Here is a 201,827-nt window from a genome sequence, read left to right as displayed (position 1 = left end):
TCACCCTGCCCACTTGACAGGAAAGGACTACATATCAGAAGTCCATGCCACCCGTCGGGTCGCCACCGGCCGGAGCCGCGACCTTCTCGGGCTTGTCGGCGACGACGGCCTCGGTCGTGAGGAAGAGGCCGGCGATCGACGCGGCGTTCTGCAGGGCCGAGCGCGTGACCTTCGCCGGGTCGATGATGCCCTGCGCGATCAGGTCGCCGTACTCGCCGGTCGCGGCGTTGAGGCCGTGACCCGCGGGCAGCTCCGAGACCTTGTTCGCGACGACGCCCGGCTCGAGGCCCGCGTTGAGGGCGATCTGCTTGAGCGGCGCCTCGATGGCCACCTTGACGATGTTGGCGCCGGTCGCCTCGTCGCCCGTGAGCTCGAGGGTCGCGAACGCCTTCGCGCCGGCCTGGATGAGCGCGACGCCACCACCGGCGACGATGCCCTCCTCGACGGCGGCCTTCGCGTTGCGCACGGCGTCCTCGATGCGGTGCTTGCGCTCCTTGAGCTCGACCTCGGTCGCGGCACCCGCCTTGATGACGGCAACGCCGCCGGCGAGCTTGGCGAGGCGCTCCTGGAGCTTCTCGCGGTCGTAGTCCGAGTCGGTGTTCTCGATCTCGGCGCGGATCTGGGCGACGCGACCGGCGATGGCCTCGGTGTCGCCGGCACCCTCGACGATCGTGGTCTCGTCCTTGGTGATGACGACCTTGCGAGCCTGGCCGAGCAGGTCGAGGGTGACGTTCTCGAGCTTGAGGCCGACCTCCTCGGAGATGACCTGGCCGCCGGTGAGGATCGCGATGTCCTGCAGCTGCGCCTTGCGACGGTCGCCGAAGCCGGGAGCCTTGACGGCGACCGACTTGAAGATGCCGCGGATCTTGTTGACGATGAGCGTCGCGAGCGCCTCGCCGTCGACGTCCTCCGCGATGATGAGGAGCTGCTTGCCCGTCTGGATCACCTTGTCGACGATCGGGAGCAGGTCCTTGATGTTCGAGACCTTGGAGTTGACGATCAGGATGTACGGGTCCTCGAAGACCGCCTCCTGGCGCTCGGGGTCGGTGACGAAGTACGCCGACAGGTAGCCCTTGTCGAAGCGCATGCCCTCGGTGAGCTCGAGCTCGGTGCCGAAGGTGTTCGACTCCTCGACGGTGACGACGCCCTCCTTGCCGACCTTGTCGATCGCCTCGGCGATGATCGCACCGATCTGCTCGTCGGCGGCGGAGATCGAGGCGGTGGCGGCGATCTCCTCCTTGGTCTCGATCTCCTTCGCGGTCGAGAGGAGCTCGGCCGAGACGGCCGCAACGGCCTTCTCGATGCCGCGCTTCAGCGAGATCGGGTCGGCGCCGGCGGCGACGTTGCGCAGGCCCTCGCGCACGAGCGCCTGGGCGAGTACGACCGACGTGGTGGTGCCGTCACCGGCCACGTCGTCGGTCTTCTTCGCGACCTCCTTGACGAGCTCGGCGCCGATCTTCTCATACGGGTCGTCGAGCTCGATCTCCTTGGCGATCGACACGCCGTCGTTCGTGATGGTGGGGGCGCCCCACTTCTTCTCGAGGACGACGTTGCGACCGCGCGGGCCGAGGGTCACCTTCACGGCGTCGGCGAGCTGGTTGAGGCCACGCTCGAGACCGCGACGGGCCTCCTCGTCAAAAGCAATGATCTTTGCCATGTGTGTTTCTCGTCCTTTCCCGGACGTCTTCAAAGATTCGTTGGTTTAGCACTCAAAACGAGTGAGTGCTAAGACGATTCTGGCACTCTCCCGGCACGAGTGCAAGCGAGGGTGGATGCCCCGGGGTCGCCGGAACCCGTCGCTGCGCCCGCCCTCACGGCGTGAAGGAGGCGGACCCTTCGAGCGGCACGAGCTCGACCGACGTGTTGCCGGGCGCGAGCCGCAGCACGCTGCCGTCGTCGGCGGTGAGCGCGATGGGCGAGGCCTCGGCCTCCTTCGACCAGGTGCCATGAGCGGTCTTCCCCGCGACCGAGACCCACGCCTCGCCCGAACCCGTCAGGACGGTGAGCAATGCATCGAAGTCCCACGAGCGCGACCCGCCCTCCGAGAAGGCGAGTTCCACGTGCGACGTCGTGGCGGCCACCAGCGTCGGCGCGGCGAGCGGGTCGTCGCTCCCATAGGCGAACTGCACCGGCGGCGGCAGGTCCGGCCGCGTCGGCTCCGGCGGCAGGGTGAGCTCGATCGGCGCCTCGGCGCACGCGGACAGCAAGAACGCGGATGCCACGACCGCTGCGAGCGGCATCCCCCACGCACGGGCCGATCCGGCCCCGCTCCCCATGACGCCATGCTACGACGACACCCCGGCGCGCACCGTCGGCGCGCCGTCGGGTCATCCCCGGCTCACCGGACGAGGCGGGCCCGCCGGCGTGACGGCGAACGCGCCGCCGGAGCACCGGCGACGCGCGTGCCCGAGAGGTCAGGCGGGGCGCACGGCCTCCGCCTGGGGCCCCTTCGAGCCGGTGCCGACCTCGAAGACGACCTGCTGACCCTCCTCGAGCACCTTGTATCCCGCCATGTCGATGGCGGAGTAGTGGACGAAGACGTCCTGCCCGCCGCCGTCGACGGTGATGAACCCGTAACCCTTTTCAGCGTTGAACCACTTGACGGTTCCGTTCGCCATGCGTTGCTCCCATATTGCCGTTGTGCAAGATCAGCACGTGCCTGTCGCCTGTACCGGGCCCCTTCGGATCGTGCTGACCGGGCACCGCTGGCGGCGCCGGGCGTTCCACACGGGATCGAGCGACCAGACCCAGATAACAACGCCGAGATGCGGCTCCACAAGAGCGCGCACGCACGAATTGGTCGCAGAATGGCAACGATTCGCCGGATTCAGCCGCCGATGGCCGCCGCGTAGTCGGAACCGAGCACGAGTGCGAGTGGGGTGCCGATCTCGGCGAACTGCTCCGACAGTCGCACGTCGGCCTCGGGAAGGGCCTGGGCGACGCCGCGGGCGGCGCCCTCGAGATCGGGCGTCGCGTAGTAGACGACGGTCTCGGTGAGATCGCTCGTGCTCGCGTTCGCCGTGGTGCCGACGGGGATGCCGGCCGCGGCGAGCGCCTCGCCGGCCCGCGCCGCGAGCCCCGTGGTGGTGGTTCCGTTCAGCACCGTGACCGGGATGTCGGGTGCGACCGTCGGCGGTGCGGTGACGACCGGCGTCGGCGTGGGGGTGCTCGCCGCCCCGGTGTCGGCGAAGTCCAGGCGGTCGTTGAGGAGCACCACGCCGACGATGCCCACCACGACGAGAACGACCGTCGCGAGCGCCGCCCAGCCGAACGCCACCCATCGCGCACCCCGGCGCACCGGCGCCCGGTGCGCGCCCACCCGCTCGATGCCATGGGGGATGGAGTCGAATCGATCGCGGGGGAACTTCTGCGCCATAGGTCCAGTCGGGGGTCGGGGCCGTGCTCAGTCGAGCAGACGGCCGATCGAGAGCGAGCGATGCGCGCGCGTCGCCGCGCGCGCCTCGCGCATCCGCTGCAGGCGCTTGACGAGCATGGGATCGTGTCGGAGCGCTGCCGGCGAGTCGATGAGTTCGCCGAGGATCCGATAGTACCGGGCGGCGGAGATGCCGAACTCCTCGCGGATCGCCTCGGCCTTCCGTCCGGGCTCCTGCCAGGCCCTGGCCTCGAACTCCAGCACGTGCATCGAGCGTTCGTCGAGTCGGCCGTCGTCGCCACGGGCGGGCATCGGCTCGGTGCTCATGCATCCTCCGTCCTGCGGCTGGATCTCCGCCTGCAGCACATCCTAGGGACTCCCCGCCATGAGGATGCCGAGGGACGACGGCGTGTGCGACGAGGCGGAACACGCGGCATCCGTCACACGTTGCATGGTGTGGGTGGAGACCTGCGACCATGGTGCAGACACCAGGCGGACGATCGGAAGGAGCGCTCATGGCGTATCGCGTGAACAAGACCGACGAGGAGTGGCGCGCCGAGCTCGGTGAGGAGCGGTACGCGGTGCTCCGGGAGGCGGCGACCGAGCGTCCGTGGACGGGCGAACTCCTCGACGAGGAGCGCGCGGGCGTCTACGCGTGTGCCGCCTGCGGTGCCGAGCTCTTCAAGAGCGGTACCAAGTTCGACTCGGGGTGCGGCTGGCCCAGCTTCTACGAGTCGGTGCGGCCCGAGGCCGTCGAGCTCATCGAGGACACCTCGCTCGGCATGGTGCGCACCGAGGTGCGGTGCGCCGCCTGCGGTTCCCACCTCGGCCACGTCTTCCCCGACGGATTCGGCACGCCCACCGGCGACCGGTACTGCATGAACTCGATCGCCCTCGACTTCACCGCGGAGTCCTGAGGCGTGGCCTCCTCCGCCCTGCAGGCGGCGCTCGCGAGGCGATCGTCGCCGAAGGTGACGGATGCCGCGCCTGACGACACGACCCTCAGGGCGCTGCTCGAGGGTGCGGCGCGCGTCGCCGACCACGCGTCGCTCCGGCCGTGGCGGGTCATCGCGCTCCGCGGCGCCGCTCGCGAGCGACTGGGCCGCGCGCTCGCCCGGGCCGCCGGTGCGGAGGGCGACGCCGCTGCGAAGCTCGCCGCGAAACCGCTTCGCGCCCCGCTCCTCGTCGCGGTCGTCGCGGTGCTGACCCCGGGGCATCCCAAGGTCCCCGAGTGGGAGCAGGAGGCGTCGGCCGCCGGCGTCGCCCACCTGCTCAGCCTCCTGCTCGACGAGGCCGGCTGGGGCGTGATGTGGCGTTCGGGCCCGCACACGCGGCATCCGCTCGTCGCCGAGATGCACGGCCTCGCCCCGAACGAACGCCTGATCGGGTGGCTCTACGTCGGCGGCAGGCCGTCCGGCGGCCGCGTCGAACGGCGACCCGAGCGACTCGCGGCCTCGCGTCTCACGACCCTCGAGTAGGCGCTGGGGCGGCTCGGGAGGCCTGAGCCCGCGGCGTCCACCGAGCCCGCGGCGTCCGCGCCGGAGATGAGGAGAGCCGGCTGCGGGACTCGAACCCGCAACCACCGCTTTACAAGAGCGGTGCGCTACCAATTGCGCCAAGCCGGCCTGAGGTCTGCGCCTCGCGAACATCCTACCGACCGTACGACGGCCCGGCACCTGGCCGGGCCGTCGTCGGCGGTCCCCTCCTGCGCCCTATTGCGCGGGCGTCGGAGTGGGCGTCGGCGTCGGGGTCGACTCGGAGTCGTTGAACGTCGCGCTGGTGGCCTGCAGCACGAACGACTGGAACTCCGCCGGATCCTCGAGGGAGCCGGAGTACTGCTGGCCGTTCACGAGCACCGTGGGGGTTCCGGTGATCGACGGCAGGTCGGAGTTCGGCACGGGCTGGGTGAGGGCGCGGTTCGTGGCATCCTGCACCCAGTCCTTGAACTGCACGTCGTCGATGCACTGCTCGATCGTCGCCGGGCTCGACACGCCCGCCTCGGCGGCGAGTTCCTTGAGCTCGTCGTTCGTGAGGCCCGAGGTGCCCTCTTCGGGCTGATTCGCGAAGAGGATCGCGTTGAAGTCGAAGAACGAGTCGGGCGACGCGTCGGCCACGCAGGCGGCGGCGTTGGCGGCGCGCAGCGAGTACTGGGTGCCCGCCGACTTGTTCGTGAGGATCGAGATCGGGTGCACCTCGAGCGTGGCAGCGCCCTCCTCGACCATCGTGCGGATGTTCTCGGAGTTGGTCGCCTCGAACTGGCCGCAGAAGGGGCACAGGTAGTCGAGGTAGACGACGATGTTCGCCACCGTGCCGCTCTCGTCGGGCACCGTCGGCGTCGGCGTTCCGTCGGCCGCGAGCGCCGGCGTCTCGACGGCCGTGATGGCGCCGTCGTCGCCGGCGGTGAGCAGGATGCCATCGCTCGCCATGTTCCGCGGACCCGGACCCTCGGGCTGGTTGTTCTGCACGATGAGCGTGACGACGATGGCCGCGATCGCCAGTACCGCCACGATCACGCCGCCCTGGATGAGGAACCTGTTGCGGCGCTCCCGCTTCTTCTGCTCCTCGCGGAGGGCGCGGGCCTTCTCCCGGGCGGCCTCCCTGCGTTCATTGCGGGTGGGACGTGGCTGGTTCGAACCGCCGTAGGTCATCGATGGTCACTCCGGTCGCTGTGTGGGCGCGCGCGTATGCACGCGAACGCACCAACGATAGTAGGAACTGTGTCTGTGAATCACCCAAGCAGGCGCCGCATGCTGCGGCCCCGCCGCCGCGTGGCATACTGAGGGGGCGTCGACGCCGATGTCGACGTATTCCATTCACTACGGATCGTCCGGCACGTACCTGCCGGTGAAGGAGAAGCACGATCATGGCATCAGTCACGTTCGACAAGGCCACCCGCCTCTACCCGGGTGGCACCCGTCCCGCCGTCGACAAGCTCGACCTCGAGATCAACGACGGCGAGTTCCTCGTCCTGGTCGGCCCGTCCGGCTGCGGCAAGTCCACGTCGCTCCGCATGCTCGCCGGCCTCGAGGAGGTCAACGAGGGCAACATCTTCATCGGCGACCGCAACGTCACCGACGTGCCCCCGAAGGACCGCGACATCGCCATGGTCTTCCAGAACTACGCGCTCTACCCGCACATGACCGTCGCCGAGAACATGGGCTTCGCGCTCAAGATCGCGGGCGTCGGCAAGGAGGAGCGCGCCGCACGCGTGCTGGAGGCTGCCAAGCTCCTCGACCTCGAGCCCTACCTCAGCCGCAAGCCGAAGGCGCTCTCGGGCGGCCAGCGCCAGCGCGTCGCCATGGGCCGCGCGATCGTGCGCCAGCCGCAGGTGTTCCTCATGGACGAGCCGCTGTCGAACCTCGACGCGAAGCTGCGCGTGCAGACCCGCACCCAGATCGCGTCGCTGCAGCGCCGCCTCGGCGTCACCACGGTCTACGTCACGCACGACCAGACCGAGGCGCTCACCATGGGCGACCGCATCGCCGTGCTGAAGGACGGCGTGCTGCAGCAGGTCGGCACCCCGCGCGACCTGTACGAGAAGCCGAACAACGTGTTCGTCGCCGGCTTCATCGGCTCGCCGGCCATGAACCTCTTCCACGCCGACCTCGTCGAGGGCGGCGTGAAGTTCGGCACCGCGACCGTGCCGGTCGAGCGCGAGATCCTCGCGGACGCGAGCAGCAACATCGCGACGATCGGCGTGCGTCCCGAGGACATCACGGTGTCGCCCCACGAGGGCGAGGGCCTGGCGGTCGACGTCGACCTCGTCGAGGAGCTCGGCGCCGACGGCTACCTCTACGGCCACTCCATCGTCGAAGGCAAGCGCACCGACATCGTCGCCCGCGTCGACGGCCGCCTGCACCCGAACGCCGGCGAGACCGTGTACCTCACGGCCACGCCGAACCACGTGCACCTCTTCGACGCCGAGTCGGGCGAGCGCCTGACCGACAAGGCCGTGGTGAGCTGATCGGCTCGCAATGATCGGATGACGCCGGTCGGGCATCGGCCCGACCGGCGTCGTCGTTTCGCCCGTCCACTCGCACCAGCGCTAGGCTCGAACCTCATGAGCGGGTCCCTTTCGATCACCTCGGCCATGGCCGATCCGGCCCTGCTCGACCTCCCGTGGGACCTGCCACTCGAGTCCTGGCCGAACGAGACCATCGCCGCGCTGCCGAAGGGCATCTCCCGGCACCTGGTGCGCTTCGCCCACCTCGCCGGCCACGTCGTCGCCATCAAGGAGACGACGGCCGAGATGGCGAAGGGCGAGTACGAGATGCTGCGCATGCTGCAGCGCCTCGAGATCCCGTGCGTCGAGCCGGTGGCCGTCATCACCAATCGCTCGGATGCCGAGGACGAGGTGCTGAAGCCCGTGCTCGTCACCCGGCACCTGCGGTTCTCCCTGCCGTACCGGGCGCTCTTCTCGCAGACCCTGAGGCCCGACACCGCCACGCGCCTCGTCGATGCGCTCGCGGTGCTGCTCGTACGGCTGCACATCGTCGGGTTCTTCTGGGGCGACGTGTCGCTCTCGAACACGCTCTTCCGGCGCGACGCGGGCGCGTTCGCGGCGTACCTCGTCGACGCCGAGACCGGCAAGCTCTACGAGGGCGGCCTCTCCAACGGCCAGCGCGAGAACGACCTCGAGATCGCGCGCGTCAACATCGCCGGAGAACTGCTCGACCTCGAGGCGGGCGGGCGGGTGGCCGACGAGCTCGATCCCGTGAACATCTCGAACGGCATCGTGGAGGCGTACCGCAGCCTCTGGGCGGAGCTGACCGGCTCCGAGTCGTTCTCGTCGGCCGAGCGATGGCGGATCAACGAGCGGGTCAATCGCCTCAACGACCTCGGCTTCGACATCGAGGAGCTCGCGATCAGGACGGATGACTCGGGCACGACCGTGCGCATCCAGCCGAAGGTCGTGGACGCCGGTCACCACCAGCGTCGCCTGCTCCGCCTCACCGGCCTCGACGCGGGCGAGAACCAGGCCAGGCGCCTGCTCAACGACCTCGACTCCTACCGCGCCTCCTACGGCAAGGCGGACCTCGACGAGGAGATGGTCGCCCACGAATGGCTCATGCGGGTGTTCGAGCCCGTCGTGCGTGCCATCCCGATCGAGCTGCGCGGCAAGCTCGAACCCGCCGAGGTGTTCCACCAGCTGCTCGAGCACCGATGGTTCATGGCGCAGCAGGCCGGACACGACATCCCGCTCGCCGAGGCCGTCACGTCGTACATCAACAACGTGCTGCGACACCGACGCGACGAGGCGACCGTGATCGGCCCGCAGACCGGCACGATCACGACGGCCATCGACGTCGTCGCGCCCGAGACGTCTGCGATCGCCGTGGTCGATCCCGACGACGAGGACGACTGGCGCCTGAAGGTCTGAGGGCCGCCGCCTCAGGGGCGACGGCTACTCGGCCGCCGCGGCCCGCAGCTTCGAGATCTCGTAGAGGGTGACGGATGCCGCGATCCCCGCGTTGAGGGACTCCGTCGACGCGCTGATCGGAATCGACACGATGGCGTCGCACGTCTCGGCGACGAGTCGCGACAGTCCCTTCCCCTCGCTCCCGACGACGATCACGATCGGACGGTCGGCCCACGAGAGCCCGGGGAGGGACACGTCGCCGCCGCCGTCGAGCCCGAGCACGAACACGCCGCGCTCCTTCAACGACTTGAGGGTCTGCGTGAGGTTCGGCGCCATCGCCACCGGCACCCTCGCCGCCGCGCCCGCCGAGGTCTTCCAGGCGGCGGAGTTCACGCCGACCGACCGACGCTGCGGCACGATCACCGCCTGTCCGCCGAACGCTGCCGTCGAGCGCAGGATGGCGCCGAGGTTGCGCGGGTCGGTGATTCCGTCGAGCGCGACGAACAGGGGCGTCTCGTCGCGAGCGAGCACGCGGTCGAGCACCTCGATGGGGTGGGAGTACTCGTACGGCGGCACCTTGAGCGCGAGGCCCTGGTGCACGCCGCCCTCGCCGGCGAGACGGTCGAGCTCGGGCCGCATCACCTCGAGGATGGGGATGTCGCGGTTCGTGGCGAGCTTCATCGCCTCCTTGACGCGGTCATCCATCTCGACGCGCGCGGCGACGTACAGGGTCGAGGCCGGGATGCGGGCGCGCAGCGCCTCGACCACCGAGTTGCGTCCCGTCACGATCTCCGATTCGTCGCCCGACTTCGCACGGCGGGCCGCGCCGGATGCCCCGCGCGGGGCTCCGGCACGCTGGCCCTGGCCCGCGACCCTGCCCTTGCCGCCCGCGGCGGCGTAGCGCTCCTGCGCGGCCTTGCGCTTCCCTGCCGGATGCCAGGCGCGGTCCTCGGCCTTCGGTGTCGGCCCCTTGCCCTCCAGCGCCTTGCGTCCGTGGCCGCCCGTGCCGACCTGCTTGCCGGCCGCCCCCTTGCCGCCCTTGCGGACGGCTCCGGCGCGCGACTTGCCGCTGCCTGCCTTCATGATCCCAAGCTCCAATGCGTGCCGGTCTGGCTGTCCTCGATGGTGATGCCCGCAGCCGCCAGGTCGGCGCGGATCCGGTCGGCGGCGGCGAAGTCCCTGGCCTCACGGGCGGCTTGCCGTTCCTCGATCAGGCGGGCGACGAGCGCGTCGAGCGCGGCGAACGCCGGTCCGGCTTCGGGCGCGTCCCAGTTCGGATCGCGCGGATCGATGCCGAGCACCTCGACCATCGCCACGACCTGGCCGTGCAGCACGGCCGCCTCGTGCAGGTCTTCCGCGTCGAGCGCCTGGTTGCCCGCACGCACGGTGTCGTGCAGCACGGCGAGCGCCTGCGGCACCCCGAGATCGTCGTCCATCGCCGCCGCGAACGCGTCGGGGATGAGCGGGCTGCCGACGCCCGCGAACCGCGTGCCGGCGATCCGGCGCTCGACCCGGGTGAGGAACGAGCGGATGCGGTCGACCGCGGCCTCGGCCTCGGTGAGCGATGTCGGCGCGTAGTCGAGCGTCGAGCGGTAGTGCGCCGCGCCGAGCAGGTACCGCACGGCGAGCGGCGAGGCGAGCTCGAGGAGTTCGCTCGCGTACACGGAGTTGCCGAGCGACTTCGACATCTTCTGCCCGCCGACGTTCACGAGCCCGTTGTGCACCCAGTACCGCGCGTACCCGTCGCCCGCGGCGGTCGACTGGGCGAGCTCGTTCTCGTGGTGTGGGAAGCGCAGGTCGAGCCCGCCGCCGTGGATGTCGAACTCGGAACCGAGGTAGCGGGTGGCCATGGCAGAGCACTCGATGTGCCAGCCCGGCCGGCCGTCCCCCCACGGCGAGGCCCAGCTCGCCGATGCCGGCTCCGTCTCCTTGTGGCCCTTCCACAGGGCGAAGTCGCGCGGATCGCGCTTGCCGCGCGGGTCGGCGTCGGCCGCCGCCTCCATGTTCTCGCGCGACTGCCGGGTGAGCTCGCCGTAGCCGGGCCAGCTGCCCGTGTCGAAGTACACGTCGCCCGAGGCATCCGGAGCCGGATAGGCGTGGCCGAGCTCGATGAGCCGCGCGATGAGCTGCTGCATCTGCTGGACGCTCGCCGTCGCGCGGGGCTCGTACGTGGGGGCGAGGATGCCGAGCAGGCGGTATGCCGCCGTGAACTCGAGCTCGACGCGGTAGGCGAGCGCCCACCACTCCTCGACCTTGCCGTCGCCGTCGAAGTCCTCGGATGCCGCGAGGATCTTGTCGTCGATGTCGGTGACATTGCGCACGAACGTCACCTCGTTGCCGCGGTAGGCGAACCAGCGACGCATGATGTCGTAGACCAGGGCGCTGCGGAGGTGCCCGATGTGCGGGCTCGACTGCACGGTCGGGCCGCACACGTACATGCCGACGTGCCCCTCGCGGAGGGGCACGAAGTCACGCAGGGCCTGGGCCTTCGAATCGTAGAGTCGCACGGTCACCCCGCAAGCCTACCGGCGGCGCACGGCGCGTGACGGGAGGGCTCAGGCGGGCATCACGAGGGCCGTCGCGATCGCGGCGACGCCCTCGCCGCGGCCGGTGAAGCCGAGTGCGTCGGTCGTGGTGGCCGCCACGCTCACGGGCGCACCGACGACCCCCGAGAGGAACTCCTCGGCCTCGGCGCGGCGGGGCGCGAGCTTCGGGCGGTTGCCGACGACCTGCACGGTGACGTTGCCGATGGCGTAACCGGCCTCGCGCACGAGCCGCACGGTCTCGGCGAGGAACACCTCGCCGTGCGCGCCCTCGAAGCGGGGGTCGCCGGTGCCGAACACGCTGCCGACGTCGCCGAGTCCGGCCGCGGCGAGGAGCGCGTCGCAGATGGCATGGCTCGCGGCGTCGCCGTCGCTGTGCCCGGCGAGTCCCCGTTCCTCGGGCCAGTGCAGCCCGGCGAGCCAGAGCGGGGTGCGAGTGTCGTCGGACAGTGCGTGCACGTCGATGCCGGTGCCGATGCGCGGCGCGCCGGCCGTCCGCGCACCGCCCGCGTGCGAACCCTCCGTCGCGACCCGCTCGGCGACCATGGCTTGCGCCCGCCGCAGGTCGGACGGCAACGTCACCTTGAAGGCGCGCGCGTCACCGGGCACGGCGTCGACGGTGATGCCGGCGGATGCCGCGAGCGCCGCGTCGTCCGTGAACTCGGTCGTCGCGGCGGCATACGCGGAGTCGAGCGCGCGTCGGGGGAAGCCCTGCGGGGTCTGCACGGCCGCGAGTTCGGAGCGGTCGACGGTCTCGAGCACCCGCCCGTGCTCGCCGATGCGCTTGATCGTGTCGACGACGTCGAGCGCCGGCACCACGCCGTGACCCCGTGAGCGCACGGCCGCCACGACCTCGTCGAAGACGATCGAGGGCGTGAGCGGCCGGGCGGCGTCGTGCACGAGCACTGTCGCGACCTCCTGCGGAAGGGCGACGAGTCCGCGTGCCACCGACTCCTGGCGGGTCGCGCCGCCCGCGACGACGTCGAACGACGCGGATGCCGCCGCCGCGACGGGCGCGTACCGGGCGCGCGTCTCGTCGACGCGGTCGGCCGGCACCACGACGACCAGGTGCGGCCTCTCACGCATGCCGAGCACGGCATCGAGTGCGACGCCGAGGATCGTGTCGTCGCCGAGCGGCACGTACGCCTTCGGCTCGGCGTGCCCGAGGCGGGTGCCGCTGCCGGCGGCGACGACGATGACGGCGACGGTTGACGCGCTCATGGGACGAGCGTATCGCGGACGACGGGTCTCGAGACGGCCCTGCGCGCCTCCCTCGACCCGCGATGACGGCTAGGAGGCGAGCACCTCGTCGAGCACCGTGGAGGCCTGCTCCTCGTCGGTCTTCTCGGCGAGCGCGAGCTCGGAGATCAGGATCTGGCGCGCCTTGGCGAGCATGCGCTTCTCGCCGGCGGAGAGGCCGCGGTCCTGGTCGCGGCGCCACAGGTCGCGAACGACCTCGGAGACCTTGATGACATCGCCGGAGGCGAGCTTCTCGAGGTTCGCCTTGTAGCGGCGGGACCAGTTCGTGGGCTCTTCGGTGAACGGGGCACGGAGCACCTCGAAGACCTTGTCGAGACCTTCCTTGCCGATGACGTCACGAACGCCGACGAGGTCGACGTTCTCGGCCGGCACCTCGATGACGAGGTCGCCCTGCGTGACGTTCAGCTTGAGGTAGAGCTTCTCTTCACCCTTGATGATCCGTTTCTTCACTTCGGTGATCGTTGCGGCTCCGTGGTGGGGGTAAACGACGGTTTCGCCAACCTCAAAAAGCATGAATGAATGTCCTTTCGGCAACTTTCAGGATATCACATTCGGGTTCGTGCTAAGGTTCGCCACCCCTACCATGATGCACCGACCCGGTAGGCTACACTCGGATCGATTCCCTTCGCGCGAGCACGCTTCCGTGCGCGCGCACGCTCGCACTTGGAGGTTCTGTGAAGGCGCGTCTCGCGGCATCCGCTGCTCTGGCCCTTGGTCTCGCCCTGGGCGCGAGCGGCTGCTCGATGATCACCTACCAGGCGACCACCGAGAAGTACGAGCCGAGCGACGGCGTCTCCGCCGATCTGGGCGACCTCGACCTTCGCAACATCCTGGTCGTCAGCGAAGACGGCGAAGACGGCACGCTCGTCATGTCCGTGGTGAACCAGGGTGACCGCCGCGCGACGCTCGGCGTGCAGTTCGGCGAGGGAGACGTGGTCGAGGTCGCGGTGCCGGCCGGTCAGACCCTCGTGCTCGGTTCCGACGACGAGGAGCCGGTCGTCCTCGAGGGGATCGACGCCGAGGTCGGCGGGCTCATTCCCCTGTACTTCCAGTACGGCGACGTCGAAGGCGTCGAGAAGATGGTCCCGGTACTCGACGGGCGCCTGCCCGAGTACTCCGACCTCGCGCCGTAGGCCCCGTCAGGCCTCGAAGCGGTATCCGAGCCCGCGCACGGTCACGAGCTGCACGGGCTCGGAGGGCTGCAGTTCGATCTTCGAGCGGATCCGCTTGATGTGCACGTCCAGGGTCTTGGTGTCGCCGAAGTAGTCCGAGCCCCACACGCGGTCGATGAGCTGGCCGCGCGTGAGCACGCGTCCGGGATTGCGCATGAGCAGTTCGAGCAGCTCGAATTCCTTGAGCGGCATGGGCACGGGCTCGCCGTCGACCTCCACCGTGTGCCGGTCGACGTCCATGCGCACCCGCCCGCCCTCGAGGATCGCCTCGTCGAAGTCCTCGACCTCGTTGCGTCGGCGGAGCACGGCGCGGATGCGCGCGAGCAGCTCCCTCGTGGAGTACGGCTTGGTGATGTAGTCGTCGGCGCCGAGCTCGAGTCCCACGACGATGTCGATCTCGGAGTCCTTCGCCGTCAGCATGATGATCGGCACGTTCGAGCGATTGCGGATCTCGCGGCACACCTCGGTGCCGGGCAGGCCGGGCAGCATCAGGTCGAGGAGCACCAGGTCGGCTCCGTGCTGGTCGAACGCCGCGACGGCGGAGGGGCCGTCGGCGGCCACCTCCACGTCGTAACCCTCCCGCTCGAGCAGGAAGCTCAGCGGGTCGCTGAGGGCGATCTCGTCCTCGACGAGCAGGATGCGGGTCACGTGCGATCTCCTCGGTTCGATGCGACGGATCTCGTCGCGAGTGCGGCGGCGGCGACATCCGCCGCCCCGGGCCGGGTGCCGGCGGTGTGCTCGACGGTCTCGTCCGGTACGGCATCGGCCGGCGCCTCCGCGACCGGCAGCCGGATCATGAAGGTGGAGCCGCGACCCGGCTGCGACCACACGCGCACGTCGCCGCCGTGGTTCTGCACGGTGTGCTTCACGATGCTGAGCCCGAGCCCCGACCCGCCGGTGTTGCGCGAGCGAGCCTGGTCGATGCGGTAGAAGCGCTCGAACACCCGCTCGAGCTCCTCGGGATCCATGCCGATACCCTGGTCGGTGACCGCGATCTCGACGGTGTCGCCGACGACCTTCGCCCCCACGCCGACGCGACCGCCCTCATTGGAATACGCGATGGCGTTGGCCACGAGGTTGTGCACCGCGACGATCATGAGGGCACGGTCGCCGTACACCTTCGCCTTCGTCGACGCGCGCATCGCGACGTCGACCTGCTTCGCCGCGGCCACCACCCGGTTCTGGTCGACGGCCGCGGCCACGACATCGTCGATGTCCACGAGCTCGTCGGGACGCAGCGCGTCGCGCGCCTGCAGCCGCGACAGCTCGATGACCTCGCTCGTGATGTGGGCCAGCCGGTTCGCCTCGATCGAGAGCCGCCCCGCGAAGCGACGCACCTGCTCGGGCTCGTCGGCCGCCTGGTCGAGCGCCTCGGCGAGCAGGCTCACCGAGGCGATGGGCGTCTTCAGTTCGTGGCTGATGTTCGCCACGAAGTCGCGACGCACCTCGTCGAGGCGGTGCGCCTCCGTGCGGTCCTCGGCCAGCAGCAGCACGAAGCGCGTGCCCAGCCGGGCCACGAGCACGCGCAGGAGCAGCGTGGACTCGCCGAAGGGGCCTCGCGTCACGCTCAACTCCTCGGCGATCGGCTCGCCGGTCCGTCGAACGGATGCCACGAGGTCGAGCATCTCGGCGTGCACGAGCGACCGCTGTCGCACGAGTCCCATGGCGAGGGCGCCGGGCGAGGCCTTCAAGACGTTGTTGGACGGATCGAGCACGACGCCCGCGGACTCGAGCACCTCGAGCACCTGGTCGATGCCGTCGGGAATGGTCGGGGCGACGACGCGAGCCGCGCTCGATCCCCGCCGCTCCGCCATGTGCAGCACGATCACGAACGCGGCCCCGAGGAAGATGCCGAAGGCCAGTGCCGTGAGCACCACCCACATGGAGTCCATGGCTTCACCCTAACCACTCGTGCTGAGCCCGCCTCGCGCCTCCCCTTGCAGGACGGCGGTAGGTTAGGGAGTGTTCAGCGTCTCGGCACCTGCTGTTCACCTCGCACGGGGAGGATGTCGCGGGGCCGGATCGAACCGGTAGGCCTGCGCGCGCCCTGCGCGGGATCGAGCAGACAAGGATTCGTTCATGCGTGAGGTGTTCCAGCAGGAACTGCGAGAGGTGCAGGACCGACTCGTCGAGACCGCCCAACTCGTCGCCGACTCGATCGAGAAAGCCACCCGCGCCTTCAACAGCTCGGACGTGAGCCTGGCCGAGGAGGTGATCGCCGACGACGACCGCATCGATCAGCTCACGGTGGCGCTCGACGAGTTGGCCATCACCATCCTGGCGCGGCAGCAGCCCGTGGCCCGCGACCTGCGCATCGTCGTGAGCGCGCTCCGGATCAGCGCGTCGCTCGAGCGCATGGGCGACATGTCCACGCACATCTCGCAGCTGGCCCGCTACCGCTTCCCCGACAAGGTCGTGCCGAAGTCGCTCCGGCCGACGTTCGCCGAGATGGGTGCGCTCGATGTCGACATCGCGCGGAAGCTCGTCGAACTGCTTCGCACCGAGGACGTCGTGCTCGCCGAGGAGATCCGCAACGAGGACGACAAGATCGATGCACTGCACCTCTCGGTGTTCGACAAGGTGCTCGGCGAGACGTGGAAGGGCGAGGCCGTCGACACCGTCGACGCGACGCTCGCGAGCCGCTATCACGAGCGCTTCGCCGACCACGCCGTGTCGATCGCGAAGAAGGTGCAGTACCTGGTGACGGGCGACTGGGACCCCGAGAAGTCGGGGCTCTGAGCCGGCGCGGGCGGGCCTGAGCAGGGCCGACGCCGAACGCGCCCGGATGGACGCGAACGGGCGGGGGATGCGACATCCCCCGCCCGTCGTCGTCGCGACGAACCGCTACTTCTTGCCCTGCGCCGCGACCGCGGCCGCGCCGGCCGCCGCCGCCTCGGGGTCGAGGTACTCGCCCGGCTGGATCGGCATGTAGTCGTCGCCGAGTTCGTAGACCAGCGGGATGCCGGTGGGGATGTTCAGCTCGGCGATGTCGGCGTCGCTGATGCCGTCGAGGTGCTTGACGAGTGCGCGCAGCGAGTTGCCGTGCGCCGCGACGAGCACCGTCCTGCCCGCGGCGAGGTCGGGGATGATGCCCTCCTCCCAGTACGGGAGCATGCGTGCGATGACGTCCTTCAGGCACTCCGTGCGCGGCATCTCCTCGTCGGACAGGTTCGCGTAGCGCGGGTCGCCGACCTGCGACCACTCGCTGTCGTCGGCGATGGGCGGCGGCGGCGTGTCGAACGATCGGCGCCACAGCATGAACTGCTCCTGGCCGTACTTCTCGAGCGTCTCGGCCTTGTCGAGGCCCTGCAGGGCGCCGTAGTGGCGTTCGTTCAGCCGCCACGACCTGCGCACGTCGATCCAGAGCCGGTCGGCCGCCTCGAGGGCGATGTCCGCGGTCTGGATGGCGCGCGTGAGCACCGAGGTGTGCAGCACGTCGGGCAATACCCCGCGCTCGACGAGCAACTCGCCCGCGCGCTTGGCCTCGGCGCGGCCGAGATCGCTGAGCCGCACGTCGACCCAGCCGGTGAACAGGTTCTTCTGGTTCCAATCGCTCTGGCCATGGCGCAGCAGCACGAGGGTGTGTGGCATGTCGACCAGCCTAGCCGGGGCGGACGTCCAGCTTCGTGCTGCGAGACTTGGAGACCGTGCCCGTCGGATCCGTCACCCGCGGCACGACCAACACCAATCGGCTCCGGCGCATCGACCGGTGGATCTCGGAGCATCCGGCGTTCCGTCGTGCCCTCGACCCGTTCGTCGTCGACCTCGGCTACGGCGCCAGCGGCGTCACGACGTTCGAGCTCGCGTCCCGACTCGCCCGGGCACGAGCCGACGTCGAGACGCTCGGCCTCGAGATCGACGCCGGCCGCGTGCTCCGGGCCCGGGGCCAGCTCGATCGGCTCGCACGCGGCGAACTGCCGTTCCCGGCCGGCCTCGCCGTGGCGTTCGATCTCGGCGGCTTCGAGGTGCCGACCGGGGGCCGCAGGCCCGCCGTGATCCGCGCGTTCAACGTGCTGCGCCAGTACGACGAGTCCGAGGTCGCCGAGGCGTGGTCGCGCATGACCATGCGGCTCGCTCCCGGCGGCCTCCTCGTCGAGGGCACCTGCGACGAACTCGGACGCATCGCGAGCTGGGTGGGCATCGAGGCATCCGAGAAGGATGCCGCGGCGGCATCCGTTCCCTCGACGTTCACCATCAGCCTGCGCCTCACCGGGCTCGACCGTCCGTCGGTCGTCGCCGAGCGCCTGCCCAAGGTGCTCATCCACCGGAACGTGCCGGGCGAGCGCGTGCACGACCTGCTCGCCGCACTCGACCGCGCCTGGCGGGTGCACGCGCCGCTCTCGGTGTACGGCCCGCAGCAGCGCTGGATCCGGAGCGTCGAGACGCTCCGCGACCGCGGCTGGCCGGTGCGCGGCAACGCGCGTCGATGGCGGCTCGGCGAGCTCACGCTGGACTGGGCGGCGGTCGCACCGCACTGATCGCGAGATTTCGCATCACACGAGCGTGATTTCGCGGGCGACTTGCGAGATTGACCGGCGCCCCGAACCACGGCCCGCGGCTCAGTCGGACGGCAGGAGTGAGCGCGCGTCGTCGAGCGCGAGGCCCGTCGAAGTGAGCAGGTCGATGAGGTAGGGCCGGAGCGCCGTGATGGTGTTGCGATCGCCCACGGAGCCGTCCGGGAGGATCGCCACGGGATCCAGGTGGCGCGTGATCTCGGCGAACGCCTGCCTCGCCACCGGCTGCTGCGAGACGTCGCGGAGGGAATCCGCGAGCAGCCCGACCGCGACGGCGATGCGCGCGTGCACGTCGGCGACCTCGGGCCGAGGGCGACCGTCGCGCAGCACCCACTCGATGCGCCGAGCGATGATCCGGAGGTTCCTCGTCGCGAGGTCGAGGCCGGCGAGCATGACGCGCTGGCGCTCGAGGTCGAAGCGCGAGCCCCGCACGAGCGGTGAGATGCGTGCGACGGCGAGACCGGAGTCGACCGAAGCCGTCCAGTTCTCCACGAGCGGCTGCGTCGCACGCGCCCGAGAGAGCGCCTGGCCCGCAAGCTCCGTGCTGCCCGACCGCAGCGCCTCAGCGAGCTCGCCGAGCACCGCCACGTGCTCGGCGATGAGCCGACGCCCCTCCCGCATCGATGCCCGGCGGGGATCGCGCGGGATGATCGCCGTCGCGGCCAGCGCGAACGCGCCGCCGACGGCCGCGTCGATCGTGCGCACGAAGGGCCCGCCCTCGGGTGCCGGCACGAGCATGACCAGCGTGCACTGCACGGCCGCGGCGATCGCGAACGCTGCGTTCGCGGAGACCAGCCGGGCCACCGCGAGCGTGAGAGCGAGCGCGACGGCGAACTGCGGCACGCCCTGGCCGAACCCGACGAGCAGCACCTCGGCGAGCGCGATGCCGAGCGTCATCGCCACGACGGTCTCGAACACGCGGACGGGCCGCGCGTCGCGCACGAAGCCGAGCGCCGTGATCGCGACGATCGCGGCGATCAGCGGCTCATGGTGACCGACGACGAATCGCGCGAAGGCGTACGCTGCGGCGGCCGTCACCGTGATCCGCAGGATCGCGGGCAGCGAGTCGCGGAGCCGGCTCCACCCCGCAGCGGATCGCGCGGCGAGGCGGCCGGCGACCGTCACTTCCGGACGCCGAGCCGGGGCAGCCGGGGCACGTCGACCGCCGCCCCGGCGCTCGCCGGCACGATCTCGACCTGCGCCGCCGCGACGTCGATGCCGTGGCTCTCGACGATGAGCTCGAGGTCGGGGGGAACCTGGCGCTTGATCACGGCGAGCGCGACCGGTCCGAGTTCGTGGTGCATGGCGCTCGACGTGACCCGCCCGACGACGCGGCGTTCGGGGGCCTCGCCCGGCTCGGGCTCGGGGCGCACCTTCTCGCCGACCACCGGATCGCCCGGTTCCGGGAGCACGGTGTCGCTGCCGTCGAGGTGGAGCAGCACGAGCCGACGCGGCGGTCGGCCGAGGTTCAGCACCTTGGCCACCGTCTCCTGGCCCTTGTAGCAGCCCTTGCCGAGGTCGACGGCGCTGCGCAGCCAGTCGAGCTCGTGCGGGATCGACTTCTCGTCGACCTCGGTGGCGAGCCTCGGCCGCCACGCGGCGATGCGGAGCGCCTCCACCGCGAGCGAACCCGCGACGGCGACGCGGCCTCCGCGCACGGCTTCGGCGGCATCGGCGAGCGCCGCACGCGGCACGATCCGCTCCACCCAGTGCCAGGCGGATGCGGGATGCCCCGCGTCGGGGGCGTACCGGTGCGCCCCCGGTGCCGGCGACGACCACGGGTCGGTCCAGTCCAGCGGGACGCCGTTCGGCGCGAGCGCGGGCGCGGCGGCATCGAGGGCCTCGGTGGACATCGCGCCGAGCACGGCGACCTCGGACGAGCGGTCGGCCACCTCGACCCGCAGCATGAACCGCATGCGGTCGAGCCAGGACGCGAGCGGCGCGGCATCCGCCCCCTCGACGATGAGCCACGTCGAATCGCCGTCATCGACGACGTGCACGACGTGCTCGATACGACCGGATGCATCGAGGAAGAGCGCCTCGGCCGGTTCTCCCGGGGCGAGCCGATCGAGCGCCTGGCTCGCCATGGAGTGCAGCCAGGTGAGCCGGTCGGGACCGGTCACGCTCAGCACGCCCCGGTTCGAGCAGTCGACGATCGCCTCACCGCGTTCGAGCCGGCGCTGCTCGACGATGGGGTTGCCATAGTGGCCGGCGACGCCCTCGTCGACGCCCTCGGCGGCGACGGCACCGTCGAGGGCGAGCAGCGGCGTGCCGGTCATCAGTCGACCTTCGCGAGTCGGGCGGACGCGTGGGTCCGCAGATCCTGGCCGAGGGCCGCGATGTCCCAGGCCCAGAGCAGGTGCCCCTCGACGAGACCGTAGAGCCGCGTCGCGGCCGCGTAGTCCTTGGCGCCGGCGGTGCGCATGACGGCATCGGTCGCGAGGTCGATGCGCGGGCCCTTGACCTGGCCGAGGTACAACTCGGCGACCCCGCCCGGGTGGACGAGCGACACCTCGAGGTCGAAGCCGCCATCGGGATTGCGCAGCGTCTCGACCGATTCGGCGTCCCGGTAGCGCGACTCCCCCACCGCCGGGAGCATCGCCGGACCGGCGTCGCCCTCGCCGAGCCGGCGCTCGAGACGCCAGTAGCCCGTCTCGGTGGTGAGCGGCGTCGGATCACCACTCGGGTCGTCGGGGAACAGCCACGTGTACGAGGTGTAGTTCAGGTGCGGCATCCCGTCGTGGCTGAAGCTCAGGCGCTGCCCGAACTCGTGCGTGATCGACTCATCGCCCACCTTGTAGTCGATGACCCCCGACCCCTCCCAGACCCCGATGAGCCAGGAGAGCGGAACGAGCTCGGCCGGCAGGTCGACGGGCAGCTCGATCATGCGACTAGCGCTGCCCCCTGAACAGCTTGTAGACGACGACGCCGCTGACCCACGCGATGGCCAGGCTCGCGAGTCCGAGCAGGCCGATGAAGAGGAGTTCGAGAGCGAGCAGCTGCGACATGCTCCGAGTCTACCCGTCAGGCCGAGGCGACGGGCACCACGGCGAGGGCCGCGATCGCCACGACGGCCGCCGCTCCCGCGATGCTCGTGCTCGCCCGCGTGACGAAGCCGCTCGGGCGGCGGGTGGCGAGTTGCACGGCCAGCGAGGCGACCACGCTCGTCGCGAAGACCACGCCGAGCGCGCCGTAGACGCCGAGGCGCGTGGAGTCGCCGAACCAGCCAGTCGTGCCCGTGTAGGCGAGGGCGACGACCGTGACGGCGCCGATGACCGAGATCGCCCAGATGATCAGGATGCCCGGCCATCCGCCTCGCGTCTCCGAACCCGCCTGCATCGTCTGACTCCCTGTTTCCCCATCGCGACTGCCGATGTCCGGCGTCACGTAGTATTGACCGCACCTTACTACTGGAGGCCAGTGACTGCGGAGGGAGTACTGCCGTGGCGCAGCTGCTGATCCTGTCGCCGGCGGCCGACGAAGACGTTCTCCCGGCCCTGTCGCTCCTGTCTCATCGAACGCGGGTCATCCCCGCTTCGCCCGAGCAGCTGGTCAGGGCGCCCGAATCCGACCTCGTCCTCCTCGACGCCCGCACGAATCTCGCCGCCGCCAAGGCCCTATGCCAGATCCTCCGCACGACCGGGATCTCGGTGCCGCTCATCCTCATCGTGACCGAGGGCGGGCTCACGGCCGTCACGCCCGACTGGGGCGTCGACGACGTGGTGCTCGAGCACGCCGGACCCGCCGAGGTCGACGCCCGCATCCGGCTGGCGATCGGTCGCGCCCAGACCGCGCAGCCCAGCGAGCGCATCCAGACATCGGGCGTCGTCATCGACGAGGCGAGCTACTCCGCCAAGGTGCGCGGCCGCACGCTCGACCTCACCTACAAGGAGTTCGAGCTGCTGCGCTTCCTCGCAGCCCACCCGTCGCGCGTCTTCACGCGCGAGCAGCTGCTCAGTGAGGTGTGGGGCTACGACTACTTCGGCGGCACGCGCACGGTCGACGTGCACGTGCGCCGGCTGCGGGCGAAGCTCGGCGACCTGGACAACCTCATCGGCACCGTGCGGAACGTCGGCTACCGCTTCAACGTGCACGAGGAAGACGACGAGGGCGCAGCCGTCACCGCACGTTGACAAGGCGTTCACGGCCCCGACCAGCACGAATGGCATGATGAGGGGATGACCGACAGCGTCCTCGACGAAGACCGCACGTCGAGCGACTTCGACGACGACTTCGAGCCCTTCGACATCGAAGGTGCGCCCGAGCTGCTCGCCGAACGCTACCTCGATCGCGAACTCGGCTGGCTCGCGTTCAACCAGCGCGTGCTCGAGCTCGCCGAGGACCCGCGCGTGCCCGTGCTCGAGCGGGCGAACTTCCTCGCGATCTTCGCTTCGAACCTCGACGAGTTCTTCATGGTGCGGGTCGCCGGCCTGAAACGCCGCATCGCCACGGGCCTCGCCGTTCCCACGAACGTGGGGCGCTCCCCGGTGGACGTGCTGACCGACATCTCGAGGAAGGCGGGCGAGCTGCAACTGCGGCACGCGGCCGCCTACCAGGAGCTCGTGAAGCCGGCGCTCGCCGAGGCCGGGATTCGCATCGTCGCCTGGGACGAGCTCGGCCAGGCCGAGGTCGCGCACCTACGCGACTACTTCTCCAGCCAGATCTTCCCCGTTCTCATGCCGCTCGCGGTCGATCCGGCGCATCCGTTCCCGTACATCTCCGGCCTCTCGCTGAACCTCTCCGTGCGCGTGCGGAACAGCCGCACCGGCCGTCAGGAGTTCGCCCGCGTCAAGGTGCCGCAGATGCTGCCGCGGTTCGTGCGCGTCGATCCTGCCGAGACGATCGAGGACGCCCGCTACGTCGCCCTCGAAGAGCTCATCGCCAACCACCTCGGCGACCTCTTCCCCGGCATGGATATCGTCGAGCACCACGTGTTCCGGGTCACCCGCAACGAGGACGTCGAGATCGAGGAGGACGAGACCGAGAACCTCATCCAGGCGCTCGAGAAGGAGCTCCTCCGGCGCAGGTTCGGTCCGCCCATCCGCCTCGAGATCACCGACGACATGGACGACGTGACGCTCGGGCTGCTCTCCCGCGAGCTCGACCTGCCCGACCAGAGCATCGTCCGCCTGCCGGCGCCGCTCGACCTCGGCGGGCTCTTCGACCTCTCGAGGCTCGACCGGCCCGAGCTGCACTACCCGACGCACGTGCCGACGACGAGCATCCAGCTCCAGCCGTCGGAGCCGAACATGCGGCCCGACATCTTCGCGGCGATCGCCCGCAAGGACGTGCTGCTGCACCACCCGTACGAGTCGTTCGCGACGAGCGTGCAGGCGTTCCTCGAGCAGGCCGCCGCCGACCCCGACGTGCTCGCCATCAAGCAGACCCTGTACCGCACGTCGGGCGACAGCCCCATCGTCACGGCGCTCATCGACGCCGCCGAGTCCGGCAAGCAGGTGCTCGCCCTCGTCGAGATCAAGGCCCGGTTCGACGAGGCCGCCAACATCACCTGGGCGCGCAAGCTCGAGAAGGCCGGCGTGCACGTGGTCTACGGCCTCGTCGGGCTGAAGACCCACTGCAAGCTCGCGCTCGTCATCCGCCAGGAGAAGGGCGTGCTCCGGCACTACAGCCACATCGGCACCGGCAACTACAACCCGAAGACGAGCCGCATCTACGAGGACCTGGGACTGCTCACCGCCGACGACCAGGTCGGCAAGGACCTCACCCGGCTCTTCAACGAACTCTCGGGCTACGCCATCGAGAAGAAGTTCAAGCGGCTCCTCGTGGCGCCGCTGCACCTGCGCAAGGGCCTGCTCAAGCTCATCGCCGCCGAGACGCGCAACGCCGAGGCCGGCAAGCCCAGCGGCATCCGGATCAAGGTCAACTCGATCGTCGACGAGGCGATCATCGACGCGCTCTACCGGGCGTCGAACGCCGGCGTGCCCGTCGACGTGTGGGTGCGCGGCATCTGCAGCCTCAGGCCGGGCATCCCCGGCCTGAGCGAGAACATCAGGGTCCGCTCGATCCTCGGGCGATACCTCGAGCACTCCCGGGTGTTCTCGTTCCTGAACGGCGGCGACCCGCAGGTCTACATCGGCTCGGCCGACATGATGCACCGAAACCTCGACCGGCGGGTCGAGGCACTCGTCCGGCTCACCGACCCCGACCACCTCGCCGAGATCGACGCCCTCTTCGACCTCGCCATGGACGAGTCGACGAGCTCGTGGCGGCTCGACGGCGACGGCGAGTGGATCCGCTCCTCCGCCGACGCCGACGGCCGGCCTCTGATCGACATCCAGAATCTCCTCATGCAGCAGATCGGACAACGCACCCGCTCGGGGAAGCGCCGGTGAGCACGGCGGTCTACGCAGCGGGAGCGGTGTGCTGGCGCCTCATCGAGGGCAAGCTCCACGTGCTCGTGATCCACCGCACGGTGTACGGCGACGTCACGATCCCCAAGGGCAAGGTCGACCCCGGCGAATCGCTCCCGCGAACGGCCGTTCGGGAGATCGCCGAGGAGACGGGACTCGAGGTGGCGCTCGGGGTTCCCCTCGGCGTCTCGCGATACGTGCTCGCGAGCGGCCGGGAGAAGATCGTGCACTACTGGGCCGCGGAGGTCAGCGAGCGGGCGGTGCACCGGTCGACGTTCAAGCCCAACGCGGAGGTCGCGGCGCTCGAGTGGGTCACCATCAAGCGCGCCCGCGGCTACCTCAGCTACCCGCCCGACGTGGAGATCCTCGAGAACTTCGCGAAGCTCGTCGAGCAGGGGGTCACCAGCACGTTCGCGCTGCTGCTCGTGCGGCACGGCAAGGCCGTCGGGCGAGGGGGCTGGAAGGGTCCGGATGCCACGAGGCCGCTGGTCGACCGGGGCGTCGCCCAGGCCGCGGCGCTCGTCGACACGCTCACCGCGTGGGCGCCGAAGCGCATCGTGTCGAGCCCCGCGGTGCGGTGCGTGACCACGGTCACCCCGCTCGCGGCGGCGACGGGCATCGACATCAAGCGCGAGGAGGGCATCAGCCAGGACGCGTGGGAGGCCGGCGAGGACGAGGTGCGACGCGTCGTCGGCAAGCGCGTCCGGTCGGGGAAGACCGCCGTGATCTGCGGCCACGGGCCCGTGCTGCCCGAGATCATCCGGGAGATCGCGCTCGCGACCGCCACCCCGCTCGGTTCGTACGTCACGGATGCCGCGGAGCTCGAGACCGGCGCATTCAGCGTCGTGCACCTCTCGGCGACGAACTCCGGGTCGGGCATCATCGCGATCGAGACGCACGCCCCCCGCGCCTGACCCGCCGCCCTGCACGTCAGCCACGTCAGCCATCGCAGGAGTTCAGGCGGTATCCCGCCCCTCAGGGCAGGATGTCGCCCATTCTCCTGCGCAGGGCGGACGGCGCGGTAGCGGGGCGGCATCCGCATTGGTACGCGGTCGTTCACCTTCCGTTTACCGACGTGGCGGAAGCTCGTAAGGCGAGCGACCTAACGTCGCAGGCGAGCCAGCACCGGCTCAACCCCTGCAATTCGAACCCCGGAAGGGAATCACGTGAACCTCAAGCGTTTCGGCGTGCCCGCCGTCATCGCCGTCACCGCGGCGCTCGCGCTCAGCTCCTGTGCCTCGAACGAAGGCGGGGCCGCCCCCGAGGAGTCGGCCTCGACGCTCTCGGGCAACCTCGTCGGCGCAGGCGCCTCGTCGCAGGACGCCGCCCAGCAGGCGTGGATCGCCGGTTTCCAGACCGCGAACCCCGACGTCACCATCGACTACGACCCGTCCGGCTCCGGCGCGGGACGTGAGACCTTCCTCGAAGGCGCCAGCGACTTCGCCGGCTCCGACCGGGCGTTCAAGGACGAGGAGATCGCCGCCGGCGGCTTCGCGAAGTGCGCACCCGACTCGAGCATCATCGAACTGCCGCTCTACGTGTCGCCGATCGCCGTGATCTTCAACCTCGAGGGCGTCGACACGCTGAACCTCGAGCCGGCCACCCTCGCGGGCATCTTCGCGGGCACCATCACCAACTGGAACGACCCGGCCATCGCCGCGACGAACGACGGCGTGACGCTCCCCGACCTCGCCATCACGCCGGTGCACCGCTCCGACGACTCGGGCACCACCGAGAACTTCACGGACTACCTCTACGCCGCGGCGCCCGCGGTGTGGACCTGGGAAGCCGACGGCGTGTGGCCGTTCGAGGGCGGCGAGGCCGCTCAGGGCACCTCGGGTGTCGTCGACGCCGTCACCAACGGCACGGGAACGATCGGCTACGCCGACGCATCGCGCGCCGGTGACCTCGGCACCGTCGCGGTGAAGGTCGGCGACGAGTTCGTGCCGTACTCGCCCGAGGCCGCGGCCTCGATCGTCGACGCCTCGCCCTTCGTCGAGGGTCGCGCCGAGGGCGACCTCGCGATCGAGCTCGACCGCACTTCGAACGAGAGCGGCGTCTACCCGATCGTGCTCGTCAGCTACCTCATCGCATGCCAGGAGTACGCCGAGCCCGACAACGTCGAGCTCGTGAAGGCCTACCTCGGCTACATGGCGAGCGCCGAGGGTCAGGATGTCGCGGCGGAGAACGCCGGCTCCGCCCCCATCACCGACGCACTGCGCGAGCAGGCCATGGCTGCGATCGACTCGATCAAGTAGTAGGTTCGTGCCCGACCCCGAGGTTCCAGAAAACCCGGGGTCGGGCACGACCGCGTCTCCAGATTCCGCACGACAGAACCCGAGGATTCACGCCAGATGAGCTCCGCATCGACCGCCATCAAGGCGAAACAGCGACCTGGCGACCGGGTCTTCTCCGGCTCGGCCGTCTTCGCCGGGTCCATGATCCTGCTCACCCTCGCCGCGGTGGCGATCTTCCTCATCGTCCAGAGCCTCCCCGCCCTGTTCGCCACGAGCGAGGACGCCTCGATCCTCCCCACGAACTTCTGGGCCTACGTCGGGCCGCTCGTCTTCGGCACGATCTGGGCCGCGGCCCTTGCGCTCATCATGGCGCTGCCCGTCTCGATCGGCATCGCGCTGTTCATCTCGCACTACGCGCCGCGCCGACTGGCCTCCCTGCTCGGCTACATCGTCGACCTGCTCGCCGCCGTGCCCTCGGTGGTCTTCGGCCTCTGGGGCATCGGCGTGCTCGCGCCCGCCGTACAGCCCGTGTACTCGTGGCTGGTCGACAACCTCGGGTGGTTCCCGCTCTTCGCCGGCCCGGTCTCGGGTACCGGGCGCACCATCCTCACCGCCGGGATCGTCCTCGCGGTCATGGTCCTGCCGATCATGACCGCCATCAACCGCGAGGTCTTCCTGCAGACGCCCGTGCTGCATGAGGAGGCCGCGCTCGCCCTCGGCGCGACCCGTTGGGAGATGATCCGCACGGCGGTACTGCCGTTCGGCCGCTCCGGCATCGTCTCCGCCTCGGTGCTCGGACTCGGCCGCGCCCTCGGCGAGACCATGGCCGTCGCCATGGTGCTGTCGGCCACCGGCGCCGTGACCTTCGAGCTCCTCACCTCCGTCAACCCGTCGACCATCGCCGCGAACATCGCGCTCAGCTTCCCCGAGGCGTACGGCATGAACGTCAACGTGCTCATCGCCACGGGCCTCATCCTCTTCGTCGTGACCTTCGCGGTCAACGCGTTCGCCCGCTGGATCGTCAGCCGCCGCAAGGAATTCTCGGGAGCCAACTGATGACCACGACGACGAATCCCGAGCCGGCGACGCGGCCAGCCGCCTCGCCGATCGTGAACACGTTCACCGCCGGACGCCTGCCGTCGTACGCGCCCTGGCTCGTCCTCGGCACGGCGATCCTGGTCGCCGCCGCCGTGTTCGGGGTCCTCGCCCTCGCCGCCGGCAGCGGCTATGACTGGGGCGGCGCGATCCTCGTCGGCGCGCTCCTGTACATCCCGTCCATCTGGCTCTTCTCGATGCTCGTGGAGGGCCGGCGTCGTGCGATGGATCGCCTCGTCACCGCGCTCGTGACGGGTGCCTTCGTGCTCGCGATGATCCCGCTGATCTCGCTGACGATCACGGTCGTGACGTTCGGGCTCGCCCGCTTCGACGCGGAGTTCTTCACGTTCTCCATGCGGAATGTCACCGGCGAGGGCGGCGGGGCGCTGCACGCGATCGTCGGAACGCTGCTCATGACCGGCGCCGCCGCCGTGATCTCGATCCCGATCGGCCTGATGACCTCGATCTACCTCGTCGAGTACGGCCGCGGGCGTCTCGCGCGCGGCATCACGTTCCTCGTCGACGTCATGACCGGCATCCCCTCGATCGTCGCCGGCCTGTTCGCCTACGCGGTCTTCTCGATCTTCCTCGGCCCCGGCACCCGAACCGGCATCGCCGGCGCGGTCTCGCTCGCGGTGCTCATGATCCCCGTCGTCGTGCGCTCGAGCGAGGAGATGCTGCGCCTCGTGCCCAACGAGCTACGGGAGGCCGCCTACGCCCTCGGCGTGCCGAAGTGGCTCACGATCGTGAAGGTGGTCCTGCCCACCTCCATCGCCGGCATCACCACCGGCATCATGCTGTCGATCGCCCGCGTCATCGGCGAGACGGCACCGCTGCTCATCGCCGCGGGCTTCACCGCGAGCATGAACTACAACCTCTTCGACGGCCGCATGCAGTCGCTGCCGGTGTTCGTGTACACGCAGTACGCGAACCAGGGCAACCCGCCCGAGGCGTACCTCGACCGCGCATGGGCCGCCGCCCTCACCCTCATCCTCATCGTCATGGCGCTGAACCTCATCGCCCGACTCGTCGCCCGCTTCTTCGCCCCGAAGTTCGGCCGCTGAACCGCCAGTTAGGAAACCCGTGTCCAAGCGCATCGAAGTCCGCGACCTCAACGTCTACTACGGCAAGTTCAAGGCCGTGGAAGGCGTGAGCCTCGAGATCGAGCCCCGCAGCGTCACCGCGTTCATCGGTCCGTCGGGCTGCGGCAAGTCGACGTTCCTCCGCACCCTGAACCGCATGCACGAGGTCATCCCCGGCGCCCGTGTCGAGGGCGAGGTGCTCATCGACGGCAACAACCTCTACGACCCCGACGTCGACCCCGTGCTCGTGCGCCGACAGGTCGGCATGGTGTTCCAGCGTCCGAACCCGTTCCCCACCATGTCGATCAAGGAGAACGTGCTGGCGGGCGTCAAGCTCAACAACCGTCGCATCACGAAGTCCGACGCCGACGAACTCGTGGAGAAGTCGCTGCGCGGCGCCAACCTCTGGAACGAGGTGAAGGACCGGCTCGATCGGCCGGGCTCCGGCCTCTCGGGCGGCCAGCAGCAGCGCCTGTGCATCGCGCGCGCGATCGCGGTCTCCCCCGAGGTGATCCTCATGGACGAGCCGTGCTCGGCGCTCGACCCCATCTCGACGCTCGCGATCGAGGACCTCATCGAGGAGCTCAAGCAGGACTACACGATCGTCATCGTGACCCACAACATGCAGCAGGCGTCGCGTGTCTCGGACAAGACGGCGTTCTTCAACATCGCGGGCACGGGCAAGCCCGGAAAGCTCATCGAGTACGACGACACCACGACGATCTTCTCGAACCCGTCGGTGAAGGCGACCGAGGACTACGTCTCCGGCCGCTTCGGCTGATCGCCGAATCCCTGTTACCATCGAAGCACGGTGTCGACCCACCCCCGTCGGCATCACCCGCGATTCCCACCCTCCAGCGGTGAGCAAGTGGCTGCGCGGCGCGTACGGCGCCGCCCCACGACTCGGCAGTCACCGCATGGTGCGTATCTTCGTTCAGCGGCGACCACCGCCCCACACCCCGCTTCGACGCATCCTGCGTCCGCTGTTCGAAGGATCCGACATGACCGATCGCGCCAGCGACACCAGTCCCATCTCCCTGACCGACGCCGAGATCTTCGCCGCCCATGACGGCGGCAAGCTCGAGATCGCCCTCGCCTCGCCGCTCGACACCACGCGCGACCTCTCCATCGCGTACACGCCGGGCGTCGCCCGCGTGAGCCGCATGATCCACTCCGCCCCCGAGACCGCCGAGCAGTACACCTGGGCGAGCCGGCTCGTCGCGGTCGTGAGCGACGGCACCGCCGTGCTCGGCCTCGGGAACATCGGCGCCGCCGCATCCCTGCCCGTGATGGAGGGCAAGGCCGCCCTCTTCCGTCGCTTCGGCGGCCTGAACTCCATCCCCCTCGTCATCGAGACGACCGATGTCGACGAGATCGTCGAGACGCTCGTGCGGCTCCGCTCGAGCTTCGGCGCGGTCAACCTCGAGGATGTCTCCGCCCCCCGCTGCTTCGAGCTCGAGGCCAAGCTCATCGAGGCGCTCGACATGCCGGTCATGCACGACGACCAGCACGGCACCGCCGTGGTCGTGCTCGCGGCCCTCACGAACGCCGCAAGGCTCGTGGGCCGGGAACTCGAGTCGCTCCGCGTCGTCATCGCCGGTGCGGGCGCGGCCGGCATCGCGGTGGCCGAGATCCTCCTGCAGTCCGGCGTCTCCGACGTCGTGCTCCTCGACTCGCGCGGCATCGTGACGACGGCCCGCGACGACCTCACGGGGGTGAAGGCGGCCTATGCCGCACGCAGCAACCCGCGCGGCCTCGCGGGCGGGATCGCCGAGGCTCTCGACGGCGCCGACGTCTTCATCGGGGTCTCCTCCGGCACGGTGCCCGAGTCCGCGCTCGCGACCATGTCGGACGACGCCATCGTCTTCGCGCTCTCCAACCCCGACCCCGAGGTGCACCCCGAGGTCGCGGCCCGGCACGCCCGCATCGTCGCGACCGGGCGCAGCGACTTCCCGAACCAGATCAACAACGTGCTCGCGTTCCCCGGCATCTTCCGCGGGACGCTCGACGCGCGCGGAACGCGCATCACGACCGAGATGAAGATCGCCGCAGCCCGGGCCATCGCGGCGATCGTCGGCGACGACCTGGCACCCGACCACATCGTGCCGAGCCCGCTCGACGAGCGGGTCGCGCCGGCCGTGGCCGCGGCGGTCATGGCCGCGGTGACCGACCGCCGGCCCCAGCCGTAGGCTCAGTCCCGGGGGCTCAGCAGGTAGGCGTTGAGCTCCCGGGTCTCGTCGGCGTCGTAGGGCAGGTCGCGGTCGTCGAGGTGGGTGACCCCGGCGGCGAGCCGGACGCTCGACACCAGCCACACGGCGTCCGCCGTCTCGAGGTCGTAGACCGGGATGTCGCGGTACTCGGTCTGCCGGCCGGTCGCCTCGAGGTGCTCGAAGAGGCTCTGCTGCGTCGTGCCGTGCAGGATCGCCCCCGACGGCGCAGGCGTCGACCACGCGTCGCCGCGGCGGATGATGACGCTCGACGTCGGACCCTCCATGACGTATCCGTCGCTCGTGAGGAAGATCGCGTCGTCGGCGCCGCGGCGCCGCGCCTCGCGCAGGGCCGCCATGTTCACGGCGTAGCTCAACGTCTTCGCACCGAGGAGCAGCCAGGGAGCCCGCTCCGCCGTGCCGCGGGCGTACCCGCGATCCAGGGTGACGGCACGGATGCCGTGTCGCCGAACTGGGGCGAAGTCTGCCGCCGGCGTGACGTGCAGCCACGCCGTCGGGGCCGGCCCGTGCTCCACCCCACGGCTCAACACGAGCTTCAGCGCGAACTCGCCCTCGGGCGGCAACGCGGCCACGGCGCGGGCGATGGCGGCCTCCCACTGCGGCAGGTTCGGCTCGGGCAGCTCGCAGATGCGCGCGGAGTTGCGCAACCGCTCGAGGTGCGGCCTCGCCTCCTGCGCGTGGCCGTCGACGACGCCGATGGTCTCGAAGATGCCGTCTCCACGCTGCGTCGACAACTCCCCCACCCGCAGGGCGGGCATCGATGCGTCGACCTCATGGAACGTGGCGTCGAGCCGGGTCACGTCGGCGTCGGCGGGCAGCGGTTCGATGAGGAGCGTGATGGTATCGGCCATGCTCCGATGCTACGCGGGCGACGCAGGCGGGACGCGCGGTCGCCCGGGCGATGAAGAACCCGGACGATGAAAGGCCGGGCCGCAGAACGCCTCTCGGCGCGAGGCCGCTCGAAGCGGCGAATATTGGAGCCCGGGGTTACTGCGGCCCGGCCTCGTCAAGTCTAAACGAGGCGGCGAGGTGGTTCATTCCCGCTGCCCTCCCGTCGGCGCCCCGCGATGCCGTGCTCGAAGGCCCAGATCACGACGTGCACGCGATCGGGCAACCCGAGCTTCGCGAGGATCGACGCGATGTGCGTCTTCACCGTGTTTCCGGTCAGGTACAGCCGTTCGGCGATCGTCTCGTTGGTGGCGCCGGTCAGCACTTCGGCCAGGACCTCTCGTTCGCGCGGCGTGAAGCGAGCGAGCAGCGCCTCCGGGTCGGCGGGCTCGGGAATCCGCGCCACGAAGTCGAGGAGGCTCGCCGTCGCCCGCGGTGCCACCACGGCGTCGCCCGCGTGCACGGCTCGGATGGCGCCCGCCAGCTCGTCGCTCGACGCGTCCTTGGTGAGGAATCCGCTCGCACCGGCGCGGATCGCGGCGAACACGTACTCGTCGAGGTCGTACGTGGTCAGGATCAGCACGCGGATGCCCGGGTGGGCGTCGAGCAGCCGTTCGGTGGCCGCGATGCCGTCGAGCCGCGGCATCCGGATGTCCATGAGCACCACGTCGACCCGGTGGGCCCGCGCGGATTCGAGCAGTTCGGCTCCGTCGGCCGCCTCGAACACGAGCTCGAGGTCGTCGTGCACCTCGATGATGGCCCCGACGGCCGACCGGATCAGCTGCTGGTCGTCGGCCATCGCGACCCGGATGCGTGGAGCGACGGGTTGCTCAGGCATCCGGCATCACCTCCGACGCATACGGGAAGACCGCCCGGGTGCGCCAGCCGCCGCCGTCGCGCGGACCGCTCAGGAGCCGCCCGCCGACCCGCTCCACCCGGTCCTGCATGCCCCGGATGCCGCTGCCGGATGCCGTCGGCGACGCCCCGCGCCGCGGCGTGCCGTCGTCGGTGATCTCGAGCACGAGTTCGTCATCGCCCCAGTCGAGTCGCACCTCGCTCGCCGTCGGCGGCACGGTGTGCCGCAGCGTGTTCGTCAGGGACTCCTGCACCACGCGGTAGATGACGAGCGCCGTGCCGGGACTGACCGCTCTCGACACACCGGTCTCGATCAGGGCGGCCGACCGTCCGGGCGCCATGACCTGCTCGACGAGCGCGGTCAGCTCGCCGAGACCGGGGCTCGGATCACGGGGTGCACGTCGCGGCGAGCCGTCCGCGGCGGGCGAGCCGTCCGCCCCCGTCGAGTCGGCGGGCGCGTCGACGAGCACCCCGAGGAGCCCGCGCATGTCGGCCATCGCCGAGCGTCCGGTCGTCACCACCTGTTCGATCGCCGAGCGGGCGCGAGCCTGGTCGCGATCGAGCAGCACACGCGATGCCTCCGCCTGCGTCACCATGACGGCGAGCGAATGCGACACCACGTCGTGCAGTTCCCGACCGATGCGGCGCCGCTCCTCGGCGAGGACGGCACGCTCGGCCTGGAGCCTGATCTCCGCGGCCTGACGCAGGCCGAGGTTCTGGGCGGCGCGGCGTCGACCGGACTCGTGCCGGTATCGTCCGAGCGCCCACGCCGCGCTGATGGCGGCCACCAGGAATCCCACGAACGCGAGCAGAACGGCCGGCTCGGTGTCGTGCCCGCGCATGACCGCGACGGCCGTCATCAGCGCCGCGCCGAGCAAGCCGAGACCGAGCGCCGCAGCCACGGCGACGCGGTCGTCGCTCGCCGCCGCCGAGAACACGAACACCAGGTAGACCGCCGCGCTGGGGAACAGGGAGGCCATGTACGGCAGGCCGGGCAGGGTGGCCACGGTGAGCGCGAGCATGACCGCGGATGCCGCCAGCAGCGTGCCGCGGGGCCACTTCCGCCGCACCACGACCAGCAGGTGCAGCACGACGAACATGCCGAGGATGAACGTGAGCCACGCGGCATCCGGAGGTGTCGGCAGCGTCGCGAGGAGTTCGGTCACCGTCACCGGAAGCAGCGCAGCCGCGAAGGCGGCGGCCCACACCCAGTCGGCGGCAGAGGGCGAGCGCCCGGCCTCGTCCGCCGGGCTTTCGGGGAGGCCCGACGCCGCCTCGCGCCGGACGGCGGACGAGGCGAGCCACGAGCGGTATGAGGCACCCATCCTTCGATCCACGGTACCCGTCAGGACCGAACGCGATCTCGCCCGATCGGGTGAGGCGCAGGCTGGTCGGCGCCTGCGACGCTGACATCGCCCGGCCCCACCGGATGCCGGGCGATCATCGGAAGGGAGACGTGCACCGATCATGAGTGCGACATCATCGACGCAGGCGATCGCGGACGCCACGAGCGGGCGGCGAGGTCGCCTCGCCCGAGCGGCCGCGTTCGGCGCGCTCATCACGTCCTCGGCCATGGCCGGGCTCGGCCTGGTCTGGCTGGTCGCCTCGGGCCTCAACCCGTTCGGCACCGAGCAGATGCAGAGCCTCGTCGGGGGGATGCTCGGCGCTGACGCGGTGGCCGGCGCCACGCTCGCCGTCGGTCTCGCCGGCGTCCTGCTCGCGGCGATCCTCGTGCTCCGGCGACGCGGCGACGATCCCGGCGGCAGCGCCGCACTCGGGGCCGCGGCCCTCGCCGTGGCCCTCTGCCTGGTCGTCGGCAACGTCCACATCATCGCGCTCGCCGGGTACCTGTTCGGTTTCTCGGCGGTGATCGCCGGGCTCGTCACCGTGGCGGTGCTCCTCGTGCGGGCGCCGCGGCTCGGCGTGCCGCTGCTCGTCGGTCTCATCGGCGTCGTCTCGGCTGCCGTGTGGATGGGACTCACCGGCGAGGCCGTCGTCGAGTTCGCCGTCGCGTTCGGGAGGGCGTTGCTGGAGGATGCGCCGAATCTCGCCGTCACGGTCGCGATCGTCGCCGCGATGGCGGCCTGGGCGACGGTCATGGTGATCGGGGTCGGGCGTTCCCCGGCCGGCCGGAGGTTCGAGACGTGGCTTGTGCGCCATCGCCGCGTCCTCACGATCCTCGCGGCCGCGGCTCCGCTCCCCTACGCGGTCGCGCGTGCATCCTGGCTGACCCCGTGGCCCCTGTTCGGCCCGATCGCCGAGGACCTCCCGCCGATCATTCTCACCACGGGCCTCATGCTGGGTACCGGTGCGGTGGCGGCGAGCCTGCTCACGCTCGGGCTCATCCTGCCGTGGGGCCTCACGTTCCCACGGTGGATGCCGCGGATCGGCGGGCGACCCGTCCCGGCCGCGGCCGCCGTCGTGCCCGGATCGATCGCCGCGGGTGCGCTGTGCGTGTCGGCGGGTTCGATGCTCCTGATCAACACCGATGCGCCCGTCGACGTGGTGATCCTGAATCTGGTGCTGCCGCTCTGGTTCTGGGGTCCGTCGCTCGCACTCGCGGTCTGGGGGTACGCGGCGTGGCGGCGCCGTCTGGCCTCGTATCCCGCGTGATCGGATCGCGGCGGTGGCCCGGCCGGCTCAGTCGAGCGAGTCGCGGCGCCAGAGCCTCGCGCAGGCGGCGAACTCGTCGGCCAGTTGCGTGAGCCGGAGCGCGCGCTGCGTGAGGAGGCCCGATCGGTCGGGGTGCGCGGCGTCCGAAGCATCCGCGTCGTCGGCGAGGCTCGCGAAGCCGGCCGCCACGACCCGTGCGAACGCGGCCGCGCGTTCGAGGGCCACGGCGAAGTCCCCACCGAAGAGCCCCCGGAGGATCTGGTCGGCGAGCTCCCGCACCTCGGTGGGGCCTGCCGGGATGGGGGCACCGGCCACGACCTGGTCGATGGTGTGCGACACCTCGGTGCCGCGCTGGAAGGCGAGGCTCACGCCGAGGGGATCCTGCCGGATGAGCGTTCGCAGCAGGTACACGCGCCACAGCGCACCCGGCAGGCTCTTCGGAGAGGCCTGCGACCACAGTTCGGCGATCGCGTCGATGCCGTGCTCGTCGGTGAACGTCACCAGACGCGCGACGACCGCGGGATCGGGATCCGAACGCACGCGCGACAACAGGGCCGCGGCGGTGTCGTGGGCGACGCGGCTGACGTGAGCGGGATCCTCGGCGCCGAGGAAGCCCTCGAACATGCCCGGCGGGAACCGCGTGGGTCGGTGGAAGTCTGAAGCCATCGCCGCAAGGGTACTCCCCGTCGCTGGACAGAGCCGGAGCATGGCGACGGGGATGGTCTCGGCGGTCGTCACCGACCGGTCGTCACCGACCGGTCGTCACCGACCAACGCGATCAGCCGGCGTTGATGCCCGCGCGAAGCACGAGCGCGGACCGCCAGTTCGCCCCCATGCGTTCGTAGGTGACCTTCGCGTGGCAGTTGCGGCAGCGGACATCGCACTTCGCGATCTCCGCCATGACGCGTTGCCACGAATAGGCCGCCTTCGCGAGGCGCATCACCTCCGCATCCTTCTCGGCACCGTCGCGATGGTCGAAGTCGAGCACGCGGATGTCGGTCTCGCCGCAATCGACGCACGGGTGGCCGAGCAGGTACTCGCCGATCCGATCGAGGTGCGCCGCCCGTGTCTTCGCCACTCGAGCCGCGACCGCCCTGCGATGCTTCTCGAGGTTCTCGGCGTAGTACCGCCTCGCCCTCGCCGCATTGCAGGTGCGACAGACCGATTGCAGCCCATCCGGCGAGGCCGTGCGCACATTGAAGTGCGACCGTTCGAGCGTCTGCCTGCACGTGGAGCAGATCTTCACGTTCCTCCTCGGAATCGGTGTGGCAGCAGCGTAGGACCGGCCACGGACACGGAGCCGCGGCGGAGCCGCCGCCGGCCGCGGTCTCGCAGAACTGATGAACGGGAGGCTGTTAGGCTGGCGATGCCCCTATAGCTCAGTTGGTTAGAGCAACGGACTTCAAAACAGAAAAATGGAGCGCCAGCGCCGAAATGCGTTGGATGACCGCCGCTATATGCTGGAACACCCTGAGAGCCCGAGGTACTCGCCCTCCTGGGCAGTGACAATCCGAGGGATTGGGCAATCAGCAGGTAACCGTGAGGGAACCTCAGAGACTACACGCGGCGCACCTGACCGGAGCCGGCTCCGAAGGTGAAGATATAGTCCAGACTGCAAGCCGCTCGACGGTGGCTGGGGAAACCCAGTGCAGCAGGTTAATCCGTGGGTCCAGGGTTCGAGTCCCTGTGGGGGCACTCACCATGTCGCACCGGCGTACGAGCACGCATGCACGCCATCGCCGGTGTTGTCAAGCCCTGTCGCCCGTCCACGGCGCGACGTAGAACGGAACCCATCGGGTCCGCACGGGCCCGACGAGGCGGGCCGGGCCGGCCGACGCAGCGCAGACGACCACGCGCTTCCCAGGACGCGTCGACCGGCGCCGGTCCACCCCCATGCACGGGAGCCACGTCGGCCATCACGCTGCACGACATGCCGACGTCGCGCGCCGAGCACGCATCCGGGCACCGCCCGGCGGGCGTTCGAGCTATTCGTCCGAGATCTCGGACATCACGGCACGATCGTCGCGCGTCATGGGACCGGGCCCGCGCCGACGCCTCGCTGCCGTCTGGAACTCGAACGTGCCCGCCATGGCGGCTCCTCCCCAGGTTCCCCTTCCTGCACCACGTCGTGCAGGTGAGTTCACCGTAACCCCCGAATCCGGCACACGCCAGTGTTCACACCCGTTCTGGGGAGCAGTGGCACCCGTTCTGGGGAGCACGGGTGCGTCGCCGGCGCGGCGGGTGCGTCGCCGGCGCGGCGGCACCCGCAGGCGATCTCAGCCGACGAGCGCCCTGAATCCCGACATGAGGGCGAGCCGCTCCGCCGAGGTGCGGGCGAGCGGGGTCACCGCGAGGGTCGTCACCCCGGCCTCGCGGAAGGCGTGCACGCGCTCGGCCACGTGGGACGCAGGTCCGATGAGGGAGATCGCGCGGACGAGCTCGTCGGGCACCGCCGCGACGGCCTCATCCCTGCGTCCGTCGAGGTAGAGGTCCTGGATCCGGGCCGCCTCGTCCTCGAAGCCGTACCCGGCGACCAGGTCGTTGTAGAAGTTCTTGCCGCGAGCACCCATGCCGCCGATGTAGAGGGCGAGCTGCGGCTTCACCGCGGCGATCGCCGCCGCCGCGGCATCCGCCCGATCCGTGATGGCGAGTGCCGGGCTCGCGAACACGTCGAGCGGCGCGAGTGCGGGGTCGCGCTTCGCGGATCCGGCCGCGAGCGCGGCGCCCCACGTCTCGCCCGCACGCTCGGGGTGGAAGAACATGGGCAGCCAGCCGTCGGCGATCTCGGCGGTCTGCTCCACCGACTTCGGGCCGAGCGACGCGATGGTGACCGGGATGCGGTCGCGCACCGGGTGGTTGATGAGCTTCAGCGGCTTGCCGAGCCCGGTGCCCTCGCCCTCGGGCAGCGGGATGCGGTAGTTGCGCCCATCGTGCACCACGGGCTCTCGCCGCCACACCGAGCGGCAGATCTCGACGATCTCGCGCGTTCGCCCGAGCGGCGCGTCGTAGCGCACGCCGTGGAACCCTTCGATGACCTGCGGGCCGGATGCCCCGATCCCGAGCTCGAACCGGCCGTCGGACACGTAATCGAGGCCGGCGGCGGTCATCGCCGTGAGCGTGGGCGTGCGCGTGTAGAGCTGCAGGATGCCGCTCATGAGCGTCATCTGCGTGGTGCGCGCCGCGAGGAACCCGAGCTGGCTCACGGCGTCGAACGAGTACGCCTCGGGCACGGCGACGAGGTCGACCCCCGCCTGTTCGAGTTCGGCCACCTCGTCGGCCGCCTCGCGGAATCCGCCCGCGTAGTTCAGGAACATGCCGACGCGCATCCGTCACTCCTCGTCGTGTGGTCGTGGCCGACGGCCTGCGCCGGGCCCCTCAGAGGCTAACCGACCGCCGGCGGGGTGCACGCCCCGTTGTACATGATCGACGACGGGTCGCGGGCTCGTGCGGGGTCCCGTCGTGGGTTGCGTGCATCGTGCGCGCCTTCAGCGGTCTCCGAGCCGGATGCCGCAGGCTGGAGTCCCGCGCATTCCGCGCGCTCGACTCCACCGCGACGAACGGAGGCGCCCGATGAGCTGGAGCCTGCTGCTCGACCTCCTCCTGGTCGTCGTCTTCATCGCCTCGGCCGTGATCGGCTATCGGTCCGGGCTGCTCCGCACGGCCGCCGGACTCGTCGGACTCGTGCTCGGCGGCATCGCCGCGTATTTCGCCATGCCCTGGGTGTCGACCCTCGTCCCGCTGCCCCAGTGGCGCGCGCCCGCCGCGATCCTCAGCGCGCTCGTGCTGCTCTCGCTGGGCGCATGGCTCGGCGCCGTCGTGGGTCGGGCGCTCCGGCATGGCGCGCGCGCCGTGAAGCTCGGGATCCTCGATCGGGTGCTCGGCGCGATCGGCAACCTCATCGTCACGGCGTTCGTGGTGGCGCTCGTGGGCTCGGGCATCTCGGCGATGGGCGTGCCGGTGCTCTCCCCCGCGGTCGCGGGCTCACGCGTGCTGTCCACGCTCGACCGGGTCACGCCGGCGCCCGCACGCAGCCTCCTCGCCGAGCTCCGCACGGCCACCTTCGGGGGCGCGATCCCATGGCTCGTGGAGGTGCTGGACCCCCCGGCGCAGGCTCCCCAGCTGCCCACGGGCGGCGTCGGCGACGGCGAGCTCGCGCGTGCCGCGGCATCCGTCGTCCGGATCACGGGCACGGCGTACCAGTGCGGCAGCAACATGTCGGGCAGTGGGTTCGTGGTGGCCGAGGACCGGATCGTGACGAACGCGCATGTCGTCGCCGGCGTCACCGAGCCGATCGTCGAGGCGCCCGGACAGCCCGCCGTCGCTGGTCGGGTCGTGGCCTTCGACCCCGAGAACGATCTCGCGCTCATCGCGGTGAACGGCCTCGCGACACCGCCTCTCGCGATCGCCGAGGCGCCCGCCGGCGCCGACGTGGCCGTGGCCGGGTACCCCTTCGGCGGGCCGCTCGAGTTGCGGCCGGCGCGGATCATGTCGATCGGGCCGATCACGATCCAGGAGTCCGGGCGCACCTCGACGCGCGACATCGTGACCTTGGCGGCCGACGTCGACCACGGCAACTCCGGCGGGCCGGTGCTCACCGGCGACGGCGACGTCGGGGGTGTCGTGTTCGCGAAATCGGACTCGGTCGCGAACGTCGGCTACGCCGTCCCGATCACGGCGCTGGCGCCGCTCGCGGCCGACGCGCCGCAGCTCGACGAGCCCGTGGACTCGGGCTCGTGCGTTCGCTGACGCGGCCGACGCTCAGTCGGCGCTGAACCCCTCGAAGCGGATGCCCCACGAGAGCTGCCACTCCTCGCCCGGCCCGAGCCAGCGCAGGCCGCGTCCGGAGTTGAACGCCTCGGCGGGCGCCGTCATCGGCTCGACGGCGATGGCCACCTCGCCGTCCTCGCCGGGGAAGTCGTGCGTCGTGAACACCTGCACGTAGTCGAACACCTCGTCGGCCCAGATCGAGACGCTGCGACCGTCGGGCGCGGTGAGCGTGTGCACGACCCTGCCGTCGTGGCTCGCGACCTCGCCGAAGGCGTCGTCGAGCGTGACGTCGCCGACCCGGCGGCCCTCGCGGAAGTCCCACTCGGTGCCGTCGACGGGCACCTCGCCGGTCGGCAGCAGCCGATCGTCGACCTCGATGTGGCTCGCCGCGTCGAGGCGCAGGGTGAGGTCGCCGGTCGGGACGCCGCCGACCTTCAGGTACGGGTGGGTGCCGACCGCGACGGGCGCGGCGTCGGCGCCGAGGTTCTCGATGAAGTGCGTGACCTTCAGCCCGTCGGCGACGAGCTCGTAGTGCACGGCCGTGCCGAGCAGGAAGGGGTAGCCGAGCTGCGGGTAGATGGTGGCCTGGAGGGTGACCGAGTCCCGCTCGCGGGCGACGGGGCGATACTCGGTGTAGCGGAGCAGTCCGTGGATGGCGTTGTTGCGGCTCGGCTCGGTGACGGCGAGATGCTCCTCGACGCCGTCGTGGGTCCAGATGCCGTCGCGGATGCGGTTCGGCCACGGCACGAGCACGATCCCGGCGCCCATGGGCTGCGGCTGGTCCTCGGGGTACTCCGGCACGAGTTGGATGCCGTTGATGGTGAGGGTGCGGATCCCGGCGGCCACCGCCGTGATCGTCGCCCGGAGGTCGCCGCTTGCCGTCGATGTCTCGAGGACGAACTGCTCGCCCGTGGGAAGAGTCATGGATCCACTTTAGGGTCTCGCGCGAGGTGCACCGCGAGCCCCGCGACCTCGAGCTCGGCGACGAGCGGGCGCGGCGCCGCGACATCCGTCACCAGTTCGTCGAAGGCGTCGATGGGCGCGATGCGACCGAGGTGCACCTCACCGAGCTTCGAGCCGTCGGCGACCACGATGCTGCGCGCGGCCGCCCGAAGCATGAGGGCCTTGACCGCCGCCTCGGGGAGGTTGGCGTTCGTCACGCCGTGCACCGGGTCGACGCCGTTGCAGCCGATGAACGCGAGGTCGACGTGCACCTCGTCGAGCATGGAGCCCGCGAGCGGATGCACGAGCGAGTGCTGCTTGGGGCGGAGCGTGCCGCCCGTGACGATCACGGTGAATCGCGGGATCTCGTCTTCGAGCTCGAGCGCGAGCGAGAGCCCGTTGGTGAACACCGTCAGGTCGTCGAGGTCGTCGCGGGCGCGCAGCGCCCTGGCGATCTGCAGCGTCGTCGTGCCGACGTCGAGGATGATGCTCTGGCCGCTCCGCACGAGCGACGCCGCATGCTCGCCGATGCGGCGTTTCGGTTCGACGGACGCCGCGAGCGCCTCCTCGAAGGTGGGCTCGCGATCCGGCCGCTCGGCGGCGAGCGTCGACGAGACGGGGACCGCGCCGCCGTGCACGCGCCGGATCTCGCCTCGGCGTTCGAGCGCGTCGAGGTCGGCCCGGGCGGTCACGGTCGTGACGCCGAACGCGGCGCTCAGTTCGGCGACGCGCACGAAGCCCCGCTCGGCCACGAGGGCGAGGGCGAGCTCCCGACGCCGGGGAGCATCGAGCGGCGCGTGCGCCGTGATCGGGGCGTCCGTCGCGGCATCCGTCATGGGGGAATTCTGCGCCGTGCACGCTGACTTTGCAATACGCAACTCGGTTGTTTGCGAAACGAAAGTCGCGTAGGGTGACCGCGTGCAGATCGATTCCCGCATCGCCGTGCGCCCGGCGAAGCTCGCCGACGGCCGCGAGCTCATCTACTTCGACGACGCCGACACGACGCTGCCGCCCGAGCGCGCCCTCGACGAGCGCGAGCTCGATCCGCGCCCCGCCACCGCGCAGATGCGCCAGGACGCCCTCACCGGCGAGTGGATCTCGATCGCCGCCGCCCGGCAGAATCGCGTGTTCCTGCCGCCCGCCGACCTCGACCCGCTGGCGCCGCAGCGACCGGGCAACCCGTCGGAGATCCCGAGCGTCTACGACGTCGCGGTGTTCGAGAACCGCTCGCCGTCGTTCGGTCCGGAGTTGGCGGCGACGGATGCCACGAGCGCCGACGCCCTCGCATCGCTCCGCCGCATCGGGCTCGAGCGCGCGCGGCCCTCGGTGGGCCGATGCGAGGTCGTGTGCTTCAGCCCCGAGCACGAGGGCTCCTTCGGCACGCTGAGCCGCTCGCGCGCGCGCACCGTGATCGAGGCGTGGGCGCAGCGCACCGCCGCCCTCTCCGCCCTGCCCGGCGTCGAGGAGGTGTTCCCGTTCGAGAATCGCGGCCGTGAGATCGGCGTGACGCTGCCGCATCCGCATGGCCAGATCTACGCGTACCCGTACGTCACGCCGCGCACCGAACGACTGCTCGCGGCCGTCGAGGCCTACGGGCCGGCGCTCATGGCCGACCTCCTCGAACGCGAACGCCGCGGTCCGCGCGTGCTGCTCGCGGGCGAGCACTGGACGGCGTTCGTGCCGTTCGCGGCGCGGTGGCCCATCGAGGTGCACCTGCTCCCCCACCGGCACGTGCCCGACTTCGCCGAGACGACCCTCGCCGAACGCGACGAGCTCGCCTCGCTCTACCTTCGTCTGCTGCGCGGCGTCGACCGGCTCTACGACACGCCCACGCCGTACATCGCCGCGTGGCACCAGGCGCCCGTGCACGAGCGCCGCGACGACGTGCGGCTCATGCTGCAGCTGACGAGCCCGCGACGCGCCGCCGACAAGCTCAAGTACCTCGCGGGCTCGGAGGCCGCGATGGGAGCATGGATCGGAGACGTCACCCCCGAGGCGCAGGCCGACGCACTGCGCGCCGCCATCGAAGGAGTCGAGGTATGAGCGAGGTCGCCGGTGCGATGCACGGGTTCGCCGAGCGGTACGGTCGCCGCCCCGCCGGCGTCTGGTCGGCGCCCGGCCGCGTGAACCTCATCGGCGAGCACACCGACTACAACGACGGGTTCGTCTTCCCCTTCGCCATCGACCGCCGCACGACCGTCGCCCTCGGCGATCGCGACGATCGGCTCATCCGGGTCTCCTCGACGTTCTCGCCCGACGCCGTCGAACTGCACCTCGACGAACTCTCGCCCGACGCCGTCCAGGGCTGGGCGGCGTACCCGCTCGGCGTCGCCTGGGCGCTCGGCGAGTTCGGCGCCGACCTCGAACACGTGCGCGGGGTCGACCTGCACCTCGAGTCCGATGTCCCGATCGGCGCCGGCCTCTCCTCGTCGGCCGCGCTCGAGTGCGCCGTCGCGCTCGCACTCGACGAGCACTGGGGCCTCGGGTTCGACCGCCCCACGCTCGCGCGGGTGGGCCGCCTCGCCGAGAACCGCGTCGTCGGTGCGCCGACCGGCATCATGGACCAGTCGGCATCGCTGCTCGGCGAGGCCGATGCGGGCGTGTTCCTCGACTGCCGCAGCCTCGATGCCGAGGTCATCCCGCTGCGATTCGCGGCCGAGGGCCTCTCGCTCCTCGTGATCGACACGCGAGTCGAGCACGCCCACGCCGACGGCGGGTACGCCGCACGGCGAGCGTCCTGCGAGGCGGGCGCACGCGGGCTCGGCGTCGACTCGTTGCGGGATCTCCAGGTGGACGACCTCGATCGGGCGGCCGAGGCGCTCGACGACGAGACCTTCCGCCGCGTGCGACACGTCGTGACCGAGAACCAGCGGGTGCTCGACACCGTGCGCACGCTGCGCGAGCACGGACCGGGCGCCATCGGGCCGTTCCTCGACGCGTCGCACGTGTCGATGCGCGACGACTTCGAGATCTCGGTGCCCGAACTCGATCTCGCGGTCGAGACGGCGCAGGCGAACGGCGCGATCGGCGCCCGCATGACCGGGGGCGGCTTCGGCGGTTCGGCGATCGCGCTCGTCATCGACCCGCTCGTGCCCGTGATCACGCGCGAGGTGACGGCGGCGTTCGCGGAGCGCGGATTCCGAGCGCCCACCATCTTCACGGTTCGCGCCGATCAGGGCGCGCGTCGCGACGCCTGACCCAGTTCTCTCGCCGCGCCGCCGACGGTCAACGTCCGCCTCGAGAGATCCGGTTGCGGCGGCAACACTCGGCGCCGGACGTTCACACTCGGCGAACAGGGTTCAGGTCCACTCCTCGGCGAGGATCCCGTAGGTGAAGCCGTCGATCCAACCGAGCTCGGCGTGCCAGGAGTCGCGCACGCCGTGCTGCTCCCGCCGCATCCCGAGCTTCTCCATGACGCGCCACGAGCCGACGTTGTCGGCGAAGCACCCGGCGGTCACCCGGTGCAGGCCGAGCTCGGTGAAGGCGAGGTCGAGCATGGCCCGGGCGATGTCGGTCGCGTACCCCTTGCCGGCGTGCGCGGGATCGACGAGGTAGCCGAGGTCGCCCTCCGCCCGTCGCCAGGCATCGCCGTCGAACTGGCCGATGCCGTCGCGTACGCTCAGCGATCCGGTGCCGACGACGAGGCCGTCGAGCAGCGCCACCGCGGTGTGCTGGTCGGGGTCGTCGACGCTGTCGAGCCACGCCGTGCGGAACGCCTCGGGGTCGACGGTGGTGCGCAGCAGCCAGCGCGTGACCTCGGGGTGATTGCGCCACACGAGCACCTGGTCGAGGTCGTCGCGCGTCGGCGGCCGGAGCTCGAGCGGGCCCGCGCTGCGCGGCCATGCCACCGTCGCCGACGTCACGGGGACACCGTGCCGCGCGGCTCGACCGCCCGCGGCGTGCCGCCCGTGATGCGCACCAGTTCGTCGAACGTGGTCGCGAACACCGTCTTCGCGTGCCCGGCGGCGGCCCACACCTGGTCGTACCGGGCGAGATCGGTGTCGACGAAGGTGCGCACGGGTGACGGATGCCCCACCGGCGCGACGCCCCCGATGACCTGCCCGGTCGCAGCCTTCACGACGTCCTTCGACGCCCGGCCGATGACTCCGCCGAGCTCGGCGCCGAGCCAGTCGGTGTCGACGCGGTGGGCGCCGGAGGTGAGCACGAGGATCGGCTCGCCGTCGAGCGTGAAGACGAGCGAGTTGGCGATCTGGCCGACCTCGATGCCGAGCGCGTCGGCGGCGAGCTGCGCGGTCGTCACGGCGTCGTCGAACCAGACGATCTCAGGGGTGAGTCCGTGTCGCGCGAGCGCGTCGGCGACGCGATCGACCGCGGGATGCGACGGGGTGGACGTCTGTTCGGGGGGCATGGATCGATCCTATGGCGGCGGTCGGGGCATCCGCTCGCCCCGTCGCCGCACCTCGTTCACCGTTCTGTCGTAGGGTGCGGTCGTGAGCACACCCCCCTCGCCCGCGCACGGCCGCCTCGCCCGACGGCTCGGACTCCGCGATGCCATCGCGATCGGGCTCGCCGCGATGATCGGCGCGGGCGTGTTCGCCGTGTGGGCGCCCGCCGCGCAGGCCGCGGGTTCGTGGCTGCTCGCGGGCCTCGCGATCGCCGCGCTCGTCGCCGTCGCGAACGCCGGGTCGACGGCGCAGCTCGCGGTGCGCCACCCCGAGGCGGGCGGCGCCTACCGCTACGGTCGCGAGCGGCTCGGCCCGTGGCCGGGCTTCCTCGCCGGGTGGGGGTTCGTGATCGGCAAGACCGCGAGCTGCGCGGCGATGGCGATCACCGCTGCGGCGTACCTCGTGCCGCCCGCATGGCAGAAGCCGGTCGCGGTCGCCGCGGTGGTCGTGCTCGTCGGCGTGAACGTGCTCGGCGTCACGCGCACCGCGCGCGTGGCGTCGGTGATCGTGTCGGCGGTGCTCGCGGTGCTCGTCGTGGTGGTCGCGGCGGGCGTGGCAGCGACCGCGGGCGGCGGATGGGGTGCGGGCGATGCGGCGGTCGTCGTCGCTCCTCGGGGGGTGCCGGACGCCCCGGCTGCGGCGATCGCAGGCGCCTACGGCGTGCTGCAGGCCGCCGCCCTGATCTTCTTCGCCTTCGCCGGCTACGCGCGCATCGCGACGCTCGGCGAGGAGGTGCGCGAGCCGACGCGCACGATTCCGCGCGCGATCGGCGTCGCGTTCGCGATCGTGCTCGTCGTGTACGCGGCGGTGGGCACGGCCGCGCTCGGGTCGCTCGGACCCGCCGCGCTCGCGTCCTCCACCGCACCGCTCGTCGACGTCGCCGGCGTCGCCGGGTGGCTCTGGGCCGAGCCCGTCGTGCGCGTCGCGGCGGGCGTCGCCGCGCTCGGGTCGTTGCTCGCGCTCATCGCGGGCGTCGGCCGCACGAGCCTCGCGATGGCGCGCGACGGCGAGCTGCCGCGACCGCTCGCCACGGTGCATCCGCGATTCGGGGTGCCGCACGTCGCCGAGATCACGGTGGGCGCCGCGGTCGTCGTGCTCGTGCTCGTCGCCGACCTGCGCGGTGCCATCGGCTTCTCGTCGTTCGGCGTGCTGCTCTACTACCTCGTCGCGAACGCGTCGGCGCTCACGCAGCCGGCGGGCGAGCGGCTCGTGCCGCGCTGGCTGTCGTGGTTCGGGGCGATCGGATGCGTCGTGCTCGTCGTCACCCTGCCGCTGCCGTCGATCGTGGGTGGTGTCGCCGTCTTCGTCGTCGGCGCGGTCATCCGGCTCATCGCGTCGGCGGTGCGCCGCCGGCGGGGCGCGCGACCCGGATCGGCGACGCAATAGGCTGGCGGCCATGAGTGCAGATCCCTCGGCCCGCATCATCACCCTCGCGGGCATCCCCGCACCGGTCTGCGACGAGCGCGCGTTCGTCGCTGCCGGTGCCGTCATCGTCGGCAACGTGCGCCTCGCCCCGGGTTCGAGCGTCTGGTACAACGCGGTGCTCCGCGCCGAGGCGGAGCCCATCGTGCTCGGCGAGGACTCGAACCTTCAGGACGCGGTCGTCTGCCACGTCGACCGGGGCTTCCCCCTCACGGTCGGGCGCGGCGTCTCGGTGGGGCACGGCGCGGTGCTGCACGGCTGCACGGTCGAGGACGACTGCCTCATCGGCATGGGCGCCAGGGTGCTGAACGGCGCCGTCATCGGCGAGGGCTCGCTGGTCGCGGCGGGGGCGGTCGTGCTCGAGGGCACGGTCGTGCCGCCGGGCTCGCTCGTCGCCGGCGTGCCGGGCAAGGTGCGGCGCGAGCTCTCCGACGAGGAGCGCGACAGCCTCAAGCGCAACGCGGGCCACTACCTGAAGCACGTCGAGGAGCACACGGCGCCCGTCGACTGAGGGTCCGCCGACGGAGTCGTCGCACGCGGCGCACCACGCCGCGCGCCGCGAGCCCAAGGCCCCACGCGGCCGCACCGAGCAGGCTGCGATCGTACGCACCGAGCATGCGCCGTCGTTCATAGGCGGCGCGAAGCGGGCCGCCCGCCAGGTCGTGGCGACGGTCGAGTCGCGGCAGGGGCACGATCTCGCGCGCCTCGGCGAGCGCGTGCAGGCGCCCGATCCAGTCGTCGGCGCCGCGACCGTGGAAGTAGTTGTCGGCCAGCCACGCGGCATCCGCGTGCCGGAACCGGCCCTCGACGAGGTCCTCCGTCGAGCCGAACAGGCCCGACCCCTCGAACACCGTGTTGATCATCGCCGGCGACACGCCGAAGTCGTCGAGGAGGAGTGCCGGGATGCCGAGCGCCACCGCCTCCAACGCGGCCGTCGAGCTCACCGTGACGAGTGCGGACGCGCGCGCGAGCTTCTCGGCCATGGGGCCGTCCTCGACCACCAGGTTCGGCGGAACCCGCTCGGCGAGGTCGCCGAGGAGGTCCGCGTAGTCGTGCTCCTCGGCGTGCGTCTGCGCCTCGCCTCGCCTGGCGCGCACCTTGACCACGACGCGGCGCTCGGGGTGCCGACGCGCGTGCGCGGCGAGCGCCTCGAGCACGCGGACGCGGTCGTCGCGCGCGGCAGGCACCTTCGCCTGCGCGGCGAAGACCACGTCGGAGCGGTCGCCCTCCGAGGGTCGAGGAGAGCCCTCCGAGGGTCGAGGAGAGCCCTCCGAGGGTCGAGGAGGCCGCAGTCCGTCTCGAGACCCGCCCGCGGCATCCGTCGCGAGGAACGGCAGCGTGGCGAGCCCGAACCTGCGATCGACGTCGAGGTCGGCGGCGATGGCTCGGAACTCCCGCACCTCGTGGCGGCTGTGCAGCACCACGAGATCGGTCTGCTCGCGGTAGACGACCGCCTTCGGCACCGCGGGGATCGTGAGCCCCGGAAAGCCGCTCACGAGCGCGGGGCGGCGATCGCGGGCCTCGAGACGGGGCGCCACGACGCGCACGAACGGCCCGCGGAGCGAGAGCAGCACGGCGTGCGGGTCGAGGTCGTCGACGAGCGCGTCGAGCTCATCGAGGTGGATCACTCGCGCGTCGGACGCGGTGAACCGGGTGCCGGCGAGCGCGTCGGCGAGCTGACGACCGCTCGGCATCACCGGCGAGGCGATGATCACGAGCCGGCTCGTCCACGTGGCGGGCAGCGTGGAGGCGAGCGCCGCGCCCCACTTCACGTAGGAGTCGGAGTCGGCGACGACGAGCAGGCGTCGGCTCGCGGCATCCGTCATCGTGGTCGACGGCGGCGTCACGCGGCGACCCGGCGGAGCTTCGCTCGCGGGGCCTCCTCGCCCGGGAACACGCGCTTCACGCCGTCGCCCATCGCGTCGCCGATGATCCGGATGTCGCGCACGAGGTGCGCGAAGCCCTGCGGCTCGAGCGACGCCGCCTGGTCGCTGCCCCACATCGCCCGGTCGAGCGTGATGTGCCGCTCGACCGCGACCGCGCCGAGCGCCACCGCGGCGAGCGAGATCTGCAGGCCGTGCTCGTGGCCCGAGTAGCCGACCGGCACGCCCGGGTACCGCCCGCGCAGCGTGTCGATCATGCGCAGGTTGGCCTCCTCGGCCGGCATCGGGTAGCTCGACGTGGCGTGCATGAGCACGAGGCGCTCGGTGCCGAGCGTCTCGACCGCGCGGTCGATCTCCTCGATCGTCGACATGCCCGTGGAGCAGATGACCGGCTTGCCCGTCTCGGCGAGCGCGCCCAGCAGCTCGAGGTCGGTGAGCGACGCCGACGCGACCTTGTGCGCCACGACGCCGAGCCCCTCGAGGAACTCGACCGACGGCACATCCCACGGCGAGGCGAACCAGTCGATGCCCGCCCGCAGCGAGTACGACGCGATCTCGAGGTACTCGCGCTCGCCGAACTCGACCCGGCGGCGGTAGTCGAGGTAGCTCATCGTGCCCCACGGCGTCTCGCGGGGCACGTCGCGCATGTGCTCGGGCGTCGCGATCTCGGGCGTGCGCTTCTGGAACTTCACGGCCTGCGCGCCCGACTCCGCCGCCACGTCGATCAGGCGCTTCGCGATCTCGACGTCACCGTTGTGGTTCAGGCCGATCTCGCCGATGACGTAGACGGGTGCCTCGGGGCCGATGGTCGATCGGCCGATGCGTACGGACATGCAGTGCTCCCTCACTCTGGGTCGCGCGGGTGCGCGGGGTCGGGGGCGGCACGGCGGACGCCGGGCTCGCTGGCGTGCTCGCGGGCGGCGAGGATCAGGTCGGCGAGCTCGCGCACGGCGCCGTGGCCGCCGGGGCTCTGCAGCACGTGCCGGGCCGCCTCGAGCGCCTCGGGCGCGGCATCCGGCACCGCGACGGGCCAGCCGACGAGGTCGAGCGCGGGCACGTCGCCGCGGTCGTTGCCGAGGTAGGCGATGCGATCGAGTCGGATGCCGCGGGCCGCCGCCCACTCGCGCAGTGCCTCGCCCTTCGCGGCGACGCCCTGCGCGCACTCGACGCCGAGCTTCTCGGCGCGACGCCCGACCACGGGGTTCTCCTCGGCGGAGAGGATGAGCACCGGGAGCCCCGCCGCGCGCAGCCGCGCGACGCCGTGGCCGTCGCTGCGGCTCACGCGTACCGATTCGCGGCCGAGCTGGTCGACCATGACGGTGTCGTCGGTGTGCACGCCGTCGAAGTCGGTGACGAGCGCGTCGACGTCGATCAGCGGATGCCGCGGGCCGAGGTCGCGGTCGATCCGCACGGCGAGCGTGCGCGCCCGCTCGAGGTCCGCGGCGTCGTCGATCTCGATGGCATGGTCGGGGTGCACCGGCTGCACGCCCACGCGCCCGAAGAATCGGTGCCCGGCGTCTCGGAAGCCGTCGGTGGCGAACACGTAGAACGCGCCCGTCTCGGCGAACTCGGGCGCGCGTTCCTGCCGTCGCAGCCGGTGCGACATCTCGTGGTTGACGCCCACCGCGGTCGAGCCGACCTCGCGCCACAGGAACACATGCGTCGGCGCCGCGGCGAACACGACGTCGCGCTCGCCGTTCGCGACGCGTTCGACGGCCGCGTCGAGATCGGCTGGATCGATGAACGGCGACGTCGCCTGGATGAACACGGTGATCGCGGACGCTCCACCCGCATCCAGCGCGTGCAGCAGCGCCGATTCGCTCGACGCCGCGGCGCCGGCGAGCGCGGCCGGGCGTTCGACGATCTCGGCTCCGGCGGCGCGCGCCGCCTCGGCGATGTCCTCGTCGTCGGTCGTGACGACGACGCGTCCGATCCGCCGCGCCGTGAGTGCGGCGCGGACGGCACGCGTGATGAGCGGCACGCCGCCGACGCGGGCGACGTTCTTGCCGGGCAGGCCCTGCGACCCGCCCCGCGCCGGGATGATCGCGGTGGCGACGCCGGTCGCAGCATCCGCCCAGCCGGCTCGCGTGCCCGCATGCTCGACGGCGGCGACGGCGGCCGGCGACTCGGCGAGGTCGATTCGGGCCATGGCGCGAAGCTACGCGCGCCAGGAAGCCGCGCGGTGCACGAACGGTGAACGCGAGCCGACCGGCAGGTCGACGACGGGTGCCGCAGGGCGGCGACCGTCCCGGCCCTCCTCACCCGCGAGGAGGACCGGGACGGATCACGCCGTGAACTCAGTCGCGCCCGATGCCGCCTCCGCTGTGCTTGCAGGCGAAGCTGTCGGCGCTGTCGGGGTCGCCCGACACGTACCGCGCCACCGAGGGATACGGGCAGAGCGGACGGCTGAGGTCGTCGGCCCAGTCGGCGGGAACGTCGGGGTTGGCGGGGTTCACCCAGGCGTCGATCCGATCGGGAGCCGTTCCGTACTCGACCCAGTCGACGAGCGCGGTGAGCCCCGCGTACTGGTCGGTCGCGGGACCGCCGCTCACGTGCCCCATGCCGGGCACCTCGAAGTACCGCACGAACTCATCGGCCTTCTGGCGGTGGTTCGCGTCGAGCTCGTCGTACCAGCTCGCGGTGTCGTCGACCGAGAACACCCCGTCGGATGCGCCGTGCACGACGATCATCTTCCCGCCGCGCTCGCGCAACGTGTCGAGCCTCGCGGGGTCGGGAGGCGTCATGAACTCCATGCCGCTCTCGGTGTAGATGCCGCTCGTGGCGGTGATGCTCTGCGCGATCGCGTCGATGTCGGCGGTGAGCGGCGAGGCGGGGATGCTCGGATCGGGTGGCGTGCCGAAGATGAATCCGATGGCGCCGGGATCCAGGACCCTCGAGGCGAAGAACTTCCAGAACGCCCAGTTGGGCTGGGCGAGCCCCGGATCGAACGGGAACGAGCTGTAGATATCCTCGCCGTCGCTCGTGCGGGCTCCGGCGAAGACGTCGGCGACGACCGACTTCTGCTGCGGGGTGAGACAGGTCCCGTCGCGCTCGGCCTCGCAGGTCGGAACGTCGAGATCGATGGAGAAGGCCTTCTGGCAGCGCTCGCCGTCCTGGACGAGCCCGTCTTCGAGCCGGTCCAGCCCGTCGCATCGGGCGAGGATGGCGTTCGCGATCACCTGCCGTTCGGCAGGGGTCAGGGCGGTGTTCAGGTCGGCCGCGTCGGTGGCGACGGTGGCCCACTGCTGCGCGCCCCACACCTGGGCGACGGCGGCCTGCGGGAGGTTGAACCCGGGCGCCACCGCGAGGAACCCGTCGTACTCGTCGGCGTAGCGCGCCGCACCGACCATGGTGTGCCGTCCGCCGTTGGATCCGCCGGTCATGTACGAGCGATCGGGGCCCGTGCCGTATGCGGCCTCGATCAGCGCCTTGGCCATGGGCGTCAAGGTGCCGACGGCCTGGTATCCGTAGTCCAGGCGTGCCTGCGGGTCGATCCCGAACGTGGGCCCGAGATGGCCGGGGTGGCCGGCATCCGAGCTGATCACGGCGAAGCCGAGCTGCAGTCCGCTCTCGCTTCCCGCACGGCCGAGCGCGGTGACGACGTTGCCGTCGAGCCCGCCGTTGCCCTGGTAGAGGTAGCGCCCGTTCCAGTCGGTGGGCAGGCGCATCTCGAATCCGATGCGATACGTCTGTCCGTCGACGTCGCTGACGCGTTCGTTCATGTGCCCGCGAACGAGGCAGTGCTCGCCGACCTCGACGCCCGACAGCGTGCCGGCGGCGACGAGTTCGGCGCCCGTGATCACGGTGCTGCCGTGCTCGAAGGCGATGAGCGACTCGCACTCCGCGAGGGTGCCCGGCTCGGCGGGCGCGAGCTGCGGGATCGCCGTCGGCGCGGCCGGCACCGCGGCCGCGGCAGCGGTACCGCCGGTGACCATGAGGGCCGCGGCTGCGGTGGCCAGGCCGAGGGTGGCCGCTCGCGTGCCGCGCATCATCGCCGCCTCCCCGCCGAGCGCGTGCAGCTGCGTCGAGCGCAATCGCGTCCGCATGCGCGTTGGACGGATCTGCACGCGCTCGGCGCCGATGGCGACGAGTGCCGGGCTCTGCACTTCCTGATGGATGACATGTCGATCCTCCCCTGGAGCGCAACGCTGCGCCCTCGCGCACAGCGTAGGCCCATCGATTGCAGCCTGCAATGGTTGATGTCCGCATTGAGTTGCACGGCGCGTGCCCGGTCGGCCAGGGCCGGTGCGGTGCTACCGTGGTGCCGTTGGGCAGCCGAAGGGATCCGAGGGTGGCGGACGAGGCCGGGCACGTGCTGCTCGACGACTTGGGCTTCCTCCTCGCCCGGGCGAGCGCCGTCGCCGTCGCGGCGGGGAACGACGCGCTTCGACCGCTCGGCTTGACCGTGCGGGCATTCGCGACGCTGAGCCTCGCGGCCGAGCACGATGGCATCACGCAGCGTGGCATCTCGGAATTCCTCCGGCTCGACCCCAGCCGCGTCGTCGCGATCGTCGACGACCTGGAGGGTCGAGGTCTCGTTTCACGGGTCGTGGCCCGCGACGACCGCAGGATGAAGGCCGTGGTCGCGACGCCGGCGGGCCACGAGCTGTTCCGGCAGGCGGTGGCCGCCACGCGCACGGCTCAGCAGGACGCCTTCCCACTGCCGACCGCATCCGCGCGCACCGAGGCGATCCGGATGCTCCGGCGGCTCGCCTTCCCCGACGAGCGCTGACCGCGCCGCTCGCGACGGCACGAGTTGACCTTGTCCCTGGGGCAAGGCGTGTGCTGGTCGCGGCCCATCCGAGGTGCGGGTGGCGACCGGAAGGAAGAGCACGATGACCACATTCACGGTCGAGCAGAGGCCCGAGCGCCCGTGGGTCGGCGTTCCCATGACGGCCGAGCTCGCTCACTGGGATCGGGTGAACGCGCACGTCCCGCGGATCTACGGGGCGCTGGCTGCTGCGGGAGGCATCCCGTCGGGCGGGCCGATCTACCAGTACCATCGCCTGCGGACCGCCGCGGACCCGATGGACATCACCGTGTCGGTTCCGGTGCCGACGTGCATCGAGATCGGTGACGGGTTCGCGACCGGCATGATCCCGGCCGGCCGCTACCTGATCGCCCGACCCGAGGGCGGTCCGGACGTCCTCGCCCGGATCCACCAGGAGATGTGGGAATGGGCGGGTGTGCAGGGCCTGGACCTCGCGATCGACGAACGTGCCGACGGCATCCACTGGCACGCACGCACGGAGCAGTTCCTCACCGACCCGCAGACCGAGGCGGATCGTCGCAAGTGGGCCGTTGAGGTCGCATACTTGCTGAGGTGAGCGAGACCAGCGCGAGGCTGTCGATCGGCGAGTTCAGTCGCGTCACGTGGCTGTCCGCGAAGGCGCTGCGCCTGTACGAGCGACGGGGGCTGCTGGTGCCCGACGCCGTCGACGAGTACACGGGATACCGCTACTACCGACCGGCGCAGGCGGAGCGTGCTCGCACGATCGCGTTGCTGCGCCGCGTCGGGATGCCGCTGGAACGCATCGGCGCGGTCCTCGACGCCACGCCGGAAGAGCGGCGCGAGCTCCTCGACGGGTACCGGACCCAGACGGTCCGTGCACACGAGCGCGCGGTGGCGCTGCTCGACAGCCTCGCGGGTGGTCTCCACGACGAGCGGCCCTCGCCGATCGACGACGGGCCGACGGTGTCGAGTCGCGAGGTTCCGGCCCAGGCGTTCGTCTCCCGCACGGCTCGCACCACGGCCGCGGACCTGCCCTCTCACATCGAGCGGATCACAGCCGGGCTCGCACAGCGGGCCGGCACGGGGATCGACCGATCGCGCCCCCTCGTCGTCGTCTACCACGGCGAGGTGAGCTGGGAGTCGGACGGGCCGATCGAGGTGCGCGTGCCCGTCCGAAGCGAATCGGACGCCGACGGCGTCGAGCCGGCAGGGTCGGAGCTGTTCGTCGAGGTGGCGTACGGCGACGTGCAGTTCCCCACGATCCTGCGCGCGTTCGATGCGGTCCGCGAGGCCGCCGCGCACGGCGCTCGTCGGCCGTCCGGTTCGCCACGCGAGATCTACCTCGACGGCGAACCGTTCCGATGCCAGGTCGCGCAACGCTACGTCGCGCCCCAGGACTGACGCGGCTCGTCGCACCGAGACCCTGGCCCGGGCTCGGTGCGACGGGGCGACCCGTCGACTACCGGTGCTGCAGGCGCAGTTCCGCCGCCTTCACGACGTTGGCGAGCAGCATCGCGCGGGTCATCGGGCCGACGCCGCCGGGGTTCGGCGAGAGGTGCCCGGCGACCTCGGCCACGGCAGGGTCCACATCGCCCGTCAGCCGGCCCTTGCCCGTCTCCTCGTCCTGCACGCGCGTGATGCCCACGTCGAGCACGGCGGCGCCGGGCCTGATCCAGTCGGCCTTCACGAGGTGCGGCACGCCGACTGCGGCCACGACGATGTCGGCGCGGCGCACCTCCTCGGCGAGGTCCACGGTGCGCGAGTGCGTGAGCGTCACCGTGGCATCCAGGCCCTTGCGGGTGAAGAGCAGGCCGAGCGGTCGGCCCACCGTGAGCCCGCGGCCGATGACGGTCACATGCCGCCCGCGGATGGGCACGTCGTACCGGCGCAGCATCTCGACGATGCCGGCGGGCGTGCACGGCAGCGGCGAGTGCAGCTCGCCCTCGATGCCGAGCACGAGCCTGCCGAGGTTCGTCGGGTGCAGGCCGTCGGCGTCCTTGTCGGGGTCGATGAGCTCGAGCATGGCGTTCTCGTCGTGACCGGCGGGCAGCGGGAGCTGCACGATGTATCCGGTGACCTCGCGGGCGGAGTTGAGGTCGCGGATGGCCGCGCGCACGTCGGCCGTCGACGCCGACGCGGGGAGGTCGACGCGGATGGACTCGATGCCCACCTCGGCGCAGTCGCGGTGCTTGCCGGCGACGTACGAGTGCGACCCCGGATCGTCGCCGACGAGCAGCGTGCCGAGCCCCGGCACGATGCCGTGGGAGCGCAGGGCGGTGATGCGGGAGGCGAGCTCCTGCTTCACGGCGGCGGCCGTCGCGACGCCGTCGAGCGTGATGGCGGTCATGGTCTCCTCCAGGTGCCGAGTCTGATGTTCGGAATTCAGGATCCGGGTGTTCGGAATTCAGGAGCATGGAGCGCGGATGCGCGGTCGCACCGGCGATTCGGTCGGTGCGGCGTGAATCCGGCGGCCGCGCTCCTGAATTCCGACTGCCGCGCTCCTGAATTCCGAACGGTGGTGGGAGGGTGCGCGGCTACTGCTGCAGGCCGGGGTACAGCGGGAACGCCGCCGTGAGGGCCTCGACGCGCGAACGCAGCGTCGGGACATCCGCCTCGCCCTTGAGCGCGAGGGCGATGATGTCGGCGACCTCGGTGAACTCCGCGTCGCCGAAGCCGCGGGTCGCGAGCGCCGGCGTGCCGATGCGCAGGCCCGACGTGACCATCGGCGGGCGCGGGTCGAACGGCACGGCGTTGCGGTTCACCGTGATGAGCGCCTCGTGCAGCAGGTCCTCGGCCTGCTGGCCGTCGATCTTCGAGTTGCGGAGGTCGGCGAGCACGAGGTGCACGTCGGTGCCGCCCGTGAGCACGTCGACGCCCGCGGCGCGCGAGTCGTCGGCGTGCAGGCGCTCGGCGAGGATGCGTGCGCCGCGGAGCGTGCGCTCCTGGCGGTCCTTGAACTCGTCGGATGCCGCGATCTTGAACGCCGTGGCCTTCGCCGCGATGACGTGCATGAGCGGGCCGCCCTGCTGGCCGGGGAACACGTTCGAGTTGAGCTTCTTCGCGAGCTCGGTGTCGCGCGAGAGGATGAAGCCCGAGCGCGGACCACCGATCGTCTTGTGCACGGTCGACGAGACGACGTCGGCGTAGGGCACGGGCGACGGGTGGAGACCTGCGGCCACGAGGCCCGCGAAGTGCGCCATGTCGACCCAGAGCTGTGCGCCCACCTCGTCGGCGATCTCGCGGAACGCGGCGAAGTCGAGGTGGCGCGGGTACGCCGACCAGCCGGCGATGATGACCTGCGGCTTGTGCTCGCGGGCCTTGTCGCGCACGACGTCCATGTCGACGAGGAACGTCTCGGGATCGACGCCGTAGGAGACGGCGTTGTACAGCTTGCCCGAGAAGTTCAGCTTCATGCCGTGCGTGAGGTGGCCGCCGTGCGCGAGCTCGAGGCCGAGGATGGTGTCGCCCGGCGTCGCGATCGCGCTGAGCACGGCGGCGTTCGCGGTGGCGCCCGAGTGCGGCTGCACATTCGCGTACGCGGCGCCGAACAGCGACTTGGCCCGCTCGATCGCGAGGTTCTCGGCGATGTCGACGTACTCGCAGCCGCCGTAGTAGCGCCGCCCGGGGTAGCCCTCGGCGTACTTGTTCGTGAGCACGGAGCCCTGGGACTGCAGCACCGAGACGGGCACGAAGTTCTCGCTCGCGATCATCTCGAGGTAGTCGCGCTGGCGTCCGAGCTCGAGCTCGAGCACCTCGGCGATCTCGGGATCGACCTCGGACAGCGGCTGGTTCATCACCGAGTGCTGGGAAATGACGGTTTCGGCCAAGACTGGCTCCTTCATGACATGCGGACCTGCCCTTCGACAGGCTCAGGGACCTGGGTGCTGCCTGCTGCGACTCGCGCAGAGACATGCGTACCGGCCCAGGCGTACGGTCGGTCCGTGCCAGTCGCTCCCCGATGGTGACCATCTCAACGCCAGTCGCGACGCTCGCAAGCATAGCAATGGATGCCGCGAACTCACCGCGCATGGCAGGATGGACCCCCGACCATGTTCGTGCCCGGCCGCATCGTCCCCGCTCCCGCGGTCGTCGAATCCCACGACGACGCCACGCCGTTCCGCCTCGCCGAGGAATCGCGCATCGTCGCGCGCGGCCCCGGCGCCGCCGCCGTCGCCGAGACGTTCGCCGCGCGCGTTCGAGCGGCCACGGGCTTCGAGCTGCCGGTCGTCGACGGCGAGCCCGCGGCATCCGACCTCGCCTTCGTGGTCGCCGACGGCGAGGCACCGGCCGGCGCGGCCGAGGGATACGCGCTCGAGGCCGGCGACGGCGGCGTGCGGGTCGCCGCCGACACGGCCGAGGGGCTGTTCCGGGGCACGCAGTCGCTGCGGCAGCTTCTGCCCGCCGAGATCGAGCGGGCGGATGCCGCGAGCGCGCCCACGCACGGCTGGACCGTGCCCGCGACATCCATCGCCGACGCTCCGCGCTTCGCCTACCGCGGCGTGATGCTCGACGTGGCGCGGCACGTCTTCCCCGTCGAGGACGTGCTCGACCTCATCGACCGCATCGCACTGCTGAAGCTCAACGTGCTGCACCTGCACCTCACCGACGACCAGGGCTGGCGTCTCGAGATCGAGTCCTGGCCCGCGCTCACCCGGATCGGCGCCTCGACCTCGGTGGGCGGTGCCGGCGGCGGCTTCTACACGAAGGACGACTACCGGCGCATCGTCGCCCACGCCGCCGAGCGGTTCGTCACGATCGTGCCCGAGATCGACCTGCCGGGGCACACCAACGCGGCGCTCAGCGCCTACCCCGAGCTCACCTGCGACGGCGTGGCACCTGCGCCGTACGAGGGTGTCGAGGTCGGATTCTCGTCGCTCTGCGCCTCGCCCGAGCGCGCCGAGGCCACCGACCGGTTCCTCGCCGACGTCACGCGCGAGGTCGCCGAGCTCACGCCCGGACCGTGGCTGCACCTCGGCGGCGACGAATCGCTCGCGACGAGTGCCGAGGACTACCTCGACCTCGTGCGACGCATCGCCGCCGCCGGGGCGGCGACCGGCAAGACGGTCATCGGCTGGCACGAGATGGGCGCCTCGACCGAACTGCCCCCGGGCACCGTCGGCCAGTACTGGAGCTTCGTCGAGCCCGAGGCCGACGCGGCGGCACTGACTCGCTCATTCGTCGAGCAGGGCGGGCGCGTCATCATGTCACCGGCGGATGTCGCGTACCTCGACATGCGCTATGCCGACGACCCCCCGGGGCCGCTCGGCCGCCGACTCGGGCAGGGATGGGCGAAGGGGCCGACGACCCTCGAGGAGGCCTACCTCTGGGATCCCGCCTCGATCGTGCCCGGGGTCGGCGAGCGGGAGGTGCTCGGCGTGGTGGCGCCCGTGTGGACCGAGACGATCACCGCGATGTCGGAGGTGGAGTTCATGCTGTTCCCGCGCGTCGCAGCGATCGCCGAGGTCGGGTGGTCGCCCGCCGGCCCTCGCGACGTCGACGGGTTCGTCGATCGCGTCGCGGCGCTCGGGCGGCACCTCGACGCGCTCGGGGCCGAGGTCCACCGCCTGCGCGGAGTGCCCTGGCGCGCGTGATCGCGGCCTTCGCCGGTGCGCGGCACGTGCGCCGCGGCATCCGCCCGGCCGGGGTTCGCCGGCCGGCGGCGTTATGGTGGCCGGGTGAGCATTCCCGCGACCGTCATCCACTCCGCACGCGTCGTCAGCGGCCGCGACACCGTCACCGATGCGTGGGTGCGCTTCGAGGGCGACGTCGTCGCCGCCCGCGGCATCGGCGACACGTGGCGCGACGGCCTCGCACCGGGCGACGAGACGACGGATGCCGCGGGCCGCCACCTCGTGCCGGGATTCATCGACGTGCACTGCCACGGCGGAGGGGGCGCCGCAGCCGAGGAGGGCGCGGAGGCCATCGCGCGCATCCTCGCGGTGCACAACGCGCACGGCACCACGCGTTCGGTGCTCTCGCTCGTGACGGCGCCCGTGGGGGCGCTCGAGGGTCGGCTCGCGGCGATCGACCGGGTCGCGGCATCCGACCCGCGCCTACTCGGCGCGCACCTGGAGGGGCCGTTCCTCGACCACGAGTTCCGCGGCGCGCACGACCCCGCGCAACTGCGCGACGCCGACGCGGCATCCGTCGAGCGGCTGCTCGAGGCGGCGAACGGATGCCTCCGCCAGATCACCATCGCGCCCGAGCACCCCGGGGCGCTCGACGCGATCACCCGGTTCACCGACGCGGGCGTCGCCGTCGCCGTCGGCCACACGGGCGCCGACTTCGACACGGCACTGGCCGCGTTCGACGCGGGTGCATCGATCCTCACGCACGCGTTCAACGGCATGCGCGGCATCCACCACCGAGCACCTGGGCCGGTCATCGCGGCGATGCACGCCGACCACGTCACGCTCGAGATCATCAACGACGGGGTGCACGTGCACCCCGACGTCGTGAAGCTCGCGTTCTCGGGTGCGCCCGGACGCGTCGCGCTCATCACCGACGCGATGGCGGCGGCGGGCGCCGCCGACGGCGAGTACCTCCTCGGCTCGCTCGAGGTCATCGTCGCCGACGGCGTCGCGCGACTCCTCGAGGGCGGTGCGATCGCGGGCTCCACGCTCACGCTGGACGAGGCGCTGCGCCGGGCCGTCGTCGACAGCGGGATCCCGCTCGCGGAGGCCGTGGGCGCACTCACCGAGACGCCCGCTGCGGCGATCGGGCGCGCGTCGGACCTCGGGCGACTCGAGGTCGGCTACGCCGCCGATGCCGTGCTCCTCGGCGACGACCTCGCCGTCGAGGCGGTGTGGGGCGCGGGCACGCGGCTCGCCTGAGGGGGCCGGATGGAGCGGATCAGCGACAAGCTCCTGAGCTGGGCCTCGGTGCTCGACCCGGCGGCCCGCGACCAGGCGCTGGCGACGGCATCGCTCGAGATCGTGCACCCGTATGTCGCCCTCATGCCCGACGCCCATCCGGGCCTCGGTGCGACCGTCGGGTCCGTCATCCCGACCGTCGGCGCCGTGATCCCGGCGGCGGTCGGGCTCGACATCGGGTGCGGCATGATCGCGGTGCGCACCCGGCTCCGAGCCGAGGACCTGCCCGATGACCGGGCCCGTCTGCGCGAGGCGATCGAGGCCGCCGTCCCGCTCTCGGCGGGGCACTACAACGATGCGCTCACCGCCTCGGCCGAAGCGCGCGTGCACGAACTCGAGGCCATGGCCGCGGACTCGGATTTCGACCCCGCCGATCCGACGCGCAACTGGCGACTCCAGCTCGGTTCGCTCGGCAGCGGCAACCACTTCATCGAGGTGAGCCTCGACGAGCGCGACCGGGTCTGGCTGTTCCTGCACACGGGGTCGCGCGGCGTGGGCAAGAACATCGCGGACCGGCACATCCGGATCGCGAAGGATGCGGCGGCCGCGAGGCGGCTCCGCCTCCCCGACCGCGACCTCGCGTGGCTCGAGGAGGGCAGCGGCGCGTTCGATGCCTACCTCGCGCAGATGCGCTGGGCGCAGCACTTCGCACTGCTCAACCGCGAGGAGATCATGGATCGCGTGGTGGCGCAGGTCGAGCGCTGGGCGGGGACGAGCGTCGACGAGCGCGAGCGCATCAACTGCCATCACAATTTCACGAGGCGGGAGCGGCACTTCGGCGAGGACGTGTGGCTCACGAGGAAGGGCGCGATCGACGCCGCCACCGGCGTGCCGGGCCTCATCCCCGGATCGATGGGCGCCCGCTCGTACGTCGTGGTCGGCAAGGGGAACGCGCTCGCCCTGAACTCCGCGCCGCACGGTGCCGGGCGCGTGTACTCGCGCTCCGCCGCCCGCCGCACGTTCACGGTCGCCCAACTGCGCGAGGCGATGTCCGGCATCGAGTACCGTGACACGGCAGCGTTCCTCGACGAGATCCCCCAGGCGTACAAGCCCATCGACCGGGTCATGGCGGACTCGGCGGATCTCGTCGAGATCCGCCACACGCTGCGGCAGATCGTCAACGTGAAGGGCGACTGACCGCAGCCGAACCCGTCGTCCGTGCGGGGTCCGGAGGGCGTGTTCCCCTTCGCCCCCGGACCTCCGCCCGGTCGACGCCCGCCTCGACCCCCGACGCGCGCGTCCCGCCGGCTGAGCCGGCTCCGCCCCGCTCGGCGTGCGTGCGAGGCGGCGGTTCTCGTGCCTCTGTGGGAGGCCTTCACCTGTAGAGACACCGGCCGGGCGGATCCATGACGCACGTTTCGCGGAAATCTGCTGGAATGTCGGAAGCACCCCCGATGCCGTGCGTCATGATGGCCGCGATTCCGCGTCTCCTTCATGTAGCCCGTACCCGAACCCGGAGGCGACGTGCCACCCCTGCGCACCGATGTGTCCGACGGCGCGCTCATCGAGCGCACCCGTCGAGGCGACCGCGCCGCCTACGCCGAGCTCTGGCGGCGGCACGCGGCATCCGCCCGCACCGTGGCACGCTCGTACAGCTCGCTCGATGCCGACGACCTGGTCGCCGAGTCGTTCACGAAGATCTACGACGCGATCCTGGGCGGCGGCGGGCCGACGAGCGCGTTCCGGCCCTACCTGTTCACGACGCTGCGGAACACCGCCGCGAGCTGGGGGCGTGGTCGGCGCGAGACGACCCTCGAGACGCTCGAGTCGCTCGAGGACCCCGCGTCGAGCGAAGCCGCGACGCTCGACGCCCTCGACCGGTCGACGACCGCCCAGGCGTTCCGCTCGCTGCCGACCAGGTGGCAGGAGGTGCTCTGGTACTCGGAGGTCGAGGGCATGGGGCCGCAGCAGATCGCCCCGCTCGTCGGCATGAGCGCGAACGCCACGGCCGCGCTCGCGTACCGCGCGCGCGAGGGCCTGCGCCAGGCGTGGATTCGCGTGCACCTGCGCACCGCCGAGGGCGAGCCCGCGTGCCGGTGGACGATCGACCGTCTGGGCGGCTACACGCGCGGCAAGCTGCGTGCGCGCGACACCGCCAAGGTCGAGGCGCACCTCGACGACTGCGCGCGATGCACGATCGTCGCGGCCGAGGCACGCGAGGTCGGATCGCGTCTCGCGCTCGTGCTCCTGCCGCTCACGGCGGGAGTCGGCGGCGCGACGGCGTACTCGGCGTGGCTGTCGCAGGGCGCGCCCGCGGTCGACGTCGCCATTGGCGCGGGCGTTCCGGCCGTCCTCGTGGGAGCGCCCGGAGTCGGGAGCTGGGGCGGCACGTCGGCGGCCGGCGGGTCGGCGGGCGGCGCGTCGGGGGCCGGCGGGTCGGCGGGCGGCGCGTCGGCGGCCGGCGGCTCAGGGGCGGGCGGGTCGATCGGCGCGAGCGGGATCGCGGTCGGCGCGGGCGTCGGCACCCTGGTGATCGCCGCCGCCGCGGTGGCGGTGCTCATCGCCGTGCCGAACCTCACCGCCGCGAACGAGGCCCCTCCTGCGGCGATCGCCGGACCGGCGATCGACACGCAGGCCGCGCCGCCGCAGGCACCCCCGCCGTCGGTCGTGCCGCCACCACCCGACGCCCCCGTCGAGGCGGAGGCGCAGGCGCCCGACACGCCGCCGCCGTCCGTGTCATCGCCACCCGCGTCCGACGCACCGCCGACCGCCGCGCCCGTCCCGGCTCCCTCCCCCGGCCCCGAGCCGGATCCCGACCCCGAGCCTGTGGACGACGTCCTGCCTGCCCCGTCGTTCTCGGCCGACACCGCAGGCGGACTCGTCGACCCGCTGCTCACCGGCACGGCGGCGGCCGGCGCGAACGTCGTCGTCACCGCCGACGACGGGCGCTCGTGGGCGACCACCGCCGATGCGACGGGCGCCTGGAGCCTCGTCGCCGACGACCTGCCCGCCGGTACCACGCTGTTGACGGCGGCGCAGGCGGATGCCACGGGCGAGGTCTCGTCCGCGAGCGAACCGATCGCCATCGACCTCTCCGCCCCGGGGCTCGCGGTGCGCCGCAGCGGGCACCTCGTGTGGCATGCGACGTTCGCGGGCGTGCCGGGCGCGAGCGTCGAGATGCTCCTCGGCGACTCGTCGCTCATCATCGTCGAACTCGACGATTCGGGGTCGGCGAAGACCATCGCGCTCGCCGGCGGCGACGAACTCGCCGACGCGACGGTGCGCTACACCGCAGGCGGACGCACCGGGCCCGCGGCCGCCGCCGTGGTCGAGCCCCGCTGACGCGAGGCGCCGAACGCCTCGCGGGCGAGTCCGACCGCCACGAGGGCGAGCAGGGCCGCGTACGCGAACGGCAGCGCGGTGACGCCCAACCGGTCGAAGAGCACCGCGCCGAGGAGCGCGCCGCCGCCGATCCCGACGTTGAATGCGGTCGTGTAGAGCGCGCTCGCGGCATCCCGGTGCCCCGGGGGCGCCGCCTGCAGCAGGCGCGTCTGCAGGAGCGGCGGGATCGCCCCGAACGCGATGCCCCACACCGCGAACGCGACGATCGACGGCCACGTCCCGGGCGCGAGTCCGAGCACCACCAGCGACACCGAGATGAGCGCCATCGCGCCCACCAGGGCCCGAACCGGGTGCACGGCGAGACGGGAGCCGGCGAGCGCCAGCCCCGCCGCACCCGCCACGCCGTAGACGACGAGCAGGGGTCCGACCGCGCCGACATCGAGGCCGACGACCTCGGTGATGAGCGGCGCGACGTAGGTGAACACGGCGTACTGGCCGAGCATCGTCACCGCGGTCACGGCGCTGACCAGCAGCACGGGGCCGAGCGCCACGTCGCCCCGGCGGAAGCGCGCCGCCGTCTCGGCCTGCGCCCCGCGCACGGGCGGCAGGAATCGCCAGACGAGGGCGCCGCCGACGAGCGTGAGCGCGCCGACGATCGCGAACACCGGACGCCAGCCGATCAGCTGGCCGAGCACGGCCGCCGCGGGCACCCCGGCCACGAGGGCGAGCGTGCCGCCGCCGAGCGTGACCGAGATCGCGCGCCCGATCTGCTGCTCGGGCACGAGCCGTGCCGCATACGCGGCGACGAGCGCCCAGAACAGGCCGTGCGCGATGCCGCCGACGACGCGGATCGCCACGAGCATCCAGTACTCGGGCACGAGTGCCGAGGCGAGCGTCGTGAGGCCGAGCACCGCGAGCACGGCGACCAGGAGGCCGTGACGAGGCATCCGGCTCGTGAGGGCCGTGAGCGGCGTCGAGGTGACCACGACCGCGAACGCGAACACCGACATGAGCAGGCCGACGAACGGCTCGGCCACGCCGAGTCCGACGCTCATCTCGGGCAGGAGCCCGGTGGGCAGCATCTCGATGGTGATGGACAGGAAGACCCCGGCGGCCAGCATGATGAGGCCGGGCCAGGGCAGACGGGGTGCGCGCACGCGCACGGATTCGGTGACGGACATTGAGGATGTCTCTCCGACGGCGTTCCCCGCGGCGGGTGCGTTCACCGCGCGGGTCGACTACGCGCTCGTGTGCGCGCCCAGGGCCGTGCGTCGTCCGCCGACCACGGACCAGTCTACCCGACGCACTACTCTGGGCGGATGACCACGGATGCCCCGCCCGCTCATCTGTTCCACTGGGTCGTGACGCTCAGCTGCATCGACGGTCCCGGCATCGTGCACGCCGTGAGCGGCGCCATCGTGGCCGCCCGCGGCAACATCACCGAGAGCCAGCAGTTCGCGAGCCACGACACGGGCCGGTTCTTCATGCGCATCCAGGTCGAGTCGCCCGCCGGCCGCGCCGAGTTCGAGGCGGCGCTCGCCCCGGTCGCACGGCAATGGGACATGACCTGGCACCTCGACGAGGTGGGCCGACCGCTGCGCACCCTCGTGCTCGCCTCCACCGCGGGGCACTGCGTGAACGACCTGCTGTTCCGCCGGCACGCCGGACAGTTGCCGATCGAGATCCCGTTGGTGCTCTCGAACCACGGCACGCTGCGCGACCTCGTCGACTTCTACGGGGTGCCGTTCGAATCGCTCGCGGTGACGGATGCCGCGTCGAAGTCGGCGTTCGAACGGCGCGTGCTCGAGGCGGTCGAGGAGTTCGACATCGAGCTCGTGGTGCTCGCCCGGTACATGCAGATCCTCACGCCCGAGTTGTGCGACGCGCTCGCCGGTCGCTGCATCAACATCCACCACTCGTTCCTGCCGGGCTTCAAGGGTGCGAACCCGTACCGGCAGGCGCACGCACGCGGGGTGAAGCTCATCGGCGCGACCGCGCACTTCGTGACGAGCGACCTCGACGAAGGTCCGATCATCGAGCAGAACGTGGTGCGGGTGGACCACTCGCGCTCGGTCGCCGAACTCGTCGCGATCGGGCAGGACGAGGAGAGCCGAACGCTCTCGCAGGCCGTGAAGTGGTTCGCGGAGCGGCGCGTGCTCCTCGACGGCGCCCGCACGATCATCTTCCGCTGAGGGGCGGCTAGGCTGGGAAGCCGTGAGCAGCACCCAGCGGAACGAAGCCGCGCCGAACGAATCCATGCCGAAGATCGGGCCGAACGACGTCCTCCGGTTCCTCCTCGAGCTGTTCGCCTTCGTGAGTCTCGGCATCTGGGGATTCGCGGCCTTCCCCCTGCCGTGGCCGGGTGTGCTCGTCGGCATCGGCGCGCCGGCCCTGGCGATTCTCCTCTGGGGCCTGTTCGTCTCGCCGAAGGCCGTGTTCCGCATCGACGTGTTCGGCAAGGCGCTCGTGGAGATCGCCGTGTTCTCGGCCGCCGCCATCGGCTGGTGGATGCTCGGACAGCCGGTCGTGGCGGTCGTGTTCGCGGTGGTCGCCGCGGTGAGCGGCATCATCAACGGCCGCAAGCAGCTCGCAGGCTGATCGGCCACCGTCCGAAGCGACCCGACACCCCGCGCCGCCGCCCGGCCGAGCATCTCGTGCACGTTCCTGCGGATATACGATCCGGCGCGCCGGCGGAGCGCTCGCGCGCGCGGCGCGCCGGATCGTATATCCGCCGAGATGGACGGTATGGATGCCGCGGGCGCGACGCAGCGCGCCGACGCCCGACCGGATCGGCCGGACGCCGGCGCGCGGCATCCACTCAGACGGCGACGGGCACGTCGGAACGGATGTCGTCGGCGTGCGCCGCCACCGCGTCGGGCTCGGCGCCGCCCGCGGTGCGGAAGTGGCCGATGAACGCGAGCAGGATGCCGCCGGCGGCCCACGTCGCGAGCACGAGCCACGGGAACGTCGCGTCGGCGCCCGGGAAGTACGACAGGTCGCGCAGCAACGTGGCTGCCGCGCCCGGGGGGAACCACTGGCCGACGGCACCCCACGGCTCGGGCAGGAACTCGACGGGCACCGCCGCCGCGGAGATCGGGTTCGCGACCAGCACGAAGGTGACGGCGCTGATCGCGATGCCCGGTCGGCCCAAGAGGGCTGCGAGGCCCGCGATCGTGGCGGCGATCGCCGCGATCGCGAGCGCGATGGCGCCGGCGTTCAGCCAGTAGTCGCCCTGCAGCGCGCCGTACCAGCCCTGGAGGATGCCGGCCAGCACGAGTCCGGCGACCGAGGAGTAGACGAGGACCGCCACGACCCGGCGCACCGCGCCGATCACGAGGAACGTGAGCGCGATGCCGCCGCTGACACCGCCGAGGATGAGCGGGAAGATCGCGGCCACGAGCCCCGTGCCGCGCGGATCGGAGTCGGCGAGCGGCACGACGTCGGTGACCTCGACGGTGATCTGCGGGATCTCGGGAGCCGCGCCGGGCGAGCCGGCCCCGGGCCCCGTCTGGCCGACGGGCGGTGCCTGGCCCGAAGCGAGCGCCTGGATCGTGGCCGAGGCCTGCTCGAGCGCCGCCTGCACCTGCGCGCCGACCTGCGCATCGATCTGGTCTTGGAGCTGCGCGGCGAGACCCGTGAGCAGCTGGGCCACGGCGGGGCTCGCTGCGGTGGCGACGAGCACCTCGGGGGCATCGGTGGGCGCATCGCCGAGGATGACGGCACCGTACGCCTCGCGACCCTCGATCGCGGCGACCGCCGCATCGCGGTCGTCCACCCGCTCGAGGGAGACGGCACCCTCCGCGCGCTCATCGACGGCGGTCTCGACCTGCTCGACGGCGGCGTCGGCACCGCTGATCGCGACGTGGAGTCCCTTCGGCTCGGAGGTGACCGCGGGCCATGAGAAGGCGAGCACGATGACGGCGACCACCGCCGCCATCAGGATCGCGGCGCCGAGCACGCGCCCGTACGGCGTGTGCGGCGGACGGGCGGTGGCGCGGCCGGATGCGGTGGCGAGGCCGGCGGAGTTGGTCATGATGACTCCCTGGTGGGGTGATTCACAAGAAAAACGAATATTCGTTCTTTATACTCGCGCGGCGACCTATGCTTGTCAAGAACGTCCGTTCTGTTTGGAGGACCGATGCCGAAGGTGACCGAGGCGTACCGTGAGGCACGGCGCGACGAGATCATCGGCGCCGCGCTGCGCTGCTTCTCGACACGGGGGTTCCAGCGCACCTCGATGGCCGACATCATCGCGGAATCCGGCCTGTCGGCCGGCGCGATCTACGGCCACTTCGCCGGCAAGAAGGAGCTCTTCGCAGCCGTCGCCGCTCGAATCCTCGCCTCCCGCCGCAGCGAACTGGAGGCCCGCCGGCAGCAGGGTCCCCCGCTGTCACCCGGGCAGGTGATGGCGACGCTCATCGACGGCATGCGCCGGGAGCCGTTCAGCGGCATGCTCATCCAGGTGTGGGCCGAGGCGGCGATCGACCCCGACATGCGCGAGCCGGTCCACGAGGTCCTGGACATCGTGCGGGCGACGGTGCGCACGGCCTTCGCCGAGTGGGCCGCCGCAGAGCCCGGGCGCGCCGACGGCGACCCCGAGGAGTGGGCCGCCCGGCTCACGCCCGTGGCCCTCGGCCTCATGCCGGGTTTCATGGTGCAGCGCGCCATCGCACCCGACTTCGACGAGGACGCCTACCTCGCCATGCTCCCCGAGGCGCTCCCCCACTGACCCGGTCCGCCCGGCGAGCGGTGCGGGCTCAGATGCCCTGCCAGTTCGGCTTGTTCGCCCACGCGTGCCGGTAGTACGCGAGGTTCTCCAGCTCCGACGCCGCGGCCTCGTCGATGACGACCGTCGTGTGCGGGTGCAACTGGATCGCCGAACCGGGCTGGCTCGCCGTCACCGGCCCCTCGACCGCCGCGGCCACCGCGTGCGCCTTCGCCTCGCCGAACGCGAGCAGCACGAGATGTCGCGCCCGCAGGATCGTGCCGATCCCCTGCGTGATGCAGTGCATCGGCACGTCCTCCGGCGCGTCGAAGAAGCGCGCGTTGTCGGCGCGGGTGGGCTCGGTGAGCGTCTTCACGCGGGTCAGGGACGCGAGCGAGGAGCCCGGCTCGTTGAAGCCGATATGCCCCGTGCGCCCGATGCCGAGGATCTGCAGGTCGACGCCGCCGGCCGCGACGAGGGCCGCTTCGTAATCGGCGCCCGCGTGCTCGATCGATGCGGGGTCGCCGTTCGGCACCCGCACGAGCTCGGGCGTGAGGCCGAGCGGCTCGACCACCTCGCGCGTGATCACGGCGCGATAGCTCTCGGGGTGACCGGCCGGCAGCCCCACGTACTCGTCGAGCGCGAACCCGCGCACACCGCGCACGTCGATCGACTCCTCGGCGATCCGGCTCGCGAGCGACCGGTAGGTCGCGAGCGGCGTCGAGCCGGTCGCGAGCCCGAGGACGGCATCGGGCTTGGAGCGGATGAGGGCGACGATCGCGTCGGCGACGAGCCGGCCGGCGGCCTCCTCATGCTCGACGATCACGACTTCGGCCATGGCGATTCTCCTACGAGGGCGGCACCGACGGCGGCCGCCGGGAATCCGGGAGGGATGACCCGCACCCGCGACGGGAGGTCGAGCGAGGCGAGGAAGGCCGATTCGTCGGCCCACCGATTCAGGATACGGCGCGTGCCGTCGCCGAGCCGGTCGCCGAGCGCGGAGAGCCCGCCGCCGATGACCACCTCGTCGACGTCGGTCGCGAGCACGAGGAGGCGCACGGCGGCGGCGACGCCCGCGAGGAAGCGATCGCGCGCGTCCGTCGCCCGCCCGTCGCCCGCCGCGGCAGCCGCGAACAGCGCTCGCGCGGGCTCCGGGTCGGTCGTCGGCCACATCCGTGCGACCGCCGAACCCGAGGCGACCGTCTCGAGGCATCCGCGCTGGCCGCACGTACAGGTGACGCCCGACGGGTCGACGGGGACGTGCCCGATCTCGCCCGCCGCACCGTGACCGCCTCGCAGCAGCCGACCGCCGATCACGATGCCCGCGGCGAGGCCGGTGCCGAGGTTCAGGTACGCCATGGAGTGCGCGCCGACGCCGTCGGCCATGCCGAGCAGGTGGTGCGCACCGAGTGCGGCGGCCTTCACGTCGTTCTCCACGCGCACCTCGACACCGAGTCGATCCGCGAGCCGCGGTCCGAGGTCGAGCCCCTCGAGGCCGAGGTTCACGGCGTGCGTCACCCGGCCGGTCGCGGCATCCACCGTGCCGGGGATGCCGATGCCGATCGAGGAGATCGCGGATGCCTCGACGCCCTCGATCATGGTCATCCGCTCGACCGTGCGCAGCGCGGTCTCGACCACCGCCTCCGCGCCGAAACCCGTCGGCATGCGCACCTCGCCGCTCAGCGCGCCGTCGTCCCCGATCGCGACGGCGGCCGTCTTGGTGCCGCCGATGTCGATGCCGAGCCTCATGTCGTCTCCGCCGCGGCGAGCGCCGTCGACCGGTCGACGAACGCGATCAGGGCCTCGCCCACGAGTCGGGATGCGCCGAAGGTGGCGACGTCCGCGAGGGCGCGCTCGTCGGAGGGCCAGCCCATGTCGACCGTCACGACGTCGTCGCGCGCCGCGCGCAGTGCCGCCACCGCGGCGACGGCGAACGGATGCCGGTGCAGGTCCTTGCCGACGACGAGCACGGCGCCGTCCAGTGACGCGGGATCGGGAGGCGGCGCCTCGGCGGAGACGGTGACCAGCCGCGCGGCGTCGAGCCAGGTGGCGACCCCGGCCGCCGCGGACGCGGCGAACGGCCCCCACGGGGCGGACCCGACCGCGATGTTCGCCACGGTGTCGACGCGGACGACGGTACCGATCCGTGGCGCCGCTGCGAGGCGGCGGCGCGCGGCATCCGTCACCTCGAACGCCGCGGCGACGCGGTCGAGGTCGACCGCGTCGTGCCGTGGCTCCACGACGGCGGGCGAGGTCGGCACGGCGGGCGCTGTCGCAGCGAGCGCGCGCACCCGGCCCGCGGCCTCGCGCACGCGCCCGACGGCGAGCCGGCCGGCCGCGATCGCACCCTCGACGGCCGTGACGATGCCGTCGAGCTCATCGTCGGTGGTGTCGCTGCCGAGGCACAGCAGGTCGCAGCCGGCGATGAGGGCGCGCACGGCCGCCTCCGGGATGCCGTGCACGCCGCTCGCCCCGTGCATGTCGAGGGCGTCGGTCACGACGACGCCGCCGAAGCCGAGCTCGTCGCGGAGCAGGTCCTGCACGAGGCGCGGCGAGAGGGTGGCGGGCTGCTCCGCGTCGAGCCGGGGCAGCAGGATGTGGCTCGTCATGATCGTGCGCGTGCCCGCGGCGACGGCCGCGCGGAACGGCACGAGCTCGCGCGCCCGCAGCGTCTCCGGCGGCACGTCGACCACCGGCAGCGCCAGGTGCGAGTCGGTGGCGGTGTCGCCGTGGCCCGGGAAGTGCTTCGCGCTCGCGGCGACGCCGGTGCCCTGGAGCCCGCGCACCCACGCCGCGGCATGGCGTGCGGCGAGCTCGGGATCGGCGCCGAAGCTGCGCACGCCGATCACGGGATTGTCGGGATTCGAGTTCACGTCGACGTCGGGTGCGAAGGCGAGGGTGCAGCCCGTCGCCGCGAGCGCCGCGCCCACGGCCCGTGCGACGCGTTCGGTGAGGGCGACTTCGTCGATGCGGCCGAGCAGCGCGTTGCCCGGGTAGGGCGCGGCGACGGCGTGGAAGAGGCGCGTGACGTCGCCGCCCTCCTCGTCGATCGCGACGACGGCCCGCGGGTTCGCCGCCCGCAGCGACGCGTTCAGCGTGCGCAGCTGCTCGGCGTCCGCGATGTTGCGCCCGAACACGCAGACCCCGCCGAGGCCGTCGGCGAGCCGGCGCAGGAGCCACTCGGGCGCCTCGGTGCCCGCGAATCCCGGGAGCAGGGTCGTGAGGATGTCCCGGTGCAGGTCGGCACCCGCACCGGTCGTGGCCGCGTCGCTCATCCCTTGACGGCCCCGCTCACGAGTCCGCTGGTCATCCGGCCCTGCACGACGAGGAAGAACACGATGACGGGAATGGCCATGAGCGTCGATCCCGCCATCAGCCCCGCCCAGTTCGTCGTGCCGTTGGCGACGAGGAAGGTGCGCAGCCACACCGGCAACGTCATCATCTCGGGCCGCGCATTGAGCACGAGCGCCATGATGAACTCGTTCCACGCCTGGATGAACCCGAACACGCCGGTCGCGACGAGGCCGGGGGCGAGCAGCGGGAACGTCACCCGCCAGAAGGCGCCGGCCCTGGAGCATCCGTCGATCATGGCGGCCTCCTCGAGCTCGACCGGCACGCCGTTCACGAAGCCGCGCAGGGTCCAGATCGTGAAGGGCAGCACGGTCGCCACGTACACGAGGGTGAGGCCCGCGATGGTGTTGAGCAGGTGCCAGCCGTCGATCACCCGGAAGACCGAGACGATCATCGCCTCGCCCGGGATCATCTGCACGACGAGGATCGTGATGATGAAGGCGCGGCGGCTCGCGAACCGGAACCGCGTCACGGCGACCGAGGCGAGGAACGCGAACACGAGCGCGATGACCACCGTGAGGACGGTCACGGTGAGCGAGTTGCCCGCCGCGGGGAGGAACGGGGTGCGGCCGGGATCGAACAGCACCGTCTCGTAGTTGCGCAGCGTGAGGTTGTCGGGCCAGAAGTGCAGGTCGGAGCCGCGGATCTCGTTGTTCGGCTGGAGCGACGTGTTCACCATCCAGTAGACGGGGAAGACGAAGAACGCGAAGAGCACGATCGAGACGGCGCTGTACGCGACGGTCGCGAGCCGGGTGCGGGTCACAGTTCCTCCTCCTTGGCGAGATGGCGGATGTAGAAGATCGAGATCGACATGAGCAGGATCGCGGTGATGACGGCGATCGCGCCGCCGTGGCCGAAATCGCCGCCGGCGATGGAGGTCTGGTAGATGTACACGCCGAGGGTGCTGGTGAGGGCGCGGATGCCGCCGATGTCCTGCAGCGCGAAGATCTGCGTGAAGACCCGGAGATCCCAGATGATCTGCAGGATCGTCACGATGAGGAAGATCGGCTTGAGGTACGGGAACACGATGAGCCGGAAGCGCGCGACGCCGCCGGCGCCGTCGAGCTGTGCGGCCTCGAGCACCTCGTCGGGCACCTGGGTGAGTCCCGCGTAGAGCGTGAACGCGACGAACGGCACCGCGCCCCAGACGATGATGAGGCCCGCCACGAGGAAGAAGCTCAGCGGGTCGATCAGCCAGGAGTGCTGGAAGTACTCCGCGAGGCCGAACCAGTTCACGAGCACGTGATTGACGACGCCGTAGGCCGTGTCGAACATCCAGCCCCAGACGACCGTGGCGGTGAGCGCGGGCATCGCCCACGCGAGGAGCATGCCGATCGAGAGCAGCATCCGGAAGAACTTCGTCAGCCGCGTCATCATGAGTGCGACCAGGGTGCCGAACAGCATCGTCGTCACGACGCAGGCGGCGGCGAACGCGAGGCTCCGCACCAGCACCCCGTGGAAGACGGGGTCGGTGAGCACGTCGGCGTAGTTCTCGAACCACACCCAGGCGGGCGGTGCGCCGAACACCTGCGCACGCCCGAACTCCTGGAAGGAGGTGACGACGAGCTGCACGAGCGGCCAGCCGACGATGAGGGCGAGCACGATGAGCGCCGGCGTGAGGAGCGCATACGGCGTGAGCCCGCCCCGGCGGGCGCGACGGGCGCGAGGGTCGCGGGGGCGACCCGCCCGCGTCGGCCGGGGAGGCGCCGGGCGCCGGCCCTCGCCCGCGCTCGGCGCCAGGTCGGGGCCGGTGGTGTCGACCGTGGTCATGGGGGTGCTCCTGAGGATCGTGGATCGAGTGGGAGGGCGGGCGCGGGACTCGGCCCGCCCTCCGCGTCGGTCGGGCAGCTCGGCTAGCTGTTGAGGATCGCCTCGATCTCCTCATCGGCCGCCTCGGCCAGGGCCTGGACGTCGCCGCCCTGTGCGATCTCGACGAAGAGGTCCTGCAGGATGCCGGCGGCCTCGACGTCGGCCCACTTCGGCGACGCCGGGGTGAGCTTCGCGTTGCCCGCGGCGGCGGCGATGGCCTGCGCGACCTCGTCGGCGCCGAGGGTGTCGGCCAGCGAGAGCTTCGCCGGGACGAGTCCGTTCTCACCGTAGATCGTCTGGAACCCGTCGGAGAGGATGATCTTCAGCGCGTCCACCGCGAGCTCGGGGTGCGCCGACTTCGCCGACACGCCGACGTTCGAGCCGCCCGCGAAGACCTGGGCGGCACCGCCGTCGATGCCGGGCAGGGCGTATACGCCGAGGTTCTCCTCCTGGTCGGGGCATCCGGGCGCTTCGGCGTCGGCGGGCGCGAGGATCGACCACTTGACCCAGCTCGGCGCCGACAGCTGCAGCGTCGTGCCGTCGCAGAAGCCGACCTCGGGGCTCGTCTCATTGGCGTCCTTGGGTGCGCGCGACGCCGTCGTCATCACCTGCTGCACCTGCTCGAGTCCGGCGACCGAATCGGGGCTGGAGAGCTGAGCGTCCCACTGGTCGCCGTCGGGAACGGCGACCTCGCCGCCGTTCTCCCAGATGTACGGGAGCGCGTTATACCAGTCCTGGCCCGGCCACCAGATTCCCGACTTCCCGGGGTTCGCGGCCGCGAGCGCCTCGCCGTTCGCGATGTACTCGTCGAGCGTCGTGGGGACCGAGAGGCCGGCCGCCGCGAGCGCGTCCTTCTTGTAGAAGACCAGGCGGGAACCCGAGTAGAGCGGGGCCGCGTAGAACCTGCCGTCGTACGAGCCCGCCTCGACGAACCCGGGCAGGAGGTCGTCGCCGCCGAGCTCGTCGTAGTACTCGGTGAGATCGAGGAATGCGCCGGCCGAGGTGAACGCCGAGGCCTGCGTGTTGCCGACCTCCACGACATCGGGGCTGTCGGAGCCCGACAGGCTCGTCGTCAGCCGGTCGACGAGACCGTCCCAGGACTGCTCCTCGATGACGAGGGTCGAGCCGGGGTGCTCCTCCTCGAAGGTCTCCACCAGGTATTCGCGCGCGGCGTCGGGCGTATCGGTGCCGACCAGCCACACGCGGATCTCGGCGCCCTCCTCGGGGGCGGCCTCGCCGCCGGAGGCACAACCGGCGAGCGTGAGCGCAGCAGCGGCGCCGAGCGCCGCGATGCCGAGTTTCCTCATGTTTCGATTCCTTTCATGTGATGGGGAGGCAGCGGGGGCTCGCTGCACCCGTGGTGCGCGGGGGTCGACCTGGAGCGTGCGGGTGTCCTGCTTCCACGGAGGACACGGTCGACTTATTTGTAAGTAAAGCTTACGAACTAATGCACGACAAGGGCCGGGTGCCTGTTTCGGCCGCGCGTTACCAAGCTGTGACCAATGGGGTGACCGACACCGCGAAGGCCCGCATCCGGGCGGGCCTCTCCCCCGACGTCGAGAAGTCCCGGATGCAGGGTCGCACCCTGCATCCGCGACCGTTCGATTCAGGCGCGCCACCGCCGCTGCGCGCCAGCGCCGCTGCGCGCCACCGCCGCCGTTCTCCTCGCCGAATCGAGAAGTCCCGGATGCACGGTGGCACCGTGCATCCGGGTCCGTTCGATCTCGGGACGGCTGCGTCAGCGCGAGCCGGCGTCAGCGCGAGCCGGACTCAGCGCGCGGCGACGGAGGCCGTCGACGGCGAGGCCGCCGCCGCGGCGGCGTCACGCCGTCCGCCGATGGCGCGCAAGGCCGCGAGGATCGTGGCGAGGTCGACGACCTCCTGCAGGAGCGCACCGGCCGTCGCCGGGATGAGGCCGAACGCGGCGACGATCATGAGACCGACGCTCACGCCGATGCCGAGCCAGATGCTCTGCAGCGCGATGCGCACCGTGTCGCGTCCGATCTCGACGGCCTTGGCCGTCCGCGACACGTCGTCGACGAGGATCACCGCATCGGCCGACTCGCTGGCCGCCGTCGCACCGCGGGCGCCCATCGCGATCCCGACGTCGGCGGCGGCGAGCACTGGGGCGTCGTTGACGCCGTCCCCCACCATGATCACGGGACGCTCGGGCACCTCCGCCACCTCGCGCACCTTGTCGGCGGGCAGGCACTCGGCGCGCACCCGCTCGATGCCGAGCTCGGCGGCGATGTGATCCGCGGTCGCCTGCCCGTCGCCCGTGAGCATCATCGTGTGGGAGACGCCGAGCGCGTCCAGGCGGGCGAGGGTGTCCCGCGCGTTGTCGCGGAGCCGGTCCCGTGCCAGCAGCGCACCCGCGTACGCGCCGTCGACGGCGACGTACACGGCGAGTTCACCCGGCGCGATCTCGGTGCGCCGCGCGTCGGCTGCGTGTTCGAGCACGTACGCGTACTTGCCGACCACGACCTCGCGACCGCCGATGCGCGCGACGACGCCGTTGGTGGCGGCCTCGCGCGCGGTCTCGGCTTCGGTGAGGCGCAGCCCGCGGCCGGTCGCCGCCTCGATCATCGACGCGGCGAGCACGTGCGACGAGTACTGTTCGGCGGACGCCACGAGCGCCAGCAGTCCGTCGGCGTCGAAGCCCGGCTCGGGTCGGATCGCGACGAGCTCGGGCTCGCCGTGCGTGAGCGTGCCCGTCTTGTCGAACACGGCCGTCCGGGCCTTCGCCAACTGCTCGAGCACGCCCCCGCCCTTGACGATGATGCCGTTGCGGGCGGCACGGCTCATGCCGCCGATGAACGCGACGGGCGCGGCGATGAGCAGCGGACACGGCGTCGCGAGCACGAGCACCTCGGCGAAGCGCACCGGGTCGCCCGACAGCCACCAGGCGACGCCGGCCAGCAGCAGCGAGAACGCCGTGAACGGCACGGCGTACCGGTCGGCGAGCCGGACCACGGGCGCCTTGCTCGCGGCCGCCTCCGCGACGAGCGCCACGATCTGCTGGTACTGGCTGTCGGCCGCGGTCGCGGTCGCGGTCATCTCGACGGCGAGGTGTCCGTTGACCGAGCCGCTCAGCAGTTCGTCGCCGGCGTGCTTCTCGACTGGCATGCTCTCGCCGGTGATCGACGACTGGTCCATCGACGTCTCCACCGACCGCAGCGTTCCGTCGACCGGCACGATCTCGCTCGGTCGCACGAGCAGCACGTCGCCTGGTCGCACCTCGTCGATGGCCACGTCGACGAAGTGGTCGTCGACGATGCGGTGCGCATACTGCGGCGCACGCGCGAGGAGCGCGTCGAGCTCGCGCTTCGCCCGGCGGTTCGCGTAGTCCTCCAGCGCCTCGCCGCCCGTGAGCATGAGCACGACGATGAGGGCGGCGATGTACTCTCCCACGAGCACCGTCGCCACGATGGCGGTGACCGCCAGGACGTCGAGGCCCCAGTGACCACGGAGGATGTCGCGAACCATGCCGACGCCCTGCCAGGCGGCGACGGCGAGCGCGTAGGCGCCGAACAGCCACGGAACCGCTGCGCCCGCACCGGTGAGGGCGAGCACCATACCGGCCAGGCCCACCCCCAGCGTGAGCGTGACGACCCAGTACCGCCGGGCGACCCTCACCACACGTGTCATGCGTCCATCCTCCCCCGGATGCGACGTCGTCGTGACCGCCCTGCGGCCGCACGTCGGGAACGACGACGGGGCCGGATGCCGCGGCATCCGGCCCCGTCTCGACCGCGTGGTCGCGCCGGCGACTAGGCCAGGCGTGCCTTGAGGTTGTCGGCGAGCGTCTGCAGGAACTCCTCGGTCGTCTGGTACGGCTGGTCGGGACCGACGAGGAGCGCGAGGTCCTTCGTCATGGCGCCCGACTCGACCGTCTTCACGACGACGTCCTCGAGGGTGTGCGAGAAGTCGATGAGCTCCTGGTTGCCGTCGAGCTTGCCGCGGTGCGCGAGGCCGCGCGTCCAGGCGTAGATCGAGGCGATCGGGTTCGTCGAGGTGGGCTTGCCCTGCTGGTGCTGACGGTAGTGGCGCGTGACGGTGCCGTGCGCCGCCTCGGCCTCGACGACCTTGCCGTCGGGGGTGGCGAGCACGCTCGTCATGAGGCCGAGCGAGCCGAAGCCCTGGGCGATGGTGTCGGACTGCACGTCGCCGTCGTAGTTCTTGCACGCCCAGACGTAGCCGCCCTCCCACTTGAGCGAGGCGGCGACCATGTCGTCGATGAGGCGGTGCTCGTAGGTGAGGCCCGCGGCGTCGAACCTCTCCTTGAACTCGGTGTCGAAGATCTCCTGGAAGATGTCCTTGAACCGGCCGTCGTAGGCCTTGAGGATGGTGTTCTTCGTCGAGAGGTAGACGGGGTAGTTGCGGTCGAGCCCGTAGTTCAGCGAGGCGCGCGCGAAGTCGCGGATCGAGTCGTCGAGGTTGTACATGCCCATCGCGACGCCCGAGCCGGGTGCCTGGAACACCTCGAACGACTGCGGCTCCGAGCCGTCCTTCGGGGTGAAGGTCATGGTGAGCGTGCCCTCGCCCTCGAAGCGGAAGTCGGTGGCGCGGTACTGGTCGCCGAACGCGTGACGGCCGACGATGATCGGCTTGTTCCAGCCGGGCACGAGGCGCGGGATGTTGGAGATGATGATCGGCTCGCGGAAGATCACGCCGCCGAGGATGTTGCGGATGGTGCCGTTCGGCGAGCGCCACATCTTCTTGAGGCCGAACTCCTCGACGCGGGCCTCGTCGGGCGTGATGGTGGCGCACTTGACGCCGACGCCGTGCTTCTGGATGGCGTGCGCCGCGTCGATGGTGATCTGGTCGTCGGTCTCGTCGCGCTTCTGGATGGAGAGGTCGTAGTACTCGAGGTTCACGTCGAGGTACGGGTGGATGAGCTGGTCCTTGATGGCCTGCCAGATGATGCGCGTCATCTCGTCACCGTCGAGCTCGACGACCGTGCCTTCAACCTTGATCTTGGACAAGAGGATGTCTCCTTGGGTTTTCTCGAGGGGAGTTCAGAAGTCTTCGGGGGCGGTGCGACACGCCGCCGTCCAGCTTAGCGCTTCGAGCGAATATCTCGATATCGAGACAAATCGGCGTCAGCGTCGCCGTGCCAGGCTGAGTCCGGTGGCAACGAACACGACGATCCACGCGAGCACCGCCACCCAGAGGAACGCGGCGCCGATCGCTCCCACGATGGGCAGCCGATCGGCGGCACCGAGATGGATGCTCGCGACGGCGTACATGCCGAGCGGGAAGACCATGCTCCAGTACGCCGGGTCGTAGGTGAGGGGAACCCGTCGCGCGACGTGCCGCCACCAGCCGATGAGCAGCAGTGCGGGGATCAGCCAGCTCGCGAACGCCCAGAACAGCACGGATGCCCCGCCGATCAGGCCCTGGGTCACCGACGCCATCGGCGTCCCGGTCATGTCCACGATCAGGGCGCCGGCGAACACCGAGATCGAGGCGGCGCCCATGGCGATCCAGTACGGCGGCCCAAGCTGCTCGGGCTCGATGCCGAACATCAGGAACCGCATCACGACGGCCACGCCGATCACCCCGTAGAGCACCACGCCGATGCCCCAGAAGAGGATGGCGATGATGGAGAGCAGGTGCGCGAACTCGTCGATCCGCACCTCCAGCGTGGCCGCGAGCACCGCGCAGGACTGGCTCGCCACCGGCCAGACGAACCAGGTGCCGTTCACGCCCTCGAGGCTGCGACCGGCTCCGCCCTCGACGACCACCCACCACGGGATCGCATAGCCGAGCACGATCCAGCCGATGAGGCCGACCGCGAGGAAGGCGAGCGCCCACCACGGCCCGACGACATCCACCAGCCGAGTGCCGAGCACGCACGTCGCCGCGACGAACGTGTAGAAGAGGAAGCCGTTGCGCGCCGACATGAAATCCTCGCGCATGCGGTCCCGCCAGACCACGAGCCGCCACCCGGTGAGCACCACGAGCACGACGTAGGCGACCACGGCGATGGCGGTGAGCACTCCGGCGGGTGCGGCGAGCCCCACTGTCTCCAGGCCCGCCCCGACGATGCCGGTGGCCATGACGAGGGCGAAATACCCGGGCGGCAGCGTGCTCACCGCAGAGTCGAGGGCAGCCGTTCGCGCGGCGTTCACGGAGCCACCATAAACCCGGTTCGGCTACCGACGGCGGCTCGCCACGGGCTAGCCTTGGCAGCATGGCTGAGCTGAGACTCGAAGAACTGTCCGCCTCGAACATCGTCGCCGCGAACTCGCTCTCGCTGAAGCCCGGCCAGGAACAGTTCATCGCTCCCGTGACGTACGCCGCCGAGACCGCCGTGGTGGATCCCTCCACCGCGTGGCAGCGGGTCGCGCTCATGGGCGACCAGGTCGTCGGCTTCATCCACGGCAACTTCGACCCCGAGAACGAGCACGAGGAGTTCCGGGCCTGCATCTGGCGCATCAACGTCGACGCCGAGGTGCAGGGCAAGGGCGTCGGGCGCTTCCTGGCCACCGCCCTCGCCGAGGAGGCCAAGCGCCGCGGCGTCGACCGTATCACCGTGCTGTGGGAGCCCGGCGAGGAGGGACCCGAGGCGTTCTTCCACCGCATCGGCTTCGTCGACATCGGCGAGTCGCAGTACGGCGACGTGATCGGCGCGCTCGAGCTCTGACCAGGGGCGACGACGTGCCGGCCCGGTCCGCGGGACGCCCAGAGCCCGTCGAGGGGTTCGTCGCGGCGGTGCTCGCCGTGGTCGCCAACATCCCGGCCGGACGGGTGGCCACCTACGGCGACGTCGCCGCGCTCCTCGGGTCGCGCGGCGCGCGCGCCGTGGGGCAGGTCATGGCCAGGTACGGGTCGGATGTCCCGTGGTGGCGGGTCGTCCGCGCGGGCGGCAGGCCCCCGTCTGGTCACGCGGCGAGCGCCAGGCCGCACTACGAGGCCGAGGGCGTGCCGCTGCGTCCGTCCGACGACGCCGACGGCTACCGCATCGACCTCGCCGCGAGCCGCTGGCGCCCCTGACTCAGTCCTCGATGAGGGGTCCGCCCAGCGGGATGTGCACGGTCAGCGTGGTGCCCGCGCCCGGCGGGCTCTCCAACTCGATCGACCCGTCGACCGCGTCGACGCGGTCGGCGATGCCGAGCATGCCCGTTCCGCCGTCGAGGCTCGCACCGCCCCTGCCGTTGTCGCGGACGACGAGCTCGAGCCGGTCGCCCTCGACGACGTGCGCGCGCACCCAGGCGCGCGTCGCGCCCGAGTGCTTGGCGACGTTCGCGAGCGCCTCGGCGACCACGAAGTACGCGGTCGACTCGATCAGCTCGGGCAGCCGCCCCTCGGCCTGCACGTCGACGACGACGGGCACCGGGCAGCGCCCGGCGAGCTCGGGCACGGCGAGCGCGAGGCCGCCGGAGGAGAGCAGGCTCGGGTGGATGCCGTGCGCGAGCTCGCGGAGTTCCTTGAGCGCCCGGTTCAGCGTGACGATGGTGTCCTCGAGCTCGGAGGCGAGCCGATCCTCCCCCGCGTCCCGCGCCGAGTTCGCGGCGAGCCGCAGCCGCATGCCGAGCGACACGAGGTGCTGTTGCGCGCCGTCGTGCAGGTCGCGTTCGATGCGACGCCGGGCCTCGTCGCCCGCCTCGACGATGCGCTGGCGGGACTGGCGCACCTGCTCGAGCGTGCGCTCGATCTCCGAGCGCAGGCGCCCGTTGTCGACCGAGAGCCGGAGCGCGCTCGAGACCCCGTCGAGGAGTCGCATGTTGTCGGTGAGCACCCGGTCGTGGCGGATGAGGGCGATGGGCGTGCCGAGCGGGGAGGCGACCGGCAGGATGCTGTGACTGCCACGCGGATCGGCGTGCGCCTCGTCGATGGGCGTCCCCGCGGCATCCGCATACCGTCCGCGTTCCTCGTCCCACCAGTAGACGCGCACCGAGGCGTCGCGGAGCGTGCGCGCCAGCGACTCGGCCCAGAGGCCGCGGTCGGCGCCCTCGCGGGTGATGCGCATGAGGTCGGCGACGCGCGCTCGCATGTTCTGGGCGTGCGAGACGCCCGCGTCGAAGCTCACGGGAATGGAGGCCATGGCGATGAGCGACACGGTGTTCAGCACGGCGTTCGCCGTCGACGCGGCCGCGTAGCTCACGGCCTGGGCCGCGAGCGTGGTCGCCCAGGCGAAGAGCGCCAGTGGCATGAGGAACGCCACCGTGCGGGCGGGAACGCTCGCGCGGACCCAGCGCACGAGCAGGCGGCCCGCGATCGCGAGCGCCAGGGCGCCGCCCACGATGCGGTAGCCGATGTCGATGACCGCGAACAGGGCGGCGGCGTCCGCGATCCGGTAGGGGTTCGGGTCGACGCACTCGCAGGTGACGTCCTGCGGCGACGCCAGCAGGATCACCGCGAGGAGGTTCACGATCGACGCGACGACGGCGACGCCCGTGATCCACCGATCGAAGCGGTCGCTGAGGTACCCCTTCGGATAGACCATCACGAGGATCCCGGCGATCACCGCCCAGCCGAGGTCGACGCGCCGCACGATCGGCCACAGCCAGTCGACGCCGCCGATCACGTGGTAGATCGACTGCGGGATCCAGAGCACCACGAACGCCACCATGAGGCGCGCCGGCACGGGTGTCGGGCTGATCCGCCAGGCCACGCCCGCGCTGGCGGCGAAGACGAGCGGCACGATCGCGTGCAGGGTGGTGTACGACACCTCGGGGCGCTCGGACTCGGGCGTGGCCAGGAAGCCCGCGATCTCCATCCACAGGCTGAGCGCGACGACGGCGGTGATGACGGCGGTGCGTCTGGCGATCCGGCCTCTGCGGCCCGGCGCCATCACCGCTCGCCGAGGAGCGTGAGCACGGCGAGCACGCGCCGGTGGTGCTCGGGCGACTCCTCGAGGTCGAGCTTCTGCAGGATGCTGCGCACGTGGGTCTCGACGGTCTTCAGGCCGAGGAACAGGGACTGGGCGATGCCGCCGTTGGAGTAGCCCTGCGCCATCAGCTCGAGCACCGAACGCTCGCGCTCGGTCAGGCGGGACAACGGGTCGTCGGCACGCGTGCGCTTGACGAGCTGCTCGACGACCTCGGGATCGACGACCGAGCCGCCCGCCGCGAGCGTCTCGACGGCGCGCACCAGGGTCTGCGGCTCCGACACCCGCTCCTTCAGCAGGTAACCCGTGCCGCTGCCCGCGCCCATCACGCGGAGGGCGTACTCGGGTGTCGCATACATCGACAGGAGCAGCACGCCGATGGTCGATCCGCCGGCCCGGATGGACTCGAGCGCCGCGATGCCCTCGTCGCGATAGCTCGGCGGCATGCGGATGTCGAGGACGGCGGCGTCGACGCCGCCGGCACGCACGACCTCGAGGAGTTCGTCTCCGGTGCCGACCGAGGCGACGACCTCGATGCCGCCGCCCTCGAGCACCTTGGCGATGCCCTCGCGCAGCAGCAGCGCGTCATCGGCGATCGCGACGCGCAGTGGCCGGGCGTCGTTCATCGCACCTCCGTCCGCGGGCAGGGGTGACTTCGGGAGTGTCCACCCGCCTGTGCCGACTGTATCGCGTACGCACCCCGGCCGTGCGACCCAATTCTGGGGACAACCGTGCACACGGAACGCCCGGATCGTGCCACGCTTGGGGTACCGCGCACCCTCCCCCGCCGCGCGGCATCCGAGGCGCCGGTCGACCCGCGCCACCGAACCAGGAGCACGATGGTCACCAGCGACGCGCCCGAATCCGCAACCGCACGCATCACCGGGTCGACACGCAACGTCCGCGTCATCGTCGTCCGCCCCGACGAGCGCGTCGAGCAGGTCGCGGCTCGACACCGTGGGGCGATGCCGTCCTTCAACCGCACCCTGCGCGTCGCGCTGGCGATGCGGGGCGGCGTGAGCCTCGCCGTGTGGATCGGCGGCGCCGTCGCCGAGCTCGACCTGCTCCGCCGCATCCGCCTGTACGACGCCGGCTCCGAGACCATCGCGTTCGTCCCCGAGACGCCGTCCGCCCCGCTCACCGCCCCGGTGATCGCGCGCCTGCGGGCGTACGCCGAGATGCTCGACGCCGCCGGGTACGACCGGGTCGAGTTCGACCTGCTCGCGGGCGCGAGCGCCGGCGGGCTGAACGCCGTCGTGTACGCCGTCGCCCAGCGCGCGGGCACCGGTCTCGAGCGCCTGCTCGACACGTGGAGCCGAGTGGGCGGCTTCTGGGGCCTCCTGCACCCGCCCGGGGCGCGGCGGATCCTCGCGCTCATGCAGGGCGAGGACTACTTCCGCGCCCGCACCTTCGAGGCGCTCCGCGATATCTACGAGACCGACGACCGTCATCCCGACCTCGTCGCCGAGTACACGAGCGTCGACCTCTCCGCGACCGTCATCGACGCGAACGACGAGTTCGAGGAGGACGCCAACGAGGGTCGCGGGCACTTCCGCTTCGTCGGCAGCGACGAGCACCGCTTCGACAACCGCATCCCGACCCGCGCCGACGACCTCGACGAGGCGGAGCGGCTCGACGACCTCGCGAACCTCTCCCGGCTCGCGCTCGCCGCACGGTCGACCTCGTCGCTGCCCGGCGGGTTCGAGCCGGCCCACGTCGACTCGTTCGGGGGCGAGGCCGGCGAGCCCGAGATCCCCGAGGAACGGGGCATGCGGTTCGCGTTCGCAGCGCATCGGGAGGAGCCCGGCACGCCCTACCGCATCGTCGACGGCGCGGTCTTCGACAACGTCCCGATCGACCGGGCGTTGCGGGCCGCGCGTTCGCGGGCGTCCGACCGCCGGGCCGACCGGGTCATGCTCTTCCTCGACCCCGAGCCCGACGCGCCCGTCGGCGGCGCCGTCGCATGGGACGAGCACGCGTCGCGCTTCTTCCGTGCGATCGGCGCCATGCTCTCGCGGCAGCTGCGACGGGAGTCGGTCGCGCGCGAGGTGTCCGAGCTCGCGCGCTTCAACGCCGAGCGGCTGGTCGCGGCCGCCCGGTTCGACAGCGCGGCGCCGTTGATCGCGTCGGCGCCCTGGTCGCACCCCGCCATCACCGAACGGCAGGAGGCCTACGTCCGCGCGCTCGGCTCGAACCTCGCCGATCACCTCGCCGACGCCCTGTCGGCGCCGAGCATGTGGCAGTTGCAGTCGACGCTGCCGACGCGCCGGCGCTACCGGCCCATCGAGCGCATCGACCTGGCGGGGCTCGGCGCCGTCTGCACACGGCGATTCGCCGAGCTGTCGTCGTCGGATTCCCTCGCGATGGCCCGCTCGCCGCTCGCCCTCGCCGACGCCGCCAACTGCGTGCTCGGCTGGACGCGCGCGCTCGAGTCGCTGCCCGAAGACGAGGGATCCCGCCGTGGCATGGCCTTCCCCGAGGTGCGACGCACCGCGTACGACGCGCTCTCGGCGGCGCTCAGGTGGCGCGACGAGCTGACCGCCTCGGTGCTGCGGAACTCCGACCGCGTGGCCCGATCGGGCATCGCACCCACCGTCGCGGACTTCGAGGAGTGGATCGACGAGTGGCTCCGTGCCTCGGCGCGCATCCGCACGTCTGCGCACTGGCGCGACCTCGACATGGCGGTCGCGCGCCTGCGCATCTCCAGCTCCGGGGCCGAGCGCGACGCCCGCGCCTCGCGCCGCTCGCTGCCGGTCGGATGGACCACCTCGGGGTGGCGTCCGCTCGCGAGCGCGCCCGGATCGCTCTCCGCCACCGACCTCGCGCCGCTGTACCACGCGAGCGGCATCCCGGCCGCCCTCTCCCACGTGCGGTACTGGGCCATCGGCGTCGACGAGGAACCCGACGATCCGGCCAGCTTCCGCACGCTCGCGGCCGACCGCTGGTACACGGCGCTGGGGCGCGCGATGCGGCGGCCGCGGGCCACGGCCGACGACATCGCCGCCAGCGTCAACGCGGCATCCGATCGGGTGGTGCTCGACCGCCAGTCGAAACTCGCCGGCTACGGGTTCGGCAATTTCCTCGGGTTCCTTGCACGCGACTGGCGCGTGAACGACTGGTGGTGGGGCCGCCTCGACGCCGCGGCCGGACTCGCCCGGTTCTTCACCTCCCTCGCGCCCGACGCCGTGCGCACCCGTCCGGCGATCCGGCTGCTGCAAGACGCCGTGCTCGAGGAGGCCGACGGCACCGCCGTGGCGGACCGGGGAGTCTCCCCGCTCGAGCCGGCGCCGACGTCGGCCGATCCGACGACGCAGCGGGCGGCGCGGCGCGTCCGCCTCCGCGCCGGCACCGACACGATCGCGAACCTCTCCCCCTCGTATCGGTTCGCGATCGCGTCCCGCACCGTGCGGCTCCTCGACCGGGTGGTCGTGCAACCGGTGAATCGGGGCCTCGGTGCCCTCGCGGGCACGGCGCTCGCGCTCCTCCGGCCCGTGCTGGTCGCCCTCCCGACCGTGGCGGACCCGCCTCGCCTCGGCCTCGTCGCCGGCCTCGTCGCGGCCGTGGCGTGGCTCCTCACGTGGTCGCCGATCACGCCGCCGAGCGGCGGGTGGATCGCGGCCACGGCGATCATCACCGGGGGCCTCGCGCTGATGATCGTCATGGGCGTCTGGGCGACCCGACGGCGCTGGGCGGACGTGGCGCAGGCGCTCGACGTGCCGCTCGACGAGTTCGCCCGCACCGCCGCCGACCGCGCATGGAAGCCCACCCTCCGCCTCACGATCCTGACGCTGGCGAGCCTCATCCCGCTCGTCGTGGCGCTGCTGCAGACGAACGTGCTGCTCGTGCTGCTCTGCCTCGGGGTGACGGGCGTGCTCGTGGCCGTCACCCTGCGAGTCGCGTCGTCGGCGCAGCGCACCAGGATCCCGGGCCGCGACCTGCGCTCGGGGTTGATGATCGGCGTCTTCGGCGTGTTCGGCGGGTTGCTGCCGCTCGTGCAGTTCGTCTTCGCGGCTCGGACCGACTGGCTCGCGCCGCCCGAGTCCTGGAACCCGTGGGTGCTGGCGGCCGGTGCCGGGGCGGTCACGATCGTCCTCACCGCCGACTGGCTGCGGATCGGCCGCACGCCGCGGGCGATCGCGCTCACGCGCGGCGTCAACTGGATCACGGTGACGCTCCTCTCGGTGGCCGCCGGGCTCGCCGGATACGTGGTCGCCTGGGTGCTCACGGCGGGCGTCGTCCCCCTGGTCGCCGAGAACCTCCGAGCGGCGGCGTTCGTCCTGGCGTGGGCGAACGCGCTCTGGTGGCTGCCCGAACTCGCCAAGGCGACGCCCGACGTCGAGGACCGCGTGGAGCGGGCACGGCTCACCGCCGCCGACCTGTCGGCCGCCGAGCCCGCCGAGGTCGGGGTCGGGGTCGGGGTCGCCGAGCGCGCCGACGACTGACCGGTCGCGACATCCGCCCGGCGACGGATGCCGCGGCCGACGTCACACGAGCGAGTCGCGCCAGGCCGCGTGCAGCGCCGCGAACCGACCCGAGCCGCCGATGAGCTCAGCGGGCGAGCCGTCCTCGACGATGCGCCCGTGCTCCATGACGAGCACGCGGTCGGCGATCGCGACCGTCGAGAGTCGGTGCGCGATGATGACCGCCGTGCGGTCGGCGAGCAGGGACTGCAGCCCCTCCTGCACGAGGCGCTCGCTCGGGATGTCGAGCGAGCTCGTCGCCTCGTCGAGGATGAGCACGGCCGGGTTCGCGAGGAAGGCACGCGCGAACGAGATGAGCTGTCGCTGACCCGCGCTCACGCGACCGCCGCGCTTGTTCACGTCGGTGTCGTAGCCGTTCGGCAGGCCCTCGATGAACTCGTGCGCACCGACGGCCTTCGCGGCCGCGACCACCTCGTCGAACGACGCGTCGGGCTTGCCGAGCGCGATGTTGTCGGCGACCGACCCCGAGAAGAGGTACGCCTCCTGCGTGACCATGACGATGGCGCGGCGCAGGTCCTTCGGATGGAGCCGCCGCAGGTCGACGCCGTCCAGCTCGACGACGCCGTCACTCGGGTCGTAGAAGCGCGCGATGAGCTTCGCGAGCGTCGACTTGCCCGCCCCGGTCGATCCCACGAGCGCGATCGTCTGTCCTGCCGGCACGTCGAGGTCGAAACGCGGCAGCACCACCCGCTCGGGCGTGTACGCGAACTCGACGCCCTCGAACCGCACCCGACCATGGGCCTTCCAGAGGTCGACGGGGTGGGTGGGGTCGGGCACGCTCGGCTCCTCCTCGAGCACCCCCGAGATCTTCTCGAGCGCGGATGCCGCCGACTGGTACCCGTTGTAGAACATCGCCATGTCCTCCATCGGGTCGAAGAACCGCTTCGTGTAGAGCAGTGCCGCGAGCAGCACGCCGATGGCGAGCTGGCCGTCGACGACCCGGAAGCCGCCGACCACGAGCACCGCGGCGACGCACGCGTTGCCGATGAGCAGCAGTCCTGGGTCGTAGATGCCGAAGAGCTGGATGACCCGGGCGTTGACGTCGCGGTAGTCCTCGACGAGGTCGCCGAACTCCCGCTCGTTGCGCTTCTCGGTGCGGAACGCCTGCACCGCACGGATGCCCGTCATGGTCTCCACGAAGTGCACGATGAGCTTCGCGGATGCCACGCGCGAACGTCGGAACAGGCGTTGCGACCGGGTCTGGAACCAGCGCGTGAGCACCGCGAGCGGCACGAGCGCCACGACCAGCACGAGCGCCGACATCCAGTCGAGCAGGGCCAGCGCGACCCCCGTGAACGCCATGTAGAGCACGCCGCGCACGAGCTGGTTGATGCCCTCGTCGAGGAGCTCCCGGATCGCGTCGAGATCGCTCGTCTGCCGCGAGATGATGCGGCCCGACGTGTACGACTCGTGGAACTCGAGCGACAGCTTCTGCGTATGCAGGAATACCCGGGTTCGCAGGTCGAGCAGCACCGCCTGGCTGATCCTCGCCGAGAGGCGGATGTACCAGGCGATGAGGAACGCGCCCACGGCTCCGGTGAGCAGGTACGCGGCGCCGGCGGCCCCCACGGGCAGCCAGTCGCCGTCGATGAGGGCCGGCAGGCCCCGGTCGATCCCGTACGCGATGAGCGCGGGCCCGGCGACCTGCGCGCCCGTGGACACGACGATGATCGCCATCGTGAGCCAGAGCCGGGCCCTGACGGGTCGCAGCAGCGATCCGAGCAATCGCAGCGAACGCTGCCGGATGTGCCGGGACTCGGCCCTCGTGAAGTCGTGGCGTTCCTCGCCCTCGACACCCGTCACGGTGCTCATCGGGTCGCCTCCTCTCGTGCGATCTGTTCGATGTCGGATGCCTCGGCCTGCTCGCGCCGTTCCTCGTCCTCGAGGCTCGAGATGACGAAGCGGTAGTGCTCGGACTCGCGCAGGAGCTCGGAGTGCGTGCCGACGGCCGTGATGCGACCCTCCTCGAGCAGCGCCACCCGGTCGGCGAGCATGACGGTCGACGGACGGTGCGCCACGATGAGCGCGGTCGTCGACGCGAGCACGTCGCGCAGCTCCGCCTCGACCCTCGCCTCGGTCGCGACGTCGAGCGCCGAGAGCGGGTCGTCGAGCACGAGCACCGACGGGGATGCGGCGACGGCGCGCGCCAGCGCGAGACGTTGGCGCTGCCCGCCCGACAGGCTCATGCCCTCCTCGCCGACGGTCGTGTCGACGCCGTCGGGAAGGTCGTAGGCGAAGCTCGCCTGGGCGATGCGGAGCGCCTCGTCGAGCACCCGATCGGCCTCGGCACGGGTCTTCGGATCGTCGCCCGCCAGGTCGGGTCGGCCGAGCAGCACGTTCTCGCGCACCGAGGCGCTGAACAGGGTCGCGTCCTCGAACGCCATGGCGATGTGCGTGCGGAGCTCCTCGCGCGTGAGCGCGCGGATGTCGACGCCGTCGAGCGTGATCGAGCCGCCCGTCACGTCGTAGAGGCGGGTCGTGAGCGCCGTGAGGGTGGTCTTGCCGCTGCCGGTGAGCCCGACCAGCGCCATCGTCTCGCCCGGCTCGAGCGCGAGGTCGACGCCGTCGAGGAGGTCGCCGAACCGATCGGGCGAGTCCTGGTAGCGGAACCGCACGCCGGTGAAGACGAGCTCGCCGCGCGGGCGCTCGATCGAGGCGGGGCGCGCCGGGTCGGTCACCTGGTTCTCGCTGTCGAGGATGTCGAAGAACCGATCGGTGGCCGTGCGCGCATCCACCGAGAAGGCGAGCAGGAACCCGATCGACTCGATGGGCCAGGCGAGCACGGTGGCCGTCGCGAAGAAGGCGACGAGCTGGCCGACGGTCAGGATGCCCTGCGACGCGAGCCACACCCCGAGCACGAGGCAGACCGCGAGCGCCGCGGTCGGCGCCGCGAGGAGCCACGCCCAGATGCTCGCGTCGAGCCGCGCCTTCTCGATCTCGGTCGAACGCAGCGACTCGGCCTGCGCGCGGAAGCTCGAGAGCGCATGCTTGCCGCGGCCGAACGCCTTCAGCACGCGGATCCCGTGCACCGACTCCTCCACGGCCGTGGCGAGGTCGCCCGCCTGGTCCTGGCTGCGCCGGGACACCTCGGAGTACCGACCCTCGAAGCGGTAGCCGACGACCCAGAGCGGGATCGAGCTGACGAGGAACACGACGCCCAGCAGCCAGTTCATCGACACGAGGATGGCCAGCCCGACGACGATCACGATGAGGTTGACGACGAGGAGCACGAGGCCGAATGACAGCCAGCGGCGGATCAGGCCGAGGTCGCTCACGGCACGCGAGAGCAGCTGCCCGCTCGGCCAACGGTCGTGGAAGCTCACGGGCAGGTCCTGCAACCGGGCGTACAGCGCGTTGCGCATGCGGGCCTCGACGCGCGTGCCGGGGGTGAGCACGAACCAGCGCCGGAGCGCGATCATGCCCGCCTCGAGGGCTCCGAGTCCCAGCACGAGTCCGGCGAGGGGCCAGATCGCACGGGCGTCGCGGTCGGCGAGCGGACCGTCGACGATCGACTGCAGCACCTGCGGGATCGCGAGCGCGATGAGCTGGGCGATGAGGGCCGCGACCATGCCGGCGATGATGAACGGCAGGGCCGGGCCCGCGTACTCGCGCAGCCGGAACAGGGCGCGCACGGTGCCCGTGCGCGCCGGGATGGGGTCGTGGTGGTGCGGGGTGGCGGACAAGCCGGTTCCCTTTCGAGGAGAAGGGCGCCGAGGCGTCGTCGACGGACGTCCAAGTCGGCGAGATGAGGTGAGCGGGCGCGAATGGGACGGCGCCGGGGATGCGGATCGACCGCGGAAACGGGGCAGGCGGTGCCTGCCGGGCGGGGGCGGGAGCTACCCGGCGTACGCCTCGACCGGGGACGCCGGACGGGCAGCGCCGCGGGCCGTGGCCTGGCTTGCGATGCTGTCTGTCTGCATGGTGTCCTCCTGGGGATCGTCTGCGTACCTCTCGGCCCCGGATCGCGGCGGCCAGCCCTTCAGATTAGGGGGAAACCGTCGTCGCGTGCAAGAGCACCGGCAGCGATAGGCTGTGCGAATTCGTCGTCGCGCGGGGGCGGGGCCACCGGCCCCACGGCCCGCCGCCGCGCGCCCCCCGGACCGACGAACGAGGAGACCGAGTGGGAGCGACACGGACCGTGCTCGCACGTGCGAACGCGCGCGCCGGCGTGCTCGGCTCCATCGCCGCGGTGATCCTGCTCCTCACCGGGTTCGGCACGGCGGTCGTCGACTCGCTCACGGGCGCCGCGCTCTCAGGGCTCCGCGACGGCATCACGACGTCGTCGGGCGTCGACGGCGCGGTGCGCTGGCAGATCCGGATCGCCGGCGACGGCTCGGCGCAGGCAGAGGCGGCGGCCTCCGTGCTCGACCGCATGATCGTGCCGAGCGGCGCCGACTGGGGCCGTTCGGTGCAGACCGCGCCCGTCGACGCCTCCTCCGGCGGCGGAGCCTTCGGCGCCGTCCTGCTCGCCGACCACGACCTGCCCGCCCGCGCCTCGCTCTCGTCCGGGGCCTGGCCCGACGATGTCGCGGCCGCGTCGGCCGCCGCCGCGGTCGACGCCGTCCCGGCGGCGCTGCACGCCGCCGCAGCCGACGCGCTCGACCTCACCGAGGGCGACGTCGTCGACCTGCACGGCGGCGACGCGACCCGCCGGCTCCTCGTCGTCGGCACCTGGCTCCCCGACGACCCGGGCGCCACGGCGTGGTTCGGCGACCCCATCGTCGCGACCGGCACCGTCGAGGGCGGTGCGGGCCCGTTCCTGGTCGGCGATGATGCCGTCGTCGGCCTGCCTGCGACGACGGTCGTGCGGTGGACGGCCACGGCGGATGCCGCGTCCATGACCCCCGAGCGCGCCGCCGCCCTGCGTACCGCCATCCCGAACGTCGAGCCCGCGCTGCGCGCCGAGCCCGCGATGGGCGACGACGGGCTCTCGACGCTCGGCGGGTTGCCGGCGACGCTCGAACGGCTGCTCGCCGGCCTCGGTGCGGTGCGTGCCATCGCGCCGCTGCCCGTGCTGCTCCTCGCCCTCGCCGGGCTCGCCGCGATCGACCGGCTGGCGGCGCTGCTCGCGGCGTCGCGGCGCGGCGAGACCGTGCTGCTCCGCGCGCGCGGAGCCTCGGCGTGGCGACTCGCGCGCGACACCGCCCTCGAAGTGCTCGCCGTCGGGCTGCCGTCCGCGGTCCTCGGCGTCGCCGCGGCCGAGGCGCTCCTCGCCGTCGTGCGCCCCGACGACGCGCGCGGTTGGGCGAACGGGGCGGTCGCGGCATCCGTCACCCTCGCGGGCGCCGTGCTGCTCGTCGCCGGCCGGGCCTGGCGTGACGCCACCAGGCCGGTCGTCCGAACCTCCGGCGACGAGGTGGGCCGGATGCCCCGCGCCGCCGCGGCGGGCGGCGTCGTCGTCGTGGCGGTGGCGGCCGTCATCTCGCTGTGGCAGTTCCGGCTCTACGGCTCCCCGCTCGTGGCGCGGGCGTCCGGCGCCCTCGAGGTGGACGCGCTCGCCGTGCTCGCCCCGGTGCTCGTACCGGTCGCGCTCTCGCTCCTCGCCCTCGGGGCCTCGCGGCCGTTCGGGGTCCTGCTCGAGCGATCCGCCGCGCGTCGGCCCGGCCTCGTGCCCGCGCTGCCCATGCGCCAACTCGCGCGACGTGCCGGACTCTACGGTTCGGCGTCGCTCGTGACCATGATCGCGGTCGCCGGCCTCACGCTCGCCGCCGCGTTCGCCGGCAGCTGGCAGGCGTTCGACCGTGCCGCCGCCGCCGTGTCCACGGGCGGTGACGTCCGCGTCGTCCTCGTGGGCCGCGACGTCGTCCGGGGCACCGACCCGTTCGCCCTCGCCGACCCGTTCGCCGCGGTGCCGGGCGTCGCCGCGAGCGGCGCGATCGCCCGTGGCGAGGTGCGCATCGGCTCGGATCCCGCCACGCTCGTGGCCCTCCCGACCCCGCGCCTCGCCGAGATCGCGCCGGGCACCGACCTCCGCGGCGCCGGCCTCGACGCGCTCGCCTCATCGGGTGAGGCCGCCGGGCCGCGGCTGCCCGTCGGGGCCGCCGAGGTGGCGGCCGACGTGCGACTCGACGCCCCGCCCGGAACCCCCGGCACGGTCACGGTCTTCGCGTGGGTGCTCGGGTCCGACGGCACCACGAGCCGCCTGCCGGCCGGATCGTTCGACGTGGCCGGCGGCGGTGGCACGGCGACCGCGACGCTCCCCGACGGATCCGGGCTGCGCCTGCTCGGATTCGAGGCGACGCTCGCGGGCTCGCAGGGCGCCGCCGACGTGACCGTCGCCGTCGGGGCGGTCACGGTCGACGGCGCGACCTCCGCTCCCGTCGGGGCGACGGGAGCGGCGACGCTCTCGGCGACCCGTCCGAGCGGCCGCGTGCCCACGACGGCCGACGACGCACCCGTTCCCGTGCTCCTCGGGGCGACGCTCGCCGCCCGCATCCGGGCGGAGCCGGGCGACGCCCTCGCGTTCCGCGTGCTCACGGGCGGTGCCGAGGTGCGCGCACTCGTCGCCGGGATCGTGCCCGCCGTGCCCGGTGCCGGAGACGCGGGTCTCATGGCCGACCTCGGGGCGCTCTCGCGCGCGGCGTTCGTCGACGGCGCGGGCGTGCCCGCCGCCGCCGAGCGATGGCTCGCGACATCCGACCCCGACGCCGTGGCCGACGCCCTCGAACGGGGTCGCACCACCGCCCTCGTCGTGTCCACGCGCGCCGATGCGTCGTCGGCATCCCTCGTCGGGCCGGCCGCCGCGGCGCTGTGGGCGGGTGCCGGCGGGGCCCTGGTGTTCGCCCTCATCGCGGTCGTCGCACTCGCGGCAGCACTGGGCCGGGCCCGGTTCGGCGAGGTCGTGGTGCTCCGTGTCGTCGGCGTGCCGCCACGGCTCCAGGCCCGCGCACGATTCGCGGAGCTCGCGGCGGCCGTCACGACCTCGGCGGCCATCGGCATCGTCGTCGGCGTGATCGCGTCGCTGGCCACCGTGCCCGAGTTGGCGCGCGCCGCGGTGGCCGGCGCTCCCGCGGCGCTGCCGGTCGACCTCCACGCCGACTGGGTCCCGTGGCTCGTCGGGTTCACGGCGTTCCTCGCCCTCACGGCCGCCATCGCCGCGGGCGCCGCGGCGAGCGTGCGCCGAACGGCCTCGCGGCCCGGCATCCGGGAGGAGGAGCGATGAGCACACGCCACCACTCCCGCCTCTCGACACCGGGACTGCTGCTGCGACAGTTCGCCTCGGGGCCGGGCGCGTCGATCGCGCTGGCGCTGCTCGTGGTCGCGGGCGCGTTCCTCGCGACCGCGGTACCGCGCGCCGTCGCGGCGCTGCACACCGCGGCGCTCGCCGAGCAGACCGCCGCCATGCCCGGCGCGGAGCTCGACCTCACGGCCGCCGCCATCGCGCGCCCGGCCATCGGGCCCTCGGTCGGCGGCACGACGCTCGACGCCGAGGTCGACGCGGTCTGGGGCGCGCAGGAGGAAATCCTCCGCGACATCCGCGCCGGCATGCCCGAACCGCTTCGGGGCGTCGCCGGCGACCCGCTCGTCGCGCTCACGATGGGACCCGCACGCGCCGTGGTGCCCGGAGCTTCGCCGGGCTCGCCCGTGTACCGCGTGCTGCCGGGCTTCGACCCGCGGCTGCGGGAGCACGTCCGGCTCACCTCGGGCGACTGGCCGGCGCCGGTCGAGGGCCAGGTCCCCGGTGCGCCCGTCGAGATCGTGCTCGCCGAGCCGGTCGCCGAGCGCATGGCATGGGCGCTCGGCGAGGATCGATTCGTCGACCTCCGCGGCGTCGACCAGGCCGTGCGCCTCGCGGGCACGTTCGCCCCCATCGACGCAGCCGACGGGTTCTGGACGCACGTGACGACCGCGCTCCGGCCCGGGGTCGTCGACAACGGCCTCGCCCCACCCGAGATCACGGCGGTCGCGTTCGTGGATCCCGCCTCGTGGTCGGCGTTCCGCGACGTGAACCTTCCCGTCATGATGCAGGCGTGGTTCCCCACCCGCACCGAGCACCTCACCGCCGACCGGGTCGAGGTGCTCCGGGCCCAGCTCGGAGAGTTCTCGAGCACCGTGCAGCGGCTCGGCTCCGGCGAACGCGACGGGTACATCGACGAGGTGGGCGAGGTCGCCTTCATCAGCGGCCTCGGCGCCGTGCTCGGCGAGGCATCCCTCGCCGCGGCGGCGAGCGACGCCGTGATCGCGACCGTCGCCTCGGGGCCGATCGGCGTCATGATCGCCGTGCTCGTGCTCGGCGCCCGGGTCGTCTTCGAACGCCGGCGCACGGGGCTCGAGCTCGCGGCCGCGCGGGGTGCCTCGCCGGGCCAGCTGCGCGGCATCCTCGCGCTCGAGGGTGCGGCCATCGGCCTCCCCGCCGCGGTCGCCGGCGGGATCGTCGGCACCGCGGCGGTCCCGGCCGACGCGGGACCCGGCGGCTGGCTGCTCGCGGCGGCGTTCGCGGTGACACCGGCGCTCCTCCTCGTGAGTTCCGCGCCCGCCCTGAGCCCGCTGCGCCGGGCGCGCGCCGACCTCGGCGCCGGGAGCGGCATCCGGTTCCGCTGGATCGCCGAACTGCTCGTCGCGCTCGTCGCCGCCGCCGCCGTGGTGCTGCTCCTCCAGCGCGGCCTCGCGACCTCGGCGGCACGGACGGGCGTCGACCCGCTGCTCGCGGCGGTCCCGCTGCTCCTGTCCCTCGTCGCGTGCGTGATCGTGCTGCGCCTGTATCCGGTCCCGCTCGCGAGCCTCGTACGCAAGATGTCCGCCCGGCCCGGCCTCGTGCCCTTCCTCGGCTCCGCCAGGGCCCTCCGAGACCCGTCGGCCGGGCTCGTGCCCGTGCTCGCCGTCGTGGTCGGCGTGTCGGTCGCGGTGTTCTCGTCGGTCCTCCTCGGGACCGTGCGCGCGGGCATCGAGACGAGCGCCGCCGCCCGCGTCGGCGCCGACGCCGCGATCTCGGGCGCGCCGCTCACGCGTGCCCAGCTCGACGAGTTCCGCGCCGTGCCCGGGGTCGCGGCGATCGCCCCCGTGTACTCGACCCGCCCCTCCCAGGTGTCGATCGACGGGCGGCAGCGTTCGACGACGCTGATCGTCGTCGACGTCGACGAGATGCGGCTCGTGCAGTCCGGCCGCGCCGACGCGACGCCGCTGCCCGAGACGCTCGGCGAGCCGATCGGGGAGGACGGCGTGCCCGTGCTGCTCTCGGGCCACGTCGATGCGCTCATCGGCGACGCGAGCTCGGTGGAGCTCGCCGGCGAGGCCGTTCGCATCGAGGGCGTCGTCGACGGGACCACGGCCTACTCCCCTCGCTCGAACTGGGTGCTGCTCGACGTCGCCAACGCCGAGCCGTTCACCGACACGCTCGTGCCGCGCACCGTGCTCGTGCGGTTCGAGCCGGGCGCGGATGCCGCCGCCGTCACCGGCGATCTCGCGAGCATCGCGGGCGACGGCACCACCGTCGTGACGCCGGCCGACCTCACCGCCGAACTCGCCGGCCGCCCCACCGCACAGGGTCTCGTGGTCGCGCTCATCGCGGCGATCGGGCTCACGAGCCTGCTCACGGCGCTCGCGATCGTGCTGACGCTCGTCGTCGGCCGGCCCGCGCGCGATCGGCTGCTTCCCCTGCTGTCGACGCTCGGACTCGCGCGGCGCGGCGAGCGTGCGCTCGTGGCCTGGGAGATCGGGCCGGTCGCGACCGTCGCCGTGGTCGTCGGAGCGGCGCTGGGCGCCGGGCTGCCGTTCGTCGTGCTCCAGGGCATCGACCTCGGCGCCTTCACGGGCGGCGACCAACCCGCGGTCGCGTACGACCCGTGGCTCATCGCGGCCGTGCTCGCGGGCGCGGTGCTCGTGACGGCCGCCGCGGCGGGGGTCGCCTCCCGCGTCGGCGATCGGGCGAATGCGGCGCGCGCGATGCGCGCGGAAGAGGAAGGATGATCGACGTGACCCTCACCGACGCGGACCCGCACATCCTGTGCACCGACCTCGTGCGGATCTTCTCCGCCGACGGCATCGAGGTGCAGGCCCTGCAGGGACTCAACCTCCGGGTCGACGCCGGCGAGATGGTCGCCGTGGTCGGCGCCTCGGGCTCGGGCAAGTCGACGCTGCTCACCATCCTCTCGGGCCTCGACACCGCCACGGCCGGTGTCGCGCGGGTCGCCGGGCACGACCTGCTCACCATGCGCTCGCGCGAGCGCGTGGCCTACCAGCGTCACACGGTGGGATTCGTGTGGCAGCAGACCTCGCGCAACCTCCTGCCGTACCTGACGGCCGCCGAGAACGTCGCACTGGCGATGAACGTGGCGGGCACCCGCCGCGGCGCGGCCCGCGAGCAGCGCGTCGACGAACTGCTCGACCTCCTCGAGGTGGGCGACCGGCGCGACCGGCGCCCCGGCGAGCTCTCCGGCGGCCAGCAGCAGCGCGTCGCCATCGCCGTCGCGCTCGCGAACGCGCCGCTCGTGCTCCTCGCCGACGAGCCCACCGGCGAACTCGACGAGGAGACCTCGGCGGCCGTGCTCGAGGCGATGCGCGGCGTCAACGAGGAACTCGGGGTGACGACGCTCATCGTGACCCACGACCCGACGGTCTCGGGACATGTGCGCCGAACCGTGCAGATCCGCGACGGTCGCACCTCGACCGAGGTGCTCCGCTCCACGCGGGTCGACGAGCACGGCGCCGAGGAGCACGTCGCCGAGGAGTTCGCCGTGCTCGACCGCGTCGGCCGCCTGCAGCTCCCCCACGAGTTCGTGCAGACCCTCGCGCTGCGCGACCGGGTGCGCCTCGCCCTCGAGGCCGACCATGTCGGCGTCTGGCCCGGACACGAGGGGGCGGATGCCCCGCCGCGACGCGACGACGAGGCATCCATCGCACCCCGACGCGGCGACGAGGCATCCGCCGCCCGCGCCACCACCGAGGAGGACCCGCGATGACGACCCTTCGAGCCGAGGCCGTGAGCCGCCTCTTCGAGTCGAGCGGCGGCGCCGTGCACGCCGTCGCGGAGGTCACGCTCGAGGTGCGACCGGGCGAACTGCTCGTCGTGACCGGGCCCTCGGGCGCCGGCAAGACGACGCTCCTCAACCTCTTGGGCGGGCTCGACCGTCCCACCTCGGGGCGCGTCGTGCTGGGCGACGACGAGCTGTCGTCACTCGGCGAGGACGCCCTCGCGGCCGTGCGCCGCGACCGGCTCGGCTACGTGTTCCAGTCGTTCGGACTCATCCCCGTGCTCTCCGCGGCCGAGAACGTCGAGGTGCCGCTCAGGCTGCAGCGGATGCCGCGTGCCGAGCGCGAGGCACGCGTCGCCGAGTCGCTCGATCTCGTGGGGTTGGCGACGCACGCCGCGCAGCGCCCGTACGAGCTCTCGGGCGGCCAGCAGCAGCGCGTCGGAATCGCCCGCGCGCTCGCCGCCCGTCCGCAGGTGCTGCTGGCCGACGAGCCGACGGGTCAGCTCGACAGCGGCACCGCGGCCACCGTGATGGACCTCATCGGCGAGCTCGTGCACGCACGCGGCGTCGCGGCCGTCGTGACGACCCACGACCCGGCGCTCGTCACGCGCGCCGACCGCGTGCTCGAACTGCACGACGGCCGGGCGAAACGCCTCAGCGCACCCGCACCGACAGGCACGTGACGCATCCCTCGAGCTTCTCGAACTCGCCGATGTCGACGGTGACCACGCGGTAGCCGAGGCTCGACAGCATCGACGCCGTCTCGGGGGCGGACGACGACATCAGCAGCGATTCCGAGGAGAGTTCGACCACGGCGACGCCTTCGGGCTCGGGCACGGGCAGGAACCGCGGGAACAGGCTCGGCACGTCGACCCGGGCCGGATCGCCGATGACGGTGCCGTCGGGCAGTGCCGTCACGGTGCTCTTCAGGTGCAGCGCCTTCGTCACGGGCACCGCGACGACCGAGTAGCCGTGCGGCGTGAGCAGGGCCCGCAGCTGCCGGATGCCCTCGGCGTCGGTGCGACTCGACGCGCCGACGTACACCGTGGAACCGACCTTCAACACGTCGCCGCCGTCGAGCGTGCCCGGAGCCTCGATGCGCCGCACCGCGATGCCGGGGATCGCGCGCACCGCGCGTTCGACGGCGTCGATCTCGGGCCGGCGCGACTCGGCCCCCGGGTTCGTGATCACGGCGAGGTCGCCGAAGAACACGACGGCGTCCTCGACGAACACGGAGTCGGCGAGCTCGGGCGCGGCATCGACCTCGACGGTCTCCCAGCCCTCGGCCACGAGCGCCGCGCAGTAGTTGTCCCACTGCTCGTCGGCCCGCGCCTTGTCGACCGGGGTGCGTTCGAGGTGGGTGAGCACGCCCTCGTCCAGGTTCGATGCGGGGATGCGCACGAGTGCGAGCCGGCGCGGCGGGCGCCGCTGCGAGTAGGCGAGGATGCCGCGCAGCACACGCGGGGCCAGGAACACCTCCGCCCCGATGACCGTGAGGATGAACACGAGGTTGAGGCTCACGAGCGAGCTGATCACGAAGAGGAAGATCGGGCCCGAGAACGGGCTGCCCACGGCACTCGCGGTGACGGTCGTCGCGAGCAGGGCGGCGAGGCTTCCGGAGGCGAACCCGCCGATGAGGGCGAGGAACCACACCCGGGTCGCGCCCACCGCGTTGGCGACGGCGAGCAGCACCCATGCGATGAGCGCCGCGAGCGCGAAATGTCCGAAGACCTGGCTGAAGACCTGCGGCGACTGGCCGTTGCCGATGAAGAACGCGAACACCGCGACGAGCATCGCGGTGACGGCGACGGATGCCGCCGATGCGACCACCGCCAGCGCCCGCCGCCCGGGCGTCGGGGCCGGCGTGAACCGGGCCGGGGCGGGCGGGGGCGCGGCGGCAGGCGACGTCATGGCACGAGCCTATCGGCCGGTGCCGGTGTCTCAGCGCGCGGCGTCGAGGCGCTCTCGGGCGAGGCGTTCGGCGGCGGCGAGCGTGGTCGTGCCGTGCTCCTCCGCGGAGCCGAGCACGGATGCCACGGTGTCGCCGATCCCGGCGATCCGGGCGTCGAGGGCGGCCTGGTCGGCACCCGGCGCGCCGGCCACGTCGAGGTAGATGACGCCGCCGGCGTTCACCACGAAGTCGGGCGCCCACACGATGCCGCGCTCGGTGAGGTGGCCCGCGACGTCTCGCGACGCGAGCTGGTTGTTCGCGGCACCCACCACGGCGCGCACGCGCAGCGCGTCGACGACGTCGTGCGTGAGCACGCCGCCGAGGCCGCACGGCACGAACACGTCGGCCTCGACGAGGTGCGCCTCGCCCGGCTCGACCCATGTCGCGCCGAGCTCGTCGGCGAGCGCGCGCTTCGCGCCCGCGACATCCGTCACCGTGAGCCGGGCGCCGGCCTGTGCGAGGCTTCGTGCGAGGCGTCCGCCGACCTGCCCGAGGCCGACCACCACGAAGTGCCGACCCGCGGGGTCGTCGGAGCCGAAGACGTGCCGCAGGGTCGCGCGGATCGACGCGTACACGCCGGCCGCCGTGGCATCCGCGGGCTCGCCGACGCCGCCCTGGTCGGCCGGAAGGCCGCAGACGTGCTCGGTGCGCTCGTGCACGACGGCCATGAGCTCGGCGCTCGTGCCCACGTCCTCGGCGGTCATGTACGCGCCGCCGAGCGACTCGACGGCGTCGCCGAGGTCGAGCATGGCATCGCGCGTGGCGCGCTCGTCGAGGCTCGTGCCCGGCGGGATCGCGATGACGGACTTGCCGCCGCCGCGCGCGAGTCCCGCTGCGGCGTTCTTCATGGTCATCGCCTGCGAGAGGCGCAGGGCGTCGGCCAGCGCGTCGGTCCAGTGACCGTACCGCCACAGGCGCGCACCGCCGAGGGCCTGGCCGAGCCGCGTCGAGTGCACGGCCACGATGATGGTGAGTCCGGATCGGGGGCCGCGGGTGATGAGCACGCGCTCGTGCTCGGGGGCCTCCGTCGGGAGTGCTGCGTTGACCTCGGCCGCGGGGGTCGCCGGGGCGTGGATGATCGTCATCGATCGTTCTCCTTGTTCATCCGCTTCGTGGGCGGAACCGGGTGGGCGCCTTCTGAGCGCCGCTCACCTCAAGGGTACCGCCGCGCGCGGCGCGCCGCCCGTTGCGCCGCCCTTGCACCACCCGTGTGGCCGCCTCGTGCGTCGCCCCTTGCGCCGCTCGCTCCCGCACGTTCTGGCGGATATACGATGCGGCGCGCCGGGGTAGGCGCGGCGAGCGCGGCGCGTCCGATCGTATATCCGCAGAAACGGACACGAGCGGATGCCGCGAGCCCCGCGCCGAACGGCCGAACAGGCGCCCCGGGAGCCCCGGTCCGATCAGTGGAAGAAGTGCCGCTCGCCCGTGAAGTACATCGTGATGCCGGCCGCGCGGGCCGCCTCGACGACCTCCTCGTCGCGCACCGAGCCGCCCGGCTGCACGACCGCGCGCACCCCGCCGTCGATGAGGATCTGCAACCCGTCGGCGAAGGGGAAGAAGGCGTCGGATGCCGCGACCGACCCCGCGGCCCGCTCCCCCGCCCGGTCGACCGCGAGCTTGCACGAGTCGACCCGGTTCACCTGTCCCATGCCGACGCCCACCGAGGCGCCGCCCGACGCGAGCAGGATCGCGTTCGACTTCACGGCGCGCACCGCGCGCCACGCGAACTCGAGGTCGGCGAGCGTCGCCGCGTCGGCGGGCTCGCCGGTCGCGAGCGTCCACTCGGACGCGGGCGCGAAGCGCCGGTCTGCCTGCTGCATGAGCAGCCCGCCCGAGACCTGCCGGATCTCCACCTCGGTCGGCGCGAAGCCCTCGGGCAGCGTGAGCAGGCGGATGTTCTTCTTCGCCGTGAGGAGCTCGACGGCCTCGGCCTCGAACGCGGGCGCCACGAGCACCTCGGTGAAGATCCCGGCCACCGTCTCGGCCATGGCGCGGGTCACCGGGCGGTTGGCTGCGATCACGCCCCCGAACGCCGACACCGGGTCGCACTCGTGTGCGCGCCGGTGCGCGTCGGCGATGGCGTCGGCCGTGTCGGCCGACGCGACCGCGATGCCGCAGGGGTTCGCGTGCTTGATGATCGCCACGGCCGGCTCGTCGAAGTCGAAGGCGGCCCGCACCGCGGCATCCGCGTCGACGTAGTTGTTGTACGACATCTCCTTGCCGTGCAGCTGCACGGCCTGTGCGATGCCGGGTCGCCCGCCGTGCGACGCGAAGAGTGCCGCCGCCTGGTGCGAGTTCTCGCCGTAGCGGAGGTCGGCCTGCTTCGTCCACGTGCCGCCGAGCCACGCGGGGAACGGCGATTCGTCAGCGGCCTGGTCGGGCGCGACCACGTTGCCGAGCCACGACGCCACGGCGACGTCGTAGGCCGCGGTGTGCCGGAACGCCTCGCGGGCGAGCGCCTTGCGCTGGGCGAGCGTCGTACCGCCCGCGGCGATCGCGCCGATGATCTCGTCGTAGCGATCGGGCGACACGACGATGGCGACGTTCGCGTGGTTCTTCGCCGAGGCGCGCACCATGGCGGGGCCGCCGATGTCGATCTGCTCGACCGCGTCGAACTCGGATGCCCCGGCCGCGACGGTCGCCGCAAAGGGGTAGAGGTTCACGACCACGAGCTCGAACGGCTCGATGTCGAGGTCGTCGAGCTCTCGTTCGTGGTGCTCGAGCCGCAGGTCGGCGAGGAGCCCGGCGTGCACCGACGGGTGCAGCGTCTTGACGCGGCCGTCGAGCATCTCGCGGGCACCCGTGACGCTCGCGACATCCGTCACCTGGAAGCCGGCGTCGCGGATGGTCTGCGCGGTCGAACCCGTCGAGACGATCTCGGCGCCCGCCTCGGCGAGTGCGGCCGCGAGCTCGGTGATGCGCCGCTTGTCGCTCACCGAGAGGAGTGCGCGGCGCACCGGTACGAGGTCGCGTTCGCGGTAGAGGCTCGGGTCGTGCGTCGGGCCGCTCATGATCGGCTGAGCTCCTTGAGGTCGAGGTGGGCATTGGCGATGTCGAGCACGGCCTGGATGAGCAGGCGCCGCTCGACGGGCTTGATGCGGTCGTGCAGGCTCGACTCCGTGTCGCCCGGCAGCACCGGCACGCGCTCCTGGGCGATGATCGGGCCGCCGTCGACGGAGTTGTCCACGACGATGAGGGTGGCGCCGGTCTGGTCGACGCCCGCGGCGAGGGCGTCGCGCACGCCGTGCGCGCCGGGGAACTCGGGCAGGTACGCGGGGTGCGTGTTGATGAGGTTCGGTGAGAACGCGTCGACCACGGCCGGCGGCACGAGCCGCATGAGCCCCGACAGGATGACGAGGTCGGGCTGCCACTGCCGCACCTGCTCGATGAGCGCCTCACCCCACGCGTCTCGATCGGGGTAGGCGGTGAACGGCACGATGAACGTCGGGATGCCGAACTCCTCGCCGAGGGCGAGCCCGTCGGCCTCGCGGTCGGCGCCGATGGCCACGACGCGGGCCGGGAACTCGGCGTCCTCGGATGCCTCGAGCAGGGCGCGGAGGTTCGATCCCGTGCCCGAGATCAGGACGACGAGCTGCAGCACCATCCGAGCCTACCGGGTGGCGAACGGCGTGTTTCGCGCGCGCCCGTGCCGCGGAAGGCGGACGCGGTGTCGGATGCCGCTACTCGACGTCGCGGCGGCGGTCGGCGCCCCAGATGAACTCGCGGCGCGGCGGATCGGCGTGGTCGCCGGCAGGCGTCGGTCGCGGCTCCTCGGCGCGCGGCGCCGGCGCCGGCCTGTCGTCGCGGAATGCGGCCCGCTCGCCCGCGGGGGAACCGCCGGGCCGCGCGACGCGACCGGCGCGCGCGAAGGCGGCGTACCCGCCCACGACAGCACCGAGCCCGACCGTCACGGCGGCCACGCCCGCGACCGCCCACGGCTCCGGCCCGACCTCGATGAGGCGTCCGGGCCCCGCCGCACCGCCCGACCACCACGCGAGGAGGCCGAGCACCATCGCCGCGACCGCCGCCGCACCCAGTCCGCCGGCGAGCGGCACCCACCAGCGCGCACGGTCGCCGTCGCCGAGCGCGTCGCCCGACACGAGCCACGCCCCCACGAAGGCGAGGAGCACGGGCGCGATGAGCCAGAGGGTTCCGAGGGCCGGTGCGTCTGCCGGCAGCGCACCGAGGACCGGAAGCCCGGGAACGGGGCCGAGCAACGTGCCGCCCGGTGACACGAGCGAGCCCGAGCCGATCGCGAATCCGGGCCCGAGCAGCCACGACGCCGCCCAGACGATGAGGTTCGGCAGCAGTGCCAACTCGACGACGGTGAGCGCGAGGCCACCGTCGATGCCCGCACCGAGCGTCTGGTAGAGCCCCGCGATCGTCGCGTAGTCGATCGCGACGAGCACGGCAACGAGCACGCCGGCGATCGCGAGCACGCCGAAGGCGGCGCCCGCGCCGACGCGCACCGCGCCTCGGGCCCCGGCGACGACGTCCGCCGGCAGGATCGTGAGCGCCCGACGCACGAGGCCGGTCGCGGCATCCGTCGCCGAGGCCCGGCGCACCGACTCGCCCACGGCGCCGACGACCACGCCGAGCGCCATCACGAAGGCGGGCAGCAGGGCAGCCTGCCAGGGGTCGGCCCGTACCGCGTCGGCGGCCGAGACGAGGGCGAGGGCGAGGCCTGCGAGGGCGAACACGAGGATCGCCGCGATGCCGCCCGAGAAGGAGTGGCCGCCTGCGGCCGAGCGTCGTCCGACGCGCATCCCGCTCGTCACGGAGAGCAGTGCGAATCCGAGCAGTGCGATGGTGATCGGGAACGGGTCGCCCGCGCCCGGGAGCGCGATGCGCGCGGCGGTGATCGGGTCGAGCTGCACGGTGAGGTCGACGCCGTGGCCGACGAGCCACACGTCGGCGGCCGCGCGCAGGAACACGGTGAGGTCGACCGCGAGGCCGAAGTGCACGGCCCAGAGCAGGACGAGCGGCACGAACGCGACGCCGAACCCGACGAGCGCCGTGACGGATGCCTCGAGGGCGGCCAGTAGGGCGATCGTCGTGCGTCTCATTCCGACGACGAGCGTATCCCGGAGGGCGACCGTCAGCCGCCGCGACGTGCGGGTTCGGGCGCACTCGCGGCCGGGTCGGTCGCGGCGACCGCCGACTCGGCCGGCGACACCTCGTCGACGCCGGGCACCGGCGGTTCGACCGAGGTTTCGTCGGCGGGCCGCCGGAGGAGTTCGACGACCGCCACCGCCAGGAGCGCGACGACCACGGTCCAGACCACGAACGTCATGGTCACCGGCCGGTTGAGGAGGATGACGACCGACGCCACGACGGCGATCACGACGTAGGCGGCGACGCGCCACCGGTCGAGCGCGATACCGAACGCGCCGGTGGTGATGCCCTGCCGTGCGGCCGCGCGCCGGACGCTCGAGAAGCCGGCGTGGGCGAGCCGGCGCGTGGCACGCGCGGGCCGCCACGGACCGGAGAGCCACGCGATGACCGCGACGAACAGGGCGAGCACGAAGAGCGCCAGGATCGTCGAGAGCATGAGCTGCACCAGGCCGTCGTAGATGGTGCCGGCGGCGTCGGCCGGCATGATCGACGGACTCACGGTGCCGATGAAGAAGGTGCGACCGATCCCGATGCCGCTCGCGAGGATCAGCATCGAGAGGGCGAAGCCGCCCGCCGTCCACGCGAGCGCCGCCGCCCTCCGCTTCGCCACGAGCACGCCCGCCACCAGCAGCGCGAGCACGAGCCACGGCAGCCACGTGCCGACGGCGACTGCGAGCGTGTACACGGTCTGCACGAGCACGAAGGCATCGTTCTGGGCCACGACGATGCTGCGGTCGATGACTGGGATGGCCGAGGCGAACCCCACGCCCTGCTCCTCGAGCCGATCCTTCACCGCCTCGATGATCGGACCGAGTTGCACCGAGATCGTTCCCTCGCCGCCGATCGCGAGGGCCGCATCGGGGTCGCCCTGCATGGCCGCGACGAACTGGCCGTGGGTGGCGCGCAGGGCCGTCGCCCAGACGTCGGCGAAGGCGTCCGATTCGACGACCCGGTCGACCACGCCCGAGACGAGCGATTGCAGCCCCTGGGTTGCCGGAGCCTCGAGCAGCCCGAGCGCCTGTTCGGCACGCGGTGGCAGGTCGAGCTGGCGGAGACCGTCGAACACGTCGGCGGTGAGTCCCGGGATGTCGACCTGCTCCTCGATCGCCGCCGTCACCTGGTCGCCGATGTACGCCTGCACGGCGGGATCGTCGGCGAGCGGGCCGAAGGTGGCCACGAACCGGTCGGTGTCGACGAGTTCGAGCCGCGCCCACGCGCTGATCACCGCGACGGGCGCGAGCAGCAGGCCGACGACGACGAGCACGACGGCTGCAGCAGTGCGGCCCCATCTGCGGCGTGCGGGTCTCGCCGTCACGGATGCCGCCGCCACCCCCTGCGACTCGAACACCTCCTCCTCGGCGCCGCGCGCGCGCGCCCGGAGCGCCGCGTTCTCGGCCTCGAGCTCGGCGATGCGGTCCTGCAGTTCGGTATTCGACTCCCCAGCCATGATGTCCCCCTTGGGCGACCATATCGCCCGCGGGCCGCGGGCCGCACGTCAATGCACGAACGCCTTGAGCACGATCATCGCGACGCCGAACGCCGCGGTGCCGAGCGACCCGGCGAGGCGGATGGGCCATGGCGAGCCGCGACGCGCGAACGCGATCCAGCCGAGCACGGCGAGCACGACGACGCCGGCCCACAGCGCCGCCCAGATGGCGTACGCGTCGGGAATGGCGCGCGTGGCGCCGAGGAGCAGGATGACGAGCGGGATGGTGGATGACGCGAGCAAGCCGAGCGAGCGCCGCACCGACATCCGGAACGCCTCGCCCAGGCCGACGATGCGCTCGTGGTCGAGTCCGTGGCGGGCGACCGTGCCCGCGTAGACGTGGGCGGCCCAGAACACGACCACGGTCACGAGCACGGTCCAGAACACGCGCCATGCGGTGTCGCCGTGCCCTCCGGAGACGACGATCATGCCGGAGACGAGGATGATGCCGTACACCGACTCCTCGGTGACGAACGTCGTGCGCACCAGTTCGCCCGCGAACGAGGTGTTCGCACGGCGTTGCTGCTCGACCGCGCCTCGGGCTTCAGGTGACGACTCGGCCATGTCCTCCAGCCTCTCACGCACGTGGTCGGTGGCCCTAGTTCTGGGTACATGAATAAACCTCACTTTCCCTCGACGAGGTGCGTCGGGCGGGTGTACGCTGCGGCACAAAGCGTGAGACTCCCCATCTGGGGACGATGCCGCCGGAGCCCGATTCACCCTGTCCACCGGCAGGACAGAGCCGTCCGTCGCGTACCCGCGCGCCGGCACGGAGCCAGTGCACCGCCCCCGGGAGGGGTGCGCCCGTCGCATCCGATTCGGGCGAGGACCGGTAACACTGGACGAAGGGGATTCACCATGTCCACAAGAACGCGGCGGCGTGCGGTCGCTGCAGGGGCGGCGAGCTGTCTCGCTGTAGCAATGGTCCTGGTGGCGGGCCCGGCGCTCGCGGCGGACGGCCCGTACGACATCGACGGCGTCGTGCCGGATGACGAGACCACCGAGATCACCGATCAGTTCGGAAACGTGAAGGAGCTCGGACCGCTCAATTCGAACACCACCAAGATCGGCGTCATCCACGATGACGCCGTGCCCACTCTGGGCGAGACCAACCCGAACGCCCAGGTCGACCTGCGCCGAGCCTGGCTGGACCTCGAGCGGGAGGCCGTCACGAACGACGACTGGCTGTACTTCGCCTGGGAGCGTGACAAGAACACCGGCAGCGGCTTCATCGCATACGAATTCATGCAGGAGGAGGCGCCCGCCGAATGCGCCTACGAGACGGCGACCCAAGCCGACCTGATCGCCGACTGCAACCCCTGGGCCAACCGTTCCGACGGCGACTTCATGATCCTCTGGGATCAGCAGGGCGGCAGTCTCGACCTGTACCTCCGAGTCTGGGACGACAGCACGGGCACTCTCCTCCTCGGCGCGGCCGAAGAACTCGACGACGCCGTGTCGCAGGCCGCCTACAGCGAGGACGGGTTCCGTGGTGAAGCCGCCGTCAACCTGACGGACACCATCTTCGGCGGGTCCACCGCGTGCCTCGCCTTCGCCAACACCATTCCGAGCACGGTGACCGGCAACTCCGACACCGCGGACTACAAGGACACGATCCTGGCGACGACACCGCCGATCAGCAACTGCGAAACGACCACGGTGACCACGCCGAAGGATGGCGCCGGGGGCAGTATCCCCGCCGGCGGCCTGTCGATCGGCACCGGCGTCGTGTCGGTCAAGGACTCCGCTGTCGTGAGCTTGACGGGTGGCACCGCCACTCCGGCGGGCTCGGTGGCCTTCTACCTGTGCAAGCTGGACGCACCCGCCTTGTGCACCACAGGCGGCACGAGCGTCGGGTCGACGAACCTCGGCGGTGCGGCGTATCCGGCGACCGTGGTGTCGCCGACCGCCTACGTCACCTCCGCCGGCCGGTACTGCTGGCGTGCGGAGTTCAGCGGCGACGCCGACAACGGCATTCCCGGGTCCAGCGACTCGAGCATGACGGAGTGCTTCACGGTGAACCCGGTGACCCCGACGTTGGCAACCACGGCCGGCGCGGACGTCTACCTCGGCAACGCGGTGACGGACTCGGCGACCCTGAGCGGGGCGGCCACGCAACCGGCCGATCCGATCATCAACCTGACCGGCACTGCCGGGCCGGCAGCCGCTGGCACGATCACCTTCAAGCTGTACGGACCGGATGACTGCACCACTTTGGCGTACACGTCGCCCACGGTGGCGGTCAGCGGCAACGGCGCGTACAACTCGCCGACTCCGCAGTTCGTGCCCACCGCTGCCGGCACGTACCACTGGGTCGCGGTGTACAGCGGGAACCTGCCGAACACCAACGGCACCGACCACAACACCGGGTGCACCGATGCCAACGAGGACGTGGTGGTCAACACCGTGCCCTCGTCGCTGACGAGCGCGCAGAAGTGGGTGCCGAACGACTCGGTGACGGTATCGGCCACCGCGGGCGGCAACCTGGCGGGAACGGTCTCGTTCGACCTGTACGCGACCGATGACTGCAGCGGCACCGCCATCTACAGCACGACGGCGGCCGTGGCAGGCGCCTCGCCGCAGACCGTGTCCACGTCCAACACCACGGCAGTGTTGGTGTCCGGGTCGTTCTCGTGGAAGGTGAGCTACGACAGCACCAACCCGGCGCAGCAGGACATCGGACCCAGCTGCCACGAGACGACGGTGCTGACCATCGACAACGGGGGCACCGTCAGCAGCCAGTGATCGAGAGGAGACACCGCGACAGGGTGGAGGCATCCGCTCGATCGCACCTGATATGAGGGGCCCCGCCGGCGTCGCCGACGGGGCCCCTCCGCGATGTCTCCGGACTACAGCGCCGCGACCACCTCGCGGAGTAGCTTCGCGGTCTCGGACGGGGTCTTGCCGACCTTGACGCCGGCGGCCTCGAGGGCCTCCTTCTTGGCCTGCGCGGTGCCGGCCGAGCCCGACACGATCGCGCCCGCGTGGCCCATGGTCTTGCCCTCGGGGGCGGTGAAGCCCGCGACGTAGCCGACGACCGGCTTCGTCACGTTCGCCTTGATGAAGTCGGCCGCGCGCTCCTCGGCGTCGCCGCCGATCTCGCCGATCATGACGATCGCCTTCGTCTCGGGGTCGGCCTCGAACGCGGCGAGCGCGTCGATGTGCGTGGTGCCGATGATCGGGTCGCCGCCGATGCCGATCGCGGTCGAGAAGCCGAGGTCGCGCAGCTCGTACATCATCTGGTACGTGAGCGTGCCCGACTTCGAGACCAGGCCGATCGGACCCTTGCCGGTGATGTTCGCCGGCGTGATGCCCACGAGCGACTCGCCGGGGCTGATGATGCCGGGGCAGTTCGGCCCGATGATGCGGGTCTTCTCGCCCTTCTGCTTGGCGTAGGCCCAGAACTCGGCCGAGTCCTGCACGGGCACGCCCTCGGTGATGATCACGAGGAGCGGGATCTCGGCGTCGATGGCCTCGAGCACGGCGTCCTTCGTGTAGGCCGGGGGGACGAAGGCGATGGAGACATCCGCCCCCGTCTGCTCGATGGCCTCGGCGACCGAGGCGAACACGGGAAGCTCGACCGGGTTGCCGTCCTTGTCGTTGTGCAGCACCGTCGTGCCCGCCTTGCGGGCGTTCACGCCGCCGACCACCTGGGTGCCGGCCGCGAGCATGCGCGAGGTGTGCTTGGAGCCCTCGCCGCCGGTGATGCCCTGGACGATGACCTTGGAATCCTTGTTGAGGAAGATCGTCATTGCTCTGCAGTCCTTCTCTACGCGGCGTTCGCCAGCTCGGCGGCCTTGTCGGCGCCCTGGTCCATGTTGTCGGCGAGGGTGACGAGCGGGTGCGCGGCCTCCTCGAGGATCTGGCGGCCCTCGACGACGTTGTTGCCGTCGAGGCGCACGACGAGCGGCTTGTTCGCGGCGTGTCCGAGCTCGGCGAGCGCGCCGACGATGCCCTTGGCGACCTGGTCGCAGGCGGTGATGCCGCCGAAGACGTTCACGAACACCGCCTTGACCTGCGGGTCGCCGAGGATGATCGAAAGTCCGTTGGCCATCACCTCGGCGGATGCGCCGCCGCCGATGTCGAGGAAGTTCGCAGGCTTCACGCCGCCGTGGTTCTCGCCGGCGTAGGCGACGACGTCGAGCGTCGACATCACGAGGCCCGCGCCGTTACCGATGATGCCGACCTCGCCGTCGAGCTTCACGTAGTTGAGGTCGAGCTCCTTGGCCTTCTGCTCGAGGGGATCGGCCGCGGCCTTGTCCTCGAGGAGCGCGTGGCCGGCGTGGCGGAACTCGGCGTTCTCGTCGAGCGAGACCTTGCCGTCGAGGGCGATGACGTCGCCCTCCTCGGTGAGCACGAGCGGGTTCACCTCGACGAGCGTCGCATCCTCGCCCTTGTAGACGTCGTAGAGCTTCACGAACACGTCGGCGACCTGGTCGACGAGCTCCGCGGGGAAGTTCGCCGCCCTCGCGATCTCGCGGGCCGTGTCGGGTGTGATACCGGTGAGCGGGTCGACCTCGATGCGCGCGAGCGCCTCGGGCTTCTCGACCGCGAGCTGCTCGATCTCCATGCCGCCCTCCACGCTCGTGAGCGACAGGTAGGAGCGGTTGGCACGGTCGAGCAGCACCGAGAAGTAGAACTCCCGTGCGATGCGCGCGCCTCCGGCGACCATGACGCGCTTCACGACGTGACCCTTGATGTCGAGGCCCAGGATGTCGCGAGCCGCCGCCTCGGCCTCGTCGGGGGTCTTCGCGACCTTCACGCCACCGGCCTTTCCGCGGCCGCCCGTCTTCACCTGGGCCTTGACCACGACGACGCCGCCGAGCTGCTCGGCCGCCGCTCGGACCTCTTCGGGGGTGTCGGCGACGATGCCCGGGAGTACCGGGACCCCGTATCGTTCGAACACGTCTCTGGCCTGGTACTCGTAAAGATCCACGCTCTACTTCCAATCGATCCGCACGCGCGGTCGCGCACAGGGGCTGATGGGTACGGCCCGGCCGTGACTCTCTCGATATCGAGATATGCGGGGCCTGCACCATGGTACCCCGCCTCCAGACGGCCGCCGAACCGGGTGAGGGCAGGCTCATCATGCTTTCGGATGCCCTGACCGGGGTGCGAGACTGCCGGAATGACGCACGCCGCAGGTCCGACCGACGCCGAGCCGGTCCACGAACTCGATCCGCATGCCGGGTCCGTCCACGCGAAGCTGAACTGGTTGCGCGCGGGCGTGCTCGGCGCCAACGACGGCATCGTCTCGGTCGCAGCCCTCGTCGTCGGCGTCGCGGCGGCCACGACCGACGTCGGTCCGATCCTCATCGCCGGCGTGGCCGCCGTCATCGCCGGCGCCATCTCGATGGGGCTCGGCGAATACGTCTCCGTCTCGAGCCAGCGCGACACCGAGCGCGCCCTCATCGCGAAGGAGCGATGGGAGCTCGAGACCATGCCGGTGCAGGAACTCGCCGAGCTCGCCGAGATCTACCGCGGCAAGGGACTCAGCGCCGAGACCGCCGAGCGCGTCGCCGAGGAGCTCACCGCGCACGACGCCCTCGCGGCGCACCTCGAGGCGGAGCTGCACATCGACGAGCAGGACGTGGTGAGCCCGTGGCACGCGGCCGGGGCATCCGCCCTGTCGTTCCTCATCGGCGCGGTGCTGCCGATGCTCGCGATCCTGCTGCCGCCGCCCGAGTGGCGCGTGCCGACCACGTTCCTCGCCGTCGTCGTCGCCCTCGCGATCACGGGCTGGCTGAGTGCGTGGATCGGCGGCAGTCCGCGGCTCCGGGCGATCCTCCGCATCACGGTCGGCGGCGGGCTGGCCCTCGCCGTGACCTGGACGATCGGCGCGCTCCTCGGAGTGGCCGTGTAGCGATGTCCGAGGCGCGGGTCGGCATCTCCGGCTGGGTCTATCCGCCCTGGCGCGGCGTGTTCTATCCGGCGGGCCTCCGCCAGGCCGACGAGCTCGACTATGCCGCGCGGCACGTGACGTCGATCGAGGTGAACGGCTCGTTCTACTCGCTGCAGCGGCCGGCGAACTGGCTGCGGTGGCGCGACGCCGTGCCGCCCGACTTCGTGTTCGCGGTCAAGGGGCCGCGGTTCATCACGCACATCAAGCGCCTCGGCGACGTGGATGCCCCGCTCGCGAACTTCTTCGCCTCGGGCCTGCTCGCGCTCGGTGGCCGGCTCGGTCCGGTCCTCTGGCAGCTCCCGCCGAACCTCGGCTTCGACGAGCCGCTCCTCGACGCGTTCCTCGCACGGCTGCCGCGCACGCACGGCGCGGCGGCATCGATGGCCCGCCACCACGATCGACGGATGTCGGGGCGTGCGTCGTACGCGCTCCGGGCGCCGGGCGATCGCCCGATCCGCCATGCCGTGGAGGTGCGGCATCCGAGCTTCGAGACGGATGCCTGGCGGTCGCTGCTCGAGCGGCACGGCGTGGCATCCGTCACCGCGGATACCGCCGGGAAGTACCCTCGTGTCGACTGGGCCACCGCCGACTTCGCCTACGCGCGCCTGCACGGCGAGGAGGAGCTGTATACGTCGGGATACGACGCGGAGAGCCTCGACCGGTGGGCCGAATGGGTGCGGGGGCACTTGGGAGCCGGCCGCGACGCGTTCGTCTACTTCGACAACGACGTCAAGGTGCGGGCCCCCTTCGATGCCATGGCCCTCATCGAGCGGCTGCCGCGTCGCTAGAGCTTCTCGATCGGGGCGATCTTGATGAGGAGCTTCTTCTGCCCCGCGGTGTCGAAACTCACGTGCGCGATGCGTTTCGTGCCCTCGCCGGTCACCTGCGTCACGCGGCCCTCGCCGAAGTCGACGTGGCGGATGCGGTCGCCCGGCTCCAACGTGAGATCGCCGTTGTCGCGCACGGTGCCCGTGACCCGGTTGGCCCACTCCGCCTTCGGCGCGGCGTTCTTCGTGACGCTGAACCGCTCGAGGTCGCGGTCGCGCGTGCCCCACGCCCCGCCGGGCCGGCGGGCGTTGAGCGCGCGCGGCTGGGTGCCGCCACGGCTCGTGGCCATGCCGGGCGACTGCTTCCAGTCGATGAGCCCCTCGGGGATCTCCTGCAGGTACCGGCTGGGCATGGCCACTGCGACCTCGCCGAACTGTGCGCGGCTCATCGCGAGCGACAGGTAGAGGCGCTTGCGCGCCCGGGTGATGCCGACGTAGAAGAGCCGACGCTCCTCGGCGGGCCCGCCGGGCTCGGAGGCCGACATCTGGTGCGGCAGCAGGCCCTCCTCGAGACCGGTGAGGAATACCGCGTGGTACTCGAGGCCCTTCGCGGTATGCAGGGTCATGAGCGACACGGTTCCGGATGCGTCGTCGAGCTCGTCGGCGGCCGCCACGAGCGACACCTGGGTGAGGAAGTCGACCAGCGTGGCTCCGGGGTTCTCCCGGTCGAAGTCGCGGGTCTGCGCGACGAGCTCCTCGACGTTCTCGGCGCGGGTCTCGTCCTGCGGGTCGCGGCTGTTGCGCAGCGCGTCGATGAGGCCCGACCGCTCGACGAGGAACACGAGCACGTCGCTGACCTTCGCGGCACCCTCGTTGGTGCCGGCGGCGATCGCCTCGGCGTTCGGCACGAGCATCGCGGCGGCCTCGTCGAGCACATCGGCGAGCGCCGTGATGGCCGCGGTGACCTTGGGTCCGAGGCCGAGCCCCGACGCTTCGCGCATGGCCTGCCGGAACGTGAGCGCGTTCTGCTCGGCGAAGCTCGCGATGGCGGTCTCGGTCGCCGGCCCGATGCCGCGCTTCGGGGTGTTCAGGATGCGGCGCAGGGCGAGCTCGTCGAGCGGGTTGGCGACGGCGATGAGGTACGCCATCGCGTCCTTAATCTCGGCGCGCTCGTAGAACTTCGTACCGCCCACCACGCGATAGGGCAGCGCCGAGCGCACGAAGATCTCCTCCAACGCTCGGGTCTGCGCGTTGGTGCGGTAGAACACGGCGATATCTCGGTAGGCGATCCCCGACCGGTGCAGCGCCTCGATCTCGTCGGCGACGAACTGGGCCTCGTCGTGCGCGGTGTAGCCCGTGTAGCCGACGATCCGGTCGCCGTCGCCGTCGGCCGTCCAGAGCTTCTTCTCCTTGCGGTCGAAGTTGTTCGCGATCACGGCGTTGGCGGCGCTCAGGATGTTCTGCGTCGACCGGTAGTTCTGCTCGAGCAGCACGACCTTCGCACCCGGGAAGTCGCGCTCGAACTCCACGATGTTGCGGATGTCGGCGCCGCGGAACGCGTAGATCGACTGGTCGGAGTCGCCGACCACGGTGAGGCTCGCCCCGGGGATGCCGCCCGAGGCATCCGTCAACGCGCGCACGTTCACGCCGTGCTGCTCCATCTCGGCCACGCGGTCGGCCGGGATCGGCTGCGTGAGCTCGCGGATGAGCGCGTACTGGGCGTGGTTGGTGTCCTGGTACTCGTCGACGAGGATGTGGCGGAACCGCCGCTGGTAGAGCGAGGCCACCTTCGGGAACGCGCGGAACAGGTACACCGTCTCGCTGATGAGGTCGTCGAAGTCGAGTGCACTCGCATCGCGAAGTCGCCTCGTGTACTGCCGGAAGATCTCGAGGAACATGACCTCGGCCGGGTCGTTCGTGTTCACGTTGCGCGCATACGACTCGACGTCGGCGAGCTCGTTCTTGAGCCGCGAGATCTTGGCCTGCGCGCTCGCGGGCGTGAAGCCGAGGGTGTCGGCGTCGAGCTCCTTGATGATGCGCTTCAGGATGGTGCGCTGGTCGGCGGAGTCGTAGATCGTGAACGTCGACGACAGCCCGATCGCCTCGGCCTCACGCCGCAGGATGCGTACGCACGCCGAGTGGAACGTGGAGATCCACATGCCGCCGGCCGCTTCGCCGAGCAGTGCCTCGACGCGTTCGCGCATCTCGGCCGCGGCCTTGTTCGTGAACGTGATCGCGAGGATCTGGCTCGGCCACGCCTCGCGGCTCTCGATGAGGCTCGCGATGCGGTGCGTCAGCACGCGGGTCTTGCCCGACCCCGCACCAGCGACGATGAGGAGCGCAGGGCCGCGATACTCGACGGCCTCGCGCTGCTCGGGATTCAGGCCCTCGGTGAGGCGTGAACCGGTGCTCGTGGCAGCACCGGAGGTCGCGGCGGGCGCCTCGCGCCAGCCGGCCGGGTCGTCGGGGTCGAGGATCAGCGTCATGTCCCATCAAGTCTAGGCGCGGCATCCGACACCCCGGCCCGTCGGGGCGCCCGCGTCACGCAACCGAGGCGATCCACGGGTCCGAGGTCGATTCGGCGCGGGACGTCCTCGCGTACCGGGATCTCCTCAGTTACCGGGGACCCGCGGCCACGAGCCGCGCCTCGACGCCGAGATCGGGATGGTCGACGAAGATGCCGTCGACGCCCGTGCCGATGAGCAGCGTGAACTCCGCGAGCCAGTCGCCGAACGCGGCACGCACCGAGCCCCGCCGGAACCCGCGCGCGAGGAACCGGTTCTCGGGGCGCAGCGTCCACGTGTACACCCGAAGCCCCGCGGAGTGCGCTGCGTCGACGAGCTCGCCGCCGACGAGGAGGCCGCTCGCGCGCCGCTCGATGTTCTCCCTCGCCGCATCGTGCGCCGACGTCGACCGGAGCTCGCCGATGAGCCGCCCCTTTCCGACGCTCACCCCGTCGACGCGGCCGGCGAGTCCGAGGAAGCCGGCCTCGGTGGCGAAGTCGTCGTATCGGGCGGCCCCGCGCCCGTGTGCACGCACGAGGTCGTACGGCGCACCGGTCGCCTCGATGAGGAACACCCGGGCACCGCGGATGCCGCGGGCGCGCAGCCGATCGAGCAGGTCGAGCTCGAACGACTCCATGATCAGCCGCTCATCGCCCCGCCCCCACCCTGCTGCCTGGAGCTCGGCGGCGAAGAGCTCGTCGAGCGGCAGGCCGAGCTCGGCGAAATGGGTCGCGTGCTTGAACTCGGCCACCATGCGCAGCAGTCTCCGGTGCTCGTCGGCGGCCGCGTCGATGATGTCGAACAGGTCGCGGAGGCGCAGCAACGGGTAGCGCCGGTCGAAGCTCGCGCTCTCCTGCCGGAGCGCGCCGAGCCGCTCGGTGGCACGGAGCGTCGCGAGCTCCGACCACGTGAAGTCCTCGGTGAACCATCCCGTGAGGGTCCGGCCGTCGACCTCGCGCGTGGTGCGGCGACCGGAGAACTCGGGCCTCGACGCGACATCCGTCGTACCCGAGATCTCGTTCTCGTGACGCAGCACGAGCACGCCGTCGCGCGTCGCGACGATGTCGGGCTCGACCGCCTCGGCGCCGAGCGCGAACGCGAGTTCGTACGCCGCCCGGGTGTGCTCGGGCCGATACCCCGATGCCCCGCGGTGCGCGATCACGAGCGGATGCCCCGCGGTGTCCTGCAGCATGGGCCCCAGCGTAGCCATGTCGTGTCGCCCTCCGGCGGGAATCCGCGCCGAACTCAAGGCGTTAACACGGGTACGACCGGTACATTGGACGAGTGGCACGGATGCCGCATCCGATCGCCCTATCCCCCGCACCGACGACACAGCCGAAAGCAGAGGAACCCATGGCTCTCGACAATCCCGCGTTCTCGCGGAATTCCGCCTTCTCATCGCAGGGAGCCGCCGCCGTCGCGAAGAACGTCTCGGCGCAGCAGCTCCAGGAGATGTACAACCAACCCGCGACGCTGCCCGACCGCGAGGTCATGACCGTCGAGAACACCGTCGCCAAGACCGCCGGCGCCTTCGCCGTGCTGCTCGTCGGCGCCGCCGTCGGCTGGCTCCTGACGCCCGCGATGCCGTGGGTGTTCTGGGTCGCCGCGATCGTGGGCTTCGTGCTCGCGCTCGTCAACATCTTCAAGAAGGAGCCGTCGCCGGCCCTGATCCTCGCCTACGCGGGTGTGCAGGGCATCTTCCTCGGCGGCATCTCGCTCATGTTCGAGACGGCATATGCCGGCATCGTCGCCCAGGCCGTCATCGGCACGCTCGCCGTCGTCGGCGTCACGCTCGCGCTGTTCGCGAGCGGCAAGATCCGCGCGTCGGCGAAGGCCACGAAGGTCTTCCTCATCGCGATGGTGGGCTACGTGGTGTTCTCGCTGGTCAACGTCATCCTCATGTGGACCGGCGTCAACAACGACCCGTGGGGCCTGCGCGGCGTCGAGCTCTTCGGCATCCCGCTGGGCCTCATCATCGGCGTGTTCGTGATCCTCCTCGCCGCCTACTCGCTCGTGCTCGACTTCGACATGATCCAGCAGGGCGTGCGCAACCGCGCCCCGAAGAAGTACGGCTGGTCGGGCGCCTTCGGCATCATGGTCACCGTCATCTGGCTCTACCTCGAGATCCTCCGCTTCCTCGCCATCGCGCGCGATTAGCTGACGGATGCCGCGACCTCGCGTCGCATGACGGAACGGCCGCCCGAGGGCGGCCGTTCTTCGTTGCGCGCGACCATTCATCGGGGCGGATCCGCACGGGACGTGGATAGGACTTCCGTCAGCGTCCACGGCTGTGGTCAGATGTTCCTCGAGCCCACCCATCGTTGCGTGCAACGAAGCCGGGCGCCCGACCCGAACCGCCCGGAGACCCTCTTGCACCCTCGCGCTGTCGCACCGTCAGGTGCGCCGTTCCTCGCTTCTCGCCCTCGTCGCTTCGCCGCAACCGTCCTGGCGGTGGTACTCGCTGCGATGATCGGAATCCACCCGGCCCAAGATGCGTCCGCAGCGGCCGAGCCATCGGTCCTGACCGGAATCGTCACCGGATCGGACGGGCGGCCCGCCGTCGGCGTTACGGTGGCGCTCCGGAACGAAGGCGGCACATTCTCTCGACGCGCATACACCGACGAGTCGGGCGCATTCCGATTCGAAGATCTCGTTGCCTACCGATACGCGCTCCATTTCAGCTGCGGCGAGACCTGCGTGGGCAACTACTTGCCGGGGTACTGGAGCGACCAGCCTGATGACCAGTCAAAGACATGGATCGACGTCGGGGACGGAGAACTCGTCGAGCTGCAAGCGGAGCTGGAGCTCGCCGGAGAGATCTCCGGCTCCGTTCATGGGGACGATGGGGTGGCTCTGGAGGGGGCCGAAGTCAGCATCACCTCGGTAACTCCTGAGATCGCTCCACCTCAACCTTTCACCCTCACTGACGCGGAAGGACGGTACCGACTCCGGAACCTCCCCGAAGCTGGATACACCTTGAGGTTCAGCCCCGTGGGTTCGTTCTACGTCGAGTTTTTCGACGAGTACTGGAAGGACCAGGGTGACGCGGCCGCGGCGGACGTCATCCAGGTCACGGCGGGTGAGTCGGTCAGCGGTGTCGACGCTTCGCTCACGCCTGCGGCGTGGATCTCGGGCCGAGTCGTCAACGAGGATGGGGTTCCCTTCGGCTCATTCGAAGACGTGAATGTGTTCCTCTACCGGGTCACGGAGGACGGCGTGTCGTGGGTATGGACCGAAAGCCTGAGGGGACGCGGCGAGTTCCGGTTCGACGGTCTCAAGGCAGGGACGTATGTGCTGTGGACCCGAACGCTGGCGTGGGGCGGTCTCAACGGCGTCGGGGAGTGGTGGCACGACCAGTCGGATGTCGCGTCGGCCGACCCGATCGTCGTGACCCCTGGTGACCGATTCGACGCGACCATCGTCTTGGAGGGCGGGCCGGTCGATCTCACGGGGCCGTCGATCGTCGGTACCCCGAGGGTCGGCGAAACCCTCAGCGCCGGCGCAGCGACCCGAACGGCGACGGCCACATTGGCATACCAATGGACCGCCGACGGCGTTCCGATCGATGGCGCAACAGCATCCACGTTCGCGCCCGGCGAGGCCGAGATCGGGAAGGAACTTGCGGTGAAGGTCGCGGCGACGGCGCCCGATCGGATCTCGGTGACCCGCACGTCATCGGCAACGTCCGCGGTCTCGGCTGGGATCCTCACGGCAGCCGCGCCGACGATTGTCGGAGATTCGGTGATCGGCACGACGTTGACGGTCGAGACCGGCGAGTGGAGTGACGGCACGGAGCTCGCCTATCAGTGGTACAGCGCAGGCAAGCCAGTCTCGAACGATCCGACACTGGAACTCACCTCAGCGCTCGCAGGAGAGAAGGTTCGCGTCGATGTGACCGGCACCAAACCGGGCTATACCCCGACGACGATGGAGAGCGCCGTCGTCGGGCCTGTCGTCTATGGAAGCGTCGAGCTCGACAGCGTCGTCATCCTGGGAAATCCCGCAGTCGGGCTGACGCTCACCGCCGAGGCGTCGTCACCGACGCCGGGTGTCTCCTTTCATTACCGCTGGTGGGCGGACGGTGTGCCGATCCCGAACGAGTACCGGCGGACGCTGACTCTCGATGAGGATCTTCACGGCGCGCTCATCACGGTGACCGTCACCGCAGAGGCCGAACACTATCGCTCAGCGAGCCTTGCCTCGATGGAGATCGGACCGGTCGAGTCGGAGCCATGGGCTGAAGTGTCGCGCCTGGCGGGATCGGACCGATATGAGACCTCTGCCGCACTCTCCCGCGCATCGATCGACGCGGGCGTGAACACCGTGCTCGTTGCCAGTGGGGCGGACTTCCCAGATGCGCTTTCAAGTGCTGGGCAGGTCGAGGACTACGGCGCGCCCGTTCTCTTGTCGAATCCCAGCTCGCTCCCACCATCGGTGATGGCAGAACTGAAGCGACTCGGCCCGAGATTCATCCACATCCTCGGTGGTGAGGGCGCAGTCAGCGCGAAGGTCGAAGCACAGCTCGGTGCCCTTGCCGAGGATGTTTGGCGCACCGCGGGCGTGGACCGATACGAGACCTCCGCCCTGATCTCCCGCGGGATCAGCGTGGGAAGCGGTCCGGTGGTGTACATCGCGAGCGGGCAGGGATTCGCCGATGCACTCGCAGGTGGTCCGCTTGCCATTATGGACGGCGGCCCAGTCCTCCTTTCGCAGCCTTCGGCGTTGCCCGGCGTCATCGGCGAGGAGCTGAAGCGGCTCGCACCCGGTCGGATCGTCATCCTCGGTGGTCCCGGTGCGATCAACGAATCGGTTGCATCGGCGTTGGGGCAGTACACGTCGGGGTCGGTCGAGCGTCTGTCAGGCGCCGACCGGTACGCGACATCCGTGGCCATCTCCCAATCCCGCTTCGAAGCCGGTGCCGAAACGGTCTACATCGCGAGCGGCATGGGCTTTGCCGACGCGCTCTCCGGTGCGGCGATCGCTGGGCTCGAGGGGGCGCCGATCTTGCTGACGGCGGCCGACTCGGTGCCTCAGTCGGTGCTCGACGAGGTGGAACGCCTCCATCCGAAGCGGATCGTCATCCTCGGAGGGCCGGGCGCAGTCTCGACCGCTGTCGAGGCTCAGCTGGAGGCGCTGGACGAATAGCCGGAAAGTTCAGGGCACGTCCGAGAGCCTGCTGAGCGGGCGTTCTGCGTGGCCGGGGACGCGCCGGCGGTGCGGAGGCAGCGGCCGACCCCGACCCGCCCTCAGATCCCGAGCGAGTCCACCGACGTGCAGATCGCGTCGGCCGACGCGTGCAGCAGCCGCCGCTCCTCCGTCGAGAACGGCGTCTCCTCGATCGCGACGGCCCCATCGCCGCCCACGACGCACGGCACCGAGAGCGCGACGTCCTCGAGTCCGTGCACGCCGCCGAGCACCGTGCTCACCGGCATGACGGCGCGCTCGTCGCGGAGCACGGCCTCGACGATGCGCACCCCCGCGAGCCCGATGGCGTAGTTCGTGGCACCCTTGCCGCGGATGACCGTGTACGCGGCATCCCGAACCTCGTTGGCGATGTCGTCGAGCTCGCCGGCCGAGAACGGCTCGCCGCCGCGCCAGTCGAGGATCGGCACGGGCCCGATGCGAGCGGTCGACCACAGCGGGAACTCGGTGTCGCCGTGCTCGCCGACGATGTCGGCGTGCACGTTCGCGGTGGTCACGCCGGCGCGGCGGGCGAGCAGCCATCGCAGTCGCGACGTATCGAGCACGGTGCCCGACCCGAAGATCCGGTTCGGCGGCAGCCCGGTGATGCGCTGCGCCGCCACGGTCAGCACGTCGACGGGGTTGGTCACGAGCACGAACACCGCATGGGGCGCCCGTTCGAGGAGCGCCGGAAGCAGTCGCTCGAGGATGCGGGCATTGGTGCTCGCGAGCTCGAGCCGGGTCTGCCCGGGCGCCTGCTTGGCCCCGGCGGTGATGACGACCACGTGCGACCCCTCGACGACGCCGAGGTCGTCGCCGCCCGTCACCCGCGAGTTCGTGAACTGCGTGCCGTGCGCGAGGTCGAGCACCTCGGCGTCGACCTTGGCTGTGGCGATGTCGTACAGCGCGACCTCGCTCGCCGCTCCCCTGATCAGCGCCGCGTAGGCGAGGCTGGTGCCGACGCTTCCGGCGCCGACGACGGTCAGTTTCGAGTTCTCGATGACTGGCATGGGGTCATCCTGCCAGTCGACGCGCCTGAACGCATGACAGCGGATGATCCATGGCTATGTTCATTAGCTGATACGCTAGTGCCATGAGTCTCGGATGCCGCGGTCACCATCATGCCTAGGGCCGGCCTGTCGCGCGACGAGGTCGTGCGTATCGCACTGCGACTCGTCGACGAGGGCGGTCCGACCGGCTTCGACGATCTCACGCTCGCGCGAGTCGCAACCGCCGCCGGTGTCGCGGCGCCGAGCCTCTACAAGCACATCGACTCGCTCGCGGCCCTTCGTCGAGAGGTCGCCCTCGTGTGCACCCGCGAGTTCGCGGACGCGTGCACGGCGGCGACCATCGGCAGGTCGGAGGCCGACGCGTTGCGTTCGCTCGCGGTCGCGATGCGCGACTTCGCCCGCGCTCGCCCCGCCCGCTACGCCGCCGTGCAGATCGGGCCCGACCCCGATGACCCGGCACAGGCCGAGCTCAGGTCGGAGGCGGCGCGCGTGGTCGGCGTGACCGCCGCGGTGCTGGCGGGCTTCGGGCTGCCGGAGACGCGCGCGATCGATGCCGTGCGTGCCGCGCGTTCGGCCCTCCATGGGTTCGTCTCGATCGAGCTCGCCGGCGGATTCCGGCTTCCCGAAGACCTCGACCGGAGCTTCGACACGCTCGTCGAGCTGCTCGTCGAGGGCTTCCGCGGGCTCGCCGCACCGGGCGGCCGCTGACCCCACACCCCCACCCCTCACGCCACTAGGAGCACCATGTCCACCACCAGCACACCATCCGCCGTCGCCGCCCCGACCCGCGTCCCATCACCGGCCGTCGTACGCTGGACCGCTGCGGCGTTCGCCGCGGCAGGCGTGCTCTGGGCGCTCTTCCCGCTGCTGCGCCCGTGGGCCGACAAGGCGACCGTGTCGTCCGACGAACTCGCGACCGCGTGGGCGTCCGACGCGTGGGTCTTCTCGCACCTCGCGGGGATCACGGCGCTCGGCCTGCTCGCCCCCGCCCTGCTCGGGTTGCGGCGCCTGGTGGCCGACACCTCCGACACACGCGGGGCGACCCTGCTCACCTGGGCGACCGCGCTCGCGTGGATCGGCGCGGCCGGCGCCTCGCTCTACTACGGCGCCGAGATCTTCGGCGTCCGAACACTGGCCGAGGCGTCCCTTCGACGCGGCGATGCGACCTTCCTCGAAGAGGTTCAGGCCTTGCGCGAACAACCGGTGGCGGTCGTCCTCTTCGGCGTGGGACTGCTGCTCGTCGCCGCGGCCGGCGTGCTCACGGCCATCGCCCTGATCCGCGCCCGGGTGCCGTGGGCGTGGACGGGCGTCGTGCTCGCGGTCGGGCTCGTACTCGTGCTGCCGCAGTTCTTCACCCCACCCGCGATCCGCATCGTTCACGGCGTGATCTTCGGCCTCGGGTACCTCCTCGTCGCGTTCGCCGTCACCCGTCTCGGTGCGCGGAGCCGCTGACGACGCTGGACGAGGTCACTTCCACTCGACGGTGCCCGGCGCCGTGGGGCCCTCCTCTGCTCTCCCTCCAGCAGGCACGACGCGGCATCGCGCTTCCGCCGACAGCCGCCGATATGGTTCGATCGATCTGAGCCTGTCGCGCGATCCTGTCCGGCGTCCGGCGCCCCGATCCTGACCGTCGATCCCGGAGGCTCGATTGCCCTCATCCCATCGCCGCGGCTGGTCGCCGCGTGCCATCGCCGCCGCCGTCGCCGCAGTGTTCGTGTTCTCGACGCTCCCGCTCACCGGAGCGCACGCCAGTGAGGTGCCGGGTATCGAGCTCGATGGAACTGGCTCGCTGTCGGGCGTCGTCACGAACGATGAGGGCCAGCCGGTCGCCGGTGCGACGGTGACGCTCCGCGGCTTGGTCTATCTGGACGAATACGACGTCTGGCGATGGCAATCTTCGTTGTACGGCACCACAGCAGCCGATGGCTCGTACACCTTCACGGGACGCGCGGCAGGTACGTACGCCATCGGGTTCTCCTGCCCGAACTGTGCGACTCCATATCTCGAGGAGTGGTGGAACGATCAGTACGAGCAACTGAACGCCACGCACGTCGAACTGGCGGACGGAGAACACAAGCAGGGGCTCGACGCCGTCATTTCGATGGGCGCCGCCGTATCGGGTCGTGTGGCCGCAACCGACGGCACGGCCCTGCCGGGCGTCCGGGTCCGGGTATGGAACCAGGACGACAAGTACCGTGAGTCGGAGACCGACGCGAGTGGCGAGTATCGGATCGATCGGCTTCTGCCGGGGAGGTATCGCCTGCAGTTCGTCCCGCCGGCCGGGTCGCAGTTCGCAGGCGAGTGGCACGAGGGGGCATATCGCGAGTACGACGCAACACGGTTCGATCTCGCGAAGGACCAGGTGCTGAGCGGCATGAATGCAACGCTGGAACGGACCGGGTCGATTTCGGGGATCGTGCGGGGCGAGCACGGCGAACCGATCGATGCGATCGTGACGTACATCCCATCCGGCGGCTTCATCGAACGTTATGCCAGCTCGCTCGGAGACCGCGGCTACACGTTCGACGATCTCCCGCCCGGCTGGTACCGACTGAGCTTCGAGGATGACGCCGTCGACGACGGGTACCTGACCGAATGGTGGAACGACAAGCCGTGGGATGTTGCCGACTGGATCGAGGTCGGAGAGGGTCAAGACGTCACCGGGATCGATGCCGACCTCGCGAAGCAGCGGGTCGTCGTCGAGCAGTTCAGCGTGAGCACGATGAACCCCGTCGTCGGCGGAGCGTCGACCGCGATCCTTGATTCCCCGACCCCGGGGGTGGTCCCGCAGTATCAGTGGTTCGCCGGCAGCGTGGCGATACCCGGCGCCACCAGCGCGAGCTTCGTACCGCTGCTCGAGCACCTCGATGCGGGCCTGTTCGTCCGTGTCGTCGCCACCGCCCCGGGATTCAGCCCCGTCCTGCGGGAAACCTACGCGGGGCGGGTCGGACCGACGCCGCCCGCCTGGGGTGAAGTTGCTCGAATCGCGGGTTCGGATCGGTACGCCACCTCGGTCGCGGTGTCGAAGACGCAGTTCGCGCCCGGTGTCGATACGGTGTTCGTCGCGAACGGCATGGACTTCCCGGATGCGCTTTCAGGCGCTGGGATCGCCGCGCTGCGCGACGGTCCCCTGCTCCTGACGCCCTCGGCGGGCCTGCCACAGACAGTCATCGATGAGATCAAGCGACTTGAACCCAGGTCGGCCATCATCTTCGGCGGCACGGGAGTGGTCGGCCCGAAGGTCGAAGCGCAGCTCCGAGAGCTCACCGGTAGTTACGTCTCACGCTTCTCCGGTGCGGATCGCTACGCCACGTCTGCCGCCATTGCCCGGATGGAGTTCGGAAGTCACAACCCCAGCGTCGTGTACATCGCGAACGGCTCGACCTTCCCCGATGCCCTTTCCGGGGCGCCCCTCGCGGGGCAGGACCCCGGCCCCCTGCTGCTCTCCACGGCGACGTGGATCCCGGATGTCATTGCAGCTGAACTCGACCGCTTGAATCCCGGTCGAATCGTCATCCTCGGCGGAACCGGTGCCATCAGCGACGACGTCGCCCGGCAACTGCAGACCTATACGACGGGTGGGGTGACACGGCTCGCCGGCGCCGATCGATACGCGACCTCGGTGGCAATCTCCAAGGCGAATTTCGACGGCGACATCTCCGTCGCCTACATCGCCAACGGAACCAATTTCCCCGACGCTCTCTCGGGCGCACCCGTCGCCGCGATTCAGGGCGGTCCTGTGCTGCTCACACCGGCGGGTTCGCTCCCGAGCACAGTCGTCGAAGAACTGCAGCGCTTGAGGCCGGACCGCATCGTGATCCTCGGTGGACCGGGTGCGGTCAGCAGCGCAGTGGAGACTCAACTCGCGAGCCTGGGCTGAGACGACGCAGGGCGCGGTCGAGGCGGTCCGCGCCCTGCGTCGACGTCGGCGACGACGTCACTCCCACTCGATGGTGCCCGGCGGCTTCGACGTGACGTCGAGCACCACGCGGTTCACCTCGCGCACCTCGTTCGTGATGCGGTTCGAGATGCGGGCGAGCACGTCATAGGGCAGGCGCGTCCAGTCGGCCGTCATGGCGTCCTCAGATGAGACGGGGCGCAGCACGATGGGGTGGCCGTACGTGCGGCCGTCGCCCTGCACGCCCACCGAGCGCACGTCGGCCAGGAGCACGACGGGGCACTGCCAGATCTCCTGGTCGAGGCCCGCCGCGGTGAGCTCGGCCCGCGCGATCGCGTCGGCCTCGCGCAGCACCTCGAGGCGGTCGCGGGTGACCTCGCCCACGATGCGGATGCCGAGCCCCGGCCCGGGGAACGGCTGGCGGCCGACGATCGCCTCGGGCAGCCCGAGCTCGCGCCCGATGGCGCGCACCTCGTCCTTGAAGAGCGTGCGCAGCGGCTCGACGAGCTCGAACTGCAGGTCTTCGGGGAGTCCGCCGACGTTGTGGTGGCTCTTGATGTTCGCGGTACCGGTGCCGCCGCCCGACTCCACGACGTCGGGGTAGAGCGTGCCCTGCACGAGGAACCGGATCGGCTCGCCGTCGGCCTCCGCCTCGGCCACGAGGTCGCGCTCGGCGCGCTCGAACGCGCGGATGAACTCGCGCCCGATGATCTTGCGCTTCTCCTCGGGGTCGCTCACCCCGGCGAGCGCGTCGAGGAACGTGTCGACCGCGTCGACCGTGACGAGGCGGATGCCGGTGGCCGCGACGTAGTCGACCTCGACCTGCTGGCGCTCCCCCTTGCGCAGGAGCCCGTGGTCGACGAACACGCACACGAGCTGGTCGCCGACGGCCTCGTGCACGAGCGCGGCCGCGACGGCGGAGTCGACACCGCCCGAGAGCCCGGCGATGACGCGGCCGGAGCCGACCTGCTCGCGGATGCGGGCGACCTGCTCGGCGATGACGTTGCCCGAGTTCCAGTCGGCCGGGATGCCGGCCGCGCGGTGCAGGAAGTTCTCGATGACCTGCTGGCCGTACGGCGAGTGCTTCACCTCCGGGTGCCACTGCACGCCGTAGAGGCCCTGCTCGTCGTTGGCGAAGGCCGCGACGGGCGTGGCCGCCGTCGAGGCGAGCACCTCGAAGCCCTCGGGCGCGCGAGCCACCGAGTCGCCGTGGCTCATCCACACCGTCTGCGCGTCGGGCTGGCCCGCGAGCAGCGCGTTGTCGTCGTCGGTGCGCGCCGTGACGGCCGTCGATCCGTACTCGCGGCGGCCGGTGTGCGCGACCTCCCCGCCGAGCTGCTGCGCCATCACCTGGAAGCCGTAGCAGATGCCGAGGGTCGGCACGCCGAGCCTCAGTATGCCCTCGTCGAGCGACGGCGCCCCCTCCTCGTACACCGACGACGGCCCGCCCGAGAGGACGATGCCGACCGGGTTCCTCGCGGCGACCTCCTCGGCCGTGATGGTGTGCGGCACGATCTCGGAGTAGACGGATGCCTCGCGCACGCGCCGCGCGATGAGCTGCGCGTACTGCGCCCCGAAGTCGACGACGAGCACGGGCCGCTGCTCGGTGGGCTGGTCGGTCACTGCTGGGCCTCCACGGAGTCGGTGGTACTGGTGGCGGCAGGGGATGCGGACGCGGCATCCGCCTCCCGCCGGTCGAGGTAGGCGCGCACCTCGCGGGCGATCCGCACCTCGAGGAAGAACGAGAGGAACGGGATGACGCCGCCGAGGGCGATGACGATGAAGCGCGGGAACGGCCAGCGCATGAGGCTCCAGAGCCGGAAGTCGCTGAACAGGTACACGACGTAGAACCAGCCGTGCACGATCAGGATGCCGGTCGACAGGTTCACGGCGGTGATCGTGTCGCCCGGCACGAACGCGAGGAAGCCCTGCGGTCCGCCGAGCTCGAGCTCGAGCCCGAAGGCGTACTTCATGATCATCTCGCCGGTGAGCGCGAGCAGCAGCACACCAGTGATGACGGAGGCCACCTGGTAGAAGCGGAGGGCCCCGCGAATGCGCGGCAGATCGGCGAGTTTCGGCTCGAGGGGCATGCGTCCAGTCTACGGCGCGCTCGCCGGTGCGAATCCCGCGAGCATCCGGGCGAGCACCTCGACGGCCGTGTCGATCTCGGCCGCCGCGTCGGGGGCGTGCGCGTTCGCGATGGCGACCTCGTTGAGGGCGCCCGAGATCATCGTCGCGAGCGTGCCGAGGTTCCGGTCGCCGATGACGCCGGCCTCGGCGAGTTCGGCGATGCCGGCGTCGAGGAGCCGCACGCTCGTGTCGAGGTCGCCCTCGCGCCAGTCGCCCCAGCCGAGCACGGCCGGCCCGTCGATGAGCAGGATGCGGCGGACCTCCGGTGCGAGGCTCGCCTCGAGGAAGGCGCGGCAGCCCGCGAGGAACGAGGCGAGCGGATCGGCCTCGACGGCCGCCGCGCGCTCGACGGCCGCGGCGACACCGCGCTGGGCGTGCTCGACGGCGGCGCGGAAGAGTCCCTCCTTGCTGCCGAAGTGGTGGTAGAGCGCGCCGCGGGTGAGGCCCGCCTCGGCGACCAGTTGCTCGAGGGCGACGCCCGCGTACCCGTCGGCCGCGAACCGGCGCAGCGCGATCTCGAGCAGAGCCGCCCGGGTGCGTTCCCGTTGCTCGAGCTTCGTGGCCATTGGCGGCGGCCCCTCTCGTGATGCCGTTTGACATACCGACTGTACGTCGAGCACGATACATACATACTGTATGTATATTTGCACGTGGATGCCGCGTGCCGCATCCGGAAGGACCGCAGGATGAACCTCTACCCCGTGCTCGGAACCGCAGACGTCGCGGCGAGCTCCCGCTTCTACCGAGACCACTTCGGCTTCGAGGCCGCGTTCGAGTCCGACTGGTACGTGAGCCTGCGGCATCCCGACCCGCCGCACGCCGAGATCGCGCTGCTCGACGCCGGACACGAGACCGTGCCGGAGGCATACCGGCACACCGCGCGGGGCGTGCTCGTGAACATCGAGGTCGACGACGTCGACGCGCTCGCGGCTCGACTCGTCGCCGCGGGCGTGCCCGTCGTCCAGTCGCTGCGCAGCGAGGCGTTCGGACAGCGTCACGTGATCGTGCGCGACCCGGGGGGCGTGCTCGTCGACGTCATCACCGAGATCCCGCCGGCGGCGGAGTTCGCCGCCGCATTCGAGGCGGGCTCGGTGGGCTGAGCATCCGCGAGCGATCGCGCGCCCGCGACCCCGCCCGCGGGCCGACCTACGGCGCGTCGACGAGCTCGCGGGGCACGACGAAGACGTCGACCAGGGCGCCGTTGCGCCACACCGTCATCTCGACCTGCCGGTCGATGGCGTCCTCGACCATGAGCTTCTGGATCGATGTCGAGGTCACGACGTCGTTGCCGTCGAGCGAGACGACGATGTCGCCGCGATGGATGTCGGCGAGCTCGGCCGGGCTGCCGGGCGCCACCCCGGCCACCTGGAGTCCCGTCGGCGACCCCACGCGAGCCGCGAGCTCGGGAGCGAGCTGCACCCGGGCGCCGACGATGCCGAGCCAGGCCCGGCGAACCCGACCGGTCGTGGTGAGCTTGGCGATGATGTCGCGGGTGGCCCGGTTGATCGGCACGGCGAGCCCCAGCCCGATCCCGGCGACGGCCGTGTTCACGCCGACCATGCGGCCCGCACCATCGGCGAGCACCCCGCCGGAGTTGCCCGGGTTCAACGCGGCATCCGTCTGGATCACCTCGTCGATGACCCGCCCCGACGCGGTCGGCAGGGAGCGGCCGAGGTTCGAGACGATGCCGGCCGTCACGCTGCCCGCCAGGCCCATCGGGTTGCCGAGTGCGACGACGAGCTGGCCCACGCGAAGCCCTGCCGCGTCGCCGAGCGGCACCGCCGCCGGCACCGGCCCCCGGGCGCGCAGCACGGCGAGGTCGGAGAGGATGTCGCGACCGACGACGTCGACCGTGACGGACGTGCCGTCGGAGAACGTCGCCTCGGCCGCACGCGCGCCCACGACGACATGCGCGCTCGTGAGCAGCACGCCGTCGTCGGAGATGACGCTCGCGCTGCCGGCGCCGTCGCCGCGCGACGATCGCACGGCGAGGCTCGCGACGCTCGGCAGCACGGTGCTCGCGACTCGGGTCACGACGTTCGAGTAGGCGTCCAGCGGGTCTTCGGTCTCCACACGACGATCATGGACCCGCTCGGGCGGTGCGCTCCCCCGGTTCGCCGCAGGCGGAACGGTCAGTCGCGCGTCGAGCCTCGGGATTCCATCCCGGATGCCGTGGCCTCCTCCGCCGCCTCGGCGACCTCACGCTCCCGCTCCACGGCGTCGCGCACCAGCCGGTACCAGAGGAACACGGCGAAGCCGGCGAACACGACCCACTCGACCGCGTAGAACACGTTGAGCCAGTTGAGCTCGACCGCCTGCTCGGGCGGCGGCGAGCTGATCGCCTCGAGCCCCGCGGCCGGATCGGCCGCGGTCACGTAGCCGAAGTACACGGGCCGATCGTCGTAGTCGGCCCACACGTTGATGAGGTGCGCCACGGCGACGGTCGTCATCGACTGCGGGTCGGCGTCGCCCTCGGGCGCCATCGGTGCCTCGCTCGGCAGGAACCGACCGACCACGGTCGTCTCTCCGCCCGCGTCCGCGTCGAATCGATCGACCGCGGCGCGCGCCGTGTCGGCATCGGCCGCCCAGCCGAGTGCCACGGGAAGCCCGCCCGGCGCGGCATCCGTCACCTCGAGATGCGCCACCACCCAGTACCCCGCGACACCGTCGTTCAGGCGCCCCTCGACGATGACCGTGTCTCCCGGCACGAAGGCCCCGGTGACCTCGACCCGCTGGCCGGTGGCGGCCTGCTCCGTCGGCCGGTCGGGCTCGACGACCTCGGCCAACGGGCGCACCTGCTCGGTCGGGCGCTCGACGACGACGGCCTGCTCGACCGCGCGTTCGATCTGCCATTGGCCGAGCAGCGCGAACCCCGCGGCGATCGCGAGCGCGGCCAGGAGCGCGAGCACCCATCGCGGGCGCAGCATCATCTGGAGCATCAGGCCTCGGACCGGGGGGTCTGCGCGCCCGCGGCACGGAACGCATGGGCGATGCGGTCGGGCGGACCGGCGGCGACGAGCATGTCTCCCGCCTCGATGCGGAAGTCCGGGGCAGGCGAGGCATGGACGTGGTCGCCGCGCACGACCGCGACCACCTGCACCTCGCCGTCGACGAGCGCATCGACCGAGCCGATGGCGTGCCCGTCCAGGGGGTCGCCCGCGTCGATCGCCACCCATCCGATCGGCACGCCGGGCATGGCGTCCAGCTCGGCGATCGACTCGATGATCCGGGTCCCACCGAGCAGTTCCGCCAGCTGGTGGGCCTCGTCCCCCTCGAGGCGGGCCGTCACGGCCGGCGCCTCCGAGTCGGCCTGGCGCACGACGAGATCCCGGGTGCCCGCGCGGTGCGTCACGACCCCGATCTCGAGCGCATCCGTCGTCACGAAGGAATGCAGGACTCCGATGCCGGGCAGGTCCACCCGTCGGACGTCGACCATATGCGCGGCTCCTCGGTCTCGAGCGTCGCGTTCCAGTCTATCCGCGCCGGATCAGTGCTCCCGCGCCGGATCAGTGCTCCCCGCGCCGGATCAGTCGACCGTCACGATGTCGGGCGCCGCCAGGCGCACCCGGTCGGCGGACTCGTCGTCGGGCTGCTCCTGCGACGCCCGCTCGGCGGCGACTCGCTGCAGGTACCGTTCGACCTCGAGCGCCTCCCGATCGGCGTCCCAGCCGAGCACGCCCGCCATGAGCTTCGCCGCGACCGGCGCGGCCGAGACCCCGCGGTCCCACGCCTCGATCGAGATCCGCGTGCGACGGGCCAGCACGTCGTCGAGGTGCAGCGCCCCCTCGTGCGAGGCCGCGTACACGACCTCCGCCCCGAGGTAGTCGTCGGCGCCGGGCAGCGGTTCGCCGAGCTCGGGCGTCTCGCGGATGAGGTCGAGCAGCTCGTCGGTCATCGTGCCGTAGCGGTTCAGCAGGTGCTCGATGCGCACCCGGTGCACGCCGAACGCCCGCGCGATCTTCCCGCGCTTGTTCCACGCCGCCTGGTAGCCCTCGGCGCCGAGCAGCGGGATGTCCTGGGTCGTCGAGGGTGGCACCCGCCCGTCGAGGGCGTCCGCGGCGGCGTCGATGGCGTCCTTCGCCATGACGCGGTACGTCGTCCATTTGCCGCCCGCGACGACCACGAGCCCCGGCACGGTGTGCGCGACGATGTGCTCGCGCGAGAGCTTCGACGTCTGGTCGCTCTCACCCGCGAGGAGCGGCCGGAGCCCCGCGAACACGCCCTCGACGTCCTCACGTGTGAGCGGCACCGAAAGCACCTCGTTCACGTGCTCGAGCAGGTAGTCGATGTCGGCGGCCGTCGCCGCGGGATGCGCCTTGTCGAGGTTCCAGTCGGTGTCGGTCGTGCCGATGAGCCAGTGCCGGCCCCACGGGATGACGAACAGCACGCTCTTCTCGGTGCGGAGCAGGAGGCCCATGTTCGACTGGAAGCGGTCGCGTGGCACGACGAGGTGGATGCCCTTCGACGCACGCACCTTGAACGTGCCCCGCTCGCCCACCATGCGCTGCGTATCGTCGGTCCAGACGCCGGTCGCGTTCACGACCTGCCGCGCGCGCACCTCGAAGTGCTCGTCGGTCTGGAGGTCGTGCGCCTGCACGCCGACGACGCGTTCGCCGACCTTGACGAAGCCCTCGACCTTCACGCGGCTCGCGACGTGCGCGCCGTAGAACGACGCGGTGCGGGCGAGGGATGCCACGTACCGCGCGTCGTCGACCTGGGCGTCGTAGTAGGTGAGGCCGCCGATGAGCGCGTCGTTCGAGAGCGACGGGATCGCGCGCCGAACCTGGCGCTTCGAGAGGTGGCGATGGTGCGGCACGCCCGGCGGCCGACCGCCCGAGTAGCTGAAGACGTCGTAGAGGAGCATGCCCGCGCCGACGTAGAGCCGTTCGACGACCCGCTTCTTCAGGGGGTACAGGAACCGCACGGGCTTGACGAGGTGCGGAGCGATGCGCTGCAGCAGGAGGCCGCGCTCGATGAGCGCCTCGCGAACCAGCCGGAAGTCGAGCTGTTCGAGGTAGCGGATGCCGCCGTGCACGAGCTTCGACGATCGGCTCGACGTGCCCGACGCCCAGTCGCGCGCCTCGAGGAGCCCGGTGGAGAGCCCGCGGGTCACCGCGTCGAGTGCCGCGCCGGTGCCGACGATGCCGCCGCCGACGACGAGGATGTCGAGTTCCTTCTCCTTCAGGCGGGCGATGGCCGCCGCACGTTCCTCGGGTCCGAGCTTGGTCGAACGCGACACCGAATTGCCACTCGCCATGTCAACCCCATTTCCGCGGCCTCACGACGGGGCCGCGCGATCCGCATTCCACGCTACCCGAACCCCCGGGGGTTGAGGAGGGCGCGCAGCGCCCGTCTCGAAAACGTCGCTCAGGCGCCGGTGTAGGGCGCGACGACGACGTCGACGCGCTGGAACTCCTTGAGGTCGGAGTAGCCCGTGGTCGCCATCGAGCGGCGCAGGGCACCGACGAGGTTGGCCGTGCCGTCGGCGGCGGGCGCCGGGCCGTACAGGATCTCCTCGAGCGCGGCGACCTGGCCCACGTGCACGCGCTGGCCCCGCGGGAGCTTCGGGTGGTGCGCCTCGGCACCCCAGTGGTAGCCGCCGCCGGGGGCGTCCGTCGCTCGTGCGAGCGCTGCGCCGAGCATGACCGCATCGGCGCCGCACGCGATGGCCTTCACGATGTCGCCGGACTTGCCGACCCCGCCGTCGGCGATGACGTGCACGTAACGACCACCGGACTCGTCGAGGTAGTCACGGCGTGCGCCCGCGACATCCGCCACCGCCGTGGCCATGGGGGCGTGGATGCCGAGCGTGGCGCGCGTGGTCGATGCCGCGCCGCCGCCGAAGCCGACGAGCACGCCGGCCGCGCCCGTGCGCATCAGGTGGAGCGCGGCGGTGTAGGTGGCCGCGCCGCCCACGATGACGGGCACGTCGAGCTCGTAGATGAACTTCTTGAGGTTCAGGGGTTCCTGGTTCTTCGAGACGTGCTCGGCCGACACTGTGGTGCCGCGGATCACGAACAGGTCGACACCGGCCGCCACGACCGTCTCGTAGAGTTCCTGCGTGCGCTGGGGCGAGAGCGCGCCGGCGACGGTGACGCCCGCGGCACGGATCTCGGCCAGGCGCGCCGTGACGAGTTCGGGCTTGATCGGCTCGGAGTAGAGCTGCTGCATGCGCGCGGTGGCGACCTCGGGGCTGAGGTTGCGGATCTCGGCGAGCACGGGCTCGGGGTCCTCGTAGCGCGTCCACAGCCCCTCGAGGTCGAGCACGCCGAGGCCGCCGAGCTGGCCCATCATGATCGCCGTGCGCGGCGAGACCACCGAGTCCATGGGCGCCGCGAGGAACGGGATGTCGAACTGGTACGCGTCGATGGACCAGGTCACCGAGACGTCCTCGGGGTCGCGCGTGCGCCGGCTCGGAACGATCGCGATGTCGTCGAACGCGTAGACACGCTGGCCGCGCTTGGAGCGGCCGATCTCGATCTCCTGGGTCACGTGTCCACCCTAGCGAACGGGATCGGCGGGGGACGCGCCGCCGGTCGCCCCGGCCGTCCGCCCGAAGAGCACGCCCGCGACGGCGCGGGCGACGACCTCGACCTCGGTCCCTTCGTCGATCGAGATCGCGCCGGCGTTCCACAACGTCGCGAGTCCGTGCACGAGCGACCATGCGGCGAGCCCGTTCGTGCGATCGTCGCCGGGCTCGGCCGCCGCACCGGAGCGCAGCACGTCGCCGGCGCGGTCCATGGCGGCGGTGAGCCCGGGATCGTCCCGGCGGTGCAGGTCGGGTCGGAACATGACCTCGAACCGCCCGCGTTCCGACGTGGCGAATCGCACGTACGCCACTCCGACCTCGAGGAAGTCGTCACCCGCCTCCTCGAGCACGCTCGCGAGTCGCTCGAATCCGTCGGCCGCGATCGCGGTGAGCAGCCCCTCGCGGTCGCCGAAGTGGTGGGCGGGGGCCGCGTGCGAGACGCCGACGCGCCTGGCGAGGTCGCGAAGGCTGAGGCGCGCGAGGCCCTCCTGTTCGATCGCGGTGACGGCCGCGTCGATGAGGCTCTCGCGCAGTCGTCCGTGGTGGTAGGCCATGCCCCGACGATACGGGCTGATCTTGCCATTGACAAGATCAGCGTCATGCGGCAATCTAGGCAGTGTCAAGATTACGAGGAGGCATGACATGACCCACGCGACCCGCATCCCGACCGGGCCTGCCCGCACCGGCCGTCGGCCGGCGTGGGTGTCGCACTGGTTCAACCCCGTCTCGATCGCCCTGCTCGTCGGCACCGCGCTGGTGGCCGCGCTCGGCGCCGCGGGCGTGCCCGGCATGCAGGGCTGGCAGCCCGCCCTTCGCGGCGGCGTCTCGCTGATGTTCCTCGTCGCCGCGTCGGGTCGCCTCGGTCCGCAGCGCGCCGGACTCATCGCCATGGTGCCACCGCGGCTCCCCCGCCCCGACCTCATCGTCGCGGCGACCGGAGTGCTCGAGGCGGCGGGTGCGATCGGGCTCTGGGTGCCGCCCCTCGAGCGGATCGCGGCCGCGTGCCTCGCGCTCCTGCTCGTCGCGGTCTTCCCCGCGAACGTGCGCGCGGCACGCGCCGGCATCCGCATCGGCGACGCGCCCGCGACCCCGCTCGTGCCGCGCACCATCGAGCAGGTCGTGTACGTGGCCTGCTGCCTGGCCGTCGCGATCGGCTGAGGGATGCCGCGAGCGGCGGGTCCGACCGACGGACCCGCCGCTGCGCTCACCTGGCGCGCACGACGCGCCCCTCGTCCCACACCGGGGCATCCGTCTCCACCACTTCGCCGTCGGAGCGGAACACCACGAACCGATCGAACGAGCGCGTGAACCAGCGGTCGTGCGTGACGGCGAGCACCGTGCCGTCGAACCGGGCGAGTGCGTCCTCGAGCGCCTCGGCCGACACCAGGTCGAGGTTGTCGGTCGGCTCGTCGAGGAGCAAGAGCGTCGCCCCCGAGAGTTCGAGGAGCAGGATCTGGAGGCGCGCCTGCTGCCCGCCCGACAGGGACTCGAATCGCTGCAGTGCGGATGCCGCGAGCCCGTACCGATCGAGGGCCGAACTCGCGGCCTCCCGCGCCATGCCCTCGCGATTGGCGTCGCCGCGATGCAGGATGTCGAGGAGCGTGCGCCCTCGATATTCGGGGTGGTCGTGATTCTGTGCGAACCACCCCGGCACCACGCGCGCCCCGAGCACGGCGCGGCCGTCGTGCGGCACCCGCGCGAGCGACTCGCCGACCGTCGTCACGTGGCCGAGCAGCCGATCGGGCTCGGTACCGCCGCCCGCGAGCAGCCGCAGGAAGTGCGACTTGCCCGATCCGTTCGAACCGAGCACTGCGACCCGGTCGCCGTACCAGACCTCCAGGTCGAACGGTCGCATGAGCCCGGTGAGCTCGAGCCGTTCGCACACGACGGCGCGCTTGCCCGTGCGCGAGCCCCGCAGCCGCATCGACACCGCCTGCGCGGGCGGTCGCTCCTCGGGCGGGCCGGCCTCCTCGAACTTGCGCAGTCGCGTCACGGCGGCCTGGTATCGCGAGGCCATCCCGTCGTTGTAGGTGGCCTTCACCTTGAGTGTCGCCACGAGCTGCCTCAGCGCGGCGTGCTGCTCGTCCCAACGGCGCCGCAACTCGTCGAGCCGGGCGAAGCGCTCCTCGCGGGCCGCGTGGTAGCCCTCGAAGCTGCCCCCGTGCACCCATGCGGTGCTGCCCGCCGCACCGAGCTCGAGCGTCACGATGCGATCGGCCGCCCGGGCGAGCAGCTCCCGGTCGTGCGAGACGAGCAGCACCGTCTTGGGCGTCGCGCGCAGCTGCGCCTCGAGCCACCGCTTGCCCGGCACGTCGAGCGAGTTGTCGGGCTCGTCGAGCAGCAGCACCTGCTCGGGTCCGCGCAGCAGCGCCTCCAGCGCGAGCCGCTTCTGCTCGCCGCCCGAGAGGCTGCCGAGCTCCCGCCACTTCGCGCGCTCGTACGGAATCCCGAGGGCCGCCACCGTGCAGTGGTCCCACACGACCTCATGCTCGTATCCGCCCGCCTCGGCGTACTCGGCGAGCGCCGACGCATAGCGCATCTGGTTCGCCGTGTCGTCGAGATCGATGAGGGCGTCCTCGGATGCCTCGAGCTCGATCGCCGCCCGCCGGATCCGGGTCGGCGCGACCGACACGAGCAGCCCCCCGACGGTCTCGGGCGCGCCCTCGGCGGTGCGACCGGTACCCACGAACTGGTCCATCACGCCGAGACCGCCGTCCACCTGCACACTGCCCTCGTCGGGGCGCAGGTCGCCGCGGATGATCCGCAGCAGCGTCGACTTGCCGGCGCCGTTCGCGCCGATGAGGGCCGTGGTGGCGGCATCCGTCACCCGGAAGGAGAGGTCGGCGAGCAGCGGCCTGCCGTCGGGCAGGGAGAGGGAGACGCCGTTGACGTCGATGAAGCCCATGGATGCATCCGTTTCCGATTTCGCGGCGAGTGCCACGGCGGCCTCAGGGCAGCCGACCAGAATACACAGGCGGATGCCTCGCCGCGACGTCTGCGGCATGCTGGACTGATGCAGCGCGTCTCCGCCGACCCCATCGACGTCCTCCGCAGCCGCACGAGCGCGAAATGGCGGCTCTACTCCGCCGACGTGCTGCCGCTGCCCGTCGCCGAGATGGACTACCCACTCGCCGAGCCGATCGCGGAGGCGCTGCACGCCGCGATCCGCCGCTCGGACACGGGGTACCACTCCGGCAGCCGACACGTGGCCGAGGCGTTCAGCGGGTTCGCCGCGCGACGCCTCGGCTGGCACGTCGACCCGGCGCGCGTGACGTGCACGGGCGACGTGAGCATGGGCATCGTCGAAGTGCTCCGGCGGGTCACGTCGCCCGGAGACGGTGTCGTCATCACGCCGCCCATCTACCCGCCGTTCTTCGACCTCGTCACCGAGGCGGGCGGCACGGTCGTCGAGGTGCCGATGCTCGGCGGCATCGACGAGGGCTGGGAGCTCGACCTCGCCGGCATCGAGGCGGCCTTCGCGGGCGGCGCCCGGGCCATGGTGCTCTGCAACCCGCACAACCCGCTCGGCTCGGTGCCCGACCCGACGACGCTCGAGCGGCTCGCGGAGATCGCCGCGGACTTCGGGGCGACCGTCGTGAGCGACGAGGTGCACGGGCCGCTCGCGCAGCCCGAGTCGCCCTACACGCCGTTCCTCACGGTGTCGGACGCCGCGCGCGAGCACGGCATCGCCGTCACCAGCGCGAGCAAGTCGTTCAACATCCCCGGCCTCAAGTCGGCGCTCGTGGTCACGGCGAGCGAGCGCGGCGACCGGGTGCGCACGGACTTCCCGTACGAGGTCGAATGGCGCATGGGCCAGTTCGGCGCCATCGCCTCGATCGCGGCGTTCCAGGAGGGCGGCCCGTGGCTCGACGGCGTGCTCGCGAGCCTCGACGACAACCGCCGCCTGCTCGCGGAACTCCTCGCCGACGAACTCCCCGGCGTGCGATACCGGATGCCGCAGGCCACTTATCTCGCCTGGCTCGACCTGTCCGCGCTCGGGTGGGGCGACGACCCTGCCGCGTACGCGCTCGAGCACGCGAAGGTCGCGCTGCACAGCGGAACCGCATTCGGGGCATCCGTCGGACGCGGTCATGCGCGCCTCAACTTCGCCTGCTCGCCCGAGGTGCTCTCGGAGGCCGTGACGCGACTGGCGGACGCGCGCACGACCGCTCACTGAGCCCGTCGAAGGGAGCGCACCGCTCCCGATCGCTTCGACAGGCTCAGCGAACGAGCCTCACCTACCTGGTGTAGTTCGGCGCCTCCACGACGAACTGCACGTCGTGCGGGTGCGACTCCTTGAGGCCGGCGGGCGTGATGCGCACGAACCGGCCCTTCGCCTTCAGTTCGGAGATGTCGCGCGCGCCGACGTAGAACATCGACTGCCGGAGCCCGCCGACCAGCTGGTAGGCGACCGCCGAGACCGGCCCGCGGAACGGCACCTGCCCCTCGATGCCCTCGGGGATGAGCTTGTCGTCGCTCGGGACATCCGCCTGGAAGTAGCGGTCCTTCGAGTACGAGGTCTTCTCGCCCCGCGTCTGCAGGGCGCCGAGCGACCCCATGCCGCGATAGGTCTTGAACTGCTTGCCGTTCTGGAAGACGAGCTCGCCCGGGCTCTCGGCCGTGCCCGCGAGCAGCGACCCGAGCATCACCGTGTCGGCGCCGGCGACGAGCGCCTTCGCGATGTCGCCCGAGTACTGCAGTCCGCCGTCGGCGATGAGCGGAACCCCGGCCGGCTTCGTGGCCTTCGACGCCTCGTACACCGCGGTGATCTGGGGCACGCCCACGCCCGCGACGACGCGCGTCGTGCAGATGGAGCCGGGCCCCACGCCCACCTTCACGGCGTCGGCGCCGGCGTCCACGAGTGCCTGCGCACCCTCGCGCGTCGCGACGTTGCCGCCGATGATGTCGACCTTCGCGAACGACGGGTCGGCCTTGAGCCGGCGGATGATGTCGAGCACGCCCGCGCTCTCGCCGTTCGCCGTGTCGACCACGAGCACGTCGACGCCGGCGTCGCGCAGCGCCTCGGCGCGCTCCCACGCGTCGCCGAAGAAGCCCATGGCCGCACCCACGCGCAGACGCCCCTCGGCGTCCTTCGTGGCGTTCGGGTACTGCTCGGACTTGTCGAAGTCCTTCACGGTGATGAGGCCGGTGAGCCGTCCGGCGCCGTCGACGAGGGGCAGCTTCTCGACCTTGTGCTGAGCGAAGATCGCGATCGCCTCGTCGGGATCCATGCCGACGCGCCCCGTGATGAGCGGCATCTTCGTCATGACGTCGCGCACCAGCGTGGCGGGCTTCTCGAAGTCGGTGACGAACCGCATGTCGCGGTTCGTGATGATGCCCACGAGCACGCCCTCGCCGTCGACCACGGGCAGGCCGCTCACGCGGTAGGTCGCGCACAACCGATCGACCTCGGCGACGGTCGCGTCGGGCGTCGTCGTCACCGGGTTCGAGACCATGCCCGACTCGCTGCGCTTCACCCGGTCGACCATGTCGGCCTGCTCCTGGATCGAGAGGTTCCGATGCAGGATGCCGATGCCGCCCTGTCGGGCCATGGCGATCGCCATGCGCGCCTCGGTGACGGTGTCCATCGCCGCGGAGAGCAGCGGGGTCGCGACGTCGATGCGCCGCGTGAGCCGCGAGGTGGTGTCCGCCTCGCTCGGGATCACGTCGGTGTGACCTGGCAGCAGCAGGACGTCGTCGTACGTCAGCCCTGTGAATCCGAACGGATCAGCCTGATCCATGTCTCCCCTTCGCCTCCGGAACGGCCCCGGAAACTGGTGCGTGCCGGGATCCCTCAATGTTAAGCGAGTTTGCGCGCACGGCATTCCCCGGATAACAATCGAGGGCCGTTGTGAGCGCATGCGAAACACATGAGACATAATCGGCACGTACTGTCGACGACGTCGTCGAGAGCAAGCCCGGCCCGGTCGCCAAGAGCACCGGGACCCTTGGAGGTGCAGTGGAACCCACGCAATCAGTCGCCCACCGAACCCGCGGGAGGTGGCTCATCCTCCTCGGAATCCTCGTATCGGCACTCACTCTGTCCGGCATCGCAGCGTCCCCTGCGGTGGCGGACGAAGCGAGTACCGAGAGTTCCGAGCAGGAGGAGTTCGAGTACTTCTTCACCGGCAACGTGACGTTCGAGGACGAACCCATCGAGGGCGTCCGGATCTCCGTCGAAGGCGGTGGATTCGAGGCCGAGACCGAGACGGACGCCGACGGCAAGTGGCGCATCGGCGTGCCCGAGAAGACGGAGTACGAGGTCACGCTCGACGAGGACACCCTGCCCGAGGGCGTCGTCGTCGAAGAGGGCCAGTCGACCATCACCGCCGAGTTCGGCCTCACCAGCATCAAGGCCGTGAACTTCTTCCTCGGCGAGGGCCAGCGCGTCACGACCGACTTCGGCGCACAGGTGCTCATCCGGTTCATCAACGGCCTGAACTTCGGCCTGTTGCTGGCCCTGGCCGCGATCGGCCTGTCGCTCATCTTCGGCACCACCGGGCTCTCGAACTTCGCCCACGCCGAGATGGTCACGTTCGGTGCCCTGATGACCCTCACCTTCGGCGTCGACCTGGCCCTGCCGATCTGGCTCGCGATCCTCATCGCGATCGTGCTGAGCGCAGCACTCGGCTGGACGCTCGACGCGACCATCTGGAAACCCCTCCGCAAGCGCGGCGTCGGGCTCATCCCGCTGATGATCGTGAGCATCGGCCTCTCGCTCGCCGTGCGCTACGTCTACCAGTTCCTCTATGGCGGATCGACCAGGCAGCTGCCAGGGGCGACGATCCCCTCGGACATCCGGCTCGGCCCGGTGACCATGTCGTGGATCGACGTCGCGAGCATGATCACGAGCGTCGTGGTGCTCGGCGCCGTGGCGTACTTCCTGCTGCGCACGCGCATCGGCAAGGCGACCCGGGCCGTGTCCGACAACGCGAGCCTCGCCGCCGCGAGCGGCATCGACGTCGATCGCGTCATCCGGATCGTCTGGGTGATGGGCGCGGCCCTGGCCGGCCTCTCCGGCATCCTCTGGGCGTACTTCCGGCCCGGGGTCAGCTGGGACATGGGCTTCCAGATCCTGCTGCTCATCTTCGCCGCCGTCACGCTCGGTGGACTCGGCACGGCGTTCGGCGCCCTCGTCGGCGCCGTCGTCGTGGGGCTCTTCGTCGAGATGTCGACGCTCTGGCTCCCATCCGACATGAAGTACGTGGGTGCACTGATCGTGCTCATCCTCGTGCTGCTGTTCCGACCGCAGGGCATCCTCGGTCGCCGCGAGAGAATCGGATAGGGAGGACCGACCATGATCGACTGGACTGCGATCTTCTCCAACGCGGCGCAGGAGCTCATCAGCCCCACGACCGCCGCCTACGCCCTCGCCGCCCTCGGGTTGGCGATCCACTTCGGATACACGGGCCTCCTGAACTTCGGTCAGGCGGGCTTCATGGCCCTGGGTGCCTACGGTTACGCGATCTCCATCCTGACCTTCGGGTTCCCGGTGTGGGCGGCGGTGCTCGTGGGCGTCGGCGCGTCCATCGTGTTCGCCCTGATCCTCGGCATCCCGACCCTTCGTCTTCGAGCCGACTACCTCGCGATCGTGACGATCGCGGCGGCGGAGATCCTCCGACTCACCTTCACGACGAACACGTTCGCCTCCGTGACCGGCTCCGCGAGCGGGCTTCAGGGATACAAGACGGGCTTCGCCGAACTGAATCCGATCCCGCCGGGCACCTACGGCTTCGGGCCGTTCACGTACAACGCGTACGACTGGTGGATCCGCATCGTGGGTTGGTCGCTCGTCGTGATCTTCGCCATCGTCACCTGGCTCATCATGCGCAGCCCGTGGGGCCGTGTCATCAAGGGCATCCGCGAGGACGAGGACGCCGTGCGCGCCCTCGGCAAGAACGTCTACTCGTACAAGATGCAGAGCCTGATCCTCGGTGGTGTCTTCGGAACGCTCGCGGGCATGATCTTCATCCTGCCCCGATCGGTCGTACCCGCCAATTACCAGACCTCGCTCACCTTCTTCATCTACGCGATCCTGCTGCTCGGCGGGGCCGCCACGATCCTCGGGCCGGTCATCGGCTCGATGATCTTCTGGGTGCTGCTCTCGTTCTTCTCGGGCTTCGTCGCCCGAGCGGTGGCGGCGGGCTGGCTCCCGTTCATGACGCAGGTGCAGGCCGGTCAGCTCCGGTTCATCCTCGTCGGCGTCGCGATCATGCTGATCGTGATCTTCAGGCCTCAGGGCATCTTCGGAAACAAGAAGGAGCTGGCCTTTGTCAAGTGACACCACTCCCACGTCCACGCCGGTGAAGACCACCGGCCTCCACGTCGGCGACGCCGGCCCGGGCTGCCGAAAGGTCGACCCGATCCTCATCGCCGACGGCGTCAAGCGCAGCTTCGGCGGCCTCACCGCCGTCGACGTCGCACACGTCGAGGTCCCGCGCGGGGCGATCACCGCGCTCATCGGACCGAACGGTGCGGGCAAGACCACGTTCTTCAACCTGCTCACGGGATTCGACAGGCCCGACAGCGGCAAGTGGGAATTCGATGGCCGCTCACTCGCACACGTTCCCGCCTACCGGGTGGCGCGAATGGGCCTCATCCGCACGTTCCAGCTGACGAAGGCGCTCGGCCTGCTCACCGTGCTCGACAACATGAAGCTCGGGGCGAAGGGTCAGATCGGCGAGAACCTCTTCAGGTCGATCCTCCCGTTCCTCTGGCGCAAGCAGGATGACGAGATCGAGGCGAAGGCACTCGAGATCCTCGCCAGATTCAAGCTCGACGCCAAGAAGGACGACTACGCGGCGAGCCTGTCGGGCGGTCAGCGCAAGCTCCTCGAGATGGCGCGAGCGCTCATGAGCGACCCGATGCTCGTCATGCTCGACGAGCCGATGGCGGGCGTCAACCCGGCGCTCACCCAGTCGCTGCTCGACCACATCCTCGACCTCAAATCCCAGGGGATGACGGTACTGTTCGTCGAACACGACATGCACATGGTGCGACACATCGCCGACTGGGTCATCGTCATGGCCGAGGGACAGATCGTGGCGGAGGGCGATCCTCACACGGTCATGCAGGACCCGGCCGTGATCGACGCCTACCTCGGCGCCCACCACGACACCGACATCGGCGCGACCGACACCGGTCACGTCGAGGCGCTGAAGGAGCTCATCGATGACGAACAGTGAACCGACCGCGAACGCGGTACTCGACCGACCCACCGACGCGGTGGTCGAGGTCGACTCCGTCACGGCGGGCTACCTGCCCGGCGTGAACATCCTGAACTCGTGCTCCCTCCTCGCCAGGCAGGGCGAGCTCATCGGCATCATCGGGCCGAACGGTGCGGGCAAGTCCACGCTGTTGAAGGCGATCTTCGGACTCGTCAAGGTACGCGAGGGCGCGATCCGCCTCAACGGCGAGCCCATCACGAACCTCAAGGCGAACAAGCTCGTGGCGAAGGGCGTCGGCTTCGTGCCGCAGACGAACAACGTGTTCCCGTCGCTCACGATCCAGGAGAACCTCGAGATGGGCCTCTACCAGAAGCCCAAGGGCCTCAAGGAGCGACTCGAGTTCGTCGTCGACATCTTCCCCGAGCTCGGCAAGCGACTCGGCCAGCGTGCCGGTTCGCTGTCGGGTGGCGAACGGCAGATGGTGGCGATGTCGCGGGCGCTCATGATGGGGCCGCACGTGCTGCTGCTCGACGAGCCCTCCGCGGGCCTCTCACCGGTGCGGCAGGACGAGGCCTTCCTGCGCGTCAAGGAGATCAACCGCGCCGGCGTGACCACGATCATGGTCGAGCAGAACGCCCGTCGGTGCCTGCAGATCTGCGACCGCGGCTACGTGCTCGACCAGGGCAGGGACGCCTACACGGGCGCCGGCCGCGACCTCCTGAACGACCCGAAGGTCATCGGACTCTACCTGGGCACGCTCGGCCAGGACTGACCAAGGTTCACACCCGAGGGGGCGGATGCTGCGGCATCCGCCCCCTTCGTCGTACCCCGCCTCCGGCGGGGCGGCGGCACGTGCTCGCGGTGGCGGCGCGAGGTCAGCCCCGAGGTTCGGCCGCTGTTGGTATCGCCGCCGCCACCTGGGCGGGACGTCGCGCGGGGCGACGACCTCTTCTGCGGCGTCCGCCTTCTCCGCAACCCGGCCGAACACCCCGCACGCGCGAGAGGCGCTCCACACGGCGGATATACGATCGGGCGCGCCGGTCGAGCGCCCGACTCCTCGGGGTGGCGGATCGTATATCCGCAGTACCGGGCGCTAGGTGCTTCCTGGTTCCGTCCGACGGACGCCGTCGTGTGCCACGGCGTGCGGGCACGCGGAAGGGCCCCGACCGAGGTCGGGGCCCTTCCAGGCGACGCGTACTAGTTGATGCGCGTGTACGTGTTGTCGTCGCCGTACTCGTAGATTCCGATGGTCGCCTCGGTCGGGTCACCGTTCTCATCGAGGGTGATCGGGCCGGACGCGCCGTCGAAGTCGATCTGCTCTCCTTCGGCGAGCAGCGCTGCGGCGTCGGCGAAGGTCGAGACCGTCTCACCGTCGCCCGAGCCGCCCGACACCTGGCGCAGGTACTCGGCGATGTCGGCACCTTCGGTGCTGTTCGCCGCGTACGCCGCAAGGGCGATCAGCATGGTCGCGTCGTACGACTCGGGACCGTAGCTGAAGTCGGCCAGGTTCGGGTCGACGGCGAGCATGCGCTCACGGAAGTCGTCTTCCAGCGCCGGACCGGGCAGCGTGCCCTTCGCGCCGGTGATCAGGCCGGGCGCGAAGTCCGCGCTGTAGTCGGACAGGTTGCCGTCGACGAAGTAGAGCTGACCGCCGGGGTACCCCGAGCCGACGAGCGCCGGCACGACGACCTTCGCCTCGTCGAACGTGATGACCGCGACGGCGTCGGGGTTCGCGGCCTTGATGGCCGAGAGCTGCGCGTCGAAGTTCGAGTCACCCGTGTTGAAGAGCTCCTCGGCGACGACCTCGCCACCGGCCGCCTCGAACGACTCCTTCGTCGCGGCCGCAAGGCCGGTGCCGTAGGGGTCGTTCAGGACGAGCATGCCGAGCGTCGAAGCGCCGTCGGCGGCGATCTGGTTGCCGAGCACCTCGCCCTGGAGCAGGTCGGACGGAGCCGTACGGAAGTACAGGCCGTTGTCGTCGTAGTCCGTGAAGTCGGGCGACGTGTTCGCCGGCGAGAAGTGCACGACACCGGCGGCGGTGATCTGGTCGATGACCGTGAACGACACACCCGACGAGGCGGCGCCGACGATGGCCGAGACGTCCTGCGAGAGCAGGTCGGTCACCGAGACGGTCGCGATGTCGGTCGTGGTGTCACCGGAGTCGCGGTAGACGACCTCGATGGTCAGGCCCAGGTCGGCCTCGTTGATCTCCTGCGCCGCGAGTGCGACACCGGCCTCCTCGGGCGGCCCGAGGAAGGCGAGCGTTCCACTCTGCGGAAGGATCGTGCCGATCTTCAGGGTCAGGTCTCGTTCGCCGGCCTCGATCGGCAGGGCGTCGCCGGTCTCAGCCGGCTCCTCCGATTCGGCCGGGGCCGGGCTACCCGTGCTGCACGCGGTGAGGAGGAGGGCACTGACGCCGGCGAGGGCGACCCCCGTCCATGCTGCGCGAGCCGAGCGCGAGGCCTTGGCCTTCGCGAATACGCTCATGTTGCTCCTTGGGACTGAAGGATTGGTACACAAATCAGCGTCTGCTGACGCCGTGTTTTGACAGTATTGCGCCCCCAAGGTGGAAACAAGTCGAGGCGGTCACAACCGTGTAACGCCGCCGGAATCGTTACCTCCCCGACACCTTCCCGCCGGAACGCGCACGGAATCGCCGTCACGACGGTGCCTTTCGGCAGATTCTCGCGTCGCGACCCGAGGCGCTCCCGACCGGGCTCCGGGAGCGCTCAGATCGGCTCGAGAGCCGCCCGCCTGGTCGCACGGACGCCGCGCACGAGGTCGAACGTGAGCACGATGAGCGCGAGCCAGACGAGGGCGAACCCGATCCAGCGCTCGAGCGGCATCGGCTCTCCGAGCACCACCACCCCGACGAGGAACTGGATGAACGGCGCGAAGTACTGGATGAACCCCATGTAGATGAGCGGAAGCCGTCGCGAGGCCGACGCGAAGAGCAGCAGCGGCACCGCCGTCACGGCACCCGCCGAGAGCAGGAGGATCGTGTGCCAGACGCTCACCGTGCCGATCGTGAGGCCCGTGGTCATCGCGACGAACACGAGCTGGGCGACCGCGAGCGGCGCGAGCCACATGGTCTCGATCGTGAGCCCCGACACCGCGTCCACCTTCGGCCCGACGCGCTTCTTGATGAGCCCGTAGAAGCCGAACGAGAACGCGAGCACGAGCGCGATCCACGGCAGCTGCCCGTGGCCGAGCGCGAGCACGACGACCGCGACGATCGAGATGCCGACGGCGATCCACTGGGTCGCGTTGAGGCGCTCGCGCAGCACGAGCACCCCGAGGAAGACGGTGACGATCGGGTTGATGAAGTACCCGAGCGCCGCCTCGACGACCTGCTCGGTGAGCGCCGCGTAGACGTAGGTCTGCCAGTTCAGGAAGATGAGGACGCCGGCCAGGCCCATCGTCAGCGCGACCCGACGATCGCGAAGCAGGGCGACGAACGGTCGCCAGGTGCGCGTCACGCCGATGAGGAACGCACAGAACACGAGTGAGAGCAGCACGCGCCAGGCGACGATCTCGAACGGGCCCGACGGTGCGAGCGCGATGAAGTAGACGGGCAGGAATCCCCACAACCCGTACGCCGCGATCGCGAACGCGAGTCCCGAGCGGCTCACCGCCCCGTGAGAGGAGTCCGGTGCTGGGGTCACGACGTCAGGGCGGTTCGACACCGGTCCACGATACGCCTGCATCGCGGCCCGGATGCGACGAGGCCCGGATGCCGCAGGGGCATCCGGGCCTCGGATCGGTTCGTGTCGACTAGCGCACGACGACCGCGAGCACGTCGCGAGCCGACAGGACGAGGTAGTCCTCGCCGCCGAACTTCACCTCGGTGCCGCCGTACTTCGAGTAGATGACCTTGTCGCCGACGGCCACGTCGAGCGGGACCCGGTTGCCGTTGTCGTCGATGCGGCCGGGGCCGACCGCCACGACCTCGCCCTCCTGGGGCTTCTCCTTGGCGGTGTCGGGGATCACGAGACCCGACGCGGTGGTCTGCTCTGCCTCGACCTGCTTGATGACGATGCGATCCTCGAGCGGCTTGATGGAAACCGACACGGTTGACCCCTTCTCTAGTTGAAGAAACTGTCTTGACCAAGACTGATTAGCAGCCTCACTGCGAGAGTGCTAAAGCGAGTCTAGGGGCGATTTGGCACTCGTGCAACGTGAGTGCCAGCCGTCGTCGCTCAGTGCTAGCGTGGCCGGGTGGATCGCGCGGAGCTCGTCGAACTGCTGTCCCCCGAGGGCCTGCGGCTGCTCGACGGCCTGCCCGAATGGGATTCGAAGGCGGACATCGTGCGCACGGTCGCCGCGCTCCGGCATGCGGGTCATCCGCCGGGCCTCGTCGCGACCGTCCTCAGCCAGTCCAAGCTGCGCGCGAAGGCCCGTGCGAAGTTCGGCGAGTTCGCCTCGCGCATGCTGTTCACCGAGGCCGGACTCGAACAGGCCACGCGGCTCAAGGTCGCCGCGCTGCACGCCGGCCGGTTCGCACGGGCGGGCATCGGCCACGTCGCCGACCTCGGATGCGGCATCGGCGGCGACGCCCTCGCCCTGGCCGCGATCGACCTGGAGGTCACCGCCGCCGACGCCGACGAGGTGACGGCGGCGATCGCGACCTACAACCTGACGCCGTTCCCGAAGGTCCGGGTGCTCCACGCACGCGCCGAGGATGTCCCGCTCGGGGGTATCGGCGGGGCCTGGCTCGACCCCGCACGCCGGACGACCTCGGGTGGCACCACGAGGCGGCTGGCGGATGCCGCGGACTACTCCCCCGGCCTCGATTTCGCGTTCGGGCTCGCCGATCGCATGCCCGTCGGGGTGAAGCTCGGGCCGGGCACCGATCGAGGCGTCATCCCGGCCGCGGCGGAGGCGCAGTGGGTGTCCGTCGACGGCGACGTCGTCGAGCTCGTGGTGTGGCTCGGCAGCGTCGCTCGGCCGGGAATCCGGCGCGCGGCCCTCGTGATCCGCGACGATCGCGCCGCCGAGCTCACCGCCGGAGGCGACAGCGAGGACGCTCCCGTCGGTCCGATCGGCGACTACCTGTACGAACCCGACGGCTCGGTGATCCGCGCGCGCCTCATCGGAGACCTCGCCCGTACGAACGGCGCCTGGATGGTCAGCGCGGGCATCGCGTACCTCACCGCCGACGCGCCGTTCGACTCGCCGTTCGCTCGCGGGTTCCGGGTGCTCGAGCGCCTGCCCGCCGACGAGCGGCACCTGCGTCAGGCACTCGCGGCGCGGGGCATCGGAACGCTCGAGATCAAGAAGCGCGGTGTCGACGTGGATCCGGCGGCGCTGCGCACCCGCCTCAAGCTCCGCGGCGACGAGCGTGCGACGATCGTGATCACCCGCGAAGAGGGCCGACACGTCGCGCTGCTCGTCGAACGGCTCTGAGGCTTCGACGCACCAGCGCTCAGCGCGGCAGGGCGCCGAAGACGATGGCGTAGTAGCCGATCCACACGGCCGCGAAGACGAGCCCCGCGATGCCGGTGCCGATGCCCACGAACGCGAGCGTGCGTCCCTCCTCCTCGCGGCGGAGGCCGAGCACGCCGAAGACGATGGCCGCGATCGAGAGCGGGAGCATCCAGCCCACGAAGAGCGACGCCAGTGCCCCGATGGTGCCCACGACGGCGGCGACCCAGCTGAACACGCGACGCTGCTGCGTCTCCTCCTCGACGGCGGCGGATGCTTCGTCGCCGTACGTCGGGCGATGCACGACCAGCAACTGGCCGGTCGGCAGCGATCGCAGCTCGCCGGTGTCGAAGGGCACCTCGAACTCCCGGGCCGCAGGCTCGGCCCGGCTGGGGCCGGCAGCCGGCGGTGCTGCATCCGCGCCGGCTCCGCCGGGCGAACGCTCGGGGGTCTCGCCCTCGGGCGAGACCCCCTCGCGATCAGACATCATCGACCTCAGTAGGAGTAGTCGTAGTACGAGACGCTCGCGAGCGCGATGCTCCAGAAGACGATCGAGAGCAGGGCGATCGCGATGCCGACGAATCCGAGGATGATACCCGTGAGCCACATGCCCTTGGCGGCCGGCTCCTTCTTCCTGCCGAGGAAGCCGAGCACGACGGCGGCGGCCGGGATGATCAGCTGCATGATGCCGCCCACGATCGGGATGAACACCACGAAGAACCCGACGAGGCCCACGATGCCCGCGATGAGCGAGATCAGGCTGAGCACGGGCGTGGGCTTCGCGGGCCCGGCGGTTCCGTAGGCGGGGGCCACGTAGCCGGGCTGCGACGCCGCGGCGGGCGCGCCGTAGGCGCCGGGCGGCGGCGGCGGAGGCGGTGTCGCGGCGCCGTAGCTCGGCGCGGCGGGCGGAGCCGGCGGCTCCGTCGCGGCGCCGTAGCTCGGTGCGGCAGGCGGAGCCGGCGGCTCCGGGGCCTCGGGCGCGCCCGGTACCCCGGGAGTCTCGGGGTACGACGGGGTCTCGGGGTAGGACGGCTCCGACGGCGTCGGCAAGCCCGGCTCGGGCTCCGAGGGGAACGTCGGCTCCTCGGGAGCCGGAACGGTCGGCTCCTCGGGTGCCGGAACGGTCGGCTCCTCGGGTGCCGGGACGCCGGGTTCCTCGGGCGTCCTGGGTGCGTCGGGGTTGTTCGGGTCGCTCATGGCGTTCGGCCTTTCCTGAAGTCGGAGAGTTCGGTGTGCGATCAGTAGGTCGTGATGTAGCCGGCCTGCCAGAGCGAGGCGAACACCGCGAAGAACAGGATCGTGACGATGATCGAGAGCACGATGCCCACGTAGCCGATGATGAGGCCCGCGACGGCCATGCCCCGGCCCTGCTCGCCGGTCTTCTTGATCTGGCCGAGCGAGATGTGGCCGCAGATGATGCCGACGAGGAAGCCGATGCCCGAGACGAGGCCGATGAGCGAGGCCACGAGCGAGACGATCGCGAGCGTGTTGGTCTTCGCGCCCGTCGGCGGCGCGGCCTGGCCATAGGCCGGCTGGGTGCCGTAGGCGGGTGCGGGCGGCGGCACTGCGGCGCCGGGCTGGTCGGGAAGGTTCGGATCGGTCACGGTCGTGGGTCCCCTCGATGCTGTGGATTTCGTCGCCGCGTCGCGCGGCGACGGTGGGATGCCGGCGTTCCAGGCGCGGCATCCGCTCACTACGTTGCACACACTATCGCGGCACGTGCGCCACCGACAGCCTCACGCGCAGGCTCGTTACGCTTGGATATCGGTGACCGGAAGTGTCGAGTCGGCGCCGAAGTCGATCGACGACGGCGGATGCCCCGCCATGATGAGCTGCGCGCCGAGCTCGGCGATCATGGCGCCGTTGTCGGTGCAGAGCGAGAACGGCGGGATCCGCAGCGCGATGCCCGCCGCGGCGGCGCGCTCCTCGGCCACCTCGCGGAGCCGCGCGTTCGCGACCACCCCACCGCCCAGGAGGAGGCGCGGCACGCCGAGGTCGGTGCATGCCGCGACGGCCTTGCCGACGAGCACGTCGACGACGGCCTCGCGGAAGCTCGCCGCGACGTCCGCGAGGGGGATCGGCTCGCCCGCGGCCTCACGCTGCTCCACCCAGCGCGCCACCGCCGTCTTCAGCCCGGAGAAGCTGAAGTCGTACCGGTGCGCCGCGAGGTCCTTCGGCTGCGTGAGCCCCCGCGGGAAGCGGATCGCGTTGGGGTCGCCGCCGATCGCGACGCGGTCGATCTCGGGTCCGCCCGGATACGGCAGGCCGAGCAGGCGCGCCACCTTGTCGAAGGCCTCGCCGGCCGCGTCGTCGATGGTCTCGCCGAGCAGCTCGACGTCGGAGACCAGGTCGCGCACGAGGAGGAGCGACGTGTGGCCGCCCGAGACGAGCAGCGCCACGGTCGGCGTCTCGAGCGGCGCCTCGTGGTCGAGCAGGTCGGCGCCGACGTGGCCGACGAGGTGGTTCACGGCGTAGAGCGGCCGGTCGAGCGCCACAGCAAGCGCCTTCGCGGCGCCGACGCCCACCATGAGGGCGCCCGCGAGGCCCGGTCCGTTGGTGACGGCGATGGCGTCGACGTCGGCGAGTTCGATGTCGGCCTCGGCGAGCGCGGATGCGAGGGTCGGACCCAGCGCCTCGAGGTGCGCACGCGCGGCGACCTCGGGCACGACGCCGCCGTAGCGCGCGTGCTCCTCCATCGACGAGGCGATGACGTTGGCGAGCAGCTCGGTGCCGCGCACGACGCCGACGCCGGTCTCGTCGCACGACGTCTCGATGCCGAGCACGAGAGGCGCGTCGCGGTTCATGCGCTCGCTCCGGACCCGGATGCCGCGGGGCTGGTCACTGCCGGGGGCACCTCGAGTCGCATCGAGATGGCGTCGACGCCATCGGGCTGGTAGTACCCCCGGCGCACGCCGATCTCCTCGAACCCGAGCGAGTCGTACAGCTCACGGGCGATCGCGTTGTCGGCGCGCACCTCGAGGAAGAGCTCGGCGAGGTGACGGCGGCGGGCCTGCGTGATGAGGGCGTGCATGAGCCCGCGGCCGAGCCCGATGCCGCGTGCGAACGGTGCGACGGCGATGGTCTGGATGTCGCCCTGCGCGCTCCCCGACGGCGCGAGCAGGCCGGCGTAGCCGTGCAGGCGCCGGTCGGGATCATCCTCCTCGTCGTCGACGGCCACGAGGTAGTAGCCGTGGGGGCTCTCGAGCTCGCGGCGCATGGCGTCCTCGGGCCAGGCGTCGTTCACGAAGGTCTCGCGCTCGAGGCGCATGATCGCGTCGAGGTCGGCGGGCTTCGCCCGGCGCATGAGCACGCTCATCGCAGCACCCGCTTCCCGGCCGAGGGCGTGACGTCGGGCGCCCGCAGGTAGAGCGGCGCGTCGTCTGCGAGCGGGAGGCGCCCGGTCGCGTACGCCAGCTCGGCGAGCATGCCGATGGCGGCCGCCGGCACGACGGCCGAGTCGAGGCGGATGCCCCGTGCGCCCGGCACGTCGTCGCGCGGCACGAGCCGAGGGCCATCCGTTCGCACGGGAAGCCCGTCGCCGTCGAGCCGGTCGTACTCGGAGATCGCGAACTCCCGGCGACGCGCGTCGGTGACGACCTGGAGCGCCCCGCCACCGCCGTCGCGGTACCAGGACCACGCGATCGCGTCGTGGCTCACGACGGGGACGAACGGCTTCGCGATGCCGAGCGCGAAGGCGTGCGCGGCGGCGATGCCGACGCGGAGGCCGGTGAAGGGTCCGGGGCCCATGCCCGCCGCGACGCCCGAGAGGTCGCTTGCCCGGACGCCCGCAGACGCCAGGGCGTCGCGGATGAATCCGCCCACGACCTCGGCGTGGCGCATGGTGTCGACGGTGCCCGTCTCGGCGAGGCTGCGCAGCTCGCCACTGGCCGCGTCACGGTCGACGACGGCGACGCTCGTGCCCGTCGAGGTGTCGATCGCGAGGAGCATGGGATCCAGCCTACTGGCCGGTGTCGAACCGACTCCCCGCCCAGCGGGGGCCGTGACCGCGCACCTCGAGGACGCGCGGCTCGTCGGCGCCGAGCAGCTCCGCGTCGGAGGCATCCGACATCGTGTCCGTGCTGGCGCCGGCGCCCTCGGGGCGCTCGATGACGATGTCGAGCCACGATTCGGCGACGTCGTCGAGGAGTCCCGCGCCCCACTCGACGACGACCACGGCATGGGCGAAGTCGAGGTCGAGGTCGTCGAGGAGCTCGGGGGTGCCGAGCCGGTAGGCGTCCACGTGCACGAGCGGCGGTCCGCCGACGAGGCTCGGATGCGTGCGTGCGAGCACGAACGTGGGGCTCTGCACGGGCCCGCGAACGCCGAGGCCCTCGCCGATGCCGCGGGTGAGCGTCGTCTTGCCCGCCCCGAGCGGGCCCGTGAGCACCACGAGGTCGCCCGCGCGGAGGCTCGCACCGAGCTCGCGCCCGAACCCCTCCATGGCGGCGGTGTCGGGGATCTCGATGCGCATCACGCACCGCCCACGTAGGTGCGCGGCACGCGCGGGCCGATGCGGGTGACGATCTCGTAGCCGATGGTGTCGGCGGCGTCGCCCCAGTCGTCGGCCGACGGCGCACCGGTCGCGGGGTCGCCGAAGAGCACGACCTCGTCGCCGACCGCCACGGCGTCGTCGCCGACGTCGACGAGGAACTGGTCCATGGCGATGCGTCCGACGATCCGGCGTCGCGCGCCGGCGAGGCGGACGTCGGCCCGACCGGACGCCTGTCGGGGCACGCCGTCGGCGTAGCCGAGCGGCACGAGCGCGAGCGTCGTGGGCCGCTCGGCGCGCCAGACGTGCCCGTACGAGACCCCGGTGCCCGCGTCGATGCGGCGGACGGCCGCGACGCGACCGCGGAGCGTCATCGCCGGCCGCAGGCCGAGGTCGGCGGCCGTCGTGCCGTCGCCGAACGGCGGGATGCCGTAGATGCCGATGCCGAGGCGCACGAGGTCGTACCGGGACTCGGGCCGGCGCAGCGCGCCCGCGGTCGACGCGATGTGCCGCACCTCGGGGGCGAGTCCGGCGTCGGATGCCGCGGCGAGCGCGGTCTCGAAGGCGGCGAGCTGCGCGGCATCCTCCTCGGCCGACGTGTTCGCGAGGTGGCTGAAGATGCCGCGCACGCCGAGGCGACCCGCGCGTTCGTGGCGGGCGGCCGCCGCGACGGCCTCGGCCCACGCCTCGGGTGCGATGCCGTTGCGGCTGAGGCCCGTGTCGATCTTGAGGTGCACGTGGGCGGGCCGGCCGACCGAGGCCGCGGCCGCCGCGATGGCCTCGAGCTGGTCGAGCGACGAGACGCCCAGGTCGACATCGCGCTCGACGGCGGTGGCGAACGGGGCGTCGGGATCGTGCAGCCAGGCGAGGACGGGCGCGCGGATGCCCGCGTCGCGGAGCGCCGCGGCCTCGGCGAGGTCGGCGACGCCGAGCCACGACGCGCCCCCGGCGAGCGCGGCGAGCGCGACCGGCACCGCCCCGTGCCCGTACCCGTCGGCCTTCACGACGGCCATGGCGCGCGCGGGTGCCGCGAGCCGGGCGAGGTGGGCGACGTTGTCGCGGATCGCGTCGAGGTCGACGACGGCCTCGCGGAACGGTCGTGCCGCGGCATCCCCCGTCCGGCCGCCCGCGCTCACGCGACGCCCCGCTCGGATTCGAGCACGACGAACGCGCTGGCGATGCCCGCGTCGTGGCTCATGGAGAGGTGCACGCGATCGATGCCGAGCTGTCGGACGTGCTCGGCGAGCCCGCCCGACAACTCGAAGTCGGGATTCCCATCGGCATCCTGCACCACGCGCATCTCGTGCCACCGGATGACCGCGTGTCCGCCGAGCGCCTTGATGAGCGACTCCTTCGCGGCGAATCGTGCGGCGAGCGACCGCGCCGGGCGGTCCCGTTCGCTCTCGGCGAACAGGCGCTCCACGAGGCCCGGGGTGCGCGCGATCGAACGCTCGAAGCGCGCGATGTCGACGACGTCGATGCCGATGCCGACGATCACCGCGCCTCCCGACCCAGGGCCGCCCGGCTCATTCCACCGTCACGGACTTCGCGAGGTTGCGCGGCTGGTCGACGTCGAGGCCCTTCGCCTGCGCCAGCTCCATGGCGAAGATCTGCAGCGGAACCACGGCCAGCAGCGGTTCGAAGAGCGGCGCCGCGAGCGGAATGCGCAGCACCTCGTCGGCGAACGGCAGCACCGCGGCATCGCCTTCCTCGGCGATCGCGATGACGCGGGCCCCGCGGGCGCGGATCTCCTGGATGTTCGAGACGACCTTCGGGTGCAGGTTCGCCGAGCCCCGGGGGCTCGGCACCACGACGAAGACGGGCTGGCCCGGCTCGATGAGGGCGATCGGGCCGTGCTTGAGCTCGCCGGCGGCGAAGCCCTCGGCGTGGATGTAGGCGAGCTCCTTGAGCTTCAGGGCACCCTCGAGCGCGATGGGATAGCCGACGTGGCGCCCGAGGAAGAGCACCGAGCGGGTGTCGGCCATCCAGTGCGCCAGCTGCTCGACGCGCTCGGCCTGCTCGAGCACGGTGCGGAGCTTCTCGGGCACCGCCTGCAGTTCGGCCAGTTGCGCCTCGAGCTCCTCGGTGCCGAGCGTGCCGCGCACCCGGGCGAGGTGGAGCCCGAACAGGTAGAGGGCGGCGATCTGCGCGACGAACGCCTTGGTCGAGGCCACCGCGACCTCGGGACCGGCGTGCGTGTAGACGACCGCGTCGGATTCGCGCGGAATGGTCGCACCCTGCGTGTTGCAGATCGAGATCGTGCGCGCGCCCATCTCCCGCGCGTACTTCACCGCCATCAGCGTGTCCATGGTCTCGCCCGACTGGCTGATCGACACGACGAGCGTGTCGGCGTCGAGCACGGGCTCGCGGTAGCGGAACTCGTGACTGAGCTCCACCTCGACGGGCACGCGCGCCCACTGCTCGATGGCGTACTTCGCGACCATGCCCGCGTAGGCGGCGGTGCCGCACGCGATCACCGTGATGCGGCGGATCGCCCGCAGCTCGTCATCGCCGAAGTCGGCGAGCTCCGGGATCACGACCCGGCCGTCGACGACGCGGCCGAGGAGCGTGTTCGAGACCGCCTCGGGCTGCTCGGACACCTCCTTGCGCATGAACGAGGACCAGCCGCCCTTCTCGGCCGCCGACGCGTCCCACGCGACGTCGAACGGCTCGACCTCCACGGCGCCGCCCGTGAAATCCGTGACGGTCACGTCGTCGGCGGTGATCGTGACGATCTGGTCCTGGCCGATCGCGACCGCGCGCTTCGTGAACTCGACGAAGGCCGCGACATCCGACCCGAGGAAGTTCTCGCCGTCGCCGAGGCCGATGACGAGCGGGGAGTTGCGCCGCGCGCCGACCACGACGCCGGGCTGGTCGCGGTGCACGGCGAGCAGGGTGAACGCGCCGTCGAGGCGTGAGACGGTGGCCCGGAACGCCTCGGTGAGCTCACCGATGCGCCGGTACTCGCGGCCGAGGAGGACGGCCGCCACCTCGGTGTCGGTCTCGCTCTCGAACGCGAAGCCCTCGGCGAGGAGCTCGTCCTTCAGTTCCGCGAAGTTCTCGATGATGCCGTTGTGGATGAGCGCGAGCCGCCCCTCGTCGCCGAGGTGCGGGTGCGCGTTCCGGTCGGTGGGACCGCCGTGGGTGGCCCAGCGGGTGTGACCGATGCCGGTGCCGCCGCGATGGAGGGGCGTCGCCTCGAGGTCGTCGGCGAGCACCTGGAGCTTGCCCGCCCGCTTCGCCGTCTCGATGACCCCGTCGTCGTCGACGATCGCCACCCCCGCCGAGTCGTATCCGCGATATTCGAGGCGGCGAAGGCCTCCCATGAGCACGTCGAGGCTGTTGCGCTCTCCGACGTATCCGACGATTCCACACATGGAGGCGATTCTAGTGTCGCGCCGCTGTGCACCCGCCGCGTGCGTGCACACGGATGGCCTCGCCGGTCGACACTAGACTGTCACGGTGCTGGATCCGCAGAGCCCGACGCCGCCGACCGCGCAGATCACGCCGTTCATCGAGCTCGATCGAGCGAGCTGGGCGGCCCTGGCCCCGTCGATGCCGTCGCCGCTCCGGGAGACCGAGATCGTGCAGCTGCGCGGCCTCGGCGAACCCCTCGACCTCCGTGAGGTCGCCGAGGTCTACCTGCCGCTCAGCCGCCTGCTCAACCTCTACGTCGGCGGCACGAAGTCGCTGCACGACGTCACGAGCGAGTTCCTCAGGACGAGGCCCGAGCCCACGCCGTTCGTGATCGGCGTGGCGGGATCGGTCGCCGTCGGCAAGTCCACCATCGCGCGCCTGCTCCGCGAGCTCCTCGCGCGGTGGGAGCACACGCCGCGCGTCGAGCTCGTGACCACCGACGGATTCCTCTTCCCGAACGCCGAACTCGAGCGGCGCGGCCTGATGGGGCGCAAGGGGTTCCCCGAGTCGTACGACCGGCGGGCGCTCCTCCGGTTCGTGAGCGAGGTGAAGGCCGGTGCGGCCGCGGTGCGGGCACCGTTCTACTCGCACCTCGCGTACGACATCGTGCCCGACGCGCGGATCACGGTGCGCCGGCCCGACGTGCTGATCATCGAGGGCCTCAACGTGCTGCAGCCGCCGGGGCCGGGGCATCGGCTCGCGGTGAGCGACCTGTTCGACTTCACGATCTACGTCGATGCCCGCACCAGCGACATCGCCAGGTGGTACGAGGAGCGGTTCCTGAAGCTCCAGCGCGGTGCGTTCTCGAACCCGCGCTCGTACTTCCACCGGTATGCCAGCCTCACCGAGGACGAGGCCCGCCAGCGCGCCCGCGAGATCTGGCATTCCATCAACGAGCCCAACCTGCTGCAGAACATCCGGCCCACGCGGTCGCGCGCGTCGCTCGTGCTGCGCAAGAGCGCCGACCACACGGTGTCGAGCGTCCTGCTGCGCAAGCTCTGAGCGCTCCGCGGAGCGGCGCCCGCGTTCAGGACGCGGTGCCTGACCCGAGTCGCTGCCTGACCACCTCGGCGAGCGCCGCGGCATGGCGTTCGGCCGTCTCCTGCTCGGCCGCCTCGACCATGACGCGTACCATCGGCTCGGTGCCCGACGGCCGCAGGAGCACGCGACCCGAGTCGCCCAGCTCCGCCTCGGCCGCAGTCACGGCGGCGGCGATCTCGGCGTCGTCGTGCAGCGCGTTGTGGTCGACGCCGCGCACGTTCACGAGCACCTGCGGGTACACCGTCATGACCGACGCCAGCTCGGCCAGCGACTTGCCCGTGCGGTTCAGCTCGGCGGCGAGGTGGAGCCCCGTGAGCACTCCGTCACCGGTGGTCGCGAACTCGGTCATGATCACGTGGCCCGACTGCTCGCCGCCGAGCGCGAGGCCCTCCGCGGCGAGCGCCTCGAGCACGTAGCGGTCGCCGACCTTGGTCTCGACGACGCGGATGCCGTGCTCGGCCATGGCCCGGCGCAGGCCGAGGTTCGACATGACGGTGACCACGAGGGTGTCGTCGGTGAGTCGTCCGCGCTCGTGCATCGACAGCGCGAGGATCGCCATGATCCGGTCGCCGTCGACGACGTTGCCCTCGGCATCGACGGCCAGGCAACGGTCGGCGTCGCCGTCGTGGGCGATGCCGAGATCGGCACCGTGCTCGAGCACGGCCGCGCGAAGGGGCTCGAGGTGCGTGGAGCCGATGCCGTCGTTGATGTTCATGCCGTCGGGATCGGCGCCGATGACGACGACCTCGGCGCCCGCGTCGCGGAACGTCTCGGGCGACACGCCCGCCGCCGCGCCGTGGGCGCAGTCGAGCACGACCTTGAGCCCCTCGAGCCGGTTCGGCAGCGTGCTCAGCAGGTGCACGACGTAGCGGTCCTCGGCGTCGGCGAATCGTTGGATGCGGCCGACGCCGTCGCCCACCGGCGCGAGCTTCTGACGGCCGAGGAAGGACTCGATGCGGTCCTCGACCTCGTCGGGCAGCTTGGTGCCCCCGAACGAGAAGAACTTGATGCCGTTGTCGGGCGCCGGGTTGTGCGACGCCGAGATCATCACGCCGAAGTCGGCGCCGATCGAGTCGATGAGGAACGCGGCCGCCGGCGTGGGAATGACGCCCGCGTCGAGCACGTCGACACCGGAGCTCGCGAGGCCGGCCGAGACGGCCGCGGTGAGGAACTCACCGGAGACGCGAGGGTCGCGCGCGACGACGGCGACCGGGCGGCGACCGGCCGCCCGGAGCTCGTCGGCGTGGCGCCCCTGCGTGAGCACGGCGGCAGCCGCCTGGGCGAGGCCCAGAGCCAGGTCAGCCGTGAGATCACGGTTGGCGAGGCCCCGGACCCCGTCGGTTCCGAAGAGCCGAGGCATACGGAGAACCGGAGGCCCGGATCAGCGCTTCGAGAACTGGGGCGCCTTGCGGGCCTTCTTGAGGCCGGCCTTCTTGCGCTCGATGACGCGCGCGTCGCGCGTGAGGAAGCCGGACTTCTTCAGCGTCGGGCGGTTGTTCTCGCGGTCGATCTCGTTGAGCGCACGCGCGATCGCGAGCCGCAGCGCGCCGGCCTGGCCCGAGGGGCCGCCGCCGGTGATGCGGGCGATCACGTCGTACGAGCCCGAGAGCTCGAGCACCGTGAACGGGTCGGTGATGAGCTGCTGGTGCAGCTTGTTCGGGAAGTAGTCCGCGAACTCACGGCCGTTGACCGTGATGGTGCCGGCGCCGGGCACGACGCGCACGCGCGCGATGGCCTGCTTGCGGCGGCCGACGGCTGCGCCCGAGACGTTGAGCACGGGGCGCGGGGTGGCCGGAGCCGCCTCGGGGGCGCTCTCGGTGGTGTAGCTCTCGGGAGCCGCTTCGATCTGGTCTGCGATCTTCGCCATGGTGGTGTGAATCCTTATTTCGAGAACGTCGAGTGCGCCGGAGTTACTGGGCGACCTGGGTGAGGGTGTACGGCTTCGGCTGCTGGGCCGCGTGCGGGTGCTCCGGTCCGGCGTAGACCTTCAGCTTCTTCAGCTGCTGGCGGCCGAGCGAGTTCTTGGGGAGCATGCCGCGGATCGCCTTCTCGACGGCGCGGACGGGGTTCTTCTCGAGGAGCTCGGCGTAGCCGACGGCCTTGAGTCCGCCCGGGTAACCGGAGTGGCGGTAGGCCTTCTTCTGCTCGAGCTTCTGGCCGGTGAGGGCCACCTTGTCGGCGTTGACGATGATGACGAAGTCGCCGGTGTCGACGTGGTTCGCGAAGATCGGCTTGTGCTTGCCGCGGAGGAGCGCGGCCGAGTGGCTCGCGAGTCGGCCGAGCACGATGTCGGTCGCGTCGATGACGACCCAGTCGCGCTGGATCTCGTTCGACTTCGGGGTGTAGGTGCGCGTCACGGAAGTGCTGCTTTCTGATCGAGTGAGGAGTTCGTGAATCCCGCTCCGGGGGGTGTTCGGCCGCTCACGCGTTCGAACGCCCGGGTGGAGGGCTCAACATCGGGCGCCGACGCAGACGGCGGCACCAAAGAGACAGCCTAGCCGACGATGCCTTCGGTGTGCAATTCGCGTCGTGCCCTGGTCTGCACCGCGCGCGCCTCGAGTTCGGCGTCGTCGGGATATCCGACCTCGGTCAGCACGAGCCCCTTGGCCGGCATCACCTTGAACGCGCTGGTCCGCTGGGCGGTGCGCAGCAACCCCCGGGGGTCGGATGCCTCGAGCCGGCCCTCCCCCACGGCCACGCACGCCCCCACGAGGGCGCGGACCATCGAGTGGCAGAAGGCGTCGGCCTGCAGCGAGGCGACGAGCACGCCGCCCTCCGCTCGCCGCCAGGCGTACGCCTGCAGCGTCCGGATGGTCGTGGCCCCCTCGCGCGGGCGGCAGAACGCCGCGAAGTCGTGCAGCCCGGTGAGCGAGCCCGCCGCGGCATCCATCGCCTCGACATCGAGCGATCGGGGAACCACCACGGTGCGCCGCCGTTCGAGCGGATCACGGACCGCGGAGGCGTCGGCCACGCGGTACTCGTATCGGCGCCACACCGCCGAGAACCGGGCGTCGAACCCGGCGGGCGCGCGCTCGGCGTGGGTGATCACGACATCGGCGTCGGCGCCGATGATGCCGGTGAGGCGCCGGGCGAGCGCCGATTCAGGCGAGGCGTCGGCCTCCTGCCCGCGCCGCGGTCGCGCGACCGCGGCCAGCGCACGCTCCGAGACGTCGAGGTGCGCCACCTGCCCGAGCGCGTGCACCCCGGCGTCGGTCCGCCCGGCCACGGTGAGACGCGGCACCTCACCCGTGCGGCGGAAGAGCGTCGCGAGGGCATCCTCGAGCACCCCCTGCACCGTGCGAAGGCCCGGCTGCCGACTCCAGCCGCGGAAGTCGGTGCCGTCGTAGGCGATGCCGAGCCGGATCCGGACGACGGATGCCGCGGCATCCGTCCTCTCGTCGGCGCCACCGCCTTCGGGGCCGGCAATCTCACTCACGCTCCAAGCCTAGACGCGGGGCGTTGCGAGGAGCGGCTCTGCGCTGAGGGACCGTGAAGGCCGGCGGATATCGCATTCCGGCCTCCATCGGACGGCGAAAGGCCCGGATGCACGCGGCATCCGGGCCCCTCGCGAGTGGTGCGACCTACTTGGCCTCGACGGGCTCCTCGGCGGGCGCCTCCGACGACTCCTCCGACGCCTCGGAACCCGCGGCCTCGTCGCCCGCGGCCTCGGCCTCGGTCACGACCTCGGCGGGGGTCTCCTCGGCCGCCGACTCCTCGGCGGGGGCCTCGTCGGCTGCGGCAGCCGGCCTGGCGGCGCGCTGCTTCTTCACGACGGGCTCGAGGACGAGCTCGATGACCGCCATGGGAGCGTTGTCGCCCTTGCGGTAGCCGATCTTCGTGATGCGCGTGTAGCCGCCCTCACGGTCGGCCACCTGCGGCGCGATGATCGTGAACAGCTCGTGCACGACCGACTTGTCGCCGATCACGGCGAGCACCCGGCGACGGGCGTGCAGGTCGCCGCGCTTGGCGAACGTGATGAGGCGCTCGGCCAGCGGACGCAGGCGCTTGGCCTTCGTCTCGGTGGTCGTGATCCGCTTGTGCGTGAAGAGCGCTGCGGCGAGGTTCGCGAGCAGGAGCCGCTCGTGCGCGGGACCGCCTCCGAGGCGGGGACCCTTGGTGGGCTTCGGCATGGTTCGTTATCTCCAGTGGTGAGGGGTCAGTACGGGGACGAAGACGATCAGCTCTCGTCGTCGAAGCCCGTGTAGAAGTGGGCGCCGTCGAATCCGGGCACGGAGTCCTTCAGCGAAAGACCCATCTCGGTGAGCTTGTCCTTGACCTCATCCACCGACTTCTGGCCGAAGTTGCGGATGTTCATGAGCTGCGACTCCGACAGGGCGACGAGCTCCGACACCGTGTTGATGCCCTCGCGCTTCAGGCAGTTGTAGCTGCGCACCGACAGGTCGAGGTCCTCGATCGGGATCGAGAGCTCGCTCGAGAGCACGGCGTCGACCGGCGCGGGGCCGATCTCGATGCCCTCGGCGGCGACGTTCAGCTCGCGCGCGAGGCCGAACAGCTCGGTGAGCGTGCGGCCCGCCGAGGCGATCGCGTCGCGCGGCGAGATCGCCGGCTTGGTCTCGACGTCGACCACGAGGCGGTCGAAGTCGGTGCGCTCACCGGCACGCGTCGCCTCGACGCGGTAGGTGACCTTGAGCACCGGCGAGTAGATCGAGTCGACCGGGATCTGGCCGGCCTCCGAGTACTCGTTGCGGTTCTGGCTGGCCGACACGTAGCCGCGGCCGCGCTCGATCGTGAGCTCGAGCTCGAACTTCGCCGAGTCGTTGAGGGTCGCGATGACGAGCTCGGGGTTGTGCACCTCGACGCCGGCCGGAGCGGAGATGTCCGCCGCGGTGACCTCACCGGCTCCCTGCTTGCGCAGGTACGCGGTGATGGGCTCGTCGTGCTCGCTGGAGACGACGAGGTTCTTGATGTTGAGGATGATCTCGGTGACATCCTCCTTGACGCCCGGGACGGTCGAGAACTCGTGGAGCACGCCGTCGATGCGGATGCTCGTCACGGCTGCGCCGGGGATCGAGGAGAGGAGGGTGCGACGGAGCGAGTTGCCCAAGGTGTAGCCGAAGCCCGGCTCGAGGGGCTCGATCACGAAACGCGAACGGAACTCCGAGATGTTCTCTTCGGTGAGCGTCGGGCGCTGTGCGATCAGCACTGTTGATTCCTTTCGGCAGGGTGTCCGCTATATGACACCTGCGAGGTCGAGGATCTTGAGTTGTGAGAGAACGTGTCGCCGGTCGAGTAGGCCCGTCAGGACCGTATCGAGACCGGCGGATGCCGCGGGGGTCTCGATACGGGCGCAGCCGCCCTACTCGACCGACGAAGGAGAACTAGACGCGGCGACGCTTCGGCGGGCGGCATCCGTTGTGCGCCTGCGGCGTCACGTCGTTGATGCTGCCGACCTCGAGACCGGCCGCCTGGAGCGAGCGGATGGCGGTCTCGCGGCCCGAGCCCGGGCCCTTGACGAAGACGTCGACCTTCTTCATGCCGTGCTCCTGCGCCTGGCGCGCGGCCGACTCGGCGGCGAGCTGCGCGGCGAACGGGGTCGACTTGCGCGAGCCCTTGAAGCCCACGCCGCCCGAGGAGGCCCAGCTGATCACGGCACCGTTGGTGTCGGTGATCGAGACGATCGTGTTGTTGAACGTCGACTTGATGTGGGCCTGGCCCACGGCGATGTTCTTCTTTTCCTTCTTGCGCGGCTTGCGAGTAGCCGCCTTGGGTGCTGCCATGTGTGAAATCTCCTAGATCTGGCGACGAGCGGTTACTTGCGGCCGGGCTTCTTCTTGCCGGCGACGGTGCGCTTCGGGCCCTTGCGGGTGCGAGCGTTGGTCTTGGTGCGCTGGCCGCGGACCGGGAGGCCGCGACGGTGGCGGATGCCCTCGTAGGATCCGATCTCGACCTTGCGGCGGATGTCGGCGGCCACCTCGCGGCGGAGGTCGCCCTCGACCTTGAAGTTGCCTTCGATGTAGTCGCGGAGGGCGACGAGCTGCTCGTCGCTGAGGTCCTTCACGCGGATGTTTCCGTCGATGCCGGTCTCGGCGAGCGTGGTGAGCGCTCGCGTGCGGCCGACGCCGTAGATGTAGGTCAGTGCGATCTCCACGCGCTTCTCGCGCGGGATGTCGACTCCTGCCAGACGTGCCATGTGTGGCTTCTCCTGTGTTCGAAATGGAGGTGTGGAGCAGCGCCGGTGCCCGGGCCTCCGACCCGAGGTGTCCCCGCGACATCCGTGATGTCGAGGTTCTGGCGTTGCCGTTGCGGTGTTCAGTTGTGGCCCTTCGACGAGTTCCCCTCGACGAGCTCGGGGTCCGAAGGGCCGCAGCCGTGCGACTATCCCTGGCGCTGCTTGTGCCGCGGGTTGCTCTTGCAGATCACCATGACGCGGCCGTGGCGGCGGATGACCTTGCAGTGGTCGCAGATGGGCTTGACGCTGGGGTTGACCTTCACAGTTGTTTCCTTGGTTTCGCTGTCCTCGTACCCGCGGGGTGCCGCGGGCCGTTACTTTCCAGCGATCCCCTACTTGTAGCGGTAGACGATGCGGCCGCGCGTCAGGTCGTACGGGCTCAGCTCCACGATCACGCGGTCCTCGGGGAGGATGCGGATGTAGTGCTGGCGCATCTTTCCCGAGATGTGCGCGAGAACCTTGTGCCCGTTCGTGAGTTCCACGCGGAACATCGCGTTCGGGAGTGCCTCGATGACCGAGCCTTCGATCTCGATGACGCCGTCTTTCTTGGCCATAGCCTCACTATCGCTTGGAGTTTGGGATGCTGGTCGTGCGATGATGTTGCGCGCGACCACGGATCCGTCGGGCCAGGGGCCGTCGGGCATGCCGAAATAGGCGTGCAGAACACCAAGGGTCAACTATAGGCGATGTCGGCCCATCGCGCCAGTCGAGGCACCGATCTCCGGCGTTCGGCCCCCCGACCGCCCGCCCCGCGGCCGGCGACTAGCCGCCCGCCCGCGCGGTCTTCGCCTCGGCGACCACCGCGACCAGTCCCGGTTCGAGCGGATGCCCCGCCGCGATGCCCGTGACGTCGTGCACGAACGCCGCGGGCTCGCGGTCGGAGAGGAGCTTCGCGAGCTCCACGCTCTCGGGATCCGCCGGCACGTCGAATCGCAGGGCCGCGCCGACGGCGACGAGCAGCCCGTCGACGGACCGGCCGGCCGATGCGAGTTCGGCCGCGGGCCCGATGAACCGCTCGTGGCGCCCCAGCTTGCGCAGCGGCTGCCGGCCCACGCGCTCGACGGTGTCGGGCAGCTCGGGATTGCGGAATCGCTCGAGGATCCGCGCCCGGTAGGCGGCCTGCTCCGTCTCGGTGAATCCGTGCTTCGTCACGATGAGCTCGCTCGTCTCGAGGAGGGCCCGCTCGACGCCCGCGGCGACCGTCGGATCGGCGAGCGCGTCGCTGATCCGCTCGTGTCCGGCGAGGAAGCCGAGGTACGCGGTGGCGGCGTGGCCCGTGTTCACCGTGAAGAGCTTCCGCTCGATGTACGGCGCGAGGTCGTCGACGAAATGGGCGCCCGGGATCTCGGGGGCGGCATCGCCGAACGGCGGGCGCTCGATCGCCCACTCGAAGAACGACTCGACCGTGACGTCGAGGCCCGCGTCGGGATCCTGGCCCGGCACGATGCGGTCCACGGCGGTGTTCGCGAACACCGCCCTGGCCGCGAGCGCCGCCCACTCCTCGGGGCTCGACAGCGAGGCGATCTCGTCGTGCAGGTGGTCGGTGGCGTTGATCGCGTTCTCGCACGCCATGATCGCGAGCGGCGGGGCATCCGCCGGCCTCGCGCGAAGCGCCGCGACCAGGTGCGGCGCGATGAACCGCAGGATGCTCGGACCCACCGCCGTGGTCGCCACGTCGGCGGTCACGAGCTCGGCGACGAGCCCCGCGGCATCCGTCTCGCTGTTCACGGCCCGATACCCGTCGACGACCCGGTCGCGCGCGCCCGCGCCCACCTCGTGCACGGTGTAGTGGTCGGAGGCCGCGAGCTCGTCGATGAGCGCGGCATTGACGTCGGCGAACACCACCTCGTATCCGGCGTCGTGCAGGAGGAGGCCGACGAACCCGCGCCCGATGTTGCCGGCACCGAAGTGGACGGCCTTCACGATGCGTTGACCTCCGAGAGCCTGGCATGCAGGTCGGCGGCCGTCGGCGCCTCGAGGAGGCGCTGCACGGCGTCCTCGTCGGAGAAGATGATCGCGATCTTCGACAGGATGTCGAGGTGCTCGTTCTCGACGCCGGCGATGCCGACCACGAACCGGGCCTCCTCCCCGTTCCAGTCGACGGGTTCGTCGTACCGGATCACCGAGAGGGCGGACCGGTGGATCTGGTCCTTCGCCTCGTTGGTGCCGTGCGGGATCGCGAGGAAGTTGCCCATGTACGTCGACACGGACCCCTCGCGTTCGAGCATCGAGTCGATGTAGCCGGGGTCGACGGCGCCCGCGTCGACGAGGATGGCCCCCGCCTCGCGGATCGCGTCGTCGCGGCTGGTGGCGCGGGCGGCGAGCCGCACGTGGTCGGTCGGCAGGATCTCGTTGGTCATGTCATCCCTTCCTTGCGATCGCCGCCCGCGGCAGCCGTCGCTATTCCCCCTTCGAGCGGAGCAGCTCGACGATCTCGTCGTACTTCGGCGAGTTCATGAAGTTCTCCACGGAGACGTGCAGCGCGTTCGGCGACTGCCGCTTCGCCCGCTCCGTGAGATCCTGGTGCGTCACGACCAGGTCGACGTCGTCGCCGAGGTTGGCGACCGCCTTGTTCACGACGTCGACATCGTCGATCCCGGCCTTCTTGATCTTGTTCCGCAGCACCGTCGCGCCCATCGCGCTCGAACCCATGCCCGCGTCGCACGCGAAGACGATCGAGTGGATCTGCTTGGTCTCGAGCGCCGTCACCTCGCCCTCGGCGACGAGCCCGGCGCCGGCGGCGACGCCCGCGGCCTGGAGCCCGCCGAGCACGTCGCTCGACTTGCCCTTGTTCGCCTCGGTCTGCGCGATCGCGGAACTGAGGTCGCCGGCACCGGCGGCCTCGAGGTCGCGCTTGCGGCTCGCACGGAGGATGATCGACGCGATCACGAACGACACCGTCGCCGAGAGCACGACCGACAGGATGACGCCGACGTAGCTGTCGCTCGCGGTCTGCAGGATGATCGCGAAGATGCTGCCCGGCGAGGCGGGCGCCCTGAGTCCGCTGTCGAAGATGACGTTCGTCGCGACGCCCGTCATGCCGCCGCCGATGACCGCGAGCACGAGGATCGGCTTCATGAGCACGTACGGGAAGTAGATCTCGTGGATGCCGCCGAGGAACTGGATGACGATCGCACCCGGGGCGCTCGCCCGCGCCATGCCGACCCCGAAGAACGTGAACGCGAGCAGGAGCCCGAGGCCGGGGCCCGGGTTGGCCTCGATGAGGAACAGGATCGACTTGCCCTCTTCGAGCGCCTGCTGCGTGCCGAGGGGCGTGAACACGCCGTGGTTGATGGCGTTGTTGAGGAACAGGATCTTCCCCGGCTCGACGAGCAGCGAGACGAGCGGCAGGAGGCCGGCGACGACGAGCCAGTTCACGGCCGACTCGAGCACGTTGCTGAGCCAGGTGACGGCCGGCGCGAATCCGTAGAAGCCGACGATCGCCATGAGTCCGCCGAAGATGCCCGCCGAGAAGTTGTTCACGAGCATCTCGAACCCGGGCTTGATCTTGCCGTCCCAGATGCGGTCGATGTGCTTCATCAGCCACGCCGCGAGCGGGCCCATGATCATCGCACCGAGGAACATCGGGATGTCGGTGCCGACGATCACGCCGACCGTGGCGATGACGCCCACGACCCCGCCCCGGGTGTCGTAGACCATGCGACCGCCCTGGTTGGCGATGAGCAACGGCAGCATGTAGATGATCATCGGGCCGACGAGGCCCGTGTACTCGTTGCCCGCGGCATCGGGGAAGCCGCCGAGGGCGGGCACGGGCGTCCACCCGGTCTCGATGAAGAACGCGGTGATCAGGCCCCAGGCTATGAACGCCGCGATGTTCGGCATGATCATGCCGCTGAGGAAGGTGCCGAACCTCTGGACGGCGACGCGTGCTCCCCCCGGCCGCTTCGCTCCCGCAGACGTCGTTGTCATGGTGTTGCCCCTCTCGTGTTCACGACGCGGTGGCCCGCGACGCGGTGATCTCGGATGCGGCGGCCTCGGCCGCCTGCTTGGCTTCGGCCGCTCCCTCAGCGGCCAGGGCTGCCCGGGCGAGCGCCTTCGCGTCATCCGGGCTGTACCGCGCGAGGGAGGCGCGGACATCTGCGAGTGCCGATGGCGACATCGACAGGCTCGTGGCGCCGAGGCCCACGAGCACGACGGCGAGCAGCGGGTCGGCGGCGGCCTCGCCGCAGATGCCGACGGGCTTGCCGAGTTCGGCTCCGGCGGCGCCGACCTCGCCGATGAGGCGGAGCACGGCCGGATGCCAGGGATCCTGCAGGATCGCGACGGTGCCGAGCAGTCGGTCGGCGGCCATCGTGTACTGGGTGAGGTCGTTCGTGCCGATCGACGCGAAGTCGCACGCGGCGAGCACGCGGTCGGCGATGAGCGCGGCCGACGGCGTCTCCACCATGACGCCCGCCACGCGCACGCCGAGTTCCTTGGCGAGTGCCGAGAAGTAGCGCGCCTCGTCGACGGTCGCGACCATCGGCGCCATGACCCATACCTCGGCGTCGGTCGCGGCGTCCGCTGCGGCGAGCGCGGTGAGCTGTTCGCGCAGGATGACCTCGGAGTGGCGCAGGGCCCGGATGCCTCGGAGCCCGAGTGCCGGGTTCTCCTCGTCTGCCGCGTTGAGGAAGGACAGCGGCTTGTCGGCGCCGGCGTCGAGCACCCGCACCACGACCTTCTTGCCGGCGAATGCCCGGAGCAGCCTCGTGTAGTGCTCCTGCTGGTCGCGCACGCTCGGTGCGGTGTCGTGGCCGAGGAAGAGGAACTCGGTGCGGAAGAGCCCGACGCCCTCGGCGCCCAGCTTCAGGGCCTCCGCGGCGCCGTCGGCGGAGCCGAGGTTCACGAGGAGCGGCACGGGCGTGCCGTCGGCGAGGGCGCCGGGCGTCACCGGTGCGGACTGCAGCGCCGCGCGTTCGGCGATCCGCGCGTTCGCGTCGGCGACCTGCTCGGGCGTCGGCGACGAGATGACGAGGCCGCCCGCGGCGTCGACGACGACCGTGTCGCCGTCGGCGAGCGCCGCGGCATCCGCTGCACCGACCACCGCGACGATCGACTTCTCGCGGGCGAGGATCGCGGTGTGCGAGGTGGGGCCGCCGTCGACCGTGACGAGTCCGAGGACCTGGTCGAGGTCGAGCATCGCGGTGTCGGCGGGCGCGAGGTCGCGGGCCACGAGCACGAAGGGGTGGCCGGGGTTCGGAACACCGGGCGCGGGCAGCTTCAGGAGATGCGCGATGACGCGCTGGGAGATGTCGTCGAGGTCTGCGGCGCGCTCCCCCATGTATCCGCCCATGCCGGCGAGCAGGTCGCGGTAGGCGGCGAACGCCTCGAACACGGCGCGCTCGGCGGTCTTTCCGGTGTCGAGGAGCTTCGTGACCTCGTCGATCAGGCTCGGGTCCTCGGCCATCATGGCCTGCGCCTCGAGCACGTCCTTGGCGGCACCGCCCGCCGTCGCACCGCGGTTCGCGAGCTCGGCGGCGACGACCGACAACGACGCCCTCGCCCGCTCGCCCTCCCGCTGGGGGTCGAGGTGGCTCGGCCGGTCGACCGGTTCGGGCAGGCGTTCCGCCATGCGCACGACCGGCCCGACGGCGACACCCTGGCCGATGCCCGTGCCCCTGATCTCCATCATTCGCCCTCCTGCTCCGGTTGCACGGGGGACGGATGCCCCGCGCTACTCGTCGTGGTCGGTGCCGAGGAGCTCCACGAGCTCGTCGAGCACCGTCTGCTCGTCGCCGCCGTCGACGACGATCGTGACCTCGTCGCCGTGATCGATCCCCTGCGCGATGACGGCGAGGATGCTGGCCGCGTTGACGGGCGACCCGCCGGTCTTCTGCACGGTGACCTGTGATCCCGATGCGGCCACGGCCTGGGTGAAGAGCTTCGCCGGCCGCGCGTGCAGGCCGTGCGTGGATCCGATTCGAACTGTGCGTTCCACCATGATTCCGGTCTCCGTCGCTGCCTTCCGTTCCCTCGCTCACCATAGCCCGCGGGCCGTTCGGTGACGGCCGCGGCGCGCGGCGCGCGCGGCGTCATGATCCGACCCCAGCGAACTCGAGGGCCAGGTCGAGGGCGTCCTCCCCGTCGGCCGCGGCGGCGGCGCCCTCGGGGAGGATCACGACGGGCACGGATGCCGCCGCCGCGCGTTCGCGCAGGAGGCCGACGCGGTCGCCGAGGTGCGCGCCGACGAGGAGCACGTCCGCGTCCGCGAGCGACTGCTCGAGGACGGACTCGCTCGTGGCGGTGGCACGCACGTCGATGCCACGGGCGGCGGCCGCCCGGCGGATCCGGTGTGCGACGAAGGTGCTCGAGGCGCCTGCGCCGCAGACCACGATGATGCGAACCACCATGCCTCCTCGCCCGGCCATCGCCCGGTCCTCGTCGATCGTTCGGCCGCGGCGTCGAACCGCGATCGATTCGATTGTGCCCGCGGCGCCCGCCGCCGCACCACCCGATTCGTTTCCGCACCCCCGGAAATCCGGCCGCGGAAAGTCCCACCGCCCGAGTCCGGATGGTTGACTGTCTGGAGCGCACGGCGTCGCGTGGCGCCGGCGGAACCCTGGAGCTGCAGTGGCCGAGAAGTGGGAGCGACTCGTCGATGCGCTCGCCCCTGCCGACACGTGGACGACGGCGACCGAGCTCGCCGAGCGGCTCGGGGTGACGACCCGCACCATCCGCAACTACGTCGCGCAGGCGAACGCCGGCGGCACGGTCGTCGAGTCCGGACCGGCGGGGTATCGACTCGATCGCGCGGCGTGGGCGGCCCGCCGCACGGAACCCCGCCGCGAGACGACGCCCGCGGTGCGGGCGGCCCGCGTCATCCGCTCGCTCATCGACGCGACCGACGGCCTCGACGTGCACGAGGCGGCCGCCGCGAACCATGTGAGCGACTCGACGTTCGAGGCCGACCTCGCCCGGGTGCGCGCCCGCCTCGAGGGCACCGGCCTCGCGCTCGTGCGCCATGGCCCCCGGATCACGCTGGAGGGCCCCGAGACCGCGCGACGGCGACTGCTCGGTGCCCTCTTCCGCGACGAGTCGGCACGGGGCATGCTCGAGCTTGACGAGCTCCGGGCGGCGTTCCCCGAGATCACGGACTTCCGCGCCGCGCTCGTCGCCGGACTCGCCGAGGCCGGGTACGCCCCGAACGAGTACGGGCTCAACGACGTGCTCCTGCACACGGCCATCGCCCTCGATCGGGTGGCGCACAACCATCCGCTCGAGGCCCCGGATGCCGCTGCGCCCGCCTCGACGGGCGAACCCGGCACGGCTCCGCGCTCGGTCGCCGGCGGCGGCGGACCATTGTCCGAACTCGTCGAGCGGCTCGTGACCGAGCACTTCGGAACAGCTGTCGGACCGGCAGACCTCGCCCACCTCACGCGTCTCCTCGAGACGCGGGCCGCGACGCGCACGACCGAGTCGGCGCACGCGGAGTCCCCCGACCGCCCCTTCTCACCGCGGGTGCCGCTCGTGCGCCGGGTGGTGGCGAGCGCATCGGCCGCGTACCTCATCGACCTCGACGACGACGACTTCATCGACCGACTGGCGCTGCACGTCGACAACCTCGTCGCACGGGCGAGCGAGTCGAGCTTCTCGCGAAACCCGCTGACGACGTCGATCAAGGCCGCCTACCCGCTCATCTACGAGCTCGCCGTGTACATCGCGAGCGAGCTCGCCCGTTCCGAGGGTATCGCCGTCATCGACGACGAGATCGCCTACATCGCGATGCACGTGGGCGCCTACCTCGACCGACGCCGTTCCGGCGGCGAGCCGGTCCGGGTGGCCGTGTCCGCTCCCGCCTACCACGACGTGCACACGGCCCTCGCCGAGCGCGTGCGGGCCGCGGTCGACCGTGACGTCGACGTGGTCGTCGCCGGCGATGACGCGGGGTCGGCCGACGTCGTGGTCGCGGTCCTGGCGCCGTCGGCGCCCGTCGAGCGTCTCGTCGTCGTCTCGCCGTTCCCGACGGACGCCGATCTCGAGCGCGTCCGGGCGGAGATCTCGCGCGTGCGCCGTGCCCGCCGTCGGATGCGGCTGGCGGCCTCCCTCTCCCGGTACATCGCACCCGAGCTGTTCGTGCGCGGAATGCGGGGCCTCGACCGCGAAGGCGTCATCCGACACCTCGGCGACCGCATGATCTCGTCGGGCGTGATCGACCACGCGTACGTCGAGGGAGCCCTCGAGCGCGAACGCCTGTCGTCGACGGCGTTCACCGAGCACCTCGCCGTGCCGCACGCGATGACCATGTCCGCGACGCGCACGGCCATCGCCATCGCCATCGACGACACGCCGCTCGACTGGGGCGGCGCCCACGTGCACGTGGTCGCCCTCATCGCATTCGCGGAGAGCGGGCGCGCCGAGTTCCAGGAGGTCTTCGACCAGTTCGTGGAGGCGTTCTCGGAGCGCGAGAACGTGCAGCGCCTCGTGCAGGGCGCTTCGGACTACCCCGGGCTGCTCGCCGAGCTCGCGCGGCTCATGGAACCGCACGGATCCTGAGCGGAGCCCCGGGGCCGGGATGCCCGCTACGGAATCGGCACCGGCTCCACGCCGAGCGGCGCGAGGCCGGCGGCGCCGCCGTCGGGGGCGGTGAGCACCCAGATGCCGTCGTCGTGCACGGCGACCGTGTGCTCCCAGTGCGCGGCATCCGCGCCGTCGGCGGTCGTCACCGTCCAGTCGTCGTCGCGCACGAAGGTATCGACCGAGCCGGCGACGACCATGGGCTCGATCGCGACCACGAGGCCGGGCCGCACGGCGGCACCGCGGCGGTCGACGCGGTAGTTGAAGACGGGCGGCTCCTCGTGCATCTCGCGGCCGATGCCGTGACCGACGTAGTCGGTGAGGATGCCGAACCGGTGCCCTGAGCCCGTCGAGGGGTCGCCCTCGCCGAGCACGTGGTCCTCGATGGCCGCGCCGACCTCATTGAGGTGGCGGGCGCTCGCGAGGGCGGCGATGCCGTGCCACAGCGCCTGCTCGGTGACCTCGGACAGCCGCTCCCTGGCCGCCACGACCTCGGGACGCGCGGCGTCGGGGATCACGACCGTGAAGGCCGCGTCGCCGTTCCAGCCGCCGACGTCGGCGCCGCCGTCGACCGAGACGATGTCTCCCGGCCGGAACGGGCGTTCACCCGGGATGCCGTGCACGACGTCGTCGTCGACGGAGACGCAGAGCGTGTGCCGGTAGCCGGGTACCAGCTGGAAGTTCGGACGTCCTCCGAGGCCCCGGATGACGCGTTCGGCGGCGGCATCGAGCTCGAGCGGGGTGGCGCCGGGCACGACCAGTCGCCGCGCCTCGGCGAGCGCCGCGGCGGTCGCCGAGCCCGCCGCGAGCATCGAGCGGAGCTCGGCCGGAGACTTGTAGAGCGATCTGCGGAACACGCGGGCGTCAGGCCGCCGCGCCGTTGCCGCCGTCGTGCGCGTCCGCGGTCAGGCCACGCTCCGCGAGGGCGGCGAAGATGCGGTCGGTGACCTCCTCGAGGGTGCCGACGCCGTCGACCTCGTCGACGATGCCCCGCGCTCGATAGACGTCGAGGATCGGCGCCGTCTCCCGCTCGTAGATCGCGAGGCGGTTCGCGATGACCTCTTCGGTGTCGTCGGTACGCCCCTGCTCCTCGGCCCGCTGGGTGATGCGCGCGATGCTCTCCTCGCGGGGCACCACGAGTTCGATCACCGCGTCGAGTGCTTCGCCGCGGGGCTCGAGGAAGGCGTCGAGGTCGTCGACCTGGCCGCGATTGCGGGGATACCCGTCGAGCAGGAAGCCGCGCGCGGCATCGGGCTGCTCCAGCCGATCACGGACGAGTTCGCTCGTGAGCTCGTCGGGCACCAGGTCGCCGGCCTCGATGATCGCCTGGACCTTCTTGCCGAGCTCGGTGCCGTTCGTCACGTTCTCGCGGAAGATGTCGCCCGTCGCCACCTGCGGCACGCCGAACGCCTTCGCGACGAGCACGCCCTGCGTTCCCTTGCCGGAACCCTGCGGGCCGACGATCAGGAGCCGAGCCGAGGCCGAGGCCGCGTCGCCGTGAGCCTGTCGGGCGGTCATCGGAGGAGCCCTTCGTAGTGCCGCTGCTGGAGCTGGGCGTCGATCTGCTTCACGGTCTCGAGGCCGACGCCGACGATGATGAGGATCGATGCGCCGCCGAACGGGAAGTTCGCGTTGGCGCCGACGAGCCCGAGGGCGATCAGCGGGATGAGTGCGACGAGGCCGAGGTAGAGCGAACCCGGCAGCGTCACGCGCGTCAGCACGTAATCGAGGTATTCGGCCGTCGGCCGGCCGGCCCGGATGCCCGGGATGAAACCGCCGTACTTCTTCATGTTCTCGGCCACCTCGTCGGGGTTGAACGTGATGGCGACGTAGAAGTACGTGAACCCGACGATCAGGAGGAAGTACAGGAGCATGTAGAGCGGGTGATCGCCCTGCGTGAGGTAGTTCGTGATCCAGACGACCCACGGCTGCGGCTCCTCGCCGGCGGCCGGCTGGTTGAACTGCGCGATGAGGGCCGGCAGGTACAGGAGCGAGGACGCGAAGATGACGGGCACGACGCCGGCCATGTTCACCTTGATCGGGATGTAGGTGTTGTTGCCGCCGTACGTGCGCCGACCGACCATGCGCTTGGCGTACTGCACGGGGATGCGCCGCTGCGACTGCTCGACGAAGACGACCGCCACCACGATGAGGAGGCCGACGACGAGCACGAGCGCGAAGATGTCCCAGCCGCGGGACACGCCGATCGCCCAGAGCGAGCCGGGGAAGGTCGCCGCGATCGAGGTGAAGATGAGCAGCGACATGCCGTTGCCGATGCCGCGCTCGGTGATGAGCTCGCCGAGCCACATGATGAGGCCGGTGCCGGCGGTCATGGTGATGACCATGAGCAGGATCGCGTACCAGGCGTCGTTCGTGATGAGCTGCGAGCACGACGGGTCGCCCGACGGGAACAGCGCGCCCGAGCGGGCCACCGTGACCAGGGTCGTCGACTGCAGCACGCCGAGCGCGATCGTCAGGTAGCGCGTGTACTGCGTGAGACGCGCCTGCCCGGCCTGGCCCTCCTTGTGGAGGGTCTCGAAGTGCGGGATCACCACGCGAAGCAGCTGCGTGATGATCGACGCGGTGATGTACGGCATGATGCCGAGCGCGAAGATCGAGAGCTGGAGGAGCGCACCGCCCGAGAACAGGTTGACGAGCTCGTAGAGGCCGGATGCTCCCTGGCTCGCCGCGAGACACGCCTGCACGTTCCCGAAGTCCACGAATGGCGCCGGGATGAAGGACCCGAGCCGGAACAGGGCCACGATGCCCAGCGTGAACCCGATCTTGCGGCGAAGATCCGGCGTGCGGAAGATCCGCCCGATGGCGTTGAACACTCGTCCTCCTGTCACTCCGTGTGGGAGCGTGTTGCGCTGTTGGCGAATGGGTCCGGATGCGGCTCGAGCCTGTCGGGACCCCCGTGAATCATACGCGAGGTCCCGACAGGCTCGGGCGATCCGGTGGGCTTCGGCCTACTTGACCGAGCCGCCCGCGGCGACGATCTTCTGCTCGGCGGAGCCGGAGACCTTGTCGACCGCGACATTGAGCTTCACCTGGATGTCGCCGTTGCCGAGCACCTTGACGCGCTCGTTCTTGCGGACGGCACCCTTCTCGACGAGGTCGGCGACCGTGACGTCGCCGCCCTTCGGGTAGAGCTCGGCGAGCTTCTCCAGGTTGACGACCTGGTACTCGACCCGGAACGGGTTCTTGAAGCCGCGCAGCTTCGGCGCACGCATGTGGTACGGAAGCTGGCCGCCCTCGAAGCCGGGCCGGATGTTGTTGCGCGCCTTCGAACCCTTGGTGCCTCGGCCCGCGGTCTTGCCCTTCGAACCCTCACCGCGTCCGACGCGGGTCTTGTCCTTCTTGGCACCGGGCGCGGGGCGCAGGTGGTGCACCTTCAGCACGGGCTCGCGCTTGGCCTCGACGGCGTCCTTGGCGGGCGCCTTCTTGGCCGCGGCCTTCTTCGCGGGGGCCTTCGCGTCGTCGGCCTTCGCGGCAGCGGCCTTGGCCGGCGCCTTCTTCGCGGGAGCCTTCGCGTCGTCGGCCTTCGCGGCAGCGGCCTTGGCCGGCGCCTTCTTCGCGGGAGCCTTCTCGGCGGCGGGCTTGGCGGCCGCCTTCTTCGCCGGAGCCTTCTTGGCCTCGGCGGCCTCGGCGGCCTTCTCGTTCTCTGCCATTAGTCGATCTCCTCAACCTTCACGAGGTGGGCGACGGTCTTGACGTACCCGCGGTTCTGCGGGGTGTCGTCGCGAACGACCGAGTCGCCGATGCGCTTCAGCCCGAGGCTGCGCAGCGTGTCGCGCTGGTTCTGCTTCTCGCTCACCTTGGACTTGATCTGGGTCACCTTGAGCTTCGCCATCAGGCACCTGCCTTCGCCGCTGCGGCGGCCTCGGCCGCCTGTGCTTCGGCACGCACCAGACGGGCCGGGGCGACCTCGTCGTAGTCGAGGCCACGACGCGCGGCGACCGCGCGAGGCTCCTCGAGCTCCTTGAGTGCCTGGACCGTGGCGTGCACGATGTTGATGGTGTTCGACGAGCCGAGCGACTTGCTCAGGACGTCGTGGATGCCGGCGCACTCGAGCACGGCACGCACCGGACCACCGGCGATGACGCCGGTACCGGCGGAAGCCGGCCGGAGCAGGACGACGCCTGCGGCCGCCTCGCCCTGGACGGGGTGCGGGATGGTCGCGCCGACGCGGGGAACGCGGAAGAAGTTCTTCTTCGCCTCCTCGACGCCCTTCGAGATCGCGGTCGGGACCTCGCGCGCCTTGCCGTAGCCGACACCGACGAGGCCGTTGCCGTCACCCACGACGACGAGCGCCGTGAAGCTGAAGCGACGGCCGCCCTTGACGACCTTGGACACGCGGTTGATGGTCACGACGCGCTCGAGGAACTGGCTCTTCTCGGCGTCACGGCCACCGCGGTCGCGGCTCGGGCCACGGTCGCGGCTGCCACGACGGGCCTCGCGCGGCTCGTTCTGGGGAGCCTCGCTCGCGGCGGCGGTCTCCACGGGTGCCTCTGCCACTGCAGCCACCTCGTTCTCCTTCTTGTTGTCGGTCACAGGCTCAGCCCCGCCTCTCGCGCGCCATCGGCGATGGCGGCGACGCGACCGGCGTACTTGTTGCCGCCGCGGTCGAAGACGACCGACTCGATGCCGGCCTGCTTCGCGCGCTCGGCCACGAGTTCGCCGACCTTCCGGGCCTTGGCGGTCTTGTCGCCCTCGAACGCGCGGAGGTCGGCCTCCATGGTGGAGGCGGACGCCAGGGTGCGGCCTGCGGCGTCGTCGACGACCTGCACGAAGACGTGGCGGGCCGAACGCGTCACGACGAGACGCGGGCGCTCGACGGTGCCGACGATCTTCTTGCGAAGGCGGGTGTGGCGGCGCGTGCGCGCAGCCGTCTTGGTCTTCACAGCCATGATTACTTACCTGACTTTCCGGCCTTGCGACGAACGACCTCGCCGGCGTAGCGGATGCCCTTGCCCTTGTACGGCTCGGGCTTCTTGATCTTGCGGATGTTGGCGGCGGCCTCGCCCACGGCCTGCTTGTCGATGCCCGTGACGGTGACCTTGTTGTTGCCCTCGACGGACAGCGTGATGCCGGCCGGCGGCTCGACGGTGACGGGGTGCGAGAACCCGAGCGCGAACTCGATCGAGGAGCCCTTCTGCGCGACGCGGTACCCGGTGCCGACGATCTCGAGGGCCTTGGAGTAGCCCTGCGTCACGCCGATGATCTGGTTCGCGATCAGCGAGCGGGTGAGTCCGTGCAGCGAGCGCGACTCGCGCTCGTCGTCGGGGCGGGTGACGAGGACCTGGTTGTCCTCGAGCTTCACCTCGATGGGCGACGCGACGGTGAGCGAGAGCTCCCCCTTCGGGCCCTTGACGGTGACGGCGGCGCCGTCGACCGTGACGTCGACACCGGCGGGGATGTCGATGGGAAGTCGTCCGATTCGTGACATGGAACTACCACACGTAGGCGAGGACTTCCCCACCCACACCCTTCTTCTCGGCCTGGCGGTCGGTCAGCAGACCGCTGGAGGTGGACAGGATCGCGACGCCGAGGCCGCCGAGCACCTTGGGAAGCTCGGTCGACTTCGCGTAGACGCGGAGGCCGGGCTTCGACACGCGCTTGATGCCCGCGATCGAGCGCTCGCGGTTGGGACCGAACTTCAGCTGCAGCGTGAGCGTCTTGCCCACGCGCGCGTCGGTCACCTCGAAGCCGGCGATGTAGCCCTCGTTCCTGAGGATCTCGGCGATGTGCGCCTTGAGCTTGGAGTGCGGCATCGACACGGTGTCGTGGTGCGCCGAGTTCGCGTTGCGCAGGCGGGTCAGCATGTCAGCGACCGGGTCGGTCATCGTCATGACGAATGGTTCCTTACGTTCACCAGGTTTCAGCACCCGTTACACGAGTGATGACCTGTGGTGGATGGGTCGGGCGGATGCCGGACCCGGGTCGGATGCCGCGCCCTTCGACAAGCTCAGGGACCGAATGCGGCATCCGGGGTTCAGTTGCCGGACGTGTTCGACCGGAACGGGAAGCCGAGCTGCTTGAGCAGCGCGCGGCCCTCGTCGTCGTTCTTGGCGGTGGTCACCACGGTGATGTCCATGCCGCGGACGCGGTCGATCTTGTCCTGGTCGATCTCGTGGAACACGGACTGCTCCACGAGGCCGAAGGTGTAGTTGCCGTTGCCGTCGAACTGCTGGTCCGAGAGGCCCCGGAAGTCGCGGATACGGGGCAGCGCGAGCGAGAGCAGGCGGTCGAGGAACTCCCACATGCGGTCGCCGCGCAGCGTGACGTGCGCGCCGATGGGCTGGCCCTCGCGCAGCTTGAACTGCGCGATGGACTTGCGGGCCTTGGTGACCTGCGGCTTCTGCCCGGTGATCCGGGTCAGGTCGGCGATCGCACCGTCGATGACCTTGCCATCGCGGGCCGCCTCGCCGACGCCCATGTTCACGACGATCTTCACGAGACCCGGAACCTGATGCACGTTGGTGTAGCCGTGCTCCTCGGCGAGGGCCTTCGAGATCTCGGTCCGGTACTTGGTCTTCAGTCGCGGCTGGATTTTGCCAGCCTGCGTTGCCGTATCGGTCATTACAGGTCCTTACCTGACTTCTTGGCGTAGCGGACGCGGACGGTCTTCTCGACGCCGTCCTTCGTCACGGTCTCGGTGCGGAAGCCGACGCGGGTCGGCTTCTTCGTCTCGGGGTCGACGAGCGCGACGTTCGACACGTGGATCGGCGCCTCGTGCGTCTCGATGCCGCCCGTCTTCGAGCCGCGCTGCGTCTGGCCGACGCGCACGTGCTTCGTGACGAAGTTCACGCCCTCGACCACGACGCGGTTCTCGGCGACGAGCACCTCGATGACCTTGCCCTGCTTGCCGCGGTCGCCGGGGGTGCCGTCCTTGTTCCTCTTCGGACCCGAGATGACCTGGACCAGGTCGCCCTTCTTGATGTTGGCCATGGTTACAGCACCTCCGGTGCCAGCGAGATGATCTTCATGAACTTGCGGTCGCGCAGCTCGCGGCCGACCGGCCCGAAGATGCGGGTGCCGCGGGGGTCGCCGTCGTTCTTGAGGATGACCGCCGCGTTCTCGTCGAACTTGATGTAGGAGCCGTCGGCGCGACGGGTCTCCTTGACGGTGCGGACGATGACCGCCTTGACGACATCGCCCTTCTTGACGTTGCCGCCCGGGATGGCGTCCTTGACGGTCGCGACGATCGTGTCGCCGAGGCCGGCGTAGCGACGCTTCGACCCTCCGAGGACGCGGATCGTGAGCAGCTCCTTGGCGCCGGTGTTGTCGGCGACCTTGACTCGTGATTCCTGCTGAAGCATTGTGAACTCCTTCTACCGAGCAAGCCGAGGCTTACTTGGCCTTCTCCGCGATCTCGACGAGCCGCCAGCGCTTGGTGGCGCTGAGGGGGCGGGTCTCGGCGATGACGACCAGGTCGCCGATGCCGGCGGTGTTCTGCTCGTCGTGCGCCTTGACCTTCGAGGTGCGGCGGATGACCTTCCCGTAGAGCGGGTGCTTCACGCGGTCCTCGACCTCGACGACGATGGTCTTCTGCATCTTGTCGCTCACGACGTAGCCGCGGCGCACCTTGCGGTACGGGCGGTGCGAGGCCGTCTCGGCGACCTCGGCCGTGGCCTTCTCGGTCTCAGCCATGTTCAGGCCTCCTTCGTCTCTGCCTCGGCAGCGGCATCAGCGGATGCCTCGGCCTTGGCCTTCTTGGTCTTCTTCGCGGGCGCGGCCTTCGCCTCGACCGGGGCGGGCGTGGCCCGGATGCCGAGCTCGCGCTCACGGATGACCGTGTAGATGCGCGCGATGTCGCGCTTGACGGCACGCAGTCGGCCGTGGCTCTCGAGCTGGCCGGTGGCGGCCTGGAAGCGCAGGTTGAACAGCTCCTCCTTGGCCTTCTTCAGCTCGTCGACGAGTCGCTCGTCTTCAAAGGTGTCGAGCTCGCTCGGCGCGAGCTCCTTCGTTCCGACGGCCATTACGCGTCGCCCTCCTCGCGCTTGATGATGCGTGCCTTGAGGGGCAGCTTGTGGATGGCACGGGTCATGGCCTCACGAGCGAGTTCCTCGGAGACACCCGAGACCTCGAAGAGGACGCGACCCGGCTTGACGTTGGCGACCCACCACTCGGGCGAGCCCTTACCGGAACCCATTCGGGTCTCGGCCGGCTTCTTCGTGAGCGGACGGTCGGGGTAGATGTTGATCCACACCTTGCCGCCACGCTTGATGTGACGGGTCATCGCGATACGAGCGGACTCGATCTGACGGTTCGTCACGTAGGCGGGAGTCAGGGCCTGGATGCCGAACTCGCCGAAGGTGACCTTCGTGCCGCCGGTGGCGTGGCCCGAACGGCCGGGGTGGTGCTGCTTGCGGTACTTGACTCGACGGGGAATCAACATGGTTATGCCTCAACTCCTGCTGCCACCGGCTCCTGCGCCTTGGGCGCACGACGGGGGCGGTCACTGCGGTCACCACGCGAGGGCTTCTGCGAAGCCTGCTCGCGGGCGAGCTCCTTGTTGGTGATGTCGCCCTTGTAGATCCAGACCTTCACGCCGATGCGGCCGAAGGTGGTCTTCGCCTCGTAGAACCCGTAGTCGATGTTCGCGCGAAGCGTGTGCAGAGGCACGCGGCCCTCGCGGTAGAACTCCGACCGGCTCATCTCGGCGCCGCCGAGGCGGCCGGAGACCTGGATGCGGACGCCCTTGGCGCCGGCGCGCTGCGCGCCCTGCAGGCCCTTGCGCATCGCGCGGCGGAAGGCCACGCGGGCGGAGAGCTGCTCGGCGATGCCCTGGGCGACGAGCTGGGCGTCGGCCTCGGGGTTCTTGACCTCGAGGATGTTCAGCTGGATCTGCTTGCCGGTGAGCTTCTCGAGGTCGGCGCGGATGCGCTCGGCCTCGGCGCCGCGGCGGCCGATCACGATGCCGGGACGCGCCGTGTGGATGTCCACGCGGACGCGGTCACGGGTGCGCTCGATCTCGATGCGCGAGACTCCCGCGCGGTCGAGCGACGTCTGGAGCAGGCGACGGATCTTGACGTCCTCGGCGAGGTAGTCGGCGTAGCGCTGTCCGGGCTTCGTCGAGTCGGAGAACCACCGCGACACGTGGTCGGTGGTGATGCCGAGACGGAAGCCGTACGGGTTGACCTTCTGACCCATTACTTCGTACCCTCCTCGGGCGTGGCGAGCACGACGGTGATGTGGCTCGTGCGCTTGTTGATGCGGAAGGCACGACCCTGCGCGCGCGGCTGGAATCGCTTGAGGGTGGTGCCCTCGTCGACGAATGCGCGGCTGACGTAGAGGTCCTGCTCGTCCAGGTAGGTGTTCGAGGCGTCGGCCTTGACGCGTGCGTTCGCGATGGCCGAGGCGACGAGCTTGTACACCGGCTCGCTCGCACCCTGGGGTGCGAACTTCAGGATGGCGAGGGCCTCCTGTGCCTGCTTGCCGCGGATCAGGTTGACGACGCGGCGAGCCTTCTGGGGGGTGACGCGGATGTGTCGCACACGTGCGATCGACTCCACCATTTCTTCTCCTCCTTCACGTCACCGCGTCAGCGGCGACGGCCCTTCTTGTCGTCCTTCACGTGTCCACGGAAGGTGCGGGTGGGGGCGAACTCTCCGAGCTTGTGACCCACCATGGTCTCGGTGACGAACACCGGGATGTGCTTGCGACCGTCGTGCACGGCGATCGTGTGACCCAGCATCGCCGGGACGATCATCGATCGACGCGACCAGGTCTTGATGACGTTCTTGGAACCGGCTTCGTTCTGCGTGACGACCTTGCGAAGCAGGTGGTCATCGACGAAGGGGCCCTTCTTGAGACTGCGCGGCATCTTCTACAACTCCTACTTGCGCTTCTTGCCGACGGTGCGACGGCGAACGATGAGCTTGTCGCTCTCCCGGTTGGGGCGACGGGTACGGCCTTCGGACTGACCCCACGGGCTGACCGGGTGACGGCCGCCCGAGGTCTTGCCCTCACCACCACCGTGCGGGTGGTCGACCGGGTTCATCGCGACGCCGCGGACGGTCGGGCGCACGCCCTTCCAGCGCTTGCGGCCGGCCTTGCCCCAGTTGATGTTCGACTGCTCGGCGTTGCCCACCTCGCCGACGGTCGCACGGCAGCGCGCGTCGACGTTGCGGATCTCGCCCGAGGGCAGGCGGAGCTGCGCGTAGGGGCCGTCCTTCGCCACGAGGCGGACGGATGCACCGGCCGAGCGGGCCAGCTTCGCGCCGCCGCCGGGGCGGAGCTCGATGGCGTGCACGACGGTACCAGTGGGGATGTTGCGCAGCGGCAGGTTGTTGCCGGGCTTGATGTCGGCGCCAGGTCCCGACTCGATCGGGTCGCCCTGCTGCAGCTTGTTCGGCGCCAGGATGTAGCGCTTGGTGCCGTCCACGAAGTGGAGCAGCGCGATGCGAGCCGTGCGGTTGGGGTCGTACTCGATGTGCGCGACCTTGGCGGGCACGCCGTCCTTGTCGTTGCGACGGAAGTCGATCACGCGGTACTGGCGCTTGTGGCCACCACCGATGTGACGCGTCGTGATGCGACCCTGGTTGTTGCGGCCACCGGTCTTCGACAGCGGGCGGAGCAGCGACTTCTCGGGCGTCGAGCGCGTGATCTCAGCGAAGTCGGCGACCGACGAACCGCGACGACCGGGGGTCGTGGGCTTGTACTTGCGAATAGCCATAGTGAGGTACCTCTGCTCCCTAGCCGACAGCCGTGAAGATGTCGATCGAGCCGGACTTGAGGGTGACGATCGCGCGCTTGGTGTCCTTGCGCTTGCCGATCCCGAACCGGGTGCGACGCGTCTTGCCCTGGCGGTTCAGGGTGTTGATCGATGCCACCTGGACGTTGAAGATCTTCTCGATCGCGAGCTTGATCTCGGTCTTGTTCGAGCGGGGGTCCACGACGAACGTGTACTTGCCCTCGTCGATCAGGCCGTAGCTCTTCTCCGAGACGACCGGCGCGATGATGATGTCGCGCGGGTCCTTGTTGTGGACGGCGCTCATGCGGAGACCTCTTCCTTCTTGGCCGTCTTCGCGGCGATGAACGCCTCGAGCGCGGCCGTGCTGAAGACGATGTCGTCGGAGACGAGCACGTCGTAGGCGTTCAGCTGGTCGACCGGCAGCACGTGCACGGTCGGGATGTTGCGCACCGCACGCTCCGAGAGCTCGTCGTCGCGCGTGAGCACGATGAGCTGGTGCTTCGACGGCGCGATGCCGGCGAGGAGCGCGACCGCGTCCTTCGTCTTCGCGACGTCGCCGTTCACGAAGGACTCGACGGCGTGGATGCGGCCGCCGCGGGCGCGGTCGGAGAGCGCGCCGAGCAGTGCTGCGGCGATCATCTTCTTCGGGGTGCGCTGCGAGTAGTCACGCGGCTGCGGGCCGTGGACGATGCCACCGCCGGTCATCTGCGGCGCGCGGATCGAGCCCTGGCGGGCGCGGCCCGTGCCCTTCTGCTTGAAGGGCTTGCGGCCGGCGCCGGAGACCTCGCCGCGGGTCTTGGTCTTGTGGGTGCCCTGGCGCGCGGCGGCGAGCTGGGCGACGACGACCTGGTGGATCAGCGGCACGTTGGTCTGCACGTCGAAGAGCTCAGCGGGGAGCTCGATCGTGCCCGACTTCTTGCCGGTGACGTCGAGGGTGTCGATGGTGTTGGTCGCGGTAGCCATGGACTACGCCCCCTTCACTGCGTTGCGGACGAAAACGAGACGGCCGCGCGCACCGGGAACCGCGCCCTTGACGAGCAGGAGTCCCTTCTCGGCGTCGACGGCGTGCACGCGGAGGTTCAGCACGGTGACGCGCTCGCCACCCATGCGACCGGCCATGCGCATGCCCTTGAAGACACGGCTGGGGGTCGACGACGCACCGATCGAACCGGGCTTGCGGTGGTTGCGGTGGGAACCGTGCGACGCGGAGACGCCCTTGAAGTTGTGGCGCTTCATGACACCGGCGAAGCCCTTGCCCTTGGAGGTGCCGACGACGTCGACCAGCTGGCCGGCCTCGAAGGTGCCGTCGACGGTGAGCTCCTGGCCGAGCGCGTAGCTCGAGGCATCCGCGGTGCGGACCTCGGCGAGGTGACGACGCGGGGTGACGCCGGCGGCCTTGAAGTGGCCCGATGCGGGCTGGTTGACCTTACGGGGGTCGATGGCGCCGGCGGCGATCTGCACGGCGTCGTAGCCGTCCTTCTCGGGGGTGCGCACCTGGGTCACGACGTTGGGTGCGATCTCGATGACGGTGACCGGGACGAGCTTGTTGTTCTCATCCCACACCTGGGTCATGCCGAGCTTGGTGCCGAGCAGACCCTTCACGTTCTTGGTAGCGGTGGACATGGGTTACCTCAGAGCTTGATCTCGATGTTGACGTCGGCGGGGAGGTCGAGACGCATGAGCGAGTCGACGGCCTTGGGCGTCGGGTCCACGATGTCGATCAGACGCTTGTGGGTGCGCATCTCGAAGTGCTCGCGGCTGTCCTTGTACTTGTGGGGCGAGCGGATGACGCACACCACGTTCTTCTCGGTCGGAAGCGGCACGGGGCCGACGACCGTGGCGCCCGCGCGGGTCACCGTGTCGACGATCTTGCGCGCCGAGGTGTCGATGACCTCGTGGTCATACGACTTCAGTCGAATGCGGATCTTCTGTCCCGCCATTGCTGACTCTCTCTCTGTCAAGGCGTCATACCCCTTCCGAGGGCATCGGACGCCGCGTAGCTACTCCGTGTGAAGCACCACTGTTCTTCTGTCAAAGGCCGTGATCGAGCCTGTCGAAACCACCCCGCTGACGCGGTGGCCTCGGCACGCTCGACCCGAGAGCCTCCCGACCCCCGCGCTCGGGCGTGTCGCCCTCGCGAAACGGGCATGGTCGACCCATGCTCGAATTGGTGATCGGTTGTGCGTTCTGCTGCCCGCGGCCTAGCCTGACCCGTGCTGCTCCCCGACCTTGGTCTGATGAGCGCTTCGGTGGCTATGCACTGCCTGGCAGTGATTCGAACGGCACGCAGCAAGGCACGCCGTTCGAAATGTTGAACTCAACGAGTTTGCCACAGTCGGCGCCTCCATGCAACCCGGGCGTGTCGCGCCGCGGCGTGGCGCGACACGGTCACTCCACGGCGTACCCGGCGACCCCGGACGTGAGCAGGACGAGCACGGACACCGCCGCCGCCGAGGCGACTGCGATCCGTCGCATCCGGCCGCTGCGCGCGCCGGCCTCGGGGGCCGTCGTCCCGGCCGGCCGGCGGAACGGGTCCTCGATCCATCGCTTCGAGGCATCCGCCACCGCGATCGAGAGCACGAGCAGCAGCACCATGACGGGCGCCTGGCTCGGGCGCCCCGTGATGTACGGCGTGAACATGATGATCGGCCAGTGCCAGAGGTAGAGGGAATAGGAGATGCCGCCGAACCACTGCACGAGCGGAAGCGCGGCGACCGGGGCGAGGGAGAGGGCCGCCCGCGGCATCCCGGACACGATGATCGCCGCCGTGCCGAGCACCGGCAGGAGCGCGATGGTGCCGGGGAAGCGGTCGCCATCGGTGAACGCGAGCGCCGCGAACGCGATCGCGGCGAGCCCCGCCCAGCCGGCGACCGCGCGCGTACGGCGCAGCCGGTCTCCCTCGATGGCCGGCAGGAGCGCGAGGAGCCCGCCCACGCCGAACTCCCACCCGCGCGCGAGCGTCGAGAAGTACGCCAGGTTGTGGTCCTGCAGGGTGAGCAGCGTGCCGTGGACGAACGACGCCACCGTCGTCACGACCAGCACGGCGGCGAGCACCTGGCTGCGGCGACGGCCGGTGCGTGCCGCCAGCCAGAGCGCACCGATGATGAGGATCGGCCAGACGAGGTAGAACTGCTCCTCCACCGACAACGACCAGAAGTGCTGCACCGGCGTGGATTCCAGGTCGGCGCTGGCCGGGATCAGGGAATCGCGGGCGAGGTGCCAGTTCTCCACGTAGAGGGCGCTCGAGAGGGTCTGCTGGAGGAACGGGGGCCACTCCGCGCGCGGCACGAAGACGAGCGTCGCGACGGCGCACGCCGTCAGCACCACCATCGCCGCGGGCAGGATGCGCCGGATGCGCCGCATGTAGAACGCCGTGAGGCGTACGCGATCGTGCCGCTCCGCGTCGCGGAGGAGCAGGCCGGTGATGAGGAAGCCAGAGACGACGAAGAAGACGTCGACGCCGACGAAGCCCGCGGGCAGTGCCGCGGGCCAGAAGTGGTAGAGGAGCACGCATCCGATCGCGACCGCACGCAGCGCCTGGATCTCGGGGCGCACGGACGACCCCTGCACGACCGCGGAAGATGAGGACATCTCCTCAAGCGTAGGCACGACCCCCCGAATGAGGGGAGCACTTGACAGGAAATGACCGCCCGCGGCATCCGCACGGCCCGAGCCCTGCCGGTACCGACGACGAAGGGGCCGGGCCCGAAGGCCCGACCCCTGTCGGTGTCCGAGCCGGATGACTCCGGCGATCGGACGGGTGCTACTTGATGATCTTCGTGACCGTGCCGGCGCCGACGGTGCGACCACCCTCACGGATGGCGAAGCCGAGGCCCTCCTCCATGGCGATCGGCTGGATGAGCTCGACCGTCATGTCGGTGGTGTCGCCGGGCATGACCATCTCGGTGCCCTCGGGCAGCGTGATGACGCCGGTGACGTCGGTGGTGCGGAAGTAGAACTGCGGACGGTAGTTCGCGTAGAACGGGTTGTGACGGCCGCCCTCCTCCTTCGAGAGGATGTACGCGGTGCCCTCGAAGTTGGTGTGCGGGGTGACCGAGCCCGGGGCCACGACGACCTGGCCGCGCTCGACGTCCTCGCGCTTGGTACCACGGAGCAGGAGACCGCAGTTCTCGCCGGCCCAGGCCTCGTCGAGCTGCTTGTGGAACATCTCGATACCCGTGACCGTGGTCTTCTGCGTCGGGCGGATGCCGACGATCTCGACCTCGGAGTTGATCTTCAGCGTGCCGCGCTCGGCGCGGCCCGTGACGACCGTGCCACGGCCGGTGATCGTGAAGACGTCCTCGATGGGCATGAGGAACGGCTTGTCCTTGTCGCGCACCGGGTCGGGGATCGACTCGTCGACGGCGTCCATGAGGTCGAGGACCGACTGGACCCACTTCTCGTCGCCCTCGAGGGCCTTGAGGCCCGAGACGCGGATGACGGGCGCGTTGTCGCCGTCGAAGCCCTGGCTCGAGAGGAGCTCGCGGACCTCGAGCTCGACGAGCTCCAGGATCTCCTCGTCGTCGACCATGTCGGCCTTGTTCAGCGCGACGAGGAGGTAGGGCACGCCGACCTGCTTGGCGAGCAGCACGTGCTCACGCGTCTGGGCCATCGGGCCGTCGGTCGCCGCGACCACGAGGATCGCGCCGTCCATCTGGGCGGCACCGGTGATCATGTTCTTGATGTAGTCGGCGTGACCCGGGGCGTCGACGTGCGCGTAGTGGCGCTTCGGCGTCTCGTACTCGACGTGCGAGATGTTGATCGTGATGCCGCGCTGGCGCTCCTCGGGAGCCGAGTCGATCGATGCGAAGTCGCGCTGCACGTTGGTGGCCGACGGGTACTTGTCCGCCAGGACCTTCGAGATCGCCGCGGTGAGCGTCGTCTTGCCGTGGTCGACGTGACCGATCGTACCGATGTTGACGTGCGGCTTGGTCCGCTCGAACTTGGCCTTAGCCACTGTGGGTCCTCCTCAGGACTCGTGTAGGAACCCCGGGCGCTGGATTGCGACCGGTGTGCTACGGGGTTGTGTTGTTATGTTACGCGAACCGGTTGGCTCGTGCGTCGGCGGGCTACTCGCCCTTGTTCTTCTGGACGATCTCGTCGGCGACAGCCTTCGGGACCTCCGCGTAGCTCTCGAACTCCATCGAGTACACCGCGCGGCCCGAGGTCTTCGACCGCAGGTCGCCGATGTAGCCGAACATCTCCGAGAGCGGGACGTGCGCGCGCACGACCTTCACGCCGGCGGCGTCCTCCATCGACTGGATCTGACCGCGACGCGAGTTCAGGTCGCCGATGACGTCACCCATGTATTCCTCAGGGGTGCGCACCTCGACGGACATGAGCGGCTCGAGCAGAACCGGGTTCGCCTTCCGAGCGGCCTCCTTGAAGCCCATCGAGCCGGCGATCTTGAACGCCATCTCCGAGGAGTCGACGTCGTGGGCCGCGCCGTCGAGCAGGATGCCCTTGACGCCGACCATCGGGTAGCCGGCCAGGATTCCGTACTGCATGGCGTCCTGGAAGCCGGCGTCGACCGAGGGGATGTACTCGCGCGGAACGCGGCCACCCGTGACCTTGTTCTCGAACTCGTACGTCTTGTCGGCCGTGATCTCGAGGGGCTCGAGCGCGAACTGGATCTTCGCGAACTGGCCCGATCCACCCGTCTGCTTCTTGTGGGTGTAGTCGTGCTTCTCGACCGCCCGCTTGATCGTCTCGCGGTACGCCACCTGCGGCTTGCCGACGTTCGCCTCGACCTTGAACTCCCGCTTCATGCGGTCGACGAGGATGTCGAGGTGCAGCTCGCCCATGCCCTTGATGACGGTCTGGCCGGTCTCCTGGTTGAGCTCGGTGCGGAAGGTGGGGTCCTCCTCGGCGAGCTTCTGGATCGCCGTGCCGAGCTTCTCCTGGTCGGCCTTGGTCTTCGGCTCGATCGCGACCTCGATGACCGGGGCCGGGAACGTCATGGACTCGAGGACGACCTGGTTGTCGGGGTCGCACAGGGTGTCGCCCGTGGTCGTGTCCTTGAGGCCGATGACGGCGTAGATGTTGCCCGCGGTGACCGAGTCGACCGGGTTCTCCTTGTTGGCGTGCATCTGGAAGATCTTCCCGATGCGCTCCTTCTTGCCCTTGGTCGAGTTGATGACCTGGCCGCCCGAGTCGAGGTGACCCGAGTAGACGCGGATGTAGGTGAGCCGACCGAAGAACGGGTGCACGGCGACCTTGAACGCGAGCGCGGCGAACGGGTCGTTGGCGTCGGGGTGACGCTCGATGATCTCGTCCTCGTTGCGCGGGTTGCGACCCGCGACGGCCGGCACGTCGAGCGGCGACGGCAGGAAGTCGATGACCGCGTCGAGCATGGGCTGCACACCGCGGTTCTTGAACGCCGAGCCGCAGAGCACCGGGTAGATCTCGGAGTTGACGGTGAGCTTGCGGATCGCACCCTTGATCTCGGCGACCGTGAGCTCCTCGCCGCCGAAGTACTTCTCGAGCAGCGCGTCGTCGGTCTCGGCGACGGTCTCGAGCAGCGTGTGGCGGTACTCCTCCGCCTTCTCCTTGAGGTCGGCGGGGATCTCCTGCACCTCGTACTTGGCGCCCATCGTCACGTCGCCCTTGGCGTCGCCGGGCCACACCAGGGCCCGCATCTCGATGAGGTCGACGACGCCGACGAAGTCGCTCTCCGAACCGATCGGCAGCTGCAGCACGAGCGGCTTCGCACCGAGGCGCTTGATGATCGTGTCGACCGTGAAGTAGAAGTCGGCGCCGAGCTTGTCCATCTTGTTGACGAAGCAGATGCGCGGCACGTTGTACTTGTCGGCCTGGCGCCACACGGTCTCGGACTGGGGCTCCACGCCCTCCTTGCCGTCGAAGACGGCGACCGCGCCGTCGAGCACGCGAAGCGAGCGCTCGACCTCGACCGTGAAGTCGACGTGACCGGGGGTGTCGATGATGTTGATCTGGTTCTTGTTCCAGAAGCAGGTCACGGCGGCGGACGTGATCGTGATGCCGCGCTCCTTCTCCTGCTCCATCCAGTCGGTCGTCGAGGCTCCGTCGTGGGTCTCGCCGATCTTGTGGTTCACGCCCGTGTAGAACAGGATGCGCTCGGTGGTGGTGGTCTTGCCGGCATCGATGTGCGCCATGATGCCGATGTTGCGGACCTTGTTCAGGTCGGTGAGCACGTCTTGTGCCACGGGGGTTCCTCCGGGGAAGTCAGGAGTGGAAGGGGAAGTGGGCGGATGCCGCCCGGCGGCGGACCCAGGGACCGCCGCCGTCGCGACATCCGCCCATCGACTACCAGCGGTAGTGGGCGAACGCGCGGTTCGACTCGGCCATCTTGTGCGTGTCCTCGCGGCGCTTGACCGCGGCACCGAGGCCGTTCGACGCGTCGAGGATCTCGTTGGTGAGACGCTCGGTCATCGTCTTCTCGCGACGGGCCTTGGCATAGCTCGTGAGCCAGCGCAGGGCGAGGGTGTTGGCGCGGTGCGGCTTCACCTCGACGGGGACCTGGTAGGTCGAGCCGCCGACGCGGCGCGAACGCACCTCGAGCGTGGGGCGCACGTTGTCGAGCGCCTTCTTCAGGGTGGCGACGGCGTCCTGGCCGGACTTCGCGGCGACGTTCTCGAGCGCCTCGTAGACGATGCGCTGCGCGAGGTCCTTCTTGCCGTCGATCAGGATCTTGTTGACGAGCTGGCTGACGACCGGCGAGCCGTACACGGGGTCGGCGACGACGGGGCGCTTCGGAGCGGGTCCCTTGCGAGGCATTACTTCTTCTCCATCTTCGCGCCGTAGCGGCTACGGGCCTGCTTGCGGTTCTTCACGGCCTGCGTGTCGAGCGCGCCGCGGATGATCTTGTAGCGCACGCCGGGGAGGTCCTTCACACGACCGCCGCGCACGAGCACCATCGAGTGCTCCTGGAGGTTGTGGCCCTCACCGGGGATGTAGGCCGTGACCTCGGTGCCGTTGGAGAGCTTCACGCGGGCGACCTTGCGGAGTGCCGAGTTGGGCTTCTTCGGGGTGGTGGTGTACACACGCGTGCACACGCCGCGCTGCTGGGGGTTGGCCTTCAGGGCGGGAGCCTTGGTCTTGGTGACCTTGGGCGAGCGACCCTTGCGGACCAACTGCTGAATGGTTGGCACTGCTTCTCCTTGTTGGTGCTGCACGGTGACAGCGTTGATGGATTTCACATCACGACCCACCGGCACCGCAGATCTGCGGCGCCTGTTGCGTGGTGGGTATGCCGTGGGGGCGACCGATGAGGTGCCCTGCGAATGTGCGTCTGCTGTGAGCCCGAGGCGTGACCTGCCGGGGCTCATCGGGGATGATTCCTGCAGGCACGATTCAAGCGCGCGTCAACGCGCACACCCGGTCAATAGTAATGCTGCGTAACCTCGCGGTCAAATGACGATGGATGCCCCGAGCCCGTGTTCTCCGAGGGCGGAAGCGAGCGGCTACCCGGGCCAGCCCGGCGAGTCGAGTTCGCGGTCGAGGTCGGCGAGGAGCTCCTCCACCTGCGGCTCGACGTAGGCGACCACGGCCCCGCCGATGCGCTCCCGATGGCGGGCGAGTTCGACGCAGATGCGACGGCCGAGCTGCTTGGCGAACTCGTCGGCGAGGCGCACCTCCTCGCGCAGCGCCTCCTTCTCCTCGAAGGTGAACGGGCGTGGCGCCGGCTCGTTCGCCTCGGCCGCGGTATCCGCCTCGAGTCCCGTCAACGTGAAGAGGAACGGCTGGTCGGGCACCGGCTCGGGGTCGAGGTCGAGGCCCAGGAACTCGGGGTCGAGCCCCTCCCCCGCTCGGTACGGGCGGCGCGCCTTGCGCTCCTCGGCGAGGCGGATCTCGGTGTGCAGCATCGGCAGGTTGCGCGCCGTGTAGTCGTCGACGGCGGCGTCGATGATGCCCTTCATGCGCATCGAGAACGCGTGCTGCACCGGATGCGGCACGTCGACGTCGAGGCCGGCCGCCGCCAGGATGGGCGAGCCGAAGCATCGGGTGCAGAGCCGGACACGGGCGCGATGGGTGCCCGGCCGCCACCTCGGCAGCCAGGCCAGCCAGCGGTCGACCTCGTGGCTCACGCGCGCCTCGATCGATCCCTCCACGCGTTCACGATACTGCGCGGGGCGTCGGACGTCGCCGACCCGTTCGTCGACTGGCGCGCCGCGTCCGTCGCGTCCGCGCTCTCGCGTCATTCCTCGTCGCGCTCCCACGGCCAGCGGGGACGCTCGATGCCGCCCGACTGCGCGCCGGCCACGAGGAGCGCGAGCCACGCGACGATCGCCGCCAGCACCGGGATGAGCAGGCCGAACCAGCCGACGCCGAAGCCGAGGCCGAAGATGAGGCTGGCGAGCACCGTGCCGGTCGCGATGGCGTAGCCCACGATCGCGACGACGACCGCGGCGACCCACGCCCAGACCGCGGCGAGCAGGGTGCCGGCGAGCACCCGCTCGGGGTGCCGCAGCGCACGGCCGAGGTGGAGCAGCACCGCGAGCACGGATGCCCCGACGATCGCCGGGCCGACGAGCCGTCCGGCGTCCTCGCTCGAGATCACGTCCGCGTCGGTGAGGAGGCTGACGAAGCCGTAGGCGGCGACCACGAGGGCCAGGTAGAGGGCCGTGGCGAACCCCGCGATCGGCCAGGCCCTGCGCGCGTTCTCCTCCATGCTTCGAGCCTACGCCGCTCGGTGGGACGCGCCCCGGCCGGCGTGGGTGGATAGGCTGTGGGGGCCCTCGGGCCCGCCGGGCCCTGACGACCCGGAGGTGGACTGTGGCGGACGCACCGTACCTGGCGAGGCTCGACCACACGAAGACCGACGTCGCCCGCCGCGTGAACGCCGTCATGTCCGCCGTCTCCCTCGGCGTCGCGGCGCTGCTCGCGGGCGGACTCATCGTGGCCGTCTCGTCCGGCATGGGCGCGATCACCATCGTGATCGCCTCGCTCGGCCTCGTCGCCGGTGCGGTCGTCGCCGTGTTGACCGGACGCCGAAGGCGTGCACTGCGACTTCTCGTCGGAGGTGACGACATCGCACTCCGCATCGACCGGGACGGGATACGACTCGCCGGCGCGCCGCCGATCGCCTGGGATGCGGTCGTGTTCGTCGGCGTGCTCGACGACCGCGAACGCACGGGCCGGCTCCGGCGCCTTCCGCTGTCGGGGGCGTTGGCGCGAGCCACGGTGCGCGCGGGCAGCCCGACGCTCCTCTGCGAGATCGGCGTCCGTGACGGCGTCGAGTTCCGCCACGCGTTCGGGGGTGCGGGCGGTGCCGACCGGGTCACGCTCTTCGACGAGTTCGACGGGTCCCGCCGCGGTCTCATCCCGCTGATGCTCGATGCCGTCATGGATGACGCGACCGCGCATCAGTCGGCACAGGTGCTCGTGCGTGAGGCGGAACGCCGGGGCATCCCGGCTCGAGCCTTCAACCGGGTGTTCGAGTACTTCGACTGGAAGGGCCCGATGATCGATCGCAGGTGGCCGGTGGAGAGAGGAAGCCGCGCATGACCGAACCCCAAGAGCAACCGCTCCATGCTGCGCCGAACGAGGTCCGGCGGGTCCGCTCGCGGCAGCAGGTCGTCGCCGCGGCGGTGACGGTCGGCATCGGAGTCATCGCGTCGGTCCTGTCGGTCGCACTGTACGAGACCCTCGTCGAGCTCTCGTCGGACCTCGAGGGCCGCCGGTCAGGGTTGCGCGGCTTCGTCGCGCCGGGTGCCGTCTTCCTCAGCGCGGCCGCCGTCGTCGGGGGCCTGGTCTGGCTGTTCGCATGGTCGTACCGTTGGGAGCGCATCGAGACCGGCGCGCCGCTGACCCAGCAGGCGAGCTCGTACCTCGCGGTGCCGGCACGCGAGGCGATGGCCGTGCTCGATCGGTTCCGCATCGGCGATCCCAGGGTCTACCTGCCGGTGCCGACCGCGAAGAACGGCGACGTGGTGCTCGGCGTCTGGCTCGTCCGCGATGATGCGGTCGCCTACGTCGGAATCGCGGTGCGGTCGGGTCGTGACTGGCAGGCGCTCCCGCTCGTCACCTTGCGCGACAATGCGTACGTCGCCCTGAGTCGCCTCACGATCGACCAGTACGGCTCACGCGCCGGCCAGACGGTCGTCAACGGCTTCCTCGATCCGTTCCTGCGCAACTAGTCGCGCGAGCCTGCTGCGGTGCGACCGACCGGTCGCGCGACCGATCAGGCGGCGAGCCGATCAGGCGGCGTGCCGATCACGCGGCATGCCGATCACGCGGCGTGCCGATCACGCGGCATGCCGATCACGCGGCGTGCCGATCAGACCCTGGCCCAGCCGGGGAATCCGGCGCAACCATCGGTGAGCCGGATGAACCCGTCGGTCCGATCGGTGAGCGCGGCGTACGACGTCGCGGCGTCGCCCGCGTTCACGGCCTCTTCCATGCGATCGAGGATGCGAACGGCCGTCGGCAACCAGTCGAGGAATGCGCCGGACGGAATCTCCGAGGTGTCGTCGGTGAGGATCTCGCGCACGGCGGCGATCGCCCGCTTGAGCTCGGGAAGGTCCTGCGGACGCAACGTCGCCGAGATGCTGACGCCGACCAGTTCGGTGACGGGTTCGCGGAGTCGGTCGCAGCGCTGTTCGAGGGTGTCGGCCATCAGCCGTTCTCGCCCTTTCGCTCGATGTCGAACTTCTCGAGCGGCGTGCGCACGCCGTCGCGGAACGCACCGAGCCCCGCGTCGAAGTCGACGGCCGAGCCGACGAACAGCACCGACCCGTCGGGCGCGACGTAGATCTTGCCGCCGCCGCGAACCGCGTGCACGAGGCAGACGCCGAGCCCGTCGGGCAACTCGATGACGTTGAGCGTCGGGCTGTCGGCGAGCTTCGCGAAGAGGTTGCGCCCCACCGCGATGAGCCGGTCGAGGTCGACTGCGGCACTGGAGGCGTCGGAGGTCGTCGTGATCGGCAGGGGACGACGCACCTGCGGCTGGCCCGCGAACTGAGCGATGACCGCGAGGTGTTCGTAGAGACCCGCGAGCTGCAGATGCGAGGCGTCGGGCGAGCCGCCGAGCGCAAGCAGCGGCACGTAGCCGAAGCACTGCTCGAACTCGGGTGCGCCATCGCGATCGCGGGCGACCGGGTACGGCTGCCACTCCCACACGTCGTCGCGCCGTGCCGGGTCCTCGATGAGGCGCACGAGCTCGTCGAACGCCACCCCCTCGATGAGATCGATGGCGCCCCAGCGCGACTTGACCACGAGGTAGAGCCCGTTGACGTGCACGACGAGATCACCGAGCGCCGTGGTGAACAGCACGGTGGACCCGTCGGGCAGCGCGAAGACGCCCTCGAGCATCTGCGCCGCGCGGGCCGGGTCGACGATCCGGAAGTACCGATCGTCGCCCACGAAGCCGGCGCCCTGGTCGCGCCACAGCTCCACGACTTCGGCGGGAACCTGCCCGGCGTACTGCGAGATCGTCTCCTCGGCGATCGGGGCGACGAGGTCGAAGCTCCGGAAGGTGGTCATGCGTGCCTTTCTGACATGTGCGGCCGGGTCACGGCGTCAGCGGATGCCTCGAGCCGACGTCGTTCGAACTCGATGGCCGGTCCACCCCGCGGAAGTCTACCGGCGGGGCGGAGGGGTGGAATGGGGAGCCGTCCCCATGCACTCATCGGCCGCGGGCCGGGTGGGGCGGCACGTCGATGCCGACCTCGACGAACGGCCGCACGAGCACCTCGTACTGATCGGTGGACAACTGGGTCATCTTGAGGATCGCGCGACCGGCGATCACCATCGCGCTCTTGGCATCGGCGTGCAGGCCGTCACGGAACGCGTTCAGCTCATCGGCTCTCGGCAGCAGTGCGACGCGTACGGCGTGTTCGAGCTCGGAGTTCTCGACGGCCGATGGCTTCGTCGCATGACTCGCCTCCCTGCCGCCTGCCCTGCGCAGCCCGACCGCGCGGTCGTATGCCGCGGCGAGGGATTCGGGAGGCAGTGCGTGCGCATCATCTATGAACTTGCGGGTCGACGCAGCGAGCATCGCTCTTCCCCTTCGGGTTGGTGCACGACTTCCTGACCGGAGGTGCGGGGCTCGACGCGAGCCGCGCGCCTCACTCCGACGCGACGACCGGGGTCATCTGCGCGATCTTGCGGACGTGGAGCGTGTAGGTGTCCTCGCGGACCTCACCGGTCTCCTTGTCGACGAAGATCACCAGGTTGTCCCACCGGCTGAATGCGTCGCGGCCTTCGACCAGGAACTCGCGTGCACCCCACGTCGGCAGGTAGTCGGTCGCGTCCTCGTGCCACTCTGGCGAGATGTACAGTTCGCCGGTCAGCAGCGGGGGGTGCTCTGCGAAATGACGTTCGAGCGCGGCTCGTGCTTCGTGGATCGTCAACATGGCTCCAGTCTCACGCCCCGGTGCTGCCGGGGCTAGTCGTGTTCGTGGCCTGCTGCGTCGCATCGGGATGCGCCGGCTCGGGCTGCTCCGGAGGAGCGGACGCCTCGGGCCACAGGAAGATCTCCGGTGCCGGCAGCGGCCCGGGCTCGGGCTCGGACGGCTCCTCCGGCGGTGTCGGCGTCAACTCACGATAGAGGGGAAGTCGCTTCGGAGAAACCGTGCCGAGTGCCTCGCGGAGACGGCTCGCCCCGGCTTCGAGACGAACGTTCTGCTCGTGGAGGACGTACCTGTCGTCCCACGCTCGTTGCTTCTCCGCCACGCTCGTGTCGGGATCGTTCAAGACGTCGTCGAGTTCCGCGATCAGTTCCGCGTTGCGCTCTCGCCACCGGCGGTTCGCCTCGATCTCGCGATCGATCATCTCCTTGGGCTTGTCGGCGTACTCCGGGTTGTCCTTCCACGCCTGCATGAGGTTGTGTTCGTCCCACGTCCACGAGGTGGAGGTCTTGAGCACCTCCGAGGTCGGCACGAGGTCATCGACCCTGAGCACGATGATGTCCTTCCAGGGCGCCTCGGAACGCTGGTTGAAGAACATCGCGTCCAGGTAGTGCGTCACGTCCGCCTGACCGGTCTGCCCGTCGTGGAGCCGGATCCCGTCAGCCTCCTTGACGACGGTGAAGATGTGGCCGCCGCCACCCTTCTTCCAGTTCCCTGAGATGAATCCGCGCCCACCCACCGGCCACGACGCGGTGAGTTGCTGCAGCGCCTGCATCGGTGAATCGCCGTCGAAATCACTGAGATTGTCGAAGTCACGGCGTGAGCCGTCGGCCTGGACCCAGTCGGCCGCGATCGACACCGGGTAGCGCCCCTCGCCGCGAAGCTCAGCGGCACCGGTCTGCGGATTCACCGCCTCGGACTGAACGGTCGGGCTCGCAATCACGTCGTAACCGCGGAAGCGCAACTCCAACGCATTCACCACGTAATGGCAGTTGTTCCGGAATCGCTGGACATCGACGTTCCATCCCATGGCGTTCACCGTCGCGATCGAGACCGCGCGGGTCTCCGCCGCCTGTAGATGCAGGAACGCGGCATCCAGAAGCGGGTGGTGGATCGTCGAAGGAACAGGATCCGCGGCCCCCGCGCCGGTCCCCTCCGGCGTCGCATCCGGAGGACTCTCCGGGTGGGTGCTCTCCGGCGTCACCTCCGGCGCACTCTCCGGGACGGAGCCCTCCGGCGTCACCTCCGGCGCACTCTCCGGGACGGAGCCCTCCGGCGTCGCCTCCGGGTCGGCGCCCTCCGGCGTCACCTCCGGCGCACTCTCCGGGACGGCGCCCTCCGGCGTCCCCTCCGGCGCACTCTCCGGGACGGCGCCCTCCGGCGCACTCCCCGGGACGGAGCCCTCCGGCGGCGCCTCCGGGTCGGCGCCCTCCGGCGTCACCTCCGGCGCACTCCCCGGGACGGAACCCTCCGGCGTCGCCTCCGGGTCGGCGCCCTCCGGCGCACTCTCCGGCACGGAACCCTCCGGCGTCGCCTCCGGGTGGGCGCCCTCCGGCGTCACCTCCGGCGCACTCTCCGGGACGGAACCCTCCGGCGTCACCTCCGGCGCACTCTCCGGGACGGAACCCTCCGGCGTCACCTCCGGCTTGCTCTCCGGCTCGGTCGCCTCCGGCGTCACGGCGGGATCGAATCCCTCCGGGTCCGAACCTTCCGGCGTCGATTCCGGGTCCGATGCCTCGGGACTCGCCTCCGATTCTGTACCCTCCGGTGTCGTCGCCGGCTTCGATCCCGACGTTGCGGTGTCGAGTGCTTCCTGGAGCCGGTCCGCGCCGCGCTTGAGATGATTGGACTGCTCTTGAAGAGCGATCCTGTCGTCCCATGCTCGCTTTCGGTCCGCGAGATTCGCATCGGGATCGTCGATGATCTTGGTGAGTTCGTCGATCAACTCGCGATTGCGTTTCCGCCACCGGCGGTTCGCCTCGATCTCGCGATCGATCATCTCCTTGGGCTTGTCGGCGTACTCGGGGTTGTCCCTCCACGCCTGCATGAGGTTGTGCTCGTCCCACGTCCACGGTTTGGCGGAGTTGAGTACCTCGGGGGTCGGCGCGAGGTCATCGACCCGCAGCACGATCATGCCGGGCCCAGCACCATCGGAATCCCTGAAATGCATCCCGTCGAGGTAGTCCGCCACGTCGGGGTTGCTGCTCTGTCCGTCATAGAGCTTGATCCCGTCGGCCTCTTTGACGACCGTGAAGATGTGGCCGACGCCGCCACCCTTCTTCCAGGTCCCGGAGATGAATCCACGCCCACCCACGGGCCACGACGCGGTGAGCTCCTGCAGCGCCTGCATCGGTGAATCACCGTCGAAATCGCCGAGACTCTCGAAGTCACGGCGTGAGCCGTCGGCCTGGACCCAATCTGCCGCGATCGACAGCGGGTAGCGCCCCTCGCCACGAAGCTCGACGGCACCGGTCTGCGGATTCATCGCCTCAGACAGAACGGTCGGACTTGCGACCACGTTGTAACCGCGGAATCGCAGCTCCAGTGCATTGACCACGTAATGGCAATTCCGCTGGAAGCGCTGCACATCGACGTCCCAGCCCAACGCGTTCACCGTCGCGACCGACGCACCATGCGTCTCTGCCGTCGGAAGATGCGGGAATGCCTCGTCGAGAAGCGGGTGGTGGATCGTCGACGGAACCGCATCGGCTGCCGCCGTGTCCGTCCCCTCCGGCTCGGCCCCCTCCGGCTCGGACCCCTCCGGCGCGCTCTCGGAGTCAGGGCTCTCCGGCGTCCCCTCGGTCGACGACTCCGATCCATCGGTTCCGTCCGGCGCAGCTGTACCGTTCGGGGAGGTCGTGACCTCAGGGGCATCCGCTGCCGTGTCACGGGACGTGCCGGCCACTGACGGATCGATCGCACTGGTCCGTGCGGGCGGCGCAGCCGGTGCGCTCGTGACGCGCGTCGCCGACGTCAGCGTCGACTGGGTGGCCGCGGGACTGCCGTCGACCGAGTTCGTCGCGCCCAAGTGGACGTTCAGCATGACGTGGGGGCGCAGCTTCGGATCGATGGTCGCCATCGCATCGGCGATGTCGAGGCGAAGGTCGTCGACGCGGTGCTGCCACTGGCTGCCCAGTGAGCTGTTGACGCGCAGCGAGCCGGCGCCGTCGTAACGGTCGGCCCGGCCGCCTGCGACCTGATCGGGCCCGTGCAGCACGGCCTGGCCCTTCATCTGAACCCCGGCGACGGCGAGGGCATGATTGCCTGCCGCCTGTTCGCTCTTCGCGACGCGGTTCTGTTGCTCGTAGAAGTCCACGTTGTGACGCCATTCGGCGATCGTGAGCTTGTTGAGACCCTGCTGCTGCAGACCGACCTGGCGCTGGAACTCGTCCCAGTCGTGCTCGGGGTTCGACATGTCGAACGCGTCGACCGAGATCGGTTCCTTCAGCGAGTAGGAACCGTCCTCGTTGCGAACGATCGGCGAGTCGGATCGCGCCGCGAGTTCGTCGAGCTGCCTCCGGATCTCGGGGGTGAGCTCGGGGATCGCATATCCGTTGTACGTCGTTCCCGGGCCCTGCGAGCCGTCGGAGGCGTGATCGGGCGAAACCGTCGCCTTCCCCTCGAACTTCGCGTTCGCGGAACGGCCGTCGTCGGGCGTGGATGCCTCGTGCGCGGCAGCCTGGTGTGCGACTCCCGTCGACCCCGCCGACGGGGGCGCGTTCGTGACATCCGGCGTCGCGCCGTCGGAATCGACGACGTGCTCGGGTCGGATCGACGCGTCCCAGTTCGTCGCGTGCGGCTCGTTCGGCGGCCACGGAGTGCGGCTGCCGGTCTGGGCGTCGACCGACCAGACGGTGGTGCCGTCGAAGTAGGCGTTGAACCAGTGGCCGTCGCCGGTGGACCGGTCGATGCCCACGACGCAGTGCGATCCCGGGCCCATCGCTCGAAGCGAGGCATCGATCTGCGCGGGCGTCATCGGCGTCTGCGGGTTCCCGGTGCGCGCCTCCATCTCCGGGACGTCCAGCGTCCCGGTAGGGGCCTCGGAGGTCGGCTGACCGTTGAGGAAGTCGTTGAGGATCGAGGAGGTGTTGCCGCAGTTGGTCGCGTACCCGTTCTGCGGGTCCGACGGGTCGTAGTTCGGATTGATCTCGCCGAGCGCCTGGTCGATCTCGTCGATCGTGCGCTCGGTGTGGTTGTTCTCGGGCTTGTCGGGCTTGTCGGACTTGTCGCCGTCCGTCGTGCCGTTGTCGGTGCCGCTCTGGCTCGTGCCGTCGGGCGTGCCGCCCGGCGTTGCGGATCCGGGCGTGGAGCCGTCGGGCGTCGCGGCCTGCGGCGACGCCGACGCATCGGACGTCGAGCCCGCCGGCGTCTTCGCCCCGGGCACGGCCGGGTTCGTGAGCAGCGCGGCAGCGCCGGCGACGGCGGCCACGCCACCGGCGGCGGCGGCGGCCTCGGGCGCGAGGTCGCCCAGGTCATCGGCATCGGTTGCGTCGATGGAGTCGGGCGAGTCGGTGTCGGATGCCTCGGGCGTGCCTGCGTCGGACAGGTCTCCTGTCGCGGCGTCGCCCGCCGCATCGGCGGTCGACGTCGACGCGGCCGGGGGCGCCGAAGCGGCGGTTCCGGACGCTGTCGCGACCGGTGCCTCGACGGGTGCGGCGGGGCCACCGTCGCCGACGGGCGAGCTCGCCTCTGGCGAGGCGGGAGCAGATGCCTCGGGCGAGGCGGCATCGGGCGAGGCGGGTGCGGATGCCTCGGGCGAGGCCGGTGCTCCGGCCTCCGGCGTCGGCGTCGCCGAAACCTCGGGCGTCGACGGCGCGGAACCCTCCGGCGAGGCCGGAGCTGCGGCATCCGGCGACGCGGACGACGACGGGTCGGGCGACGACGGCGACGAACCGTCGGGACCGGCCGGCGCCGAGGCATCCGGCGACGACGACGCGGACCCATCCGGCGACGACGGCGTGGAGGCATCCGGCGACGCAGGCGACGACGGGTCGGGCGACGACGGCGACGAACCGTCGGGACCGGCCGGCGCCGAGGCATCCGGCGACGACGACGCGGACCCATCCGGCGACGACGGCGTGGAGGCATCCGGCGACG

General features: G+C 71.0%; 194 protein-coding genes, 1 tRNA gene and 1 riboswitch. Of the genes, 59 read left to right on the top strand and 136 right to left on the bottom strand.

Going from position 1 to position 201,827, the window contains the following annotated elements:
- Positions 1 to 34 precede the first annotated feature (34 nt).
- From groL to EZM51_RS12655, 5 genes are all read right to left on the bottom strand, one after another.
- Positions 35 to 1,657: a chaperonin GroEL gene (groL, locus tag EZM51_RS12675; RefSeq protein ID WP_136708614.1), complete on the bottom strand. Its 1,623-nt coding sequence runs from the start codon at positions 1,655 to 1,657 to the stop codon at positions 35 to 37.
- A 154-nt stretch (positions 1,658 to 1,811) separates the two neighbouring features.
- Complete coding sequence (locus EZM51_RS12670; protein WP_136708613.1) at positions 1,812 to 2,276, bottom strand: DUF3048 C-terminal domain-containing protein; 465 nt, start codon at positions 2,274 to 2,276, stop codon at positions 1,812 to 1,814.
- 138 nt (positions 2,277 to 2,414) lie between these two features.
- Positions 2,415 to 2,618 carry a cold-shock protein gene (locus tag EZM51_RS12665; protein WP_136708612.1) on the bottom strand — a complete coding sequence of 68 codons (204 nt, stop codon included), beginning with the start codon at positions 2,616 to 2,618 and terminating at the stop codon, positions 2,415 to 2,417.
- A gap of 209 nt (positions 2,619 to 2,827) precedes the next feature.
- Positions 2,828 to 3,376, bottom strand: coding sequence for a LytR C-terminal domain-containing protein (locus EZM51_RS12660; protein WP_136708611.1), 549 nt, complete (start codon positions 3,374 to 3,376; stop codon positions 2,828 to 2,830).
- Between the two features lie 27 nt (positions 3,377 to 3,403).
- Positions 3,404 to 3,700, bottom strand: coding sequence for a DUF3263 domain-containing protein (locus tag EZM51_RS12655; protein WP_136708610.1), 297 nt, complete (start codon positions 3,698 to 3,700; stop codon positions 3,404 to 3,406).
- Between the two features lie 188 nt (positions 3,701 to 3,888).
- Between EZM51_RS12655 and msrB the strand changes: the two genes are divergently transcribed.
- On the top strand, positions 3,889 to 4,290 hold the full coding sequence (msrB, locus tag EZM51_RS12650; protein WP_136708609.1) for a peptide-methionine (R)-S-oxide reductase MsrB: 402 nt from the start codon (positions 3,889 to 3,891) through the stop codon (positions 4,288 to 4,290).
- Between the two features lie 3 nt (positions 4,291 to 4,293).
- Positions 4,294 to 4,851 carry a nitroreductase family protein gene (locus EZM51_RS12645; protein ID WP_136708608.1) on the top strand — a complete coding sequence of 186 codons (558 nt, stop codon included), beginning with the start codon at positions 4,294 to 4,296 and terminating at the stop codon, positions 4,849 to 4,851.
- Between the two features lie 74 nt (positions 4,852 to 4,925).
- Here the strand turns inward: EZM51_RS12645 and EZM51_RS12640 are convergent.
- Both EZM51_RS12640 and EZM51_RS12635 read right to left on the bottom strand, forming a co-directional pair.
- Positions 4,926 to 4,998, bottom strand: a tRNA-Thr gene (locus tag EZM51_RS12640).
- A gap of 87 nt (positions 4,999 to 5,085) precedes the next feature.
- The gene (locus EZM51_RS12635) at positions 5,086 to 6,021 is read right to left on the bottom strand and encodes a thioredoxin domain-containing protein (protein ID WP_136708607.1); all 936 of its coding nucleotides are present in this window, start codon (positions 6,019 to 6,021) and stop codon (positions 5,086 to 5,088) included.
- Positions 6,022 to 6,236: 215 nt separating this feature from the next.
- Between EZM51_RS12635 and ugpC the strand changes: the two genes are divergently transcribed.
- Positions 6,237 to 7,337, top strand: coding sequence for a sn-glycerol-3-phosphate ABC transporter ATP-binding protein UgpC (gene ugpC / locus EZM51_RS12630; protein ID WP_136708606.1), 1,101 nt, complete (start codon positions 6,237 to 6,239; stop codon positions 7,335 to 7,337).
- 96 nt (positions 7,338 to 7,433) lie between these two features.
- The gene (locus EZM51_RS12625) at positions 7,434 to 8,753 is read left to right on the top strand and encodes a DUF4032 domain-containing protein (RefSeq protein WP_136708605.1); all 1,320 of its coding nucleotides are present in this window, start codon (positions 7,434 to 7,436) and stop codon (positions 8,751 to 8,753) included.
- A gap of 24 nt (positions 8,754 to 8,777) precedes the next feature.
- On the opposite strand, the gene rlmB is transcribed toward EZM51_RS12625, so the two are convergent.
- From rlmB to EZM51_RS12605, 4 genes are all read right to left on the bottom strand, one after another.
- On the bottom strand, positions 8,778 to 9,815 hold the full coding sequence (gene rlmB, locus EZM51_RS12620; protein WP_136708604.1) for a 23S rRNA (guanosine(2251)-2'-O)-methyltransferase RlmB: 1,038 nt from the start codon (positions 9,813 to 9,815) through the stop codon (positions 8,778 to 8,780).
- Positions 9,812 to 11,245 (bottom strand): cysteine--tRNA ligase, encoded by a 1,434-nt coding sequence (gene cysS / locus EZM51_RS12615; protein ID WP_136708603.1) that lies wholly within the window; start codon positions 11,243 to 11,245, stop codon positions 9,812 to 9,814. Before cysS ends, rlmB begins: the two co-directional genes overlap by 4 nt.
- A gap of 42 nt (positions 11,246 to 11,287) precedes the next feature.
- Complete coding sequence (ispD, locus tag EZM51_RS12610) at positions 11,288 to 12,496, bottom strand: 2-C-methyl-D-erythritol 4-phosphate cytidylyltransferase (RefSeq protein ID WP_136708602.1); 1,209 nt, start codon at positions 12,494 to 12,496, stop codon at positions 11,288 to 11,290.
- A 69-nt stretch (positions 12,497 to 12,565) separates the two neighbouring features.
- Positions 12,566 to 13,048 carry a CarD family transcriptional regulator gene (locus EZM51_RS12605; RefSeq protein WP_056734541.1) on the bottom strand — a complete coding sequence of 161 codons (483 nt, stop codon included), beginning with the start codon at positions 13,046 to 13,048 and terminating at the stop codon, positions 12,566 to 12,568.
- A gap of 161 nt (positions 13,049 to 13,209) precedes the next feature.
- Here EZM51_RS12605 and EZM51_RS12600 point away from each other — a divergent pair, with 161 nt between their 5' ends.
- On the top strand, positions 13,210 to 13,668 hold the full coding sequence (locus EZM51_RS12600; RefSeq protein WP_136708601.1) for a DNA modification methylase: 459 nt from the start codon (positions 13,210 to 13,212) through the stop codon (positions 13,666 to 13,668).
- A 6-nt stretch (positions 13,669 to 13,674) separates the two neighbouring features.
- On the opposite strand, the gene EZM51_RS12595 is transcribed toward EZM51_RS12600, so the two are convergent.
- Positions 13,675 to 14,355, bottom strand: a complete 681-nt coding sequence (locus EZM51_RS12595; RefSeq protein WP_136708600.1) for a response regulator transcription factor — start codon at positions 14,353 to 14,355, stop codon at positions 13,675 to 13,677.
- A complete protein-coding gene (locus EZM51_RS12590; protein ID WP_136708599.1) occupies positions 14,352 to 15,599 on the bottom strand; it encodes an ATP-binding protein in 1,248 nt (415 codons plus the stop codon). Before EZM51_RS12590 ends, EZM51_RS12595 begins: the two co-directional genes overlap by 4 nt.
- A gap of 187 nt (positions 15,600 to 15,786) precedes the next feature.
- Between EZM51_RS12590 and phoU the strand changes: the two genes are divergently transcribed.
- Positions 15,787 to 16,446: a phosphate signaling complex protein PhoU gene (phoU, locus tag EZM51_RS12585; protein ID WP_136708598.1), complete on the top strand. Its 660-nt coding sequence runs from the start codon at positions 15,787 to 15,789 to the stop codon at positions 16,444 to 16,446.
- 105 nt (positions 16,447 to 16,551) lie between these two features.
- Here the strand turns inward: phoU and EZM51_RS12580 are convergent, their stop codons facing one another.
- Positions 16,552 to 17,298, bottom strand: a complete 747-nt coding sequence (locus EZM51_RS12580) for a phosphoglyceromutase (RefSeq protein WP_136708597.1) — start codon at positions 17,296 to 17,298, stop codon at positions 16,552 to 16,554.
- A gap of 47 nt (positions 17,299 to 17,345) precedes the next feature.
- On the opposite strand from EZM51_RS12580, the gene EZM51_RS12575 reads away from it, so the two are divergent.
- The gene (locus EZM51_RS12575) at positions 17,346 to 18,185 is read left to right on the top strand and encodes a class I SAM-dependent methyltransferase (protein ID WP_136708637.1); all 840 of its coding nucleotides are present in this window, start codon (positions 17,346 to 17,348) and stop codon (positions 18,183 to 18,185) included.
- A gap of 81 nt (positions 18,186 to 18,266) precedes the next feature.
- On the opposite strand, the gene EZM51_RS12570 is transcribed toward EZM51_RS12575, so the two are convergent.
- The 4 genes from EZM51_RS12570 to EZM51_RS12555 form a co-directional block, all read right to left on the bottom strand.
- A complete protein-coding gene (locus tag EZM51_RS12570; RefSeq protein ID WP_136708596.1) occupies positions 18,267 to 19,346 on the bottom strand; it encodes an FUSC family protein in 1,080 nt (359 codons plus the stop codon).
- Positions 19,343 to 20,500, bottom strand: a complete 1,158-nt coding sequence (locus tag EZM51_RS12565) for a folate-binding protein YgfZ (RefSeq protein WP_136708595.1) — start codon at positions 20,498 to 20,500, stop codon at positions 19,343 to 19,345. Before EZM51_RS12565 ends, EZM51_RS12570 begins: the two co-directional genes overlap by 4 nt.
- The gene (locus EZM51_RS12560; protein WP_136708594.1) at positions 20,500 to 21,108 is read right to left on the bottom strand and encodes an FABP family protein; all 609 of its coding nucleotides are present in this window, start codon (positions 21,106 to 21,108) and stop codon (positions 20,500 to 20,502) included. The genes EZM51_RS12565 and EZM51_RS12560 overlap by 1 nt, the downstream gene beginning before the upstream one ends.
- 137 nt (positions 21,109 to 21,245) lie before the next feature.
- Positions 21,246 to 21,560, bottom strand: coding sequence for a hypothetical protein (locus tag EZM51_RS12555; protein ID WP_136708593.1), 315 nt, complete (start codon positions 21,558 to 21,560; stop codon positions 21,246 to 21,248).
- 104 nt (positions 21,561 to 21,664) lie between these two features.
- Between EZM51_RS12555 and EZM51_RS12550 the strand changes: the two genes are divergently transcribed.
- The 8 genes from EZM51_RS12550 to EZM51_RS12515 all read left to right on the top strand — a co-directional run bounded on the left by EZM51_RS12550 (position 21,665) and on the right by EZM51_RS12515 (position 31,195).
- A complete protein-coding gene (locus tag EZM51_RS12550; protein ID WP_136708592.1) occupies positions 21,665 to 22,354 on the top strand; it encodes a response regulator transcription factor in 690 nt (229 codons plus the stop codon).
- Positions 22,355 to 22,399: 45 nt separating this feature from the next.
- Positions 22,400 to 24,574, top strand: a complete 2,175-nt coding sequence (locus EZM51_RS12545; RefSeq protein WP_136708591.1) for an RNA degradosome polyphosphate kinase — start codon at positions 22,400 to 22,402, stop codon at positions 24,572 to 24,574.
- Positions 24,571 to 25,506 (top strand): NUDIX hydrolase, encoded by a 936-nt coding sequence (locus EZM51_RS12540; RefSeq protein ID WP_136708590.1) that lies wholly within the window; start codon positions 24,571 to 24,573, stop codon positions 25,504 to 25,506. Before EZM51_RS12545 ends, EZM51_RS12540 begins: the two co-directional genes overlap by 4 nt.
- A 252-nt stretch (positions 25,507 to 25,758) precedes the next feature.
- Positions 25,759 to 26,850, top strand: a complete 1,092-nt coding sequence (locus tag EZM51_RS12535) for a phosphate ABC transporter substrate-binding protein PstS (RefSeq protein ID WP_136708589.1) — start codon at positions 25,759 to 25,761, stop codon at positions 26,848 to 26,850.
- A gap of 96 nt (positions 26,851 to 26,946) precedes the next feature.
- On the top strand, positions 26,947 to 27,885 hold the full coding sequence (gene pstC, locus EZM51_RS12530; RefSeq protein ID WP_136708588.1) for a phosphate ABC transporter permease subunit PstC: 939 nt from the start codon (positions 26,947 to 26,949) through the stop codon (positions 27,883 to 27,885).
- Positions 27,885 to 28,988 carry a phosphate ABC transporter permease PstA gene (pstA, locus tag EZM51_RS12525; RefSeq protein WP_136708587.1) on the top strand — a complete coding sequence of 368 codons (1,104 nt, stop codon included), beginning with the start codon at positions 27,885 to 27,887 and terminating at the stop codon, positions 28,986 to 28,988. The genes pstC and pstA overlap by 1 nt, the downstream gene beginning before the upstream one ends.
- Before the next feature lie 19 nt (positions 28,989 to 29,007).
- Complete coding sequence (gene pstB / locus EZM51_RS12520) at positions 29,008 to 29,787, top strand: phosphate ABC transporter ATP-binding protein PstB (RefSeq protein ID WP_136708586.1); 780 nt, start codon at positions 29,008 to 29,010, stop codon at positions 29,785 to 29,787.
- A gap of 220 nt (positions 29,788 to 30,007) precedes the next feature.
- Positions 30,008 to 31,195 carry a malic enzyme-like NAD(P)-binding protein gene (locus EZM51_RS12515; RefSeq protein ID WP_136708585.1) on the top strand — a complete coding sequence of 396 codons (1,188 nt, stop codon included), beginning with the start codon at positions 30,008 to 30,010 and terminating at the stop codon, positions 31,193 to 31,195.
- A gap of 2 nt (positions 31,196 to 31,197) precedes the next feature.
- On the opposite strand, the gene EZM51_RS12510 is transcribed toward EZM51_RS12515, so the two are convergent.
- The 3 genes from EZM51_RS12510 to EZM51_RS12500 all read right to left on the bottom strand — a co-directional run bounded on the left by EZM51_RS12510 (position 31,198) and on the right by EZM51_RS12500 (position 34,302).
- The gene (locus tag EZM51_RS12510; protein WP_136708584.1) at positions 31,198 to 32,085 is read right to left on the bottom strand and encodes an aminodeoxychorismate lyase; all 888 of its coding nucleotides are present in this window, start codon (positions 32,083 to 32,085) and stop codon (positions 31,198 to 31,200) included.
- Between the two features lie 161 nt (positions 32,086 to 32,246).
- Positions 32,247 to 32,960 (bottom strand): response regulator transcription factor, encoded by a 714-nt coding sequence (locus EZM51_RS12505; RefSeq protein ID WP_136708583.1) that lies wholly within the window; start codon positions 32,958 to 32,960, stop codon positions 32,247 to 32,249.
- Positions 32,953 to 34,302 carry a histidine kinase gene (locus tag EZM51_RS12500; RefSeq protein ID WP_136708582.1) on the bottom strand — a complete coding sequence of 450 codons (1,350 nt, stop codon included), beginning with the start codon at positions 34,300 to 34,302 and terminating at the stop codon, positions 32,953 to 32,955. Before EZM51_RS12500 ends, EZM51_RS12505 begins: the two co-directional genes overlap by 8 nt.
- A 142-nt stretch (positions 34,303 to 34,444) precedes the next feature.
- Here EZM51_RS12500 and EZM51_RS12495 point away from each other — a divergent pair, with 142 nt between their 5' ends.
- Positions 34,445 to 35,590: a hypothetical protein gene (locus tag EZM51_RS12495; RefSeq protein ID WP_136708581.1), complete on the top strand. Its 1,146-nt coding sequence runs from the start codon at positions 34,445 to 34,447 to the stop codon at positions 35,588 to 35,590.
- Between the two features lie 27 nt (positions 35,591 to 35,617).
- On the opposite strand, the gene EZM51_RS12490 is transcribed toward EZM51_RS12495, so the two are convergent.
- From EZM51_RS12490 to EZM51_RS12480, 3 genes are all read right to left on the bottom strand, one after another.
- Entirely contained in the window at positions 35,618 to 36,256 is a 639-nt protein-coding gene (locus EZM51_RS12490; RefSeq protein WP_136708580.1) for a DNA-directed RNA polymerase subunit beta, read from the bottom strand.
- 112 nt (positions 36,257 to 36,368) lie between these two features.
- Positions 36,369 to 36,836 carry a hypothetical protein gene (locus EZM51_RS12485; protein ID WP_136708579.1) on the bottom strand — a complete coding sequence of 156 codons (468 nt, stop codon included), beginning with the start codon at positions 36,834 to 36,836 and terminating at the stop codon, positions 36,369 to 36,371.
- A gap of 1,030 nt (positions 36,837 to 37,866) precedes the next feature.
- Positions 37,867 to 38,916: an LLM class F420-dependent oxidoreductase gene (locus tag EZM51_RS12480; RefSeq protein ID WP_136708578.1), complete on the bottom strand. Its 1,050-nt coding sequence runs from the start codon at positions 38,914 to 38,916 to the stop codon at positions 37,867 to 37,869.
- Between the two features lie 244 nt (positions 38,917 to 39,160).
- Here EZM51_RS12480 and EZM51_RS12475 point away from each other — a divergent pair, with 244 nt between their 5' ends.
- The gene (locus tag EZM51_RS12475) at positions 39,161 to 40,336 is read left to right on the top strand and encodes a MarP family serine protease (protein WP_169053897.1); all 1,176 of its coding nucleotides are present in this window, start codon (positions 39,161 to 39,163) and stop codon (positions 40,334 to 40,336) included.
- Positions 40,337 to 40,348: 12 nt separating this feature from the next.
- Here EZM51_RS12475 and EZM51_RS12470 read toward each other — a convergent pair whose 3' ends face one another.
- Positions 40,349 to 41,281 (bottom strand): aldose 1-epimerase family protein, encoded by a 933-nt coding sequence (locus EZM51_RS12470; RefSeq protein WP_136708576.1) that lies wholly within the window; start codon positions 41,279 to 41,281, stop codon positions 40,349 to 40,351.
- Positions 41,278 to 42,135 (bottom strand): DeoR/GlpR family DNA-binding transcription regulator, encoded by an 858-nt coding sequence (locus EZM51_RS12465; RefSeq protein WP_136708575.1) that lies wholly within the window; start codon positions 42,133 to 42,135, stop codon positions 41,278 to 41,280. Before EZM51_RS12465 ends, EZM51_RS12470 begins: the two co-directional genes overlap by 4 nt.
- 88 nt (positions 42,136 to 42,223) lie before the next feature.
- On the opposite strand from EZM51_RS12465, the gene galT reads away from it, so the two are divergent.
- Positions 42,224 to 43,342, top strand: coding sequence for a galactose-1-phosphate uridylyltransferase (galT, locus tag EZM51_RS12460; protein WP_248305635.1), 1,119 nt, complete (start codon positions 42,224 to 42,226; stop codon positions 43,340 to 43,342).
- On the top strand, positions 43,339 to 44,496 hold the full coding sequence (galK, locus tag EZM51_RS12455) for a galactokinase (RefSeq protein WP_136708574.1): 1,158 nt from the start codon (positions 43,339 to 43,341) through the stop codon (positions 44,494 to 44,496). Before galT ends, galK begins: the two co-directional genes overlap by 4 nt.
- A gap of 102 nt (positions 44,497 to 44,598) precedes the next feature.
- On the opposite strand, the gene EZM51_RS12450 is transcribed toward galK, so the two are convergent.
- Positions 44,599 to 45,162, bottom strand: coding sequence for a GNAT family N-acetyltransferase (locus EZM51_RS12450; RefSeq protein WP_136708573.1), 564 nt, complete (start codon positions 45,160 to 45,162; stop codon positions 44,599 to 44,601).
- Positions 45,159 to 45,668 carry a YbaK/EbsC family protein gene (locus tag EZM51_RS12445; protein WP_136708572.1) on the bottom strand — a complete coding sequence of 170 codons (510 nt, stop codon included), beginning with the start codon at positions 45,666 to 45,668 and terminating at the stop codon, positions 45,159 to 45,161. Before EZM51_RS12445 ends, EZM51_RS12450 begins: the two co-directional genes overlap by 4 nt.
- An 82-nt stretch (positions 45,669 to 45,750) precedes the next feature.
- On the opposite strand from EZM51_RS12445, the gene EZM51_RS12440 reads away from it, so the two are divergent.
- Positions 45,751 to 47,091, top strand: a complete 1,341-nt coding sequence (locus EZM51_RS12440; protein ID WP_211195900.1) for an APC family permease — start codon at positions 45,751 to 45,753, stop codon at positions 47,089 to 47,091.
- A 10-nt stretch (positions 47,092 to 47,101) separates the two neighbouring features.
- Complete coding sequence (locus EZM51_RS12435) at positions 47,102 to 47,638, top strand: gamma carbonic anhydrase family protein (RefSeq protein ID WP_136708571.1); 537 nt, start codon at positions 47,102 to 47,104, stop codon at positions 47,636 to 47,638.
- On the opposite strand, the gene EZM51_RS12430 is transcribed toward EZM51_RS12435, so the two are convergent.
- The 4 genes from EZM51_RS12430 to EZM51_RS12415 form a co-directional block, all read right to left on the bottom strand.
- Entirely contained in the window at positions 47,577 to 48,974 is a 1,398-nt protein-coding gene (locus EZM51_RS12430) for a DUF6716 putative glycosyltransferase (protein ID WP_136708570.1), read from the bottom strand. The two genes, EZM51_RS12435 and EZM51_RS12430, sit on opposite strands and share 62 nt — an antisense overlap.
- Positions 48,971 to 49,843, bottom strand: a complete 873-nt coding sequence (locus EZM51_RS12425; protein WP_136708569.1) for an N-acetylneuraminate synthase family protein — start codon at positions 49,841 to 49,843, stop codon at positions 48,971 to 48,973. The genes EZM51_RS12430 and EZM51_RS12425 overlap by 4 nt, the downstream gene beginning before the upstream one ends.
- 11 nt (positions 49,844 to 49,854) lie before the next feature.
- The gene (locus tag EZM51_RS12420) at positions 49,855 to 51,159 is read right to left on the bottom strand and encodes an acylneuraminate cytidylyltransferase (RefSeq protein WP_136708568.1); all 1,305 of its coding nucleotides are present in this window, start codon (positions 51,157 to 51,159) and stop codon (positions 49,855 to 49,857) included.
- Between the two features lie 148 nt (positions 51,160 to 51,307).
- Positions 51,308 to 53,116, bottom strand: a complete 1,809-nt coding sequence (locus tag EZM51_RS12415; protein WP_211195899.1) for a tannase/feruloyl esterase family alpha/beta hydrolase — start codon at positions 53,114 to 53,116, stop codon at positions 51,308 to 51,310.
- Between the two features lie 185 nt (positions 53,117 to 53,301).
- Here EZM51_RS12415 and EZM51_RS12410 point away from each other — a divergent pair, with 185 nt between their 5' ends.
- From EZM51_RS12410 to EZM51_RS12400, 3 genes are all read left to right on the top strand, one after another.
- Entirely contained in the window at positions 53,302 to 53,742 is a 441-nt protein-coding gene (locus tag EZM51_RS12410) for a MarR family transcriptional regulator (RefSeq protein ID WP_169053896.1), read from the top strand.
- Positions 53,743 to 53,845: 103 nt separating this feature from the next.
- Positions 53,846 to 54,337: a GyrI-like domain-containing protein gene (locus EZM51_RS12405; RefSeq protein WP_136708566.1), complete on the top strand. Its 492-nt coding sequence runs from the start codon at positions 53,846 to 53,848 to the stop codon at positions 54,335 to 54,337.
- Positions 54,334 to 55,143, top strand: a complete 810-nt coding sequence (locus tag EZM51_RS12400; RefSeq protein WP_169053895.1) for a helix-turn-helix domain-containing protein — start codon at positions 54,334 to 54,336, stop codon at positions 55,141 to 55,143. The genes EZM51_RS12405 and EZM51_RS12400 overlap by 4 nt, the downstream gene beginning before the upstream one ends.
- 58 nt (positions 55,144 to 55,201) lie before the next feature.
- On the opposite strand, the gene EZM51_RS12395 is transcribed toward EZM51_RS12400, so the two are convergent.
- Together EZM51_RS12395 and glyA are read right to left on the bottom strand one after the other, a co-directional pair.
- Complete coding sequence (locus EZM51_RS12395; protein WP_136708564.1) at positions 55,202 to 56,089, bottom strand: bifunctional methylenetetrahydrofolate dehydrogenase/methenyltetrahydrofolate cyclohydrolase; 888 nt, start codon at positions 56,087 to 56,089, stop codon at positions 55,202 to 55,204.
- Positions 56,090 to 56,276: 187 nt separating this feature from the next.
- On the bottom strand, positions 56,277 to 57,536 hold the full coding sequence (glyA, locus tag EZM51_RS12390) for a serine hydroxymethyltransferase (protein ID WP_136708633.1): 1,260 nt from the start codon (positions 57,534 to 57,536) through the stop codon (positions 56,277 to 56,279).
- 119 nt (positions 57,537 to 57,655) lie between these two features.
- A riboswitch (ZMP/ZTP riboswitch) is annotated at positions 57,656 to 57,736 on the bottom strand.
- A 55-nt stretch (positions 57,737 to 57,791) separates the two neighbouring features.
- On the opposite strand from glyA, the gene EZM51_RS12385 reads away from it, so the two are divergent.
- The 4 genes from EZM51_RS12385 (at position 57,792) to EZM51_RS12370 (ending at position 63,896) form a co-directional block, all read left to right on the top strand.
- On the top strand, positions 57,792 to 59,333 hold the full coding sequence (locus tag EZM51_RS12385) for a family 20 glycosylhydrolase (RefSeq protein WP_136708563.1): 1,542 nt from the start codon (positions 57,792 to 57,794) through the stop codon (positions 59,331 to 59,333).
- 90 nt (positions 59,334 to 59,423) lie between these two features.
- On the top strand, positions 59,424 to 60,575 hold the full coding sequence (gene nagA / locus EZM51_RS12380) for an N-acetylglucosamine-6-phosphate deacetylase (protein ID WP_136708632.1): 1,152 nt from the start codon (positions 59,424 to 59,426) through the stop codon (positions 60,573 to 60,575).
- Between the two features lie 9 nt (positions 60,576 to 60,584).
- Positions 60,585 to 61,751, top strand: coding sequence for an RtcB family protein (locus tag EZM51_RS12375; protein ID WP_136708562.1), 1,167 nt, complete (start codon positions 60,585 to 60,587; stop codon positions 61,749 to 61,751).
- A gap of 327 nt (positions 61,752 to 62,078) precedes the next feature.
- Positions 62,079 to 63,896 carry a sigma-70 family RNA polymerase sigma factor gene (locus EZM51_RS12370; protein WP_136708561.1) on the top strand — a complete coding sequence of 606 codons (1,818 nt, stop codon included), beginning with the start codon at positions 62,079 to 62,081 and terminating at the stop codon, positions 63,894 to 63,896.
- Here EZM51_RS12370 and EZM51_RS12365 read toward each other — a convergent pair.
- Positions 63,839 to 65,077 carry an MFS transporter gene (locus EZM51_RS12365; protein WP_136708560.1) on the bottom strand — a complete coding sequence of 413 codons (1,239 nt, stop codon included), beginning with the start codon at positions 65,075 to 65,077 and terminating at the stop codon, positions 63,839 to 63,841. The genes EZM51_RS12370 and EZM51_RS12365 overlap by 58 nt on opposite strands.
- A gap of 138 nt (positions 65,078 to 65,215) precedes the next feature.
- Here EZM51_RS12365 and purU point away from each other — a divergent pair, with 138 nt between their 5' ends.
- Together purU and EZM51_RS12355 are read left to right on the top strand one after the other, a co-directional pair.
- Positions 65,216 to 66,088 carry a formyltetrahydrofolate deformylase gene (gene purU / locus EZM51_RS12360; RefSeq protein WP_136708559.1) on the top strand — a complete coding sequence of 291 codons (873 nt, stop codon included), beginning with the start codon at positions 65,216 to 65,218 and terminating at the stop codon, positions 66,086 to 66,088.
- A gap of 22 nt (positions 66,089 to 66,110) precedes the next feature.
- Positions 66,111 to 66,494 (top strand): YrdB family protein, encoded by a 384-nt coding sequence (locus tag EZM51_RS12355; protein ID WP_248305628.1) that lies wholly within the window; start codon positions 66,111 to 66,113, stop codon positions 66,492 to 66,494.
- Between the two features lie 220 nt (positions 66,495 to 66,714).
- Here EZM51_RS12355 and EZM51_RS12350 read toward each other — a convergent pair whose 3' ends face one another.
- Complete coding sequence (locus EZM51_RS12350; RefSeq protein WP_136708558.1) at positions 66,715 to 67,929, bottom strand: hypothetical protein; 1,215 nt, start codon at positions 67,927 to 67,929, stop codon at positions 66,715 to 66,717.
- A 105-nt stretch (positions 67,930 to 68,034) separates the two neighbouring features.
- Here EZM51_RS12350 and EZM51_RS12345 point away from each other — a divergent pair, with 105 nt between their 5' ends.
- A complete protein-coding gene (locus EZM51_RS12345; RefSeq protein ID WP_136708557.1) occupies positions 68,035 to 68,625 on the top strand; it encodes a TetR/AcrR family transcriptional regulator in 591 nt (196 codons plus the stop codon).
- A gap of 28 nt (positions 68,626 to 68,653) precedes the next feature.
- On the opposite strand, the gene nagB is transcribed toward EZM51_RS12345, so the two are convergent.
- The 9 genes from nagB to EZM51_RS12300 form a co-directional block, all read right to left on the bottom strand.
- Positions 68,654 to 69,439, bottom strand: coding sequence for a glucosamine-6-phosphate deaminase (gene nagB, locus EZM51_RS12340; RefSeq protein ID WP_136708556.1), 786 nt, complete (start codon positions 69,437 to 69,439; stop codon positions 68,654 to 68,656).
- Entirely contained in the window at positions 69,424 to 70,350 is a 927-nt protein-coding gene (locus tag EZM51_RS12335; protein WP_136708555.1) for an ROK family protein, read from the bottom strand. The genes nagB and EZM51_RS12335 overlap by 16 nt, the downstream gene beginning before the upstream one ends.
- The gene (locus tag EZM51_RS12330) at positions 70,347 to 71,876 is read right to left on the bottom strand and encodes a glycoside hydrolase family 3 N-terminal domain-containing protein (RefSeq protein WP_136708554.1); all 1,530 of its coding nucleotides are present in this window, start codon (positions 71,874 to 71,876) and stop codon (positions 70,347 to 70,349) included. The genes EZM51_RS12335 and EZM51_RS12330 overlap by 4 nt, the downstream gene beginning before the upstream one ends.
- Entirely contained in the window at positions 71,873 to 72,715 is an 843-nt protein-coding gene (locus EZM51_RS12325; protein WP_248305627.1) for a carbohydrate ABC transporter permease, read from the bottom strand. The genes EZM51_RS12330 and EZM51_RS12325 overlap by 4 nt, the downstream gene beginning before the upstream one ends.
- Complete coding sequence (locus tag EZM51_RS12320; RefSeq protein ID WP_136708553.1) at positions 72,712 to 73,722, bottom strand: sugar ABC transporter permease; 1,011 nt, start codon at positions 73,720 to 73,722, stop codon at positions 72,712 to 72,714. The genes EZM51_RS12325 and EZM51_RS12320 overlap by 4 nt, the downstream gene beginning before the upstream one ends.
- Positions 73,723 to 73,805: 83 nt before the next feature.
- Positions 73,806 to 75,068, bottom strand: a complete 1,263-nt coding sequence (locus tag EZM51_RS12315; protein ID WP_136708552.1) for an extracellular solute-binding protein — start codon at positions 75,066 to 75,068, stop codon at positions 73,806 to 73,808.
- Between the two features lie 463 nt (positions 75,069 to 75,531).
- Positions 75,532 to 77,409, bottom strand: coding sequence for a heavy metal translocating P-type ATPase (locus EZM51_RS12310; RefSeq protein ID WP_136708551.1), 1,878 nt, complete (start codon positions 77,407 to 77,409; stop codon positions 75,532 to 75,534).
- A 122-nt stretch (positions 77,410 to 77,531) separates the two neighbouring features.
- A complete protein-coding gene (locus EZM51_RS12305) occupies positions 77,532 to 78,746 on the bottom strand; it encodes an NADP-dependent isocitrate dehydrogenase (protein ID WP_136708550.1) in 1,215 nt (404 codons plus the stop codon).
- Positions 78,747 to 78,863: 117 nt separating this feature from the next.
- Positions 78,864 to 79,895 (bottom strand): tellurite resistance/C4-dicarboxylate transporter family protein, encoded by a 1,032-nt coding sequence (locus tag EZM51_RS12300; RefSeq protein WP_248305626.1) that lies wholly within the window; start codon positions 79,893 to 79,895, stop codon positions 78,864 to 78,866.
- Between the two features lie 62 nt (positions 79,896 to 79,957).
- Here EZM51_RS12300 and EZM51_RS12295 point away from each other — a divergent pair, with 62 nt between their 5' ends.
- Together EZM51_RS12295 and EZM51_RS12290 are read left to right on the top strand one after the other, a co-directional pair.
- Positions 79,958 to 80,410, top strand: coding sequence for a GNAT family N-acetyltransferase (locus tag EZM51_RS12295; protein ID WP_136708549.1), 453 nt, complete (start codon positions 79,958 to 79,960; stop codon positions 80,408 to 80,410).
- A 14-nt stretch (positions 80,411 to 80,424) separates the two neighbouring features.
- Positions 80,425 to 80,760, top strand: a complete 336-nt coding sequence (locus tag EZM51_RS12290; protein ID WP_136708548.1) for an MGMT family protein — start codon at positions 80,425 to 80,427, stop codon at positions 80,758 to 80,760.
- 1 nt (position 80,761) lies between these two features.
- On the opposite strand, the gene EZM51_RS12285 is transcribed toward EZM51_RS12290, so the two are convergent.
- Together EZM51_RS12285 and EZM51_RS12280 are read right to left on the bottom strand one after the other, a co-directional pair.
- Entirely contained in the window at positions 80,762 to 82,561 is a 1,800-nt protein-coding gene (locus EZM51_RS12285; RefSeq protein WP_136708547.1) for a histidine kinase, read from the bottom strand.
- The gene (locus EZM51_RS12280; protein ID WP_136708546.1) at positions 82,561 to 83,223 is read right to left on the bottom strand and encodes a response regulator transcription factor; all 663 of its coding nucleotides are present in this window, start codon (positions 83,221 to 83,223) and stop codon (positions 82,561 to 82,563) included. Before EZM51_RS12280 ends, EZM51_RS12285 begins: the two co-directional genes overlap by 1 nt.
- Positions 83,224 to 83,436: 213 nt before the next feature.
- On the opposite strand from EZM51_RS12280, the gene EZM51_RS12275 reads away from it, so the two are divergent.
- On the top strand, positions 83,437 to 87,039 hold the full coding sequence (locus tag EZM51_RS12275; RefSeq protein ID WP_136708545.1) for a DUF3376 domain-containing protein: 3,603 nt from the start codon (positions 83,437 to 83,439) through the stop codon (positions 87,037 to 87,039).
- Positions 87,040 to 87,081: 42 nt separating this feature from the next.
- On the opposite strand, the gene EZM51_RS12270 is transcribed toward EZM51_RS12275, so the two are convergent.
- Complete coding sequence (locus tag EZM51_RS12270) at positions 87,082 to 88,890, bottom strand: ABC transporter ATP-binding protein (RefSeq protein ID WP_136708544.1); 1,809 nt, start codon at positions 88,888 to 88,890, stop codon at positions 87,082 to 87,084.
- Positions 88,887 to 90,761 carry an ABC transporter ATP-binding protein gene (locus EZM51_RS12265; RefSeq protein WP_248305625.1) on the bottom strand — a complete coding sequence of 625 codons (1,875 nt, stop codon included), beginning with the start codon at positions 90,759 to 90,761 and terminating at the stop codon, positions 88,887 to 88,889. The genes EZM51_RS12270 and EZM51_RS12265 overlap by 4 nt, the downstream gene beginning before the upstream one ends.
- Before the next feature lie 437 nt (positions 90,762 to 91,198).
- On the opposite strand from EZM51_RS12265, the gene EZM51_RS12260 reads away from it, so the two are divergent.
- From EZM51_RS12260 to EZM51_RS12245, 4 genes are read left to right on the top strand one after another with little or no spacing between them, the layout of a single operon-like run.
- A complete protein-coding gene (locus EZM51_RS12260; RefSeq protein ID WP_136708543.1) occupies positions 91,199 to 94,240 on the top strand; it encodes a hypothetical protein in 3,042 nt (1,013 codons plus the stop codon).
- Positions 94,237 to 96,984 carry an FtsX-like permease family protein gene (locus EZM51_RS12255; protein ID WP_136708542.1) on the top strand — a complete coding sequence of 916 codons (2,748 nt, stop codon included), beginning with the start codon at positions 94,237 to 94,239 and terminating at the stop codon, positions 96,982 to 96,984. The genes EZM51_RS12260 and EZM51_RS12255 overlap by 4 nt, the downstream gene beginning before the upstream one ends.
- Positions 96,981 to 97,976, top strand: coding sequence for an ABC transporter ATP-binding protein (locus EZM51_RS12250; protein ID WP_136708541.1), 996 nt, complete (start codon positions 96,981 to 96,983; stop codon positions 97,974 to 97,976). The genes EZM51_RS12255 and EZM51_RS12250 overlap by 4 nt, the downstream gene beginning before the upstream one ends.
- Positions 97,973 to 98,671: an ABC transporter ATP-binding protein gene (locus EZM51_RS12245; RefSeq protein WP_136708540.1), complete on the top strand. Its 699-nt coding sequence runs from the start codon at positions 97,973 to 97,975 to the stop codon at positions 98,669 to 98,671. The genes EZM51_RS12250 and EZM51_RS12245 overlap by 4 nt, the downstream gene beginning before the upstream one ends.
- On the opposite strand, the gene ddaH is transcribed toward EZM51_RS12245, so the two are convergent.
- The 7 genes from ddaH to EZM51_RS12210 form a co-directional block, all read right to left on the bottom strand.
- Positions 98,643 to 99,899 (bottom strand): dimethylargininase, encoded by a 1,257-nt coding sequence (gene ddaH, locus EZM51_RS21225; protein ID WP_282568142.1) that lies wholly within the window; start codon positions 99,897 to 99,899, stop codon positions 98,643 to 98,645. The two genes, EZM51_RS12245 and ddaH, sit on opposite strands and share 29 nt — an antisense overlap.
- 30 nt (positions 99,900 to 99,929) lie before the next feature.
- Positions 99,930 to 101,024, bottom strand: coding sequence for a Glu/Leu/Phe/Val dehydrogenase family protein (locus EZM51_RS12235; RefSeq protein WP_136708539.1), 1,095 nt, complete (start codon positions 101,022 to 101,024; stop codon positions 99,930 to 99,932).
- A 315-nt stretch (positions 101,025 to 101,339) separates the two neighbouring features.
- A complete protein-coding gene (gene purH / locus EZM51_RS12230) occupies positions 101,340 to 102,950 on the bottom strand; it encodes a bifunctional phosphoribosylaminoimidazolecarboxamide formyltransferase/IMP cyclohydrolase (protein WP_136708538.1) in 1,611 nt (536 codons plus the stop codon).
- Complete coding sequence (purN, locus tag EZM51_RS12225; protein WP_136708537.1) at positions 102,947 to 103,540, bottom strand: phosphoribosylglycinamide formyltransferase; 594 nt, start codon at positions 103,538 to 103,540, stop codon at positions 102,947 to 102,949. The genes purH and purN overlap by 4 nt, the downstream gene beginning before the upstream one ends.
- Before the next feature lie 79 nt (positions 103,541 to 103,619).
- Positions 103,620 to 105,005: a DUF6350 family protein gene (locus tag EZM51_RS12220; protein ID WP_136708536.1), complete on the bottom strand. Its 1,386-nt coding sequence runs from the start codon at positions 105,003 to 105,005 to the stop codon at positions 103,620 to 103,622.
- A 32-nt stretch (positions 105,006 to 105,037) separates the two neighbouring features.
- Positions 105,038 to 106,501: a hypothetical protein gene (locus EZM51_RS12215; RefSeq protein WP_136708535.1), complete on the bottom strand. Its 1,464-nt coding sequence runs from the start codon at positions 106,499 to 106,501 to the stop codon at positions 105,038 to 105,040.
- A 48-nt stretch (positions 106,502 to 106,549) separates the two neighbouring features.
- Positions 106,550 to 107,104, bottom strand: a complete 555-nt coding sequence (locus EZM51_RS12210; protein WP_248305624.1) for a hypothetical protein — start codon at positions 107,102 to 107,104, stop codon at positions 106,550 to 106,552.
- A gap of 234 nt (positions 107,105 to 107,338) precedes the next feature.
- Between EZM51_RS12210 and EZM51_RS12205 the strand changes: the two genes are divergently transcribed.
- Positions 107,339 to 109,285, top strand: coding sequence for a hemagglutinin (locus EZM51_RS12205; protein ID WP_248305623.1), 1,947 nt, complete (start codon positions 107,339 to 107,341; stop codon positions 109,283 to 109,285).
- A 104-nt stretch (positions 109,286 to 109,389) separates the two neighbouring features.
- Here the strand turns inward: EZM51_RS12205 and sucD are convergent, their stop codons facing one another.
- Complete coding sequence (gene sucD / locus EZM51_RS12200; protein ID WP_136708534.1) at positions 109,390 to 110,292, bottom strand: succinate--CoA ligase subunit alpha; 903 nt, start codon at positions 110,290 to 110,292, stop codon at positions 109,390 to 109,392.
- A gap of 17 nt (positions 110,293 to 110,309) precedes the next feature.
- Positions 110,310 to 111,476, bottom strand: a complete 1,167-nt coding sequence (gene sucC / locus EZM51_RS12195; protein WP_136708533.1) for an ADP-forming succinate--CoA ligase subunit beta — start codon at positions 111,474 to 111,476, stop codon at positions 110,310 to 110,312.
- A gap of 192 nt (positions 111,477 to 111,668) precedes the next feature.
- On the opposite strand from sucC, the gene EZM51_RS12190 reads away from it, so the two are divergent.
- Positions 111,669 to 112,403, top strand: a complete 735-nt coding sequence (locus tag EZM51_RS12190; RefSeq protein WP_136708532.1) for a VIT family protein — start codon at positions 111,669 to 111,671, stop codon at positions 112,401 to 112,403.
- 2 nt (positions 112,404 to 112,405) lie between these two features.
- Complete coding sequence (locus EZM51_RS12185; RefSeq protein ID WP_136708531.1) at positions 112,406 to 113,230, top strand: DUF72 domain-containing protein; 825 nt, start codon at positions 112,406 to 112,408, stop codon at positions 113,228 to 113,230.
- Here EZM51_RS12185 and EZM51_RS12180 read toward each other — a convergent pair.
- Positions 113,227 to 115,695, bottom strand: coding sequence for a UvrD-helicase domain-containing protein (locus EZM51_RS12180; protein WP_136708530.1), 2,469 nt, complete (start codon positions 115,693 to 115,695; stop codon positions 113,227 to 113,229). The genes EZM51_RS12185 and EZM51_RS12180 overlap by 4 nt on opposite strands.
- Positions 115,696 to 115,825: 130 nt before the next feature.
- Positions 115,826 to 116,905 (bottom strand): glycerophosphodiester phosphodiesterase family protein, encoded by a 1,080-nt coding sequence (locus EZM51_RS12175; protein WP_136708529.1) that lies wholly within the window; start codon positions 116,903 to 116,905, stop codon positions 115,826 to 115,828.
- A gap of 161 nt (positions 116,906 to 117,066) precedes the next feature.
- Here EZM51_RS12175 and EZM51_RS12170 point away from each other — a divergent pair, with 161 nt between their 5' ends.
- Positions 117,067 to 117,870 carry a Bax inhibitor-1/YccA family protein gene (locus EZM51_RS12170; RefSeq protein ID WP_136708528.1) on the top strand — a complete coding sequence of 268 codons (804 nt, stop codon included), beginning with the start codon at positions 117,067 to 117,069 and terminating at the stop codon, positions 117,868 to 117,870.
- 294 nt (positions 117,871 to 118,164) lie between these two features.
- Entirely contained in the window at positions 118,165 to 120,858 is a 2,694-nt protein-coding gene (locus EZM51_RS12165) for a cell wall-binding repeat-containing protein (protein ID WP_169053894.1), read from the top strand.
- Positions 120,859 to 120,959: 101 nt separating this feature from the next.
- On the opposite strand, the gene EZM51_RS12160 is transcribed toward EZM51_RS12165, so the two are convergent.
- A complete protein-coding gene (locus EZM51_RS12160) occupies positions 120,960 to 121,904 on the bottom strand; it encodes an L-lactate dehydrogenase (RefSeq protein ID WP_136708526.1) in 945 nt (314 codons plus the stop codon).
- Positions 121,905 to 122,015: 111 nt separating this feature from the next.
- On the opposite strand from EZM51_RS12160, the gene EZM51_RS12155 reads away from it, so the two are divergent.
- The 3 genes from EZM51_RS12155 (at position 122,016) to EZM51_RS12145 (ending at position 125,784) form a co-directional block, all read left to right on the top strand.
- Positions 122,016 to 122,612 carry a TetR/AcrR family transcriptional regulator gene (locus EZM51_RS12155; RefSeq protein ID WP_136708525.1) on the top strand — a complete coding sequence of 199 codons (597 nt, stop codon included), beginning with the start codon at positions 122,016 to 122,018 and terminating at the stop codon, positions 122,610 to 122,612.
- 36 nt (positions 122,613 to 122,648) lie between these two features.
- Complete coding sequence (locus EZM51_RS20590; protein WP_169053893.1) at positions 122,649 to 123,356, top strand: hypothetical protein; 708 nt, start codon at positions 122,649 to 122,651, stop codon at positions 123,354 to 123,356.
- Positions 123,357 to 123,552: 196 nt separating this feature from the next.
- Positions 123,553 to 125,784, top strand: a complete 2,232-nt coding sequence (locus EZM51_RS12145; protein WP_136708524.1) for a cell wall-binding repeat-containing protein — start codon at positions 123,553 to 123,555, stop codon at positions 125,782 to 125,784.
- Positions 125,785 to 125,841: 57 nt separating this feature from the next.
- On the opposite strand, the gene guaA is transcribed toward EZM51_RS12145, so the two are convergent.
- Genes guaA through EZM51_RS12130 form a run of 3 tightly spaced genes read right to left on the bottom strand, consistent with a single transcriptional unit; the run spans position 125,842 to position 128,498 of the window.
- On the bottom strand, positions 125,842 to 127,425 hold the full coding sequence (gene guaA, locus EZM51_RS12140; protein WP_136708523.1) for a glutamine-hydrolyzing GMP synthase: 1,584 nt from the start codon (positions 127,423 to 127,425) through the stop codon (positions 125,842 to 125,844).
- The gene (locus tag EZM51_RS12135) at positions 127,422 to 127,892 is read right to left on the bottom strand and encodes a DUF3817 domain-containing protein (RefSeq protein ID WP_136708522.1); all 471 of its coding nucleotides are present in this window, start codon (positions 127,890 to 127,892) and stop codon (positions 127,422 to 127,424) included. The genes guaA and EZM51_RS12135 overlap by 4 nt, the downstream gene beginning before the upstream one ends.
- Positions 127,893 to 127,901: 9 nt before the next feature.
- The gene (locus EZM51_RS12130) at positions 127,902 to 128,498 is read right to left on the bottom strand and encodes a TetR/AcrR family transcriptional regulator (RefSeq protein ID WP_136708521.1); all 597 of its coding nucleotides are present in this window, start codon (positions 128,496 to 128,498) and stop codon (positions 127,902 to 127,904) included.
- Positions 128,499 to 128,618: 120 nt separating this feature from the next.
- On the opposite strand from EZM51_RS12130, the gene EZM51_RS12125 reads away from it, so the two are divergent.
- A complete protein-coding gene (locus EZM51_RS12125) occupies positions 128,619 to 129,032 on the top strand; it encodes a VOC family protein (protein WP_136708520.1) in 414 nt (137 codons plus the stop codon).
- A gap of 46 nt (positions 129,033 to 129,078) precedes the next feature.
- Here EZM51_RS12125 and EZM51_RS12120 read toward each other — a convergent pair whose 3' ends face one another.
- The 6 genes from EZM51_RS12120 to EZM51_RS12095 all read right to left on the bottom strand — a co-directional run bounded on the left by EZM51_RS12120 (position 129,079) and on the right by EZM51_RS12095 (position 135,015).
- Complete coding sequence (locus tag EZM51_RS12120; protein ID WP_136708519.1) at positions 129,079 to 130,005, bottom strand: trypsin-like peptidase domain-containing protein; 927 nt, start codon at positions 130,003 to 130,005, stop codon at positions 129,079 to 129,081.
- A gap of 59 nt (positions 130,006 to 130,064) precedes the next feature.
- A complete protein-coding gene (locus EZM51_RS12115) occupies positions 130,065 to 130,871 on the bottom strand; it encodes an SURF1 family protein (RefSeq protein ID WP_248305622.1) in 807 nt (268 codons plus the stop codon).
- Positions 130,871 to 131,368, bottom strand: coding sequence for a TrkA C-terminal domain-containing protein (locus tag EZM51_RS12110; protein WP_136708518.1), 498 nt, complete (start codon positions 131,366 to 131,368; stop codon positions 130,871 to 130,873). The genes EZM51_RS12115 and EZM51_RS12110 overlap by 1 nt, the downstream gene beginning before the upstream one ends.
- A 90-nt stretch (positions 131,369 to 131,458) precedes the next feature.
- The gene (locus EZM51_RS12105) at positions 131,459 to 133,189 is read right to left on the bottom strand and encodes a glycerol-3-phosphate dehydrogenase/oxidase (RefSeq protein ID WP_211195898.1); all 1,731 of its coding nucleotides are present in this window, start codon (positions 133,187 to 133,189) and stop codon (positions 131,459 to 131,461) included.
- 110 nt (positions 133,190 to 133,299) lie between these two features.
- Positions 133,300 to 134,424 carry a GuaB3 family IMP dehydrogenase-related protein gene (locus EZM51_RS12100; RefSeq protein ID WP_136708517.1) on the bottom strand — a complete coding sequence of 375 codons (1,125 nt, stop codon included), beginning with the start codon at positions 134,422 to 134,424 and terminating at the stop codon, positions 133,300 to 133,302.
- Between the two features lie 9 nt (positions 134,425 to 134,433).
- On the bottom strand, positions 134,434 to 135,015 hold the full coding sequence (locus tag EZM51_RS12095) for a TetR/AcrR family transcriptional regulator (RefSeq protein ID WP_136708516.1): 582 nt from the start codon (positions 135,013 to 135,015) through the stop codon (positions 134,434 to 134,436).
- 88 nt (positions 135,016 to 135,103) lie between these two features.
- On the opposite strand from EZM51_RS12095, the gene EZM51_RS12090 reads away from it, so the two are divergent.
- Positions 135,104 to 135,619, top strand: coding sequence for a DoxX family protein (locus tag EZM51_RS12090; protein WP_136708515.1), 516 nt, complete (start codon positions 135,104 to 135,106; stop codon positions 135,617 to 135,619).
- A 46-nt stretch (positions 135,620 to 135,665) separates the two neighbouring features.
- Here EZM51_RS12090 and EZM51_RS12085 read toward each other — a convergent pair whose 3' ends face one another.
- Positions 135,666 to 137,366 carry an ATP-binding cassette domain-containing protein gene (locus EZM51_RS12085; protein ID WP_136708622.1) on the bottom strand — a complete coding sequence of 567 codons (1,701 nt, stop codon included), beginning with the start codon at positions 137,364 to 137,366 and terminating at the stop codon, positions 135,666 to 135,668.
- Positions 137,367 to 137,474: 108 nt separating this feature from the next.
- Here EZM51_RS12085 and EZM51_RS12080 point away from each other — a divergent pair, with 108 nt between their 5' ends.
- Positions 137,475 to 138,638 carry an aminotransferase class I/II-fold pyridoxal phosphate-dependent enzyme gene (locus tag EZM51_RS12080; RefSeq protein ID WP_136708514.1) on the top strand — a complete coding sequence of 388 codons (1,164 nt, stop codon included), beginning with the start codon at positions 137,475 to 137,477 and terminating at the stop codon, positions 138,636 to 138,638.
- 61 nt (positions 138,639 to 138,699) lie between these two features.
- Here EZM51_RS12080 and guaB read toward each other — a convergent pair whose 3' ends face one another.
- A complete protein-coding gene (gene guaB / locus EZM51_RS12075) occupies positions 138,700 to 140,202 on the bottom strand; it encodes an IMP dehydrogenase (RefSeq protein ID WP_136708513.1) in 1,503 nt (500 codons plus the stop codon).
- Between the two features lie 326 nt (positions 140,203 to 140,528).
- On the opposite strand from guaB, the gene EZM51_RS12070 reads away from it, so the two are divergent.
- The 4 genes from EZM51_RS12070 to EZM51_RS12055 are packed head-to-tail and all read left to right on the top strand — an operon-like array spanning position 140,529 to position 144,400.
- Complete coding sequence (locus EZM51_RS12070) at positions 140,529 to 141,746, top strand: branched-chain amino acid ABC transporter permease (protein ID WP_248305621.1); 1,218 nt, start codon at positions 140,529 to 140,531, stop codon at positions 141,744 to 141,746.
- A 15-nt stretch (positions 141,747 to 141,761) separates the two neighbouring features.
- Positions 141,762 to 142,742, top strand: a complete 981-nt coding sequence (locus tag EZM51_RS12065) for a branched-chain amino acid ABC transporter permease (protein WP_136708620.1) — start codon at positions 141,762 to 141,764, stop codon at positions 142,740 to 142,742.
- Positions 142,732 to 143,646 (top strand): ABC transporter ATP-binding protein, encoded by a 915-nt coding sequence (locus tag EZM51_RS12060; RefSeq protein WP_136708512.1) that lies wholly within the window; start codon positions 142,732 to 142,734, stop codon positions 143,644 to 143,646. The genes EZM51_RS12065 and EZM51_RS12060 overlap by 11 nt, the downstream gene beginning before the upstream one ends.
- Entirely contained in the window at positions 143,633 to 144,400 is a 768-nt protein-coding gene (locus tag EZM51_RS12055) for an ABC transporter ATP-binding protein (RefSeq protein WP_136708511.1), read from the top strand. Before EZM51_RS12060 ends, EZM51_RS12055 begins: the two co-directional genes overlap by 14 nt.
- A 425-nt stretch (positions 144,401 to 144,825) precedes the next feature.
- On the opposite strand, the gene EZM51_RS12050 is transcribed toward EZM51_RS12055, so the two are convergent.
- The 3 genes from EZM51_RS12050 to groES form a co-directional block, all read right to left on the bottom strand.
- Positions 144,826 to 146,115 (bottom strand): ABC transporter substrate-binding protein, encoded by a 1,290-nt coding sequence (locus tag EZM51_RS12050; protein ID WP_136708510.1) that lies wholly within the window; start codon positions 146,113 to 146,115, stop codon positions 144,826 to 144,828.
- 242 nt (positions 146,116 to 146,357) lie between these two features.
- Entirely contained in the window at positions 146,358 to 147,314 is a 957-nt protein-coding gene (gene rarD / locus EZM51_RS12045; RefSeq protein ID WP_349236067.1) for an EamA family transporter RarD, read from the bottom strand.
- Between the two features lie 88 nt (positions 147,315 to 147,402).
- Positions 147,403 to 147,699, bottom strand: coding sequence for a co-chaperone GroES (gene groES / locus EZM51_RS12040; protein WP_055894868.1), 297 nt, complete (start codon positions 147,697 to 147,699; stop codon positions 147,403 to 147,405).
- A 147-nt stretch (positions 147,700 to 147,846) separates the two neighbouring features.
- Here groES and EZM51_RS12035 point away from each other — a divergent pair, with 147 nt between their 5' ends.
- Positions 147,847 to 149,034, top strand: coding sequence for a class I SAM-dependent methyltransferase (locus EZM51_RS12035; RefSeq protein WP_136708508.1), 1,188 nt, complete (start codon positions 147,847 to 147,849; stop codon positions 149,032 to 149,034).
- Between the two features lie 19 nt (positions 149,035 to 149,053).
- Here EZM51_RS12035 and EZM51_RS12030 read toward each other — a convergent pair whose 3' ends face one another.
- From EZM51_RS12030 to glmS, 10 genes are all read right to left on the bottom strand, one after another.
- Positions 149,054 to 149,539 carry a DUF4190 domain-containing protein gene (locus EZM51_RS12030; RefSeq protein WP_136708507.1) on the bottom strand — a complete coding sequence of 162 codons (486 nt, stop codon included), beginning with the start codon at positions 149,537 to 149,539 and terminating at the stop codon, positions 149,054 to 149,056.
- 8 nt (positions 149,540 to 149,547) lie between these two features.
- Positions 149,548 to 150,249, bottom strand: coding sequence for a DUF4190 domain-containing protein (locus EZM51_RS21220; protein ID WP_136708506.1), 702 nt, complete (start codon positions 150,247 to 150,249; stop codon positions 149,548 to 149,550).
- A 41-nt stretch (positions 150,250 to 150,290) separates the two neighbouring features.
- Complete coding sequence (locus EZM51_RS12020; protein ID WP_169053892.1) at positions 150,291 to 150,656, bottom strand: DUF4190 domain-containing protein; 366 nt, start codon at positions 150,654 to 150,656, stop codon at positions 150,291 to 150,293.
- A 147-nt stretch (positions 150,657 to 150,803) separates the two neighbouring features.
- Positions 150,804 to 151,856 carry a tRNA (adenosine(37)-N6)-threonylcarbamoyltransferase complex transferase subunit TsaD gene (tsaD, locus tag EZM51_RS12015; protein WP_136708504.1) on the bottom strand — a complete coding sequence of 351 codons (1,053 nt, stop codon included), beginning with the start codon at positions 151,854 to 151,856 and terminating at the stop codon, positions 150,804 to 150,806.
- Positions 151,853 to 152,368: a ribosomal protein S18-alanine N-acetyltransferase gene (gene rimI / locus EZM51_RS12010; RefSeq protein ID WP_136708503.1), complete on the bottom strand. Its 516-nt coding sequence runs from the start codon at positions 152,366 to 152,368 to the stop codon at positions 151,853 to 151,855. The genes tsaD and rimI overlap by 4 nt, the downstream gene beginning before the upstream one ends.
- Positions 152,365 to 153,000 carry a tRNA (adenosine(37)-N6)-threonylcarbamoyltransferase complex dimerization subunit type 1 TsaB gene (gene tsaB / locus EZM51_RS12005; protein WP_136708502.1) on the bottom strand — a complete coding sequence of 212 codons (636 nt, stop codon included), beginning with the start codon at positions 152,998 to 153,000 and terminating at the stop codon, positions 152,365 to 152,367. Before tsaB ends, rimI begins: the two co-directional genes overlap by 4 nt.
- 10 nt (positions 153,001 to 153,010) lie before the next feature.
- Entirely contained in the window at positions 153,011 to 153,523 is a 513-nt protein-coding gene (gene tsaE, locus EZM51_RS12000) for a tRNA (adenosine(37)-N6)-threonylcarbamoyltransferase complex ATPase subunit type 1 TsaE (protein ID WP_136708501.1), read from the bottom strand.
- Complete coding sequence (gene alr / locus EZM51_RS11995) at positions 153,523 to 154,677, bottom strand: alanine racemase (protein WP_136708500.1); 1,155 nt, start codon at positions 154,675 to 154,677, stop codon at positions 153,523 to 153,525. The genes tsaE and alr overlap by 1 nt, the downstream gene beginning before the upstream one ends.
- Entirely contained in the window at positions 154,674 to 155,039 is a 366-nt protein-coding gene (locus EZM51_RS11990) for a holo-ACP synthase (RefSeq protein WP_136708499.1), read from the bottom strand. The genes alr and EZM51_RS11990 overlap by 4 nt, the downstream gene beginning before the upstream one ends.
- 28 nt (positions 155,040 to 155,067) lie before the next feature.
- A complete protein-coding gene (gene glmS, locus EZM51_RS11985) occupies positions 155,068 to 156,918 on the bottom strand; it encodes a glutamine--fructose-6-phosphate transaminase (isomerizing) (RefSeq protein ID WP_136708498.1) in 1,851 nt (616 codons plus the stop codon).
- Between the two features lie 85 nt (positions 156,919 to 157,003).
- Between glmS and coaA the strand changes: the two genes are divergently transcribed.
- Positions 157,004 to 157,960: a type I pantothenate kinase gene (gene coaA / locus EZM51_RS11980; RefSeq protein ID WP_211195897.1), complete on the top strand. Its 957-nt coding sequence runs from the start codon at positions 157,004 to 157,006 to the stop codon at positions 157,958 to 157,960.
- A 25-nt stretch (positions 157,961 to 157,985) separates the two neighbouring features.
- On the opposite strand, the gene glmM is transcribed toward coaA, so the two are convergent.
- The 16 genes from glmM to EZM51_RS11900 form a co-directional block, all read right to left on the bottom strand.
- Positions 157,986 to 159,359: a phosphoglucosamine mutase gene (gene glmM, locus EZM51_RS11975; protein WP_136708497.1), complete on the bottom strand. Its 1,374-nt coding sequence runs from the start codon at positions 159,357 to 159,359 to the stop codon at positions 157,986 to 157,988.
- A gap of 21 nt (positions 159,360 to 159,380) precedes the next feature.
- Entirely contained in the window at positions 159,381 to 159,866 is a 486-nt protein-coding gene (gene rpsI, locus EZM51_RS11970) for a 30S ribosomal protein S9 (RefSeq protein ID WP_136708496.1), read from the bottom strand.
- 43 nt (positions 159,867 to 159,909) lie between these two features.
- Positions 159,910 to 160,356: a 50S ribosomal protein L13 gene (gene rplM, locus EZM51_RS11965; RefSeq protein WP_056734989.1), complete on the bottom strand. Its 447-nt coding sequence runs from the start codon at positions 160,354 to 160,356 to the stop codon at positions 159,910 to 159,912.
- A gap of 137 nt (positions 160,357 to 160,493) precedes the next feature.
- Positions 160,494 to 161,426 (bottom strand): tRNA pseudouridine(38-40) synthase TruA, encoded by a 933-nt coding sequence (gene truA, locus EZM51_RS11960; RefSeq protein ID WP_136708618.1) that lies wholly within the window; start codon positions 161,424 to 161,426, stop codon positions 160,494 to 160,496.
- Positions 161,427 to 161,580: 154 nt separating this feature from the next.
- The gene (gene rplQ, locus EZM51_RS11955) at positions 161,581 to 162,129 is read right to left on the bottom strand and encodes a 50S ribosomal protein L17 (protein ID WP_136708495.1); all 549 of its coding nucleotides are present in this window, start codon (positions 162,127 to 162,129) and stop codon (positions 161,581 to 161,583) included.
- Positions 162,130 to 162,176: 47 nt separating this feature from the next.
- Positions 162,177 to 163,163 carry a DNA-directed RNA polymerase subunit alpha gene (locus EZM51_RS11950; RefSeq protein WP_136708494.1) on the bottom strand — a complete coding sequence of 329 codons (987 nt, stop codon included), beginning with the start codon at positions 163,161 to 163,163 and terminating at the stop codon, positions 162,177 to 162,179.
- 175 nt (positions 163,164 to 163,338) lie between these two features.
- A complete protein-coding gene (rpsK, locus tag EZM51_RS11945) occupies positions 163,339 to 163,737 on the bottom strand; it encodes a 30S ribosomal protein S11 (RefSeq protein ID WP_022889749.1) in 399 nt (132 codons plus the stop codon).
- A 32-nt stretch (positions 163,738 to 163,769) separates the two neighbouring features.
- Positions 163,770 to 164,150 (bottom strand): 30S ribosomal protein S13, encoded by a 381-nt coding sequence (rpsM, locus tag EZM51_RS11940; RefSeq protein WP_056010826.1) that lies wholly within the window; start codon positions 164,148 to 164,150, stop codon positions 163,770 to 163,772.
- A gap of 185 nt (positions 164,151 to 164,335) precedes the next feature.
- Positions 164,336 to 164,452, bottom strand: coding sequence for a 50S ribosomal protein L36 (gene rpmJ / locus EZM51_RS11935; RefSeq protein ID WP_005050492.1), 117 nt, complete (start codon positions 164,450 to 164,452; stop codon positions 164,336 to 164,338).
- A gap of 69 nt (positions 164,453 to 164,521) precedes the next feature.
- On the bottom strand, positions 164,522 to 164,743 hold the full coding sequence (infA, locus tag EZM51_RS11930; protein WP_011186713.1) for a translation initiation factor IF-1: 222 nt from the start codon (positions 164,741 to 164,743) through the stop codon (positions 164,522 to 164,524).
- A 208-nt stretch (positions 164,744 to 164,951) separates the two neighbouring features.
- A complete protein-coding gene (locus EZM51_RS11925) occupies positions 164,952 to 166,112 on the bottom strand; it encodes a mannitol-1-phosphate 5-dehydrogenase (RefSeq protein WP_136708493.1) in 1,161 nt (386 codons plus the stop codon).
- Positions 166,109 to 166,549: a PTS sugar transporter subunit IIA gene (locus tag EZM51_RS11920; RefSeq protein ID WP_136708492.1), complete on the bottom strand. Its 441-nt coding sequence runs from the start codon at positions 166,547 to 166,549 to the stop codon at positions 166,109 to 166,111. The genes EZM51_RS11925 and EZM51_RS11920 overlap by 4 nt, the downstream gene beginning before the upstream one ends.
- Before the next feature lie 40 nt (positions 166,550 to 166,589).
- Positions 166,590 to 168,119, bottom strand: coding sequence for a PTS mannitol transporter subunit IICB (locus tag EZM51_RS11915; protein WP_136708491.1), 1,530 nt, complete (start codon positions 168,117 to 168,119; stop codon positions 166,590 to 166,592).
- Positions 168,120 to 168,138: 19 nt separating this feature from the next.
- Positions 168,139 to 169,821 (bottom strand): phosphoenolpyruvate--protein phosphotransferase, encoded by a 1,683-nt coding sequence (ptsP, locus tag EZM51_RS11910; RefSeq protein WP_136708490.1) that lies wholly within the window; start codon positions 169,819 to 169,821, stop codon positions 168,139 to 168,141.
- 42 nt (positions 169,822 to 169,863) lie between these two features.
- Entirely contained in the window at positions 169,864 to 170,130 is a 267-nt protein-coding gene (locus tag EZM51_RS11905) for an HPr family phosphocarrier protein (RefSeq protein ID WP_136708489.1), read from the bottom strand.
- Positions 170,131 to 170,221: 91 nt separating this feature from the next.
- Complete coding sequence (locus EZM51_RS11900) at positions 170,222 to 170,539, bottom strand: PTS IIB subunit (protein WP_136708617.1); 318 nt, start codon at positions 170,537 to 170,539, stop codon at positions 170,222 to 170,224.
- A gap of 220 nt (positions 170,540 to 170,759) precedes the next feature.
- Here EZM51_RS11900 and EZM51_RS11895 point away from each other — a divergent pair, with 220 nt between their 5' ends.
- Positions 170,760 to 172,682 (top strand): PTS sugar transporter subunit IIA, encoded by a 1,923-nt coding sequence (locus EZM51_RS11895; RefSeq protein WP_136708488.1) that lies wholly within the window; start codon positions 170,760 to 170,762, stop codon positions 172,680 to 172,682.
- Positions 172,683 to 172,708: 26 nt separating this feature from the next.
- Here EZM51_RS11895 and map read toward each other — a convergent pair whose 3' ends face one another.
- The 30 genes from map to EZM51_RS11745 all read right to left on the bottom strand — a co-directional run bounded on the left by map (position 172,709) and on the right by EZM51_RS11745 (position 193,051).
- Positions 172,709 to 173,560 carry a type I methionyl aminopeptidase gene (map, locus tag EZM51_RS11890; protein ID WP_136708487.1) on the bottom strand — a complete coding sequence of 284 codons (852 nt, stop codon included), beginning with the start codon at positions 173,558 to 173,560 and terminating at the stop codon, positions 172,709 to 172,711.
- A gap of 7 nt (positions 173,561 to 173,567) precedes the next feature.
- The gene (locus tag EZM51_RS11885; RefSeq protein ID WP_136708486.1) at positions 173,568 to 174,221 is read right to left on the bottom strand and encodes an adenylate kinase; all 654 of its coding nucleotides are present in this window, start codon (positions 174,219 to 174,221) and stop codon (positions 173,568 to 173,570) included.
- A complete protein-coding gene (gene secY, locus EZM51_RS11880) occupies positions 174,218 to 175,537 on the bottom strand; it encodes a preprotein translocase subunit SecY (RefSeq protein WP_136708485.1) in 1,320 nt (439 codons plus the stop codon). The genes EZM51_RS11885 and secY overlap by 4 nt, the downstream gene beginning before the upstream one ends.
- Before the next feature lie 135 nt (positions 175,538 to 175,672).
- On the bottom strand, positions 175,673 to 176,374 hold the full coding sequence (rplO, locus tag EZM51_RS11875; RefSeq protein ID WP_136708484.1) for a 50S ribosomal protein L15: 702 nt from the start codon (positions 176,372 to 176,374) through the stop codon (positions 175,673 to 175,675).
- On the bottom strand, positions 176,374 to 176,556 hold the full coding sequence (gene rpmD / locus EZM51_RS11870; RefSeq protein ID WP_174240768.1) for a 50S ribosomal protein L30: 183 nt from the start codon (positions 176,554 to 176,556) through the stop codon (positions 176,374 to 176,376). The genes rplO and rpmD overlap by 1 nt, the downstream gene beginning before the upstream one ends.
- Positions 176,556 to 177,257 (bottom strand): 30S ribosomal protein S5, encoded by a 702-nt coding sequence (gene rpsE / locus EZM51_RS11865; protein ID WP_136708483.1) that lies wholly within the window; start codon positions 177,255 to 177,257, stop codon positions 176,556 to 176,558. The genes rpmD and rpsE overlap by 1 nt, the downstream gene beginning before the upstream one ends.
- Positions 177,254 to 177,613 (bottom strand): 50S ribosomal protein L18, encoded by a 360-nt coding sequence (gene rplR, locus EZM51_RS11860; protein ID WP_136708482.1) that lies wholly within the window; start codon positions 177,611 to 177,613, stop codon positions 177,254 to 177,256. The genes rpsE and rplR overlap by 4 nt, the downstream gene beginning before the upstream one ends.
- 2 nt (positions 177,614 to 177,615) lie before the next feature.
- On the bottom strand, positions 177,616 to 178,152 hold the full coding sequence (gene rplF, locus EZM51_RS11855) for a 50S ribosomal protein L6 (protein WP_136708481.1): 537 nt from the start codon (positions 178,150 to 178,152) through the stop codon (positions 177,616 to 177,618).
- A 4-nt stretch (positions 178,153 to 178,156) separates the two neighbouring features.
- On the bottom strand, positions 178,157 to 178,555 hold the full coding sequence (gene rpsH / locus EZM51_RS11850; RefSeq protein WP_136708480.1) for a 30S ribosomal protein S8: 399 nt from the start codon (positions 178,553 to 178,555) through the stop codon (positions 178,157 to 178,159).
- Between the two features lie 143 nt (positions 178,556 to 178,698).
- Positions 178,699 to 179,286, bottom strand: a complete 588-nt coding sequence (rplE, locus tag EZM51_RS11845; RefSeq protein WP_136708479.1) for a 50S ribosomal protein L5 — start codon at positions 179,284 to 179,286, stop codon at positions 178,699 to 178,701.
- Entirely contained in the window at positions 179,286 to 179,654 is a 369-nt protein-coding gene (gene rplX / locus EZM51_RS11840; RefSeq protein ID WP_136708478.1) for a 50S ribosomal protein L24, read from the bottom strand. Before rplX ends, rplE begins: the two co-directional genes overlap by 1 nt.
- 2 nt (positions 179,655 to 179,656) lie before the next feature.
- Positions 179,657 to 180,025, bottom strand: coding sequence for a 50S ribosomal protein L14 (rplN, locus tag EZM51_RS11835; RefSeq protein ID WP_136708477.1), 369 nt, complete (start codon positions 180,023 to 180,025; stop codon positions 179,657 to 179,659).
- Between the two features lie 31 nt (positions 180,026 to 180,056).
- Positions 180,057 to 180,356, bottom strand: a complete 300-nt coding sequence (rpsQ, locus tag EZM51_RS11830; RefSeq protein ID WP_136708476.1) for a 30S ribosomal protein S17 — start codon at positions 180,354 to 180,356, stop codon at positions 180,057 to 180,059.
- A 2-nt stretch (positions 180,357 to 180,358) separates the two neighbouring features.
- Complete coding sequence (gene rpmC, locus EZM51_RS11825) at positions 180,359 to 180,685, bottom strand: 50S ribosomal protein L29 (protein ID WP_136708475.1); 327 nt, start codon at positions 180,683 to 180,685, stop codon at positions 180,359 to 180,361.
- On the bottom strand, positions 180,685 to 181,104 hold the full coding sequence (gene rplP / locus EZM51_RS11820) for a 50S ribosomal protein L16 (RefSeq protein ID WP_056010870.1): 420 nt from the start codon (positions 181,102 to 181,104) through the stop codon (positions 180,685 to 180,687). The genes rpmC and rplP overlap by 1 nt, the downstream gene beginning before the upstream one ends.
- A 2-nt stretch (positions 181,105 to 181,106) precedes the next feature.
- Positions 181,107 to 181,859: a 30S ribosomal protein S3 gene (gene rpsC / locus EZM51_RS11815; protein ID WP_136708474.1), complete on the bottom strand. Its 753-nt coding sequence runs from the start codon at positions 181,857 to 181,859 to the stop codon at positions 181,107 to 181,109.
- Complete coding sequence (gene rplV, locus EZM51_RS11810) at positions 181,859 to 182,224, bottom strand: 50S ribosomal protein L22 (protein ID WP_136423944.1); 366 nt, start codon at positions 182,222 to 182,224, stop codon at positions 181,859 to 181,861. Before rplV ends, rpsC begins: the two co-directional genes overlap by 1 nt.
- A gap of 26 nt (positions 182,225 to 182,250) precedes the next feature.
- Positions 182,251 to 182,532 (bottom strand): 30S ribosomal protein S19, encoded by a 282-nt coding sequence (gene rpsS, locus EZM51_RS11805; protein ID WP_136708473.1) that lies wholly within the window; start codon positions 182,530 to 182,532, stop codon positions 182,251 to 182,253.
- A 12-nt stretch (positions 182,533 to 182,544) separates the two neighbouring features.
- Entirely contained in the window at positions 182,545 to 183,384 is an 840-nt protein-coding gene (gene rplB, locus EZM51_RS11800; protein WP_136708472.1) for a 50S ribosomal protein L2, read from the bottom strand.
- Between the two features lie 19 nt (positions 183,385 to 183,403).
- On the bottom strand, positions 183,404 to 183,706 hold the full coding sequence (gene rplW, locus EZM51_RS11795) for a 50S ribosomal protein L23 (RefSeq protein WP_136708471.1): 303 nt from the start codon (positions 183,704 to 183,706) through the stop codon (positions 183,404 to 183,406).
- Complete coding sequence (gene rplD, locus EZM51_RS11790; protein WP_136708470.1) at positions 183,703 to 184,365, bottom strand: 50S ribosomal protein L4; 663 nt, start codon at positions 184,363 to 184,365, stop codon at positions 183,703 to 183,705. The genes rplW and rplD overlap by 4 nt, the downstream gene beginning before the upstream one ends.
- Before the next feature lie 3 nt (positions 184,366 to 184,368).
- Complete coding sequence (gene rplC / locus EZM51_RS11785) at positions 184,369 to 185,025, bottom strand: 50S ribosomal protein L3 (protein ID WP_136708469.1); 657 nt, start codon at positions 185,023 to 185,025, stop codon at positions 184,369 to 184,371.
- 8 nt (positions 185,026 to 185,033) lie between these two features.
- Positions 185,034 to 185,342 carry a 30S ribosomal protein S10 gene (rpsJ, locus tag EZM51_RS11780; protein WP_017201594.1) on the bottom strand — a complete coding sequence of 103 codons (309 nt, stop codon included), beginning with the start codon at positions 185,340 to 185,342 and terminating at the stop codon, positions 185,034 to 185,036.
- A 448-nt stretch (positions 185,343 to 185,790) separates the two neighbouring features.
- Positions 185,791 to 186,993 carry an acyltransferase gene (locus tag EZM51_RS11775; protein WP_136708468.1) on the bottom strand — a complete coding sequence of 401 codons (1,203 nt, stop codon included), beginning with the start codon at positions 186,991 to 186,993 and terminating at the stop codon, positions 185,791 to 185,793.
- A gap of 172 nt (positions 186,994 to 187,165) precedes the next feature.
- Positions 187,166 to 188,359 (bottom strand): elongation factor Tu, encoded by a 1,194-nt coding sequence (gene tuf / locus EZM51_RS11770; protein ID WP_136708467.1) that lies wholly within the window; start codon positions 188,357 to 188,359, stop codon positions 187,166 to 187,168.
- 112 nt (positions 188,360 to 188,471) lie between these two features.
- A complete protein-coding gene (gene fusA, locus EZM51_RS11765) occupies positions 188,472 to 190,586 on the bottom strand; it encodes an elongation factor G (protein WP_136708466.1) in 2,115 nt (704 codons plus the stop codon).
- A gap of 100 nt (positions 190,587 to 190,686) precedes the next feature.
- Positions 190,687 to 191,157, bottom strand: a complete 471-nt coding sequence (rpsG, locus tag EZM51_RS11760) for a 30S ribosomal protein S7 (RefSeq protein ID WP_136708465.1) — start codon at positions 191,155 to 191,157, stop codon at positions 190,687 to 190,689.
- A complete protein-coding gene (rpsL, locus tag EZM51_RS11755) occupies positions 191,157 to 191,531 on the bottom strand; it encodes a 30S ribosomal protein S12 (protein WP_022889720.1) in 375 nt (124 codons plus the stop codon). The genes rpsG and rpsL overlap by 1 nt, the downstream gene beginning before the upstream one ends.
- 312 nt (positions 191,532 to 191,843) lie before the next feature.
- Positions 191,844 to 192,491 (bottom strand): spermidine/putrescine ABC transporter substrate-binding protein, encoded by a 648-nt coding sequence (locus EZM51_RS11750; protein WP_136708464.1) that lies wholly within the window; start codon positions 192,489 to 192,491, stop codon positions 191,844 to 191,846.
- Positions 192,492 to 192,577: 86 nt separating this feature from the next.
- Positions 192,578 to 193,051 carry a DUF6121 family protein gene (locus EZM51_RS11745; RefSeq protein ID WP_136708463.1) on the bottom strand — a complete coding sequence of 158 codons (474 nt, stop codon included), beginning with the start codon at positions 193,049 to 193,051 and terminating at the stop codon, positions 192,578 to 192,580.
- A 104-nt stretch (positions 193,052 to 193,155) separates the two neighbouring features.
- On the opposite strand from EZM51_RS11745, the gene EZM51_RS11740 reads away from it, so the two are divergent.
- Positions 193,156 to 193,887: a hypothetical protein gene (locus EZM51_RS11740; RefSeq protein WP_136708462.1), complete on the top strand. Its 732-nt coding sequence runs from the start codon at positions 193,156 to 193,158 to the stop codon at positions 193,885 to 193,887.
- Positions 193,884 to 194,519 (top strand): hypothetical protein, encoded by a 636-nt coding sequence (locus tag EZM51_RS11735; RefSeq protein WP_136708461.1) that lies wholly within the window; start codon positions 193,884 to 193,886, stop codon positions 194,517 to 194,519. Before EZM51_RS11740 ends, EZM51_RS11735 begins: the two co-directional genes overlap by 4 nt.
- A gap of 140 nt (positions 194,520 to 194,659) precedes the next feature.
- On the opposite strand, the gene EZM51_RS11730 is transcribed toward EZM51_RS11735, so the two are convergent.
- The 5 genes from EZM51_RS11730 to EZM51_RS11710 form a co-directional block, all read right to left on the bottom strand.
- Positions 194,660 to 194,998, bottom strand: a complete 339-nt coding sequence (locus EZM51_RS11730) for a hypothetical protein (RefSeq protein WP_136708460.1) — start codon at positions 194,996 to 194,998, stop codon at positions 194,660 to 194,662.
- Positions 194,998 to 195,864, bottom strand: coding sequence for a T6SS immunity protein Tdi1 domain-containing protein (locus tag EZM51_RS11725; RefSeq protein WP_136708459.1), 867 nt, complete (start codon positions 195,862 to 195,864; stop codon positions 194,998 to 195,000). Before EZM51_RS11725 ends, EZM51_RS11730 begins: the two co-directional genes overlap by 1 nt.
- Positions 195,865 to 196,006: 142 nt before the next feature.
- Positions 196,007 to 196,378, bottom strand: coding sequence for a hypothetical protein (locus EZM51_RS11720; protein WP_136708458.1), 372 nt, complete (start codon positions 196,376 to 196,378; stop codon positions 196,007 to 196,009).
- Positions 196,379 to 196,448: 70 nt separating this feature from the next.
- Entirely contained in the window at positions 196,449 to 196,736 is a 288-nt protein-coding gene (locus EZM51_RS11715) for a hypothetical protein (protein WP_136708457.1), read from the bottom strand.
- Positions 196,737 to 196,746: 10 nt separating this feature from the next.
- Entirely contained in the window at positions 196,747 to 201,159 is a 4,413-nt protein-coding gene (locus EZM51_RS11710) for a toxin glutamine deamidase domain-containing protein (protein ID WP_169053891.1), read from the bottom strand.
- A 64-nt stretch (positions 201,160 to 201,223) separates the two neighbouring features.
- Here EZM51_RS11710 and EZM51_RS20585 point away from each other — a divergent pair.
- A partial coding sequence (locus EZM51_RS20585) for a hypothetical protein (protein WP_211195896.1) occupies positions 201,224 to 201,827 on the top strand: 604 nt, incomplete at its 3' end.

This window comes from Agromyces sp. H66 (assembly GCF_004959775.1).
Lineage (GTDB): Bacteria > Actinomycetota > Actinomycetes > Actinomycetales > Microbacteriaceae > Agromyces.
The sequence above is the reverse complement of the archived record's forward strand: the minus strand, read 5'-3'. Positions and strand labels throughout refer to the sequence as shown.

What these genes read in the sequence shown, in the direction of transcription:
- EZM51_RS12510 (WP_136708584.1), bottom strand. Translation starts at nt 32,085, where the DNA reads ATGGCCGATACCATCACGCTCCTCATCGAACCGCTGCCCGCCGACGCC.
- EZM51_RS12625 (WP_136708605.1), top strand. Translation starts at nt 7,434, where the DNA reads ATGAGCGGGTCCCTTTCGATCACCTCGGCCATGGCCGATCCGGCCCTG.
- galK (WP_136708574.1), top strand. Translation starts at nt 43,339, where the DNA reads ATGAGCGAGGTCGCCGGTGCGATGCACGGGTTCGCCGAGCGGTACGGT.
- EZM51_RS12285 (WP_136708547.1), bottom strand. Translation starts at nt 82,561, where the DNA reads ATGGCGCCGGGCCGCAGAGGCCGGATCGCCAGACGCACCGCCGTCATC.
- EZM51_RS12180 (WP_136708530.1), bottom strand. Translation starts at nt 115,695, where the DNA reads ATGACGCTGATCCTCGACCCCGACGACCCGGCCGGCTGGCGCGAGGCG.
- EZM51_RS11725 (WP_136708459.1), bottom strand. Translation starts at nt 195,864, where the DNA reads ATGACCACCTTCCGGAGCTTCGACCTCGTCGCCCCGATCGCCGAGGAG.
- ispD (WP_136708602.1), bottom strand. Translation starts at nt 12,496, where the DNA reads ATGAGCGCGTCAACCGTCGCCGTCATCGTCGTCGCCGCCGGCAGCGGC.
- EZM51_RS12215 (WP_136708535.1), bottom strand. Translation starts at nt 106,501, where the DNA reads ATGGCTGGGGAGTCGAATACCGAACTGCAGGACCGCATCGCCGAGCTC.
- EZM51_RS12050 (WP_136708510.1), bottom strand. Translation starts at nt 146,115, where the DNA reads ATGAGCGTATTCGCGAAGGCCAAGGCCTCGCGCTCGGCTCGCGCAGCA.
- EZM51_RS12270 (WP_136708544.1), bottom strand. Translation starts at nt 88,890, where the DNA reads ATGAGCACCGTGACGGGTGTCGAGGGCGAGGAACGCCACGACTTCACG.
- EZM51_RS12560 (WP_136708594.1), bottom strand. Translation starts at nt 21,108, where the DNA reads ATGATCGAGCTGCCCGTCGACCTGCCGGCCGAGCTCGTTCCGCTCTCC.
- rplW (WP_136708471.1), bottom strand. Translation starts at nt 183,706, where the DNA reads ATGAGCGCCGTCCACAACAAGGACCCGCGCGACATCATCATCGCGCCG.
- EZM51_RS12375 (WP_136708562.1), top strand. Translation starts at nt 60,585, where the DNA reads ATGGAGCGGATCAGCGACAAGCTCCTGAGCTGGGCCTCGGTGCTCGAC.
- EZM51_RS12555 (WP_136708593.1), bottom strand. Translation starts at nt 21,560, where the DNA reads ATGCAGGCGGGTTCGGAGACGCGAGGCGGATGGCCGGGCATCCTGATC.
- EZM51_RS12665 (WP_136708612.1), bottom strand. Translation starts at nt 2,618, where the DNA reads ATGGCGAACGGAACCGTCAAGTGGTTCAACGCTGAAAAGGGTTACGGG.
- EZM51_RS12085 (WP_136708622.1), bottom strand. Translation starts at nt 137,366, where the DNA reads ATGGGCTTCATCGACGTCAACGGCGTCTCCCTCTCCCTGCCCGACGGC.
- groL (WP_136708614.1), bottom strand. Translation starts at nt 1,657, where the DNA reads ATGGCAAAGATCATTGCTTTTGACGAGGAGGCCCGTCGCGGTCTCGAG.
- EZM51_RS12365 (WP_136708560.1), bottom strand. Translation starts at nt 65,077, where the DNA reads ATGTCCGTCACCGAATCCGTGCGCGTGCGCGCACCCCGTCTGCCCTGG.
- EZM51_RS11905 (WP_136708489.1), bottom strand. Translation starts at nt 170,130, where the DNA reads ATGGTGGAACGCACAGTTCGAATCGGATCCACGCACGGCCTGCACGCG.
- EZM51_RS12330 (WP_136708554.1), bottom strand. Translation starts at nt 71,876, where the DNA reads ATGAGCGACGCGGCCACGACCGGTGCGGGTGCCGACCTGCACCGGGAC.
- rplD (WP_136708470.1), bottom strand. Translation starts at nt 184,365, where the DNA reads ATGGCTACCGCGACCAACACCATCGACACCCTCGACGTCACCGGCAAG.
- EZM51_RS12505 (WP_136708583.1), bottom strand. Translation starts at nt 32,960, where the DNA reads ATGCCTGAGCAACCCGTCGCTCCACGCATCCGGGTCGCGATGGCCGAC.
- ptsP (WP_136708490.1), bottom strand. Translation starts at nt 169,821, where the DNA reads ATGATGGAGATCAGGGGCACGGGCATCGGCCAGGGTGTCGCCGTCGGG.
- EZM51_RS12590 (WP_136708599.1), bottom strand. Translation starts at nt 15,599, where the DNA reads ATGGACTCCATGTGGGTGGTGCTCACGGCACTGGCCTTCGGCATCTTC.
- EZM51_RS11920 (WP_136708492.1), bottom strand. Translation starts at nt 166,549, where the DNA reads ATGACCAACGAGATCCTGCCGACCGACCACGTGCGGCTCGCCGCCCGC.
- EZM51_RS12545 (WP_136708591.1), top strand. Translation starts at nt 22,400, where the DNA reads ATGACCGACAGCGTCCTCGACGAAGACCGCACGTCGAGCGACTTCGAC.
- EZM51_RS12275 (WP_136708545.1), top strand. Translation starts at nt 83,437, where the DNA reads ATGGTCACCAGCGACGCGCCCGAATCCGCAACCGCACGCATCACCGGG.
- EZM51_RS12315 (WP_136708552.1), bottom strand. Translation starts at nt 75,068, where the DNA reads ATGAGGAAACTCGGCATCGCGGCGCTCGGCGCCGCTGCTGCGCTCACG.
- rplO (WP_136708484.1), bottom strand. Translation starts at nt 176,374, where the DNA reads ATGGCAGAGAACGAGAAGGCCGCCGAGGCCGCCGAGGCCAAGAAGGCT.
- EZM51_RS12490 (WP_136708580.1), bottom strand. Translation starts at nt 36,256, where the DNA reads ATGGCTTCAGACTTCCACCGACCCACGCGGTTCCCGCCGGGCATGTTC.
- EZM51_RS12335 (WP_136708555.1), bottom strand. Translation starts at nt 70,350, where the DNA reads ATGAGGCTCGGCATCGACATCGGCGGCACCAAGACGGCCGCCGTCGCG.
- ddaH (WP_282568142.1), bottom strand. Translation starts at nt 99,899, where the DNA reads ATGACGTCGCCTGCCGCCGCGCCCCCGCCCGCCCCGGCCCGGTTCACG.
- EZM51_RS12445 (WP_136708572.1), bottom strand. Translation starts at nt 45,668, where the DNA reads ATGCCCCCCGAACAGACGTCCACCCCGTCGCATCCCGCGGTCGATCGC.
- infA (WP_011186713.1), bottom strand. Translation starts at nt 164,743, where the DNA reads ATGGCCAAGAAAGACGGCGTCATCGAGATCGAAGGCTCGGTCATCGAG.
- EZM51_RS11730 (WP_136708460.1), bottom strand. Translation starts at nt 194,998, where the DNA reads ATGGCCGACACCCTCGAACAGCGCTGCGACCGACTCCGCGAACCCGTC.
- EZM51_RS12135 (WP_136708522.1), bottom strand. Translation starts at nt 127,892, where the DNA reads ATGCCCCTCGAGCCGAAACTCGCCGATCTGCCGCGCATTCGCGGGGCC.
- phoU (WP_136708598.1), top strand. Translation starts at nt 15,787, where the DNA reads ATGCGTGAGGTGTTCCAGCAGGAACTGCGAGAGGTGCAGGACCGACTC.
- EZM51_RS12255 (WP_136708542.1), top strand. Translation starts at nt 94,237, where the DNA reads ATGAGCACACGCCACCACTCCCGCCTCTCGACACCGGGACTGCTGCTG.
- EZM51_RS12320 (WP_136708553.1), bottom strand. Translation starts at nt 73,722, where the DNA reads ATGACCACGGTCGACACCACCGGCCCCGACCTGGCGCCGAGCGCGGGC.
- rplX (WP_136708478.1), bottom strand. Translation starts at nt 179,654, where the DNA reads ATGGCCAACATCAAGAAGGGCGACCTGGTCCAGGTCATCTCGGGTCCG.
- EZM51_RS12580 (WP_136708597.1), bottom strand. Translation starts at nt 17,298, where the DNA reads ATGCCACACACCCTCGTGCTGCTGCGCCATGGCCAGAGCGATTGGAAC.
- sucD (WP_136708534.1), bottom strand. Translation starts at nt 110,292, where the DNA reads ATGACGATCTTCCTCAACAAGGATTCCAAGGTCATCGTCCAGGGCATC.
- EZM51_RS12425 (WP_136708569.1), bottom strand. Translation starts at nt 49,843, where the DNA reads ATGTCCGTACGCATCGGCCGATCGACCATCGGCCCCGAGGCACCCGTC.
- rpmD (WP_174240768.1), bottom strand. Translation starts at nt 176,556, where the DNA reads ATGGCGAAGCTCAAGGTGACCCAGATCAAGTCCAAGGTGAGCGAGAAG.
- EZM51_RS11720 (WP_136708458.1), bottom strand. Translation starts at nt 196,378, where the DNA reads ATGCTCGCTGCGTCGACCCGCAAGTTCATAGATGATGCGCACGCACTG.
- EZM51_RS12310 (WP_136708551.1), bottom strand. Translation starts at nt 77,409, where the DNA reads ATGACACGTGTGGTGAGGGTCGCCCGGCGGTACTGGGTCGTCACGCTC.
- EZM51_RS12435 (WP_136708571.1), top strand. Translation starts at nt 47,102, where the DNA reads ATGAGTGCAGATCCCTCGGCCCGCATCATCACCCTCGCGGGCATCCCC.
- rplB (WP_136708472.1), bottom strand. Translation starts at nt 183,384, where the DNA reads ATGGCTATTCGCAAGTACAAGCCCACGACCCCCGGTCGTCGCGGTTCG.
- EZM51_RS12500 (WP_136708582.1), bottom strand. Translation starts at nt 34,302, where the DNA reads ATGGGTGCCTCATACCGCTCGTGGCTCGCCTCGTCCGCCGTCCGGCGC.
- glyA (WP_136708633.1), bottom strand. Translation starts at nt 57,536, where the DNA reads ATGAACCAGCCGCTGTCCGAGGTCGATCCCGAGATCGCCGAGGTGCTC.
- EZM51_RS12670 (WP_136708613.1), bottom strand. Translation starts at nt 2,276, where the DNA reads ATGGGGAGCGGGGCCGGATCGGCCCGTGCGTGGGGGATGCCGCTCGCA.
- EZM51_RS12245 (WP_136708540.1), top strand. Translation starts at nt 97,973, where the DNA reads ATGACGACCCTTCGAGCCGAGGCCGTGAGCCGCCTCTTCGAGTCGAGC.
- rpsC (WP_136708474.1), bottom strand. Translation starts at nt 181,859, where the DNA reads ATGGGTCAGAAGGTCAACCCGTACGGCTTCCGTCTCGGCATCACCACC.
- EZM51_RS12115 (WP_248305622.1), bottom strand. Translation starts at nt 130,871, where the DNA reads ATGCTCCAGATGATGCTGCGCCCGCGATGGGTGCTCGCGCTCCTGGCC.
- rlmB (WP_136708604.1), bottom strand. Translation starts at nt 9,815, where the DNA reads ATGAAGGCAGGCAGCGGCAAGTCGCGCGCCGGAGCCGTCCGCAAGGGC.
- EZM51_RS12420 (WP_136708568.1), bottom strand. Translation starts at nt 51,159, where the DNA reads ATGGCCCGAATCGACCTCGCCGAGTCGCCGGCCGCCGTCGCCGCCGTC.
- EZM51_RS12295 (WP_136708549.1), top strand. Translation starts at nt 79,958, where the DNA reads ATGGCTGAGCTGAGACTCGAAGAACTGTCCGCCTCGAACATCGTCGCC.
- EZM51_RS11715 (WP_136708457.1), bottom strand. Translation starts at nt 196,736, where the DNA reads ATGTTGACGATCCACGAAGCACGAGCCGCGCTCGAACGTCATTTCGCA.
- EZM51_RS12185 (WP_136708531.1), top strand. Translation starts at nt 112,406, where the DNA reads ATGTCCGAGGCGCGGGTCGGCATCTCCGGCTGGGTCTATCCGCCCTGG.
- EZM51_RS12605 (WP_056734541.1), bottom strand. Translation starts at nt 13,048, where the DNA reads ATGCTTTTTGAGGTTGGCGAAACCGTCGTTTACCCCCACCACGGAGCC.
- glmS (WP_136708498.1), bottom strand. Translation starts at nt 156,918, where the DNA reads ATGTGTGGAATCGTCGGATACGTCGGAGAGCGCAACAGCCTCGACGTG.
- EZM51_RS12110 (WP_136708518.1), bottom strand. Translation starts at nt 131,368, where the DNA reads ATGGTCGACGTCCGACGGGTGGACCTGCCCGGCATCGGAGTCCTGCAT.
- EZM51_RS12475 (WP_169053897.1), top strand. Translation starts at nt 39,161, where the DNA reads ATGAGCTGGAGCCTGCTGCTCGACCTCCTCCTGGTCGTCGTCTTCATC.
- EZM51_RS11775 (WP_136708468.1), bottom strand. Translation starts at nt 186,993, where the DNA reads ATGTCCTCATCTTCCGCGGTCGTGCAGGGGTCGTCCGTGCGCCCCGAG.
- ugpC (WP_136708606.1), top strand. Translation starts at nt 6,237, where the DNA reads ATGGCATCAGTCACGTTCGACAAGGCCACCCGCCTCTACCCGGGTGGC.
- EZM51_RS12395 (WP_136708564.1), bottom strand. Translation starts at nt 56,089, where the DNA reads ATGACCGCCATCACGCTCGACGGCGTCGCGACGGCCGCCGCCGTGAAG.
- rplE (WP_136708479.1), bottom strand. Translation starts at nt 179,286, where the DNA reads ATGACCGATACGGCAACGCAGGCTGGCAAAATCCAGCCGCGACTGAAG.
- rplP (WP_056010870.1), bottom strand. Translation starts at nt 181,104, where the DNA reads ATGTTGATTCCCCGTCGAGTCAAGTACCGCAAGCAGCACCACCCCGGC.
- EZM51_RS12055 (WP_136708511.1), top strand. Translation starts at nt 143,633, where the DNA reads ATGACGAACAGTGAACCGACCGCGAACGCGGTACTCGACCGACCCACC.
- rpsG (WP_136708465.1), bottom strand. Translation starts at nt 191,157, where the DNA reads ATGCCTCGCAAGGGACCCGCTCCGAAGCGCCCCGTCGTCGCCGACCCC.
- EZM51_RS21220 (WP_136708506.1), bottom strand. Translation starts at nt 150,249, where the DNA reads ATGAGCGACCCGAACAACCCCGACGCACCCAGGACGCCCGAGGAACCC.
- rpsK (WP_022889749.1), bottom strand. Translation starts at nt 163,737, where the DNA reads ATGGCAGCACCCAAGGCGGCTACTCGCAAGCCGCGCAAGAAGGAAAAG.
- EZM51_RS11745 (WP_136708463.1), bottom strand. Translation starts at nt 193,051, where the DNA reads ATGGAGGAGAACGCGCGCAGGGCCTGGCCGATCGCGGGGTTCGCCACG.
- tsaB (WP_136708502.1), bottom strand. Translation starts at nt 153,000, where the DNA reads ATGCTCCTCGCGATCGACACCTCGACGGGCACGAGCGTCGCCGTCGTC.
- EZM51_RS12095 (WP_136708516.1), bottom strand. Translation starts at nt 135,015, where the DNA reads ATGGCCTACCACCACGGACGACTGCGCGAGAGCCTCATCGACGCGGCC.
- EZM51_RS12090 (WP_136708515.1), top strand. Translation starts at nt 135,104, where the DNA reads ATGACCCACGCGACCCGCATCCCGACCGGGCCTGCCCGCACCGGCCGT.
- EZM51_RS12470 (WP_136708576.1), bottom strand. Translation starts at nt 41,281, where the DNA reads ATGACTCTTCCCACGGGCGAGCAGTTCGTCCTCGAGACATCGACGGCA.
- EZM51_RS11885 (WP_136708486.1), bottom strand. Translation starts at nt 174,221, where the DNA reads ATGACCGCCCGACAGGCTCACGGCGACGCGGCCTCGGCCTCGGCTCGG.
- rpsJ (WP_017201594.1), bottom strand. Translation starts at nt 185,342, where the DNA reads ATGGCGGGACAGAAGATCCGCATTCGACTGAAGTCGTATGACCACGAG.
- EZM51_RS12655 (WP_136708610.1), bottom strand. Translation starts at nt 3,700, where the DNA reads ATGAGCACCGAGCCGATGCCCGCCCGTGGCGACGACGGCCGACTCGAC.
- tsaE (WP_136708501.1), bottom strand. Translation starts at nt 153,523, where the DNA reads ATGCGCATCGAGATCCCCGACACCGCCGCCATGGAGGGGTTCGGGCGC.
- EZM51_RS12515 (WP_136708585.1), top strand. Translation starts at nt 30,008, where the DNA reads ATGACCGATCGCGCCAGCGACACCAGTCCCATCTCCCTGACCGACGCC.
- EZM51_RS12385 (WP_136708563.1), top strand. Translation starts at nt 57,792, where the DNA reads ATGTTCGTGCCCGGCCGCATCGTCCCCGCTCCCGCGGTCGTCGAATCC.
- rpsQ (WP_136708476.1), bottom strand. Translation starts at nt 180,356, where the DNA reads ATGGCTGAGACCGAGAAGGCCACGGCCGAGGTCGCCGAGACGGCCTCG.
- EZM51_RS12350 (WP_136708558.1), bottom strand. Translation starts at nt 67,929, where the DNA reads ATGACCAACTCCGCCGGCCTCGCCACCGCATCCGGCCGCGCCACCGCC.
- glmM (WP_136708497.1), bottom strand. Translation starts at nt 159,359, where the DNA reads ATGCCTCGGCTCTTCGGAACCGACGGGGTCCGGGGCCTCGCCAACCGT.
- tsaD (WP_136708504.1), bottom strand. Translation starts at nt 151,856, where the DNA reads ATGAACCGCGACGCGCCTCTCGTGCTCGGCATCGAGACGTCGTGCGAC.
- EZM51_RS12130 (WP_136708521.1), bottom strand. Translation starts at nt 128,498, where the DNA reads ATGGCCACGAAGCTCGAGCAACGGGAACGCACCCGGGCGGCTCTGCTC.
- EZM51_RS12660 (WP_136708611.1), bottom strand. Translation starts at nt 3,376, where the DNA reads ATGGCGCAGAAGTTCCCCCGCGATCGATTCGACTCCATCCCCCATGGC.
- EZM51_RS12105 (WP_211195898.1), bottom strand. Translation starts at nt 133,189, where the DNA reads ATGGCGAGTGGCAATTCGGTGTCGCGTTCGACCAAGCTCGGACCCGAG.
- nagB (WP_136708556.1), bottom strand. Translation starts at nt 69,439, where the DNA reads ATGGCCGAAGTCGTGATCGTCGAGCATGAGGAGGCCGCCGGCCGGCTC.
- rplV (WP_136423944.1), bottom strand. Translation starts at nt 182,224, where the DNA reads ATGGTGGAGTCGATCGCACGTGTGCGACACATCCGCGTCACCCCCCAG.
- rpsH (WP_136708480.1), bottom strand. Translation starts at nt 178,555, where the DNA reads ATGACGATGACCGACCCGGTCGCTGACATGCTGACCCGCCTGCGCAAC.
- EZM51_RS12280 (WP_136708546.1), bottom strand. Translation starts at nt 83,223, where the DNA reads ATGAACGACGCCCGGCCACTGCGCGTCGCGATCGCCGATGACGCGCTG.
- EZM51_RS12160 (WP_136708526.1), bottom strand. Translation starts at nt 121,904, where the DNA reads ATGCCAGTCATCGAGAACTCGAAACTGACCGTCGTCGGCGCCGGAAGC.
- EZM51_RS12155 (WP_136708525.1), top strand. Translation starts at nt 122,016, where the DNA reads ATGCCTAGGGCCGGCCTGTCGCGCGACGAGGTCGTGCGTATCGCACTG.
- EZM51_RS12210 (WP_248305624.1), bottom strand. Translation starts at nt 107,104, where the DNA reads ATGGCCGAGTCGTCACCTGAAGCCCGAGGCGCGGTCGAGCAGCAACGC.
- EZM51_RS12190 (WP_136708532.1), top strand. Translation starts at nt 111,669, where the DNA reads ATGACGCACGCCGCAGGTCCGACCGACGCCGAGCCGGTCCACGAACTC.
- rplF (WP_136708481.1), bottom strand. Translation starts at nt 178,152, where the DNA reads ATGTCACGAATCGGACGACTTCCCATCGACATCCCCGCCGGTGTCGAC.
- EZM51_RS12405 (WP_136708566.1), top strand. Translation starts at nt 53,846, where the DNA reads ATGACCACATTCACGGTCGAGCAGAGGCCCGAGCGCCCGTGGGTCGGC.
- pstC (WP_136708588.1), top strand. Translation starts at nt 26,947, where the DNA reads ATGAGCTCCGCATCGACCGCCATCAAGGCGAAACAGCGACCTGGCGAC.
- EZM51_RS12220 (WP_136708536.1), bottom strand. Translation starts at nt 105,005, where the DNA reads ATGAGACGCACGACGATCGCCCTACTGGCCGCCCTCGAGGCATCCGTC.
- EZM51_RS12080 (WP_136708514.1), top strand. Translation starts at nt 137,475, where the DNA reads ATGCAGCGCGTCTCCGCCGACCCCATCGACGTCCTCCGCAGCCGCACG.
- EZM51_RS11915 (WP_136708491.1), bottom strand. Translation starts at nt 168,119, where the DNA reads ATGACAACGACGTCTGCGGGAGCGAAGCGGCCGGGGGGAGCACGCGTC.
- purU (WP_136708559.1), top strand. Translation starts at nt 65,216, where the DNA reads ATGACCACGGATGCCCCGCCCGCTCATCTGTTCCACTGGGTCGTGACG.
- rplR (WP_136708482.1), bottom strand. Translation starts at nt 177,613, where the DNA reads ATGGCTGTGAAGACCAAGACGGCTGCGCGCACGCGCCGCCACACCCGC.
- rimI (WP_136708503.1), bottom strand. Translation starts at nt 152,368, where the DNA reads ATGAGCGTGCTCATGCGCCGGGCGAAGCCCGCCGACCTCGACGCGATC.
- guaB (WP_136708513.1), bottom strand. Translation starts at nt 140,202, where the DNA reads ATGGATCAGGCTGATCCGTTCGGATTCACAGGGCTGACGTACGACGAC.
- EZM51_RS12465 (WP_136708575.1), bottom strand. Translation starts at nt 42,135, where the DNA reads ATGACGGATGCCGCGACGGACGCCCCGATCACGGCGCACGCGCCGCTC.
- EZM51_RS12030 (WP_136708507.1), bottom strand. Translation starts at nt 149,539, where the DNA reads ATGTCTGATCGCGAGGGGGTCTCGCCCGAGGGCGAGACCCCCGAGCGT.
- rpmC (WP_136708475.1), bottom strand. Translation starts at nt 180,685, where the DNA reads ATGGCCGTCGGAACGAAGGAGCTCGCGCCGAGCGAGCTCGACACCTTT.
- EZM51_RS12235 (WP_136708539.1), bottom strand. Translation starts at nt 101,024, where the DNA reads ATGACGATCATCCACGCCCCGGCGACCCCCGCGGCCGAGGTCAACGCA.
- EZM51_RS12170 (WP_136708528.1), top strand. Translation starts at nt 117,067, where the DNA reads ATGGCTCTCGACAATCCCGCGTTCTCGCGGAATTCCGCCTTCTCATCG.
- pstA (WP_136708587.1), top strand. Translation starts at nt 27,885, where the DNA reads ATGACCACGACGACGAATCCCGAGCCGGCGACGCGGCCAGCCGCCTCG.
- EZM51_RS12565 (WP_136708595.1), bottom strand. Translation starts at nt 20,500, where the DNA reads ATGACCGGCACGCCGCTGCTCGCCCTCGACGGTGCCGTCGCCGCCGAG.
- EZM51_RS12480 (WP_136708578.1), bottom strand. Translation starts at nt 38,916, where the DNA reads ATGCGCGTCGGCATGTTCCTGAACTACGCGGGCGGATTCCGCGAGGCG.
- msrB (WP_136708609.1), top strand. Translation starts at nt 3,889, where the DNA reads ATGGCGTATCGCGTGAACAAGACCGACGAGGAGTGGCGCGCCGAGCTC.
- EZM51_RS20590 (WP_169053893.1), top strand. Translation starts at nt 122,649, where the DNA reads ATGTCCACCACCAGCACACCATCCGCCGTCGCCGCCCCGACCCGCGTC.
- EZM51_RS12175 (WP_136708529.1), bottom strand. Translation starts at nt 116,905, where the DNA reads ATGCTGCAGGACACCGCGGGGCATCCGCTCGTGATCGCGCACCGCGGG.
- rpsI (WP_136708496.1), bottom strand. Translation starts at nt 159,866, where the DNA reads ATGGCGAAGATCGCAGACCAGATCGAAGCGGCTCCCGAGAGCTACACC.
- EZM51_RS11735 (WP_136708461.1), top strand. Translation starts at nt 193,884, where the DNA reads ATGACCGAACCCCAAGAGCAACCGCTCCATGCTGCGCCGAACGAGGTC.
- rpsM (WP_056010826.1), bottom strand. Translation starts at nt 164,150, where the DNA reads ATGGCACGTCTGGCAGGAGTCGACATCCCGCGCGAGAAGCGCGTGGAG.
- EZM51_RS12345 (WP_136708557.1), top strand. Translation starts at nt 68,035, where the DNA reads ATGCCGAAGGTGACCGAGGCGTACCGTGAGGCACGGCGCGACGAGATC.
- rpsS (WP_136708473.1), bottom strand. Translation starts at nt 182,532, where the DNA reads ATGCCGCGCAGTCTCAAGAAGGGCCCCTTCGTCGATGACCACCTGCTT.
- rplN (WP_136708477.1), bottom strand. Translation starts at nt 180,025, where the DNA reads ATGCTTCAGCAGGAATCACGAGTCAAGGTCGCCGACAACACCGGCGCC.
- EZM51_RS12635 (WP_136708607.1), bottom strand. Translation starts at nt 6,021, where the DNA reads ATGACCTACGGCGGTTCGAACCAGCCACGTCCCACCCGCAATGAACGC.
- rplQ (WP_136708495.1), bottom strand. Translation starts at nt 162,129, where the DNA reads ATGCCGAAGCCCACCAAGGGTCCCCGCCTCGGAGGCGGTCCCGCGCAC.
- EZM51_RS12495 (WP_136708581.1), top strand. Translation starts at nt 34,445, where the DNA reads ATGAGTGCGACATCATCGACGCAGGCGATCGCGGACGCCACGAGCGGG.
- EZM51_RS12250 (WP_136708541.1), top strand. Translation starts at nt 96,981, where the DNA reads ATGATCGACGTGACCCTCACCGACGCGGACCCGCACATCCTGTGCACC.
- rplC (WP_136708469.1), bottom strand. Translation starts at nt 185,025, where the DNA reads ATGTCCACCGCTACCAAGAACGTGAAGGGTCTGCTCGGCACCAAGCTC.
- EZM51_RS12125 (WP_136708520.1), top strand. Translation starts at nt 128,619, where the DNA reads ATGAACCTCTACCCCGTGCTCGGAACCGCAGACGTCGCGGCGAGCTCC.
- purH (WP_136708538.1), bottom strand. Translation starts at nt 102,950, where the DNA reads ATGAGCGGCCCGACGCACGACCCGAGCCTCTACCGCGAACGCGACCTC.
- EZM51_RS11900 (WP_136708617.1), bottom strand. Translation starts at nt 170,539, where the DNA reads ATGGTGGTTCGCATCATCGTGGTCTGCGGCGCAGGCGCCTCGAGCACC.